We start from the raw sequence: 182,922 nt of genomic DNA, 5'->3' as shown, positions 1-182,922 counted from the left end.
GCGGCCGTCACGGCCGATGACGACGGCTTGTTCGCCCTTGATGCGGGCGGCGGTGCCGAAGGCCTGGCCGATCTGGCGCGCGATGCCGATGTCCAGTGTCTTGCCCACGATGCCGCGGATATCGTATGCCTTGAAAATGCTCGGTGAAAGTACGGACATAAAACAAAACCTCAAAATCAACTAAAAGCAAAACGCTATTTCTTCTTCCTCAGGATCATCCACTGCGGCGCATTGAATCGCACGATCTGCGCATACAGCCATGTATAGCCGACCACAAACAATGCGGAAAATCCGACGAGCACCCACTTGCTGTGCCAGAACAAAGTGGCCGGGATGATGGCAGTCAGGGATAAGAGCCAGAGATATGGAGAAGTCAATGCATTGCGCCGCGTTTTTGCGCGCGCTCCTTGCGTGCCCAGCGTCCAGCGTACCAGACGTTTGAAGACAAGCATATGCAGATGAACGCCGTCCGGTATGCCGGGCGAAATGCCACGCACAAATTTCTTTCGATAGATCGAAAAGATGACTTCGAATGCCGGATAAATCATCAGCAGGGCCGCATACCATGCCGACACTTGCGGATTGCGGGCGATCAGCAAGACTGCCAGTTCCGCCAGCATGAAACCGAGGAAGTAAGCGCCGCCGTCGCCGAGGAAAATGAGGCCGAACGGATAGTTCCAGATCATGAATCCTGCGGTCGCCCCGGCAAGTACCAGTGCCGCCGTCGTGACATGCGCATCGCCGACCTGCATCGAGACATAAGCCAGCGATAACGCGATGAATATCGAGATCGCCCCGGCCAGACCGTTGAAGCCATCAATGATATTGATGCCGTTGGCAATGCCGGCGACGCAAAGCACCGTAAAAAGCAGCGATACCGGTGCAAACCTCAGAAAGGAGTCAATGAAGGAAACGTCGATCCTGACGATCGCCGCATGCAAGAGAAAATAGCCGACCACCGCCGAGAGCAGCGTAAAAATCAAACGGTACAGAACACCCACGTTCTTGGTCCAGTCTTCGAGTATGCCGGAACCGAATGCAAGCGTCGAAGACAACAGTAGCAGGAATATCCAGGCGCCGATGTGAGGAGCACGCCAGTAGGCAAGCCCGCCGCCCGCCGCCACGGCAATGAAAATTGCCAATCCTCCGATACGGGGAACCGGGTGGGAGTGGAATTTTTGCGCGCCATTCAGTTCGTAGTCCAGGGTTTTTTCGTTAACGACTGACAGCTTGATGATGAAGAAGCCCACCATCAATGCGACGAAAAAACTGACTATGATTGAATGCATGTATGCTGTGTTTGAACCGGAAGAAAAGCGGATTTCCCGCTCCACGTTTTGAATGTCGATCCTGTACCGGAAAAATTAATCTTGTTGCCGGGAGCCATGCAGGCAAAGCCGGCTTGCTGGAGACTTGAAAAACGCATTCATATCGCCAGGCGGCATACGGAAGATGCCGGTTCGGCCCAATGCGTCAGCCTGTATTGGCCGGTATTGCAAGGTCCGAAATCTGTGTTTCGCGTCCATTGTGCAGCCTTGAGCTACGAATGTCGAAACCGCCTTTATTTAATTTAAATATTGCCAACTCTCTATAATATAGGAGAAACCATCAGATCATAAGCTCGCCCGATCAGGTTTTCGGGAAAATCGTACTGGCGACGGTATAGAAGCCCGGAATACCTCCTGGCAGCAAGCTTTTCAACGAAATCGCAGTCAATTCATGCATACGGACAAAACGGTTCTGGTTACCGGCGCCGCGGGCTATATCGGCTCGCACACCTGCGTCGAATTGCTTTCCGCAGGCTGTGCGGTTGTCGCGGTCGACAACCTGTGCAACAGCTCGCGCGTATCGCTGTCGCGCGTCGAGAAAATCACCGCCAAACCGATCCATTTTTATCAAGTCGACGTCCGCGACAGGATCGCGCTGGACGCTCTCCTCGTCAAACATCAAATCGATGCGGCCATCCACTTCGCCGGACTCAAGGCAGTCGGCGAATCCGTCAAGGAACCGCTCGCATATTTGGACAATAATGTCTCCGGCACGGTCACGCTGTTGCAGGCGCTGTCGCAGGCAGAGGTCAAGCGCTTTCTGTTCAGTTCCTCCGCAACAGTCTATGGCGCGCCGCAATCCGTTCCCATCACCGAAGCGGCGCCCTTGTCGCCGACCAACCCCTACGGCCGATCGAAGCTGATGGTCGAACAAATTTTGCATGATCTGGGCCAATCGGATCCGTCATGGTCCATGGGGGTGCTGCGTTACTTCAATCCGGTCGGCGCGCATCCCAGCGGCCAGATCGGCGAAGATCCGCGCGGCGTCCCGAACAACCTCATGCCTTATGTCGCGCAGGTGGCGGTGGGACGCATGCCGCGGCTGATGGTATTCGGCGACGACTATCCCACACCGGACGGAACCGGGGTTCGCGACTACATCCACGTCGTCGATCTCGCGCAGGGACATGTCGCAGCGCTCGAACGCCTCTTCAATACTCCCGGCAGCTTTACGCTGAACCTGGGCACCGGCCGCGGCTACAGCGTGCTCGATGTGGTGCGTGCATTCGAGTCGGCAAGCGGCATCCCGATCCCCTATGAGGTCACGCAACGTCGCCCCGGCGATGTTGCCACGTGCTATTCCGATCCGTCACGCGCGGAAGCCCTGCTCGGCTGGAAAGCGTGCAAAAGCCTGGAAGAAATGTGCGCGGATCACTGGCGCTGGCAGAACACGAATCCTCGCGGATATCAGGACTGACACCACACGCGCCGCTGATTATGCCGCGCGCATCAACTGTCGCTGATCGAGAACCCGCTCATACAAGTCAACATAGGCCTTGGCCATTTTCTGCGCCGTAAACAGACTGACAAAACGCTCACGCGCCCGTTGTCCCATTTGCTCGGCCAGTGCCGGGTCATGCTCCAGGCGCTGCATCGCCTCTCGCAGCGCCACCGGATCGCTGGGCGGCACAACAATTCCTGTCAGCCCGTCGATATTCACATAACTGCTGCCGGTGCCGATTTCGGATGAGATGAGCGGCTTGCCATACATCGCGCCTTCGAGGAGTGTCACACCGAAGGCCTCGGAGCGCAGATGCGAAGGAAAGACAACCGCTTTGCACAACTTCAGCAGTGCCACCTTGTCCTCATCGGGTACGGCGCCGACGAAGCGCACGTTCGTCAGGCCCAGGCGCGTGGCCTGTTGTCTCAGGCTCGCTTCGACCGGACCGGCGCCGACGATCACGACCCGGCTGTTGTTGTTGGCACAGGCATCGAGCAGAATATGCAAGCCCTTGTAATAACGCAGCACACCGACAAACAGGAAAAATCCTTCGCCTTCCTGCTCGCGCCAGTAACGCAATCGCTCCGGCGTCGGCTCCGGATAACAGTTTTCATCCATGCCGATAGGAATGACGGTCGCCTTGTCCCGATATTCCTGCAGGATCTCGCTGCTCTGCAGGTAGTTGGGTGAGGTCGGCACGATCATGTCGACGTTGGCGAAAAAGCGTCGCATCAGCGGCCGGTAGGCCGGCATCAGCATGCGCTGGCGAACGATGTCGGAGTGGTAAGTCAGAATTGCAGGCTTGGTGTGGCCGCCAAGCAGGTTCAGCACGTCCCCGAATGGCCAGGGATAGTGATAGTGAACCAGGTCGGCGCGTGCCGCCGAATCGCGGAACAGATGCAGGGCATTGAAGGATATCGGGGTTGACGCGATTTCCAGATGTGTCTGCGCCCGCAACACCTCCACGGTGCCCTCGCGCAGCACGGGACTCGCATTTCCCTGCCAGCTGAGGGTAAATATCCGGTTCGAGACGCCCATCGGCTCGGTGGCAGCTGTCAATTGACGGATGACCGCCTCCACGCCACCCATCGAGTCCGGGTAGTAAGTCTTGAAAACGTGAAGTACCTTGATTGTCGCCGACATGTCACACGCTTCCGATCACTGAGCGATACACGGCCACCGTCTCTTCCATTGCGCGATTCCAGGTCAATTGCGCGCCGCGTTCGCGGCCGGCGGCAATGCACTTCCTCCGCAAGCTATCGTCGGTCGCCAGTTTCAGCATCGCGCCCCTTATCTCGTCCATGGACAACGGATCCACTTCCAGCGCAGCGCCCGCGGAAACTTCCGGCAAGGATGTCGTGCCGGAAGTCACGACTGGCACGCCCGAGGCAAAGGCCTCGACAACAGGAATACCGAAACCTTCATAGAGCGAAGGAAAGACAAAAACACCCGCTTCCGCATACACGTGCCGCAGACGTTCTTCCTGCGTCAAGTCGTTGATCCATATGATATTGGCGCCACCCCTGACCGCAGCCCGGAGTTTGCTCAATAAAACCTCGCATCCCCAGCCTGCCCGTCCGACGATGACCAGTTGCCGATCACGCTGCATGTCCATCGGCAAGCTCAGGTACGTTTCGACGATGCGCTCAACATTTTTTCGCGGCTGCAGCGTGCCGACAAAAAGAAAATATCCCGGGCGCAAGCCATACATCCTGCATGTTTCGTCAATCGCGGACTGCTCCGGACGTTCCTGCCAGGCCGGGTCCACGCCGCAATGCACGACTGTGATCCGGCGCTCATCAATGCCGTACGACTCCACCAGCTCCTTGACGGCGAAACGCGAAAGCGCTATCACATGATCCGCCTTGTGCGCTGCATTCTTCTGCACCCAGTTCTTGATGCCTCTCAGGTTCTTCCTGGTCCATTCGGGATGCGTCAACGGGATCGCGTCGTGCAAGGTTGCGATCACGGGACAGCGCATCCTGATGATTCGATAGTCGGTCGCGTGGTACACGTCGACAGGCAGATCGCTTCGCACCGAACCCGGCGTCAAAAAATCACGCATCGACAGTGCGCTGTAGGAGTGCGACATCGCCCGGCCCAGGCGAAACTTGCCCCTCGATCCCTTGCCGGGCAGCGTGGAAAAGGAATATCCCGTCACTTTGCAACCGAATGCGGGCAAGCCCCGCAGCAAGGCACTGGTATAGACGCCAATCCCGTCCAGACAACCCTTCGTCAATATCGGCTCAACCGTCGTCGTGCTCAAGCCCACGCGGATCGAGCTCATTTTGTACTGGCCATCCACCGCAGCGTCTCTTCCAGCGGAATATAGTCGAGCTCACCGATCAGCCCACGCAACTTCTCGGTTGATCCCACCAGCGTCTTGACCTCCGAATGTCTCACAAAAGCCGGGTTCACGCGTACGTCGATTTCATAGCCGGCGATCTCGCGCATGAGCGCAAGAATGTCGCGTATGGAATAGGGGCGGCCGCTGCAGATATTCACCACCTGTCCCGCGCAATCATGCTCGAGCAATCCGCGATAGGCGCGTGCCACCATCCGGACATCCGAGAAATCGCGTTCCACATCCAGGTTCCCGAGTTCGATCATTGCGGCGCGGCGCGTGAAGTGCGAAACGATCTTCGGAATCAGGAAATGCGGCGCCTGTCCGACGCCGGTGTAATTGAACGGGCGCGTGATGACGATCGGCAGGCGATCGCACCAGGTCCGGACCATGTACTCCATGGCAAGCTTGCTGGTCGCGTAGTGATTCACGGGCTCGGGCGACTGATCTTCGGAGATGACACCCGCCTTGGCATTGCCATAGATGTTGGCGCTGCTTGCCACCAGTACGCGCTGCGGTGAAAGTCCGGCATCGGCGATCGCCTGTATCAGATTGAGCGTGCCGATCACGTTCACGTGATAAAACGCCTCCACGTCCGCATGCTGCACGAAGCTGATTGCAGCCAGGTGGATCACGTAATCGGGCCGCACTGTTTCCATCACGCGGCGGCAATTGTCCAATGAGGTGATGTCAAGGATCACCTCATTCGGTCCGGAAGGGGCGCCGACCACGGCCCCGATCACGGTATACCCGGCCGCCTCCAGCTCCGCCCGGACATATTTGCCGGTAAAACCGTTGACGCCAGTCAGCAATACACGACGCTGTTCAGTCACAAATGTCTTTTCAGAAAGAGAAACCACGCTCGTTTCTGCGCAAATCGGCCTGTACCATCATCTGGCATAGCTGCTCCAGCGTGGTTGCGGGTGCCCAGCCGAGCTTAGCCTTTGCCTTGGCAGGGTCGCCGATCAAGAGGTCGACTTCCGACGGCCGGTAGAACCGGGGATTCACCCGCACCAGCGTCTTACCGGTGGCAGCATCCAGGGCGACTTCCTGCTCGCCCTTGCCGCGCCATTCGAGCTGGTAATCCGCCGCCTTGAAGGCCATGGTCACAAAGTCGCGCACGGTTTCGGTACGGTTGGTTGCGAGCACGTATGTATCCGGCTCGGCAGCCTGCAGCATGCGCCACATGCCTTCCACGTATTCCTTCGCATAGCCCCAGTCGCGTTTGGCATCCATGTTGCCGAGCTCCAGCATGCTTGCCTTGCCGAGGCGGATCTTGGCAACGGTATCAGTGATCTTGCGGGTGACGAATTCGCGACCGCGCAATGGGGATTCATGATTGAACAAAATGCCGCTGCAGCCGAAGATGTTGTACGACTCGCGATAATTGATGGTGATCCAGTGGGCATAGAGCTTGGCCACACCGTAGGGGCTGCGTGGATAGAACGGCGTGCTCTCGATCTGCGGAATGGCCTGCACCTTGCCGAACATTTCGGAGGTCGATGCCTGGTAGAAGCGCACTGCCGGATTGACGATGCGAATCGCTTCCAGCAGGTTGAGCGGCCCGATCCCGGTAATTTCCGCCGTGGTCACCGGCTGATCGAAGGAAATGCCGACAAAGCTCTGCGCCGCCAGGTTGTACACCTCGGTCGCGCCGGTCGATTGCAGCAGACGGATGCTGGCGCTCAAATCGGTCAGGTCATATTCAACCAGCTGCAGATTCGGATGCTTGTCGATGCCAAGCTCTTCGATGCGCCAGAAATTCACGGAACTGGTGCGGCGGTAGGTGCCGACTACTTTGTAGCCCTTGCTCAGCAGAAGCTCGGCGAGATAGGCGCCATCCTGGCCGGTGATGCCGGTAATAATCGCTGTAGATGGTTTATTCATTTTTAATAGGAGTTCTTTAAGGAATTATAGAGACATAGCTACCGTGCTGCGCGTAACCAGCCGATGTTGTAGCGCTTGTCCGAATCAATGATGTTGACGCAGCGCATGATGCGCTTCAAAGTTCATCGACGATTTCACCTACCCGCTTGCGAAACAGGTGCATGCCCACCATGCAGAACAGGACGGCCAGCGCTGCCGGGACCAGCAGACTCTCCCATTGCGGCCATCGTCCATGCACCAGTATGTCCTGGTATGCCGCGATCAAGGGCACCATCGGATTCCAGTTGACGTAAGGCTTGATCGCGGCCGGCAGGATAGAGGCCGGGTACACCACCGGGGTGAACCAGAACCAGAACTGCAGCAGCACCGCGAACGCCTGTCCGACATCGCGAAAGAACACATTCAGCACGCCGACCGAAATACCGAGACCGATGGAAAAGATGATCTGGATCGCCAGCACCGGAAACATCGCGATAAAACTCGGCCCGGGGAACGTGCCGGAAAAAATCAGGAACAGCACGAACAACCCGAAAATGATCGCGAAATTCACCCCGGCATTGAGGACCACGATGACCGGCAGGCAGATACGCGGAAAGCTGATTTTCTTGATCAGGTTGGCGTTCTCGATAAAGACGTTCTGCGCACGCCCGACGATTTCAGCGAACAGTCCCCAGGTGAGAACGCCGGCGCACAGATAGATGCTGTAGGCGAAACCGTTGTCCACACCCGGCAGCTTGGCTTTCATCACCTGCGAAAAAATCACGGTATAAACCACGATCATCGCCAGCGGATTCAATATGGTCCATGCTGCGCCCAACAGCGAATTGCGATAGCGCGTCTGAAATTCGCGCTTGACGCTGCCCGAGATGAAGCCGCGATAGCTCCATACCGAACGCAACATGCCTACTGCCATTATTGAACCCTGCCGTATACGTCATCAAAGCGGACGATGTCATCCTCGCCCAGGTAAGACCCGCATTGTACCTCTATCAATGCCAATTCCGTATCACCGACATTAGTCAAACGGTGCTTGCTTCCGGCCGGGATATAGGTCGACTGGTTTGCCTCGAGCTTGATGGTTTGTTCGCCATTGATGACCTGCGCGGTACCGGAGACCACGACCCAATGCTCGCTGCGGTGATGGTGCATTTGGAGCGACAGCGATGCGCCGGGTTTAACGGCGATGCGTTTGATCTTGAAGCCCGGCGCTTCCTGCAACACAGTGTAGGTTCCCCACGGGCGAGCAACGGTGCGATGCACCTTGTGCGCATCGTGGCCGCTGGCCCTGAGGCGGTTGACAACTTCCTTCACTTCCTGGCTCTTCGACTTGTCCGCCACCAGCAGCGCATCCGGCGTATCGATCACCAGCAGGTTATCCAGGCCGATGATCGCGACCAGCCGGTCCCTGGTCTCGATATGCGTATTGCGGCTGTCAATGACGATGGTCTGGCAATTGTTGTTGGTGTTGCCGTCTTGATCGGCCGGAATGGCGTCCGCCACCGCATTCCATGCGCCGATATCGCTCCAGTCGAAGTCGCCGGGAATGACGGCAATGTTCTTGGCTTTTTCCATGACCGCATAGTCGATGGAGATATTTTCGAGTGCGGAGAACGTGCTCGGCAATTCCATCTTGTCGCCATCAGCCTTGGTGCTTGCCCATACCGCGCGTGCCGCGTCCAGCAGGGCCGGGTTGTAGGTCGCGAAGGCATCCAGGATCGCGCTGGCCTTGAAGCAGAACATGCCGCTGTTCCAGACGTAATTGCCCTGCGCAAGATAACGTCCCGCTGTGACAGAGTCGGGCTTTTCCACGAAGCGCTGCACCACCTGCGCATGCTGGCTCACTTGGTCGCCCATCTCGATGTAGCCAAAGCCGGTTTCAGGCGCCTTGGGCTTGATGCCGAACAGCACCAGGAAGCCGTCCTTCGCGAGCGCTTCCGCGTGACGCACCGAGGTATAGAACGAGGGCGTGTCCTTGATCAGGTGATCGGCCGGCATGACCAGCATGCAGGCATCGCTTTTCTGCTCCACCGCCCACAGCGCGGCTAGCGCGATCGCCGGCGCGGTATTGCGCCCGACCGGTTCCAGCAGATAGCTCGGCTTGACCGCCTGGTCGGCCAGCTCGTCATGGGACAGGAAATAGTAGTCGCGATTGGTGACGATCAATGGCGCCGTATTATTGGATACGGCCAGCGCGCGTTCATGGGTTTGCGTCAGCAGGCTCTTGCCGCCGCCGATACGCATGAACGGTTTCGGATGGGCCTCCCGCGATACCGGCCACAACCGGGTTCCGGCACCGCCTGAGAGAATAATGGGGATCAACATGATGCTATCTCACTGTTTATGTTGTTGGGGCGCCCTGCGTCGGGCGGAGACACGCTGTCTCGATTCCTGACTGTCGTTCCTACTCCATGCACAAACGCAGCGCACCGCGCCAGTCGGGCAGGCCGCAGAATGTGTTCACAAACCGCTCGCATGACAGCACCGAGTTGACAGGCCGTCTGGCGGGTAGCGGATACTCCTGTGTTGCAATTGGTGTCACTACCGGTTTTCTGTTTACTGACCAATGCGCAACAATAGTCTGAGCAAAACCATGCCATGTGGTTTGACCTTGCGCAGCAAGATGGTAAAGACCGGATTTCTCCCGCCACAGGTCCTGATCCAGGCCAACAAGCCTTTTTCCAGCGCCCAGAAATGCCACAACATGCGCAGTCGCATCGGAAATGGTGCGACACCAGGTGGGCGTGCCGTGCTGATCGACAACAATGCGCAACTCGTCACGCTCTTCAGCCAGACGCCGCACCGTCAGCAGGAAGTTCTTGCCGCGCATGCCATAGACCCAACTGGTACGAAAAATCAGGTGCGGAATACCGCTCGCCTGAATCGCCTGCTCACCGGCCAGCTTGCTTCGACCGTAGACATTGATCGGGCAGGTCGGGTCTTCCTCGGAATAGGCGCCACTCTTTCTGCCGTCAAACACATAATCCGTGGAAAAGTGAATCATCGCCGCACCGAGCTTGCTGGCTTCCTCAGCCATCACTGCCGGGGCCTCGCCGTTGATGCGCAATGCCAGTTCCGCCTCGCTCTCGGCCTTGTCCACCGCCGTATAAGCTGCCGGATTGACGATAAGATGCGGTCGCACGTTGCGAATGGCCTCGCGCACACTGTCGAGATCCGCCAGATCCATCTGGGCACGATCCAGCGTAACGATCTCGCCCAAGCCTTGCAGGCTGCGCTCCAGCTCATAGCCGACCTGGCCGGTTCTTCCTGTCAGAAGAATTCTCACGCGAACACCTCCGCCTCGGCGAGCAGCCTGCCATTGCGGTCTTTCTCGGAGAGCACCGGCTCGATGCCGGGCGGCCAGTCGATACCGATAGCCGGATCATTCCATGCGATGCAACGTTCGTATCCGGGAGCCCAATAATCCGTGGTCTTGTAGAGAAATTCCGCCGAATCGCTGGTCACGATGAAGCCATGCGCAAATCCGGGGGGCACCCACATCTGCCGCTTGTTGTCCGCCGAAAGCGTCGCACCTACCCACTTGCCGAAGGTCGGCGAACTCTTGCGGATGTCGACCGCAACATCAAAGACTTCGCCCGCGACCACGCGCACAAGTTTTCCCTGCGGCTGCTGGATCTGATAATGCAGCCCGCGCAAGACATTCCTGGCTGAGCGAGAATGGTTGTCCTGCACGAAGCGAAGATCCGGCGCACCAGTCAGCGCCATGAATTCGCGCTCGTTGAAGCTTTCGAAAAAGAAGCCGCGCGCATCACCGAACACCGTGGGCTCGAGAATGGCAATGTCGCGGATGGCTGTCGTAATGAGCTTCATCGTCAGAATACTTTGTCTTTGAGTATCTGCAGCAGATACTGGCCGTACTCGTTTTTCTGCAGCGACTGCGCCAGCTTTTCAAGCTGCTCGGCGCTGATATAACGTTTGCGGTAAGCGATTTCCTCGGGACAAGCGACTTTCAGGCCCTGGCGCCTTTCAATGGTGGCGATGAATTGACCCGCATCCATCAGCGATTCATGCGTGCCCGTATCGAGCCACGCCATGCCGCGTCCCATGACTTCGACATTCAGCTTGCCACGTTCGAGGTACGCCCGGTTGACATCGGTAATTTCAAGCTCGCCGCGAGCGGAAGGGCGAATATCCGCGGCAATGTCGCACACCTGCTGGTCGTAGAAATAGAGTCCGGTCACTGCATAGTTCGACTTCGGCGCCGTCGGTTTTTCGACAATGCTGATCGCGCGCCGGTTGCCGTCGAACTCGACCACGCCATATCGTTCGGGATCCTGCACGTGATAGGCAAATACCGTTGCTCCGTCCATGGAGGCTGCCGCCTTGCGCAGTTGCGCATCGAAATCGTGGCCGTAATAGATATTGTCGCCGAGGATCAGCGCCGACAAGGCATTGCCGACAAATTCGCGCCCGATGATGAAGGCCTGCGCCAGCCCCTCAGGTGCGGGCTGAACCGCATAGCGGATATTGATTCCCCATTGGCTGCCGTCACCGAGCAGCTCGCCGAAGCGCGGCGTGTCCTGCGGGGTGGAGATCAACAGGATGTCGCGTATGCCCGCCAGCATCAGCGTGGTCAGCGGATAGTAGATCATCGGCTTGTCGTACACCGGCAGCAATTGCTTGGAAACCGACGTCGTCACCGGGTACAGGCGAGTGCCGGAGCCGCCGGCCAGAAGGATGCCCTTGCGCTGGCGCGTCATTCCCCCCTCCCCTCACGCTGTGCGTAGTTCTTCTCGACCCATTTCAGATACTCGCCGGACTGCACGTCGCACACCCAGTCTTGGTGGTCGAGATACCATTGCACCGTTTTTTGAATCCCGGTCTCGAAGGTTTCGGCGGGTTTCCATCCAAGCTCGCGCTCGATCTTGCCGGCATCGATTGCATAGCGGCGGTCGTGCCCCGGCCTGTCCGTCACAAAAGTGATCTGATCACGATAGCTGCCGGCCTTCCCGGGCGCAAGCTTGTCGAGGATGTCGCACAGCGTGTGCACGACGTCGAGATTGGTTTTTTCGTTCCATCCCCCGATGTTATAGGTTTCGCCCGGCCGGCCGTCCTGGAGTACACGGCGAATGGCGGCGCAGTGGTCGCCTACATACAGCCAGTCCCGCACGTTCTTTCCATCGCCATAAATCGGCAGAGCCTTGCCGGCAAGCGCATTGGTGATGACCAGAGGGATCAGCTTTTCCGGGAAATGATAAGGACCGTAATTATTGGAACAATTGGTGGTCAGCGTCGGCAGGCCATAGGTATGGTGATAGGCGCGCACCAGGTGGTCCGAGGCCGCCTTGGAAGCCGAATACGGATTGTTGGGCGCATAGGCCGTCTGCTCGGTGAAAGGCGCATCGGCCGGGCCGAGCGATCCGTACACTTCATCGGTGGAGACATGCAGAAAGCGAAATCCGGCGCGTTCCGTTTCGCTCAATTCCGCATAATAGGCACGCGCCGCTTCCAGCAGGCTGAAGGTGCCGTTGACATTGGTCTTGATGAATTCGCCCGGGCCATGGATGGAGCGATCGACATGGCTCTCAGCTGCAAAATGCAGAATGGCGCGCGGTCCGTGCGTGGCGAGCAGCTTGGTCACCAGCGTCGTATCGCCGATATCGCCTTTAATGAAAATATGGCGAGTATCTTGCCTTAGTGACAACAGGTTATTCAGATTGCCCGCATAGGTCAGCTTATCCAGGTTCACAACCGGCTCGCCACCGTTTGCCAGCCAGTCGAGAACAAAGTTCGAGCCAATAAAGCCCGCCCCACCTGTCACGAAAATCATTTATCCCTGTGCTCAGTAAAAACAGTAAACCTATGATTTTACTTGAAATTAATTAATAAAATCTTACGACGCCATTACAACAGGATTCTTCCGCTGCATGGGTAAAGAATTGTTACGGCGACATTCCTTCGGAAAACCGGATAACCTGCTTATATAATCCTTCGTTTCGGCGAGCATCTTGCGAATGGGCAATGTGTCGTCGGATTTCTTGTTGACCAGCATCGTTTTTATGACCACTTACGCCATCGGCGACCTGCAGGGCTGCTGCCCAAAGCTGACTGAACTTCTGGAGCACATTCACGCCATCTCTCCCGCCCCGAGACTGATCTTCGTCGGCGATCTGGTCAATCGCGGACCAAAGTCCCTGGAGACCCTGCGTGAGGTGCGCGATCTCGGCGAGCGCGCCGAAGTGGTGCTCGGAAACCACGACCTGCATCTGCTTGCGGTCGCATGCGGCCTGCGCAAGCAGCATCGCTCCGATACGCTCGACGATGTTTTGAATGCACCCGACCGGGACGAGTTGCTCGACTGGCTGCGTCGGCGGCCTCTGGCCCTGTTCGAGAACGGCCATCTGCTGGTCCACGCCGGCGTTCCGCCGCAGTGGACCGCACAGCAGACCATGGCGCTCGCCAGCGAAGTGGAAGAAGTATTGCGCGGCCCGCACTGGGTTGATTTTCTTGCGCAGATGTACGGTAACGAACCGGCAAAATGGGATGATGCACTGGAAGGCGCCGATCGCCTGCGCTGCATTGTCAACGCACTGACCCGGATTCGTTTCTGCACTGCCGACGGAAAGATGGACCTGTCCGTATCAAAGGGGGTCGAAACCGAATTGCCCGGTTATATGCGCTGGTTTGAAGTCCCGGGCAGAAAAACCGAAGATGTGCCGGTCGTGTTTGGTCACTGGTCCACGCTGGGACTGATCATGCAGCCCAATCTGATCAGCCTCGATACCGGCTGCCTGTGGGGCGGCAAGCTTAGCGCTGTCTGCCTGGAAGATCGGCGCGTGGTGCAGGTTGACTGCCCGCAATATCAACGCCCCGGATCGATTTGATCCACGACGCGCTCGGCAGGTCCGAGCGCCGATGCAATCGCGTGGCGCGCCGCATCGGCGAGCTCACGCCGGTGCGATACAACACCGGTTTCAATGGTCGGCAGAAGTGTCAATTGCACGATCATGCCGCCCGCCTTCAGTACTGTCAGCATGCTTTCCAGGAAACTCATCTCGCCGACGAAATCCGCGGCGGGATGCAATCTCCCATCCTTGTCGACGTAACGCACGGCGTAAGGTTGAACCGGCACTTCCGCTTCAATTGCCGCTTCGAACAGATTGGCATGAAAAGGCAGCAGCGTCCCCTGCGGTGCCGTTGTGCCCTCAGGGAAAAACGCAACATGCTCACCGGCATGAAGGCTGGCAACCAGCCCCTGGTAAATCCTTCTCACGTCACGCAGCTTGCCGCGCGAGATGAAGATGGTGCCGGTCTTTTCGCATAGCCACCCGATCAGCGGCCAGTCACGGATGTCCGACTTCGCGACAAAGCGGCAAGGGTGGAAGGTGTTGATGACGAAGATATCGAGCCAGGAAACATGATTGGCGACGATCAATGCGCGTGGAGCATCCGGCACACCCTGCGCATGCCGGATCTGAACCGCGACATTGCAGAGCGCAAGCAGCTCGCGCGACCATCGCCGCACGTGGTTCTGTCGCCCGGCCGCATCGGTCCGAGGAAAAATCAACGCGCAAATCGCCAAGCCTCGAAACAAATGAAGCACCACGCGCAGCAAGCGAAAAGCGACCATGCGCGCGGCGGTCAGCGTTCGAAGGCGATATGGCCGGAAACGATGGTCGCCCTCACCTGTCCGAGCAGCTCATATCCAAGGAAAGGCGTGTGCTTGCCTTGGCTGGCCAGTGTTTTCGCTTCCACTTTCCAGCGTGCGGCAGGATCGAATACGCAAACATCGGCGACGCTGCCGATGCTCAGTCGACCCGAGGCCAGGCCCACGACACGTGCCGGGTCGCACGTCACTTTCGCCACGGCCTTGCTCAGCGGCTGTTGCGACTTGTCGACATACTCGTCCGCCCATTTCAAGGCCAGCGACAGCAGCAATTCCAGTCCGGTCGCGCCTGGCGAGGCTTCTCCGAAGGGCAGCAACTTCTCGTCGTCATCGACCGGCGTATGGTCGGAACAGATGACGTCAATCGTCCCGTCCAGCAAGCCCTGACGAATCGCGTCGCGGTCGCGCTGGGCGCGGAACGGCGGCGTAACGCGTGCGTTGGAATCGAAGAAGCCGATGTCCACGTCGATCAGGTGCACATGGTGAGCGCCAACATCGCAGGTCACCGGCAGGCCTTCCTTCTTGGCCGCGCGGACAAGCTCGATCCCCGCAGCCGACGAGATGCGGCACAGATGCACTCGTGCTCCGGTGGCGCGCACCAGCTCGAAAATCGTGTGCAACGCGACCGTCTCCGCCATTACCGGAACGCCGGGCAGTCCCAGGCGCGACGCGACCGCCCCGCTATGCGCGATCCCGCCGCTGCCAAGATGCGGGTCCTGCGGCCGCAGCCAGACGGTATAGCCGAAAGTCTTCGCATACTGCATGGCGCGCATCAGTACGGTGGTGTCGAATATCGGGGAGTCCGCCTGCGAGAAGCCGATGCATCCTGCTTCCGTCAGTTCGGCCATCTCGGTCAGTGCCTCCCCTTTCAGGTCCGCTGTCAGGGCGCCGAGCGGATAGACATGCGCCTGATTCAAGCTCTTGGCGCGGTGTTTCAGCATTTCGACCAGCCCCGGTTCATCGAGCACAGGTTCGGTGTCGGGCGGGCACACCAGACTGGTCACGCCGCCTTGCATCGCGGCCTGCATTTCGGATTCGAGGGTTGCCTTGTATTCGTAACCGGGCTCGCGCAGGCGTGCGCTCAAGTCGACCAGTCCGGGAGCCACGACCATGCCGCTGGCATCAATCGTCCGGCTTGCGGCAAACCCCTCCGGCGCCTTCCCTACAGCGGCAATCTTGCCAGCCACGATATAGACATCCTGTTGCGCGTCGATGCCGTTGGCCGGATCGATGACGCGGCCATTCTTAATGTGGATTTTCATCGTTTAATTTCCCGCCAATATGCTCATCACTGCCATGCGCACCGCAATGCCGAATGTGACCTGCGGCAGAATCACGGCCTGCGAACCATCCGCCACTGCAGAGTCGATCTCGACGCCGCGGTTCATCGGCCCCGGGTGCATCACGATTGCGTCCGGCTTGGCCAGTGCCAAACGCTCCGGCGTCAGCCCGTAGCTCTTGAAGAACTCCTGCGCGGATGGCAGCAGCGCGCCGCTCATGCGCTCATTTTGCAAGCGCAACATGATGATCACGTCAACGCCTTTCAAACCCTCGTTGATATCCGTGAAAACGCGCACACCCATCTGCTCCAGGCCGCCCGGCAGCAAGGTCTGCGGCCCCACTGCGCGCACCTCGGGCACGCCCAGCGTCGTCAGCGCATGGATGTCGGAGCGCGCGACGCGGCTGTGCAGAATGTCGCCGACGATCGCCACCGTCAGGTTGGTGAAGTCCTTCTTGTAATGGCGGATGGTGTACATGTCCAGCAGGCCTTGCGTCGGATGCGCATGGCGACCGTCGCCGGCATTCACGACGTGCACATGCGGCCGGTTGGTGTCCACCAGGTGCTTCGCGATCAGATACGGTGCGCCCGATTGCGCATGGCGCACGACGAACATGTCGGCATGCATCGCCGCCAGGTTGTCGATCGTGTCGAGCAGGGATTCGCCCTTGGTCGTGCTTGATGCAGCGATGTTCAGATTGATCACATCGGCCGACAGCCGCTTGGAAGCAATCTCGAAGGTTGTGCGGGTGCGTGTCGAGTTCTCGAAGAACAGGTTGAATACGCTCTTGCCGCGCATCAGCGGGACCTTCTTCACCTCGCGGTCGCTGACCGAGACGAATGACGATGCCGTGTCGAGGATGTGGTTGATGATCGCTTTGGGCAGACCTTCGATGGTGAGAAGATGCTGCAGCTCACCGTTCTTGTTCAGTTGGGGATTAAGCATGATCCACCGTTAGGGAGAGTCGGCCGTCGTCGGCGCGTTGCAGGACAAGTTGTTGACCGTTGGCCAGCGCGACCGTATCCGCCACAAAATCGGCGGCAATCGGCAGCTCGCGACCACCGCGATCGACAAGGGCAGCGAGCATGATTTTCGCGGGGCGCCCGTAGTCGAACAGCTCGTTGATCGCAGCACGCGTGGTGCGCCCGGTGTAAAGGACATCATCCACCAGCACGATGGTCGCGCCTTCGACCTCGAACGGGATGTGCGTCGGCTTCACTTCGGCATGCAGTCCCTTCTCCGCATAATCGTCGCGGTAGAACGACACGTCGATGAAGCCGAGACGTTCCTGAAGCTGCAACTCGGCCGCCAGCCGTTCGGCCAGCCAGGCACCACCGGAATATATGCCGACAATGGCCACGTTTTCGGCGTTCGCGAGGCTCGCTTTCACGCGCTCCGCGAGCACCTTGTACAGTGCCTCGGCATCGAATTTAGGATTCGGCATAGTCATTGAAGTATTGTTGCAAAATAATTGCGGCAGCTTCGGCGTCGATCGTTTCGCCGCGCTGTTGGGGAATCACTGCGGACGAATATCGCTCGTCCACCAGCACGGTCGGCACGCCGAAACGGCCATTCAGCTGGTTGGCGAATCGTCGGCAACGCACCGTCATTTCGTGCTCGGTGCCGTCGGGATGGCTCGGCAAGCCGACCACGCAGCATGCCGGCTGCCATTCTTTCAACAAAACGGCAATTGCCTCGAATTTCGCGTCGTTGGTGGCGGCAGTAATGACAGTCAGCGGCTGCGCCTGCCTGACCAATGTATTGCCGATGGCGACACCAATACGTTTCAAGCCGAAATCGAAAGCGAGGACCGTCTTAGGCATGCCCCGCGTCACCCGCCAGCATGGCCGGATCGAAACCCAGCAATTTCATCGCCGCTGAAAAACGCTCCTCGATCGGCAGATCGAAGATGATCGCCGGATCGGCGCGCACCGTCAGCCATCCATTGCGGGCGATTTCTTCTTCCAGTTGCCCTGCGCTCCATCCGGCGCAGCCGAGGCTGACGAGAATGCGCCCGGGTCCGTCGCCGGCGGCCACCGATTCCAGCACATCCTTGGAAGTGGTCATTGCAATGTCGTCCGTCACCTTCATCATCGACGAGAATCCGCCATGTGGCGAATGCAGCACGAAGCCGCGCTCAATCTGCACGGGACCGCCGAACATGACCGGTTTGCTATCGAATGGTGCGCGATTCGGGGCAATCTCCAGCTTCAGATCGATCCGCTCGAACAGCACATCCATCGTCATGTCGGTGGCCTTGTTGATGATCACACCCAAGGCGCCACTGGCGTTGTGCTCGCACAAGTAGATCACGGTGCCGCCGAATACGGGATCCAGCATGGACGGCATGGCAATGAGAAAATGATCGGCGAGATTCAACTCGGAAGCGGGAGCGGTATCGGAAGAAGCGGAAAAATCTGGAGTACCCTGGGGTGACCCAGGCGTCGAGGAAAACGAGCGAGTCTTTCTTGGTTTCACCATAATGAGCATTTTAACAGTTTTGGCGGCAATCTCGGCCGCGAAAACGATCAAGGTAAAGAAAGCCGGCGACGGATTCAAGAACATCCATGAGCAAGTTTGACAAGTCCCTCGTATGGTTTCGTCGCGATTTGCGGACTATCGACCATGCAGCCCTGCATCATGCGCTTATGCAAAGCCGCCAGGTCTTTTGCGCTTTCATTTTTGACAAGAATATACTGGGTCAACTTCCGCGCAAAGACAGGCGGGTCGAGTTCATTCTTGCGTGCGTGGCTGAACTCGATACCGCATTGCGCGAACTTGGCGGCGGCCTGATTGTGCGCCATGCCGCTGCGTCCGACGAGATTCCTCGCCTGGCCGCGCAACTTGGTGTCGACGCGGTCTTTGCCAACCACGACTACGAGCCGGCCGCCATTGCCCGCGACGCCGAAGTCGCATACAAATTGAAGGAATCCGGACGGGTCTGGCTCAGCTTCAAGGATCAGGTGATTCTTGAAAAATCGGAAGTCCTGACCCGGTCCGGCAAGCCGTTTTCGGTGTTCACTCCCTACAAGAACGCGTGGCTGAAGAGGGTGCACTCCGACGAGGATTTGTTTCTGGCATCCTATCCGGTCGAGCCGCACTCGGCGCGACTTGCGCCCGCACCCGCCAGTGTTTCGGAGCCGATGCCATCCCTTACCGATCTCGGCTTCGAGCAGACCGGGCTGTCCCGGCTTGATCTTCCCACCGGTATGTCTGGTGCGCAGGTATTGTTCAAGGATTTTTGCGGTCGTATGAGCAACTACCGGCGCGTACGCGACTTCCCGGCGATCAAGGGGCCGTCCTACCTGTCGGTCCACTTGCGATTCGGCACGATATCGATCCGCGGCCTGGCACGCGAAGCGTTCAATGCCCTACGCAGTCCGGACAGCGACGGTGCGGCGGCCTGGCTCTCGGAACTCATCTGGCGCGACTTCTATTTCATGATCCTGCACCACCATCCGCATGTCGTCGCTGGCGCATTCAAGCCGGAGTACGACGCCGTTCAGTGGGAAAGCGGTACGTACGCAATGCAGCTTTTCAAGGCGTGGTGCGAAGGCCGAACCGGTTATCCGTTGGTGGACGCGGCATTGCGTCAATTGAACCAGACCGGCTATATGCACAATCGGCTGCGCATGGTCGCTGCAAGCTTCCTGATCAAGGATCTCGGCATTGACTGGCGCTGGGGCGAACGCTATTTCGCGGAACGGCTGAACGATTTCGATTTGGCCGCCAATAACGGCGGATGGCAGTGGGCAGCGTCATCAGGTTGCGATGCCCAACCCTATTTCAGAATCTTCAATCCGGTCGCGCAGTCGGAGAAATTCGACCCTGACGGAAAATTCATCCGCCGTTACCTGCCACAACTCGGCAAAGTGCCGACAAAATATATCCATGCGCCGTGGTTGATGCCGGCCGGGGAAGCACGTAAGTCCGGCCTGGGCGCCGACTATCCGCTTCCGCTTGTGCAGCACGAAGAAGCGCGCAAGCGCACCCTGGAGCGATATGCAGTCGTCCGGTCGAACCGCTGATCGTTCGGCCGTAATGCCAGACTGCTGTAAAACAAAGGCCCGCTGTTTGGCGGGCCTTTGCGGAGGGACGTTGTGTCCGCGCCTCAGGCGATCGGTGTTTCCTTCTTGACGAATTCCGCAATCAGGCCAAGCAGTTGTTCTTCCTGATACGGCTTCCCAAGATACTCGTTCACGCCAAGTTCCAGTGCGTAGTTGCGATGTTTGCCGGCAGTGCGGGAGGTAATCATGATGATGGGAATATGCCGCGTCCGCTCGTCGCCGCGCACGTTGCGGGTCAGATCGAACCCATCCATGCGCGGCATTTCGATATCGACCAGCATCACATCCGGCGTCAGGGATTGCAAATGCTCAAGAGCATCCACGCCGTCTTTCGCCAGCACGACCTGGTATCCCTCACGCGCCAGCAAACGCTGCGTGACACGCCGCACCGTCAGTGAATCATCGACCACCATCACGATGTTTTGCGTGCGCAGGCCTTGCACCGGTTCCGCCATAGGCGTGCTGGGTGTCGGCGCCGCCATTTCGGCGATTGCACCCATGGACGCAGGCGCATCGGAAGCAATGATCCGCGGTGCGCGCATGTTCTCTTGAACTGAACGCTGTGACAGCGGCACCGGATTCAGGATGAGCACGATGTCGCCGGAGCCCAGCACTGTCGCGCCGGCGATGCCGATCAGACGGGCCAATTGCGGACCGATATTCTTGACCACCACCTCACGGTTGCCGATGATTTCGTCCACATGAACTGCGACGCGATCATGGCCACTCTTCAAGATCAACAAGGGTGAATAATGTTGGGACACCGGCGAAGCCGTCGTGTCGCCCAGCAAAGTCGACAGGTAATACATCGGAACGCGCTGGCCCTGCCAGACAACCGCACCGTCGTTATAAGCCGAGGCGAGTGCATTGGTCTTGAGCTGCTGCACTTGCTCCACCAGTACCGACGGCACTGCGTATGTCTTGCCGCCCGTGGTGAGCAGCACCACCTGGGTAACCGCCAGCGTCAACGGCAAATGAATGGTGAAGTGCGTTCCCTTGCCCGGCTCGGACCAGGTCGACACACGTCCACCCAAGGCTGCCGCTTCAGAGCGGACCACATCCATCCCGATCCCGCGCCCGGCGAGTTCGGTGATTTCCTCCGCAGTGGAGAATCCAGGATGAAAAATCAGGTCGGTCACTTCGTCGTCCGACATGTCGCTATCGTTGGTCAGCAAGCCAATGTGTCGCGCCTTGTCGCGTATCCGCCCGATGTTCAGGCCCTGCCCGTCATCCGAAAATTCGATCACAACCTCGTTACCGTCCTGGCGAATTTCCACCAGCAATTCGCCGGTTTCATCCTTTCCGGCAGCATGACGTGCCTCGCGCTGTTCGATGCCGTGGACAATCGCATTGCGCAGCAGATGCTCGAACGGGCCGGTCATCTTCTCCAGCACGCTACGGTCGATTTCCACTGCGCTGCCGCGGATGTCGAGATTGACCCGCTTGTCCATTTCCTTGGCAGTCTGCCGTGTAACGCGGAACAGGCGTTCCGAGATGCTCGCAAACTGGACCATGCGCACCCGCATCAGGTCTTGTTGCAGATCGCGCGTCAAACGTGCCTGCGCGGACAAGTCATCCGATGCGCTGTCCAGCGTCTTGACCAGGTTCTGGTGTACCGATCCGACGTCGTTCACGCTTTCCGCCATCATGCGGGTCAGTTCCTGCAAGCGCGTGAATCGATCGAATTCCAGCGGGTCGAATTCACGATCGGCCGAATGCGCCATGCGGGAAGTGATCTGCGTTTCGGCCTGCATTTCAATTTCGCGCAGCTGATCGCGCAGGCGGACCACGTTTTCCGTCAATTCGCCCAGCGACTGCTTCAAGGTATCGACTTCCGTCTCAAGCTTGGATCGGGAAATGGAAACCTCACCGGCCTGGTTGACGAGGCGATCCAGAATGTCAGCACGCACACGAACCAGCGGCGCAGGCCCTGTCGGCGCCGCAAGGGGGCGTGCAGCCGGCGCCTTGATCGATGCCAGCCGCCCTGCCTGAATCGGCATCAGCGGTGCTAACACCACGGGTTCCGCGACTGCCGGCAATTCCGTGGCAGCATCCCCAGCCTGGTCTGCCGGTGCCGGTTGGGCCTTGGCTGCCTGCGGATTCTGCAATTGCTCGAACATTTGCAGACCCTGGTCGTACCGAATCAGCAGATCCTCAATGGCAAGCGGCGAAGGCACGCCGAGGCGCATGATGTTCTCGATGCGCGTCTCCATATCATGCAAATGCTGACCCAGTCCCATGGCGCCCGCCATGCGCGCACTTCCCTTGAGGGTGTGCAAGGAACGCAGAGTCGAGTGCGGCAAACTGAGGTTGGCAGGCTGGCCCTGCCAGCCACGCAGCGCCGCTCCGAGTTGCGGCAGGATGTCGCGCCCCTCTTCGAAGAAGACCGGCAGGAGATCGGCATCAAGCTCATCTTTGAGGACCAGCGCCGGATCTGTTGTCGTATCGGACTCGCCGGCAAATACTGGCTCCACAAAGGGCACAGTGCTCACCGGGTCCGGAAGAGTCGCCGTCGGTGCAGTTTCAGCCCGGTCTTGCGAGAACGGCTCTTTCTGTGCAGCCTCGGGAACTGGCTCCGGTTCAATGGCCGCCATTGGTTCGCTGACGTCCGCCACTTGCGAAGCCGGACTATATTCATGGGAATCGTGTGCTGAAGCCGCCGCCGGCATCTCGCTATGGGCGGCACGCGTCTCGATGTCCTGCACGATGCCGTTCAGAAGCCGAACATACTCCGGTTGATGTGTCGGCAGCTCACCCAGGGCGAACTTCTGCAGCATCAACTTCATCCATTCGATGCTTTGCTCAAGCGTGTCGAAATTGTGATCGGTCAGCCGAACCGGCTTGCGCATCAGGGATTGCAGTGCGATCTCGAGCGCGTGAGCGACTTCCTGAAGTGCGGTAAAACCGACGGTTGCGGAACTGCCGGAGAGTGAATGTGCCGCATGCACCGACTGCACGCTGACATGACGGTCCGGCTCATGCCGCCACTCGGCAAGGTCCTGCGACAGAACCCGGACCAATTCATCCGTCTCAGCCAGATAAATATTATGGAGCGGAACGCTGATTTCCAGATCGCCAATGCGTTTGACGTTATCGTTGTGCTTGACCTCCGGCGCGTGCATTGTCGGGAATTCGATCACTTCGGCGATCGCAACGACGGGGGCAATCGGCGCGACCGATTCCGCAGCAGGTTCGCGGACGGGGTCGACAGATGCCACCGCATCTCTCTCGGCATCAAACATTGCCATATCAGCGTCCGACAAGCTGACCTCCTCGGCCTGCGGCAATGCCGCCCCAGGCTCCGTCGCCATGTCAAACTCGTCGTCGCCGGATGCGGTACTGTCAGCGGCCATTTCGGCAGACGCGATCGTCTTCGAATCGGAATCCGCGACCGGTGCGTCAATCTGAAATTCTTGATCGTCTACCGTTACGTCCTCGACGACCTGCCTATCCTCGAAATCGATGGCGGTGTCATCAACAGGTGTTTGCGCGACATTCAAAGCGGGTTCGGAAGTCCCATCTCCCCGAGTGTCATTCTCGTAGACAAACTGACCGCCCGACTTGACACGCTCGGCAGCTGCAACCAAAGCATCTTGCGTATGGCTCGACTTGCCCTCGCGCTTGAGGTCCTGCACCCAGTCCCCCAGCACATCCGCTGCCTTGTCCAGCAAGGCGTACAGTTCCGCATCGCCACCACGCGCATCTGACAAGCGCAGGTTCAGCACCTGCTCGATACTCCACGCTGCCTCGCCAAAAGCAACCAGGCCGACCATGCGGCTGCTACCCTTCAAGGTGTGAAACGAACGACGAAGCGTAGTGAGATGTTCCTGGTTATGCGACTGGTTGCGTGATTCCGGCAAGGTCTGCATTACGGTGCCGAGCACTTCTTCCGCTTCGGACAAAAATATCTCGAGAAGCTCTGCGTCGACCGCCTCGTCGCTCGAAGGGGTGACGACGGGTGGCAAGGTATCGGCCGCGGGCATAACCGGGACGGTTGCAGAAATGATGTCCACCAGTGCCTCTTGCGAGGCCGAGAAATCCGGACGTCCCAGGATTTCAATGCCTGCCTTTGCACGATCATTCGCCTCCGGATTGTCGACCAGCGTCGCGTCCAGCCGTATCTGTTCGAGCGATTCCTTCAGTTGCTCCTGCAGCACCTGATTGCCGGGTTCGGCAGTCAAAGACATCGCCAGTTCGGCTGACTGCTGCTGCGAAAACGCCAGCTCATCCTCCACGGTAGGCAGCTCCGGCGACGCGGCCTCAGCGGGCGGAAGATCGAAACTCGCAACAGACTCCGGCTCCGCTACCGTGTCAGGGAGAAAAGGGTCAGGAGTGGAATTTCTTTCGACCAGCTTGGCATGAAACACTCCCTGGTCTTCGTCGAACGAGAATCGCTTTTTCGCATCGTCAGATTGATGCTCCAAGGTCTCGATGAAGAAGCTCAGCGCCCCGACGTTTTGTGCCACCAGCTGGAACTCCTGCACATCCGGCGCATTTTCTTCTTCGGTCTCGATGAATCGCCGTACCGCGGCTCTGGTGTGCTGAATGGTGCGGACGGCGTCCGTCTGATCGAGCACCGCCAGCGCGCCTTCGATCTGATGCAGGATCAGGTCCAGCTGGCCCAGCGAGGTGCGCTGTGACGGGTCACGGAAATATTCGTCGAGCATTTTCTCGACCTGACGCAGACTTGCCTGCATTTCGCCGGCCAGCGCTGTCATTGTCTGCCGCTGCTGCGCTTCACGCGACATGTCGTCCAGCCAGTCGGCCGCCTGCGTGGGCGCCTCCCCTGAGACGACCGCCAGAAGACGCGCGGTCATTGCATCGGCCCGCTCCGCGAAGTTGGGCGACAGACGGCCGATTTGATTCAAGGAATTTTCTACGAACAACAGGCTGGTCGCCATTTCCAGCCCCAGCATGTCACCGGGTTTGGCGCGTGCCGCATGACGCGCAATCCCCTTCAGTTCGCGCAACAGCTTTGTCAATGGAATGGAGTTCAGCTTGGCGCCAGCTTCGGCCAGAGCAAGCATTTCATGCTCGAAGGATTCCGCGACACTGGCGTCGCCACCGGCAATCCGGTTCCACATGTTTTTCGCCTGCGACAGCCTCTCTTTCGCTGCGGCGAGTGCGTCGACATCGATCTGCCCGTAGCGCTTGGTGTCGTAATCGGACGGTACCAGCCCATCCAATTGGTAAGCAGCACGAATTTGCCGCGCACGCGGCGATGGATCGGGCGTCTTTGCAATAAAAAATAAGGCATCGCGCAGCAGTCTTTCCGCAATGCTGGAAGAGCCCTGACACAGGCGGCGAATCTGGAGATTGATGCGCGCAAACAGCTGCTTGACATAGATCTCATTCGAAATCTGTCCGGCTGAAACCGCTTCGGACAGGCCGTGCATGACCCACCAGAAGGCCCGTGCCTGCTGGTTCCCCTGCAGGCTTTCGATCTCGCCAACGATGTCGCGCATGACTGCGGCATTTTTCAGCTCGCTGCTGCGATTCGAGCTTTTCAAGAACGGCAGAAGTGCCTGCTCGAAGCGTTTGCGCAGGCTGACGAACCGTGCCGATGCCGCTGGCGCGACAGGGCCGGTGCCGGGCAGTTGCGGTCGAATCGCCAGGTTGGGAAAAAACAGGTCGGCGGGATGAATGCGTTCGGCGCCGCGCGCTTCAAGCAGCGCCCGGTAGTAAGGGAACAGGCGCACCGGTTGATGTGGCATGCCGGACATCAACTCATCGAGATATTCGATCAATGCCTGGTAACCGTTATCGATGGCCTGGGCCAACTCCTTGCTGAGCGGCAGTTGCCCGGCATCTACACGGTCAAGCAAGTCTTCGACGGTTTCCGTCATAATCGCAATACCGTCGACATCAACGATTTGCAGTGCACCGTGCGCCTGATGCAGGTAAGTCTTCGCATGACGCATGGACGTCATCTGCGCCTCTGCATCCTGTGCGATGGCGTCGTGGATCGCGGCCTTGGAGCGGTTCAGCGCTTCGCGGATTTCACCTATCACCCAGGACAGCGGTCCGGTATCGAAGTCGGCCCGGACGCCTTGCGATGAATTGGAAGAAGAGGTGGTCATGACTGCCTCGCGGGGTCAAAAGGCGGCAAGCCGTCATAACGGCCAGCCGCCAAGCATCACTAATGGGTCATCAGGCCAGTCGCCGACAATACGATTCGTTTCAAGCAGCTACGCGGAAACGAGACACCGAGTTCTTGAGTTCTTCGGCCAGTTTGGAGAGTTCGCGAATGGACTGCGCGGTCTGCTGCGTACCCTGTTGCGTCTGCTCGGTCACCGTCAGAATGTTCTGGATGTTTTGCGCCACACCGTTGGCCGACGTTGCCTGCTGCTCGGTCGCCGCAGAAATGCTTTGAATCAGGTCTGCGAGACGGTTCGACACGCTTCGGATCTCGGCCAGCGCGGCACCGGCAGCATCCGACAGCTTGGCCCCTTCAACTACGCCCTGCGTCGATTTTTCCATAGCGGCTACCGCGTCGTGCGTATCGGTCTGAATGGTGCGCACCAGCGCACCGATCTGCTTGGTCGCCTCGCCGGAACGTTCCGCAAGACGCTGAACTTCTTCTGCAACCACCGAGAAGCCGCGACCCGCTTCGCCCGCAGACGCCGCCTGAATCGCAGCGTTCAATGCCAGCACGTTGGTCTGCTCAGTAATGTCTGAAATCAGTTCGGTGATTTCGCCAATCTCCTGGGATGATTCACCCAGCCGCTTGATTCGCTTGGACGTTTCCTGGATCTGTTCGCGAATTTCGTTCATCCCCTTGATCGCGTCTTCCACCGCCTTCGCGCCTTGTTCCGCAGCCGTCACCGACTGCCGCGCCACTTCGGCGGACTCGTTTGCGGATTTCGACACATCGGTAATCTGCACAGCCATTTCAAGTACCGCCTGACCGGTTTCCTGAATCTCGCGCGATTGTTTCTGGGATGCCATCAACAATTCGTTGGAAATGTTCTGCGCCTGATCGGAAGCGGCGGTAACCTGTTCGGCAGTTTTCGTCACACGTCCGACCAGACCGCGCAGTTCTTCCACCGTATAGTTCACCGAGTCGGCAATCGCGCCTGTAATGTCTTCCGACACGGTTGCCTGCACCGTCAAGTCGCCGTCCGCCACTTCCTGCAATTCATTCATCAGCCGCAAAATAGCAGCCTGGTTCTGGTCATTGGCGCGCTTGGCCTCTTCCTCCTTCTGGAGCGCAAGCAGGCGCTGTTCTTCCGCTTCCTGTCGCCGCTGATCCGCCTCCTTGGTACGGTTGCGGCTGTCCTGCAGCAGGACCAGCGCGATGCCGACCGCCGCAAGCAGCGCAGCGAGAGCGCTGACGCCCATCAGCCAGAATGACCAGTGGTACGAGTCTTCCTCGCCACGATAGGCTTGTTGCAGATTGGTGATGCGCTGCTTCAGCGTCTCGTTCTCGGCAAAGATCAGCTGTTCGGATTGTTTTGCAGCGATGAAATTTTGCAGGTTGCCGAGAATCGACGCGACCGATTGTTGGTATTCAGCAAAAGCGGTCTGCAGCTCGGTGAGTTTCTCGCGCGTATCCTGATCCTTGGTCGCAGACAGACGCAATACATCGCTGCCGTTCAGGAAACCCTCGGTAATGTCACGGAAGGTGTTGGTATCCTTGCCCAGCAGGAACGCCGTTTCCGGGTTCACACCTTCGGACGTCAGGAATTCGTTCGCACTGCGCCCCAGACGCTGGGTCAACATGACGAGCTGGCCGGCTGCAGAAATTTCACGCGGCGTAGCACCGCCCTGCGCTTTCAAGGTAGCAATCTGTTCCGTCAACTCCAGCAGAACCGGCGACAAGGCATTCAGTTTTTGCAGAGTTGTGCCAAAACCGGTCAATTCCTTCTTCAGCTTCAGGATGGTGTCAGCGGCTTTGTCGGAGCTGCTCCAGACCTTTTGCGTGTCCTTCAGCATTGCCTCCATCTGCGCGTTCGGAGCGTCAATCGCACGTCCCTGGTAATCACCGCCTTTGGAAAGAACCGTCAGATCGCGATTGAAGTCCTTGCGGCTTTCCTCGAGCTGCTTGAACGCCTCCGGATTGCCCTGAATCGCGTTTGGTGCCGCTTTACCGATACGTTGTGAGTGCATCAGCGCATCACCGGCAATCTGGGTCTGGGTTGATGCAAGAATGGAGTGCGTCGAGTTCATCCACACGAAGACACCGCCGAGAACAAGCGACGCGCCAAGCATACCCAGCAAAGCCCGCACTTGCTGCTGCAAAGGCAGGTGACCAATCAGTGGCAGACTGATATCACCCGATTTCTGCAGCGCATCACCGATAAAGGTTGCGTTCAGATTTCGCTCAGGCGCAATCTGGGCGAGCGGCACGGCTGCAGCTCCGGAAGCAGCGAGATCGACCTCGGCAAGCACGGTATTGGCAGCGTCCACTTGACTGTTGGACGCCACCGGCTCGCGCTCGGCCAAATCGGCTACTTCAGCAAGTCCAGCATCATTGCTCTTGGACGAGAACGGAAGATTAAACGCCATTACTGAGTCTCCTCATCAATTACGGTATGCGGCCCGGCAGCTTGACCCGGCGGCTTATAAACCCACGTGCAAGAATTGCGGATCTTGTACGATCAAAGAAAGGTCGAGTTCTGTCCAGACTTGGGACTCTCGATCGAGATAACGCTGCAACGCCCATGGCGTGTCAGCTGTACCGGAGTCGCTCTGCGGCTCCATTTCAGTAACATTGCGCAAGCCCATGACGCGTGAAACCAGCAAGCCGCTATTGAAAGACAAGGAAGGAGCAAACGCGATAATCCGGCTTTCCTTGTCGATCGGAGTTGGCGGCATTCCGCGGAAATGCGCGAGGTCGATCACGCTGATCAGATTGCCCCGGATGTTTGTCAATCCGAGGAACCAGTCCTGCGTCAGTGGCACCTTGGTAATGGTACCCACCGACACGATTTCACCAGCTTCCTGCAATTTCAGCAGCCAGCGGGTTTGGCCAATCATGACACCGAGCTGACTGGCGGTTGCTTGCGCGCCAGTGCTCGCCGCATGCATGCGCTCGACAAGCCGCGCCTGAAACTCGCGTAAGCGAGTACGACGAGCACCGATATCGTGCTCCTTCAGGGCTGTTTGCGACGCAAGATCCAAATTGGATGTGGTCATTTGGTGCGTTTAGCCAAGTGCCGCGATTTTCGACAGCAATTCCTGGGGATCGACCGGCTTGACGATGTAATCACGCGCGCCTTGGCGCAAGCCCCAGATACGGTCGGTTTCCTGATTCTTGCTGGTACAGATGATGATAGGCACGTCTTGCGTTTCCGGGTCGCGTGCAATGGCGCGGGTAATCTGAAATCCGTTCTGACCCGGCATTACGACGTCCATGAGGATCAGTTGAGGCTTGTCCGCCTTCACTTTCAGCATCGCTTCCTCGCCGTTTTCAGCAGTGGAAACGGAATACCCGTTCTTGATCAAAATATCTGTCAAGAAATAACGTTCTGTCGGGGAGTCGTCCACAACAAGAATTTTTTGTATGGGCATCTTGAACCTTTAACGCAGAAAAATTACTTGGAAAGTACCTGAGCGGTGTATTCGCGCACGGTCTTGAGCAGACTGTCCTTGGTAAACGGTTTAGTGAGATAGGCATCTGATCCGACCATCGCGCCGCGCGCCCGATCGAACAGGCCATCCTTCGAGGACAACATGATTACCGGCGTTGAATGAAACTTCGCGCTTTTCTTGATCAGTGCGCAGGTCTGATAGCCGTCGAGTCTCGGCATCAGGATGTCGCAAAAAATCAAGGCCGGCTTGTGATCATTCATCTTGGCAAGAGCATCAAAGCCATCATCGGCCAGAACGACCTGATATCCAGCCTGCCCAAGAAAGATCTCCGCCGAACGACGTATCGTGCTGCTGTCGTCGATGACCATGATCTTGAGGCTGCTGTTATCCAGTGATGTTGTCATGACGTAATCTCATTAAACTTCCGCCCACTATACGGCGCTACTGTAACAAAAAGCAAGGTGCTTTAGAACAACACCTTCTACAGTTTTCGGCCTACGTGGTTTTTCTGCGAAACTTAATAAAATTCTAACATTGACTACCGGAATCGTGTCCGATTACTTTCCTATTAGATCGCGACCATCTCAAAATCTTCCTTGCGCGCCCCGCATTCCGGACAGGTCCAGTTCATCGGAACATCCTCCCAGCGCGTCCCGGGCGCAATACCCTCCTCCGGCAAGCCGGCGGCCTCGTCATAGACCCAGCCGCAAATCAGGCACATCCAGGTTTTGAATTCTCCGCTCGACGTTTCGTTATTACTCACAGTTGACTGCCCTTCAATCAAGTAAAATGCAAAGTCGATTATCTTAATCTACCGGCCGTGCAAAACCAAACTTCCCCCCTGATTCTGACTTTCGGCGCTGCGGATCCAATTGGCGCAATTGGCATACAGGCTGATCTCGCCTCATTTGCGGCCATGGGATGCTACGGATTGTCCGTCATCACGTCGATCCTGATCGCTGATACGGCGCGTATTGAAGACATGCAGATCACCGACGCCGATTGGGTCGCCGATCAGGCGCGTGTCGTGCTGGAAGACATGCCGGTCGCCGCCTTCAAGGTCGGCGCCGTCGGCAGTATCGAAAATGTCTCCGTCATTGCGGAGATCGTGTCGGATTACCCCGACGTCCCCCTGATACTTGATCCGTTTATTTCGTCCATGCCGGACCAGGGACAGGATAGCGAAGACATGCTGGTGGCAATCCGCGAACTGCTGATTCCGCAGACGACGCTTTTCCTTGCCTCCGCAGTCGAGCTGGCACGACTCGCCGAAACCTGGCGTGAGCCATCGACGGAGGACATGCTGGCCTTGGATGCAATGCGCATCATCGACATGGGCTGCGAATACCTGTTCGTGACAGGGACTCCAGGTGACGTGCACGAGGTCTCCAACATGCTGTTCGACGAATCCGGCATGCTGCGCAACGATGCGTGGCAACGCCTGCCCGGATCGTTCAATGGTGCGGGCAGCACCTTGTCCGCGACCATTGCAGCCATGCTCGCAAATGGCGTGGACGCGCCGGAAGCGGTCTTCGAAGCGCAGGAATTCACCCATGCAGCGCTGGCCAATGCGCATCGACTAGGGATGGGAAAGCTGACGCCGGATCGCTATTTCTGGGCGCGCGAACCCGATCCGAACGCCAACCAATAACTCACTCCTCTTTTTGCCATGACTTCCAAAAACGACACCCTTTTTTCCCGGGCGCAAATCAGCACGCCGGGCGGCGTGAACTCCCCTGTTCGCGCATTTCGATCCGTCGGCGGTACGCCGCGATTCATCACGCGCGCACAAGGCCCCTATTTCTGGGACGCCGATGATCGCCGCTATGTCGACTATATCGGGTCCTGGGGACCGGCCATCGTCGGCCATACCCATCCTGCCGTGGTCAAGGCGGTGCAGGATGCAGCGGCCCGCGGCCTGAGTTTCGGCGCGCCGACCGAAGGCGAAATCGAGATGGCCGAGGAGATCTGCCGCCTCCTTCCATCCGTGGAACAAGTGCGACTGGTGTCGAGCGGCACCGAAGCCGGGATGAGCGCGCTACGACTGGCACGCGGCGCAACAGGCCGCGACACGATCATCAAGTTCGAGGGCTGCTACCACGGCCATGCGGACTCCCTCCTGGTCAAGGCAGGAAGCGGCTTGCTGACGTTCGGCAATCCTACCTCGGCAGGCGTTCCGGAGGACTTCGCCAAGCATACGCTGGTGCTTGACTACAACAACCCGCAGCAACTGGAAGACACCTTCGCAAGAATGGGCGACAAAATTGCGTGCGTGATCGTTGAACCGGTAGCCGGGAATATGAATCTGGTGCGCGCAACACCCGAGTTCCTGCAAACGATGCGTCGCCTGTGCTCGCAACATGGCTCGGTGTTGATTTTCGACGAAGTGATGTGCGGCTTCCGCGTAGGCCTCGGCGGCGCTCAGGCCCTGTACGGCATCACGCCGGATCTGACGGTCATGGGCAAAGTGATTGGTGGCGGCATGCCGGTTGCGGCATTCGGCGGACGCAAGGACCTCATGAAGCATCTGGCGCCGCTTGGTCCGGTTTATCAAGCCGGTACCTTGTCCGGCAACCCGGTTGCCGTCGCCGCCGGCATGACGACACTCAAATTGATTCAGGCCCCCGGTTTCTACGAGTCCCTGTCGGCCCAAACGGCCAAGCTTGTGCAAGGCCTGTCCGCAGCCGCGAAGGATGCCGGCGTCGCGTTCTGCGCCGATTCTGTAGGTGGCATGTTCGGCCTTTATTTCAGCGAACGCGTACCGGCTAGCTACGCTGAGGTAATGGCCTGCGACAAGAACAAGTTCAATGTGTTCTTCCATGCGATGCTGGATCTTGGTGTGTACCTGGCACCATCCGCATTCGAGGCGGGTTTCGTATCGGCACAACACGATGACGCAGTTATCGATGAGACCCTCGCTGCCGCACGCAAGGCGTTTGCCTCACTGCGGTGACGAGTGGAAGGGCCTGTCCATCAGGCCCTTCATTTTCTGAAACAATTTTTGCGACGACGCGCAAGCAATCACTGGTAAACTCCGCCGGCAATGGACAGTTACCCTTTACCCGATCTGACATAATCGCGGCTCCCTCCCGGCTGGCCGCAGATGTTTTGCGGAGGCCAGCATGGTCAGAAAACTCTATTCCCGTTTCACGAAAAGCGGCGCTTTCAAAGCTCTTGGCCCCGGTTTGATCACCGGTGCGGCGGACGATGATCCGTCCGGCATTGCCACCTATTCGCAGGCCGGCGCCCAATTCGGTTTCAACATGTTATGGACGGTCGTGCTGACCTATCCGTTCATGGTCGGCATTCAGATGGTGTCGGCCCGGATCGGCTGCGTCACCGGCAAAGGGCTTGCGGCCAATATCCGGCGTTTCTACCCGTCCTGGCTGGTGTATGGCATCGTGCTTTTACTACTGGCGGCAAACATCATCAATATCGCCGCCGATGTCGCCGCCATGGGTGAAGCCGCGCGGTTGATGGTCGGAACCGGCTCGGCCCACATCTATTCACTCGGCTTTGGATTCCTGTGTCTGTCGCTGCAGATATTCCTGCCGTACCGCAAGTACGTGAAATACCTGAAATGGCTGACCTTGGGCCTGCTGGCTTACGTGGCAACCATGTTCGCAATCCATGTGCAATGGAGCGAAGTGGCGCTTCGCACCCTGCTGCCGCACTTTGAATGGAATAACGACTCGATCACGCTGATCGTTGCCGTATTCGGAACCACGATCAGTCCTTACCTGTTCTTCTGGCAGGCATCGCAGGAAGTGGAAGAATTGCGCTCTGGTTCCTCGAACAAGACCGCCTATACGGAAACCGAGGACTATGCCGCGCATATGAAGCGGATCAAGATCGATACATTCATCGGAATGGGTTTCTCGAACCTGGTGGCGTTCTGCATCATCCTCACCACGGCCGCAACACTGGCGGCGCATGGAGTTACCAACATCCAGACTTCAGCCCAGGCGGCCGAGGCATTGCGGCCTGTGGCAGGCGAATTTGCGTTTGCACTATTCGCGCTCGGCATTATCGGAACGGGCATGCTGGCAATTCCAGTGCTCGCCGGGTCGGCAGCCTATGCGGTGACGGAGAGCTTTCGCTGGTCGAATGGAATGGATCTGAAGATTCTGGAGGCACGCGAGTTCTACGCGATCATTTCGCTCGCGACGGTGGGAGGCATGCTGCTCAACTTCACGCCTGCCGACCCGATCAAGGAACTGTTCTGGGCCGCGCTGATCAATGGCGTAATCGCGGTGCCGATCATGATCGTCATGATGCTGCTGGCACACGAGTCACGCGTGATGGGAAGATTCACGCTGTCACGCCGGCATACCCTGATCGGGTGGATCGGCGTTGCAATCATGCTGGCCGCCGTGGTCGCCATGTTTGTGACGATGTAGCAATGCTTCCAGGCGCGCTTTGCGCCTGGAAGAGCAGGATTACTTGAGCCAGCCGCGACGGCGGAAATACCAAAACGGCGCCACGGCGCTAATCACCATCAACCCGATCGAAAACGGGTACCCCAAGGTCCACTTCAGTTCCGGCAGGATCTCGAAGTTCATCCCGTAAATGCTGGCAATCAGGGTCGGCGGCAGGAACGCGACAGACGCCACCGAGAAGATCTTGATGATCTTGTTCTGGTTGATGTTGATGAAGCCGACAGTCGCATCCATCAGGAAGTTGATCTTGTCGAAAAGGAAGGCGGTGTGTCCGTCCAGCGATTCGATATCGCGCAGAATCTGGCGCGCTTCTTCGAATTGTTCGCCATTCAGCAGGCGACCACGCATCAGGAAACTCACCGCACGCCGCGTATCCATCATGTTGCGACGGATGCGGCCGTTCAAGTCTTCTTCCTGCGCAATCGCATTCAGCGCAGCAGCAGCGTCCTGGTCGGTGAGCTCTTTTTGCAGCACGCTGCGGCTGACGTCTTCCAGGTTCTGGTAAATGCCTTCGAGCGCATCCGCCGAATACTCGGCGTCGGTTGCATACAAATCGAGCAACACATCCTTGTAGTCGACGATCGAACCGGGACGCGAACGCGCCCGCATGCGCACCAGTCTGAACACCGGCAAATCGTCGGTATGCACCGAGAACAGCATGTTCCTGGCAAGAATGAACGCCACGGTGATGACGCGCGAAGGTCCATCATCTTCCTCGAGCAGGAAGTCGGTGCGCAGATGCAAGTCACCGTTTTCCGCCTCATAGTAGCGGGCGGACGCCTCGATGTCCTTGACTTCGTCTTCACCCGGCAGAGTGACGCCGTAAATGCTTTTCACCCACGCGCGCTCATCGTCGTTCGGATCAGTGAGATCGACCCAGACCGGCGCGACATTCTCCAGGTCGTTCCTGGTCTCGATATTGACCTGGTTCAGTCGTCCATTCTGCAAGACGAATACATTAATCATGTGTTCTCCCGGCCGCACCGGTCTTGTAATGGCGCAGCCAACCTGCGGCGGGTACCCGCAGGTAGATTGAATTACAGGGAACGCGGCCGCGAAGTTGGCCAGGACGCGCCCACCCACCAGTTAATGGCGAGAGGCGCTTTGGGAAGCGTGCGAAGAAAGCGCTATCTCGCCGTTTGGCCGTCGGATGACGGCAAACAATGTGTACTAGGGCTACCCAAGACGGGTCTCCGGAAACGAAAACAGCGCAAGTGTACTGATATCGATGGCAGCAGGCAAGGGTCACGCTTGGCGCCGGCGAGAAATTCCTGCACATAAACGAGGCGGCAGAATCAGGTCTAGCGGGTCGCCTTTTCAATCATCTTTTCCTGCATGTTTTGGGGTGCGTCCATTTGCGAAGCAGCAGGAACCGAAACCTTCGGCGCATCGATGCCACTCGTATCATGCAGCTCGACCTTGCGGCTGGTCGGGTTCTTGGTATCGCATTCGACATTGGAATAGACCGGCTTGCCGTCCACCATACACTTGCGAATCGCCGCCGCCTCTGGCTTGGCTGCCTTTTCGACTACCTTCTGGGTTTGCTGCAGGGCCTGACCGGCTTCGGTCTTCGTGGCGCGCTTCCACGCTTCGGAAAAATAATTGCGCTCATGACGCGCCGACATCAGTGCGACCATCGCGGCGAGTGCAACCGCACCGACGAATACGGCTGCCCAAAACAAGCTCAACTCACCCCGCTGATACTTCACCTGCATGTGCGCTCCCCTTCCTTTCAAGGCAGTTCGGCCGCTCCCATGCGCCGCAAGATCAAATCGGTGCGGCGCGCCAGATAGGATGATCCACGATTCTTGTCGTAAAAGCGAGGTTTTGGCAACATCACTGCCAGCCGCGCTGCCTGTGCGGCGCTCAGGCTCGCCGCCGATACGCCGTAATAATGCTGCGCCGCCGCTTCGGCTCCGAATACACCCACGCCCCACTCGACCACATTGAGATAGATTTCGAAGATTCGCTCCTTGTCCATCATGTACTCGAGCATGTAGGTGATCACGACTTCCTGCCCCTTGCGCAAATAGCTGCGCTCGCCCGACAGAAACAGGTTCTTGGCAAGCTGCTGGGTGATGGTGGAGCCGCCGGCGACCACCTTGCCTTTCTTCGCATTTTTCTCGTACGCCTTTTGCATGGCCTCCCAGTCAACGCCTTCATGTTCCGAGAAATGCGAATCTTCGGAGGCGATGATGGCGCGCTTGAGATTATTCGAAATGCGGTCGTAGGGAACCCACTTGTGCTTCAAGCGGGCTTTCGGATCTCTCTCGCGCAGCAGTGAAAGCTGCCGGTCCATGAAGCTGGTCGAGGTCGGATTGTGGTCGACCCACCACCAGATCTGCAGGGCGAAATAGAGCTGCATCGCGAGCACGATGGCGATCGGGGCAAACACAAGCCATAGAAGCAACTTGCGCAGGGTCTTCATGCGCTTACAGTTTGGCGCGCAGGTCCGCGTATACAGGCGCGGTATCCGGGCGCACGCCGCGCCAGATGAAGAAAGACTCCGCGGCCTGCTCGACCAGCATGCCCAGGCCATCGCGCACGCGTGCGCCGTGCTGCTCCGCGAAGCGCATGAAAACAGTCGGTGCCTTCCCGTACATCATGTCGTAGGCAAATGCATTGCCGCCGACGACCAGGGGCGCAATCGGCGGCACATCGTCCGCAAGGCTCGCGGACGTGGCGTTGATGACTATATCGAATCGCCGCTGCAGCGCCTCGAAACTGCTGGAAGTCACCGGTCCGCGGTTCGAAAACTGCGCGGCGAGCTCGGCGGCTTTCCCCACGGTGCGGTTGGCGATCACGATCTCGACTGGATGCTCGTTCAGAATCGGCAACAACACACCGCGCGCAGCACCGCCGGCGCCAAGCAGAAGAACGCTCTTGCCCTTGATGCTCACGCCGGCATTGACGACGATATCCCGGACCAGTCCTGCGCCGTCCGTGTTATCACCGCCGATGATTCCGCCCTCGAAGGACAAGGTGTTGACAGCGCCAGCCGCCTTCGCTCGTTCGGTGAGCGAATCGGCCAGCGCATACGCCTCCAGTTTGAACGGCAGGGTAACATTCGCCCCCTTCACGCCTTGCACAATCAAATCCCGGACCGTCCGCGCGAAACCGTCGAGCGGTGCAAGCACGCGCTCATAGGTTAATTCCTGTCCGGTCTGCGCTGCGAAACGCGCATGGATTTCCGGGGATTTGCTGTGCGCAATCGGGTTGCCGATTACCGTGTAGCGATCCGGTACGCCAATCAATTGATTCCCCCTTGCAGTTGCGCCTCGAGCGCATCGTCGCGTGTGAATTTGAAACGTGTCGTCATCACCCAGACATCATCCTTGTCGGCCGACCGCATGTTCTTTGCGAAGGCCCCGAACGGCGCCGCGCGACGAACGATACGCCGCGCCGCCTCATCGAGCGCGGGATTGCCGGAGGAGCGCTCGACGGTAATGCCTTCGTCCCGGTCTTTGGTGTAGATCTTCCCGTCCTGGAAAATCGAGATCGACATTGTCAGCTCGCCGTAGAGCTTCTTGCCGTCTTTTTGCGGGAAATTCAAGGTGCCGAACTTTTCGATACGCTGGCGCACGCTGTCGAAATACATGGCGTAGCCCACTTCGCGCGTGCTGGGAGAAATGAAGGTTTTTTTCGGCCGCTTGTTTTCATCCTCGATGCGCCTGGAAATTTCCGCCTCGCGCCGCGCGATCGCGCTGTCGCTGTCAGCCGCATCGACGGCATCCTGTTTCGACCGCGATTCCCTTGGCTTGACGGGGTCCTTCGTGGTCGCGAATGGGGATTTTCTGTTCAGATGGGCCAGCATGCGCTGCTGCTTTTCCAGCTCTTCGATGCGGCGTTGAATGGCTTGCAATCCCTCGCCGTTCTCGGTCTTGCGCATATCCGGCAAGGGCGACTTCGAACGGCCTGCATCGGCATTGCCGCCGCCATCGAGATTGGCTTGCGCTAGCGCCTCGGCCTTGATCGGTTTCTTGTCATGCTTGGCATTGACAAGAATGACTTCCAGACCCGGATCCATCGGCTTGAATTGAAAGGCGTCGGGTGCCGCGAATCGCACCGCCAGCAGCGCGCCATGCACCAATACCGACGCTGCGACAGCGATGGACAACGTGCGGTTTTCAGAAAGTAGCATCACGCCCAAACAATCCAGCAATTGCAGAAGCTTTGAATTTTACGATAAAGCCCGGCGCCGTTAAGCGAACTTTTCACTCCTGCACGGATTCCGCGTCTGCCTCTGTCTCACTAATGGCGATTTCTTCATCTTCCACCACTGCAGCGTCGATTTCCGCCGTGCGCCCGGTTGTCATTTCGATCAGCCTTGCTTCCACGGTCAAATCAATTTCATCCCAGCGGATCAGGCCCAGCCTGACTTGCGTGCCGCGCGGCGCTTGCGGCATGCCGGACAGTCGAATGATGAGCGGAATATCCACCAGGCGAAGGACCTCGTCCTTCAACACGACCGCATCGACATGCTTCGCATTTTCTTGCGCCAGCCAGCGCAGACACCAATAGCGTTCCATGTTGTTCTGGAAATCGGCATATGCCGCGTATGCGGCGTCAAATGCGGAGACAATCGCAAACAGGTCGGCGTCCTTCGGCTTGAATGGTGCCACCAGCGGCGCGGTGACGCCATGTTCTACGCAAGCCAGGATCTGCCATTGATTGACCAGGTCGGTATAGCGTCGCAATGGCGAAGTACTCCACGCATACTGGTCCACGCCCAACCCCTGGTGCGGCGCGGCGTGCGTCACCATGCGCACCTGCATCTTGGCCGCCCAGCCGCCTCCGCCGCCGCCCTGGCTGCGATAAATGCCAGGCAGTCCATGGTCATGCATCAGCTTGCCCCAGGTGCTGTTCGCGAAGATCATCAGTTCAGCCACGATCTTGTCGAGCGGCGCACCGCGCTTGCGACGCACAATGGTCACGACTTCATCCTCGACATAGAAATTGAAATCGACGCGGTTGGTCTGCTCCGGTTTCAGGCCGAAACTCTCGCGCTTGGCCATGCGCGCTTTTTCGAGCACTTGCGCCCACTGCCATAGCAGCGCGATATCTGCCTTGTGCGGATATTCGCCCGCACCGGCGGCCAGGTTTTCTTCGGTGACGATTTCATCCAGATCGTTGTGACGCAAATTGACCGCGATCGGTACCGCTTCGGCCCGGGTTTCCGTCGATAGCACCGACCAGTCTGTCGGATCCAGTGTCGCGTAGAGCGACAATGCCGGGCAGGTTTTGCCTTCGGCGAGAGTAAACGATTCGACCAGTTCGTCAGGCAGCATGGTGATCTTGTCGCCCGGGATATAGACCGTCGACAGGCGCTGGCGCGCGATCGCGTCAATTGCATCGGCGCGCTTGATGCCGAGAGCCGGCGCCGCAATATGAATGCCGATTCGCACCTTGCCGTCGGCCGTATGTACGACCGAGAGTGCATCGTCGATCTCGGTCGTTGTTACATCGTCAATGGAGAAGGCCCGCACGTCAGCAAGCGGCAGGGACGAGACGCTCGGAATAGCGATCGGCGGGAAGCCGGTCCCCTTCGGAAAATATTCAAAGAGAAATTTAGCCAAGTGCAATTGCTTTGGCGTTCCAATGCCGCCCACCTCCAGCATCAGTCGTTGCGGTGTGGTCTGCAAGTCGGAGCACGCGGCGTCCAGTGCCTTGTATTCGATACTATTCTTGTCAGGCTTGAACAGGAGCTGTAGTGCGATCGGCTTGAACGCCTCAGGCAAATGACGCGATTTCAATTCTTCGACATACTGCGCCTGCACCGCGGCCTGCTGTTTCTTCTTTTCGATGCCGGCCAGTGCCGCTTTCAGCGATGTCTCGGGCGCCGCTTTATAGCGGCCTTTCCCCTTCTTGTAGAAATAGATCGGTGCGTTATGCAAGCGCAGAAGCAACCCCGCAGCTTCCTGCGGCTTGGGTGCATGGCCGAAATACTCCGTACCCAAGTCGCCAAAACTGAATTCTTCCTCGCCCGCCACTTCCCACAGGAAGTCCAGGTCGATGTCATCAGCGATCGCTTGCGCTTCGATCAGCAATTGCGCGGGCTCGGGAGAAGCAAACTGCAGAAGCACATCGCGCGCCTTGACCTTGGTGCGCTTGCCGGTTTGCATCTCGACCTGATACGCCTCGCCTTGCTGTTGCAAGACGCTGCCGGCCTTGAAGTCGCCTGATTCCTCGAAAAATAGATTCATTGCTTGTTTTTGCTTTTCAGCGAGTCAAATCGTTAAGGGCGCGATGTTATCGCGTTTGTGTGCTTTACTCCGCGAGTTCGGCGATCGCGGGCAAGAATAGTTCGGTCACGAGCAGCACGCCGTTCTCCCGGCGGTAGAGGCAGCGACGTGCAAACAAGGGCGAAGCAAAGTCCTCGCCGCCAATTGCCGCGCGCGCACGACGTGCCAGAGGATGACGGGCACGCAGCCGGGCGTACTGCAGCTTGCCTCGCTGCACGCGCGGATCGCCGAACAACGTGGTACCAAGCGAACGTTCGCCAAGCGTGCCGAAAAACGGCCAATCCGAAGCCGTCGCGCTCAACGGCACGACGGTGTGACCATACACCATCGGACGGCCATCGCATTGGAGCAATACTTCGCGTTCCTGCACGCGCGCGCGCCGCGGCAAATCAAGCTGCGCAAATTCATCGGCCAGACACAAGGCGTGCTCCTGTCGCAAGCGGCGAACACGAAAATGACTGCTGCGCGCCACCAACTTCTGCGTCAGCGACACCGTATCCGTAAGCCAGCTTCGCATCTCGGGCGTCGGATTGACACCGTTGACGTGATTGCACCAGCGCGCGTACCCGATCGAATCAAACCTCACGCAGCCGCTCCCGGTCCGATTCCGCAGAATGCCAGCACCTGGTCGACGTAGTCGGCGAATTCCGAAATACCGTGATCGCTGCCCTGGATGATGCATTGCCTCGCACCGGGATAATGCGCGGACATCTCGCGCCAGTCGAGCAGCTCGTCCCCGGTTGCCGCCACCAGGAAATATCGTTCCGGGCGCGTGATCTTTTCTATGGCGAGCGCTTTCAGTTCGTCGACATATTCCTGCTTGAACTCGAACGGCTCATCCGTATGGTAAGCGGTGGTCACGCCGACATATTTTTCCAGCTCTCGTGGCGGCTTGACCGCGGGATTCAGCAATATCGCGCGACAGCCGATACGTTCCGCAAGCCAGGTTGCGTAATAGCCGCCGAGTGACGATCCGATCAAGGTAAGCTGTCCTGGCGCGACCTTGCTCGCAATTTCCGTGGCCAGCGCAATCGCTCCACGCGGTGATGCCGGCAGCTGCGGGCAATGGAATTCATCGATGCGTCCCAGTTCCCGCATCCGCTGCGCCAGCAGTCGCGCCTTGAACGATAGCGGCGACGAACGAAAACCGTGCAGATACAGAATCATTGCGCCAGCGCGTCCAGAATCTTCTGATGCACGCCGCCGAAACCGCCGTTGCTCATCACCAGAATGTGATCACCCGGCTGCGCCGCCTTGACGATCGCCTGCACCAGCGTGTTCAACTCATCGTAAGCATCTGCCTTCGCGCCCAGGGGCGACAGCGCCTCACCCAGATTCCATCCAAGCGCGTCCTTGCCCGACTTGGCGCCATATCCGAACACCAGATCGGCGTCGACCAGGCTGCCGGGCAAGGCATCCTTCATGGTCCCAAGTTTCATCGTGTTCGACCGTGGCTCCAGTACTGCCAGGATGCGGGCGTCACCAACCTTCTTGCGCAAGCCGCCCACGGTCGTCGCAATCGCAGTCGGGTGATGTGCGAAGTCGTCATACACGGTAATGTCATTCACGCTGCCGCGCACTTCCATGCGGCGCTTCACGTTTTCAAACTTCGACAAAGCCTCGATCGCCAGTGCAGGCGGCACGCCAACATGGCGGGCGGCAGCAATCGACGCGAGTGCGTTCAGACGATTGTGCTCTCCGGTCAGGGACCAGTCCACTGTTCCCTGAATTTCGCCGTTGAAACGCACATCGAAGCTGCCGTCTTCATGCTCCTTGAGCGCCCAGCCCGCAGCACCGCTGACGCCGAACCATTCGTTTTCACTCCAGCAACCGCGTGCGATCACGCGTTGCAGGGACTCTTCGCGTCCGTTGACAATCAATCGCCCCACGCGCGGGACCGTGCGAACCAGGTGGTGGAACTGGGTTTCAATCGCTGCGAGATCTGGAAAGATATCCGCGTGGTCGTATTCCAGGTTGTTCAGGATCGCGGTTTTCGGGCGGTAATGAACAAACTTGCTGCGCTTGTCGAAGAACGCGGTGTCGTACTCGTCGGCTTCGATCACGAAGAAATTCGACTCCGTCGCCTTGCCGGACAGGCGCGCGGAAATGCCGAAGTTCATCGGCACGCCACCGATGAGAAAGCCGGGATGGTAGCCAGCCTCCTCCAGAATCCATGCCAGCATGGACGAGGTGGTCGTCTTGCCATGTGTGCCAGCAACGGCAAGCACCCACTTGTTGCGCAGGATATACTCGCCGATCCATTGAGGCCCGGAGGTATAAGGCAAACCGCGGTTCAGGATCTCTTCCATCAGCGGATTGCCGCGCGAGACGACGTTGCCAACGACGTAAAGATCCGGCTGCAAACTGAGTTGGTCAGTACCGAAACCCTCGATCAGTTCGATGCCTTGCGCCTGGAGCTGGGTGCTCATCGGAGGATAGACGTTGGCGTCGCACCCGGTGACTTTATGCCCGGCCTCCTTGGCCAGCACTGCGAGTCCACCCATGAAGGTGCCGCAGATGCCGAGAATATGGATATGCATGTGCTGTTTAATATGGAATAAAAAAACTGACTGAAGCGCCAAACAGGGAGTCCAACAACGAAGCGCCGGATCATTTTTCAGCCGATCCGAGATTTTACCTGACCCGTGATCCGTCGACCCGCACAATATCGGCGACCGGCCGCAAGCAGCGGCTATGCAAACGCCGCGACCTTCCATGTCGGTCGGCCTCGTCGGTCTTACGGAGTATCATCGATACCATGAGCAATTACACAAGCAATACAGACACGCTGCGTGCGGAAATTGCCGCAGCCGCGGCTCGCCTGATCGCTGAAGACGGAGCCGACTATGCCACCGCGAAGCGCAAGGCGGCCAAGCAGATCCTCGGAAACGCGAAAATTCGCGGCGAAATCATGCCCGACAACGCACAGATTGAAGAAGAAGTGCGCGCCTACAATGAGCTCTTTTTTTCCGATACGCAGCCAGCCCGACTCTTGCATCTTCGCAAACTGGCCTTGCGTCTCATGGAAGAACTGGCCCCGTTTTCACCCTATCTGACCGGCGCCGTGCTTAACGGGACGGCCGGGGAGCATTCCGATATCCATTTGCAGCTCTTTGCCGAAAGCCCGAAGGAGGTCGAAATATATCTGATTAACAAGAATGTGGATTTTGAAGTGTCCGAGACCGCCCACTTCAAACACGGAGAGCCCGTCGAAACCGTCAGTTTCATGTGGCAACAGGAAGGCGTGCATCTTGCCTTGTATGAAATGGACGACTTGCGCGGCGCCGTCAAGGGTTCGACCGAAGGCAAGATTGCGCGTGCCGGTGTGGGCTTGGTTCGGACGCTTATTGCGGAAACAGAAGGAACATGAAAAAGAATATTGTAATATTCGGCATCGCAGCGGTGCTGTTTGCATTGCTCGGCGTATTTTTCGGATACCGTCAAACCAATTCGAACAAGGTCGAGGCGTCCGCGGTTGAACATTTGCTGTCCCAGTCCATGCCCGACATTAGCGGGAAACCGCAGCATCTGGATCAGTGGAAGGGTCAGGCGCTGATCGTTAACTTTTGGGCAACATGGTGCACACCCTGCGTAGACGAAATGCCGGAGTTATCCGCCCTGCAGTCGGAAATTGAGCCCCAAAAAATCCAGATCCTGGGAATCGGCATTGATTCGGCCACGAACATCGCGGAATTTGCATCTAAATATCATATCCGCTACCCTCTTTTTGTAGCGGGGGTAAGTGGTACCGAGCTGTCTCGCCAATTCGGCAACCAGGCAGGCGGCTTGCCCTATACAGTGTTGATAGGCCGCGATGGACAAGTAAAAAAGACTTATCTCGGTCGCCTGAAGATGAATGAGCTCAAAAAGGAGCTCGCGTCACTGTAGTTGTTTCGAAAAATCTTTCCCTTGCCAATCAGCATCATTTGGCGGCAAAATGCGGCATCCTCGTCAAACGGAGTTGTATCTCCATGGCAAAAAAACTTCTTCTGGTCAATGGCCCGAACCTGAATCTGCTGGGCACACGTGAACCGGAGGTGTATGGATCAACGACGCTCGCCGATATCGAGCGTGCGGCGACCGCGCAGGCGGGCGCTGCCGGCGCGACGCTGGACTGTTTTCAGAGCAACCATGAAGGCGCACTGATCGACCGCATTCAAGCCGCCAAAACCGAGGGCGTGGATGCGATCATCATCAACCTGGGCGGCTTCACGCATACCAGTGTCGCCTTGCGCGATGCATTGGCGGGCGTGGCCATTCCTTTTATCGAAGTACATATCTCCAACATCCACAAGCGCGAGACGTTTCGCCATCACTCCTACCTGTCCGGAATCGCCGTCGGCGTGATCTGCGGACTGGGAGTCGAAGGGTATGGCGCAGCGATCGACTACGCGCTCAAAAAGTTGTAATTTTTATCGTTCTGCCGCGAACCGCTTATAATTGCGGCGAATTCCGATTGCAATAAATACATAAATCTGAGGGATTTCATATGGATCTACGAAAACTCAAAACGCTGATCGACCTCGTTGCCGAATCAGATATCGCCGAACTTGAAGTCACAGAGGGCGAAAGCAAAGTCCGTATCGTCAAATCCTCCGGAGCGCCGCAAAGCCAGGTCGTGATGATGCAGCCGCACTCGATGCCGCAAACCGTTTCGGCGCCGTCCGCCGCCGCGCCACAAGCGGCCAGTGCTCCGGTTGCAGCAGCACCTGCCGTGCCGGAAGGCCATATCGTCAAGTCCCCGATGGTCGGCACCTTCTATCGCGCTTCGGCCCCCGGCAATCCGCCCTTCGTCGAGGTCGGATCGACCGTCAAGGAAGGCGATACGCTGTGCATCATCGAAGCAATGAAACTGCTCAACGAGATCGACGCCGATGCATCCGGCGTGATCAAGCAAATCCTGGTGGAAAACGGCCAGCCGGTGGAATTCGGCCAACCGTTGTTTGTGATCGGTTAAGCGCTGCGCGTTCGGCCGCTATCCAGTGTGCCGCGCACTTCCGGTAACGCTGCCCCTTAACGAATCACTCCTTCCACTATGTTCGAAAAAATTCTCATTGCCAATCGTGGTGAAATCGCGCTGCGTGTCCAGCGCGCCTGCCGCGAAATGGGCATCAAAACCGTGGTCGTGCACTCGGAAGCCGACCGCGAAGCAAAGTATGTCAAGCTGGCCGACGAGTCGGTCTGTATCGGCCCGGCTCCCTCGTCGCAAAGCTATCTCAACATGCCAGCCATTATCAGCGCGGCGGAAGTGACCGACGCTGAAGCAATTCACCCTGGCTACGGCTTCCTCTCCGAGAATGCCGACTTCGCCGAGCGCGTCGAGAAATCCGGCTTCGTGTTCATCGGCCCGCGTCCGGAATCGATCCGCCTGATGGGCGACAAGGTGTCCGCCAAGCAGGCAATGATCAAGGCCGGCGTACCCTGCGTGCCCGGGTCGGAAGGCGCGTTGCCTGAAGATCCGAAGGAAGTCATTCGCATCGCACGCAAGATCGGCTACCCGGTCATTATCAAGGCAGCCGGCGGCGGCGGCGGACGCGGGATGCGCGTCGTGCACACCGAGGCGGCACTGCTGAACGCGGTCACCATGACCAAGTCCGAAGCCGGCGCTGCATTCGGCAATCCGGAAGTCTATATGGAGAAGTTCCTGGAAAATCCGCGCCACGTGGAAATCCAGGTGCTCGCCGACGAGTTCAAGAACGCGGTCTGGCTGGGCGAGCGCGACTGCTCCATGCAGCGCCGCCATCAGAAAGTGATCGAAGAAGCGCCGGCGCCGGGCATTCCGCGCAAACTGATCGAGCGCATTGGCGACCGCTGCGCGGAAGCTTGCCGCAAGATCGGCTACCGCGGTGCCGGCACGTTTGAATTCCTGTACGAAAACGGCGAATTCTATTTCATCGAGATGAACACGCGTATCCAGGTGGAGCATCCGGTGACTGAAATGATCACCGGCGTCGACCTAGTGCAGGAACAGATCCGTGTCGCGGCCGGCGAAAAGCTGCGCTTCCGCCAGCGAGACATCGAACTTTCCGGACACGCGATCGAATGCCGCATTAACGCGGAAGATCCGTTCAAGTTCACGCCGTCCCCGGGAAGGATCATCGCGTGGCATGCGCCGGGCGGCCCCGGCATTCGTGTCGATTCCCACGCCTATGCAGGATATTTCGTGCCGCCGACCTATGATTCGATGGTGGGCAAGGTGATCTCCTATGGTGCCACGCGCGATCAGGCCATTCGCCGGATGCAGATTGCGCTGTCGGAAATGGTGGTCGAAGGCATTCAGACCAACATCGCCTTGCACCGCGAGTTGATGGTCGACGCGCGTTTCATCGAAGGCGGCACCAATATTCATTATCTGGAACAAAAGCTGGCCGACAAGCCGGACTTGCAAAAGGCAAGCGGCAAGACGGCCAAGTAAACAAGGTACCCCCATGAGCTGGACCGAAATCGTCATCGAAGTCGCGCGCGACCAGGCAGAAACCCTGTCCGATGCATTAATGGATGCAGGCGCACTCTCGGTGTCGGTAGAAGACGCGGACGAAGGCACCGAAGCCGAACGTCCGCTGTTCGGCGAGCCCGGGATGGAACCGGCCGAGGCTGCGTGGGAGCGCAGTCGCGTCGTGGCGCTTGCAGACGAGGGTGCGGATCATGCGTCCATTGTCTCCCAGGCAGCCGTGGCGTGCGGCGTTGCAACGCCAAACTATTCCTTGCGGCCGGTCGCGGAGCAGGACTGGGTGCGCCTGACGCAATCGCAGTTCGAACCGATCCATATCGGCAAGAACATCTGGGTCGTGCCGAGCTGGCATGACGCGCCGGACCCGAACGGGCTGGTTCTTGAGCTGGATCCCGGTCTTGCCTTCGGCACCGGCAGCCACCCGACGACCCGGCTGTGCATGGAATGGCTGGAAGCACATGCGCCACAGGGACTGACGGTACTCGACTATGGTTGCGGTTCGGGCATCCTCGCGATGGTCGCGAATAAACTCGGCGCAGCGCAGGTCATCGGCGTCGATATCGATCCGCAGGCGATCGAGTCCGCCCGCTACAACAGCGAGCGTAATCACTGCGAAATCGACTATTATCTGCCCGAAGAATTTGCCACCTCTTCCCATCCGCAACGCTTTGATATCGTGGTCGCCAATATTCTTTCGAGCCCGCTGAAGCTGATGGCACCGATGCTGACCTCGCGCGTCGCCGCCGGAGGCAAACTGGTGCTGTCCGGAATTCTGGCGCGCCAGGCCGACGAGGTGGCAGCCGCGTACGCGCCCTTCATGAAGATGTCGGTGTGGGCGGAACATGAAGGCTGGATAGCCTTGTCCGGCCAATCCGACGGCACCGCGTAAACCACAATGGCACTCGCAACCCAATGTCCGCATTGCCATACGACATTTCGGGTCGCGCATGATCAACTGAAGCTGCGCGCCGGCCTGGTGCGCTGCGGCGCCTGCAAGCAGATCTTCAACGGTATCGAGAACCTGCTGCGGCCAGATGATCTTGAGCCGCCGAGCACACCGGCACCGGTGCCGCCCCCCCAAGGATCGCAACCCGAGCCCGCGCCGCAGGCGCTACCGCCGAGCGAGACTGCCACTGCAAACCTGCCGGAGGCGGAAAAGGAAGCATCTTCGCCCGAAGAATCAGCACATGCACCGGACGAGATGCCGGCAGAGCCCGCCGTATCGGAGGAACAGGGCACGCAAGCCGCTGAGGACGGTGATGCGACGCCACAGGATCCCCTGCTGCGCATGACGCTGATGGATTTCACCCACGAGCAGGCGCGTCCGATCAGGGACGAAAGCGGCAAGCCGGTTGGCCGGGACGAACCGGACGCCGTGGAGCGCGCAATCGACGATCTCCAGAGCAAACCCTGGCGCAACAAGTCGGAATCCGAATCCCTCGAAACGGATGAACTGGACGCCGCCGATACGGCCGAATACGAAGAGCCCAGCTTCGTCAAACAGGGGCGACGCAAGCAGCGCATCGGCCGCCTGCTGCGGATAGTCATGTCGGGCGGTTCGGTGTTATTGCTGATCGGCGTGGTCGCCCAAGGCTCGTATGTATTCCGCGACCAGATCGCAGCCTGGTTCCCGCAAACAAAACCGGTTCTGGCGGAAGCATGCGCCTACATCGGTTGCCGGGTCGGCTTACCGGCGCAAATCGAATATGTCTCGATCGAATCCAGCGAATTGCAGACCATCAGCGCGGACAGCAATATCTTTACCCTGACCGCGCTGCTCCGCAATCATGGCGCGACCGAGCAAGCCTGGCCGAATATCGAGCTGACGCTCAACGACAGCAACGACAAACCGATTGCGCGTCGCGTATTTGTGCCGCGCGACTACTTGTCAGTTATTCAGGAGGGGCAAAAGGGCTTCGCTCCCAAATCGGAACAGCCGATCAAACTGTTTTTTGAAGTATCGCAACTGAAGCCGTCCGGTTACCGCTTGTATCTGTTTTATCCTTGACGCGCTGGAAGGCAACGTTCTGCTTCGTTCCTTACAATCCCTTCTTTATCTACCTGGCAGCCATCCATGACATCTCTCATCTGCGGTTCGCTCGCTTTCGACACCATCATGCTGTTCGGCGGTCGCTTTTCCGAAGCTCTTCTGGCCGACCAGCTGCACAAGATCAACGTCTCCTTCCTGGTGCCTGAAATCCGGCGCGAGTTCGGAGGCTGCGCGGGAAACATCGCGTACAACCTGAGATTGCTGGGGGGCGATCCGCTCATCATGGCAACCATCGGCATGGACGGCGGCCCGTACCTGGAACGCCTCGATCGTCTGGAGATCTCACGCCGCTGCGTCCGCACCATCGAAAGCGCGTACACGGCGCAAGCCTTCATTACCACCGATGCCAACAGCAACCAGATCACGGCATTCCATCCAGGCGCCATGGCGCTCTCGCATCACAACAAGGTTGCCGATGCAGGCCCGGTGACACTGGCGATTGTCGCGCCGGACGGGCGCGACGGGATGCTGCAGCACGCGGTCGACTGCGTGGACCTGAATATTCCCTTCATTTTCGACCCGGGCCAGGGACTGCCGATGTTCAGCGGCCCGGAGCTGGAGCACTTCATTGAACTGGCAACCTACGTAGCGGTCAATGATTATGAAGCAGAATTGCTGACCGAGCGGACCCAGCTGCCGCTGGAGCAAATTGGCAAGCGCGTGTCGGCATTGATCGTGACGCGCGGCGAACAAGGCGCGGAGATCTATACCGACGGAAAGCAAATCGACATTCCGTGTGTGACGGCTGACAAAGTGGTCGATCCCACCGGATGCGGTGATGCATTCCGCGCTGGCTTGCTTTATGGCTTGACGAATGGCATGGACTGGACCACGACTGGCCGGCTTGCGAGCTTGATGGGCGCAATCAAGATTGCGTATGAGGGTGGGCAAAACCATCGCCCTTCCCGCGAAGAAATCGAAGAGCGCTTCCATAAGGCATTCGGTTATCGTTTTTGAGAATACCCGACGCCGTGTTGCGGCAACGACCCTTTTCCACGGAGAATGTGATGCGCGCTGGCGCTCCGATTTCTGTATTGGTGGCTGCAACGCTACTGGTCGGCTGCGCATCTGAGCGGCCGCAAGCAGACAAGCTGTCGACCGAAGGAACGACCGTGGTGCAAACCGCGGAGGTCACGAACGTACGTGATATGACGGTTCACGACGGGCACAGCTCGGGTCTGGGATCGGTCGTCGGCGCCATACTCGGAGGCGTGGCCGGCAATGCCATTGGCGGCGGCAACGGCAACGCGGTGGCGACGATTGCGGGATCAGTCGGCGGGAGTCTGGCTGGCCAACATGTGGAACAAAGCAATGCCAGCCGTTCCAGTCTTGAGTTGACGCTGCGCTTCGCCAACGGTGCGATTCGCACCTATCAAGTCGCCCCGGATGAAAGCTTCCGGGTTGGCGATACCGTGACGGTGACGACCAATCGTGGCCTCACCCGCATTACGCACTAGCGGCGGAGCTATCCGTCGACCGGCGCAAGAGTGCGCCGTACATCATCCACCGCCACTTTCGGATTCGAAATCTCGATGATCTTGCGCTTGCTTGTCTGACCGTGCGTGATCGAGATCGCGCTCTTCGGCACATTCAGAGTATCGGAGAGGTAACGAATCAGTGCCTCATTCGCCTTACCTTCGATCGGCTGCGCTTGCAGGCGAATCTTCAAGGCATCGTCAAGCACCCCAATCACTTCGCTTTTTTTTGCATTCGGGGTGATTTGCACCGTGATCCGCACGCCTTTCGCGACAGCGCAGCACCAGTCCTTGCTCATGCAAGGGAGCCCAGCATGGTGGTTACCAGCATCAAGCCAATGCGCAGCAGCACTAACGCCACCAGCGGCGACAAATCGATACTGCCGGCCAGCGGGATTACTCTGCGCAGCGGTCGCAACAAGGGTTCGTTGAGCGCACCGATGAATGGCGCCAACGGCGCATGCGGATTCACCCAGCTAAATATCGCTTCAATGATGATGAGGCCCATGAAGCCGTAAAACACCCATTCGACAAAGCGCAGCAGCGAAAGCAGGACAAGAAACTGCGGAGATAGGCGCGAGAACAAGAGCAGGTCGATTGCCACCGCGAGAACAATGATCAGGCAGGCGCCGATCAGGCTGGCCCAATCGTATCCACCGACGCCCGGCAACACGCGACGCAGTGGGCGCACCAGCCAGTCCGTCAATTGAAAGATGAACTGGCCGAGCGCCATCGGAGGCCGCACCCGCACCACCTGCATCCAGAATCGCAACAACAGCACGCCGCCCAGCACGCCGGCAATACTATCGACAATCAAGGTAAGAATGCTATTCAGCACTATGTGATCTCCAATGAAAAAGCCCGTCGCGCGACCAAGGCCACACAACGGGCATTTTGCCTGAACTTAATCAGGCATCCAAGCGAGCTCGGCTATTACGGACGAGTGCCGGTCGGGAACGGCCAGGCCGCTGCCGGATTCAGCACAGTCTTCACAGCAGGCGCTGCAGCGGCAGGCTTAGCAGCAGGCTTGGCAGCCGGCTTCTTAGCTGCTGCTTTTTTCGGGGCAGCCTTCTTGGGAGCCGCAGCTTTTTTCGCTGCAGGCTTGGCGGCCTTCTTGGCAGCTGCTTTCTTAGGAGCTGCTGCTTTCTTGGCTGCCGGCTTCTTGGCTGCTGCTTTCTTCGCTACCGGCTTCTTGGCGGCTGCTGCTTTCTTCGCTACCGGCTTCTTGGCTGCTGCTTTCTTCGCTACCGGCTTCTTGGCGGCTGCTGCTTTCTTCGCTACCGGCTTCTTGGCGGCTGCTGCTTTCTTCGCTACCGGCTTCTTGGCGGCTGCTGCCTTCTTGGCTACCGGCTTCTTGGCGGCTGCTGCCTTCTTGGCTACCGGCTTCTTGGCAGCTGCTGCCTTCTTCGCTACCGGCTTCTTGGCGGCTGCCGGCTTCTTAGCGGCTGCCGGCTTCTTAGCGGCTGCCGGCTTCTTTGCCGGGGCTTTCTTTGCAGCGGGTTTCTTCGCTGCTGCTTTCTTTGCTGTTGCCATTTGTTTCTCCTTCACGTGATGAGAAAGTTCAAACTTCGAGGTTTTGGAAACCCGCCCGGCCCATCGCGATGGACTTGGCGGATTATTCATCGGCACAAGCAAGCTTCTGTTTGCGCTAATGAATTCGGCACCAGCTGAACTGCTGCATCACCTCATTCATGCAGCACTTCAGCCTCAATCAGCTACGCCTCTCTTCTGCAAATCACCGCCGCGCGTCGGCGGTGAGGGAGGTGCAAGCCACGCGCTCAAATGGCACTGCGGCAGTCGTAGCCAAAAAAAACGCCGGCAACAATGCCGGCGTCGGAATACAGTTTGTCAAAAACCAACAGGTTTTTCAGAGCAAACGCTGCCTTGCCCGACTGAGTCGGGGTCAGCGGAAATAACGTAGAAGATCGATGCGTTCGTCTACTGTTCATTAAACTTGGTTATAGCCCTTCAGTTTGCAGCAGCCTATCGGATCGATATGTGCTGACTGCCGTCTCTCCCCACCTCGCTAATCGCTTTGAGCTTTTTTGCTTCTTTTATTCCCAGCTCAGCGCACCGCCGGTTTGGTATTCGATCACGCGTGTCTCGAAGAAGTTGCGCTCTTTTTTCAGGTCGATCATTTCGCTCATCCACGGGAAAGGGTTTTCTTCCTGCGGGAACATCGGATCGAGACCGATCTGCTGCGCGCGACGATTTGCGATGAATCGCAAGTACCCTTTAAACATCGGCGCATTCAAACCGAGCACTCCACGCGGCATTGTATCCTCTGCGTAGCGATATTCCAACTCCACTGCACGTAAAAACAACGATTTGATCTCGTCGCGGAATGCAGCGGTCCACAAATGCGGATTCTCGAGCTTGATCGTGTTGATCAGATCGATCCCGAAATTGCAGTGCATCGACTCGTCGCGCAGGATGTATTGATACTGCTCCGCCGCTCCCATCATCTTGTTCTGACGACCGAGCGCGAGGATCTGCGTGAAGCCGACATAGAAGAACAATCCCTCCATCAGACAGGCGAACACGATCAGCGAGCGCAGCAGTGTCTGGTCGGCTTCGATCGTGCCGGTCTTGAATTCCGGGTTGGTGAGTACGTCGATGAACGGAATCAGGAACTCGTCCTTGTCGCGGATGGACGCGATTTCCTGATAGGCGTTGAAGATCTCGGCTTCGTCGAGACCGAGCGATTCCACGATGTACTGGTAGGCATGGGTGTGAATCGCTTCTTCGAATGCCTGGCGCAGCAGGTACTGGCGGCACTCCGGCGCGGTGATGTGGCGATAGGTGCCAAGCACGATGTTATTGGCGGCAAGAGAATCGGCGGTCACGAAGAAGCCGAGATTGCGCTTGATGATGCGACGTTCGTCCTCGGTCAGGCCGTTCGGATTCTTCCACAGCTCGATGTCGCGCTGCATGTTGATTTCCTGCGGCATCCAATGGTTGGCACAACCGGCCAGGTACTTGTCCCACGCCCATTTGTATTTGAACGGAACAAGCTGGTTGACGTCGGTCTGGCCGTTGATGATGCGCTTATCGGCGGCGTTCACGCGGCGCGCCGCTGCTTCCGGCGAGGCAGCTTGCGGCTTGCTGACCAGCGCGGGATCGAACGCGATGTCGTTGAATTGGGGAGTGCGGGCGGCCGACGGCGTCACGGCGGCCAGCGCAGGCTGCAATTGCGGTTGCGGAGCTTGGGCAGGTTTTGCGGCAGGGGTTACTTCGTCATCCCAACTTAGCATGGCTGATCTTCCTTACGAGTATTGTAGTTGCGGTTGCGTGATGTTCAAGTCGGCGCGGCAGCGCCTCGCATGTCGTCGGCGATCGGTATGGCCACGTGCCGTACCGATCGCGTGTCGTGTTACTGGCAAGCCTCGCACTCTTCGAAGCCGGGATCGCCCGGACGCAGCATGCACGCCGGGCCGGCGACATCATCCGCTGACGCTGCTGCCGGAGCAGCCGCCGCCATGCTGCCGACTCCGCCATTTGCCGACACGGCATTCAGTGCGCCAGCCTTGGAAGTCGACTTCTCGGCATGCGTGGCGCCGATGGTACGCAGGTAGTAAGTGGTCTTCAGGCCGCGCAGCCAGGCCAGCTTGTAGGTCTCGTCCAACTTCTTGCCGGATGCACCCGCCATGTAAATGTTGAGCGATTGCGCTTGATCAATCCATTTTTGACGACGCGACGCCGCTTCCACCAGCCACTTCGGATCGACCTCGAAGGCGGTTGCGTAGATATCACGCAGGTCCTGCGGGATGCGGTCGATCTTGGCCAGGCTGCCGTCAAAGTACTTCAGGTCGGCGATCATGACCTCGTCCCACAGGCCGCGCGCCTTCAATTCACGCACCAGGTTTTCGTTGATCTCGGTAAATTCGCCCGACAGGTTCGACTTGACGTACAGGTTCTGGTAGGTCGGCTCGATGCAGGCCGACACATCGATGATGTTGGAGATCGTCGCGGTCGGCGCAATGGCCACGCAGTTCGAATTGCGCATGCCGTGCTGTCTGATGCGCTCGCGCAGGGCTGGCCAGTCCATGGTTTCGCTGGTGTCGACTTCCAGGTAGCCGCCGCGCTCCTCGGCCAGCAGCTTGAGCGAGTCTTGCGGCAGGATGCCGCGATCCCACAGCGAGCCGCGGTAGGAGCTGTAACGGCCGCGCTCTTCCGCCAGTTCGGTCGAGGCCCAGTAGGCGAAGTAGCACACCGCTTCCATCGAGCGGTCGGCGAACTCGACCGCTTCCATCGAGCCGTAAGGAACGCGCGTCATGTGCAGGCAGTCCTGGAAACCCATGATGCCCAGGCCGACCGGACGGTGGCGCAGGTTGGAGTCGCGCGCCTTCTTCACGGCGTAATAATTGATGTCGATCACGTTGTCCAGCATGCGCATCGCGGTACGGATGGTGCGCTGCAGCTTAGCGTGGTCGAGTTTGCCCTCCTTCATGTGGGCCGGCAGGTTGACCGAACCCAAATTGCAGACCGCGATTTCGGAGTCGTTGGTGTTCAGCGTGATCTCGGTGCACAGGTTGGAGCTGTGGACGACGCCGACATGCTGCTGCGGGGAACGGATGTTGCACGGATCCTTGAAGGTGATCCACGGATGGCCGGTTTCGAACAGCATGGACAGCATCTTGCGCCACAGGTCGAGCGCCTGGATCTTCTTGAACAGCTTGAGCTCGCCGCGGGCGGCCTTGGCCTCATAGCCGGTATAGGCTTCCTCGAAGGCGCGGCCGACCTTGTCGTGCAGGTCCGGCACGTCGCTCGGGGAGAACAGCGTCCACTCGCCCTTTTCCATCACGCGCTTCATGAACAGGTCGGGAATCCAGTTCGCCGTGTTCATGTCGTGGGTGCGGCGGCGGTCGTCGCCGGTGTTCTTGCGCAGGTCGAGGAATTCCTCGATGTCCAGGTGCCAGGTTTCCAGGTAGGCACAGACCGCGCCCTTGCGCTTGCCGCCCTGGTTGACGGCGACGGCGGTGTCGTTCACGACCTTGAGGAAGGGAACCACGCCCTGCGACTTGCCGTTGGTGCCCTTGATGTGGGCGCCGAGCGCACGGACCGGAGTCCAGTCGTTGCCGAGGCCGCCGGCAAACTTGGCCAGCAGTGCGTTCTCTTTAATAGCTTCGTAGATGCCGTCCAGGTCGTCCGACACGGTGGTCAGGTAGCAGGAAGACAGCTGCGAACGCTGAGTACCGGAGTTGAACAGGGTCGGCGTCGAACTCATGAAGTCAAAGGACGACAGCAGGTTGTAGAACTCGATGGCGCGCGCTTCGCGGTCGATCTCGTTCAGTGCCAGGCCCATCGCCACGCGCATGTAGAAAGCTTGCGGCATTTCAATGCGGGTGCCGTCGATGTGCAGGAAGTAGCGGTCGTACAGCGTCTGCAGGCCGAGGTAGCCGAATTGCAGATCGCGTTCCGGCTTGAGCGCATCGGCCAGTTGCCTGAGGTCGAACTGGGCCAGCTTGGCATCGAGCAGGTCGGCTTCGATGCCCTTCTTGATGTATTTCGGGAAGTAATCAATATAGTATGCAGCGGCATCAGCCTGCGCCACTTCCTGGCCGAACACTTCCTTGCGGATGGTATGCATCAGCAGGCGAGCGGTGACCTTGCTGTAGGCCGGGTCCTTTTCCATCAGCGCGCGGGCAGCCAGGATGGCGGACTTGTGCAGCTCTTCGACCGGCACGCCGTCGTACAGGTTCTTCACGGTTTCAGCCAGGATCGCTTCCGCATCGACATGCTTTTCCAGGCCGACGCAGGCAGCGGTAATCAGGTTGCGCACCTGATTGAGATCGAGCGGACGACGCTGGCCATCTTCGGTGACATGCAGCTGCGGCACATCGGAGGGCTTGGCAGCTTGCTGCTGTGCGCGCTCTTCCATGCGCTTGGCTCGATACAGCACATAGGCGCGGGCGACGTCATGTTCGCCCGAGCGCATCAGCGCCAGTTCAACCTGGTCCTGCACGTCTTCGATATGAAAGGTGCCGCCGGCCGGCTGGCGACGCACCAGGGCGGACACCACATTGGAAGTCAGTTGCTCGACCAGTTCACGCACGCGTGCGGATGCGGCACCCTGCCCGCCGTTTACGGCGAGGAAAGCCTTGGTCACCGCGATGGAAATCTTCGATGGCTCGAATCCGACAACCGCGCCATTGCGACGGATGACCTTGTAATCGCCAAGACTGACAGACAGATTCGAGGAAGAAGACGTGCTGACTTGCGGGGAGACCAGGCCGAGTTCGCCGGGGGACTTGTGGGAAACCTCTTGAGTAGTATGCATCTAGCCTCCTAAGACTGTATTGCTGGCAGCGTTGCTGCTTATGGTTATTAAATTAGAACGCCCAGGAAAACCGGGGTTCGCGAATTGACGCGGACAGTGCACGGCGGCGCTTCGGTGAATCCGAGTGCGCCGCGCAATACGCATCCAATAGGGAGAGCTGTTCACGGCTCGCCCACCATCACAATCTGTATATCGAGGAACAACCTGAACAGCCCATCAATGGGACATCGCAGCACCACTATATGTAGTGGCATGCGCTGCGATTGAGACTAATTCTAGTGTCAGGTCCGGGAGGATGCAATATCTTTTTTACTTGATCTGCATTAATTTTTTTAGCAATTTCTGCGTTGACTTTTTCTTTTATCCGTGCAGAAACCGGAGTGTGTGCAACGCCAACGAATGTGGTTCTTTTTGAATCAAGCACTTGCGGTAGCCGTCCCAGTCGAAGAACGGACCGGGGTCCGTCTTACGGCCGGGTGCGATGTGTTCATGACCGGCAACATCGGTGAGGGGATAACGGGCTTGCAGCGCGAGGGTAAGTTCGGCCAAGGCATCGTATTGCGCGCCTTCGAACGGTTCGAAATCGGTGCCTTCCAGTTCGATGCCTATCGAAAAATCATTGCAGCGCTCGCGCCCGCAAAACGACGATGCACCCGCATGCCATGCCCGCGCGTTGGCGGAGACAAACTGCATCACCGTGCCGTCACGTCGGATCAGGAAATGAGACGAAACACGCAATGTGCGCAACTGATCGAAGTACGGATGCGCGTCGCAGTCGAGCCGATTGGTAAAAAGATCGGCGATGAAGGGCCCGCCGAACTGGCCGGGTGGAAGGCTGATGTTGTGAATCACCAGCAGATCGATCGTGGCATCGGCCGAGCGTGCGTCGAAGTTGGGCGACGGCAGGCGCCGCACGCCGCGGCTCCAGCCGTCCTCGCCTATCTGGAATCGGTTCATGAATCCGGTTCGTGGATGGATAGCCGCTGCATGCGATAACGCAGCTGGCGGAAGCTGATGCCGAGCAATTCGGCCGCCTGCGTCCGGTTGAAATGGGTTCTTGCCAGTGCCCGACGAATGATCTCGCGCTCGACATGATCGAGATGCTCCGGCAGTGAACATGGCAGCTCGACTTCGACAGGAGGCGCACTTGCGACAACCGCACGTTCCGCTGCGATGGCAGGCGCCGGCGGCGGTTCTGTCGGCTTGGCTACGTGTTGCGCACTCGACAGATCGCTCACGGATACCGGCTTCAGCGCAAGGTCGCCTACCTCGATGACACCTCCGTTGGCAAACGCCAGCGCTCGCTCAAGAATATTTTCCAGCTCGCGCACGTTGCCGGGAAATGGATAGGACTGCAGTGCCTGCAGCGCCTGAGGCGACAGGACAGCCCTGCTGCCGCAAGAAGACAAGCGCTCCAGCAGCGCGTCGGCCATCTGGCCGATATCTTCCAGGCGCTCGCGCAGCGGGGGCAAACGCAATTCGATGACATTCAGGCGATAAAACAAGTCCTGGCGGAACGTCCCCTTTTCCACGCATGAGGCCAGATTCTGATGGGTTGCGCTGATCAGACGCACATCGACCGGCTCCTCCACCGTGGCGCCCACCTTGCGGACGCGACGCTCCTGGATTGCACGCAGCAACTTCACCTGCATCGGCAACGGCAAGTCGGCGACCTCGTCCAGCATCAGGGTGCCGCCGTTGGCTGCCTGGAAGAAGCCGTCGCGATCATCATTGGCGCCGGTGAACGCACCTTTGCGATATCCGAAAAATTCCGCTTCCATCAAGGCTTCCGGAATGGCGCCGCAATTGACCGCGATGAACGGCTTGTCGGCGCGCGCGCTATGCGCGTGTATGTCCCGTGCGGCCAGCTCCTTGCCGCTGCCGGACTCACCTGTGATCGCGACCGGCGCCATGCTGCGCGCCAGCCTGACAATCTGTGCGCGCAAGTCTCGCATGACTGCCGAATCCCCGGTCAGGCGCGAAGAAGCCGTCTCCGCCTGGCCGGACGAAGGGCTCGACCCGCTACCGGCATGTTGGGTGCGCAGCGCCGACTGCACCATCAGGCGCAACTGATCCAGACCGACCGGCTTGGACAGGTAGTCGAACGCTCCAGCCTTGAGCGCAGCGACTGCATTGTCGGCGCTGCCAAACGCGGTAATCACAGCGATCGGGGTGTTCTTGTAGGTATTCGCCACCTCGCGTACCAGCTCAATGCCAAGTCCGTCCGGCAGGCGCATATCGGTCAACACCAAGGCATACTCGTGCTCCGCGAGCAGCGCGCGTGCCGCCGCGAGCGTTTCGGCGCAATCGACATCCAGACCCATCTTGACAAGCGTGATCTCAAGCAGCTCGCGCAGGTCGGCTTCATCGTCAACGACCAGGATACGGGGTGCGGTCATAATGAATGCAAGTCAGGTAAAAGTGTGTCGTCCATGGCAAAGGTAATGACGAACCTGCCGCTCGGCTGATCCATTCCGCCCTTCGAAAAATCCATGCGGTATTCGTAATCGAGCATGGCGCCGTTATTCAAACATAATTCGCGCGCTAGGTAGAGACCGAGGCCGGTCCCCTTGCTGGAAGTCGTGTAAAAAGGCTCGAACAAATGCGACCGGACTTCCGGTGAAATGGCTGGCCCGTCGTCCTGGACATGCAGCTCAAGCCGGTTTATCGCCGGGGAAACCGCGTGGATTCGAATGCTTGCAATGCGTCCGCTCGCGTAGCGGATTGCATTCGACAGCAAATTGATCACCACTTCCCGCAAATGCAGCGGGTCGAAGCGCACTTGAAGGCGGGCCATGGGACCGAGAGCGATGACACCCGACGCGACCGCGTGCCCTTCCACGAACTCGTCGACGATTTCGACAAGAAAGGGACCGAGCGCCAAGGGTTCATGACTCACATGCGCCCGGCGCGACAGCTTGAGGATGTCTTCGATCATCCGGTTCAGGCGGACCACGTTATCGCCGACGATTTTCAGCAAGCGGGACTGGGTCGGATGCGTGATGTCCTCGTTGAGCAGCGATGCAGCATGGGAAATGGCGGACAGCGGATTACGCACTTCATGTGCAATGCTGGCGGTCAGTCGCCCCATCGACGCAAGCTTGAGTTGTTGCGCCTGGTTTTCGATTTCGCTGACATTTTGCATGAAAATGACCGTCCTGCCCTCTGGCAAATCGTCCGAGGTGACCTTGGCAAAACGCAACTTCAAGTGCGCGAACAATTCGCACCGCCCGTCAAGAATCAGAGTCGAATTTGCGGCGAAATGGTTGCCCGGTTTGATCATCACGTACGTGGAGGCTGCAGTGTCCGTTTCAGGCGCTTCGGCGGGACGCGCGCGCCAGGCAGAAAAGGCTTCCGCAATCGGCACCAGGGAGGAAATGTCGACCAGCTTCATGAGCGCCTGCTTGTCCGCAAACGACAGGCCAAGCATGCGCTCGGCTGCCGGGTTCGCGGCATAGACTTCGCTGTCCCTGCCCACGACGAGAATGCCGTCGCCCATATCGGAAATGACGAGACGATTGATCGCCTCTTGCAGCTGCAGTTCTCGTCCGCGCTGCGCCGCCAGTTCCTCCTGCTTGATCAGCTTGGCCGCGAGACGATTGATCACATAAATCGCTGCAAAAAATGCCGCACCGTACAATCCGGCCCGTGAAGGCGATGCGTCCGGCATGGAGTGCAGAAGGTGGTAAGCGCTCTCCGACAACAAAATCAGCGTTACCACCGAGACAAAAAACAGCGCCAGCAACAGTGGCGCGAGAATGGCGCAGCCGGCAAGCGGGAACAGAAATAGGATGGCAAGGCCGGTCTTGGCGCCGCCGGCAGCGATGTACAAGAGCGAGATGGCGGCGATGTCGACGGAGAGTTGCGTCAACAATTGAAGCATGAAGCGCTTCTGGGAGTACACCGACAACAAGGCGAAGGCAACCGCCAGCACCAGGTAAACAATGGCGGTCTGCCAATCCGCCTGAAAGTCTACCTCGCCACTCCCCTTTACCGCGTTGAAGCTGAGGTAGACCAGCAGCACCAGCACAATCACGATACGCGTGACGCTGAAAGTCTGAAGCGGGCGCCAGAGAGTATCGCGCCCTTCGCGGCGGGCCAGTTGCGCCACCTGCATCATCGCGTGGCGCCTCCGAGCAGTGGAAAAACCGGATTCATGCGTGGGCGTTGCAGGAAGCGCCGGCGCCACGCCGGCTGGCGTGCGGCAGCCAGGAGGTGGTCGTCAAGGCCCGACATGTTTGAGACGGTGCTCATCGCTGCAGAACACCTTGCCGGACGCGGCTGTGACGGATTCCGAGGCAGGAATATACACGCCGCAATGCGCGCACTGCACCATCGTCTCGATCAGCTTGTCCTTGTTGGCGGTGCTGGAGGTGCCGGAGGCGTGACCGGCGCTTGAAACCTTATTGCTCCGGAGCAGCCACATCACGACGATGAAGCCGATGGCTGCCCACAACAGCAGCTTCATGCCAAACCTCTATGCAGCACGACTTCCAGCACGAAGCGGCTGCCGACGTACGCCAGCAGCAGGGTTGCAAATCCGGTCAGCGTAAACCGCAGCGCCGTCTTGCCGCGCCATCCACGCCAGACGCGGCCGGCCAGCAATGCGCCGAACAACACCCAGGACAGCATGGTAAAGATGGTTTTGTGATCCCACTTGAAGGCCTTGCCGAACAATTCTTCGGAAAACACCACGCCGGACAGGACCGTGAGGGTCAACAAACCGAAGCCAAAGCCGATCATGCGAAACAACAACTTTTCCATGGTCAGCAGGGCCGGAAGCCGGTCAAGTGCAAGCGCCAGCCAGCCGCTCTTCGATGCGTCGGGCGGAGTGTGCAAACGCGATTCTTGCAAGGCCATCAACACGGCATGAAACGCCGCGATGGTCAGGGAGCTGTACGCCAGGATGGCTATTGCGACATGCCACGGAAACAAGGCAGTCTTGCCATCCAGCGGCACCACGCTGCCGGGGAACAGCACCGGCAGGACCACGGCCACGGCGGCAGACGGCAGCACCAGGATGCGCAAGCCGTCGAGCGAGAAGTTGCGATTTTCCAGCCAGTACGCTGCCACCGAAATCCATAGTGTTGCCGACAACATGATGGCAAATCCGATGCGCAGCGTCCCCGGCGCAATCATGTCCGCCCACAGCGCTCCGCCATGCAGCAGCCAGCCGGCTGCGATGCCGGCAGAAATGGCGAGACGGTGGCGCGACGGCAGGAAAGCACAGGTCGCGTAAAGCAATGCTGCGAGGACGAAAAAATAGGTGTACATCACGCGAGTTGATTATTGGCAGACCTTGAGTTTACACCATGACCGATCAAACGCGCGTGCGCACAAGGTCTTATTCGGCGGCACGGCCGACCGTTAGCTGGTACTTTTTCAACTTGTCATACAGCGTCTTTTTCGGCACGCCGAGGTGATCGGCTCTCACCGCGACGTTCCCGTCGTGCAGCACCAGGGCTTCTGCGATCAGCATCAGCTCCTTCGAGCAATTCAGTCTCCAGCAAGTCATCCTCCTTCAGGGCGTATCAAGTTGGATGCGAGCGGCAGCCGGATCACGAACTCGGCGTCGGCCACGCAGCGTAATCGCGGATTTCAGCAAGAATCTCATATTACCCCCAGCAAACGTGCGACATGGACGAAAAACTTGCGTTTCTCCAATGTCGCCTTCGTATCCGGGTCACTTACGCAGCATGCGATAAATACTTGTTACGCTCCCGAATTTCATGATCCACCGGTGATGTGAGGCGGTTCGCCTCCAGCCAATCGCACGTATTGCGCCCGCATTCCGTATTTCCGCCAAATCCGTCCGTGAGAGCGGGAGAAGCGGCCGCATCGGGTAAAATGAGGCCTGTTCCCGATGCCTCATCCAGCCGCATCGCTCCACCCCATTTCTTGATATATCGTCACCCATGCTCGACAACCTGACTCAACGACTGGCCAAAGTCGTCAAAACGATGCGCGGCGAAGCGCGTCTGACCGAATCCAATACCGCCGAAATGCTGCGCGAAGTTCGCCTGGCGTTGCTTGAGGCTGACGTAGCGCTGCCGGCGGTGCGCGAATTCGTCGCTCGTGTGAAGCAGAAGGCGCTCGGCGAGGAAGTCATCGGTTCGCTCACGCCCGGCCAGGCCCTGGTCGGCGTGGTGCAGCGCGAGCTGGCCGCCATCATGGGCGCCGACCTCGGTCCAGACGCCTCGCAACTGAATTTCGCCACCCAGCCTCCCGCCGTCATCCTGATGGCCGGCCTGCAGGGTGCCGGCAAGACCACCACCGTGGGCAAGCTCGCCAAATACCTGCAGGAACAGAAAAAGAAGAAAGTGCTGACGGTCTCGACGGACGTGTATCGCCCTGCCGCCATCGGCCAGTTGCAGACCGTAACGACCCAGGTCGGCGCTGATTTTTTCCCGTCTTCCCCGACCGACAAGCCGGTTGATATCGCACTGGCCGCGCTCGATTACGCGAAGAAGCATTATCACGACGTTCTGATCGTCGACACCGCCGGCCGGCTCGGCATCGACGAAGCGATGATGCAGGAAATCGCCGCCTTGCACACAGCGATCAAGCCGATCGAAACCCTGTTCGTGGTTGACGCCATGCTCGGGCAGGACGCAATCAATACCGCCAAGGCATTCAACGACGCGCTGCCGCTGACCGGCGTGGTGCTGACCAAGCTGGACGGCGACGCACGCGGCGGCGCAGCATTGTCGGTGCGCCACGTCACCGGCAAGCCCATCAAATTTGCCGGCGTGGCCGAAAAGCTGGACGGACTGGAAGCCTTCGATCCTGATCGCATGGCCAGCCGCATCCTCGGCATGGGCGACATCCTTGCATTGGTCCAGGAGGCGCAAAAAGGCGTCGACGTTGCAGCGGCCAAGGACCTGGCAGAGAAAATCAAGGTCGGCGGCAAGTTCGACCTGAACGACTTCAAGGCGCAGCTGAGCCAGATGAAGAAAATGGGCGGCCTCTCAGGCCTGATCGACAAGCTGCCCGCACAGTTCCAGCAAGCCGCCGGCAATGCCGACATGAACCAGGCGGAGAAACAGGTACGCCGGATGGAAGGCATCATCAATTCGATGACGCCGCAGGAGCGCGCCAAGCCGGAGCTCATCAAGGCTTCGCGCAAGCGCCGCATCGCGGCGGGCGCCGGCGTGCAGGTGCAGGAAGTCAACCGCATGCTCGCACAATTCGAGCAGATGCAATCGATGATGAAGAAGCTCAAGGGTGGAGGCCTGATGAAGATGATGCGCGGCATGAAAGGCATGCTGCCCGGCGCGCGCTGACCCCCTTCGTCGTCAGGCTACATATTCCTGCCGTCCAGACTTGGACGGCAGGGGCAAAGCAAAATTCCTCCGCGCTGGCGACCTGCCCGCCCTCCCCCGAACCAGCACTTCATCGAGCGAGAAATCGCCTTCTCACGCGCTCCTTCGGAGGCGCTCGCCGTCACGGCGCGGGCGGGCCGCTCACGAGTAGCAAGTGGACCGCCACCCAAGCCATCTTGCGCTGCAGTGCATGCAGTCCGATAGCGAGCCAGTGCCGAGTACTCGCTGGCGCCACGATGCCACCACCCGCAACGCTCACCGGCAGCAAACCCGCACCAAATAAGGCTTCCCGCCCGATCACACCATCCTCATCCCGAGTCATCGCGCCCCTCTGGAGGACAGAATAGTCCATCTCAGAGAGGGACTCGCAACAAGACGCAGGCATTCATCGAGCGATCACGTGACGCTTTTCCGGTTTTCTCCTATGAAGATCGCGTGGCATGAAGCACACAAATTCATGCGCATAGTTATAAAAAACACTTGCATCCCTATGAAAAGCGCACCACTATTAGCGTTGCGTGAAACGACGCATTTTCCCAACACATTTCGTGAAGGAGGCTTGAAGATGGCAACAGCCAAAAAACCCGCGGCCAAAACAGCCGCCAAGAAGCCCGCTGCGAAGAAAGCCGCAGCAAAACCCGCAGCAAAAAAAGCAGCTCCAGCCAAGAAAGCCGCTCCGGCCAAAAAGGCAGCAGCCAAGCCCGTAGCAAAGAAGGCAGCAGCAAAGCCAGCAGCAAAGAAAGCTGCCCCGGCAAAGAAGGTCGCAGCAAAGAAGCCAGCAGCAAAGAAAGTAGCAAAGCCGAAGACTCCCCGTAAGCCGAATGCAGCGTTCATGAAGCCGATGACGCCGTCCGCCACTTTGGGCGCAGTAATCGGTGCAAACCCGCTGCCGCGTACTGAAGTCACCAAGAAGGTTTGGGACTACATCAAGAAGAACAAGCTGCAAGATGAAGCCAACAAACGCATGATCAATGCGGATGACAAGCTCAAAGCTGTGTTTGGCGGGAAGAAGCAAGTGTCGATGTTCGAAATGACCAAACTCATTTCCAATCACCTGCAATAATCTGTCTTTCCGAAGGCCAAACAAAAACGCCCGCATCGCGCGGGCGTTTTTGTTGGTGCTGTCGGATACAGGTCGGCTCGGATAAATCGATTGGGTGCTGCCAAAACGGCCTGCACGCGTCTACCCCCGGTTGCTATTACTCTCCTCTACGGGCAGGTTGTGGTCACAAACGCCACCCGCTCGTTCTCGTCAATCCCCCCCCAACGGGTTGCGTCCAAGTACGCAATACGTACTAGAAGGAGTCACGATCCTGGTGATGCGACGTCCGTCCGTCGTCGTCATTCCTGGGTCGTCGTTCCGCGCGGCAAACCGGCCGTCGCGATGCCTGTTTCCGGCCTGTAGGAGAGCGACGCGGACTCGCTCGACCGGAGTCCTGGCCGCGAGGGAAAGGCCTGTCTCGAATCCCGGTTTATCCGCCCGATATCGCGCTTGGCGGCTTCGATCATGGCATAGGCTCTGTTCATCGTCGCCGCAACCGGTGGGGCGGACTCTTCTTCAATCACATGCCCTTGGCCTGGCCGATCCTGCAAGCCGCGTTTCTCCTGCACGACGGTCTCCCGCCGAGCTCGCGGCCTGTTGCTGAAAGCCTTTGGAGGAACAGGCAATGGCGAAGCTGGTTGTGTCAGAAGGCGGATCTCAAACGGGCTAGCCGGGCGTTGGAGATGGATGGCTATGCCTTGCGAAGCAATACGCCAGCACCGGATCATTAGCAGATGCAAGGAGCCGGAGACAAAGGCGGCACCCGTACCACCCTGCGGCGGTAATCGGTCAACGGTTGTACTCCCACAGCTTCCATGCCGCCAGCACGGCATTCGGATACTCCGGCCGCCCGCGGCTGCCGTTATAGCGACCCAGGGCAAGAAACAGGTTGCCGCGCTCCATGTCGAGGTACAGGCGCAGGATGGAGCAGCCGTAGCGCAGGTTGGTCTGCATGTTGAAGAGCTTCCTGCGGTCGCCGTCGCCGATGATGCGCGTCCAGAACGGCATCACTTGCATATAGCCATGTGCGCCAACCGGCGATATTGCATATTTGCGAAACGCGGATTCGACCTGGATCAGCCCAAGCACCAAGGCCGGATCGAGCCCGGCCCTGGTCGCTTCGTACCAGGTCGTTTCAAGGAATTCGCGCCTCACCTGCCAGTCCGGCAGCCTCTTCTTCAGTCGCTCGGACATTTCGCCCAGCCAACGCAGATACTTGAGACGATCCTGAAAATTGGCGAAGTGCGGCTTGGGTGGGCGTGCGTCAGCGATCGCATTCGAGAGCGCCAGTCGAACCGAATCCGCCAATGCCTCTTCCTGCTGATTGCCGGCCACGACTGCATTACAGAACAGCAGTGCAGCAATCAGCGAAAGAATGCGCGCAAAGGGGTGAATCAAGGCCGTCCGCGAGGCTTCAGGATGCAAGCCTGGCCTTGACGAATTCAGCCATGTCCGCAGCCGCCACTGCAGTGGCCGCCGGGTCCCGACGCCCCTGGTACTCAAGCTTGCCTTCCTTCAGGCCGCGATCGCCGATCACAATGCGGTGCGGTACGCCGATCAATTCCCAGTCCGCAAACATGACGCCCGGACGCTCGCCTCGATCGTCGAGGATGACGTCCACACCCGCGGCTTGCAGGGCGGCGTACAGCTTGTCGGTTTCCGCCTTGACCGCTTCGCTGCGATCGTAGCCCATTGGACACAGCACCACCTCGAACGGTGCAATCGCGGTCGGCCAGATGATGCCCTTGTCGTCGAAATTCTGCTCGATCGCCGCGCCCAGGATACGGGTGACGCCGATGCCGTAGCAGCCCATCTGCATCAATTGCGGCTTGCCTGTCTCGTCGAGGTAAGTCGCCTTCATGTCTTCCGAATAGCGCGTGCCGAGTTGGAACACGTGGCCGACCTCGATGCCGCGCTGGATGGACAGAAGACCTTTTCCATCCGGCGAGGGATCGCCGGCAACGACGTTGCGCAAGTCGGCGACCTCCGGCTCCGGCAGGTCACGGCCCCAGTTCGCTCCGGTATAGTGGAAATCCTCTTCGTTGGCGCCGCACACGAAATCGCTCATGACAGCGACGGTACGGTCGGCAACAACCCTGACCGGCTTCCTGGTGCCGATCGGGCCAAGATAGCCCGGCGGCGTACCGAACCATTCGACGATCTCGGCTTCGTTGGCGAAACGGTAAGTGGCGAGCCCTGGGATCTTGCTGGCTTTGACTTCATTCAGCTCGTGATCGCCGCGCAGAAGGAGCAGCCAGATTTCCTTGTCGGCCGGGGAGTCCTTGTCGACGGCGAGCACAATCGACTTGACGGTGTGCGTGAGCGAAATCCCGAGCAGCTTCGCAACGTCCTCGCACTTGGCCTTGCCCGGTGTCGGCGTCTTGTTCAGCGGATGCTTGGCAGCGCCATGCTCGGCCGCCGGTGCAACGGCTTCAGCGGCTTCGATATTGGCCGCATAGTCCGAGTTCGGGCAATACACCAGCGCATCCTCGCCGGTATCGGCGATCACATGGAACTCATGCGAGCCCGAACCGCCGATCGCGCCATTGTCCGCCGCGACGGCACGAAACTGGAGACCGAAGCGGTTGAAGATGTTGACGTAGGCGTCATACATGATCTGATAAGACTTCTGCATTCCTGCCACATCGCGATCGAACGAATACGCATCCTTCATCGTGAATTCGCGTCCGCGCATCAGGCCGAAACGCGGGCGGCGCTCGTCGCGGAATTTCGTCTGGATGTGGTAGAAGTTGATCGGCAGCTGACGATATGACTTGATGTCGGCGCGAACCACGTCGGTAATCACTTCCTCCGACGTCGGCTGGATCGCGTAGTCGCGACCATGACGATCCTTGACGCGCATGAGTTCCGGCCCCATCTTTTCCCAGCGACCGGTCTCCTGCCACAGCTCGGCCGGCTGCACAACCGGCATCAACAGTTCGATGGCACCTGCACGGTTCATCTCTTCGCGGATGATGTTTTCCACCTTGCGAATCACGCGCAGGCCCATTGGCATGTAGGTGTAGATGCCGGAACCGAGGCGTTTGATCATCCCGGCACGCATCATCAGTTTGTGGCTGATGATCTCGGCGTCCGACGGGGCTTCTTTAAGGGTAGAAATAAAAAATCGAGATGCGCGCATGGCGGTAATTCTTTTTAAAAAGAGAGAGTTATAATCAACCCAATTTTAAAGGATTAGCTGGCTGATGCATCCATTCCTCACATATTTGATTCACGCCGCCGCCCCAAGGGGGCGGGAGCATGACGCGCGCGCCTCCGCGCACGTGCAAAATTTGTAACGACGAGGATCGTCTAGCCGCAGAAAGTTTTGAGGTGCAACATGCTGGATCGTGAAGGCTTCCGCCCGAACGTCGGCATTATCCTGCTCAACGCCCATAACGAGGTGTGGTGGGGGAAGCGGGTGCGCGAGCACTCGTGGCAATTTCCGCAAGGCGGAATCAAGTTCGGGGAAACGCCCGAACAGGCAATGTTTCGGGAACTGGAAGAAGAAATCGGCCTGAGGTCGGAGCACGTCAGGATCATCGGTCGTACCCGCGACTGGCTGCGATATGAAGTTCCGGACCGCTTCATCAAGCGCGAAGTGCGCGGTCATTACAGGGGACAAAAGCAGATCTGGTTCCTGCTGCGCATGGTCGGTCGCGACTGCGATATCAATCTGAGAGGCACCGATCACCCGGAGTTCGATGCCTGGCGCTGGCACGACTACTGGGTGCCCCTGGATGTGGTTATCGAATTCAAGCGCGAGGTCTATCAAAAGGCCTTGCAGGAATTGTCGCGCTACCTGAACCGGGTGGCGCCAAGCAACCACAATCGGCATGGCGCACGTTATCTGCGCCAGAACCATCCCGGGAAGGCCGTGAGCGAAACCATATCGCCGACAGCCAAACCCAAGAACGAAGAATAAGGGCTTACTCATGTTGCAAAGCGTCTCGTCGATCGCTCTCCATCCTGCCTTGCCAGGCAAGCAAAACAGGAGTTCGCTTTTCCGCGTCTGCGTGGCGCTCTCGCTGCTGGCCGTGAGTGTTGCTGCCGGCGCCCGGGACCGCTTCGAAGAAGATTTCGACGACACGGACAAACCCTGGGAGGAAGTCGCCATCCAGTTGCCGGCGGCGCCCAAAGCTGAAAATCTGCTACCGTTCTATGTCAGTGCAACGGCGACGCAATCCTTCGCCATCGACGCCAACTCCTTGAGTGTGGGACCGGATGGTGTGGTTCGCTACACTTTGGTCGCAACCAGCAATTCGGGCGCCCGCAATATCAGCTACGAAGGGATTCGTTGCGCATCCTATGAGAAGAAGCTCTATGCATTCGGCCAGGCTGACGGTACCTGGTCGCGGTCGCGTCGAGACAAGTGGGAACGCATCAGCACCAATGCGGCCAACCGGCAGCATGCGGCCTTGTTCAAGGACTACTTTTGCGTGGAACTGACGGTCGCCGGCAGCGCGAAGGACATGATCAACCGGATCCGCTATAACAAGCCGCTGACGTCGCAGAATCAGATGAATTGACCGATCTTTTGCCCGGTGTCAAACCGGGCAAAAATCGAAGCCTCAGAGCAGGACCATATTGTCGCGGTGAATGAGCTCCGGCTCTTCCACGAAACCTAGTATGGTCTGTATTTCGGTCGATGGCCGCCGCATGATGCGCCGTGCTTCGGAACTGGAGTAATTGCTGATTCCCCGGGCGATCGCATGCCCTTTCTCATCGATGCAGGTAATCACGTCGCCCCGGCCGAATTCGCCGGAGACTTCCACGACACCGATAGGTAACAGCGATTTGCCTTCGGCGGTGAGTTTTTGTACGGCACCGGCATCCAGCATGACCTTGCCGGCGGTCTGCAAATGATCCGCCATCCACTGCTTGCGGGCGGTCAATTGTGCGGTCTGCGCCACGAGCTGAGTGCCGATCGACTCTCCCGACGCGAGGCGCGTCAATACCTGCTCTTCGCGTCCCCAGGCAATGATTGTGTGCGCTCCTGAAGTTGCAGCGCGCTTGGCCGCAAGGATCTTGGTCAACATGCCGCCACGGCCAATACCGGTCCCGGCACCACCTGCCATCGCTTCCAGCTTGGGATCCCCGGCCATGGCATCATGCACGAACTCCGCTGCCGGATTTTTGCGCGGATCGGCCGTGTACAAGCCTTTCTGGTCAGTCAAAATAATGAGCGCATCACCTTCGATCAGGTTGGCGACCAGTGCACCGAGCGTATCGTTGTCGCCAAACTTGATTTCATCCGTGACCACGGTGTCATTCTCGTTGATGATCGGAACGACCCCGAGATGAAGCAGCGTGAAAAGGGTCGAGCGCGCATTCAGATAACGCTCGCGATCCGCCAGGTCGGCGTGCGTCAGCAACACCTGCGCGGTGCGCAGATTATGCTGGCGAAAACTGGTTTCGTAGATTTGCGCCAGCCCCATTTGGCCGACGGCGGCGCAGGCCTGAAGTTGATGCACGGCGGTCGGTCGCTTGTCGAAACCAAGTCGCTGCATGCCCTCGGCAATCGCGCCGGAGCTGACCAGAACGACTTCCTTGCCCAGCGAGCGCAGATGGGCGATTTGCTCAGCCCATTTCGCAATTGCAGATGTGTCCAGGCCTTTGCCGTCGTTGGTAACCAGCGATGAGCCGACTTTGATGACGAGGCGTTTGGCTTTCTGAATGACGGAGTTCATGTTCTTCTGGATGCCGCCGCCACACCGGCAGCGGCAGGCGACTTGCTTGTAGGTTCACCCCATGGACTCGGAAACGGAACGCTTCAACACGAGATCACACGGGGTCTGTTCTCTTATTCGATCACTTTGAAGCGCGGATCGTCCGGATCAATCGATACGATACCACGCGCCTCTTCCACCATTTGCGTTTCTTCGGCACGATGCTCCTGCTGACGCTGCTCCGCAAGGTAATCGTAAATGGCAATAATCAGATCTTCGCATCCCTCCCGCGTCAATGCGGAAATCTCGAAGACCGGTCCTTTCCATCCGAAGCGCTTGACGAAATCCTTGACGCGCTTCTGACGTTCATCTGCCGGCACCATGTCCAGCTTGTTCAACACGAGCCAGCGCGGCTTGTCGTACAGCGACTCGTCGTATTTCTTCAACTCCTTGACGATCGCCTTCGCTTCCTTGACGGGGTCGATCTTGTCGTCGAAGGGCGCCAGATCGACGATGTGCAGCAACACCCGGGTGCGCTGCAGATGGCGCAGGAACTGATGGCCGAGACCGGCGCCTTCGGCCGCCCCCTCGATCAGTCCTGGAATATCGGCAATCACGAAGCTCTTTTCATGACTGACGCGCACCACCCCCAAATTAGGATGCAGGGTGGTGAATGGATAATCTGCGATCTTCGGGCGGGCGTTCGACACTGCCGTGATGAAGGTCGATTTGCCGGCATTCGGCATGCCGAGCAGCCCGACGTCGGCGAGAACTTTCAACTCCAGCCGCAGTTCGCGGTGTTCGCCTGGCTTGCCGTCGGTCTTCTGGCGCGGCGCACGGTTGGTCGACGACTTGAAGTGAATGTTGCCCCAGCCGCCCTCGCCTCCCTTGGCCAGCATGACACGTTGACCGTGCTCGGTCAGATCGGCGATGGTTTCACCCGTTTCGATATCGGTAATCAGGGTGCCGACCGGCATCCTGAGTTCAATGTCGTCGGCACCCTTGCCGTAGCAATCCGAGCCGCGACCGTTTTCGCCGTTGCGCGCTTTGTGCAGCTTGGAATAGCGAAAATCCACCAGGGTGTTGATGTTGCGGTCGGCAACGGCCCAGATGCTGCCGCCCTTGCCGCCATCACCGCCGTCCGGGCCGCCGAAGGGCCGGAATTTTTCGCGGCAAAACGACGCGACGCCGTTACCGCCGTCACCAGCAATGACTTCTATTTTTGCTTCGTCGATGAACTTCATGATTTGCCGCCAAAAATGGCGTTGAAAAGAATACGTAAAACAATTCTACAAACTAAAAAGGCCCTACCAACGGCAGAGCCCTTTTGCGGATGGCTTTCGCCTGATGCTGCTTTGTCAGATCTGCGTCATGCAGGAACGACAATCACGGTATGACGCTGCAACGCGCCCTTGGTCGTGAACTGCACCTTGCCGTCGATCAGAGCGAACAGGGTGTGATCCTTGCCCATGCCGACGTTTTCGCCAGCGTGCATGCGGGTGCCGCGCTGACGCACGATGATGCCGCCTGCATTGATGGTTTGGCCGCCATAAACCTTGACGCCCAGTCGTTTCGACTCGGAATCGCGACCATTGCGCGTAGTGCCGCCGCCTTTTTTGTGTGCCATTTCAGACTCCTTGGTATCCGGTAATTTCGTTCAACGATGAATCAGGCGTTGATCGAGATGATTTGCAATTCGGTGTAATTTTGGCGATGGCCTTGACGCTTCTGGTAGTGCTTGCGGCGGCGCATCTTGAAAATTTTGACCTTATCGTGGCGACCGTGCGCCACTACCGTAGCCTGGACCTTGGCACCTTCGACCAGAGGTGCACCGAATTTGATGGTGTCACCAGCGCCCACTGCGAGCACTTGATCAAGGGTGATTTCGGAACCAATGTCAGCCGGTATCTGTTCTACTTTGAGTTTTTCGCCAGCAGCAACCTTGTATTGTTTGCCGCCGGTTTTTATGACCGCGTACATGTGAAACCTCATCGAATGTTGTAAATAAACGTTTTCTTCCAGAAACACACCATGTGGCTCAGCGGAATCGGGAAAACCCCTGATTATACATAGACTTAGGCAACCAGTCAAAAGCTCGTTTGGGATTGCATTCAAGCGAGCCTTCGATTTTTGTCAGCCTTTCCAATGATGGTTTGGCCAGCATGTCGTCGTATAATCCCTGAAATTCACGATTTCGCAGGTTTTATCTTGTCTGCCGCCTTCCAACCAGCCACTCAGAACAACATCATCCAGCCGATTAACTCCGACATGGATGCCGTCAATGCGGTTATCCGCCGCCAGTTGTATTCCGACGTTCCACTGGTAAACCAGATCGCCGAGTACATCATCAGCGCCGGCGGAAAACGGATACGCCCGGTGCTGGTGCTGCTGATGGCCAATGCTTACGGCTACAGCGGCTTGCACCACCACGACCTCGCCGCCGTGGTTGAGTTTATTCATACCGCCACCCTTCTGCATGATGACGTCGTTGACGAATCGTCGCTGAGGCGGGGTCGCCAGACCGCCAACGCCATGTTTGGCAACGCAGCATCGGTGCTGGTAGGCGATTTCGTATATTCCCGTGCATTCCAGATCATGGTGTCAGTGGGCAATATGCGCGTCATGCAAATTCTCGCTGATGCGACCAACGTCATTGCCGAAGGCGAAGTACTTCAACTGCTGAATATGCACGACCCGGACGTCACGGAGGAGCGGTACCTGCAGGTAATCCGTTCTAAGACGGCAAAGTTGTTCGAAGCTGCCGCGCAATTGGGTGCATTGATTGCTGGAGCGCCTGATGCCGCGATCGACGCAGCAGCCGAATACGGACGCTCCCTGGGCACCGCTTTTCAGTTGATCGATGATGTACTGGATTATTCCGGCAACGCATCGGATATCGGCAAGAATGTAGGTGATGACCTGCGGGAAGGCAAACCCACGCTGCCGTTGATTTATCTGATGCAGAACGGCACGGCGGAGCAGCGCCAGCTTGTTCGCACTTGCATCGAGAATGGCGACGAACAGCATTTTGATGAAATCCTTGCTGCAATCACCGGGTCGGGCGCACTCGACTACACCAAGCGCGAAGCAGAAAAAGCGGCGCAACGCGCGGCGGCCTCAATTTCTCAACTCACGCATAGCCAATTCAAGGATTCTTTGCTACAATTATGCGCTTTCGCAGTCGACCGTAATCATTGAGCGGTATTGATCGCCCAATCACTGCAATCGGGGTGTAGCTTAGCCTGGTAGAGCGCTACGTTCGGGACGTAGAGGCCGGAGGTTCGAATCCTCTCACCCCGACCAGAATTTCCACTTTCCCCTATCTCACGTTTCTTCATAGCGACTGTCCGCGTCCATGGACAAGCGTTCATGCTGCAGTAGCAAATCAATCATTGTTTCAGCGTCAATACCGGCAAGCTTGCCAAACTCGCCGGCGACACTACCCCGATCCACGATCCTTGCCACGCTTCACCCACGCTATACTGTGTCGCGTAGCGTCTTGTGCCCGATTCATGCAGTGAACGAATAAAAGCCAACAAATCCAAAAGCAGATTCTTCGCCCTATGCCGACGATTCACGTATTTATCATTTCCTGGCCCGGTCGGCATAACGATGCCGTTTCAACTCAAGTGCTGAGCAAAGCGGATCGCACTAGCATCGTTTATTCCGACTGCGAACCGTTAACGCTGGCAGCAGCAATTAATACCCAAATTTCCATTCGGTGACCCGGTGAATGCCGTACCTTTTTGGGCGCAGCTGCTTGCACTTTGCCTGTTGATACTCCTGTCGGCGTTTTTCGCGATGGCTGAAACGGCGCTGATGGCCGCCAATCGACATCGTCTGCGGCACCTTGCGAAACGCGGCAACAAGTTGGCTGCGACAACTCTCTGGCTACTCGAGCGCACTGACAAGGTGCTTTCCCTGATCCTGATTGTCAACACGCTGATCAACGCCTTGGCGACCGCATTGGTCACCGCAATAGCTATCTCGATGTTCGGCAATGAAGAAAGCGTTATCACGACCGCCACAGCAGTCGTCGCTTTCCTGCTCATCGTTTTTGCGGAAATTTCACCCAAGGTCATTGGCGCGACCTATCCGGAACGTATCGCACTTCCGGTCAGCTTTGTCCTGAAGCCACTGATGAGTCTCGCGAAGCCAGCGATCTGGTTTGTCAATCTGTTCGTTTCCGGCTTTCTCCGTATCCTGCATATCAAGACCGGCAGTGGATCGCACGAGCAACGTCTTTCGCAAGAAGAACTACGTTCGATCGTGCTCGAGGGAGGGAATTTCATTCCACAAAAGCACAAAAGCATCCTCCTGAACCTGTTCGACCTCGAAAAGATCTCGGTGGAAGATGTCATGACGCCGCGTGCGCAGGTCGAGGCATTGAATTTGTCTACGCCGGCCGAGGAGATCATCCATCAGCTTACGACCTGCTATCACAACAAACTGCCGGTCTACGAAGGTGAAATCAACCATATCGTCGGCATCCTGCATGTACGCAAGGCCATTGCTCTCATTAATCAGGAAGACGAACTGACGATCGCGCATTTCCGGCAGCTGCTCACCGCGCCGTATTTCGTCCCGGAAGACACCGATGTATTCACGCAGTTGCAATACTTCCAGGAAAATCACGAACGACTTGGCATAGTTGTCGACGAATACGGCGAAGTGCAAGGACTCGTCACCTTGGAAGACATCATCGAAGAGATGATTGGCGAATTCACAACTTCTCTGCCGGGGGCTGCACGCGCGGATGGCTTTGCCTGGGACGAACAGGGCGAATGCCTGGTGGAGGGCGCGACCACGTTGCGCGAAATCAACAAACATCTTGGATTGGATCTTCCACTGGATGGGCCGAAAACCCTGAACGGGTTATTGCTCGAAGAATTACGCGATATTCCGGAAGCGAACGTCAGCCTGAAGATAGGGAAATGTGTTGCAGAAATCGTTCAGGTGCAAAATCAAGCAATCAAAATCGTCAAGCTGATCAAAAAAATTTGACTTCCAGCCTTGTCATGCGAGAGCGTCCCCTGGATGTAACACTTCCACGCTCACAGTGATGTCTCTTTGTCACAATACCTTTACAAATCAGATGCCTATAGGCATTATCTAATGCAACTTGGACGATTCTGACCAAATTTTCGGCTGAATTCATGGCAGCGGTTCTTCCCAATCAAGCTTCAACGACGACGATGTCCGGCCTTGCACGTGCCTTGGTGCAAGCCGGGCGATTGTCCGCTCAGCAAGCAGATACATTGAACAAGCAGGCCATTGCCGACAAAGTTGCGTTTATCGATGTTCTGCTGGCTAGCGGAAGTATCGACTCGCTCTCGCTCGCCACTTTCTGTTCTGAAACTTTCGGATACCCGATGCTGGATTTCTCGGCATTCAATTCGAGCTTCCTTCCGGAAAATATTATCGATGCGCGCCTGATGCAAAAGCAGCGCGTCGTCGCGTTGGCAAAGCGCGGCAACAAAGTCTCGGTCGCGATCTCCGACCCGACCAATACCCATACGCTGGACCAGATCAAGTTCCAGACAGAGTTGACCGTTGAACCGGTGATTGTTGAACACCCGGTGCTGTTGAAACTCGTCGAAAAACTCGGCCAAAGTACAGAGGAGAGTCTCACTGAGATGATCGGTGATGACTTGGAGATCGATCTCAGTGACGAGGAAATGCCGGCAACCGGGCCGAGCGAGGCGGCCACGGCAGAAATCGATGATGCGCCGGTTGTCAAATTCCTCCAAAAGATTTTGCTGGATGCAATCAATATGGGCGCATCCGACTTGCACTTCGAACCGTTCGAGAAGTTTTACCGCATCCGTTTCCGCGTCGACGGGATTTTGCGCGAGGTGGCGCAACCTCCGCTTGCGATCAAGGAAAAACTGGCGTCGCGCATCAAGGTGATTTCCAAGCTCGACATCTCGGAAAAGCGCGTGCCGCAAGACGGACGGATGAAGCTGGTCGTGTCCAAGAATCGCGCGATCGACTTTCGCGTCAGCACCCTGCCGACGCTGTTCGGCGAAAAGATCGTGATGCGTATTCTGGATCCCAGCCAGGCGCAAATGGGTATCGATGCACTGGGATACGATCCGGACCAGAAGGAACTCTTGCTGAAAGCAATCGAGCGGCCATACGGCATGGTGTTGGTGACGGGACCAACCGGTTCGGGCAAGACCGTTTCGCTTTACACCTGCCTGAACATTCTGAACAAGCCTGGCATCAACATCTCCACGGCGGAAGATCCGGCGGAAATCAATTTGCCGGGCGTGAATCAGGTCAACGTCAACGACCGCGCCGGCCTGACGTTCGCCGCTGCGCTGAAGGCATTTCTCCGGCAGGATCCGGACATCATCATGGTCGGCGAAATTCGCGACCTGGAAACCGCCGATATCGCGATCAAGGCCGCACAAACCGGCCATATGGTGTTCTCCACGCTGCATACCAATGATGCGCCATCGACGTTGACCCGCCTGATGAATATGGGCGTGGCGCCTTTCAACATTGCTTCATCGGTCATCATGATTACGGCGCAGCGTTTGGCGCGACGCCTTTGCACCTGCAAGCAACCCGTCGCCATTCCCGATGAAGCGCTGCTCGAGGCGGGGTTCAAGGAGGAGGATCTGGATGGAACGTGGATGCCATACAAGGCGATTGGATGCGAGCGCTGCAGCGGCAGCGGCTACAAGGGCCGGGTCGGTATCTATCAGATCATGCCGATCTCGGAAGAAATCGAGCGCATCATCCTTGCCCACGGCACGGCGCTCGAAATCGAAGAGCAAGCCAGGCAGGATGGCGTAAAAACCTTGCGCGAAGCCGGCCTTGTCAAGGTCAAACAGGGTATGACAAGCCTGGAAGAAGTGCTCGGCTGCACCAACGAATAACGAGGGGACGAACATGGCAACTGCCGCCGGCAAATCAACGGGTGCGGTAAAGGAAGTAATTTTTGCCTGGGAAGGCAGGGACAAATCCGGGAAAAACGTCAAGGGAGAAATCCGCGCAGGCAGCGAAACGATCGTCAATGTGACCTTGCGCAGACAAGGGATTCTAGTCACCAAGGTCAAGAAGAAGTCCTTTTCGACAGGTAAAAAGATCACCGACAAGGACATCACCCTCTTCACTCGGCAACTGGCGACCATGATGAAAGCCGGTGTTCCGCTATTGCAGTCATTCGATATTGTTGCCAAGGGCCACTCGAACCCGGCAGTCGCAAAGTTGATTCAAGACATCCGAACAGACATCGAAACGGGTAGCAGCCTGAATCAGGCCTTTCGCAAGTTTCCCTTGTATTTTGATAATTTGTTCTGCAACCTCGTAGCAGCGGGCGAGCAGGCAGGTATTCTGGAAGACTTGCTTACTCGCTTGGCGGTTTACAAGGAAAAAACGCAAGCCATCAAGGGCAAGATCAAGTCGGCATTGTTTTATCCGATATCGATCCTGGTCGTAGCATTTGTCGTGACGTCAGTGATCATGATCTGGGTCATCCCGGCATTTAAGGAGGTATTCAAGAGCTTTGGTGCAGACCTCCCGGCACCAACGGTAATGGTGATGAACATCTCGGATTTCTTTGTCGCCAACTGGTACATTATTTTTGGCGGCCTGTTCGCCGGCCTCTACCTCCTCTTCCAGTCATGGAGACGCTCGGTCAATGTGCAACGATTCATGGACAGAGCGCTATTGCAAGCCCCCATTTTCGGCGAAGTGATTCGCAAGGCGACCATCGCACGCTGGACTCGCACGCTCGCAACAATGTTCGCTGCTGGCGTACCGCTGGTGGAATCGCTCGACTCGGTCGGCGGTGCATCGGGAAACTTCGTCTACATGGACGCCACCAAGAAAATACAGACAGAGGTCAGCACTGGTACAAGTTTGACTACCGCGATGCAGAATGCGAACGTCTTTCCGAACATGGTAACGCAGATGGTCGCCATCGGCGAAGAATCCGGTGCGCTCGATCAGATGTTGGGCAAGGTTGCGGATTTTTATGAGGCGGAAGTTGACGATGCCGTTGAATCACTATCCAGCCTGATGGAACCTCTCATCATGGCCATATTGGGCGTTCTGATTGGCGGCATGGTGATTGCCATGTATCTCCCAATCTTCAAGCTTGGAGCCGTCGTCTGATGCTCGATTTGATTGTGTCGGCACCGCCCGCAAGCCTTATCCCGACGGTTTTCGCTGCTGTCCTTGGTCTGCTGATCGGCAGCTTCCTGAATGTCGTTATCCATCGACTGCCGAAAATGATGCAGCGTGAATCGGACAACTACGTGGCGCATGAGCGTGGCGAGCCTTTGCCGCACACCGATCGCTACAACCTCATGGTCCCGCGCTCGGCCTGTCCACACTGCGGACATGCGATAAGCGCACTCGAAAACATCCCCGTCCTGAGCTATCTGTTCCTGCGGGGGAAATGCATCGAATGCAAGACACCGATTTCGCCACGCTATCCGATCGTCGAACTGTTGACCGGCATACTTTCCGGCCTGCTGATCTGGCGCTTCGGGAGCGGGCTGGCCGGATTGGCAACGCTGGCATTCGCGTATCTGCTGATTGCGATGACCTTCATCGACGCGGATACCCAGTTGCTTCCCGATGACTTGACCCTGTTGCTGCTCTGGTGTGGGCTGTTGCTCAATCTGAATGGCACCTTCGTTCCGCTCCGCGACGCCGTGATCGGTGCTGCAGCCGGTTATGCAAGCCTTTGGAGCGTCTACTGGCTGTTCAAGCTCACCACTGGCAAGGAGGGCATGGGTTACGGCGACTTCAAATTGCTCGCGGCATTGGGCGCCTGGCTTGGCTGGAAGATGCTGCCCGTAATCATTTTGTTGTCGTCCGTGGTCGGCGCGGTGGTCGGCATCTCGCTTATCTTGTTCGCCAAGCACGGGCGCAACAACCCTATTCCTTTCGGCCCCTATCTGGCTGCGGCCGGAATGATCGCATTGCTCTACGGTAGACAAATAGTCGAAGCGTATCTTGGAGTCCCCGTCTGACATGCCTGAAGCAATTGTGCCTGCGCGCAGATTTTCGGTCGGCCTTACCGGCGGTATCGGCAGTGGCAAGACGACCGTGGCGGACATGTTCCATGCAAGAGGGGCAGCGATCATTGACACGGATCTGCTTGCGCATCAGTTGACGGCGCCGAACGGCCTGGCGATTCCCGAAATACATGCGCAATTCGGTGAGGCGTTTTTGACTGCCGACGGTGCGATGGACCGCGCGAAGATGCGGGAATACGTATTTGCGGAGCCGACAGCCAAGGCGCGCCTGGAAGCGATCCTGCATCCCTTGATCCGACTCGAGACCGAGCGGGCTGCGGCGCAGGCGCGAGGTACTTATCTGGTGTTCGTCGTCCCTCTGCTGGTTGAGTCCGGATCATGGCGGCAACGGGTATCTCGCGTACTGGTTGTCGATTGCGCGGAACAGACCCAGATACGGCGCGTCATGAGCCGCAGCGGTTTATCCGAGCAGCAGGTCCGCGCCATCATGGCCGCGCAAGTGTCCCGACAGGAGCGGCTCGCCGCAGCGGACGATGTCATCGATAACGATGGCGATGCAATCGCGCTGGTCCCTCAGGTCGACCGGCTCCATGCAGCCTATGTCTCGCTCGCGGCAAAGTGTGATGATGTGTAAGTGATCTGCTGCATCGGACAGCAAAATCATTGATATCTTGCCCGACAATATTTGTATTTTTTCATGGCTTCGTTCAGAATCATATAATTATTGCCAGCACGAGCTTTACAGCTAAAGGGACGCCATTTTGATCATCTACGAATACCCTTTCAACGAGCGTATTCGCACTTTGCTGCGGCTGGAAGATCTTTACGAAAAATTCATCTTTTTCCTTCATCAAGACCATCCTCAACAGCATCACATTGCGCTGTCGACAATTTTCGAAATGCTCGAAGTTGCCGGCCGAGCCGATCTCAAGTCGGATTTGCTGCAGGAACTGGAGCGTCAGAAGCAAACGCTCATCGGATTCAAGTCCAATCCCAATGTATTGCCGGAGCGCCTGAACGAAGTTCTTGCGGATGTTGACCGCAGCAGCGCGGCCTTGATGGCTGCGCAAGGCAAGACTGGACAAAATATTCGCGATAACGAGTGGCTCATGAGCATCCGCGGCAGGACCATCATTCCGGGCGGTGCCTGTGAATTCGACCTTCCGTCCTACTACGCCTGGCAACACCGTTCAGCACAGCAGCGTTTCAACGATATTTCCACCTGGTTTGCTCCGCTCGTGCCGCTGTTCGATGCAATCGGTGTCGTGCTGCGCCTGTTACGCGAATCCGGTCGTTCCGCGAAGACGATCGCGCAGGCCGGCAGCTATCAGCAAATGCTGCAAGGCAAGGTCTATCAGATGCTGCGGCTAAGCATTGACGAGACGTTGGGCGCAATCCCTGAAATTTCCGCCAACAAGTATATGCTTTGGGTACGTTTTACCTCGCAGGACGGCGACATGAAGCCAAGATCCTTCGAGAACGATGTCCCCTTTGAGCTGACCCTGTGTAATTTCTGAGGTGTATTATGGCGACCGTTGTTGATTGCCCGACTTGCGGCAAGAAGGTCGAATGGACCGAGAAGAGCAAGTATCGGCCGTTTTGCTCCGAGCGCTGCAAACAGATCGATCTGGGCGCTTGGGCGGAAGAAAAATACGCGATCCCTGCTGTTACGCCGCCCAAAGAGGCGGATGACGATAGTCTTCCACCGCATTGAACTGCACCTGATTCATCGGTCTGATCCCGGAATCCCGTATTTGCGAAGCTTGTTTGCAATCATCGAATGCGATGTCTTGAGCCGGGATGCGAGCTTGCGGCTCGAGGGATACTGCTGATAGAGCCTCTCGAGAACGGCACGCTCAAACAGAGCAACCGTTTTCTCCCAGTCTTCCGCTTCCTGGTAGTGCGATGAAACTTCCATCGACATGCTGCCCTCGGCAAGGTCGAAGTCTGAAGCATCCAGAATGCGTTGGTCCGTCATCGTGATGGCGCGAAAGACGACATTTTGCAGCTGTCTCACGTTGCCCGGCCAGCTATTGGCAACCAGCGCCGCACAGGCTTGCGCGTTGAGCCTGCAAATCGGCTTTTGTGCCTGTGCACAGGCACGTTCAATGAAATGGCGCGCCAGCAGCAGGATGTCGTCCGGGCGCTCGCGCAGTGACGGCACTTCGAGCTGCAGCACATTCAAACGATAGAACAGGTCTTCACGAAAACTCCCCTCCGCGACCATTTTCCGCAAGTTGCGATGCGTGGCACTGATGATGCGCACATTCACCTTGGTTTCGCGTTCGCTGCCGATGCGGCGGAATTTTCCATCGTTTAAAAAGCGCAGCAGCTTGGCCTGCAGATAGAGAGACATTTCGCCGATTTCATCGAGAAAAACGGTCCCGCCTTCCGCCATTTCGATCAAGCCTGGCTTGCCGCCGCGTTGCGCGCCCGTAAAGGCGCCGGACATGTAGCCGAACAATTCACTCTCGGCCAGATTCTCCGGCAGCGAGGCACAATTCAGCGCAAGAAAAGGAGCGCTTCCACGCGGGCTCGCTGCATGGCAGGCTTGCGCAACGAGCTCCTTGCCGGTGCCTGTTTCGCCTACGATCAGCAAGGGCGCGTCGACCATCGCCACACGGGCCGCGCGCGCCTTCAGCGCACGAATCGGCTCGGATTCACCGATGATGGAATCGAATCCGCCGCTGGTATGCTGCAAGGCGTGAAGCCTGCCCCCCAGGCGACGCGGTGCATGCAAGGTAATCACACCGCCGACCGTCTGCCCCAATGCGGAATCGAGCGGCTCCGAAACCGGCGTCACTTCCAGCAGAAAGGGTTGGCCGTGCAGCCTCACCTCGCGTGCGGGCGCACGAAACCCGCTGCCCAGCAATTCCGTCTGCAGGCCGGCCTCGCCGAACAGTTCCCGTAGCGTGCTCTGATGCAATTGACTCTCATCCAATTCCGCCACGACGGCGGCTGCAGCATTCGCTGCCACAATGCGGCCTTCGGCATCAACCGCCATCACCGGATCGGCCATCGCCGCCAACAAGGCATCGAGGTGCAAGCGGCGGCGCGCGCCCGGCAGCACGTCGACAACTTTGACCTCCTGCACGCCGGCGACACCCATGAAGTCTTCGCGCAAAAGCGGCAACATGCTTTCGGCGAGTTCAGGAATATCGATAAACACGTCGGAGGAATCGACCTCGACCGCGACCACGTTCATGTTCCGACGTGCCAGCACAGCCAGAATCTCATGTGCGATGCCGACGCGGTCGGCGAACTGGACGTCTATCCGCATGGTGTCAGGATTTCTTCAGATTGTTGGGCTGAGTAAGTGCCGGGACTCATCGTCACTTTACCCGCGCACCGTGAAGGCGACAATAGCGGGCGGGAGGCGCGTATGAAAATCACAGTGAACGCGCTGTCGCGGATTTTCAAGCCAGCTCTTGCGCCGGCTCCGGAATATAGGGCCGTGGCCCGGAACTGAAACCACGGACCGAACTGGCCGAGCCAAGCGCCTTGAGCCGTCCCAGGTCGAAGGCCTGAAGATGCTGCAATACGACCTGGTTGATTTCCATCGTGGCTTGCATCAGCAGGAGGTCGACGTTTTGCTGCGCGGCGCTGCGCTGCTCGTCTGCAGCGGGTTCGGCTCTTTTCTTGCGTGACGATGACGGCTCCGGCATGCCGCTGGCGACGCTTCGGAAGATGTCCGCGAGCGTTATCGTTCCCAGCATTGAGGAGCAATACCAGGCGTCCTTGTTGTTGTCGTCCTGATGGAGCAATCCGGAACGGTGCAAGTCAGTCAGCAAGCTGCGTATCGCGCGCGTCGATTGTCCAAGTGCGTCTGATAATGCTGCGCTTGCCACCGGACGTGGATTGGCAATCACGATGCGGGCCAGCACCTCGATTGCCATGGAAAATCGCGCATGCAGCTGGCGATCGCCGAGAATAAATTCGTTCATCGCATCCGGCTCCACCGTGCGTCCGTTCATGCCTGCATCTTATGAAAAGGAAGAATCGAAAACTTGATGTTGCGGTGACGTTCCATTTGCAATCCCTTCAAATCGATTACCGGGCAATTCCCTGACTGCGGGGGTGTGGACTCAGGGCGTGATGATCGCAAACTCCGGAGAGACGGAAGATCGACGCCGCCCCTCGACTGGCGCTTGAGGATACGGCCAGCCGGTTTCCGGGCCGGCCGTCCTGGATGGCTTATTGCAGGAAATAGTCCGCAGGAACGTATTCGTATCCCAGGTCATGTGCGACCGCTTCGTAGCTGACCTTGCCCTGACAAACATTCAGGCCATTCTTGAGATGCGGATTGTCCTTCAGCGCTTGCCTCCATCCCTTGTCCGCCAGCGCAACCGCGTGGCCGATCGTGGCGTTGTTCAGCGCGAAGGTCGACGTGCGCGCGACCGCACCTGGCATGTTGGCCACGCAATAATGGACCACGCCGTCGACGATGTAGGTGGGCTCGGCATGCGTCGTGGCGTGCGAGGTTTCGAAGCATCCACCCTGATCGATTGCGACATCGACCACGACCGCGCCCTGTCTCATGCGTGAAATCATGTCGCGGGTAACCAGCTTCGGTGCCGCGGCACCCGGCACGAGAACGCCGCCGACAACGAGATCTGCCGAGAGCACCGATTCCTCGACTGTATGGGCGTTCGAATACAGCGTCGAAATGCGATTTCCAAACACCAGGTCCAACTGCCGCAGGCGATCGACGTTCTTGTCCAGCACCGTGACGCGCGCACCGATACCGACAGCTATTTGCAGGGCATTGGCGCCCACTACGCCGGCACCGATGATCACCACATGGCCTGCTTCCACGCCGGGCACTCCGCCCAGCAGCAATCCCATGCCGCCCTTTGATTTTTCGAGATGTGCGGCGCCGGCCTGAATCGACATGCGGCCGGCCACTTCGCTCATCGGCGCCAGCAGCGGCAGGCCCCCGCCGGGACCGGTAATGGTTTCATAGGCGATGCAGGTCGCGCCGGACTTGACCAGCGCCGCAGTTTGCTGCGGGTCCGGCGCGAGGTGCAGATAGGTGTAGAGGATCTGCCCTTCGCGCAACATGGCGCATTCCTGCGGCTGCGGCTCTTTGACTTTGACGATCATCTGCGCCCGGTCGAAGATTTCCTTCGCCGTGTCCACCAGGGACGCTCCTGCTGCCACATACTGCTCGTCGGACAAACCGATCGCGGTTCCGGCGTTTTTCTGAACGATCACCTGATGACCGCGCGATGTCAGCTCGCGTACGCTGGCCGGGGTCAGTCCGACACGATATTCATGGTTTTTGATCTCTTTTGGCACGCCGACTAGCATGTGAACTCTCCTGTTTATGGTGCGCAATAGCGCTCTGGATTGCTCCACGAAATGCCTGGACATATTCAGCCGCAAAGCCAATTTCGTGGATGGCTGAAGTGACATTTAGCAACCTGCGTGCCACATGAATAAGAGTCATTAAATCAGGCACTTAGCGATACAGGGCGTGATTTTTCAAAACCAGCTGTCCACAAATTAATACAACCACTCGACTTCCTGCTGACGAAGTTAGCCCAAGGTCCTCTGCGATCCTCGTGCAGGCTCATATGTACAGAATAAAATACAGTGTATTTAATTCAATACAGTCGTATTGAAAGTGGAGTGATGATGGAAATGCGCGACGTGCCGCTGGAGAGGCTGGGAATGCCTGAAGCAGCCCGCCGCAGTATTCGTTAGGAACGTAACCGCAATTGATTCAGCCACTCCAGGAGTGGAATGGTGGCTGGCAGCAAGGGCTCGACTTCGAAGCTTCCTTGCCATGCAAATGCCTGTCCTTCAAGGCTTTGCGGTTCACCCTGCCAATCCCGGCTGATGTAGAAATGGAGCCGGACGTGGGCATGGGGATAGACGTATTCGACGCCGCACCACGGTTCCGCCGAGAGGACTTGCACCCCGAGTTCTTCGAGAAATTCGCGCTTGAGCGCTTCGAGAATCGACTCGCCCTGCTCGACCTTGCCACCCGGGAATTCCCAGTACCCCGCATAGGGCTTGCCCTCGGGGCGCTGACCAAGCAGAACGTCGCCGTTCGGCTTCATGAGAATGCCAACGGCAACGTCGATTGGTGATGCTAGCAAGGCGGACATGCGGAAATTATCGGTCGGCCTTGCCCGCGTAGTCGCGCGCAAATTGCCATGCCACCCGCCCGGAGCGAGACCCGCGTTGCAAGGCCCAGCGCAGCGCATCGGCACGAGCTTCTTCGATGTGCCGGTCGCCGCAGCCGAAATGGCGCAGCCAATGCGCGACGATGTCGAGGTAGTCGTCCTGCTTGAAAGGATAGAACGATACCCACAGACCGAAGCGCTCCGACAAGGAAATCTTCTCCTCGACGGTTTCCCCCGGATGCAAATCGCCGTCTTCCGTATGCACATAGGTCGCATTGTCGGACATCCGCTCGGGCATCAGGTGCCGGCGGTTGGAGGTGGCGTAGATCAACACATTGTCGGACTGTGCCGCGATGCTGCCGTCGAGCGCCACCTTCAGCGCCTTGTAGCCGCTTTCACCTTCCTCGAATGACAGGTCGTCGCAAAAAATGATGAAGCGCTCCGGCCGCCCGGCGATCATGTCCACGATGTCGGGCAGATCGCCCAAGTCATCCTTGTCGACTTCGATCAGGCGCAATCCCTGTGACGCATACTGGTTCAGGCAGGCCTTGATCAGTGAAGACTTGCCGGTGCCGCGCGCGCCGGTCAGCAATACATTGTTGGCCGGCTTGCCATTTACAAACTGCCGCGTGTTCTGGTCGATCTGCTGCTTTTGCACTTCGATGTTGTGCAAGTCGGACAAGGCAATGGAAGCGATGTGTGCAACCGGCTGCAAGTAGCCGCGACTGCCTTTTCCGCCTTGCTTGCGCCAGCGGAATGCAGTACCGGCATTCCAATCAGGAGTAGGACTCGATTGCGGCAGAATCGATTCAAGGCGCATCAACAGCGCTTCGGCGCGGTCGAGGAACTGGTCGAGTTGCGTCATGTCAGGAACGGTAGTCGGCGTTGATGCTCACATACTCGTGAGAGAAATCGCAGGTCCAGATCGTCGCCGCCGCACTGCCGCGCGCGAGCTTCACCCGCACAGTGATTTCGCTCTGCCTCATCACGCGCTGGCCGTCCTCTTCCTTGTAGTCGGGATTGCGCCCGCCGTTCCTCGCGACCCACACATCATCGAGATAGAGGTTCAGCTTGCCCACGTCGAGATCGTCAACGCCGGCATAGCCGATGGCGGCGAGAATCCGGCCAAGATTGGGATCGGACGCATAGAACGCGGTCTTTACCAGTGGCGAGTGGCCGATCGAATAAGCGATCTTGCGACATTCCTCGACACTCGCGCCCTCTTCGACGGTAATGGTGATGAACTTGGTCGCCCCCTCACCGTCGCGCACGATCATTTGCGCCAACTCCTGGGAGAGCGAAGCGACCGCGGCCGACAAGGCTGCATACTCGGGCGAGCCGACCTCGTTGACCTCGAGCTGACCGGCGCCGGTCGCGATCAAGATGAAGGAGTCGTTGGTCGATGTGTCGCCATCAATCGTGATGCAGTTGAAGGACTTGTCCGCCGCTTCCTTCACCATATGCTCGAGAACCGGCTGCGCAACTTTCGCATCCATGGCGAGGAAACCCAGCATGGTCGCCATGTTCGGCTTGATCATGCCGGCCCCTTTGCTGATGCCGGTGAGCGTCACCATCTTGCCGTCGACCGTCACGGTCCGCGATGCCGCTTTCGGCTGAGTGTCCGTTGTCATGATCGCTTCGGCGGCGTTGTACCAGTTATCCGTTTTCAGGTTGCTGATCGCCTGCGGCAAGCCAGCCTTGATCCGATCCACCGGCAATTGTTCGAGGATGACGCCGGTCGAAAAGGGAAGTATCTGCGCCGGGTCGCATCCGAGCAAGTCAGCCAGCGCAACGCAAGTCAGGTTGGCATTTGCCAAGCCCGTGTCGCCGGTGCCGGCGTTAGCGTTCCCGGTATTGATCACCAGCGCGCGAATCGGGCCACCGGCCATTCGCAATCCTTCCAGGTGCGCCTTGCAAACCTGCACCGGGGCCGCGCAAAAACGATTCTTGGTAAACACGCCTGCGACGCTTGCCGTCGGCGCAAGCTTCATGACCAGCAAGTCCTTGCGGTTGGCTTTGCGCACGCCTGCTTCGGCATGGCCGAGTTCGATGCCGGCGACGGGTTTCAGGTTGGCGGCGATGGGGAGCGGAAGATTGACGGCCATATGGTTTTATTGCGTGGGTGACAGATCGGTAAGATCGATATTGTAAACGTATCGGGGCGACGATGCGTTCTGGATGCGGGTATTCACGGCCTGCAACGCTTCGGGATGCTCGCCAAAGACAAAGGGCAGGTTACCCTGCCCTTTGTCATGTCGCGCTGCTCTCCCGGCCTCAGGCCAGCTTGCCGTGGCACTGCTTGTATTTCTTTCCGCTGCCGCATGGGCACGGATCGTTGCGCCCGACCTTCGGCAATGCATTGACCATCGGTTGCTGACGGTCGCCATCCGCGGTCGCGGTAGGCGCCAGCAATTCTTCCGGTGCGGCATTCGGGTTGAAATCGGCATGCTGATAATGCACGTTCTCGACATGCGACTGCGCCAGCTGTTCCTCGGCGGCGTCGATCTCTTCACGCGACTGGATGCGCACGGTCATGACGATGCGTACCACCTCGTTCTTGATCATGTCCAGCATCTGGCCGAACAGTTCGAACGCTTCGCGCTTGTACTCCTGCTTCGGATTCTTCTGCGCATAGCCGCGCAGGTGAATGCCTTGACGCAGGTGGTCCAGCGCGGCCAGATGCTCGCGCCAGTGGGTGTCGATACTCTGCAACATGACGCTTCGCTCGAAACCGGCGAATGCCTCTTTGCCGATGATGTCGATCTTGGCGTTGTACGAATCGTCAGCCGCTTTCAGCACGCGTTCCAGCAGATCATCGTCGGTCAGGTTCGGCTCGGCTTCCAGCATTGCGGAGAGCGGCACATCCAGCTGCCACTCATTGGCCAGCGCCGCTTCCAGCGACTTGATGTCCCACTGCTCTTCCATCGATTCTGCCGGCACGAAGCTGCGGAACAGGTCGCTGAATACGCCATGGCGCAAGGACGCAATCAATTCGGAGATGTCGGCGGCTTCCAGCAATTCGTTGCGCTGCTGGTAAATCACTTTGCGCTGATCGTTTGCGACATCGTCATACTCAAGCAGCTGCTTGCGGATATCGAAGTTGCGTGCTTCCACCTTGCGCTGTGCCGATTCGATCGAGCGAGAAACGATGCCGGCTTCGATCGGTTCGCCTTCCGGCATCTTCAACCGGTCCATGATCGCACGGACGCGATCGCCGGCGAAAATGCGCAGCAACGGATCGTCCAGCGACAGGTAGAAACGGGATGAACCGGGATCGCCCTGGCGTCCGGCACGTCCGCGCAACTGATTGTCGACGCGGCGCGATTCGTGCCGCTCGGTGCCGATGATGTGCAAGCCGCCCGCCGCCACCACGTGGTCATGCAACGATTGCCACTCATTGCGCAGTTTTTGCGCTCGCTCCTGCTTCTCCGCATCGCTCAGATTGGCATCGGCCTCGATCAACTGGATCTGCTTTTCGACGTTGCCGCCCAAAACAATATCCGTACCGCGGCCGGCCATGTTGGTGGCGATGGTGATCATCTTCGGACGGCCGGCTTGCGCAATGATTTCCGCTTCGCGGGCATGCTGCTTCGCATTCAGCACGTTGTGCGGCAGCTTGTGCTGGGTCAGAATATTCGACAGCAACTCGGAGTTCTCAATCGAGGTCGTACCGACCAGGACCGGCTGGCCGCGCTCATAGCAATCCTTGATGTCCATGAGCATCGCGTTGTACTTCTCCTGCGCGCTCTTGTAGACCTGATCCTGGCGATCCTTGCGCTGGCTCGGCTTGTTCGGCGGAATCACCACGGTTTCCAAACTGTAGATTTCCTGGAACTCGTACGCTTCGGTATCGGCCGTACCCGTCATGCCGGCGAGCTTGCCGTACATGCGGAAGTAATTCTGGAAAGTGATCGATGCCAGCGTCTGGTTTTCATTCTGGATCCGCGCGCCTTCCTTGGCCTCGACTGCCTGATGCAGGCCATCGGACCAGCGGCGGCCTGTCATCAGACGACCGGTGAACTCGTCAACGATAATGACTTCGCCGTTCTGCACCACGTAGTGCTGATCCTTGTGATACAGCGTGTGCGCGCGCAATGCAGCATACAAATGGTGAATCAGGGTGATGTTGGCGGCATCGTACAGCGAGGCGCCCTCCGGAAGCAGGCCCATGCTGGTGAGGATCTGCTCCGCCTTTTCATGCCCTGCTTCGGTCAGCAATACCTGATGGGATTTTTCATCCTTGGTGTAATCGCCGGGCACTTCGATCTTGCCCTTGCCGTCCGGAGTTTCCTCGCCGATTTGCATGGTCAGCAAGGGCGGTACCGCATTCATCTTCACGTACAGGTCGGTATGGTCTTCCGCCTGGCCGGAAATGATCAGCGGGGTTCGCGCTTCGTCGATCAGGATCGAGTCCACTTCATCGACGATAGCGAAATTCAGTCCGCGCTGCACGCGATCGCCGGCCTCGTACACCATGTTGTCGCGCAAATAGTCGAAACCGAACTCGTTATTGGTGCCGTAAGTGATGTCGGCACCATAGGCTGCCTGCTTGGTGTCATGCTCCATCTGCGACAGGTTGACGCCGGTGGTCAGTCCCAGCCAGCCGTACAGCTTGCCCATCCATTCCGCGTCGCGCTGCGCCAGGTAATCGTTGACCGTTACCACATGCACGCCCTTGCCGGAAAGTGCATTGAGGTAGGCGGCGAGCGTCGCCATCAGCGTCTTGCCCTCGCCGGTGCCCATTTCGGCGATCTTGCCATAGTGAAGGACCATGCCGCCGATCAACTGGACATCGAAATGGCGCATCTTCAGGACGCGCTTGCTCGCCTCGCGACACACCGCGAACGCTTCGACAAGGATATCGTCCAGTTTGGCGCCCTTGGCAACGCGGTCCTTGAATTCAGGCGTCTTCGCCTGCAGTTCGGCGTCGGAAAGCTTTTCCATCGCCGGCTCGAGCGCATTGATTTCGCGGACAGTTTTTTGATATTGCTTGATCAGTCGCTGGTTGCGACTGCCGAAAATCTGGGTCAGTAATGACATGCTTGATTTCTAAGAATAGCGCCACGACAACGACACGCCACAAGGCTGGTGTCCCTCTCGATGGCCGGACTTTGGCTAAATTGCAGATTTTATCATGCGCCTCGAACCGGACTGACGCTGTCAGGAACGGATGCGCAAAATGGTTGAGCGAGCACAGAATTGTCAATGAACGGCGGTCGCTTTCAGCAACACTGATGACTCGATCACGCACTTAGGTGGGGGCGCATGGTGAAGAAACAATATCTGTCGCGCAGATATTCACTTGGCCCCGAGGCAAGACAGGGAGATCGTCGGTTCGATCCTTGTTATTTGACGACCAGGGCGGCCATTTTGGCCTGGTCGGCGCCTGCGGCAAGGAATTTGTGGGGATCCTGCTGCACACCTTTGACGAGCACCTCGAAATGGAGGTGTGAGCCGGTGGACCGGCCGGTGGAGCCGATGTCGGCGATGCGTTGCCCGCGCCGGACGATATCGCCTACCTTCACATATACACGTGAGGTATGGGCGTAGCGGGTGACGATATCGTTTCCATGGTCGATATCGATCATGTTTCCGTACTGATGATGGTATTCCGCTGAAATAACGACGCCGCCAGCCGCAGCGACGATCGGCGTACCCACCGCCGCGGCAAAATCGATGCCTTCATGAAAGGCGTTTTTCCCGGTAAAGGGATCGATACGCCAGCCGAAGCCGGATGCGTTGTAGCTTACATTGACCGGCTGTATCGTCGGCAGCAACCTGGAGCGAATCTTGTAGCTCATCAGCGTAGTCTCGACGACGTTCATGTAGTCGGCGCGCTGCTCGACATCCTTGGCCGTGGCATCGAGCGCCTTCTGAAACTCCGACATGCTGAGCGGCTTGTCATTTGTCGAGGGGGCGGGACCACCGCGGCCCGGCGGCTCCCGGAAGTTAAACTCCTGCGGCTTGACCCCTGCCAAGCCCTGCACCCGCTCGCCCAAGGCATCGAGGCGCATCAGTTGGGCCTGCATCTCGCCCAGCTTCATCGCCATGGCGGCGAGGTTTTCCTTGACGTACTTGTCTTTGCGGACGCTGTCTTCCTGCGTGGCGGAGGCAAGGACGTCGCGAACCAGGGGAATATTGAAGTCGGTAGCGTGACGGAAGGTGAGGTAGTACAGCAAAGATGCGGCGGCGAGTACCGACATGACGAAAAACAGCGCCAGCGCCAATAAATGCCAATGTCTCAGGGTGATCGTTTTTGCGCTGAAGCGTGGGTGCAGCAGAATAATTTGCATGACAACTCCTACGACTCGTCTATCGCGGGCGCTCTGTGATAAGGTTTGAGCATGATTCGCTCATCCTCATTTGTTTCTTTTAAGCAAGGCTTTCAGTCTACACGCCGAGCCGGAAAAACCACGAGCACTGTTACAGGTGTTACAGATTTTCTGCGCGCAAACGACAAGATGGCCAAGCTCTTGCCGGCCATTTCACGCATTAATGCACTTCAAAAGGAATGTGCCGCGATTCTTCCCGCGCTGTTTGATGCATGTTCCGTCATCCAGTTCGAAGCGGGTAACCTGGTGCTCGCCACGCCGAACGCTGCGCTTGCAACAAAGCTGAAACAGCAACTGCCCAAGCTGCAGGACGGACTACTGAAGCGGGGATGGCAGGTTAACGCAATACGGATTAAAGTGCAAGTAAGCAATATTGCTGAAAAGACAATTCCGCCAAAGCAACTGGAGCTACCCGCGAAAGCCGTTTCCGCGCTCGCATCCTTGAACGACGCCTTGGAAAATTCCCCGCAAAACGAAGCACTGAAGGCGGCGATCAGCGCGATGCTGAAACGCCACCGGAAAGAGAAATAAAAAGCGGAGGATTAAGGCCGGGTGAAAAAAGGGCCTAGTTGAACGCCCATTCCTGGCCGGCTTGCCGAACGTAGGCGCCGGGTGCCGTATCGAGTGAATCGAAGCTGACGATCTCGTAGGCTTCGGGCTGTGCCAGCAGTTCCCGCAACAGCAGATTGTTGAGCGTGTGGCCGGACTTGTGCGCCACGTAGCTGGCGAGCAGAGGATGGCCGATCAGATAAAGGTCACCGATTGCGTCCAGAATCTTGTGCCGCACGAATTCATTGTCATAGCGAAGACCATCGGCATTCAGGATGCGGTATTCGTCCATCACGATGGCGTTTTCCAGCGATCCGCCGCGAGCGAGCCCCATGCCCCGCAGCGTCTCGACATCCTGCATGAATCCGAAAGTGCGGGCGCGAGCGATTTCCTTCACGTACGATTCGGATGCGAAATCGACTTCTGCGACCTGGCCGGTGCCATCAACCGCCGGATGATTGAATTCGATAAAGAATTTCAGCTTGAAGCCGTTGTAGGGCTCAAGCCTGGCCCACTTTTCCTGCGCGCCCTTGCCTTCGCGGATTTCAACCGGTTTCTTGATACGAATGAATTTTTTCGGTGCGTTCTGTTCCTGCAGGCCGGCCTGCTGCAGAAGAAACACAAAAGATGATGCCGAGCCGTCCATGATGGGAATTTCTTCCGCCGTGACGTCGACATACAGATTATCGATGCCAAGTCCGGCGCATGCGGACATCAGGTGTTCGACCGTCGATACTCTCACGCCGTCCTTTTCCAGGACCGATGCCATGCGCGTATCGCCAACGCCGGTCGCGGTCGCAGGCAAATCCACCGGCGGAGTCTGGTCCACGCGGCGAAAAACAATGCCTGTGTCCGCTGCGGCCGGGCGCAGGGCAAGTTCGACCTTGGTACCGGAATGCAGTCCGACGCCGACAGTCTTGACGAGCTGTTTGACGGTACGTTGTTTGAGCATTGTGGAATTATAGCAACTAACCCGTGAGTCAGTTGTTTTGAAATGTAACGCCTGTTGGCGTCACGCCACGCAAAACAGCGCTTTTTCCGTCTTCGCCAAGCCGGGTCGGCTATTCCAACCATCTTTGCGACCGCTGCACGGCGCGACGCCAGTCGGCCAGACGGTGCTTTCTTTCTTCGTCCACCATCTGCGGCTCAAAACGTTTCTGAACTTGCCATTGCGACGCGATTTCTTCTTGCGAGCCCCAATAGCCGACCGCAAGCCCCGCTAAATACGCCGCTCCCAAGGCTGTCGTTTCCGTCACCATCGGGCGCACGACGGGAACGCCCAGCACGTCGGCCTGAAATTGCATCAACAGATCGTTGCGCGCCGCACCGCCGTCCACCCGCAGTTCCGTCAATGCCATTCCGGCATCTTTTTGCATCGCCTCCAGCACGTCCGCGCTTTGGTATGCGATGCTGGCGAGGGTGGCACGCGCGATATGGGCCTTGCTTGTACCGCGACTGATGCCGACCATGGTGCCGCGTGCATAGGCATCCCAGTAGGGAGCGCCGAGGCCGGCAAAGGCAGGGACGAAAAACACGCCGCCGGTATCGGGCACGCTGGATGCGAGCGCCTCGACTTCCGCCGAACTTTGGATGATGCCCAGGCCGTCACGCAGCCACTGGACGGCTGCACCGGCATTGAACACGCTGCCTTCCAGCATATAGTCGGTTTCGCCGTCAACGGTCCAGCCTACGGTGGTGAGCAGGTTGTTGTGCGACGGGATCGCTCGCTTGCCGGTATTGAGCAGCATGAAGCAGCCTGTCCCGTAGGTGTTCTTGGCCATGCCGGGCCGATGGCAGGCCTGGCCGAAGGTGGCGGCCTGCTGATCACCGGCGATGCCGGCGATCGGGATGGAGACGCCGAACAGCGCGGGATCGGTCTTGCCTGCGACGCCGCTGCTGGGCACGACCTGCGGCAACACGCTGACAGGTATGTCGAGCAAGCCCAGCAATTCGTCATCCCATTGCAGAGTGTGGATGTTGAACAGGAGCGTGCGCGAGGCATTGCTGCTGTCGATGACGTGGGCGCCGCACATGCGGAAAATCAGCCATGAGTCGATGGTGCCGAACGCGAGCTGACCACGTTCCGCCTTTTCGCGGGCGCCGGCGACATGGTCGAGCAGCCATTTGACCTTGGTGCCGGAAAAATAAGCATCGAGCACAAGCCCGGTCTTCTGCTGGAACAGCGCGGCCTTGCCTTGCTCGCGCAGGGCGTCGCACAAATCCGCGGTACGGTGGTCTTGCCAGACGATGGCATTGGCGATCGGCTGGCCGGTTTGCCGGTCCCACAAGACCGTCGTCTCGCGCTGGTTGGCAATGCCGATGGCAGCGATGTCGGCCGGCGCAAGCTTTGTTTGCTTCAAGACTTGTTGCGCGACCTGCAGCTGGGTGCGCCAGATTTCCATGGCATCGTGCTCGACCCAGCCGGAACGCGGAAAGATTTGAGTGAACTCTTGCTGCGCCATGCCGTGCTGGCGACCCGCATGGTCGAACAGGATGGCGCGTGAACTCGTCGTGCCCTGGTCAAGAGCGAGAATGTACCGGGTCATTGAACTGTCTCCAAAACGAAAGCCGCAGCAAATGCAAAATCCGGATGAGTCATGTCAAGTGCGGACAGATGCGACTAGGTATGTCGATGCCGGTATCGATTCTAGCCAAGAAACCAATGCGCAGCGCGCCGCGCGCAAGCCTGCTTCCTATGCGCGCAGCCACCGTGCCTGTGCAGCCGACGTTCTCACCCGCATCCATGCATCGAGCTTCGCCGCGGCCCCGACCGGTAGACGCAAGCCCAGTTTGGAACGACGCCACAATATGTCTTCCGCATTGACGGCCCATTCGCGCCGCATCAAATAGTCGACTTCCACTTCAAAGAGGCCGGGCGCGATTTCGTCACCCATGTCGCCCATCCTTCGACAACCGGACAGCAGCACATGGGTACGCGTGCCGTAAGCACGAGCGTAGCGGGCAACCAGGGCCGGCGGCAGCCATGCGAATTTCTGCTGCAACTGGCCCGCGTAGGCTTCGAATTCAAGCACCGAACGCTGGTCCGGCCTTGCTCCGAACAGGTCGCCGCCCGGCAGGCAGGCATCGGCTGTCCAGGCCCCCTTCCGCGTTGGCAGCGATGCCGCGAGCAAGTCCACAGCTTCTTCCGCGAGCTTGCGAAAAGTGGTGATCTTGCCTCCGAATACCGACAGCATCGGCGCCCCGTCCCCGTCGAGTTCAAGACGGTAATCACGAGTGACAGCGGATGCATCGGACGATTCGTCCTCGACCAAGGGGCGCACGCCGGAATAGGCGCACACCACGTCAGTGGGAACGATCTTCTTGCGAAAATAGCGGCTGGCGAGGTCGCACAAGTAGAAGATTTCGCCATCGTCGATCGCGACCTCGCCCGGGTCGCCGTGATATTCGATATCGGTGGTTCCGATCAGCGTGAAGTCCTGCTGGAAAGGGATGGCGAACACAATGCGTCCGTCGGGGTGCTGGAAGATATAGGCGTACGGATGATCGAATACCCGTCGAACGACGATGTGGCTGCCCTTGATCAGGCGGAGCGATTTTGCGGCAGGACGATGCACGGCCGTCTGCAGGAAGTGGGCGGCCCAGGGACCGGCCGCGTTGACCAGACAGCGCGCATTGACAGAGATCGCTTCGCCCGCATCGGTACGTAGTTCGGCAATCCAGCGATCGCCTCGGCGCCGCGCGGATTCGCATCGCGTACGCGTCAGGATCCTGGCTCCTCGTTCGGACGCATCGACCGCGTTCAATACAACAAGACGCGCGTCGTCGACCCAGCCGTCGGAATAGACGAAACCGCGCGTGAATTCCGGCTTCAACGGTTTGCCGGCCGCATGCCGGCGCAAGTCAACGCCGCGAGAACCGGGCAGCAGCTCGCGCCTGGCAAGGCTGTCGTACAGGAACAGGCCCGCACAGATCATCCATCCCGGTCGCTGCCCCTTGTCGTGGGGCAGAACGAAGCGCAATGGCGACATGATATGCGGTGCCGCGCGCAGCAATACTTCGCGCTCGATCAGCGCTTTGCGCACCAGTCCGAATTCATAATGTTCGAGATAGCGCAATCCGCCGTGGATCAGTTTGGAGGAAGCCGAGGAGGTATGGGCGGCCAGATCGTCCTTTTCGCACAGCACTACCGAGAGGTCTCGTCCCGCTGCGTCGCGCGCGATCCCCGCCCCATTGATGCCGCCGCCGACGATGAGCAGATCGCAGTCGATTTTTTTCTGGCCGTGTTTCATCGAATACCCGAAAATGAATGCTTGAATGAAGACAAGCAATAACAATACGACAGCATTCGAAATGAATTCAACAATATTTTTAGAATTTTTGTTCGTTTAGTTTCGTTTTGAATTATTTTGAGATCGAAAGGGAGGGAGCGATGACGCTTAATCCACGGCAGCGCCGACTGCTTGAGGTGGTTCGGCAACACGTCACGATGTCTGTGGAAGAGTTGGCGCAGCAACTGGATGTGACGCCGCAGACGGTGCGCCGCGACGTCAAGCAAATGGAAGAAGCAAAGCTGCTGGCGCGCTATCACGGCGGCGTCGGCCTGCCGTCTTCGGTTGAAAATATCGACTACAGCCAGCGCCAGGTCTTGAACAGCGAGTCCAAGCGGCGTATCGCCAAGGCGGTCGCGGCACAGGTGCCGTCGGGCTGTTCATTATTGATCAATATCGGTACGACGACGGAGGAAGTGGCGCGCGCACTCTCCCATCATCGCGGCCTGCATGTGGTGACCAATAACCTGAACGTGGCCGCGATTCTTGCCGACAATCCGCATTCCGAGGTAATTGTGGCCGGCGGTGTCGTGCGCGGGCGGGATCGCGGCATCATCGGCGAGGCAACGATCGACTTCATCCGCCAGTTCAAGGTCGACATCGGCATCATCGGGATTTCCAGCATCGAGCCGGATGGAACCCTGCGTGACTTCGACCCGCGCGAAGTCAAGGTCGCGCAAGCCATCATTGAGCAGTCACGGGAAGTCTGGCTGGTCGCCGATCACGACAAGTTCGGCCGACAGGCGCTGGTGCGCATGGCGCATGTGTCGCAGATCGATGTCCTCTTTACCGACGCGCGGCCGCCGGAAGCACTGTCCAAAGCCTTGAAGGAAGCGCACGTCAAGGTCGTGGTCGCTCCCTGAACGAAGCAGCGCCTCGAACAGGAAACGATGGACGACGTATCACTTATCGTTTCAGGCTGTCGCGGATCTCGCGCAAGAGAACAACCTCTTCCGGCGGTGCAGCAGGCGCGGGAGGAGCAGCGGGCGTTTCCCGCTTGAGACGATTCATCTGCTTGACCATCAGGAAAATGATGAAGGCCAGGATGACAAAGTTCAGCGCAACGGTGATAAAGCTTCCATATGCGAGCACAGCGCCCGCCTTTTTTGCCTCGACCAGCGTCGTTGCTGTTTGCCCCGAAAGCGGGATGAAGTAATTGCTGAAGTCGAGGCCACCCGACACCTTGCCTACCACCGGCATAATGATGTCGCCGACCAGGGAATCGACGATTTTCCCGAACGCGGCACCGATGATGACACCGACCGCCAGGTCCATCACATTACCCTTGAGGGCAAATTCCTTGAATTCGCTCAGCATGCTCATTACTCGACCTTTCAACGTAAGGAAAACGAAAACCCAGGCGGCGCTGATGTTGCCTGTTTAGCATAGTACAAGATGTGGATTCCGGGCGGCGCGCTTCAAGCAGACTGCGCGAGATAAATTTACCATTCCGGCCATCTCTTGACCTGGGATAGATTCGCACGCCGGAGACAGGCGGCCGACTGCCGTCATGCGGTCGAGTCCACATAAAAAATACGGCGCCGGAGCGCCGCATTTTTCTTCTGCCTGCGTCGATCAGCCAAGTTGCCCGAGCAGGGTCTCAGCGTTCGATACTTCGAACTTGCCCGGCTGTTCGACATTCAGCTGCTTCACGACACCATCATCGACCAGCATCGAATAACGTTGCGAGCGCACGCCCATGCCCTTCGCCGTCAGGTCGAATTCCAGGCCGAGCGCCTTGGTGAACATGGCGCTGCCGTCGGCCATCATGCGCACCACGCCGGTCGCTTTCTGGTCGCGGCCCCAGGCGCCCATCACGAATGCATCGTTGACCGACACGCACCAGATTTCATCGACGCCCTTGGCCTTGAATTTGTCGGCGAGCGCGACATAACCCGGCACATGCTGGGCCGAGCAGGTCGGCGTGAAGGCACCGGGCAATCCGAAGATCGCGATCTTCTTGCCCTTGGTCAGATCGCTGACCTTGAATGCGTTGGGGCCGAGGGAACAGCCTTCCGATGCAACTTCGATGAACTCCTGGAGAGTGCCTTCAGGCAGGCGATCGCCGATCTTGATGGTCATGATGGTGTCCTTTTTACTTTATAGGTTTGTGAGTGCCAATAAAAACGCCGCGCCGTGGGGCGCGGCGTACAAACCGCAGTATGCCTTGTTCTTGCCATTCTTGCAGCGCGCCCACCCGGCCGTGCTGCAAGGCAAGGAAAAGCCTCAGTCAGCCTGCTTGCGCAGGAATGCCGGGATGTCGTAGGTTTCCATGCCATTCTTTTCCAGCGCACGCACAGTTTCCGACGCGGATTCGCGACGCCACACGGCCGGCTTGCTGAGATTCTCGAATGCCGGCGCTTGCGGCGCGGCTCCGCCGTTGAAGCCGGTGTGCTGCATGATCGGCTCATTGTGCGTGCCGGTGCGCAGGACCGGTGTCTGCACCAGCTGCACGTTCTTGCGGGCACGGCCCAGGCCGGTTGCGACCACGGTGACGCGAATGTCGTCGCCCATGGCGTCGTCGTAGGCGATACCCTGTGCAATCGATGCATCCGGTGCCGCAAATGCACGCACGGTGGCCATGACTTCCTTGATTTCCTTGCCCTTCAGGCTGCGGCTTGCCGTCACATTGACCAGCACGCCACGCGCGCCGGACAGATCGATGCCGTCCAGCAGCGGCGATGCGACTGCCTGCTCCGCAGCAATGCGTGCACGATCGACACCGGAAGCCGTCGCCGTACCCATCATCGCCTTGCCCTGCTCGCCCATGATGGTCTTGACGTCATTGAAGTCGACGTTGATATGGCCAGGTACGTTGATGATTTCGGCAATACCGGCCACTGCATTGTTCAGCACGTCGTCGGCATGCTGCAGCCATTCGATCATGCTGTCGTCTTCGTAGATCTCTTCGAGCTTTTCGTTCAGGATCACGATCAGGGAGTCGACATGCGCGCTCAAGGCTTCCAGGCCTTCGTCGGCGATTTCCATGCACTTCGCGCCTTCGTAGGAGAAAGGCTTGGAAACGACCGCCACGGTCAGCGCACCGAGTTCCTTGGCCACTTGCGCGACGATCGGCGCCGCGCCGGTGCCGGTACCGCCGCCCATGCCGGCAGCGATGAAAACCATGTGAGCGCCGCGCAGCGCATCCTCGATGCGTGAACGCGAGTCTTCGGCCAGCTTGCGGCCGACGTCCGGCTTCATGCCGGCACCCAGACCGGACTCGCCGATCTGGATGACGTTGTCCGCCTTCGACTGTGCGAGTGCCTGCGCATCGGTGTTGGCTGCGATGAATTCAACGCCAGACACGCCTTTGTTGATCATGTGCTGAACCGCATTTCCCCCTGCTCCGCCAACGCCGACAACCTTGATCACCGTCCCCAGATTTGCATTATCAATCATATCGATTTCCATGATGACTCCCTTAGATGATGCAGTTTTCAGTCGTTAATCACCACGCGGTGTGGCGACTAGCAACTGCAAACTGCTGTTAATACAAAAGATTATTACTATTAAAAATTCCCCAAAAACCACTCTTTCATGCGTTGCCAGACCGCCTTCACCGAACCATCCTGGCGAGTGACGATATGGCCGCGCAAATACTGCTTCTTCGCTTCCAATAACAAACCCAATACAGTCGAATACCGCGGACTGCGTACGACGTCGGCGAGCTGTCCGCTGTACTCCGGCACGCCGAGGCGGGCCGGCTTCAGGAAGATGTCTTCCGCCAGTTCCACCATGCCCGGCATCATTGCGGAGCCGCCGGTCAGCACCAGCCCCGACGACAAGACTTCTTCGTAGCCCGATTCACGCACCACTTGATGCACCAGCGCGAACAGTTCCTCCACACGCGGCTCGATCACCGCGGCCAGCGCCTGACGCGACAAGGTGCGCGGGCCACGGTCGCCGAGGCCCGGCACTTCCAGCGTCTCGTTCGGGTCGGCCAGCACCTGCTTGGCGACGCCATAGCGCAACTTGATTTCTTCGGCTTCTGCCGTCGGCGTGCGCACCGCCATCGCGATGTCGTTCGTGATCTGGTCGCCCGCGATCGGGATCACCGCCGTGTGGCGAATCGCGCCTTCGGTGAAGATCGCGACGTCGGTCGTTCCGCCGCCGATGTCGATCAGCACGACGCCAAGTTCCTTTTCGTCAGGCGTGAGCACTGCATCGGCCGACGCCATCGGCTGCAGGATCAGGTCGGAGACTTCCAGGCCGCAGCGGCGCACGCATTTGACGATGTTCTGCACTGCCGAGACCGCGCCGGTGACGATATGCACCTTCACTTCGAGGCGGATGCCGCTCATGCCGATCGGCTCGCGCACGTCTTCCTGGCTGTCGACGATGAATTCCTGCGGGACGGTATGCAGCAACTGTTGGTCGGTCGGGATGTTAACCGCCTTCGCCGTCTCGATGACGCGCGCCACGTCAGCGGCCGTCACTTCCTTGTCCTTGATCGCCACCATGCCGCTCGAATTGAAGCTGCGGATATGGCTGCCGGCGATGCCGGTATAGACGTTCTTGATCTTGCAGTCGGCCATCAGCTCGGCTTCTTCCAGCGCGCGCTGGATCGATTCGACCGTCGCTTCGATGTTGACCACGACCCCCTTCTTCAGCCCCTTGGACTCGTGCTGCCCCAGCCCGATGACCTCATGCCTCCCGTTAGGCATGACCTCGGCAACCACCGCCACCACCTTGGAAGTGCCGATGTCGAGGCCGACGATCAGATTTTTCGCGTCTTTTGTCATATTGTCTGCTTACTTTTTCCTGCCGTTCACGCCGAACGCTAGTCCTTGGGCTTTCAATGCCAAGCCGTTCGGATAACGCATGTCCACACTTTCAATCTTGTTCTGCAATCGCATTACCAACTGCGGATAAATCGCAATCAGTCGATCGACGCGGTCCTTCAATGTCGTCTTGCTCTGTTCCCGCCCGAGTTCCACCACCATGCCGTTGTTGAGGCGCACAGTCCACGCATAACGACCGGACAGCTGTACCGCGTCCGGCGCCAGGCTGATCGCCTTGAACCAGTCCTGCAGTTCGCGATAGCGCGCCACCACTTCCTTTTCGCTTCCCTCCGGGCCAGCGAATTCCGCCAGTTCACCGTCTTCCTCGGCCTCGGCCAGGTTGGCGGTAAACACGTCGCCCTTCACCGATACCAGCCGGCCGTCTTCACCCCAGGTTCCCAGCGCCTCGTGCTCGTCGATCGTCACGATCAGCTTGTTCGGCCATTCGCGCCGCACGGTCGCCTTGCGCACCCAGGGCACCGCCTCGAAGGCCTGGCGCACCGCATCCAGATTGGCGGTGAAAAAATTGCCCTTGATGCGCGGTATTGCCGTTGTTCGTACTGTCGACGGATTAACGTGGCGAAGGTGGATTTCGCCGACACCTTCGATGCGAATTGTCTTCAGCGTAAACATCGGCCGCTGCGCCACCCACCACAAGCCGGACGCGACCAGGCTCAACACCAACAGGCCCAGCAGGGCGTTGGTGGTTGCGTTGAGCATTCGGACGTCGTGCCACATGGTCGTCTATCTATCCTCAGGTCGGGTGCCAGTCTTTCGACGGTTTCAGTTCCAGGTCCGCGCAACGCAGAATCTCCACGCACAAGTCCTCGTAGCTGATTCGCGCTGCCTTGGCCGACATCGGCACCAGGGAGTGTCCGGTCATTCCCGGAGAGGTATTGATCTCCAGGAGAAACGGCTCGTTGTCGGCTGCGCGCAGCATGAAATCGACACGCGCCCAACCCGCGCTGCCGAGCGCATTGAAGGCGCGTACGGCGATCGACTGGATACGCTTGGTCAACTCTTCATCGAGCGGCGCCGGGCACAGGTACTGCGTGTCGTCGCTGAAATACTTGTTCTGGTAGTCGTAATTGCCCTGCGGCGCGCGGATCTCGACAATCGGCAAGGCGCGCGCGTTGCGGCCTTTGCCGAGCACCGGCACCGTCAGTTCACGTCCGCTCACAAACTCCTCGGCAAGCACCACGTCGTCGTATTTCGCGCAGTGCGCAAAGGCTTCCTGCATGTCGGAATAGCCGGCCACCTTGCTGATGCCGATGGTGGAACCTTCGTGCGGCGCCTTCAGCATCAGCGGCAGTCCGAGCTCGTCCGGCACCTTGCGCAACTCCTCGTTATTGGCGTTCTTCGAGTCCAGCACGATGAAGCGCGGCGTCGGCAGGCTGTGGCTCAACCAGATGCGCTTGGTCATCACCTTGTCCATGCCGATGGACGACGCCATGACGCCGGACCCGGTGTAGGGAATGCCCAATTGCTCCAGCGCGCCCTGCAGCGTGCCGTCTTCACCGTAACGCCCGTGCAGCGCGATGAACACGCGGTCGAATTTCTCCGCTACCAGTTCCGCCAGGCTGCGTTCCGCCGGGTCGAAGCCGTGCGCATCGACACCCTTGCTCTGCAGCGCCTTCAACACGCCCTGCCCCGACATCAGCGACACCTCGCGCTCGGCGGAGCGACCGCCGTACAGCACGCCGACTTTTCCAAATTCTTTCTTCAAATCCGTTGCACTCATGATTGATCCTGCTTCAATGCTCAGATTCCCTGAGCCAGTTTGCCGGGCACGCCGCTGATCGAACCGGCGCCCATGGTGATCACCACATCGCCATCTTTTGCCATGTTCATGATCGTCGCCGGCATGTCGGCGATGTCTTCCACAAATATCGGTTCCACCTTGCCCAGCACGCGCAGCGCGTGTGCCAGCGCCCGACCGTCCGCGGCGACGATCGGCTGTTCACCCGCCGGGTAGACGTCTGCCAGCACCAGCGCGTCCACCGAGGACATGACTTTCACGAAGTCCTCGAACAGGTCGCGCGTACGCGTGTAACGGTGCGGCTGGAAAGCCAGCACGATGCGGCGACCCGGGAAGGCACCGCGCGCGGCGCCCAGTGTCGCAGCCATTTCCACCGGGTGGTGGCCGTAGTCGTCGACCAGCGTGAACGCGCCGCCTGCCGGCAGCTTGATCTCGCCGTAGCGCGTAAAGCGGCGTCCAACGCCGTTGAACTCGCGCAAGGCCTTCTGTGTGGCGACATCCTTCACGCCGACCTCGCGTGCAATGGCGATGGCCGCGCAGGCATTCTGCACATTGTGCATGCCGGGCTGGTTCAAACGGACGACCAGCGGCGGGTAGCCGTCCTGGATCACGGTGAATTCCATGTGGGTGTCAACCGCTTTCGCGTCGATTGCCCTGACCTGCGCATCTTCATGAAAGCCATAGGTGAGGATAGGCTTAGCGATGAAGGGCATGATTTCGCGCACGTTGGGGTCGTCGATGCACAGCATCACGACGCCGTAGAACGGAAGGCGCTGCGTGAATTCGACGAAGGCCTGCTTCAGCTTCGCGAAGCTGTGGTCGTAGGTCTCCATGTGGTCGGCATCGATGTTGGTGATGACTTCGATGCAGGGCGACAGGTTCAGGAAAGAGGCGTCGGACTCGTCCGCTTCGGCAACGATGAAGTCGCCGGCGCCCAGCTTGGCGTTGGCGCCAGCGCTGTTCAGGCGGCCGCCAATCACGAAGGTTGGGTCCAGGCCGCCCTCGGCCAGCACGCTGGCAACCAGGCTGGTGGTAGTGGTCTTGCCATGGGTGCCGGCAATCGCAATGCCCTGCTTCAGGCGCATCAATTCGGCCAGCATGACAGCACGCGGCACGATCGGAATGCGTTTGGCTCGTCCCGCGACCACTTCGGGGTTGTCGCCCTTGACGGCGGTGGAGGTCACGATCGCGTCGGCATGCTCGATGTTTTCCGCTGCGTGACCCAGGCTCACCTTCGCACCCAGTTCCGACAGACGCTGGGTGGCTGCATTGCTGCCCAGGTCCGATCCGGATACGGTGTATCCCAGGTTCAGCAACACCTCCGCAATGCCGCTCATCCCTGAGCCGCCGATGCCGACGAAGTGAATGTTTTTGACTTTATGTTTCATGCTTGTGTGGCTAATTCTTCCAGTACATTTGCGATCGTTTCGTTCGCCTGGCGCCTGCCTATGGCATGCGCCGCCTCTGCCATCGTCTTGCATGCATCACGCGGAAGCGATTGCAGCAGTTGCGACAAGCGCTCCGGGTTCAATTCGGTTTGCGGCAAGTGAATCGCCGCCTTCTGGCTCGCCATCCATTGCGCGTTGTCGCGCTGATGCGAGGTGGTCGAGGCCACCAGGGGTACCAGCACGCTGGCGACGCCCGCCGCCGTCAGTTCCGATACGGTGATCGCGCCCGCGCGGCAGATCACCAGGTCCGCTTCCGCGTAACGGCGCGGCATGTCGTCGATGAAATCCACCACTTCCGCTTGCACCTGCGCGTTCGCATAGGCGCTGCGCAGAGCGTCGATGTGCTGCTTGCCCGATTGATGGGTGACAATCGGCCTGGCGTCGACGGGAATTCGAGCGAGAGCCGCCGGCAGACACTCGTTGAGCACTTTTGCGCCCAAGCTTCCGCCCACCACCAGCAAGCGCAACGGGCCGGTGCGACCGGTAAAGCGTTGGGCGGGCAGCGGCACGTCCATGATTTCCTTGCGCACCGGATTCCCGGTCACCATCGCCTTGCTCGCGGCAGCGCCGAAGTCGGCGGGAAATCCGAACAACACGCGTTTGGCCATTGGCGTGAGCGTCTTGTTCGACAGCAGCAAGGCTGCATCGGCATTGACCAGCGCCAGCGGAACACCGCGCAGCTTCGCCATCATGCCGCCGGGAACAGTCACGTAACCGCCCATGCCAAGGACCACATCCGGCTTGCGGCGTCCGATGATGTTGAAGCACGATGCAAACGCGCCGGCCAGTTTGAACAGGCCGCGCACGGTATGTGCGAGTCCCTTGCCGCGCACGCCGGCGAAGTCGATCGAATCCATCTCGATCCTGTGCTTCGGAACGATGTCGCGCTCCATGCCGTGCATGGTGCCAAGCCAGGAAACCTGCCAGCCGCGCGCCTGCATCGTTTGTGCGATCGCCAGACCGGGGAAAATATGACCGCCAGTCCCCGCTGCCATGATCAGAAGGCGTTTCATATGCGCCCTCCCCGCATCAGGACACGATTCTCGTAGTCGATGCGCAGCAGGATGGCGAGCCCGATGCAATTGATCAGTACGCCGGAGCCACCATAACTCATCAGCGGCAAAGTCAAACCCTTGGTCGGCAGCAAGCCGAGATTCACACCCATGTTAATAAACGCCTGTACGCCAATCCAGATTCCAATTCCCTTTGCCGCCAGACCTGCGAAGGTCAGGTCCATCGCAATCGCCTGCCGGCCGATTTCAAACGCGCGCTTGACGATCCAGTAAAACAGCATCACAACCACCAGCACGCCCACGAAACCAAGTTCTTCGCCAATGACTGCCAGCAGGAAGTCGGTGTGCGCTTCGGGCAGGTAATGCAGTTTTTCCACGCTGCCGCCGAGTCCCACGCCGAACAACTCGCCGCGACCGAATGCGATCAGCGAATGGGAAAGCTGGTAAGCCTTGCCCAATGCATTCTCTTCCGTCCACGGATTCAGGTACGCGAAAATCCGCTCGCGCCGCCAGGGTGACAACACGATCACCAAACTGAAAATACCGACCAGTGTCGCGCCGATGCCGCCGAACCAGATGCCGTTGATCCCGCCCAGGAACAAGATGCCCATCGCAATGCAGACGATCACACCGAATGCGCCGAGATCCGGCTCCAGCAGCAGCAACAGACCGACAAACCCGATCGCCACCGTCATCGGCATGAATCCTTTGGTCAGCTTGTGCATCACCTCCTGCTTGCGCACCGTGTAGTTGGCCGCATACAGCACGACAAACAGCTTCATCAGTTCCGATGGCTGCAGGTTGAACACCTTGAACGGCAGCCAGCGCTTGGCGCCGTTGACGCCTTTGCCGATGCCGGGAATCAGCACCAGCACGAGCAGTGCGAGCGTCCCCACAAACAGGTAAGGAGCAAGGCGCTGCCAAGTCTCGACTCGCACGCGGAACGTGAGCAAGCCGGCCAGCATGGAAATCGCAATGAAGCTTGCCTGCCTGACCAGGAAATGCGAATTCTTGTAGCTCGCGTATTTCGGCGAATCGGGCAGCGAAATCGACGCGGAGTACACCATCACCATCCCGAACAGCATCAGAAGCACGACCACCCACACCAGCGGCTGGTCGTACTCCATCATCTTCGAGCGCTGCACGACGCCGGGCAGCGGCGCCTGCGCGGACGGAGACGAAAAGGATGGCATCGCAAATTTCATGAGAGCACCTCGCCCCGCGACAACGCCACTTCACGTACCGCATCGACAAACACCTGCGCGCGGTGTGCGTAATTCCTGAACATGTCCAGGCTGGCGCAGGCCGGCGAAAGCAGCACCGCATCGCCGGTTTGTGCCAGCACGGATGCCTTTTGCACTGCGCCTTCCAAGGTCTCGCAATCGATCAGATCCGCGCCCGTTTGCGCGGCTGCGCTTCGGATGGCTTGCGCATCCTTGCCGATCAGCAGCACGGCGCGCACATATTTGGCAATGGGTTCCGCCAATGGTGCAAAATCCTGGCCTTTGCCGTCACCGCCGGCGATCAGGACCAGGCGCCCCGATCCGCCCTGCGACAAGCCGAGTCCATTCAGCGCGGCGACAGTGGCGCCGACGTTGGTTCCCTTGCTGTCATCGTAATAATCGACGCCGCCGACGTTGGCAATCAGTTCAACCCGGTGCGGTTCGCCGCGATAGTCGCGCAAGCCATGCAGGAGCGGCGCCAAGGGCAGCCCGATCGCACGGCACAGAGCCAGCGCCGCGAGCGCATTGACTGCGTTATGCTGCCCGCGGATCTTGAGCGCATCAGCCGGCATCAGGCGATTGAGGATGATGGGCAGTTCGACGCTGTCTTTCTTGCGGCGGCGTTTTTCGCCATCTTCCGACGCAATCGCCGTGGATAGCCACTGCATGCCGTTGTCCTCGACCAGGCCGAAACACTCCGGACGGTCGGGTTCGTCCGCGCCGAAACTGATGTTGGTGGCAAGCGGCGATGCCATGTGCATCACGCGCGGGTCGTCGCGGTTGAGCAAGCGAATGGTTTGGCTGCCAAAGATGCGCGCCTTGTCCGCCGCATAGGCGTCCATGTCGCCATGCCAGTCGAGATGATCCTGTGTAACATTGAGCACGGTCGCGACATCCGCCAGCAAGCTGTAGGTGGTATGCAACTGGAAGCTCGACAGCTCGAGCACCCAAACCTGCGGCAGATCGTCGGCATCCAGCGCCGCGCGCAGCACATCGAGTGCGGCCGGGCTGATATTGCCGGCGACTTGCGTTTTCAGGCCGGCGCGGCGGCAAAGTAGGCCGGTCAGGCTGGTGACGGTGGTCTTGCCGTTGGTGCCGGTGATCGCAATCACTTTCGGTGCGTATTCGCGTTCCGTACGGAGTGCGGCGAGCGCCTGCGCGAACAATTCGATCTCGCCCCACAAGGGGATATTCTTTTCCTGCGCTGCCGGCGCGATCTCGGCCAGTTCCCGACCGGGTGCAAGTCCCGGGCTGACAGCAACGAAGTCGATACCATCCAGCAGGCCAGCGGTGAACGGGCCGCTGACGAATTCCACCTCCGGCACGGCCTCGCGCAACGCCGGCAGGCGTTCCGGCTCCGGGCGCGTGTCAGCGACGCGCAGTGTCGCGCCGCTGCGCGCGAGCCATTGCGCCATCGCCAGACCGGATTCGCCCAGTCCGAGTACGAGTACGTGTTTGCCTTGGTAGTCCATCAGCGCAGTTTCAAGGTCGAGAGGCCGAACAAGACCAGCATCATCGTGATGATCCAGAAGCGCACCACGACTTTCGTTTCTTTCCAGCCCTTTTGTTCAAAATGGTGATGCAGCGGCGCCATCAGCAGGATGCGGCGGCCGACGCCGTAGCGTTTTTTCGTGTACTTGAAATAAGCGACCTGCATCATCACCGACAGCGTCTCCACCACGAAGATGCCGCCCATGATGAACAGCACGATTTCCTGCCGCACGATCACGGCGACGGTGCCAAGCGCTCCGCCCAGCGCCAGTGCGCCGACGTCGCCCATGAAGACCTGCGCGGGATGCGCGTTATACCAGAGGAAGGCCAAGCCCGCGCCGGACATCGCGCCGCAGAAGATCAGCAATTCGGCCGCGCCGGGAATATGCGGAATGAACAGATATTTCGCATACACCGCGCTGCCCGTCAGGTATGCAATCAGGCCGAGTGCGGAACCGACCATCACGGTCGGCATGATCGCCAGGCCGTCGAGGCCGTCCGTCAGATTGACCGCGTTACTGGTGCCGACGATCACGAAGTAGGTCAGCGCCATGAAGCCCCATACGCCCAGCGGATAGCTGATGGTCTTGAAGAAGGGGACAATCAAGTCGGCTTTCGGCGGCAGGTCGAGGTTGAAGCCGGACTGCACCCACGCGAGGAACAGCTGCCAGACCTTGGTGTTGGTCGGCGCAGAAACGGAGAACGCCAGATAGATCGCCGCAACGATGCCGATCAGCGACTGCCAGAAATACTTCTCCTTCGAGGACATGCCCTCCGGGTTCTTGTACACCACCTTGCGGTAGTCATCGACCCAGCCGATGGCGCCGTAGCCGAGCGTCACGACCAGCACCACCCACACGAAACGGTTGCTCCAGTCGGACCAAAGAAGGGTCGAAATGCCGATCGCGAGCAGGATCAGGGCGCCGCCCATGGTCGGCGTGCCGGATTTGATCAGGTGCGTTTGCGGGCCGTCGGTACGCACTGCTTGCCCGACCTTCAGGCGGGTCAGCATGCGAATCATCGCCGGACCTGCGAGCAGGCCGATCGCCAGCGCCGTCAGTGTGGCGAACACCGCTCGGAAGGTAATGAAGTTGAAGACCCGCAGCGGGCCGAGGTCTTGTTGAAAATATTGTGCTAGCCAGAGCAGCATGTCAGTGAGATCCCTGTCCTTGATCGATTTGATTGACGAGGTGCTGGACTACACGCTCCATCTTCATGAAACGCGAGCCCTTCACCAGCGCCGTCGTGCCGGCGGAAACAAGGCTCTCGGCTGCCTGGTTGATCGATTCGATATTGTCGAAATGCCTCGCTGCCGGGCCGAAGGCCGCGCTTGCATGGCGCGCCAGTTCGCCCAGTGTCAGCAGATGCTCGATTCCCTGGTCGCGCGCATAAGCGCCGATCTCGACATGAAACTGCGGGCCTTCGTCGCCCACTTCGCCCATGTCGCCCAGCACCAGCACCCGCGGTGCGGCGGCGTGCGACAGCACATCGATTGCCGCGCGTACCGAATCCGGGTTGGCGTTGTAGGTATCGTCGATCACCAGGGCACCGCTCTTTGCCGTCTTGCGCTGCAAGCGGCCGTTGACCGGCGCAAATGCCTCCAGACCGCGGACTACTGCGTCCTGAGACACGCCGATCGCGAGCGCGCATGCCGTCGCTGCCAGGGCATTGCGCACGTTGTGCACGCCTGCGGCAGAGAGCTTTACCTGGAAATGTTTCCCACCGGCAGTAATGGACAGATCACTGCCGAAATCGTTCACCTGATATGTGCAACTCACATCCGCGTCCTGCGACAGACCGAATGTCAAGGTCTTGCGTTGGCCAGAGTACGCGCGCCACAAGGATGTATAGGTGTCATCGGCCGGGAATACCGCGACGCCATCCGCCGGCAGCCCAATGATCACGCCGCCGTTTTCCTTCGCGACCGCTTCCACGCTTTCCATGAATTCCTGGTGCTCGCGTTGTGCGTTGTTCACCAGGCCGACGGTCGGCAGTGCTATTCCGGTAATCGTGGCGATCTCGCCCGGATGATTCATGCCGAGCTCGATCACCGCCGCTTTGTACGAGGCATTCAGCCGGAACACGGTGAGCGGCACGCCGATTTCATTGTTCAGATTGCCACGCGTGGCGAGGATCTGGTCCGCGCCGAATGCCGCTGCGAGGATGGACGCGATCATTTCCTTGACCGTCGTCTTGCCGTTGCTGCCGGTGACGCCGATGACCGGCAAGGCAAACTGGCGGCGCCAGTGACGTGCAATTTCGCCAAGCGCGACACGCGTATCCGGCACCACCAGCGCCGGCACCGTCAGCCCATCCGGAACCCGCTCCACCACGACCGCAGCCGCGCCCTTGGCCGCGACCTCGCTCAAAAAATCATGCGCATCAAAACGTTCGCCGCGCAAGGCGACGAACAAACACCCAACGGATACCTGACGGCTGTCGGTCGAAACGCCGTCGAATGCTGCATCGGTCGCGGTGTTGTTCACCACGACGGCACTCGAAATCCATGGCTGCAATTCAGCCAATGATGATTTCATTAATTCATCCCCTTCATTGTTGCTCTTGCAGCCAATGCCAGTGCGGCATGGTCTGCATCCAGAAACGGCAATTTTTTGCCTTTGATCTCTTGATACGGTTCATGGCCTTTACCGGCCAGCAGAACCACATCGTTTTTCCCTGCATGCCGGATTGCCCAAAGAATGGCGGCTGCCCGGTCTTCGATCACGTGCGGTGCATCATGTGCGAGTCGCCCGGCATCGATGCCCTCCACGATCTGCGTCAGAATTGCGGCCGGCTCTTCAGAGCGCGGGTTGTCGCTGGTGACAACGATATGGTCCGCCGACTGAGCTACCTTGCCCATCTGGGGGCGCTTGCCCGGATCACGGTCGCCGCCGCAGCCGAACACGCACCAGAGTTCGCCACTGCGCTGCTGCGCCACCTGATGCAGGGTCGTCAAGGTCTTTTCCAGCGCGTCCGGCGTGTGTGCGTAGTCGATGACAACCAGGGGCGCGTCCTGCCCGCCCAGTTGCTGCATGCGACCCGGCACTGCCGTCAGCGTTTCAGCCGTCTCGACCGCAACCTTGAAGTCGATGCCCTTTGCCAGCAGCACGCCAAGAATGCCGAGAACGTTACTGACATTGAACTGGCCGACAAGTTGCGTCCTGACGTGCGCCGAGCCGAACGCCGAATCGAGTCGGAACACGGTACCGCCATGACTGGTGCGAATCTCGCTGGCACGCAGGGTCGGCACATCCGAGACGGCGCACTCGGTGATCGAGTAGGCAATGAGCGACACGGAGGGATGCTTGTCTTTCATGTGACGGATCAGCCGTAGGCCCATCTCGTCGTCCAGATTGATCACCGCATGCCGCAAGTTTGACCAGTCGAACAGCTTTCTCTTGGCCACTTCATAGGCGTCCATGCTGCCGTGATAATCCAGGTGGTCGCGCGTGAAATTGGTAAACAAGGCGACATCGAAATGCATGCCATCCAGGCGGCCTTGCTCCAGGCCGATCGATGATGCCTCGATGGCAAGCGCCTGTGCGCCCGCGCCGTTCAGTTGCGCCAGCTTGCGCTGCAGGAGCACTGCGTCTGGCGTGGTGTAACCGGTGGTGCTGAAGCCGCCATGTTCTCCGCGCTGGTAGAAACCGACGCCGAGCGTGCCGATGACCGCCGTCGCCTGGCCGAGGCGCGACAGTGCCTGGCCGAGCCAGTTCGTGCAGGAAGTCTTGCCGTTGGTGCCGGTGACGGCAACGCTGAACATGGCGGCGTCCGGATACCCGTAATACGCACTGGCGATCTGGCCGCTGAGTGCCTTGAGATTCGGCACCGCGAGATGGGGCATGGTCCACGCATTGTTCCAGTCGAAACCGGTTGCCTCGTAGATGACTGCCTTTGCGCCGGCTTCCATCGCGCGTTCGATATAGTCGCGGCCGTCGGCGGTTTCACCGGGAAATGCAAAGAAAACATCGCCGGCCTTGAGGCTGCGGGAATCGGACGACAGATCGGCTTTCGGCGCGGTCGCATGCAGCCAGGCCAATGCTTCCGTCAATGTGGAGGTCGGCGCCGCGGTCATCACATGCTCTCCTTCACGCCGTCGGCCGGAATGATGATGTCGGTCACAGGTGAATCCGGCGCAACGTTCAGGGCGCGCAAGGCGTTGGCGGTGACCGAGGCGAACACCGGCGCGGCGACATCACCACCATAGTGCGAGCCGTTCGACGGTTCATCGACCATCACGGCGACAATGATGCGCGGATTGGATACCGGCGCGAATCCGACGAAGGATGCCACATACTTGTTGACGTACTGTCCACCGGCCAGCTTGTGTGCCGTGCCGGTCTTGCCGGCGACGCGGTAGCCCGGAACCTGCGCCTTGGGCGCGGTGCCGGCAGGGCTGACGACCGTTTCCATCATTGCGCGCACGTCGCGCGCGGTTTTTTCCGAAATCACGCGGCGGCTGATCGGTTGATCGCCGGCCTTCTGGAAAGTGAGCGGAATCGTGTCGCCATCACGCGCGAAGATCATGTACGACTGCGCCATCTGAATCAGGGACACCGAAATGCCGTGGCCGTAGCTCATGGTTGCCTGCTCGATCGGGCGCCACGATTTGTACGGGCGCACCCTGCCGGCGACCGCGCCGGGGAAGCCCAGCTTGGGCGGCTGGCCGAAACCGACCGTGGTGAACATTTCCCACATTTGCTGCGGCTGCAGTTGCAGCGCAATCTTCGTCGTTCCGACGTTGGACGATTTTTCAATGACTTCCGAGACCGTCAGCGGGCCGTGCGCGTGCGCGTCGTGGATGGTCGCCTTGCCAATGGTCAGATAGCCAGGCGCGGTCTGGATGACGGTGTTCGGCGTGACCAGCTTGTTTTCCAGCGCAAGCGCGATCGTGAACGGCTTCATGATCGAGCCCGGCTCGAAGGTGTCGGTCAATACCCGGTTGCGCAGCTGCGCGCCGGTCAGGTGCACACGGTCGTTCGGGTTATAGGTCGGCAGATTGGCCAGCGCCAGCACCTCACCGGTCTGCACATCCACCACGACGATACCGGCGGCCTTTGCCTTGTGCTTCTCGACGGCTTCCTTCAACTGTGAGAAAGCGATGTACTGGATCTTGCTGTCGATCGACAAGGCGAGATTCTTGCCGTCATGCGGCATGCGCACCGATTCGATGTCCTCGACGATGCGGCCGAGGCGGTCCTTGATGACGCGTCGGCTGCCGTTGGTGCCGGCCAGATTCTTCTGCGACGCCAGCTCCATGCCCTCCTGTCCGGCGTCTTCAACGTTGGTGAAGCCGACGATGTGCGCCATCACCTCGCCTTCCGGGTAATAGCGCTTGTATTCCTTGCGCGCTTCAATGCCGGGAATACCGAGCTTGGCGATCTTGTCCGCCGCGTCCTGCTCCACCTGCCGCTTCAGGTAGACAAAGCTGCGGTCGGAGTCGAGCTTCTTGTTCAGGTCGCGCTCGCTCATGTCGAGCAGCCTTGCCAGCTCACGCAGTTTTTCCTTCGGCGCGCCCTGCACATCCTCCGGGATTGCCCAGATTGCCTTCACCGGCAAGGACGAGGCCAGCACCTGGCCGTTGCGATCGGTGATCTTGCCGCGCGTGGCCGGCAGCTCAAGCGTGCGTGCGTAGCGCGATTCGCCCTGCTTCTGCAGGAAATCGGTGGAGATGCCTTGCAGCCAGAGCGCGCGGCCAGCAAGCGCCGCGAAGGCGGCGAACATGCCAAACAGGACCACGCGCGAGCGCCAGACGGGCAGTTTCACCGCGAGCACGGGGCTGGCGCTGAATTGCACTCCCTTGGCGGCGGCGGTACGCGACATCAGTTCGCTCCCAGCGTCAGGTATTGCGTGCGGGCGGGCGTGACCTGGACCATGTTCAGGTCGCGTCGTGCGTTGGCTTCAATGCGTGCGTTCTTGCCGAGGGTCGATTGGTCGAGCTGCAGCTGCGACCACTCGATGTCGAGCTGCCTGGCAGCGGCCTGGGCGCGTTCGAGTTCGATGAACAGGCTGCGTGCCTGGTACTGCGCGTTGACAACCGAGAGCGCGCACAACACGAGGGCGGCGGCGAGGACCATGCTGATGCGGCCGCTCATTGCGCTGCTCCGCTGACGGTGGTGCGCTCGGCCACGCGCATGATCGCCGAACGTGCGCGCGGATTGGCGGCGACTTCGGCGTCGGAGGGTTTCAATCTTGCCAGCAGTTTGAGTTCCGGCTGCGGCAGGTCGACCGCACGAATCGGCAGGCGACGGTCAGGCTGCGGCGCGTTGGCCTTGGATGCCATGAAGCGCTTGACGATGCGATCTTCCAGTGAATGAAAGCTGATCACAGCCAGTCTCCCGTGCGGGCCCAGTTTTTTTAATGCGGCTTTCAGCCCTATTTCAAGTTCTTCAAGCTCTTTATTGATGTAAATCCGGATAGCTTGAAATGTGCGAGTGGCCGGGTCCTTGCCTTTCTCGCGGGTTTTGACGGCGTGTGCCACGATCTCGGCAAGCTGTCGTGTGCCTGAAATTGGCTGGACTGCCCGGCGAGCAGCAATCGCCTTTGCAATCTGAAAAGCAAACCGTTCTTCCCCATAATCTCGTATCACCTTTCCTATCGTCTGTTCAGACTCGGTTGCGAGCCATTCCGCCGCCGACATGCCGCGCGTGGTATCCATGCGCATGTCGAGAGGCCCGTCGAGTCGAAAACTGAAACCCCGCACCGCTTCATCCACTTGCGGCGACGAGATGCCCAGGTCCAGCAAAATTCCATCCGCCAGCGTCACGCCACGCGACGCCAGCGCTTCATCCATCGTGGCGAAACTGTCATGCACGATCTCGAAACGTGCATCGCCAATCGCCTGCGCGGTCGCAATCGCTTGCGGATCCTTGTCGAAAGCGATCAGGCGGCCGCGCGGGCCGAGTCGTTCGAGGATCCGGCGGCTGTGACCGCCGCGGCCGAAGGTGCCGTCGACGTACACGCCATTGGCGCGCTCGCCCTCGATCGCCAGCGCATCGACCGCTTCTTCCAGCAGCACCGTTCGGTGCTGCAATTCGGGCACCGTCTTCTGATTCATCACGGGCCGCTAAAACGAAAAGTTACTCAAGACATCAGGCATGCCGTTCGCCACGGCCTGCGCCTCGTCCTGGGCAAGTTTTTCGGCATCCCAGATCTCGAAATGGCTGCCCATGCCAAGCAACATCACGTCGCGCGTCAAGCCGACTGCGGAGCGCAGTTCTGGCGCGATGAGAATGCGGCCGGCCGAGTCCATTTCGACATCGGATGCATTGCCGAGAAAAATGCGCTGCCAGGCGCGCGCCGACATGGGCCACGCGGCGATCTGCTCGCGATGGTTTTCCCAGACCGGGCGCGGAAAGAACAGCAGACAACCATGCGGGTGCCGTGTCAGCGTGACGCGTCCTTCGCATTGAAGCGACAAGGCGTCGCGATGCTTGGCCGGAATCGTCATCCGCCCTTTTGCATCGAGACTCAATGCTGACGCGCCTTGAAACACCCTGATTACCCTCGTGGTTGTTGTTTTTAGTCGTTTTCGTGAACCGCGATTTCCGTATGGCTACAGCTTTTTGCCCCACAAAAATACACTTTTTCACACTGTTGCCCACTTTAGAGGATGGTTTATTTGCGGTCAAGTAATATTCGGAAACAAAAATGCGATTTTTTCCAATGAACTCAATGACTTAGCGCGTTTCGTTGAGGCAACGCATTGAATGAATCCTCAAAATAATTAAGGACTTATCGAAGATAGTGAAGGTGACACCTCAGCTATATACATGTGTTTAAGAGGCCACAAAGCTGTTGCGGCAAGCGAGGATCACGCCGAATGGCGCGCGCAGACTGGCTCTTCGCGATGCACGCGCCGAGTCCACCTGGAAATTTCCTGGCGTCATTTAGGCGCCTGCCACGGCACTTAGTTCAACGCCCGCCAGCATCTCGGCGAGACGGATGACAACCGTGCGATCGCGCGCGCGGCAGGACACGCGCAGACAGGCGGGCGGAATTGAGCCGAAGGCAGATCCATCCGAGATCACTTCGACAACTCCGAGATTCGGTTGCCCGCGTCTTCGATCATTGCAGGCGACAGCCAGCGCGGACATAGCAGTCAGGATTGCTGTCGCACTTCCGTTGTCGAACCGCGCCCCGATGTCAGATTTGCATCACCCTAACAAACCGGCATTTCGTCTTGCGGATCGATGACAACGCCATTCGCACGCCGCCCAGCATTCCATCGAATACAAGGCGCACGCGGCCCATGCCCGAGTGCGTCGACGCTCAGCCATCCTTGTCGACTGACTCGATGCAGACATCGCGCAATGCAAAGTACTTCGCTTTGAATCGCACCTTAGCGTCATACCTCCCCGTCTCCATACAACACTGTACGTCAGCGAAGAAATATCCCTTTGCTTAAAGATGTATTTTTAATGTATCATTTAAAAAAGCGCGGCGAAGAGGATGGAAAAACGATTCGCACATCGTCAAGCCTCCTGCAAGCAGCACGGTTTTCGACTGAAAGGACCTTAGCAACCATGAGTGCATCATTTACCAAATCCACAGCCAGAAATATCTTTTACGGAGGGGCGGTTTTTTTCTTCCTCCTGTTTCTGGCCATGACCTTCGACACCATGCAGACACTGCCCAAGCGTGACAACCGGGCGAACCTGACGGAGTCCGTCGCGCGCGGCAAGCATATCTGGGAGACGCGCAATTGCATCGGTTGCCACACGCTGATGGGCGAAGGTGCTTACTTCGCACCGGAGCTGGGCAACGTCTATGTCCGCCGCGGTCCTGATTTCATCAAGGCATGGATCAAGGGACAGCCGACCGGCGCTCCGGGCCGCCGCCAGATGCCGCAGTTCCACCTGACCGATCAACAGCTCAACGACCTCGTCGACTTCCTCAAGTACACCTCTGAAGTCAACACTTCCAAATGGCCGCCGAACGTCGAGGGCTGATACAGGCACACAGATCATTGCAATCATCGGAGAAATAAATGCAATTTAAATCACAGGCGGTCGCGAAGCCTTACTTCATCGCGGCTATCGGCCTCTTCCTCGGGCAGATTCTCTTCGGCCTGATCATGGGCTTGCAGTACGTCGTGGGAGATTTCCTGTTCCCGGCGATACCGTTCAACGTGGCGCGGATGGTGCATACCAATCTGCTGATCGTGTGGCTGCTGTTCGGCTTCATGGGCGCGGCGTATTACCTCATTCCGGAGGAATCGGAACGCGAACTGCACAGCCCGAAGCTGGCGCTTGCCATGTTCTGGGTATTCCTGGTTGCGGGCGCGCTGACCATCCTCGGTTATCTGTTCGTGCCTTACGCGACACTGGCCGACTACACGGGCAACAACCTGCTGGCGACGATGGGGCGCGAGTTCCTCGAACAGCCGCTGCCGACCAAGGTCGGTATCGTGATCGTTGCGCTGGTATTCCTGTACAACATCTCGATGACCATCCTGCGCGGCCGCAAGACCAGCATCAACCTGGTCATGCTGGTTGGTCTGTGGGGTCTGGCGATTTTCTTCCTGTTCTCGTTCTACAACCCGGCCAACATCGTCAAGGACAAGTTCTACTGGTGGTGGGTGGTTCACCTCTGGGTGGAAGGCGTCTGGGAACTGATCATGGGCGCAATGCTGGCCTTCGTACTGATCAAGGTCACCGGCGTGGATCGTGAAGTTATCGAAAAATGGCTGTACGTGATCATCGCCATGGCGCTGATCTCGGGCATCATCGGCACCGGCCACCACTTCTACTGGATCGGCGCTCCGGAATACTGGCAATGGTGGGGTAGCGTGTTCTCCGCACTTGAACCGATTCCGTTCTTCATGATGACCGTGTTCGCGTTCAACATGGTGAACCGCCGCCGTCGTGAGCATCCGAACCGTGCAGCCGTGTTGTGGGCATTGGGTACCGGCGTGATGGCATTCCTCGGCGCTGGCGTGTGGGGTTTCCTGCACACCCTGGCTCCGGTGAACTACTACACCCACGGCAGCCAGATCACCGCTGCACACGGCCACATGGCTTTCTTTGGCGCCTATGCCATGGTGGTACTGACCATGATCAGCTACACCATGCCGCTGATGCGCGGTCGCCCTGCCAACTGCAAATCGGCACAGACGGCAGAAATGTACGGCTTCTGGCTGATGACGATCGCCATGGTGCTGATCACCTTGTTCCTGACCGCTGCCGGCATCCTGCAGGTCTGGCTGCAACGCGTGTCGAGCACACCGATGTCGTTCATGGCAACGCAAGACCAGCTCAGCGTGTTCTACTGGCTACGTGAAGGCTCAGGCCTCATGTTCTTCGTCGGCCTCGTTCTGTACATCGCAAGCTTCTTCATCAAAGGCAAGGACAAGGCACTCGCCTGATCCTTGACAACCTGTCACTGAGTCACCCGCCCGGTCCGCCGGGCGGGCAAAGAAAACATCGTGGACGCTACACTCTCTCCCTACGCATCACAGCCCGCACGTCGCGAGCTTCCCGGCGACCTCGCCATGTGGTGCTTTATCCTTGCCGAACTGCTGGTGTTCGGCATTTTTTTTCTGGCTTACGCATTCGCGCGCGCGCGCAATGTGGAACTGTTTAATGCCTCGCAACTCGAACTGAACCGGGTCAGCGGGCTAATCAATACCTTGCTGCTGGTGACCAGCAGCTATTTCGTGGTGCGCGCCGTCGAGGCAATCCGGCGCGACCGCCACCGGATTTGCGCGCGCTGGCTTGCCGCCGCGATGATTTTGGGCAGCGCATTTATGGTCCTCAAGCTCATCGAGTTCGGCACCAAGGTCAGCGACGGCATCAGCATGTCGACCAATACTTTTTACATGTTCTATCTGTTCCTCGGCTTCTTTCATTTCATGCACGTCCTGCTCGGCATGGTGATTCTCGGCGCGGTGGCATTGAAGGCGCGACGCGGCGAATACAGCGCCGCCGAACATGCCGGCGTCGAGACCGGGGCATCCTACTGGCACATGGTCGACCTCGTGTGGATCGTGCTCTTCCCTCTAATTTACGTATTGCATTAAATGATTACTGCATCGACACGCCAATGGCTCATGCTGCTCGCACTCACCGTGCTGAGCTTCAGCATGACGGAAACCGCCTGGTCGGGGAACGCCGTCCTCATCCCCGTGCTGCTCGCGACGCTCGTCAAGGGACGCGTCGTCATCGACCGCTTCATGGCGCTGAGGCACGTCGCCGCCTTCTGGCGCTGGCTCGTGCTCGGCTGGCTGATCGTCGTGCTCGGCGCGATTGCCTATGCATTCCATATTTCCCTGCATTGAAAGATCCACATCATGAACGACATTGCTGCTCCAGGCCTGATGGCCGCGCTGAATATCCCGTTCTATCAACCGGTCGGCAACGAGTGCGAGCTGTTCGACTACGCATTCCGCAACCGCCTGCCGCTGCTCATCAAAGGTCCGACCGGCTGCGGCAAGACGCGCTTCGTCGCGCACATGGCCGCACGCCTGGCCCGCCCGCTGATTACGGTGGCATGCCATGACGACCTCACCGCGGCGGACCTCGTCGGCCGTCACCTGATCGGCGACGGACAGACCATCTGGTCCGACGGACCGCTGACGCGCGCAGTGCGCCAGGGCGGTATCTGCTATCTCGACGAAGTGGTCGAGGCGCGCAAGGACACCACCGTTGTGCTGCATCCGCTGACCGATGATCGCCGCATCCTGCCGATCGAGCGTACCGGTGAAGAGTTGCAGGCACCCGATGACTTCATGCTGGTGGTGTCGTACAACCCGGGCTACCAGAATCTGCTGAAGAGTCTCAAGCCTTCGACACGCCAGCGTTTCGTGGCCATCAGTTTCGGCTTCCCGCCAGCCGAGCTGGAACAGAAGATCATCATCGCGGAAACCGGCGTCGAGGCGATGCAGGCAACGCAACTGGTGACCCTCGCTGGCCACTTCCGCCAGCTGAAGGATCACGATCTCGAAGAAGCCGTATCCACTCGCCTGCTGGTCTATGCGGCCAGCCTCATCCGCTCCGGCTGCAATCCGGTGGATGCCTGCGAAGCCGCGCTGGTGGAGCCGCTCACCGACGATGCCGATACCGCCGCAGCGCTGCTTGAGGTGATCAAAGCCACTTTCGGGCGATAAGAGCCGCAAACGCATTCGCTGATGGAGGTGGTAAATGGCAATCCCGCAACCCCAGTCGCTGACTGGGCCACGCGTTGCGCCCTCGATCGGGGGCAAGACTGCCGGCCTGTTCGGCATACGCGTGCAGCGCTGGCGGCAATTGACGCAGACCGCGTTCTTCCTGCTGTTCATTTTCTCGCCGGTATTCGATATTTTCCGGCTCGACCTGAACGTCAAGCATTTCATTTTCTTCGGCCTTGACTGGACGCTCGGGCTGGACGATTTCCTGGCCGGCCGTGCATCGGCCGCGCAGGCGTCGCTGAATATCGTGTTGCGCGGATTCCTCCCGCTGCTCGGGATCGGCAGCACGCTCATCTACGTGAGCTGGAAATGGGGTCGCCTGTACTGCGGCTGGCTCTGCCCGCATTTTTCCGTGGTCGAAACCATCAATCAGACGCTGCGCCGCGCCATCGGCAAGCAAAGCCTGTGGGACAAGAAGAAACTGCCGGCGCGCAATCCAGACGGCACCCGGACGCCACATGATGCGATCTGGTGGTTCGCGGTCATTCCGTTAGTGGTCTGCTGCGCGATGTTGTGGGCGGTGGTCCTGCTGACCTACCTGCTGCCTCCCGCCGAGATATACGGCAACATCTGGCACGGCACCTTGACGCGCAATCAGACGATTTTCCTCACGGCCGGCAGCATTGCCTTCTTCATCGAGTTCATGTTCGCGCGGCATCTGTTCTGCCGCTACGCTTGCGCGATCGGCTTCTTCCAGAGCCTGGCCTGGATGGCGAACGACAAGGCGATGGTGGTCGGCTTCAAGCGCGAACGCGCGAAGGATTGCTCCACCTGCTTCTCCGCCTGCGATCATGTTTGCCCGATGCGGCTGAATCCGCGCAACGTCAAGCGCATGATGTTCGCCTGCGTGCAGTGCGGCCAGTGCGTCGATGCCTGCGAACAGACACAGGAAGACAATCCCAACGGCCAACTGCTCAACTGGGTGCACGACCTGCGCGCCGAGTCCGAGGCAGCATTCAACGTCAGCGAGGCACGCGTCATCATGATGAAGCGCGCAACTGCCGAGCGAAAGGAAGCATGACATGGAAGAATTCGTCGGCGGCTTGTGGGACAAGCTGATTACACGGACCGCCTATCGCGGTTTTCCGAAGGCACGTGTCGAACTGAAGGACATGGAAAAGATCGCGCCGATCTTCTTTCGCGCGCTGGGCGGCGACGCCGGCCTGAACGTCCGTGCCGGCACCGCCACGGAGCACGGCGCGCGGCGCGGATGGCTGGAACGCGTGGCCGGTGTCGGCGAAAAAATCGAACTGGCATGGAGCGACGAGAACACGCTGCACTTGCCGTCATCGATCGACATCTATCCGGAGCGCGAACAGAACCGCGAACTCTACCTGTGGCTGATCGCGCTCGCCGCGCATGACGTCGCGCCCGACGAGAGCTGGATCGTCCGCAACCAGAAAGCGACCCAGGCGACCCTGCTGGCCTTGCCCGGGATGGTCTCGCGCTACATGAAGCTGACCGCAGCCGAAATCGCCCGGCGTCCGTCCCCCGCTTCGCTGCCGCCTGCGGATGCCGCAGCGGAATCGGCGATTCAGGCCGCGCTGTGCGATCCCGGTTCAGTGGATGAATATGTGCCCGGACGTCGTCCGCCAGCGCCGGTGCCGCTCTGGCTGCATCCCGAACCGCCGGCGGCGGCAGGCGAAAGCCGCAAGGCGGGCAGCGCCGAGCCGGAGCAGCCCGAGGGCGGCAAGGTGGAGCGCGACGCCGATGCGCGCAAGCGCCGCGCCGAGAACGTCGAGATGCCGAAACCCGACAGTCCGTTCATCCTGCTGTTCCGCGCCGAGAGCCTGTTCTCGTGGGCCGAGTATGTGAAGGTCAATCGCGATCTGGATGAAGACGACAACGAAGACGCGGCGAAGGCGGCCGAGGACCTCGAAGTCATGAGCGTCGCGCAGGATGGCAAGACGACCGCCAGCCGGGTCCGCTTCGATCTCGATCTGCCGGCAGAAGCCGACGATGACCTGGTGCTCGCCGACGGCATCCTGCTGCCCGAGTGGAATTATCGCAAGCAAAGCTTGCAGGAGAAACACTGCCGACTGCAGATGCTGCTGGCGCGCGACGCCGAACCGTGCGAACTTCCGGTGGCCTTGCGCGCCAACGCGAAGCGTCTGCGCAACCAGTTCCAGGCACTCGCACCGCAACGCGCCCGCCTGCGCGCGCAGACCTCGGGCAGCGACCTCGACCTCGATGCCTGCGTGCGCTACCAGGCGGAGAAAGCCAGCGGCGCGCCGGTATCCGAGCCGGGCCTGTACATTGACAGCCGCAACCAGTTGCGCGATCTGTCCTGCCTTCTGCTGGCGGACCTGTCCTTGTCGACCGACGCATGGGTGAATAATTCGGCGCGCGTCATCGATGTCATTCGTGACAGTCTGATGCTGTTCGGCGAGGCCTTGGCGGCGACCGGCGACCGCTTTGCGCTGTACGGATTTTCATCGGTGCGCCGCGAGAACGTGCGCTACCATCTTCTGAAAGGTTTCGACGAACGCTACGACGGCACGATCCGCGGACGGCTGGCGGCGCTCAAGCCCGGCTTTTATACGCGGATGGGCGCGGCGATCCGCCACTCGGCAGCGATCCTCTCCAAGCAGAAATCCGCTCGGCGTTTGTTGCTGATCCTCACCGACGGCAAGCCGAACGATCTGGACAAGTATGAAGGCCGCTACGGCATCGAAGACACGCGCATGGCGATCCACGAAGCGCGACGACTCGGGCTCACGCCGTTTTGCGTGACCATCGATGAAGAAGCGGGAGATTACCTTCCGCATCTGTTCGGCGCGGGCGGGTATGTCGTGGTGCGGGACGCGGCGATGCTGCCGCAGGTGTTACCGAAACTGTATGTGCAACTGACCGGGAATGGTCATTGAAGAGATTGCGCGTCCGTTACCCGGACGCGCTTCAGTCTTTCTCCGCCAGGCGGTCGTTCAGAAGCCGACTGCCAGCACTGCGTAAATCGCCAGCACGCTGCCGATGAATGCCGTGCCATAGCATGCCATCTTCGATGCCGGGCTCGGATGGATCCCGACGTCATGCAGGCTCTTGAAGATGCGGTGCGCGGCGTGCCACAGGTACAGAATGATCACCGCCAGGATGCAGAGCTTGCCGATGATGTTCTGGCTGAAGGCCAGCATGCGCGGATAGCTCATCAGCTCATGCGGGAGCAGGAAACCGAGCGGAACCGCGATGCCGGTGATGAAAATCAGCACCGGGCCGGTCAATGCGGACAGCATGCCGCCGCCGCCGAACAGCGCCCAGAAAATCGGCGCGTTGGATCTTTTTTTCATGGCTTCACACTCCAGACCAGCAAGAAAATCACCAGCGTGACGACCACCGCGACCACCACGCCGACGGTCGTGATCACACCACCTTCAACCCGCTTGTCGTTGGAATACATCGGCGGCATGGTCTTGGGCATGATCTCGAACCAGCTCCATGTGTGGTACGCCATCCCCACCAGCCCGAGCAGGTGCAGCACGATCGAGACCGGATGCGTGAGCACCCCCAGCCAGGTGTTGAAGGCGGCCTCGCCGCGCGCCAGACTGAGCAGTCCGATCAGCAGCATGATCGCGTACGCAGCCACCACGAAGGCGGTGACTTCACGCGCCATGTACTTCACAAAGAACGGATTCTTGCGCCACCAGCCGTCCATTGAACGCACATACGGCCGGCGCGCGTCGCTTTGCTGATTGCTCATTTGACGGCTCCTTTAGGACGGATCAGGTTGGAGAAGAAATCCTTGGCGCTGTTGATCTTGTTCAGGTTGACCGCGCTGGCCGGATCCACGCCTTTCGGGCAGACCTCGGAGCAGTAGCCGACTGCCGTGCAGTTCCACACGCCTTCCTCCGCATTCACGATCTCCATGCGTTCCGCCTTCGCGCCGTCACGATTGTCTTCGTTGTAACGGTGCAGCAGGGCGAGCACGCCGGGGCCCATGAATTCATTGTTCAGGCCGTACTGCGGACAGGCTGCGTAGCACAGCATGCAATTGATGCAGGAACTGTACTGCTCGTAGCGATCGCGCTGTTCCGGCGTCTGCAGGTATTCGCCCTGATCCAGCCGGCGCACTTCCTTCGCAATGATGTAGGGCTTGATGCTTTCCAGCTTGTTGATGAAGTCGTCCGGGCGCACCACCAGATCGCGCTCGATCGGGAAGTGGTTGAGCGGCTCCACCCGCAGCTTGTTCGGATAGAAGGTGCGCAGGAAGGTATGGCAGGACAATTCAGGTTTGCCGTTGATCATCATGCCGCAGCTTCCGCAGATCGCCATGCGGCAGGACCAGCGGTAACTGAGCGTGCTGTCGAGCTCTTCCTTGATGTACTGCAGCCCCTGCAGCACCGACATGTCATCGGTGAACGGCACGGAATAGGTCTGGAAGAACGGTTCGGTGTCCAGCTCGGGGCGGTAACGCAGGACCTCGATCTCGATCACCCTTTGCATTTCAGCCATGGGCTTTCTCCTTGCTTTGCTCCGCGGCTGCCGCCGCCTCGCCCGCCGCACCGTAGGCACGGACTGCCGGTTGCGACTTGGTGATTTTCACATCACCCCAGCCGATGGCCGGCGCGTCAGCGCCCTTGTATGTGGCGAGAGTGTGCTTGAGGAAGTTGACGTCGTCGCGTTCTTCATAGCCATCGATGCGCTGATGCGCGCCGCGTGATTCCTTGCGGTTGAACGCGGAATACGCCATCGCCTGCGCCACATCGAGCTGGAAGCCGAGTTCGATCGCCTGCAGCCAGTCGGTATTCCAGACGCTCGACTTGTCGTCCACGCCCACGTTGCGGAAGCGCAGTTTGAGTTCGTCGATCTTGTCGCACGTTTCCTGCATTTCCTTGCCGATGCGATAAATGCCGCAACCGCGTTCCATGGCCAGCGCCATTTCCTTGCGCAGCACCGAGATGCGCTCCTTGCCGCCTTCGCGCTTGACCAGAGACAGCGCGCGCTGCTGGGCATCGCCCGCCTGCTTCACGATGCTCGATCCCGCGCTGTACGAGACCGTGCGTGCGAATCGCGCGGCTTCGTCGCCAGCCACCCTGCCGAACACGCACAGCTCCGCCAGCGAATTGGAGCCGAGACGGTTCGCGCCGTGGATGCCCACGCTTGAGCATTCGCCCGCCGCATACAAGCCCGGCAATGGCGAAGCAGTCTTGCCATTCACCGTGATGCCGCCCATCGTGTAATGGACCGCCGGGCGCACCGGAATCGGTTGATGTACCGGGTTGATGTTCATGAAGCGTTCCGCCATCTCGCAGATCAGCGGCAAGCGCTCAAGAATGTGTTTCTCGCCAAGATGGCGCAGGTCGAGCAGCACGGCGGAGCCTTGCGGCGTCTCGATGGTGCGGCCCTTGCGGTCCTCGTGCCAGAAGGCTTGCGACAGGCGATCGCGCGGACCAAGTTCCATCGCCTTCTTGCGCGGCCACGGATCCGGCGGCCCGAGACCGTAGTCTTGCAGGTATCGATAGTTGTCCTTGTTGACCAGGATGCCGCCTTCACCGCGGCAGGCCTCGGTGAACAGCAAGCCGGTGCCGGGCATGCAGGTCGGATGGTATTGCACGAATTCCATGTCGCGCAGCGGCACGCCGTGACGGTAGGCCAGCGCCATGCCGTCGCCGGTGACGATGCCGCCGTTGGTGCTCTGGCGGAATACGCGCCCGGCGCCGCCGGTGGCGATGACAACCGCCTTGGCCTTGATGAGCACGAACTTGCCGGTGCTGATCTGGATCGCCACCACCCCCTGGCAGCGCCCCTCTTCGACAATCAGGTCGCAGACGAAGTATTCATCGAAGCGTTTGATCGACGGATATTTGATCGAGGTCTGGAACAAGGTGTGCAGCATGTGAAAGCCGGTCTTGTCGGCAGCGAACCAGGTTCGCTCGATCTTCATGCCGCCGAATGCGCGCACGTTGACATGGCCGTCTTCCTTGCGGCTCCACGGGCAGCCCCAGTGCTCCATCTGGATCATTTCGCGGGTGCAGTTCTCGACGAAGTACTCGACCACGTCCTGTTCGCACAGCCAGTCGCCGCCATGCACGGTGTCATTGAAATGATGATCCAGACTGTCATGCGCTTGCGTCACGGCGGCCGATCCGCCTTCTGCAGCCACGGTATGGCTGCGCATCGGGTAAACCTTGGCAATCAGTGCGATCTTGAGTGTCGGGTCCTGCTCGGCGGCTGCAATTGCCGCCCGCAGTCCGGCACCGCCCGCACCGACGATAGCAACATCGGCTTCGAATATTTCCACAGTAGCCCCTTCCTGATCGTGGCGAAATTTCTGTTTTGCAACAGACAAGGTCAATATAGGAGCCTTGACATTTATCGCCAATGACCCAAGTCAAAGTTTCCCAAGTAAGGATTTTCGGGCCGAAGCAAAGCATCTCCTTGTGGCATTTTTCGGGATCGCACCTCGATTATTTCCAAATCAGGAATGCTGCATTCATTTTTAGCATCTTTTTCTCAAGGAGAGCAATGCTTACACTGTGCTTCATCGATGAGCACACAAGAAGTGCGACTCACCGAGGCAGGATCCACCGGCTGCCCTTTTTGCCCGATCCGCCGAGCCCGAATCCCACTTTTTTGGAGAATGAAAATGAAAGCGAAAAATCTGATCACCGCCGTTGCCGCATTTGCTCTTGCAGGTTCCGCTTTTGCCGCTGGCAATACCGAATATGTCGACTTCAGCAATGTGCAGCCCGTCAAGACGCGCGCCGAAGTCCGCGCAGAACTCGAACAAGCCCGCCAGCAAGGTCAACTGGCACAGGCCGAATACGTCGAATTCAATCATGTCGCATCGACCCGCACTCGGGATGATGTACGCAAGGAAGCGATTCGCGCCGCACGCGGTGATTCCGCGAGCGGCACCTACTTCGGCGGCTGATGTGCGGTTCGCCCGAAAAAAACGCCACGCATGCCGTGGCGTTTTTTCATTGTCCGGTTGAACGACGCACGGAGAAAAGCCCGCTGGTCGTGGGATGAAGTTTCGGAAGCAGGAAGGCGCTTCCGGGCGCACCTGGAGAAACTACTTAGCGGCCGCTAAAACTGAAGGGTGCCCGGATTCACGATCCCGCGCTATTCGCTGTTTCCATCCCACGGCCGGCGGGCTCTTTATCGGCCCTTCGAACTGAGGTTTCGAACTTTACCGGAATCACCCATGCGCACGTTGAGCTTGCTCAAGTTGCACACCATGGTGCGACACAGCAGATTGTGTGCAATTCAATGCGGGAAATGTCGCATGCGCGGCATGAAAGAAAAGTGAAGCAAGCCGATAGGCCGGATTCTGTTACGACGGGCGAGGTTGCCCTCGACCGTTATGACAGCCATTCCTCTAGGCCGTGAATTACTCCACGGCTCAAGCTTCCTACCCGCACGCTCCGCGAGCAACATCAATGCGTGCCTATTTGGAATTGCTCCGGGTGGAGGTTACCGCGTTTCACCCTTTGTGACGCAGGGAGCGGCTTTCGCCCTCCCCGGTCCCAAAGACTCGTCTCTGTGGCCCTGTTCCGCGCCTCACGGCGGACGGTCGTTAGCCGTCACCCTGCTCTGTGGAGTCCGGACCTTCCTCCCGCCATCTCGCGATGGCCAGCGGCTGTCTGGCTTGCTTCACCCCGCATTTTACCGCATCACTCGCTCCGTCGTTTTCTGCTACGGTATTGTTTTTCTCGAACTTCAACAAACCATGCTGACAACTCGAACCGGCGGCCAGATACTGGTCGATGCACTCCAGACCCATGGGGCCGATATCGCATTCGGCGTGCCGGGCGAAAGCTATCTCGCGGTGCTCGACGCACTGCACGATTCGTCGATCCGTTTCATCGTCAATCGCCAGGAAGGCGGCGCGGCGTTCATGGCCGAAGCCTACGGCAAGTTGACCGGCCGTCCCGGCATCTGCCTTGTCACGCGCGGCCCCGGTGCGAGCAATGCAGCGATCGGCGTGCACACGGCACAGCAGGATTCAACGCCGATGATCCTGTTCGTCGGGCAGGTCGGCAACGACTTTGTCGAACGCGAAGCCTTCCAGGAAATCGATTACCGGCGCATGTTCGGCACCCTCGCCAAATGGGTCGCGCAAATCGATCGCGCCGATCGCATTCCCGAATACGTCGCGCGCGCTTTCCAGGTCGCCACCAGCGGACGCCCCGGCCCGGTCGTACTCGCGCTGCCCGAAGACATGCTGGCCAGCTCGGCGAGCGTGCCCGATGCGCGACCGTATCAGCCGGTACAGGCTTCGCCATCGCCGGCACAGGTGGCGCGACTGCGCGACATGCTGAGCGTCGCCCGGCGCCCTCTGCTCGTGCTCGGCGGCGCAGGCTGGGATAATGCGTCCTGCGACGACATGCGCCGCTTCATTGAAGCCAATGCATTGCCGACTGCCTGCGCATTTCGTTTCCAGGACCTACTCGACAATCGTCATCCGCAATACATCGGTGACGTCGGCATCGGCATCAACCCGAAGCTGGCCGAGCGCATCAAGTCCGCCGACCTGATCCTGGCCATCGGACCGCGCCTCGGTGAAATGACGACCGGGGGATACACACTGCTGCAAGCGCCGCTGCCGCAGCAGAAACTGATCCATGTGCATGCCTCGACGGAAGAGCTTGGCCGCGTCTATCAGGCGGACCTGATGATCAACAGCGGCATGCCGCAAATCGCTGCGGCACTGGCCGACATGATGCCGGTTGATGCGAGCGCATGGAAAGACACCGCGGCACAGGCACGCGCCGAACTGCAGGCATGGCAGGCGGAACCACCGATATTCAAGGGCACGTCCGAGAAGCTCAATCTTTGGCAGGTCGTGCAAACGCTGAAAGCCGAACTGCCTGCCGATACGCTCCTCGCCAATGGCGCGGGCAACTTCGCCACCTGGGCACACCGCTTCTGGCCGTATGGCGGATTCAGGACGCAACTCGCGCCGACATCGGGCGCCATGGGCTATGGCGTGCCGGCCGCCGTTGCCGCGAAAATCGTTGAACAGGCGCACGGCAGACAGCGCATGGTCCTCAACTTCGCGGGCGATGGCGACTTCATGATGAACGGACAGGAATTGGCGACTGCGGTGCAGTATCGTGCGGGCGTGCTGTTCATCGTTTTCAACAACGGCGCCTTTGGCACGATACGCATGCATCAGGAACGGGAATATCCGGCGCGTGTGTCGGGCACCGAATTGCGGAATCCGGACTTTGCCGCACTGGCGCGGGCGTACGGCGCCTACGGCGAAACAGTCGACACGACTGAGGCCTTTGCACCCGCACTGCAGCGCGCGCAATCGCATATCGCCACAAGCAGTCTGCCCGCACTCATCGAGCTGCGTTACGACGCCAATCTCATCACGCCGAATGCGACGCTCAACACGATCCGCCAGACAGCGCTGCAATCCAGGCGCGGAACCTGAAGTCGGGCCTGCCGCAGCGCTTCCGCCACCTGCTCGCGCAACCAGCAATTGGCGGGGTCGTTTGTCGAGCTGTTATGCCAGTAGTAGTACGCTTCGATGTCCTGCATGTTGAACGGGAGTGCATAGATGCAGTTGTCGACTGGCTGGTTGAAGGTTTCGGCGTGGCGCTCCGGCATGGTCAGCAGCAAGTCGGTTGTGCTTACCACGCTGCATGCGGTGAAGTAATCCTGACAGCGCAGGCGGACACGGCGATGCAGGTCATGCCGCCCCAATTCCAGGTCCTGCAAACCGGGACCGCGCCTGCGCGTGCTGACCAGGATGTATCCCTGTCTCATGTAAGTTGCCAGCATCAGTTCGCCCAAAATGTGAGGATGATCCCGCCGTGCAACCACCACCATTGCGCCCGCCGGCATCGCGGTACGCCGCACATTCGGTGATAGCGGCAGAGGCGCGTCGATCGCGGCGTCGATGGCTCCGGTTTCGAGCTCCTGTTCCAGGCCGCGACGATTCACGCGTACCGCTGCGATGTCCACTCGCGGCGCCCTGCCGCTGATGTACTGCAAGAGCGGCAGCAACAACATCAACTCCAGCATCCCGCGCACCGCGATCGTGAAGCGCCGCCGCGTGCTGGCCGGCTCGAAGCGCCCTGCCTCATTGAGCGTGATCTCGATGCCGCGCAAGGAGCGCCTGATCGGCTCGTTCAGGCTGCGTGCCAGCGGCTTGGGCACAATCGTGCGGTCCTCCCGGACGAACAAGGGACCGTCGAACAACATGCGCAAGCGCGTCAGCGCATGACTGATCGCCGATTGCGTGAGATTCAGCTTTTCGCTTGCCCTGGTGATGCTGCCTTCGGCGCAAATCGCATCCAGCACCACCAGCAGGTTCAAATCGATGCGGCTGATATGTCTGTTGTTCATGGATTGAAATGAAAACCTTTCAGTTGAGTCTGCTGCCGGTTTCCTCTTAACCTGAATACGATTCCTGCGCTACTGCTCGCGTCGCCGCGCTTGTTCGCACATCGTGCCTGCTCGCAGCCGCGACGGTTCTACCCATCCTTTCCACCCCGTCCTGGGCCGCCGGCTATACCCAAACCCGCTATCCGATCGTGCTGGTGCACGGCTTGCTCGGCTTCGACAACATCGGGCCGTTCGGCTACTGGTATGGCATTCCGTCCGCCATGCGCGACGGCGGCGCCCAGGTTTATGTCGTGCAGGTATCGGCGACCAACAGCACCGAAGTGCGCGGTGAACAACTGCTCACCCAGGTACAGCAGATTCTTGCCATTACCGGCGCGGCGACGCCAGCTTATTGCCGGGGCAACTGGAACAGAAGGCTGCCGTAATGCGCCAGCGACGACGATGTCTAACGGATGCGCGCCGCCAGTGTGGGCCCCGAGGCGGCCAACCGCCTAGGCGACGTCGACCGCGAGCAGGCGGAATGGAAAGCGCGCATCGACGCCTATCTCGGCGAACGCAAGCGGCTGCTCGCAAATTCAGGCAGCAGCGATCTGTCCGCTGCCTTGCAGCAACTGCGGGATGCACGTTTCACTCCGGATGAGCAAAGACGTCTTGCCGCATATGAACAGAATCCCTGATGCCGGCACGCGTCCTTTGGTGTGATCGCGCTTGCGCTTCGCGTTTATCTGCAGGTTTTGTATGACAGCCATAGAATTTTTTCGCGCCGATAATGTCAAGTAGTACGCGGCCACCAATGTGGCGCTGAACAACAATCTTGAATTCCTGGCATCCGGATCTTTTGTCCTATGGCACTTGTCTCCATTACCGAGGCGGCGAAACTGGTTCGCAAAAACCGGTCGACGATCTATCGCGACATTGAAAAGGGCCGTCTGAGCAAGACTGTTTCTCCCGAAGGCGAGACGCAGATCGAAACGTCCGAATTGCTGCGCACCTATGGCCGCTTGCATACGGGCGAAGACGATGACGGCGAAGTATCCGACAAGGACAAGGTGAAAATCGCGCTCCTGGAGGAACGAAACCGTTCGCTGGAACGGGCGCTGGCGCTCGAAGCGGAATTGCGCAAGGTGAAGGATCAGGTCACCAATGAATTGCGTGCGCGGCTTGCCGACAAGGAAAGCGTGATCAAGGTGCTAGAAAGCAAAGTGCTTTTCCTGGAGTACGACAAGCAGGTTGAATCGCTCTCGCCGCACCACGATGAGGATGACGACGACAAAAGACCGAAAACGGATGAGGATGCCGAATCCCGGCAGGGATGGTGGTCGCGCTTGCTGCACAAGAAGCACGGGTCCTCGCTATCGAAATGAACCCGGCCTCGCCGCTCCAGGCCGGTATCACTTCCGCCGGTCCTTGTCCGGCGGAATGATTGCCGCGGGCTTCACACAAACTTGGTGAAGTCCGGCCTTCTCTTCTCAAAGAATGCGGTAAACGCTTCCTTCGCTTCCTTCGACATCAGCATCTCGCCGAAATGCTTGTTTTCTTCCATCATGCGTGCATTGATGGCTTCCGCCTGCGCGCCCTTCATCAGGCGCTTGGTCGTGCGCAGCGATGATGCGGGCAAGGCTGCCAGCGTTGCGGCCTGCGCATGCGCGAAGTCCGCCAGTTCCGCGACCGGCACCACGCGGCTGACCAAACCCATGTCATAGGCATCCTGCGCGGAGAATGCTTCGCCGAGCAGGAGCTTCTCTGCAGCGCGGGGATAGCCGACCATCTGCGGGAACAGCATGCTGGACGCAAATTCCGGGCACAGGCCGAGCTGGGTGAATGGCATCGCGAACTTGGCGTTGTCAGCCGCATAGACCAGGTCGCAATGCATCAGCAGCGTGGTGCCGATGCCGACGGCATTACCGGCGACGGCAGCGACCACCGGCTTGCTTGCACCGCTCAAGGCACGCATGAACTGCGCAACAGGACGGTCGCCGATTTCGGCTGCGGTATTTTTCAAGAAATCTTCCAGGTCGTTGCCGGCGGTGAAAACCTCCGGCTTGCCTTGGATGACGATCGCGCGCACGGCCGTGTCGCTTTCCGCATCCTTGATGGCGTCGGCCATCATCTGATACATCTGCGTGGTGATCGCGTTCTTCTTTTCGGGGCGGTTGAATTCGATGGTCAGAATTCCCTTGGCCTTGTTGGTCAGAATGTCCATAAGTCTCCTGTCAAGTCTTGGTATGACTGCGTTGATGCAATAGCTCAGGCCATAGATTGTGCCCGATTATCCGAAAGCGCGCGCTTGCCGCTTTCTCCAGCAAAAAATGAAAAAGCCGTACAGTGCCACACCGTACGGCTTTTCGTTACGACCCGAGACGGCCTTATACGCGCTCGAAGATGCCTGCGGCACCCATGCCCGTACCGACGCACATGGTGACCATGCCGTACTTCAGGTTCTTGCGACGCATTGCATGAATCACGGTCGCGGAACGGATCGCGCCGGTCGCACCCAGCGGATGGCCGAGAGCGATTGCGCCGCCCATCGGGTTGACCTTGGAGGGGTCAAGACCGAGGTCTTGGATCACGGCCAGCGATTGCGCAGCAAAGGCTTCGTTCAGCTCGAACCAGTCGATCTGGTCTTGCGTGATGCCTGCTGCCTTGCAGGCAGCAGGAATAGCTTCCTTCGGACCGATGCCCATGATTTCCGGCGGAACGCCGCGCACCGCGAAGGACGAGAACTTGGCCAGCGGCGTCAGGTTGAACTGCTTCAGGATCCGTTCGCTGACCAGGATCAACGCGCCTGCGCCGTCGGAAGTCTGCGAGCTGTTGCCCGCCGTGACCGAGCCCTTGGCGGCGAACACCGGCTTCAGCCTTGCCAGGCCTTCCATGCTGGTATCCGGACGCGCACCCTCGTCCCTGCTGACGGTGCGGGTCTTGATGTCGATCTGGCCGGTTGCCAGGTTCGGGAAACGTTCGATGATCTCGACCGAAGTCGTTTCATCGTCGAATTCGCCGGCCTGCTGTGCAGCCAGCGCCCTGCGATGGGATTCGACCGAGAACTGGTCCTGCGCTTCACGCGAGACTTTCCACTGCTGCGCGACCTTTTCAGCGGTCAGGCCCATGCCATAGGCCATGCCGATGTTTTCATCCTTGAACACGTTCATGTTGATCGACGGATGGTGACCCATCATCGGCACCATCGACATCGACTCGGCACCGCCGGCGATCATCACGTCAGCCTGGCCGACCTTGATGCGGTCGGCGGCCATGGCGACGGCGGTGATGCCGGAGGCGCAGTAGCGATTGATGGTCACGCCGCCGATAGTGTTCGGCAGACCGGCCAGCAGCACGGCATTGCGCGCCATGTTCAGACCCTGCTCGGCTTCCGGGAAGGAGCAGCCGATGATGGCGTCTTCGATCAGTTTCGGATCGAGGTTCGGCACCTGGGACATGGCGGACTGGATCACGCGCACCAGCAGGTCGTCCGGACGGACGTTCTTGAACATGCCGCGCGGCGCCTTGCCGATCGGCGTGCGGGTAGCGGCAACGATGTAGGCTTCTTGAAGTTGTTTAGTCATTTGTATGCTCCGTGTCCGTGTGGGTGGGCGATCAGTTGCGGACGGGTTTGCCGGTCTGCATCATGCCCATGATGCGCTCTTGCGTTTTCGGGTGCATCAGCAGTTCCAGGAATGCCTTGCGCTCGAGGTCGAGCAGCCATTGCTCGCTGACCAGGCTGCCCTGATCCACGTCGCCGCCGCACACGATTTCGGCGATCATCGCGCCGAGCTTGTAGTCGTGCGCGGAGATGAAGCCGCCGTCACGCATGTTGACGAGTTGCGCCATGATGGTGGCCATGCCGTAGCGGCCGGCAACCGGCACCAGTTTCTGCGCAGGGGCGCGGTAGCCGGCGTCGAACATGGCGCGGACTTCGACCTTCGCCACATGCAGCAGCTCGTGGGCGTTGAAAACGACGGTATCGGTCGGCTTCAGGTAGCCCATCTGCTGCGCTTCGAGCGCGGACTTCGATACATTGGCCGTCGCCGCATTCATGAAGTAGGTCTTCAGGAATTGCAGGATATCGTTACCCTTCGCATCATTGGCGGCACGCACTGCCGCTTCCTTCAAACCACCGCCGGCGGGAACCAGACCGACGCCCACTTCCACCAGGCCGATGTAGGATTCGATCGATGCGACGCGCTTGACAGCGTGCAGCATCAGTTCGCATCCGCCACCCAGCGCGAGGCCGGCCACGGCCGCGACGACCGGCACGTTGGCGTACTTGAGTCGCAGAATGGCCTGCTGCCCTTTGGCGAATTCCGGCTCGATGGCTTTCACGCCACCCGACATGAACAGCGGCATCACGGATTGCAGATCGAAGCCCGCGGAAAATGCACCGCCTTCGGCCGCGTCGGTGTTCCAGATGACCAGGCCCTTGTAGTTCTTTTCTGCTTCATCGATCGCCTTGTTGATGCCGGCGACGACACCCAGGCTGATCGTATGCATCTTGGTCTTGATCGACATGATCAGCACGTCGTCGTTCTGATGCCAGAGACGGATGGCGTCGTCTTCGAATACCGTCGTGCCCGCAGTCTTGCCGTCGGCAGCACCTTCACCGATCAGCGGCGCGCGGAATGCCTGGCGCTGATAGACCGGCAGGCTGGAACGCGGCACGTAAGCATTCTTCTCCGGCGACCAGGAGCCTTCCGGCGTATGTACGCCGGTGCGACCGTCGAACACCCATTGCGGCAGCGGCGCATTGCACAGTGCCTTGCCGGCGTCGATGTCTTCCTGCACCCAGGTAGCGATCTGCTGCCAGCCGGCCGCTTGCCAGTTCTCGAACGGGCCGGTGGCCCAGCCGAAGCCCCAGCGCAAGGCGAAGTCGACATCGCGCGCGTTGTCTGCGATGGAGGCGAGATGAACAGCGATGTAGTGGAAGCCGTCGCGGAAGATGGACCACAGGAATTGCGCCTGCGGGTTGGTCGATTCGCGCAATGCCTTGATCTTCTTTGCCGGATCCTTTTCCTTTAGGATGCGCGCCACGAATTCGTCGGCCTTCGCTCCGGAGGGCACGTAATCGTTCTTGGCCGGGTCGAAGCGCAGGATGTCCTTGCCCACCTTCTTGTAGAAACCGGCCTTGGCCTTCTGGCCGAGCGCACCGGCGCCGATCAGGGTTTGGAGCACGGCGGGCGTCTTGTAGATCGGGAAGAACGGATCGTTCGGCAGATTGTCTTCCATGGTCTTGATCACATGACCCATGGTGTCGAGGCCGACCACATCAGCGGTGCGGAAGGTGCCGGACTTGGCGCGACCCAGCTTGGCCCCGGTCAGGTCGTCGACGACGTCAAAGGACAGGCCGAATTTCTCTGCCTGGTAAATGGTGGACAACATGCCGAACACGCCGACACGGTTGGCGATGAAGTTCGGCGTATCGTTCGCGCGCACCACGCCCTTGCCCAGGGTAGTGGTCAGGAAACCTTCGAGCTGGTCGAGGATTTCCGGGCGGGTGGCCACGGTCGGGATCAGTTCGACCAGGTGCATGTAGCGCGGCGGGTTGAAGAAGTGCACGCCGCAGAAGTGCGCCTTCAGCTCGGCGTCAAAACCTTCCGACAGCGCCGTGATCGACAGGCCCGAGGTGTTGGAGGCGAAGATCGCATTCGGTGCAATGAACGGCGCGACCTTCTTGTACAGGTCGTGCTTCCAGTCCATGCGTTCGGCGATGGCTTCGATGATCAGGTCGCAACCCTTGAGGATGTCGAGATTGTCTTCGTAATTCGCGACCTGGATCAGCGCGGCGTCATCCTTGTTGCCCAGCGGTGCCGGGCTGAGTTTCTTCAGGTTGTCGATGGCACGCAGCACGATGCCGTTCTTCGGGCCTTCCTTGGCAGGCAGGTCGAACAGCACGACGGGGACTTTGGCATTCACGCAATGAGCGGCGATCTGCGCACCCATCACGCCTGCGCCGAGCACGGCGACTTTTTTGACGATGAAATTGGACATAATTTACCCTTTGCTAAGGTGATAGAGGGCCGGGGGATTCAGAGATTCTGATTCCCCCGGAGAGCTCCATGGCTGTTTTTTTTCTTAGAACAGGTCTGCTTCGAGCGCCATCAGGTTGGCTGCGCCGGAACGCGCCTGACGGATGAGCATGGCGGTCTCGGGCAAGAGGCGTGCGAAGTAGAAGCGCGCCGTTGCCAGTTTCGCCTTGTAGAAATTGTCGCCGGAGTCCTGCTTCTCCAGCGCGATCTTCGCCATTTGCGCGAAGAAGTACGCGTACACCATGTGGCCGACCACACGCAGGTAAGGCACGGCGGCAGCGCCGACCTCGTCCTGGTTCTGGAAGGCTTTCATGCCGATCTCCATGGTCAGCTTGCCGACCTTGTCGCCGATGTCGCCCAGCGGCGTGATGAATTCGGACATCGCTTCGTTCATGGAGTTTTCTTCCACGAATGCCTTCACCTTGTCGCCGAACTTGCGCAGCTTGGCGCCGTTGTCCATCAGGATCTTGCGACCCAGCAGGTCCAGCGATTGAATGGTGTTGGTGCCTTCGTAGATCATGTTGATGCGGGCATCGCGTACATACTGCTCCATGCCCCATTCGGAGATGAAGCCGTGGCCGCCGTAGACCTGCATGCATTCGGAGGTGGCGATCCAGCCGTTGTCGGTGATGAATGCCTTGATGATCGGTGTCAGCAGCGCGACTTCATCGGCGGCATCCTTGCGCACCTGCTCGTCCGGATGGTTGAGTTCGCGGTCGATCTGCAGTGCGACATAGGAGGTGAATGCGCGGCCGGCTTCAGCATAGGCCTTGGCGGTCAGCAGCATGCGGCGCACGTCCGGATGGACGATGATCGGATCGGCGGCCTTGTCCGGTGCCTTCACGCCCGACAGGCTGCGCATTTGCAGACGGTCTTTCGCATACACCAATGCGTTTTGATAAGCGACTTCGGTCAGGCCGAGCGATTGCATGCCGACGCCGAGGCGTGCTGCATTCATCATCACGAACATCGCGTTCAGGCCCTTGTTCGGTTCGCCGATCAGCCAGCCGATCGCGCCGTCCAGGTTCAACTGGCAGGTCGAATTGCCGTGAATGCCCATCTTTTCCTCGATCGCACCGCACACGATCGGGTTGCGCTTGCCCGGAGTGCCATCGGCATTCGGAAGGTACTTCGGCACGATGAACAGGGAAATGCCCTTGGTGCCCGAGGGAGCATCCGGCAGGCGTGCCAGCACCAGGTGGACGATATTGCCGGACATTTCATGTTCGCCGGCCGAGATGAAGATCTTGCCACCGGTGATCTTGTAGCTGCCGTCGGCTTGCGGTTCGGCCTTGGTGCGCAGCAGGCCGAGGTCGGTGCCGCAGTGCGCTTCGGTCAGGCACATGGTGCCGGTCCATTCGCCGGAGACCAGCTTCGGCAGGTACAGGGCCTTTTGCTCCGGCGTGCCGTGCTCATGGATGCATTCGTAGGCGCCGTGCGACAGGCCGGGATACATGGTCCATGCCTGGTTGGCCGAGTTCAGCATTTCGTAGAACGAATTGTTGACCACGAGCGGCAGGCCCTGGCCGCCGAATTCCGGGTCGCAGGACAATGCCGGCCAGCCCGCCTCGACGTACTGCTTGTAGGCTTCCTTGAAGCCGGTCGGGGTCTTGACCTTGTGCGTTTCCTTGTCCAGCTCGCAGCCCTCGCGGTCGCCGGAATGATTCAGCGGGAACAGCACTTCCGAAGCGAACTTGCCGCCCTCGTCCAGCACCTGGTTGATGATGTCCTTGTCAATCTCTGCGTGCGCAGGCAATTGCTTGAATTCATCTTCCACCTTCAGCAGTTCGTGCAAGACGAACTGCATATCACGCAATGGAGCGACATATTGACCCATGGTTTTATCTCCTGACGACTAAACGTATTAGGCTGTTTTCTTGACAGCGGATTTGGGGTTCTGTTTTGCGGCCGGCTTGTCGGCGGGCTGCGGATTCTGGTAACTGCTGATCAAACGTTCGAACCCGACTTCGGCGCGGTTCACGCTGCCAGGCAACTTCAGGAAACGGGCATCATGGTGCAGGGCAAGAATCAACCCGTACATTTCGAAGACCAGCTGGTCCGGATCGGTACTGGTGGACAAATGCCCCATTTCGATGGTCTGCACCACGCAGCGGCGCAGGGCGTCTTTCCATGCGCGCACCATGCCGGCGAGTTCTTCGCGGATGGCGCCCGGACGGTCATCGTATTCGACTGCGCCGCTGATATAGATGCATCCCGATGCGATTTCCACGGAAACGCGCTTGACCCAGCGGGCAAACATCGCCTGCAGACGGGGCAGACCGCGCGGCTCTTTCATGCAGGGATAGAACACTTCCTGTTCGAAGTGATGGTGGTACAACTTGACGACTTCGATCTGCAAATCCTCGCGTGAACCGAAATGCGCGAACACGCCCGACTTGCTCATGTTCATCTTGTCCGCGAGCAGACCGATGGTCAGCCCTTCCAGCCCGTCACGGCTGGCCAGATCAAGTGCCACGTCAAGAATTGCGGCGCGGGTGAGTTCGCCCTTACGCATGAATTTAGTTGTCGTCTCAGCTATATGAGTTGCCACGGTAGTGCCCTATCAAAAAATCAAAAAACTGCATCGGGGATAAACCTGAAGCGAACGCTCGTACTATTATCCACCGGGGTATAAATGTCAAACGGGAACTTAGAGGTTCGATTCTAGAGTGTGCCGCACGCCATTTTAGAGTGCGCTCTCGAGTCGGAAAGCCGCTTTCCGACGCATTTCAGATCTCCTTCTCCCGCCGCGCGAAACAGGCAAAACAGCCATGCACGATTGCATGGCGGATGCACCTCCGGACCAACAGAAAGTCAGTAATTCGACTTGTCGAGTTGTCGCCGATCGCGCTTGGTCGGTCGTCCCTTGATCGCTTCGCTTGGCTCGCGGAATAATTTTCGTTGTTCTGCTTTTTTTTGCCGTTCCGCGACGCTCTGCTCCGTTTCCGCATAAAGAGTTTGAGCGACCGATGCGGAACCGCGCTTGTCCGACAATCCTTGCACCACCACCTCCCATTCGGTAGCGCCGTTGTCGATGTCAAGCGTGTCGCCCATTTTCACATTGCGCGCCGGTTTGACGCGATCGCCGTTCAGACGCACTTTTCCCGCATCCACAGCATCGGTCGCCATGGAACGGGTCTTGAAAAATCGCGCGGCCCACAGCCACTTGTCGATGCGAACGGATTCGGACATGATCTGTATATTCATGCAACACCCTGTATTTTATAGTGTGGCCGTGCTTTTTCTATCCTGCGGCACAAAATATTGTCGGTGTTTTTCTGCCTGCGTTCGAATCCGTTTCAATTCTCGCAACGCACGACTTGCTCATCGCGTCGATTTCGCGAAACTGATTGACTTGCACTGCGTGGCTGCAGATTCAGGCGAGGAGGTGGCGCATGGCGAGATGGGCGCCGAGCAGCAACAGCCCGGCGAAGAAACAGGTGCGGAAGGTCTCCGCCCGCACCCGCCGGCGCAGCCGCTGTCCCGCGAACATGCCCGCCATCGCGGGCACCAGGGCCAGCGACGAGGCACCGGCGACGGAGAGCTGAAAGATGCCGTTGTGCACCAGCACGATCCCGAGCGCAATCGTCGATATCGTGAATGACAGGCCGAGCACTTGCACCAATTCGTCCTTCTCCAGCTCCAGCGCGTTCAAATACGGGACCGCCGGAATCACGAATACGCCGGTGGCTGCGGCAATCATGCCGGTCGTCACGCCGACGAGCGGTGACAAGAAGCGTTCGGCACGGGCGGATACCGTGAAGCGTCGCTTGCTCAGGCCGAGCAGCGCATAGGCGATCAGCGCAATGCCGAGCATGGTGGTCGCGTGTCCATTGGTGTCGCCAGCCCATCCCGCCGCTGCCCAGGTGCCGACGCAGAATCCGCCCAGCATCGGCCAGAAACGCCGCAGCAGTGGTCCATATGCGGGGCCGGCCAGCAATTGCCAGACATTGGTGACCAGCGAGGGAACGACCAGCAGGGACGCTGCCTTGGCGGGCGTCATGACAAGACCGAGCAAGCCGATCGCGACGGTCGGCAATCCCAGTCCGATGATGCCTTTGACAAAGCCGGCAAGCAGGAAGGTCAGCGATGAGGTGACGGTCAAAAGGATGAGTCCCTGGTCCATTGCGGTTCCTATTTGCGGATCGCGGCGAGCGAGGCGCTTGCGGCAATCTTCGACGTCTGCGCCGGCTTCAGGCGCATCACGCCCAAAATCACCAGCACCAGCCCCGCCAGCTGCAGGACGGACAGCGACTCGCCCAGCAGCAGCCATGCGGCAAACACTGTCATCACCGGTCCCAGGGTGCCGACCGCAGCCGCATCGCCGGCGCCGAGACGCTGAATCGCCAGGGCGAGCCAGTAGATCGGCAGTGTGGTGGACAGCACTGCCATCAGCCCGGCATTGGTCCACACGCCGGCCGGCAGGCTCACCAATCCCTGCGGATGGCCGAATAACAGGAAGTGCGCCAGCACAAGCAGACAGGAAGCGCTGCCGGCGAGACCGGACAGGCGCATGGATCCGATGCGGCTCACCATCTCGCCGGTGCCAAAGTAGTACAAGGCATAGCTCACCGCACTGCCAAACACCCAGGCCGAACCGATCAGCACCTCGGCACCGTGGCCTGCCTGATGCAGGTCATTGGCAAAGGCGATGGCAAGCCCGGTATAGCAGATCGCCATCGCTTGCCAGGCGCGCTTGTGCGGCCAATGGCGAGTGCGCCAGGCCTGCAGCAGCAACACCAGCGTCGGGTAAAGATACAGAATGAGCCGCTCCAGCCCGGCCGTGATAGTACGCAAGCCGTAAAAATCGAACAGGCTCGACAGGTAATAGCCGAGACAGGCCAGTGCGAAGATGCGCACCACGTCGCTGGCCGTCAGTGCCTTGACCTCGGGGCCGCTGCTTTTCCATATCAGCCACAGGAAAAGCGGCAGGGCAAAGGCCATGCGCAGGGCCAGCAGGGTCAGCGGCTCGACCGGTCCGGCCGCATAGGCGAGCTTCACGAAAACGGCTTTCAGCGAAAAGCCGCAAGCCGATAACACTGCATACAGGCGGCCGTCTTGTGCCCAATGGCGGGCATGGTCGTGCACTTTGCGAATCATGGCGGACAGACAGGAGATTGCTGAAACCTTATTCTGCCGAGAAGGAATTGGCGTTAAAATACGCATTTTCTGTAGTTTCCCTTCTCGAATGGAGAAAGCTTGCGTTTCGACCTGACCGATCTGCGCTTGCTGGTGGCCGTTGCCGAATCAGGCAGCCTGAGCCGCGCCGCCGCCGATTTCCCAATCGCCCTGTCGGCGGCCAGCAATCGCCTGCGCCACATGGAGCACCGGCTCGGCCTCACCTTGTTTACAAGACACGCGGACGGGATGACGCCGACTTCGGACGGCCGCATCGCCCTGGATCACGCGCGACGGGTGCTGGCGGAAGCCTTGCAGCTCAACCAGGCATTGGATTCCCTGGCCGGGCGGCGACGCGTCACGATCAAGCTGGCAGCGAACACGGTGGCCAACAGCACGTTTCTGCCGCCCGCTCTCGGCCCCTTCCTGATCGATTACCCGGATGTCGATCTGCAGGTCGAGGAACAGCCCAGCAATGAGATCCTGCAGGCCCTGCAGGCAGGCGATATCGATATCGGCGTGCTGGATGGCAATCTACCCCTGTCCGGGATCGTGTCCTTGCCATTCCGGAATGACCGGCTCGTGCTGTTCGTGCCGGCGGGACATGGCCTGGCCGCACGCGGCCACTGCCAGTTCCACGAAGCACTCAACTATCCCTTTGTTGGCATGCCGGCGGAGCGCGCGATGCAGCATTTTGTGGAAGAGATGGCGACCATGCTCGGACGGCCGCTGACGGTACGGGTGCGTGCACCGAGCTTTTTTGCGCTGGCACAGCTTGTCACGCAAGGTGTAGGGCTGGCAGTCATGCCGGAGGCCGCCGCGCAACGGCATTGCGCAGCGATGGCGGCGGCCATCGTCACCCTGGACGATTCATGGGCGACGCGGGAGCTGCGGCTCGGCGTGCGCAGTCTTGACGAGCTGTCGGCGCAAGCGCGCCAGCTGGTGACTTATCTGACGCAGACCGACACCGAGCGCGCTACGTAACCCGCTCTCCCGCGCGGGAGAGCGGAAAACCCCGCACGCCTCAATGCACCTGGGGAGGATTCGCGTCGCCGATGTCATCCACCAGCGCGCCATCCGATACCGCGCTTCCCAGGGTGGCTTCTTCCAGCCAGGTTCGCACCTGCTGCAGGTGCACCCGCTCTTCATCCAGCGCGACGCTGAAGTCGCTGATCAAGCCGTGCTGGCTCTGATCCTCGGCCAGCGCAATCAGCATTTCCCACCCGGCATTGTCGGTCATTTCCGCGATCAGGATCGCGTGCAATGATTGCGCAATCGTCGTGCGCGGATCCGTCACCGCCTGCATCAGGCCCATAGATTCCACGCCAACCAGATCGGCGCAAGGCGTCTGCGAAGTCGGGTCGCCTCCCAGAGTATCAATGGCGTCGGCAATGATCGCAAAATGGCGCGCTTCATCCTGTCGGATTTTTTGCAGGTCGGCCAGCGTCATGCTGGTGGTGTCATCCTGGGTGGCTTCGAACTTGGTGATCAGCGCGTCATACAAGCGCGTGCCGGTGCGCTCGAAGGCCAGCCGCTCGCCGAGCTTGTCGAGCAATAGCTGCGGATGGTCGCCGATCAGCATCGAGGTACCGGTGGTGATGGCGCCCCGCACCGTGCCGGGCACCGGGACCGAGCCGACCGGCTCGGCATTCACGATATAGCTGCTGCGCATCTCGGCCAGCGCGCTATCGTCGCCGGGCGTCGCCGGAATCATCGAGGCCGGCATGCCGGACTGCATGGAGCTCGTTTCTAACGGAGACATCTGCACGCCGGTGCGATTCATGCCGACTGGAATCTGCTCTTTCATTGCTGCTCCTTTGTTTCGTGGTTCATACCGCCACCGTGATCTTGCGGTTCAGCTCGGTACCCGGCGACCAGATATAGCCGCCGGCGACAATCTCGCTCGGCGAGCCGTCGGAATTGATGTGCGTGCGATAGTCGATCGAGGCCTGGCTTTCCTGCGACTTGTCGACGAACTGCGTGCCCTTGGCGCGCAGATCGACTTCCTGTGCCAGCACCTGGCGAACGAAATCGCGCTGGCTGGCAAACTGGATCGGCTCCGGCAAGGCGGTCGGGAACAATTCGGCGGGATCGCGTTTTTCATATTGCTTGAACAGTTCGGCGACGTGATGGAAATGTCCCAGCTCGTAGTCGAGGAAGCGCTCCCAGATCGCCTTCACGCGCGGATTGGTTTCCTGCTCCACGCAACTGTAGTAGTTGTAGACTTCCGTCGCTTCATGCAGCAGCCACTGCTCCAGCACCGATTCCTGCGGATCGATCAGCGCGCCGTACTGCGTCACATGCTGCTCCTCGATCGAGGCGATTTCCGCGTAGAGCTGGCGCGCCACCGGATCGGAAAACAGGGGGCCGATATTCATGTAGTAATCGTGCGTCTGATACTCGGCGGCGGTAATTGTCAATGCGTGCAACTTGGTAATGGGCGCGGCCTTGTTGCGGTCGTACGACTCGCGCACATCGTCGACAGGCGAACGGTGCTCGTCCACCGTGGGACGGCCAGGAAGAATATCGGAGTAGCTTTGCAGGATATTGTTGGCATCCTTGCCTTCCAGCCGGTCGAGCAATGCCGAGTAGCGATACAGGTGATCGAAGTCTTCCAGCATGCCGAAGCGATAAGTCTGTGCGATATACGAATCGGGCTCGGTCTGAGCGACGGCCGCGGTCACTTCGATCGCAACCTGTTCGTAAGCAATTGTCGTTTCCAGAGGTGAATGGTCGGCGCCAAGCAGCCAGTTGACCATGGTTGCCTGATGCTGCTCGGTGCGGCGAGTGCGTGCCAGCAACAGGCGCAGATCGCGGTTCATGCGCGCCGCCATGTGCTGGAAGCGCAAGGCCTCGGTTTCGATGCCATTCATCAGGATGATGCGCACCCGCGTGAACGCATCGTCGTCGAGTTTGCTGATCGGCTTGCCGACCATGTCGCGCCAAGTGAAACGCTGCTGGTCAAGCGTCGCGCCTTTCGCGCTGAATAAATCAAAAGCCATTGCGCTACTCCTTTCGTGGGACCAGTAGGGTGGACCGTGAATCCTTCGCTCGATAAAGCGAAGGGGGAGATGTCGCAACTTCCGTGCCGATACGCGATGCGAGATGCCGGACGCCTTTTCCCTGCGATGCCAATGCGCGAGGCGGCAGGCGCGAAGCAGTTTTTACAAGCGCGACGTAAGGCTTACAGTCCGGGTCGAAAACCGGTGCCGTGCCTCACCGCAGGCGGAGGATGGCGAAGCGATCAGCTCCGCTCGGCGGGCGTGCCGTCGGGCTGCGGGGTGAGCATGTTGGCGTCGCGCACGATCACCCAGCGTGCGTCGCGTTTCTTGAGAATGGTGAGCACATGGCCGCATCGTTGCATCGGCAAGCCCTGCTGATGCGGCGTCACCGTGACGGCCAACTTCGTCCAGCAATACGCAAGGTCTGCTGCGACGTCGATTTCTTTTATCTCGGCTTGAGATGCGATCCGGTAATGCTTGAGCCCGTCCTCGAATGCCGCCAGAAAAGCCTGCCTGCCCTGCATTGGCACTTGCCCCGGCAGCAGAAAGACCACGTCTTCCGCCATCATGTCGCGCAGGCGACCCACCTCGCCCGCCGCCGCCGCGCTTTGCCAGTCCGCAATGAGATCGCGTATTGCTTGTTCATCGTTTTGCATGAAAATCCTCGTGGAGTGCGAAGCGTACAAACAGGAATGGTTTGCAGCCAGTGGACGGATGCAAATCAGGATCCGGATGGCCAGGCTGCACGCAACAAGGCCGGCAACACCTCGCCCGCCTTGCCGCGCAAGACATACTGCGCAATCTCATCATGACTGGTGACTTCCGGATTGATCTGAATCACCGTCTTGCCACAGGCGCGCGCATGGCGCGGCAAACTCGCGGCCGGCTCAACGAGGCTCGATGTCCCGACACAGAAAAACATATCCGTCGCATCCATCGCTTCGGCCGCCAGCTCCCATGCCTGCGCCGGCAAAGCCTCACCGAACCACACGACACCGGGTCGCACCATGCCACCGCAGTACGGACAGGTCGGTGGCGTCTCGTCATCCTTGATTTCCGCCACTGATCGCCGGCATTCGGAACAGATGTTGTCCAGCAGATTTCCATGCAACTCGATGACATCGCGGCTGCCCGCACGTTGATGCAGACCATCCACATTCTGCGTGATGACCGTAACATGTTCGACCAGTCGTTCCAGTTGCACGATTGCCAGATGCGCCGGATTGGGCAACACGTCGCGTATCAGTTTGCGTCGCCAGGCATACCAGTTCCATACGGTGACCGGATCGCGGCGGAATGCTTCCGGCGTGGCCAGGTCCTCGGCACGGAATTGCGCCCACAAGCCGGTCTGCGCATCACGGAAGGTTGGAATACCGCTCTCCGCAGAAACGCCCGCGCCGGTGAAAATCGTGATTCGCCGCGTGGTGCGCAGTTTCTCCAGCAGTTCAGGATCGAAGTACATGGCGTAAAGGTTAGCGGGAGGGAATATGCAGTATAGCCATGCGTTGCGGTTCAACGCGGCGCGTCGATTTTCGCAAGGGCCTGGCGAATCTCGTTGGCACTGCCCGGCCGCACCAGGCGCGCGACTTCCTTGCCCTTGTCGAGAAAAACCAGCGTGGGCCAAAGCTTCACCCTGAACGAGCGGCCCAATGGCCGGCCGCTGCCATCCTCGATCTTGATGTGGCGTACGTCGGGATGTTCAGTGAAGGCTGCGGACAGGAAGGGCTGCGCGGCTCGACAGTAGCCGCACCACGCTGCGCCAAATTCAAGCACCGTCGGGCCGTCGAGCGCATCGACCTCGGCGCGCGCCGGCTCCTCGGCTGCATAAGTGTCGTTCATTGCCATGTCGATCTTCTCTGGAATGTCCTTTGGATCTGGTCATTCTAGAAGTGAACCGCTGCAATTAAAAGAGGGATACGCCCTTCATGCCCGCCAGCAGGAAAAGCGCGCCCGCCGCAAGTGGAATGAGCGAGTACGCAAAGAGGTGGATCCGGTTCCCCGTCTGCTCGCCGAACAATTGCTTCAGCGCCTGCAGCTTGGACAGCTTTTGAGGATGGACATAGCGAAAATAGGTGGTGTACAGCCCGAAGAAAAGTACAGCGATACCGACGATGAGGGTGGTGGTGTTCATTGTTTATCCTGGCCATGGCCTAAAGGCTTACACGGGCGTGCACGGACGTGCCCGCGCATCTTGCCATGATTGAACAGCAGTCACAACATCGCATGCCCGGCACTCACGCGGCCGCTTTCCCCGCGATCGGCTCTTGCGCCTGTTTGGGTCGCTGTGCCAGCAGGATGACCGCCGCAAGCACCATGACGCCGCCCAGCAATTGCCCGGCGCTGACCGATTCGCCGAGCAATGCCACACCCAGGCACAAGGTGATGACCGGCTCCAGGGTCGAGATGATGGATGCCTGCGAGGCACCGATATGCTTGATACCGATGAGGAAAAAGGCGATCGCGATCACGGTGGAGAACAAGGCAATCGCCGCAATCGCCAGCCAGGCGGTCGTCCCGGAAGGCAGCGCGGCCCCGCCTGCGATGGCAAACGACGTATTTCCGATGGCGGCGGTGGCCATGATCACGAGCGTACCGACGAGCGGATCGGTGCCGATGGTCAATCGGCCACCGGTCACGATATAGACCGCATAGATGCCGGCCGCCAGCAAGCCCAGTGCGATACCGAGCGGCTGGCCTTGCAGATTGCCACCCAAGGTGATCGCCATGCCGGCGATGGCCAGGCCGAGCAGCATCAGCGTGCGGCGGTTCAGTTTTTCCCATCCGAGGGCGACGGCCAGCATGGTGACCAGCACCGGATAGATGTACAACAGCAAACCAACCAGTCCGCTGCTTGCATAGCGCAGCGCGGTGAAATAGCACTGCGCCTGCCCGGTGTACAACAAGCCCATCAGCACAAAGCCGGCCAGCACGCGGCCGCGCGGCATGTGCAGCCGCTTCATCCACACAATCGGCGCCAGGAAAACCGTCGCCAGCACGAAGCGCCAGGCCAGCAACATGGTCGTGCTTACCCCGGTCGCGTAGGCGATCTTGGCAAAAATGGCAACACTGCCAAAGCCAAGAGCGGATAGCAAAACAAGGGTGACAGCGGATTGACGGGACATGGCCATGGCGCGAAGAGCAAATCTGGTTAGGGGTAGCGAGGATGAACACCTCTTGTACACCAGTGTATTTGCTTGCACACATGGGAACAAACCAATATTCTTGACGGATTGACCCAATCAAATTGAGGCATCATGCATTACCGCCTGCCGCCCCTGCCCGCCATCCGCGCTTTCGAAACCGCCGCCCGCCATGGCGGCTTTCAGAGCGCCGGCGAGGAGTTGCATGTCTCCGCGGGCGCGGTTGCACACCAGGTCAAGCTGCTGGAAAACTGGCTGGGCGTGGCCTTGTTCCAACGCTTGCCGCGCGGCGTGGTGCTGACGCCCGCCGGGCGCCAATACGCCGAGGCGCTGCGTCCGCTGTTGAACGGCCTTGCCGAGGTGTCGGAAACGATCCGCCATCGTGGCGATGAACGGGTGGTAACCGTCACCTCGGTGCCGTCGCTGGTCGCGCGCTGGCTGATGCCGCGGCTCGGCCGCCTGCGCGAACAGCATCCCGACATCGACATGCGCGTCCTCGCTTCGCTGCATCCGGTCGACTTCCTGCGTGAAGGCGTCGACGTCGCAATCAGGCTTGGCACCGGCCCGTATCCAGGACTGAAGGACGACATGCTGATGGAAGAACGGTTCTCGGCGGTCTGCAGTCCCGCCTTCAAGGCGGCGGCGGTCGACCTGCGCGAACCGCACGACCTGTTGCGCTTTCCCCTGCTGCATGATGAAGCGGAAATGCGCATCCCCGACGAAATCAACTGGACGCGCTGGTTGCAGGCTTTTGGCGTCAACTATACCGGCGCCGCACGGCCGAGTTTCTCGCACACTTATCTGACACTGGAAGCGGCGGCAAACGGCCAGGGTGTGGCGATTGCGGCAGAGCCCTTCATCGAGGAAGATCTGCGGTCGGGCCGGCTAACCAGACTCTTTCCGCAACGCGTACGCGGTCCTTACGGGTTTCATCTGCTTCGCCTGCCGGAAGCGAAAGCGCGGCCATCGGTCAAAGCCTTCTGCGAATGGATCAAGAAGGAAGCACAGGCTTCCTCGGCGCAGTGAGCTGCGCTCGCATTCGTTCGATGCAGGCCTGCCCTGCACGCCCGTCAAGCTCGATCACTCGGTATAGCGTCCCAGGGTGACGATCCGGAGAATCACCTTGTACAACATGTAAGCCGCACCGTACCAGGCCCGCTCATACCAGGGAATGTTGGCGTAATCTTCCATGCGTACACGCACACCCTCTTTTACCGCGTGCTCGATGTGCATGCGCAAGGCATGCGCGAATGCGTGGTCCTTCACCACGATGTTCGCCTCCTGGTTGATCAGCAGGCTCAGTCCGTCCCAGTTGCTGGAACCAACCGTGGCCCACTCGTCATCGACCACCGCAACCTTGCCGTGCAACTGGGTCTTGCGATACTCCACGACCTTGACCCCGCTTTTCAGCAGCTTGGGATAGAAGGAATGCGCGACCGCATCCTGAATGCGGAACTGGCCCACCCCGATCAGCAAGGTGACGTCGACACCACGCGATGCGGCCGATGCCAGGCCATCCCGCAGTTTACGGCCCGGCGCGAAATAGGGATTGGCAAGCAAGGCACTCTTGCGCGCGCCGCCGAGAGCCTTCAGATAGGTCTTTTGAATCGTGCGCCGATTCCGCAGATTGTCGCGCACCACAAATGCGGCGAGCGAGGGGCCTACGTCGATCGTCGGGCCGGTAAAACGCCGTTCGAGAAAACGCTCCCAGCGATATTTCAAGCCCAGTCCCGCCAAGAGCATCCAGTGCGCCTGCATCTCGTGATGGATGGTCACTACCAGCGGCCCGTTGATCTGGACGGCGAAGTCCCAGCGCGGAGCCGGCAAGGGCGTGTTGAATCCGTCATCCGACACGTAGTCGTAATTGATGTTGAGCCCGCCAAGAAATGCTACCTGCCGGTCCACCACGCAAATCTTCCGGTGAGTGCGCGTAATGCCGCGCCTGAACCAGGCGTTGAAGACACGATGATTGACGCCGCCTTCGCGCAATATTTGATTCAAGCTGACGGATTGCCGATGCCCGGTACCGAGCCAGTCGGTAATGACATTGACCGATACCCCTCGGCTCGCGGCGCGCAGCAACGCGTCCTTTACTCTGTTGCCGGTTTCATCCAGCGTGAAGATATAGGTTTCGAGAAAGATTTCGAAGTGCGCTGCGTCGATCGCGGCAATCAATGCCGGAAAGAATTCGGCGCCACAATACAGAAGCCTGATCTTGTTATGAGCGGTAAATTCTACCGAACGCATAAAGAGGGGAACCACTCCGGGAATGTAAACTTGGCAAGCATTCTACATCGGCGGAGTGGAAGCACCCCTATTTGAGTGCCAGCGAAGCAAGAATGGGCGCATGGTCGGACAGTTTCGCCCACAAGGTGCCATGCAGCACCTGCGCCGACTCGATCTGAAATCCGCGTACGTAGATCCTGTCCAGGCGCAGCCAGGGAAGCGCTGCGGGGAAAGTGCGGGCAGGCTTGATTTTCGGTCCGCGTCCACTCAGCATGCGCAGATAAGATCCAAAGCCGCGCGAAGAAAGATTGCCGTCGAAAACTTCAGTCACGCCCAGGTACTCACGCAGGGAATCGCTCAACTGATTGGTCCAGTCGTTGAAGTCGCCGGCAATGATCAATGGCGCATCGGGCGGCGAAGACGTCAGCACGGCTTCGATCAGCGCCTCGGTCTGCCGCTTGCGACTGCCCGCGAACAAGCCGAGATGAATCACATAACAATGCAGGTCGGCTTTGGGCGACTGGACGATGCAATGCAGGATTCCACGCGCCTCGAAGGCGTGATCGGAAATATCGTGATTGCTCGACGCAACCACCGGAAAACGGCTCAGCAGCGCGTTACCATGATGTCCATGGTCATACACCGCATTCATGCCATACACCGCTTCATGCGATTCGCCGGCAAGGAATTGATGCTGAGCCTGCTCCGGCCACAGCGTGGCATGACGCGTCGCATATTTGTCGTGGCGCCCCTGCACTTCCTGCAGGAAGAAAATATCCGCCTCCATCGATGTCAATGCCTGCTTCAATGCGTGAATGCGTGGCATGCTGCGCAAGGAGCTGACGCCTTTGTGAATGTTATACGTCGCGATGTGAAGTTTCATGAAATTATTTTAGACCCTGTGAAACAGATGTGTAGGGTTCGATCGCGGCGCGCGGAAATTGTTTCCGCGTGGCTTATTCCAAATTAATTTTAATCTGCCTGCATGTACTTCGGCAGTTGCAGGATTGCCTCGGCATTGGATGGCGAAAAGCATTTGTCGGCCGCTTCGCGGTAAGGTAGCCAGAGATGGTCCACATGTTCGCGCGGGGCAAGCGTGATCGGGATATCGCGCGGCACCAGCAAGCCGAACACGCGCTCGGTATTCTGAAACACGCCGGGCGCATAACGATGGCGCCAGACGGGATAGATTTCATAGATATTGGACAGTCCCCAGTCGCGCAGGTTGGCGAGCGGAACGGCGTCAGCACGTCGCGCGGGAGCGGACGCTTCGTCGACAATGCGGATTCCGGTTTCCTCGAACACTTCGCGCATCGCAGTATCGATCAGCGGCTCGTCCGGCGCATCCTTCGAGCCGGTGACCGATTGCCAGTAGTCCTGCTTGTCCGCGCGTTCGATCAACAGCACATCGAGGTTTGCACTGTAAATCACGACAAGAACCGACTCGGGAATTTTGTAAGGCTTAAGCATGCACCTTCACGGACGTTTCACAGAAACTGTATGCCACATGATAACCGATGGCGACAAGAGCGTATGGGCCCACGAAAAACATGGAAATTCCCATAGCGTCAGCCCGTCCTGGTTTTCAACTTCCGTGTCTTCCGTGGACAACAAACCCTTACGCGCGAAACAAAAAAGCGCGGATCTCTCCACGCTTTTTTTATGGCGAAAAACCGCGGTTATGCTTTCGCCGCCGGTTCGACATTGCGCAAACGGATATGCAATTCGCGCAACTGCTTCTCGTCGACTTCGGACGGCGCCTGAGTCAACAGGCATTGCGCGCGCTGCGTCTTCGGGAACGCAATCACGTCGCGAATCGACTCCGCGCCCGTCATCATGGTGACGATGCGATCCAGGCCGAATGCCAGGCCGCCGTGCGGCGGAGCGCCATACTGCAGCGCATCCAGCAGGAAGCCGAACTTGGCTTGCGCTTCCTCTGCCTCGATCTTGAGCGCGCGGAACACCTTGCTCTGCACATCGGCACGATGGATACGCACCGATCCGCCACCCAGTTCCCAACCGTTCAGCACCATGTCGTAAGCCTTGGCCAGTGCCTTGCCCGGATCGGTCTGCAGGAAGTCTTCATGGCCGTCCTTCGGCGAAGTAAACGGATGGTGCGCGGCCACATAGCGCTGATCGTCCTCGTCGTATTCGAACATCGGGAAGTCGATCACCCACAGCGGCTTCCAGGTTTCCTCGAACAAGCCGTTCTTCTTGCCGAAATCGCTGTGGCCGATCTTCACGCGCAATGCGCCAATCGCATCGTTGACGACCTTGGCCTTGTCGGCGCCGAAGAAGATCAGGTCGCCATCCTGCGCGCCGGTCTGTTCGATGATCGCCGTCAGCGCGGCATCATGCAGGTTCTTGACGATCGGCGATTGCAGGCCGTCGCGGCCCTTCGCTTTTTCATTGACCTTGATGTAGGCCAGACCCTTGGCGCCGTAGATCGCGACGAATTGCGTGTAGGCGTCGATCTCCGAACGCGGCATCGCGCCGCCACCCGGCACGCGCAGACCGACCACGCGGCCGCCCGCCATGTTGGCAGCGCCGGAGAACACCTTGAAGTCCACATCCTTCATCACATCGGTCAGGTCGGTGAACTGCAGCTTGACGCGCATGTCCGGCTTGTCGGAACCGTACATTCCCATCGCTTCGGAATACTGCATCACCGGGAACGGGTTCGGCAGGTCGATGTCGAGCACGTTCTTGAACACGCCGCGGATCATGCCTTCGAACAGGTCGCGGATTTCCTGCTCGTTCATGAACGAGGTTTCGCAGTCGATCTGCGTGAATTCCGGCTGGCGGTCGGCGCGCAGGTCTTCGTCACGGAAGCACTTGGTGATCTGGTAGTAGCGGTCGAAATTGGCGACCATCAGCAACTGCTTGAACAGCTGCGGCGACTGCGGCAGCGCGAAGAAATTGCCTGCGTTGACACGGGATGGCACCAGGTAGTCGCGCGCGCCTTCCGGCGTCGACTTGGTCAGCATCGGCGTTTCGATGTCGATGAAGCCGTTCGCGTCGAGGAACTTGCGCACTTCCATCGTCACGCGATAGCGCAAGCGCAGATTGTTCTGCATCTGCGGACGGCGCAGGTCGAGCACGCGATGTGTCAGACGCGTGGTTTCCGACAGGTTGTCGTCATCGAGCTGGAACGGCGGCGTGACCGAAGGGTTCAGCACTTCCAGCGCATGTGCCAGCACTTCGATCTTGCCCGACTTCAGGTTGGCATTAGTGGTGCCTTCCGGGCGATTGCGAACCAGGCCGGTGATGCGTACGCAAAACTCGTTGCGTACCGCTTCCGCGGTCTTGAACACGTCGGCACGGTCCGGATCGCACACCACTTGCACCAGGCCTTCGCGGTCGCGCAAGTCGATGAAAATGACGCCACCGTGGTCGCGCCGGCGATGCACCCAGCCGCACAGGCTGACGGTTTGGCCGAGAAGCTCCTCAGTGACGAGGCCGCAATAGTGAGTTCGCATAGACATGATTGATTTCCAGTTTCAGATTCTTTTTTGATGATCCGTCGCCCGCTGAAGCACCAGGCACGGATCCGGATGAAAAAAATGCCGAGTTCAGATTTGTGGCGGAACAGCCTTCAAATTCTTCGATGCGGCGACCACATATTCGGGCGAAACCACGCCCATCGATACGATGTATTTCAATGCCTCATCGACGCTCATGTCGAGCTCGATCGCATCGGCCCGCGGCATCATGAGGAAGAAGCCGGAGGTCGGATTCGGCGTGGTCGGCACGTAGACGCTGATGTAATCGCCGGTCAGGTGATTCTTCACGTCACCGCCGGGCGTGCCGGTCAGAAACGCGATGGTCCAGGAACCCTCGCGCGGATACTGCACCAGCATCGCCTTGCGGAACGCGTTGCCCGACGACGAGAACAAGGTGTCCGATACCTGCTTGACGCTGGAATAGATCGAACTGACCACCGGGATGCGCGTCAACAGCAATTCCCAAGCATGGACCACCTGCTTGCCGACGAAATTGCGCGTCAACAAACCCGTGGCAAACACAAACAGCAAAGTCAGGATCGTACCCAGGCCCGGAATATGGAATCCGATCAGCGTTGCCGGCCGCCAACGCTCCGGCAGCAGCAGCAGCGACTGATCCATCGTGCCGATGACCAGATTCAGCACCCAGAGCGTGATCGCCAGGGGTACCAGGACGAGCAGGCCGGTGACGAAATATTTGCGCATGTTTGTCTTTGACATGAGGCGGACCGACCACCTCTCAAGGGGATTGTTGTTTTCAGGAGGCGGAGGCTGCCGGACACGAAGCGCAGGACGTGCCGCCCGAATCGGAGGATGCAGCCGTCTTGTCGGGCGCGGAACCGGTGGCCGGCGCGGACGTACCGCCGCTGCCGTTCCGGAAATCCGTCACATACCAGCCCGTGCCCTTCAGTTGAAAGCCGGCCGCCGTCAGTTGTTTCTTGAAGGTGCTCTTCGCGCAGGACGGGCAGTCCGTCAGGGGCGCGTCAGAGATCTTTTGCAGTACGTCTTTAGTGAAACCGCATGTTTCGCAGCGATAAGCGTAAATCGGCATGGTAAATCCCCGCAAAAATCATCCAAAACCCTGAATTATAAAGGTTTTTGCGACGACTTTGCGTGAATGCACGACAAGCGCGGACGCGAGAATGCGACAGTCAGCTCCGGTCCCGCCGACGCACGGCCTCATCTTGCAAAAGAAGCAATAATTCGTGATTGCTGACGGTTGACCGGCTTGCATTGGCGCCGCCAAGCCTCAAGCGCTCAGGCCCTTGACCGTGTGCCTGGGCTCATGGCGATTCTTCAGTACCTGCGGCATGAGCGAGCCCAGGATCATGCCGGCGAAGGCAGTGATCAAGCCCGCAAGCTGGCCGGGAAACTGCTCGCCGAGACTTGTCAACTGGGGGAAGAACAGGATCCAGGTGCCAATGCCGGCCGCCAGCGAAACGATAGCGCCCTGGGTCGTCGCCCTATGCCAGTACAGTCCCATCACCAGCGGCACAAAGGCCCCGACCAGCGTCACCTGGTAGGCCGCAGACACCAGATCGTAGATCGGCGTGCCTTTCATCGCGATGGCATACGCCAGCACCAGTACCGCGAACACGACGATGGTCGACCGCATCGCGAACAATTGCTGGCGGTCACTCATGTTCGGGCGCAGGTTCTTGAGGATGTTTTCTACGAAGCTGGTGGAAGGCGCCAACAGGGTGGCCGAGGACGTGCTCTTGATGGCGGATAGCAACGCACCGAAGAAAAAGATTTGCATCACGAGCGGCATCTTGGTCAGCACGAACGTGGGCAGCAGGCGCTGATAATCATTCTTCATCAGGTCAACCGCGCTCTCGCCCATCACGATGACGGCGCACGAAACGATGAACATCGGCACAAAGGCAAACAGTATATAGCTCGCGCCGCCAATGACTGCGCCGGCACGCGCGGTGGGCGCATCCTTGGCCGACATGACGCGCTGGAACACGTCCTGCTGGGGAATACTGCCGAGCATCATCGTCACGCCGGCGCCAATGAAGGCCGCAATTTCAGTGAAGCTGGGCGTCGGCAGGAATTTCCACAGATTTTCCTTCGAAGCCATGGCGAACACCTGACCGGCACCGCCGGCCAGGTCGGCGGAAAAGAAGGCGATGATGCTCAGGCCGATCACCAGCACGATCATCTGGATGAAATCGGTCCAGGCCACCGCAAGAAAACCGCCGATTACAACATAGATCAGCACGGCGAGCGTGCCGACGATCATGCCGGCCGTTTCCGACATGGCGCCATTCGTCAACACCGAGAACACCAGCCCAAGCGCGGTAATCTGAGCGGCCACCCAGCCCAGGTAGCTCAGGATGATCGCCACGGAACAGAACACCTCGATGCCCTTGCCGTAGCGCTGGCGGTAGAAGTCGCCAATGGTCAGCAAATTCAGCTTGTAAAGCCGGGCCGCGAAGAACAAACCGACCAGGATCAGGCAGGTGCCGGCACCGAAAGGATCCTCGACAATCGCATTGAGCCCGCCCTGCACGAATTTGGCCGGGATACCCATGACCGTTTCGGCACCGAACCAGGTCGCGAACGTCGTCGTCACCACCATGATCAGCGGCAGGCTGCGGCCGGCGATGGCGAAATCATTCGTGCTCTTGATGCGCGTGCCCGCCCATACGCCCAGCGCAAGGGTTCCCAGCAAATACAGGACGACAAAGGAAATCAACGTGTAGTTCATGTGTATTCGCTCCGCACGAAAAATCCGGTCTGTTCAATGGAGACCGGCTGCCGCAATTTGCTGAATGCGAAGGGCCTCGGTACGCGCCCTTGTCAAATTTTTCGGGATTATAGCTTCAGAAATCCATCGACATGATTCCCGAAAACGAAAAAGGCGTGCTTTTTTGGCGCGATCAGCGCTCGCGGCGGCGCCATACCTGCCAGCGCTCTTTTCCTGCAAAAACAGGCAGCGAGTCTGCCACCGCCTCGTCGGCGATGCGTTCGAAGAAAGGAGCCAGCAAGCTGTCCAATTCGGCGGGAGCAATCCCGAATGGGGGGCCTTTCGGCGTATCGTCAAAGAAAAAGAATCCGGCCAGCAGGCCGCCCGGCGGAAGAAGCTCGGCCCAGCGGTTCACGACCGCCTGCCGCATCCGGTGCGGCAGCGCACAGAAGAAAGCGCGCTCGTAGATGAGCTCAACAGGATGACAAGGCGCAAACGCGAAAAAATCGGCCTGCACCACCCGGTCCGCCCAGCGGCCCAGCATCTTGCGCGCCGCCTCCACCGCCGCTGCGGAAAAATCGATCGCCGTGACGTCCCATCCCGCTTCGGACAGGCATGCCACTTCATAACCGGTTCCGCATCCGGGAATCAACGTGGCGTATGGGCGAGGCGATTGCGCGACAAATTGCCGAAAGGCCGCGGGAACATCGCCACGATCCCACGGCGTGAACTCCTGTTCAAAGCGCTCCGACCAGAACTCGGGCGCGGAAGGATCCCGGCTTGCAAAGGTAGGCACGATTTACCACCAATGGAATTGATAGAAGCGAATCAGCACTTGGGCGACCGCAATCCCGATCAGCAAGCCGCCACCGAAGTACACACCAAGACCGAGCAGCAAATTGGTGCGTCTTTGCTCGGCAAGCAATTGCATGAGCAGCTCGTCGTTTTGTCGCGACGGGTTTTCCGCTCTCGCGCTCAACACCTGGTGGATCAGGCGCGGCAGCTCCGGAATCATCTTGTTGTAGTGCGGGAGTTCTTCCTTGAAGCGGGAAACCAGACCGCGCCAGCCGATCTGCTCCTGCATCCAGCGTTCCAGGTAGGGCTTCGCGGTCTTCCACAGATCGAGGTCGGGGTCGAGTTGCCGGCCCAGTCCTTCGATATTGAGCAGGGTCTTCTGGAGCAGCACCAATTGCGGCTGCACTTCGACATTGAAGCGGCGCGAGGTCTGGAACAATCTCAGCAGCACCGTGCCGAAGGAGATATCGCGCAGGGGCCGGTCGAAGATCGGCTCGCAGCAGGCGCGCACCGCCGACTCCAGCTCATCGACGCGCGTGTCCTTCGGCGCCCAGCCGGATTCGATATGCGCCTCGGCGACACGCTTGTAGTCGCGACGGAAAAACGCGAGAAAGTTCTGCGACAGGTAGTCCTTGTCATAGTCGGTCAGCGTACCGACGATGCCGAAGTCGAGCGCGATGTAGCGGCCAAATGTGGCCGGCTCGATTGACACCAGGATGTTCCCGGGGTGCATGTCCGCATGAAAAAAGCCGTCGCGGAAAACCTGCGTGAAAAAGATTTCCACGCCGTCGCGCGACAGCTTCTTCATATCGACACCTTCCGCGATCAGGCGGTCGATGCGCGAAATCGGAATGCCACGCATGCGCTCCATCACGATCACGGACGTGGAGCAGTAATCCCAGTACATTTCCGGCACGATCAGCAATTGCGACTGCTGGAAATTGCGACGCAACTGGCTTGCGTTGGCCGCCTCGCGCATCAGGTCGAGTTCGTCGTGCAGGTACTTGTCGAATTCGGCGACCACTTCGCGCGGTTTCAGGCGACGGCCGTCCGCCCACAGTTTTTCAACCCAATCGGCGGCGATCCGCATCAGGGCAAGATCCTTCTCGATCGACTTCTTCATGCCCGGTCGCAAAACCTTCACCGCGACTTCCTTGCCGTCCTTGAGTTTGGCAAAATGGACCTGTGCGATGGAGGCCGATGCAACGGGCTTACGCTCGAACTCGGCAAACAGGTAATCCGGATGCGCGCCGAGCGATTTCTTGATCTGGGCGATCGCCAGATCGGAGTCGAATGGCGGAACACGATCCTGCAGTTTCGCCAGTTCGTCGGCAATATCCGCGGGCATCAGGTCGCGCCGGGTCGACAGCACCTGACCGAACTTCACAAAGATGGGACCGAGGTCTTCCAGTGCCTGGCGCAGACGCACGCCGCGCGGCGTCGTGATATCGCGCCAGAAGTTCATCGCGCCGATGAGCTTGGCCAGACGGGGATTCGCCAGCTCCGACATCGCGATTTCATCCAGGCCGTATTTGATGACGACCCGGAAGATCTTGAAAAGCCGCAGAAATTTGAACAGCATTTAGCGGCTTCCCTTCAGTCTCTCGATACGCTTGCTCAGGCGCTCGACATCGTCACGCAGTCTGGCGACCTCGCTGGCGAAATCGTCGACCATTCGCGGCCGTACCAGCAGCGGCTTCTCGTCCAGGAAATATTCGGCCACGTTCTCCGCCAATTTTTTCTGCGTTGATATGGCCGTGTCGACTGCCGCGCGCACGCCGCCCGCGACTCGCACGGCAGCCGCGTCGCCGATCAGCCGGCTCAGGTCCTCCTCCGCTTCCCAGCGCAACGATTCTGAAAGCTGGGAGATGGTATTGGCAAAATCGGCGTCGCCTTCGATCTGTACATAGGAAAACGCATGATCCCGATGCTGCAGGATCAGCGGCAGATCGGACAGCTTTACGCGGATCGTGACGTTCACCGCGTCCTCCGCGCCAGCAGCCTGAACCATGCCATCCGCCGTCACCTTGAGTCGGATGCCGGAGAGGCCGGCATCGAAGAAGGCGACTTTGCCTGCATGCTTGACGAGCTTGTCGCGCGCCCAGGTTTCCCGGACTAGCAGGTGGTTGATTGCAGCGGAAGTGGTGGAAGAGATCATGGTGACAAAACAAAACCGCCCGTGACTATTCACGGGCGGCCTCAAGTTTACCAGTTTGCCGATCGGTATTTCGGTCGGCTCAAGATAATTGTTGAATCCCGGCCATCACCCAGCCGCCCTGCCCGGATACCGGTTTCGTCAGATTCCAGATTTCGGCGAAAGGTTCGGCCGGCGCGTTGTCGGCTTCTTTTATCATTCCCGAGAATTTCACGCTGGCCATGTACTCATCGCCGGTTCTTTCCATGCCCAGCAGTTCGGCCTCCAGCGACACGACATCGGTATGGTTGGGCGATGCGCCGCGCTCCTGCAGTTGCAGGCGGAGCTCGGCAAACATTTCCGGCGTCGTGAATTCACGGATGTCATTGATATCCGCCTTGTCCCAGGCAGCTTGCAGGCGGATGAAATAGGTCTTGGCATGGCGCAGAAAGGCCGGCGCATCGAAATCCGAGGGCAGGCTGGACACATTGCTGCTGACCGGCTCGGCCTGGAATGCCGCGGGTTGTATCTGCGGCTCGAGGCGAGAACCGATCTCCGGCGTGCGCGGCCCCGAATAGCCGCCGGCGTAGGCCGGTTGCACATCATGTCCACTCTTGTTCCGGAACAGGCGCATGACGAACACTACCCCAACCGCGATCAAGGCAAACATGAGTATCGTGCCGATCATGCTGGCCATGACGCCGCCCAGGCCGAAGTGCGACAGCAACGCGCCCAGACCCAGGCCAAGCAATGCGCCGCCGAGCATGTTGCGCCACGGACTGGCAGGCCTTGGGGGAATACCGTTTTGCGGCGCCGAGGCGGGTGACGAGGGTTTCGCCTGATTGGAATTGGAGAACTGACCAGGAGATTGTGACGGCGCCTGACGGCTGTAGCTCGGCGCTTGCCGGCCGAACGATCCGCCGCCGCCAAGCCGACGCGCTTCCGCATCGGAAGCGACGACGGCCATCGCACCCAGGATAACCACCAGGGCGATCAGGAATTTTTTCATGAAACTCTCCTTGTAGCCGCGCGAAACCGGAAATCGGTTCGCTACGGCTGCTACAGCTTGATGCCGGTGTGCAGCGCGGCAACACCCGCAGTCAGGTTGAAGTACTCGACGCGTTCCAGCCCCGCGTCCTGCAGCATCTTTTTCAGGGTTTCCTGATCGGGATGCATGCGGATCGACTCGGCCAGGTAACGATAGCTCTCGGAATCGTTGGCGATGCGCTTGCCCAGCCATGGCAGAACCGAGAACGAATATACGTCGTATGGCTTCTGCAACGGTTCCCACACTTTGGAAAATTCCAGAACGAGCAACTTTCCCCCGGGTTTCAGCACACGCTGCATTTCCGCCAGTGCGGCATCCTTGTGCGTCATGTTGCGCAGACCGAATGCCACGCTGACACGGTCGAAATAATTGCTCGGGAACGGCAGTTTTTCCGCATCACATAGCAAGGTGGGGGTTGCGAGTCCCTTGTTCAATAGCCGGTCGCGGCCGACGCGCAGCATCGATTCATTAATGTCGGTCAACCACACCTCGCCCGTCGGCCCGGCCCGCCTGGCAAAGGCCTTGGCCAGATCGCCTGTGCCACCGGCGATGTCGAGCACCTTGAACCCGGGCCGCACGCCCGCCTGCGCAATGGTGAATACCTTCCAGATGCGGTGCAGTCCGCCGGACATCAGATCGTTCATCACGTCGTACTTGCTGGCAACGGAATGAAAGACTTCAGCGACTTTCTGAACCTTTTCTTCTTCGGGAATGGTTTGATAACCGAAATGGGTCGTATTGGTCATGGGTAGGAGCCTGTTAATCCAGCCGGCATTATACAAGTGCAGACAGACGGTATTGCCAAGCGTTCCATCCGGCAGCTCGTGCGGGCCTGAATATCTTGCCTGGCGTCAAATTCAAAGAATCAGTGCTTGTGCCCGCAACTGCCGCCCGCGCTCTGGGCCGACTGCATCGGCGCATCGCGTCCGCTCTCGCGGGTGAATCCCGCCGCCTCCAGGCGCTTCAGATAGTCTTCCCACAGCTGCGCCTGGTTGGCCCCGAGCCAATGCAGGTAATCCCAAGTATAGATCCCGGTGTTATGGCCGTCCGAAAAATGCAATTGCACAGCGTAATTGCCGACCGGATCGATAGCCGTCATGAGCACGTCACGCTTGCCGGTCTGCAAGATCTCTTGTCCTGCGCCATGTCCGCGCACTTCGGCGGAAGGCGAATTCACGCGCAGGAATTCGAAAGGCAGGGAATATACCTCGCCCGACTCGAACGCCAGCTCCAGCGCACGCGATTGCTTGTGGACGGTGATGGCGGTCGGCGTCGTTCCGGCGGTCTTTGTATCAGCCATAAATGTGCAGGTCTCAGTAATTCTTTTTTCCAGTGGTAACTGGTTTGTCAAAGAAGGGAGTTATCAAAGCGATCGAGAATCGCCTCGCGCAATCTCGGCACCATCGCCCTGCGCTTGGCCAGATCGGTCGAATCGGGCGTGCGCTTGACTTCGCCCCAGATCGGATTGGGGAAATGGGCATCGTCTTCGTAGCGCGGAATGATATGCCAATGCAGGTGCGGCACGACATTGCCGAGACTGGCGACGTTGATCTTGTGCGGTTGCATGACTTCACGCACGGCTTCCTCGACCTGCCACACGGCGGCAATCAGGATGGCGCGCTCGGCCGTGGAGAGATCGGTCATCTCCCTGGCGTGCGCATTCCAGATCACGCGACAAAAGCCGGGATAGCGTTCGTCATCGACGATCACTATCCGGTAGTTGTCATCCCGGTAGACGACGTCGCCACCGGGCTGAATGCACAATTCGCAGGGCGTCTCTTTCACGGTTTTCCTCAGACCAGCACGCGCTCGATGCCGCCGTTGTTGGCAAGTGCGACATAGTCGGGCATCCAGTTTTCGCCAAGCAGATACTTGGCCATTTCGATCACGATGTAATCGGCGGTGGTGTCGGCATCTTCGTTATAACGCAACAAGCCTTGCAGGCAGGACGGGCAGGAAGTCAGGATCTTCACATCGCCGCTGAATCCGTCGGCACGCAGCTTGTCCGCGCCCTTGCGCATTTCCTCTTCCTTGCGGAAGCGAACCTGCGTCGAAATGTCCGGACGGCTGACGCCCAGCGTGCCGGACTCGCCGCAGCAACGCTCGTTCTTTTCCACTTTCTGGCCGTCAGCGGTCGTGATCAGCGCATTCACCGTTTTCAGCGAGTCCTGCTGCTTCATCGGGTTGTGGCAGGGTTCGTGGTACATGTAGCGCGTGCCGGTCACGCCTTCCAGTTTCACGCCTTTCTCGAGCAAATATTCATGGATGTCGATGATCCGGCAACCCGGGAAAATCTTCTCGAATTCATAGCTCTGCAACTGGTCGTAGCAGGTGCCGCATGAAACTACGACCGTCTTGATGTCGAGGTAGTTCAGCGTGTTGGCCATGCGGTGGAACAGCACGCGATTGTCCGTCACCATCTTTTCTGCTTTATCGTACTGGCCGTTCCCGCGCTGCGGGTAGCCGCAGCACAAGTAGCCCGGCGGCAGCACGGTCTGCACGCCGACATGCCACAGCATCGCCTGCGTGGCCAGGCCGACTTGCGAGAACAGGCGCTCGGAACCGCAGCCCGGGAAATAGAACACGGCTTCGGTGTCAGCCGTGGTCTTCTTCGGATCGCGGATGATCGGCACGACCTTGTCGTCTTCGATGTCGAGCAGCGCACGCGCAGTCTTCTTCGGCAGGTTGCCAGGCATCTTCTTGTTGATGAAGTGAATTACCTGCTCCTTGACCGGCGGCTTGCCATGCGTTGCCGGCGGCGCCTTGGTCTGCTTGCGGGCAAACTTCTTGAGCAGGTCGTTCGCGAACCGCTGCGCCTTGTAACCGATGCCCGTCATTGCAGCGCGCGTGGCATTGATCGTCGCCGGGTCGGTGGCATTGAGGAAGAACATCGCGGCCGCGGTGCCGGGATTGAACGACTTCTTGTCCATCTTGCGCAGGAGGTTGCGCATGTTCATCGACACATCGCCGAAATCGATGTCGACCGGGCATGGCGTCACGCACTTGTGGCAGACGGTGCAGTGGTCGGCGACGTCCTCGAATTCTTCCCAGTGCTTGATGGATACGCCACGACGGGTCTGCTCTTCATACAGGAAGGCTTCAACCAGCAGCGATGTCGCGAGAATCTTGTTGCGCGGCGAATAAAGCAGGTTGGCGCGCGGCACGTGCGTGGCGCAAACCGGTTTGCACTTGCCACAGCGCAGGCAGTCCTTGACGCTGTTGGCAATGGCGCCGATGTCGCTCTGCTGCATGATCAGCGACTCGTGCCCCATCAGGCCGAACGACGGCGTGTAGGCATTGCGCAAATCCGCGTGCATGTCAGGCAGGTTCAGCAGCTTGCCCTTGTTGAAACGTCCCTCGGGATCGACGCGCAGCTTGTAGTCGCGGAAATCCTGGATTTCGTCTTCCGTCAGGAACTCCAGCTTGGTGATGCCGATGCCGTGTTCGCCGGAAATCACGCCGTCGAGCGAGCGCGCCAGCACCATGATGCGCGCAACCGCGGCATGCGCATCCTTCAGCATCTGGTAGTCGTCGGAGTTGACCGGAATGTTGGTATGCACATTGCCGTCGCCGGCATGCATGTGCAAGGCCACGAACACGCGTCCGCGCAGTACACGCTTGTGGATGGCGCTGCATTCGTCGAGGATCAGCTTGAACGCGCCGCCATTGAAGATCTGGCGCAGTTGCGCGCGCACCTCTGCCTTCCACGAGACGCGCACCGTGCGGTCCTGCACCACATGGAACACATTCGCGTCGGCCTGGCGTGCCAAACGTTCATCGAGCCAGGTCGTCGATATTTCGAGCGAGGCCAACTCATCGCGTGCGTCGTGCAGCGCCTTGTCGAGCTGCGTCAGGAGATATGTCCAGCGCGCGTGTGTCGCATCGATCAGATCCAGCGCTTGCCCAACGCGATCGCCAAGCAGTTCTTCGGGCGGAATGTCCTTGGCATCCGCATCCTCGCTCTTGCCGAGCGGCAGATGGCCAGCCTTGAAGAAGGCGCGTAATTCATCCAGTAGCTGCAGCTTGTTCTTGATCGACAGCTCGATGTTGATGCGTTCGATGCCGTCGGTGTACTCGCCCATGCGGTTCAGGGGAATCACGACGTCTTCGTTGATCTTGAACGCATTGGTATGTTTCGCGATCGCCGCCGTGCGCGCGCGGTCCAGCCAGAATTTCTTGCGCGTCTCCGGGCTGACGGCGACGAAACCTTCGCCGACACGCGTATTGGCCATGCGGATCACTTCCGATGCGGCGCGCGCGACGGCATCTTCATCGTCGCCGACGATGTCGCCGAACAGCGCCATTTTCGGCAGTACGCCGCGCTTGGACTTGGTGGAGTAGCCGACTGCACGCAGATAGCGCTCGTCGAGATGCTCCAGGCCGGCCAGGATCGCGCCGCCCTTCTTCGCCTCGGCGTCGAGGTAATCCTTGATCTCCACGATGGACGGAATCGCGTCGCGCGCCTGGCCGAAGAATTCGAGGCAAACGGTGCGCGCAAACTTCGGCATTTTGTGCAGGATCCAGCGCGCGGACGTGATCAGGCCGTCGCAACCTTCCTTCTGCACGCCCGGCAGACCGGCGAGGAACTTGTCGGTGACGTCCTTGCCCAGGCCTTCCTTGCGGAAGCGGCGGCCTTCGATTTCGAGGAATTCGGTCTTGAACGGCTTGGCGTTCTTGCCTTTTTCGCTCGGATGCGTCCACTCCAGCTTGAACTTCGCGACCGGTGCATCGTGAATCTTGCCGAGATTGTGCTCCAGGCGAGTGACCTCCAGCCAGTCGCCGTTCGGGTCGACCATGCGCCAGCTCGCTAGGTTATCCAGCGCAGTGCCCCACAGAACGGCCTTCTTGCCGCCCGCGTTCATCGCGACATTACCGCCAACGCAGGAAGCTTCCGCGGAAGTCGGATCGACCGCAAACACGAAGCCGGCTTTTTCCGCGGCATCCGACACCCGTTTGGTGACGACGCCGGCGCCGGAATAAATCGTCGCGTAGGGCTTGTCGACGCCCGGCAGCATGGTCATCTCGACCGCGCCGAGCTGCTCCAGTTTTTCCGTATTGATCACTGCCGACAGCGGCGTCAGCGGCACGGCACCGCCGGTATAACCGGTACCGCCGCCGCGCGGAATGATGGTCAGACCGAGCTCGATGCAGGCTTTCACCAGGCCGGCCATCTCGTCTTCGGTGTCCGGCGTCAGAACGACGAACGGATATTCGACGCGCCAGTCGGTGGCGTCGGTCACATGCGATACACGCGACAGGCCGTCGAACTTGATGTTGTCCTTGGCAGTAAAACGGCCAAGCACCTTGGTGGCGCGCTTGCGCAGATCCCAGGTCTGACGGAATTCCTCACCGAAATCGGCAACTGCCTTGCGCGCCGCCTTCAGCAGGATTTCGACATTGACGCTGCGGCGTTTGGCCTGCGCATCGCCGGCTTCGGCCAGGTCGGTAGTCAGGCGGCGCTTCTCGACTTCGGTCAAACGATGATTGAGCGCGTCGATCAGCGCCTGGCGACGCTTCGGATTGTCGAGCATGTCGTCCTGGAGATACGGATTGCGCCGCACCACCCAGATGTCGCCGAGAACCTCGTACAGCATGCGTGCGGAACGGCCGGTCTGCCGCTCGCTGCGCAGTTCGTCGAGGATGCGCCACGATTCTTCGCCCAACAGGCGGATCACGATCTCGCGATCGGAAAACGAGGTGTAATTGTAGGGAATTTCGCGCAGGCGGGTCGGAGCGGCACCGCTGGGCGCGTCGGAAAGCAAAGCTTGGATTTGTGCTGGGGCGTTCATCAAAAATAGTCGGACTAACCCTTAAAGGCGCATTTTAGCTTATTGCAATGCACCAGGCTGAACAGCCTTATGGTCCTTACGGCCAAATCGCCGAAACATGGCGAAATCGCCGCTGGTCAGAGCAATAACAGTATTGAAATTACAACAGACCTATAACCAGCTCACCAACTGCCGCCAGAATCCGTTCGGGACATACAGGAGCATGGCGGTCATCGTGACATAACGCAGGAACTTGCCGATGGCCATATAAAACACGCATGGCCAGAACGACAACTTCAGCCAGCCGGCCAATGTGCAGATCGGATCCCCGATGCCGGGCAACCAGGCAAGCAGCATGGTTTTCGCACCATAGCGCTGCAGCCAGCCGAACCAGCGGCTTTCGCGCTCCTTGGCGAATGCCTGCTTGGCGCCGTAACCCATCCAGTAGTCAATCACGCCACCGAGCGTGTTTCCTGCGGTGGCGACCGCCATCGCCGGCCAGAACAAGGCGCCATTGGCTTTCACCACGGCGAACACGGCCGGCTCCGACCCGAGCGGCAGCAAAGTCGCCGACAACGTGCTGATAAAGAAAAGCGACGTCAGGCCGACGTCGGGTATTGCCAGAATATTCAGCAGCCAGCGAATGGCGGATTCGATCATTGGACAAGGATGGCCGCACCGCGTGCGGCGTCATGGACAGGGAGTGACATGGCGGCAATGTCAGGGCCGTCCATTATAATGGTCGGCTTGCGTGCCGCATTGGGGAACGCACGCCGACGATCCGAAGCATATGACTACCAACTATCTACAGAAAATCCTGACCGCCCGCGTCTATGACGTCGCCGTTGAAACACCGCTGGAGCTTGCGCCCACTCTCTCGGAGCGCATGGGCAACCAGATTTACCTCAAGCGCGAAGACATCCAGAGCGTGTTCAGCTTCAAGCTGCGCGGCGCCTACAACAAGATGGCGCACCTGACTCCGACACAACTGAAGCGCGGCGTTATCTGCGCCTCGGCGGGCAATCATGCGCAAGGCGTTGCGCTGTCGGCGTCGAGGCTGGGTTGCCGCGCCATGATCGTGATGCCGACAACGACGCCCCCGGTCAAGGTTGAAGCAGTCAAGGCACGTGGCGGCGAGGCGGTACTGTTCGGCGATTCCTACTCCGACGCCTATAACCATGCGCTGACGCTGGAAAAGAAGCACAAGCTCACCTTCGTCCATCCCTTCGACGACCCGGACGTCATCGCCGGCCAGGGCACGGTAGGCATGGAAATCCTGCGGCAGCGTTCGGAACCGATTCATGCCGTCTTCTGTGCGATCGGCGGCGGCGGCTTGATCGCCGGCGTAGGCGCTTACATCAAGGCCGTGCGCCCGGATATCAAGGTAATCGGCGTGCAAACCACCGATTCGGATGCCATGGCACGCAGCCTGAAGGCGGGCCGGCGCGTGACGCTGAATGATGTCGGCCTGTTTTCCGACGGCACGGCGGTCAAGTTGGTCGGCGAGGAAACCTTCCGCCTTGCGAAACAGTATGTCGACGAGGTGATCCTGGTCGATACCGATGAGGTCTGCGCCGCGATCAAGGACGTCTTCCAGGATACGCGCAGCATCCTGGAACCGGCCGGCGCGCTGGCTGTAGCCGGCGCCAAGGCCTATATCGAACGCGCGAAGGCGGACAAGAAACCGATCACGAACGAAACCCTCGTCACGGTGACCAGCGGCGCCAACATGAACTTCGACCGCCTGCGCTTCGTCGCCGAGATGGCGGAAGTCGGCGAATCGCGCGAGGCCGTTTTTGCCGTGACGATCCCGGAAGAGCGCGGCAGTTTCAAACGATTCTGCCAGCTCGTCGGACCGCGCAACGTGACGGAATTCAACTATCGCATCAGCGATGAAAAGGTCGCCCATGTGTTCGTCGGCATCCAGATTCCGAACCGCGACGAGTCCGGCAGGATCACCAAGAACTTCGAAAAGCACGGCTTCAAGACCCTCGACCTCACGCATGACGAATTGGCCAAACTGCACATTCGCCATCTGGTCGGCGGCAAGAGCGGACTTGCGCAGGACGAATTGCTGTACCGCTTCGAATTCCCGGAACGCCCGGGTGCGCTGATGCGCTTCCTCGACAGCATGGCGCCGAACTGGAATATCAGCTTGTTCCATTACCGCAATCAGGGCGGCGACGTGGGCCGCATCCTGGTCGGGCTGCAGGTGCCCAAGAAGGAAATGAAGGATTTCCGCGCCTTCCTCTCGACACTTGGCTATCGCAATTGGGACGAGACCGAAAACCCGGCGTACAAGCTTTTCTTGTAAGAACGGACGCAGGCGAACCGTTCAATTCGTCTGCGGTCAAAATCATGTGGGCGTCGCCTGCGGGCACGTTCGAAACTGCAGTCATCGTCATTCCCGCTCATGTCCGACTCCAACGCGCCGGAAGCGTCACCGCTCGGCAAACCGACCAGCTATCAGGCCGAATACGCGCCCGCATTGCTGTTCCCGATTTCACGCCAGCAGAAGCGCGAAGAGATCGGCATTGCCGGCACCTTGCCATTTTTCGGTGTCGATATCTGGAATGCGTATGAATTGTCGTGGCTGAACCTGCGCGGCAAACCGCAAGTCGCCATCGCGACCTTCACCGTGCCTGCGGACTCGCCCAATATCATCGAGTCGAAATCCTTCAAGCTCTACCTCAATTCCTTCAATCAAACGAAACTGGCATCACCGGACGCCCTGATGGAATTGCTGCGTACCGACTTGACGAACGGATTCGGCGCACCGGTTCAAGTCAAGCTCACCATGCCGGATGCGTTTGCGACGCTGCAAATGGGCGAACTCGAAGGTTTGCTGCTCGATCGCCTCGATATCGAAGTCACCGAGTACACGCCCAATCCCGCACTGTTGAAGGCGAATCATGCGGAGGCGATGGTCGAGGAAACGCTGGTGTCGCATCTCTTGAAATCGAACTGCCTGGTCACCGGACAACCGGACTGGGGCAGCGTGCAAATCCGCTACGTCGGTGCACAGATTGATCAGGAGGGTCTATTGCAGTATCTGATCGGTTTCCGAAATCATAATGAATTTCATGAACAATGCGTGGAGCGCATATTCATGGATATCCTGCGCCAATGCCGTCCGCAGAAACTCGCGGTCTACGCACGGTACACTCGACGCGGCGGCCTCGACATCAATCCGTGGCGGAGCAATTTCACGACCGGCCAGCGGCCATCCAATCTGCGCAACGCGCGGCAGTAGACGGCACTATCGGACTGGCGTTATTTATTTGATTTTGTCAGGATATTGTCATGTTCGCGGCGTAAAAGTCGATTCCCATGAGAAACCTTTTATCCGGCATGCAGTCCGAGGCATACCGGCACGCGGTTCACGATTTGGGAGTTCATTGGCACTTGCATCACACTAAGCCATTATTAAATCTTTCCTGTCGGTTCCCTGCTTACAATCAACGTCGTTTCCCGAACCCGCCATATGCTTTCTCATTCCACATTCGGTAAACAAGCCTATAATGCGACTCGATTGCCCAATTTGTGCATCGCACCATGCCATTTCGTAACATGACTAACCTTGCCAGAATCCTGTCGGCCAACAATGTCGTGCTCGATCTTGAAGTCTCGAGCAAGAAGCGCGCTTTCGAGCAGGCCGGACTGATTTTTGAAAACAATTGCGGCATTGCCCGCTCGGTAGTGTCGGACAACCTGTTCGCACGCGAACGTCTCGGTTCCACCGGACTGGGACATGGTGTGGCGGTACCGCACGGCCGGATCAAGGGTTTGAAAGCGCCGCTCGCGGCGTTTGTTCGTTTGAAGGAGCCGATCCCCTTCGAGTCGCCCGACGGACATCCGGTGAAGCTGCTGGTATTCCTGCTGATTCCGGACCACGTGACGCAGCAGCACCTTGAAATCCTGTCCGAAATCGCCGAAATGTTTTCAGACGAGGCGTTCCGCAACCAGCTGGCCACGGATCCCGATGCGACTTCCGTCCATGCCCGCCTGACTGCCTGGCAGCCGAGCGTACACGCCTGATCCGACGTCCTGACGCCATGCCTGCCACTACCCACTTGTCAATTCAGCAGCTCTACGACGACACGCGTGAAGCGCTGCAATTAGGATGGTTTGCCGGTTTTCCGGGAGGCGAGCGGCGTATCTCGGGCGATGCCACCTCTGCCGCCGATCAGGTCGGTCACCTGAACCTGATCCATCCAGGCCGGATCCAGGTCTTCGGGCATCAGGAAATTCTCTATTACAACAAGCTCTCGCCCGTCTCGCGCAAGTACCAGACCGAAGAACTGGTGACTGGCGAGCCGCCGGCCTTCATCATCGCGCAGGGACTGGAAACGCCGCCTTACATCCTTGAGGTTTGCGACGAAAAAAATATCCCGCTGTTCTCCACCCCGCTGCCCGCCGCGCAAGTGATCGACTACCTGCGCGTGTACCTGTCCAAGGAACTGGCGCAACGCGTGACGATGCACGGCGTGTTCATGGATGTGCTGGGGGTCGGCGTATTGATCACCGGCGAATCCGGCCTCGGCAAGAGCGAACTCGGCCTGGAACTGATCTCGCGCAACCACGGACTGGTTGCCGACGACGCTGTCGAGTTCGCACGCATCGCACCCAACATGATCGAGGGCCGCTGCCCGCCCCTGCTGCAGAACCTGCTCGAAGTACGCGGCCTCGGCCTGCTGGACATCAAGACCATCTTCGGCGAAACCGCGGTACGGCGCAAAATGCGCCTGAAGCTGATCGTCCATCTGGTGCGCCGCAGTACGCTGGAAGAAAATTACGAACGCCTGCCCCTGCATTCCCAGACCGAAGAAGTGCTCGGCCTGGCGATCCGCAAGGTCGTGATTCCCGTCGAAGCCGGCCGCAACCTCGCCGTGCTGCTGGAAGCGGCGGTGCGCAACACCATTCTGCAATTGCGCGGAATCGACACGCTCAAGGAATTCATGGAGCGCCAGCAAAAAGCCATGGGCAACGAGTAATCAGATCAGCGCTTCTCCCCTTCGCCTCGGCTGTCACTTCGCGCCCCATGCGGTATGATTACCGCCTATGCGCATTATCCTCATCACAGGCATATCCGGATCCGGAAAATCGGTCGGGCTGAATGCACTCGAAGACGCCGGTTACTTCTGCGTCGACAATCTGCCGCCCAAACTGCTGCGCCAACTGGTCGCCACGCGCCAGGAAGAAGGCGCCGACACATTGGCGGTCGCAATGGATGCGCGCAGTGCGGACTCACTGGCCGGTCTGCCGGCCGATATCCAGTTGCTCAAGAACGAGGGGCACGACGTCAAGGTGCTGTTCCTGACGGCAAAGACCGAATCGCTGATCGCGCGCTTTTCCGAAACCCGGCGCAGCCATCCCCTGTCGCATCGGGTTCGCGCGAGCCAGGATGCCGGCGACCAGCCAACCTTGACCGAATGCATCCTGCGCGAACGCGAGATGCTCTCCCCGATCGAAGGCATCGGCCATGTCATCGATACCTCGGGCCTGTCGGCCAACAAGCTGCGCGGCTGGATCAAGGATCTGGTGGAAACCGAGCGCACGCCGCTGACGCTGCTGTTCGAATCCTTCGCCTTCAAGTTCGGCGTACCGCTGGATGCGGATCTTGTATTCGATGTGCGCGTGCTGCCCAACCCGTACTACGACACTACTTTGCGGCCCTTTACCGGACGCGATGAACCGGTAGTCGCATTCCTGAATGCGCAGGCGCATGTCGCGGAACTCTTTATCGATATACGCACCTTCATTGAAAAGTGGCTGCCGGCATTCAAGAATGACAACCGCAGCTACCTGACCGTTGCAATCGGCTGCACCGGCGGACAACACCGGTCGGTCTACATGGTCGAGCAACTCGCGAAACACTTCGGCGCAACCGAACGCGTCCTGCTGCGTCATCGCGAACTCTCCTGAACGCACCACCTACGCCGACCATGCAAGCTGACGACTCCTGGCTCCCGCTATTTCCCCTGAAGACCGTGCTTTTCCCGGACGGGATCCTGCCGCTGAAGGTTTTCGAAACACGCTACATGGACATGGTGCGCGAGTGCATGCGGCGCAACATGCCGTTCGGCGTTGTTCTGATCAAGTCCGGCCAGGAAGTCGGCGCCGCGGCCGAGCCGGAAACCGTCGGATGCATGGCGCACATGTCGGATTGGGACATGGAGAAGCTCGGCGTGATGACGCTGCGCATCCGCGGCGGCAAGCGCTTCCGCATCACCAACACCCGGGTGCTGCCTGACCAGCGACTCGAGGCGCGCGTCGAGATGATCCCGGCGGACGACGACATCCCTGTCAGCGACATCCATGTGACCTGCGCCAAGACCCTGAAGATTGTGATCGACGACGTCAGTGCCAAGGGCCGCGCCGAACATGGCGAAAGCTTCATCAGCCCGTTTTCACAGCCGATTCAGCTCGACAGCGCGAGCTGGGTTGCCAACCGCTGGTGCGAAATCCTCCCCATCCCCCTGAAAGCGCGCCAGAAGCTGCTCGAACTCGAGGACGCGCAAAGCCGTCTGTCGATCGTTCACCAATATCTGCTGCAGCACAAAATTGTCTGACCCGCAGCGCGCAATTACATAAACGACAATAAAGCCTGCACCGTTTTGAGTCGCACGCTGTGCCATTTTTGAGAATCGCTGCGGCGATCTCTGTCGCATCAGCATTTTTTACAAGCTGTTTGTTACTGCGCAAATTCGACCGCGAGTATTCGTAGGATAAATGACGGGTCGGCTCACAGTTCGAGCCTCTCCCGGCGGGGAGTGTCAGTGGATTGCGCGTTGGAAGAAACTGCAGGCCAGCTGCCAGGATGCCGCAGCAAGAAGGCATGTGAAGACTTCCGGCGAAGTAGACATCGGTGCTCCCCGCCGGGGCAGTCCTGAGAAAAATTCCCTCTTGCTTCCTGCCGTGCAGGCATTTACTTGGCACTACTTTGAGCGCTAATCGTATGTTAATGGATGACGCACGCGAGGCTATGCGGTCAGAGTCCGTCAATCGCCGCAAGAATATGCAACCCGTGCGCGTACCTCAGATCTCTCCCATCAGCCTGATATCGCTGCTGTACGCGCTAAGCCTGTTCATCTTTTACCGGCAAGGCTTCATCAGCGGCGAGACCTTCGTCAGTGTCGCGGCCGCGGTGCTGTGCGTTGTCATCCTGTTCTATGGCCTGTTCCGGCTAGGTCTCAACAGCCACTTCGATGAACCCAGTCTGACACTGCCGCAACTGGTCGCCTCGCTGCTCATCATGCTGGTCGTGGCCTACCTGGAGCGCGCCACACAGATTGCACTGGTGCCGTTCATCCTGATCGCCTTCTCGTTCGGAATCTTTCGCTTGTCGACGGTGTCGCTCATCCTGCTGGCGATCGGCTGCCTGAGTGCCTATCTCGGCATTATCTTTATCCGCGACCATGGGGAAGGTTATAGCTACGAATTTCGCGCCGATTTGGTGCAATGGTTCGTTTTGGTCCTGACCCTGCCGGGAATGATCCTGGTCGGCAAGCAGATCCAGAACCTGCGACAGCTTCTGAGGGCGACGCGCTACCAACTTGAACACTACGAAGAAAAGTCCGTCCGTGATGAGCTGACCGGCCTCTACAATCGTCGGCAGATTCAAGCCGAGCTCGAGCAGGCGAAGCTGCAGGCCGATACCTTGTCCGTGCCCTTCTGCATCTGCCTCATCGACATCGATCGATTCAAGGAGATCAACGACAACAACGGTCACCTGACCGGCGACACCATCCTGAAAGAGTTCGCCAAAGTCGCTCGCGACAGCATTCGCGACACCGATATGCTTGGCCGTTATGGCGGCGACGAATTCATGCAGATCCTGCCCGACACCGATCTCAAGGGTGCGGTAATGCACGCCGAGCGCCTGCGCGTCTACGCGCACTTCCTGGACCTTCAGAAAATCCTGGAGCGAAAACATATTTCTCTGTCGATCGGCGTAGCGCAGTACCGCCGCGGCGAAAAGATCACTGATCTGATTGCACGCGCCGACTCCGCCCTATACCAGGCAAAACAACGCGGGCGCAACCGCGTGGAGTGGGTCGAGATAGGCTAGGCGTGCGTGCGGGAGAAGCCACCTACGCCGTTAGCAGGTCGCCGCCGCGAAACACCGCGAGCAGAAGCTTCTTGACCGGAGCAGGCAGCGGCGCCTCCTGCAACTGTTCGGCGCGATACCACACGTGACTGCCCTCCGCCGCGAGCCGGGCGCGGCCCGCCAGTCTGATTTGGTACGGTGACACGTGCAGTTTGAAATGGGTGAATACATGCGTAAACGGCTGCAGACGCTCGCATGAAACGACATGACCGAAAGACGCGAGCTTGCGCGAAACAAGTTCGTCAAACCGCAGTCTACCTTCTCCGGTATCGTGCTCCACGCACTCCATTTCCGGAAGCGACAACAGGCCGCCCCAGATCCCGGTTCCCGGCCGCTGCTCAAGCAATACGCGATCACGATCGGTGACAACCAGCATTGCGGTAGTCCTTTCCGGAATCGCCTTCTTGGGCTTGCGTTCGGGCAGCAAATGCACGCGGTCGCTGGCCAGCGCCATACAGCGCTGCGACAGCGGGCATTGGCTGCAGGAGGGTTTGCTGCGTGTGCAGAGCGTCGCACCCAGATCCATCAGCCCTTGCGTATACGCCTCAACTTCCCGGTCGGGAAGGAGCGCCACTGCCCTCTGCCACAAACCGTCTTCAACAGGTTTTGCACCCGGAAATCCCGCAATGCCGAACACCCGGCAAAATACCCGCTTGACGTTGCCATCGAGGATAGCAGCACGTGCACCGTAGGCGAAAGCCGCAATCGCAGCCGCAGTCGATCGGCCGATGCCGGGCAACTCGGCAAGCAACTCAGGCTGCTCCGGGAATTTGCCGCCGAACTCGGCGACGATCATTTGCGCGCACCGGTGCAGATTGCGTGCTCGCGTGTAGTAGCCGAGGCCGCTCCAATGGGACATCACTTCTTCGGAGCTCGCCGCCGCCAGCGATGCCACATCGGGAAATCGCGCCAGAAACCGCTGGTAATACGGAATGACCGCAGCCACCTGGGTCTGTTGCAGCATGATCTCCGACAGCCAGATGCGATAGGCATCGCGCGTGTTCTGCCAGGGCAGCGCATGCCGGCCATGCTGTTTCTGCCAGCGGATCACCGCTTCGGAAAAGGTGGGGTCGAAAAGTGTTTCGGCGCCGTCCGCCTGCGCAGCCGGCGCTTGGGCTATGCGTTTCATGTCAGGCTGTCAGGCCGCTGCCTTGAGCGCGGCGAGTTCGGCGGAAATGGCGCTTTTGAGTTCGGCCTCCAGCATCAGAAGCGTCTTCTTCTGTTCTTCCAGTTCGGCCTGCATCTTCTCCAGCGTCTCGATCTTTTCTTCCAGCGTATCGGTCGCAAGGTGAATGCGTTCGATCGACTGCTTGCGCTTCTTCAGCTGCGAGCGATGCTCCCAGATCTGCGCCTCCAGCGGCGCCATCACCACTTTCAGCCAGGCTTCCACATCACGATTGGCCTGCAGGAAACTTTGCTTCACGCGCGATGCAATCGAATCGAAGAACTTCGTCATCAGCACCACTTGGGGAGTGGTCATGATCGCCGCGGTGCCGAACTGCTTGTGGTACACGCCTTCAATCATCTCGATCTCCTTGCGGTATTTCTCGAGCGAGAAAGGCATGGGCGAAGAAAGCGCAAGACCGTGTTCGGTCGAGAATTTGCGATACATCACGGTCATCATCGCCGTGATTTCCTCGATCTTCCGATTGGAAAGGTCCAGGTTGTTCCGGATCTGCTCGAAGAAGGTCTTTACTGCAGAGCGCAATCCGGCCGAGAAGCGGCTCTTTTCCATGGCGTCGCGCGTGCGACGAATGTCTTCCTTCAGAATGTCCATTCCGAGACTGGTGAACACCTCGGTCGACAAGCGGGTAAATACGGCGCGTGTACCCTGGAGTTTCATCAGACTGGCATCGAACTCTTTTTTCTCGAGCTCGACGCGTTTCATCATGTGTTCGATGATGTTCTGGTTCTTGCCGCGCAGACTTTTGAGTTCCACCAGCTGCTCCACGACGCTGCGCCCGCGGGTGGCCTGCAACTGCTGCTTGGACGTCGTCAATTCCTGCATCTCCGCCATCAGCTGGCCGCGCACGATTTCCTGCTTGCTCGGAATCAGTTCGCCGGACAAGGCCGTTTCCAGCAACGGCAGGCGACTCTTCGCCAACAGTTCAGGATCGCGGTTAACCTTGCCAACCAGGCCTTTTTGCGCAGAAATCGGAAAAACCTGCTGCGGCGAGAGATGCAATGTCTGCGCAACACTCGCAACCTGCTTGTCGATCTGCTGCTCGATCTCCTCCGCGCTGCGCAATTCATCCCACATGCTGTCGATCTTGTTCAACACCACCATGCGCGCGGGACCGCCGCCGATGTGGTCGCGCCACACGTCGATGTCACTCCTGGTGACACCGGTATCGGCGGCCAGGATGAACAGAACTGCATGGGCATTCGGGATCAGGTTCAGCGTCAGTTCCGGCTCGGTGCCGATGGCATTGAGACCCGGTGTGTCGATGATGACCAATCCCTGCTTCAGCAGCGGGTGCGGGAAATTCACGATCGCATGACGCCACTGCGAAATTTCAACCAACCCATCGTCACCCATTGCCAGGGACGCATCCGGATCATCCTCATGGTACAAACCATAACGCTTCGCCTCCTCGACCGAGACGCGCTTGGTCAGGCTCACCTGCTTGAATGCCTCAAGCATGCCTTCGCCCGAATGAATGTCGAGCGGCAACACACTCCAGACATGGCTTTGCTCTTTGAAATCGCTGGTGGAGGCAGCTTCCGCACGGGTCTCGATCGGAAGCAGACGAATCGACGGCGGAAAGGTTTCGTCGTACAGGAGTTCGGTCGGACACATCGTTGTGCGCCCGGCAGACGAGGGCAGGATACGTTGACCGTAATCCGCGAAAAAGATTGCATTGATCAGCTCGGACTTGCCGCGGGAAAATTCCGCGACAAAGGCAATCGACAACTTGTCGTCCGCAAGACGGGCCTGCAGGCGCGAGAAGCGCTGATCACTCGCTGCATCAGCCAGATCGGATGCACCGACGCAGGCGCGATAGCGCTCAAGAGCAGACATCACGCCACTACGCCAGCTGCTGTATTCCTGGAACTTTTGGACCAGATTGCTCACGTTATCCCCGACTTAATTGCTGACAGGATCGAATCTAGCACACCCATACTCATTTTTGACAGTTCGGACAGTAGAAGGTCGAGCGCTGTCCCTGCTTCAGCTGCCGCACCAGGCCGCCGCATACGCGGCATGGCTGGTCGGCCCGGTCATATACAAAGTAGCTCTGCTGAAAGTAACCGGGCTGGCCATTCACCGCCATGAAATCCCGCAGGGTGCTGCCGCCCTTTGCTATGGCCGCCGCCAGGGTTTCGCGAATCGCCGTGACCAGTTTTTCATAACGCGCCAGCCCGATACGGCTTGCCGCCGTCTTCGGGTTGATGCCGGCCTTGAACAAGCTCTCCGACGCGTAAATGTTGCCGACGCCGACCACGATGTCGCCCGCCAGCAACACCTGCTTGATCGCCGCGCTGCGCTTTCGTGTCTGACGATACAGAAGCTGCGCCGAAAACGCCTCTTCAAGCGGCTCCACTCCCAAGCCGCGCAACAACAGGTGCTCATCGATCGCTCCGTCTTCGCGGCCATGCCAGAGCACTGCGCCGAAGCGGCGCGGATCCGTCATTCGCAACACCTGGTCATCAACCTCCATGTCGAAGTGATCGTGCTTTTGTGGTGGCGTATCTTTCGGCAAGACACGCAGGTGTCCCGACATCCCGAGATGCACGATCAAGGTGCCGTGATCGAATTCAATCAGCAAATACTTGCCGCGCCGCCTCGTGATACGAATACGATGCCCGCAGATACGACGATCAAGATCGGCTGGAAACGGCCAGCGCAAGCCCTCATGGCGCAAAGTCACGGCGCTGACGACCCTCCCTTCCAGGTAAGGCGCGACGCCGCGGCGGGTAACTTCTACTTCTGGCAATTCTGGCATTGTTGGAGCAAACTCTTTGCAGAAAGACAAACTTGACGTGAGACATGCATGATATGACTAATCCTCATTGTACAAATAGTTGCGCATGCGATCGCCTGCTTGGAGAAGCACTACTTGTACAATGGAGTTTCGGAGCGTGCGCCCACGCCCTGCCGTTGGGCGTAGAATTAGCTTTGCTTGAATAGCTGGAAATTTCCCTTGAAAAACACTCTTCTTATTGTAACTGCGTCGATCGCGTTGTCTGCATGCGCAACATGGAACCCCGATAATTTTCCGCCGATGGCCGGATCGTCGGGTCAGGCAGCAAGCCACGAGAAGTTTTCGCCGAGAAAACAAGCAGTTAGTCGCAAGTCGGACTCCCTTGCAGACACGCCCAAGGCGGAAGATCCACTGCCCGAGGTCGAGCTCTCCGAAGAGCTGCTGTTCAAGCTGCTAAGCTCGGAAATTGCCGTCCAGCGAGGCGATTGGCAAACGGCCTATGTGACACTGCTGGGCGTGGCCCAACAAACGCGCGATCCCCGCATTGCGCGCCGCGCCGCAGAAATAGCCCTGTCCGCCAAGCAGGCCGATGAAGCGCTTGCCGCGGTTCGTTTGTGGCGCACCCTGGCGCCGCATTCGGACGAAGCGACACAATACTATCTGAGCTTCGTGATACTGAGCGACAGGCTCGCCGAAGCCAAGCCGATTCTTGAAGAGCGCATGAAAGAGGCGCGTCCTCAAACCCGCGGACTGCTGGCATTTCAAATGCAACGTCTGCTCGCCCGCGCCAAGGACAAGACCGAGGCATTCTCGCTGCTGGAAGAAGTGCTGACCCCGTATCTCGACCTGCCGGAAGCGCATCTCGCACTTGCCCAGGGCGCCTACGCCAGAGGCGACACCGAGCGCGCGCAACAAGAGGCGCAGTCGGCGCTCAAGGTCAAACCCGATTCGGAACTCGCCATCCTCGCGCTTGCGCAAGTCACGCCCGACAAGGCGGAGGCCAGCAAACTGTTGGTCAAGTTCCTTGCCAAGTACCCGAAATCGCGGGACGTGCGCATGGCATATGCACGCATGCTGGTAGAAGAAAAACAGTACGGCAAGGCGCGCAGCGAGTTTGAGGCCTTGCTCAAGAATCAGCCGGACGATCTCACCTCGCTGTATGCGCTCGGCGTATTGTGCATGCAAACTAGCGACCTGAAGGCCGCCGAAAAATACCTCACCACCTATCTGAACGTGCTCGCAGCCAAGCCGGAGGAAGAGCGCGACGCGACGCAAGCCTTGCTGCTGCTTGCGCAGATTGCGGAGGAACGCAACGATTCCGAAGCCGCCCTCAAATGGCTGGCGCAAGTGGAACCGGGCGAGGCCTACCTGAGCGCACAAGTCAAGCGCGCGCAGGTCATTGCCAAGCGCGGAGACCTCGAAGGCGCGCGCAAGCTACTGCACGAAACCAACGTCAGCGGCGAACGCGAAAAGTCGCAGCTCATCCTGGCCGAAAGCCAGATTCTGCGTGACGCGAATCGGCTGCCGGAATCGATGGCGGTGCTCAAGGACGGCTTGCATCAGTTTCCGAACGACACCGACCTGCTCTACGACTACGCGATGGCAGCGGAAAAAGGTTCGCAGTGGGATTTGATGGAAACCACGCTGCGCAAGATCATGGAACTCGCGCCCAACAACCAGCATGCCTACAACGCGCTCGGATACTCGCTCGCGGAACGCAATATCCGCCTCGACGAGGCGCTCGCCCTGATCGAAAAGGCGTTAAAACTTGCACCGGACGATCCGTTCATCATGGACAGCATGGGGTGGGTGCAATTCAGGCGCGGCAAATTGAAAGAAGCGGAAGATCTGTTGCGCCAGGCCTATCAGTTGCGGCCGGATGTCGAAATCGCGGCGCATCTCGGCGAAGTACTGTGGGTGAAAGGACAGAAGGACGACGCACAGAAGCTCTGGCGCGACGCGAAGTCCAAGGACCCGCAAAACGATACGCTCAAGAACACGCTGGCACGGTTGAACGTGAGCCTATGATTGACCGCATTGCCCGGCGCGCTTTTGCCGGCGCGCTGCCCCTGTTGCTGCTGGCCGGGTGCGCAAGCCTCTCTCCCCCGGCCGCAGTTGACCGGCCGACCGCCGCTCGCCCTTACCATGCCGCGATCGACTTCACTGGACGGCTGTCAGTACGATACCAGGGCCCGCGCAACGAAGAGGCCCTGCACGGCGGTTTCCTCTGGTCACAAACGCCGTCGAGCACCAAGGTCAGCTTGCTGTCGCCTTTGGGCCAAACCATAGCTGTCATCGACGTCACACCGGACGGTGCAACCCTGACCGAGAACGGGCAGACGCTTCGCAGCGCATCCGATGTCGACGATCTGACCGCACAAACCCTCGGCTGGCCGCTGCCGGTTGCCGGTTTGCGCGAATGGTTGCAGGGTTTTGCGCTGGATGCCGGGGGCCGGCGCTTTGTCGCAACTCCCGCGGCATCTGAAGTCACGACGAAGGACGGATGGCGAATCCGCTACGCCAACTGGCAGGACGACGCTTCCTCGAAGGTACAATACCGCCCGAAACGCATCGACCTTGCGCGGCTCACGGAGCAAGCCGGCGATGTATCCATTCGCATCGTCATCGACTCATGGCAAGCTCACTGAACAACTGCCCTGCTCCGGCCAAGCTCAATCTTTTTCTGCACGTCACCGGCCGGCGCGCCGACGGCTATCATCTGCTGCAAACGGTTTTCCAACTGATCGACCGCGGCGACTTGCTGCACTTCGATGTGCGTGAGGACGGAATAATTCGACGTGTCACGGAGGTTGAAGGCGTGCCCGAGGATTCCGACCTGATCGTTCGCGCAGCAAAACTGCTGAAAACTGCAGCCGCGAATCGATCCATGGAACGGCTGGGTGTCGACATCCGCATCGAGAAACAGCTGCCGATGGGTGGCGGACTTGGCGGCGGCTCGTCCGATGCCGCGACCACCCTGATCGCACTGAATCATTTATGGCAAACCGGCCTCGCGCGTCAGGAGCTGATGAAGCTCGGCCTTCAACTGGGCGCCGATGTGCCGTTTTTCATCTTTGGGCAAAATGCATTTGCCGAAGGCGTCGGTGAAGCGCTGGTGCCGGTTGCCACTCCCGATTGCTGGTATGTCGTCATCGAACCCGGCGTATCAGTGCCGACCGCGGCAATTTTTTCCGATCCGGATTTGACAAGGGACACGAAACCCGTCAGAATATCGGACTTTCCTGAAGCATCTACCGGCTTCGGAAAAAACGACCTGCAAGTCGTGGCAACCAAGCTATTCCCTCCCATCGCAGAAGCCATAAAATGGCTGCGACAGTACGGAGATGCAAGGATGACCGGTTCGGGAGCTTGTGTGTTTTGTGCGTTTTCGCAAGAGCAGCAAGCAGACGAAGTGCTGGAAGAAGTGCACAAAACGGGATCGGCGCAATGGAAAGTCTGGAAAGCCAAATCGATCGAGCGTCACCCGCTCTCGTATTTGCTGGAGTCGTAACTCAAGAATTCGTTTGGCGTTGCATGAAGCATGATGCGACGGCAGACAACCGGTTGTGTAGGGGAATCGCCAAGCTGGTTAAGGCACCGGATTTTGATTCCGGCATGCGTAGGTTCGAATCCTTCCGCCCCTGCCATTTTTTTCCTCATGTTTCCAGCAATAGCCCGGTTGGTGCTTCAGCCAACCGGCGCGTCTGAAGTCAAAACAGGTGCCCCGATGAGCAGCGAAGGCTTGATGGTTTTTACCGGCAACGCCAACCCGAAACTCGCAGAAGCTGTCGTCAAGCACCTAGGCATTCCGCTCGGCAAGGCTCTCGTGGGTCGTTTCTCCGACGGTGAAGTTCAGGTCGAGATCCAGGAGAACGTGCGCGGCAAGCACGTGTTCATCCTGCAATCCACCTGCGCCCCGACCAACGACAACCTGATGGAACTGATGGTGATGGTCGATGCGCTCAAGCGCGCATCCGCACGCCGCATCACGGCCGCCATCCCCTACTTCGGCTATGCCCGCCAGGATCGCCGCCCGCGTTCGGCGCGCGTGGCCATCTCGGCCAAGGTCGTGGCGAACATGCTGGAAGTCGCCGGCGTCGAGCGCGTGCTGACGATGGACCTCCACGCTGACCAGATCCAGGGTTTCTTCGACATTCCGGTTGACAACATCTACGCGTCGCCGATTCTGCTCGAAGACCTGCGCAAGAAGAACTACGACAACCTGCTGGTGGTGTCGCCGGACGTCGGTGGCGTGGTGCGCGCGCGCGCACTGGCCAAGCAGCTCAACACCGACCTGGCGATCATCGACAAGCGCCGCCCCAAGGCCAACGTGGCCGAGGTGATGAACATCATCGGTGAAGTCGAAGGCCGCAACTGCGTGATCATGGATGACATGATCGACACCGGCGGCACGCTGTGCAAAGCCGCTCAGGTGCTCAAGGAGCGCGGCGCCAAGCAGGTGTTCTCGTACTGTACGCACCCGGTGCT

171 protein-coding genes, 2 tRNA genes, 1 other RNA gene and 2 pseudogenes are annotated in these 182,922 nt (G+C 59.1%); 56 read left to right on the top strand and 120 right to left on the bottom strand.

The annotated features are described in order from the left end of the window. Together VJ651_RS22700 and VJ651_RS22695 are read right to left on the bottom strand one after the other, a co-directional pair. Positions 1-159 (bottom strand): annotated as a pseudogene (locus VJ651_RS22700) (phosphomannomutase/phosphoglucomutase); the annotation flags it as partial. Positions 160-194: 35 nt separating this feature from the next. Further along, complete coding sequence (locus VJ651_RS22695) at positions 195-1,289, bottom strand: glycosyltransferase (protein ID WP_324109602.1); 1,095 nt, start codon at positions 1,287-1,289, stop codon at positions 195-197. A 430-nt stretch (positions 1,290-1,719) separates the two neighbouring features. On the opposite strand from VJ651_RS22695, the gene galE reads away from it, so the two are divergent. Further along, the gene (gene galE / locus VJ651_RS22690) at positions 1,720-2,745 is read left to right on the top strand and encodes a UDP-glucose 4-epimerase GalE (RefSeq protein ID WP_324109601.1); all 1,026 of its coding nucleotides are present in this window, start codon (positions 1,720-1,722) and stop codon (positions 2,743-2,745) included. Positions 2,746-2,763: 18 nt separating this feature from the next. On the opposite strand, the gene VJ651_RS22685 is transcribed toward galE, so the two are convergent. The 10 genes from VJ651_RS22685 to rfbB all read right to left on the bottom strand — a co-directional run bounded on the left by VJ651_RS22685 (position 2,764) and on the right by rfbB (position 12,788). Continuing rightward, entirely contained in the window at positions 2,764-3,912 is a 1,149-nt protein-coding gene (locus VJ651_RS22685; RefSeq protein WP_324109600.1) for a glycosyltransferase family 4 protein, read from the bottom strand. 1 nt (position 3,913) lies between these two features. Beyond that, the gene (locus VJ651_RS22680; RefSeq protein WP_324109599.1) at positions 3,914-5,056 is read right to left on the bottom strand and encodes a glycosyltransferase family 1 protein; all 1,143 of its coding nucleotides are present in this window, start codon (positions 5,054-5,056) and stop codon (positions 3,914-3,916) included. Next, positions 5,053-5,946, bottom strand: coding sequence for an NAD-dependent epimerase/dehydratase family protein (locus VJ651_RS22675; protein ID WP_324109598.1), 894 nt, complete (start codon positions 5,944-5,946; stop codon positions 5,053-5,055). Before VJ651_RS22675 ends, VJ651_RS22680 begins: the two co-directional genes overlap by 4 nt. Before the next feature lie 10 nt (positions 5,947-5,956). Next, the gene (gene gmd, locus VJ651_RS22670) at positions 5,957-7,000 is read right to left on the bottom strand and encodes a GDP-mannose 4,6-dehydratase (protein WP_324109597.1); all 1,044 of its coding nucleotides are present in this window, start codon (positions 6,998-7,000) and stop codon (positions 5,957-5,959) included. 115 nt (positions 7,001-7,115) lie between these two features. Next, positions 7,116-7,901, bottom strand: coding sequence for an ABC transporter permease (locus VJ651_RS22665; RefSeq protein ID WP_324109596.1), 786 nt, complete (start codon positions 7,899-7,901; stop codon positions 7,116-7,118). Positions 7,902-7,912: 11 nt separating this feature from the next. Continuing rightward, complete coding sequence (locus VJ651_RS22660; RefSeq protein WP_324109595.1) at positions 7,913-9,322, bottom strand: mannose-1-phosphate guanylyltransferase/mannose-6-phosphate isomerase; 1,410 nt, start codon at positions 9,320-9,322, stop codon at positions 7,913-7,915. A gap of 79 nt (positions 9,323-9,401) precedes the next feature. Then, on the bottom strand, positions 9,402-10,283 hold the full coding sequence (gene rfbD, locus VJ651_RS22655) for a dTDP-4-dehydrorhamnose reductase (protein ID WP_324109594.1): 882 nt from the start codon (positions 10,281-10,283) through the stop codon (positions 9,402-9,404). Next, a complete protein-coding gene (gene rfbC, locus VJ651_RS22650; protein WP_414691382.1) occupies positions 10,280-10,828 on the bottom strand; it encodes a dTDP-4-dehydrorhamnose 3,5-epimerase in 549 nt (182 codons plus the stop codon). The genes rfbD and rfbC overlap by 4 nt, the downstream gene beginning before the upstream one ends. A 2-nt stretch (positions 10,829-10,830) precedes the next feature. Beyond that, positions 10,831-11,718, bottom strand: coding sequence for a glucose-1-phosphate thymidylyltransferase RfbA (rfbA, locus tag VJ651_RS22645; protein WP_324109593.1), 888 nt, complete (start codon positions 11,716-11,718; stop codon positions 10,831-10,833). Continuing rightward, positions 11,715-12,788, bottom strand: coding sequence for a dTDP-glucose 4,6-dehydratase (gene rfbB / locus VJ651_RS22640; RefSeq protein ID WP_324109592.1), 1,074 nt, complete (start codon positions 12,786-12,788; stop codon positions 11,715-11,717). Before rfbB ends, rfbA begins: the two co-directional genes overlap by 4 nt. 229 nt (positions 12,789-13,017) lie before the next feature. Here rfbB and VJ651_RS22635 point away from each other — a divergent pair, with 229 nt between their 5' ends. Then, positions 13,018-13,842 (top strand): symmetrical bis(5'-nucleosyl)-tetraphosphatase, encoded by an 825-nt coding sequence (locus VJ651_RS22635; RefSeq protein ID WP_324109591.1) that lies wholly within the window; start codon positions 13,018-13,020, stop codon positions 13,840-13,842. Here the strand turns inward: VJ651_RS22635 and VJ651_RS22630 are convergent. The 6 genes from VJ651_RS22630 to VJ651_RS22605 are packed head-to-tail and all read right to left on the bottom strand — an operon-like array spanning position 13,821 to position 18,385. After that, positions 13,821-14,588 carry a lysophospholipid acyltransferase family protein gene (locus VJ651_RS22630; protein WP_324109590.1) on the bottom strand — a complete coding sequence of 256 codons (768 nt, stop codon included), beginning with the start codon at positions 14,586-14,588 and terminating at the stop codon, positions 13,821-13,823. The genes VJ651_RS22635 and VJ651_RS22630 overlap by 22 nt on opposite strands. Before the next feature lie 11 nt (positions 14,589-14,599). Next, complete coding sequence (locus VJ651_RS22625) at positions 14,600-15,886, bottom strand: dihydroorotase (protein ID WP_324109589.1); 1,287 nt, start codon at positions 15,884-15,886, stop codon at positions 14,600-14,602. Between the two features lie 3 nt (positions 15,887-15,889). After that, on the bottom strand, positions 15,890-16,849 hold the full coding sequence (locus VJ651_RS22620; protein WP_324109588.1) for an aspartate carbamoyltransferase catalytic subunit: 960 nt from the start codon (positions 16,847-16,849) through the stop codon (positions 15,890-15,892). After that, positions 16,842-17,354: a bifunctional pyr operon transcriptional regulator/uracil phosphoribosyltransferase PyrR gene (gene pyrR / locus VJ651_RS22615; protein WP_414691381.1), complete on the bottom strand. Its 513-nt coding sequence runs from the start codon at positions 17,352-17,354 to the stop codon at positions 16,842-16,844. Before pyrR ends, VJ651_RS22620 begins: the two co-directional genes overlap by 8 nt. Next, positions 17,335-17,727, bottom strand: a complete 393-nt coding sequence (ruvX, locus tag VJ651_RS22610; protein ID WP_324109586.1) for a Holliday junction resolvase RuvX — start codon at positions 17,725-17,727, stop codon at positions 17,335-17,337. The genes pyrR and ruvX overlap by 20 nt, the downstream gene beginning before the upstream one ends. Continuing rightward, entirely contained in the window at positions 17,720-18,385 is a 666-nt protein-coding gene (locus VJ651_RS22605) for a YqgE/AlgH family protein (RefSeq protein WP_414691380.1), read from the bottom strand. The genes ruvX and VJ651_RS22605 overlap by 8 nt, the downstream gene beginning before the upstream one ends. An 86-nt stretch (positions 18,386-18,471) precedes the next feature. Between VJ651_RS22605 and VJ651_RS22600 the strand changes: the two genes are divergently transcribed. Continuing rightward, positions 18,472-19,932, top strand: coding sequence for a deoxyribodipyrimidine photo-lyase (locus tag VJ651_RS22600; RefSeq protein ID WP_324109585.1), 1,461 nt, complete (start codon positions 18,472-18,474; stop codon positions 19,930-19,932). Between the two features lie 83 nt (positions 19,933-20,015). On the opposite strand, the gene VJ651_RS22595 is transcribed toward VJ651_RS22600, so the two are convergent. From VJ651_RS22595 to VJ651_RS22570, 6 genes are all read right to left on the bottom strand, one after another. Continuing rightward, positions 20,016-26,051 (bottom strand): Hpt domain-containing protein, encoded by a 6,036-nt coding sequence (locus tag VJ651_RS22595; RefSeq protein WP_324109584.1) that lies wholly within the window; start codon positions 26,049-26,051, stop codon positions 20,016-20,018. Positions 26,052-26,151: 100 nt separating this feature from the next. Further along, positions 26,152-28,479 carry a methyl-accepting chemotaxis protein gene (locus VJ651_RS22590; RefSeq protein ID WP_324109583.1) on the bottom strand — a complete coding sequence of 776 codons (2,328 nt, stop codon included), beginning with the start codon at positions 28,477-28,479 and terminating at the stop codon, positions 26,152-26,154. Positions 28,480-28,533: 54 nt separating this feature from the next. Continuing rightward, on the bottom strand, positions 28,534-29,109 hold the full coding sequence (locus VJ651_RS22585) for a chemotaxis protein CheW (protein WP_324109582.1): 576 nt from the start codon (positions 29,107-29,109) through the stop codon (positions 28,534-28,536). Positions 29,110-29,118: 9 nt separating this feature from the next. Further along, positions 29,119-29,484, bottom strand: coding sequence for a response regulator transcription factor (locus tag VJ651_RS22580; RefSeq protein ID WP_136413141.1), 366 nt, complete (start codon positions 29,482-29,484; stop codon positions 29,119-29,121). Positions 29,485-29,507: 23 nt separating this feature from the next. After that, complete coding sequence (locus tag VJ651_RS22575) at positions 29,508-29,909, bottom strand: response regulator (RefSeq protein WP_136413142.1); 402 nt, start codon at positions 29,907-29,909, stop codon at positions 29,508-29,510. A gap of 164 nt (positions 29,910-30,073) precedes the next feature. Continuing rightward, positions 30,074-30,268, bottom strand: coding sequence for a rubredoxin (locus tag VJ651_RS22570; RefSeq protein WP_324109581.1), 195 nt, complete (start codon positions 30,266-30,268; stop codon positions 30,074-30,076). Between the two features lie 57 nt (positions 30,269-30,325). Between VJ651_RS22570 and VJ651_RS22565 the strand changes: the two genes are divergently transcribed. From VJ651_RS22565 to VJ651_RS22555, 3 genes are all read left to right on the top strand, one after another. Then, entirely contained in the window at positions 30,326-31,156 is an 831-nt protein-coding gene (locus VJ651_RS22565; RefSeq protein WP_324109580.1) for a hydroxymethylpyrimidine/phosphomethylpyrimidine kinase, read from the top strand. Positions 31,157-31,174: 18 nt separating this feature from the next. After that, positions 31,175-32,458 carry a glutamate-1-semialdehyde 2,1-aminomutase gene (gene hemL, locus VJ651_RS22560; RefSeq protein ID WP_324109579.1) on the top strand — a complete coding sequence of 428 codons (1,284 nt, stop codon included), beginning with the start codon at positions 31,175-31,177 and terminating at the stop codon, positions 32,456-32,458. Between the two features lie 169 nt (positions 32,459-32,627). After that, positions 32,628-33,905, top strand: coding sequence for a divalent metal cation transporter (locus tag VJ651_RS22555; protein WP_324109578.1), 1,278 nt, complete (start codon positions 32,628-32,630; stop codon positions 33,903-33,905). 39 nt (positions 33,906-33,944) lie between these two features. On the opposite strand, the gene corA is transcribed toward VJ651_RS22555, so the two are convergent. The 9 genes from corA to mpl all read right to left on the bottom strand — a co-directional run bounded on the left by corA (position 33,945) and on the right by mpl (position 42,726). Then, a complete protein-coding gene (corA, locus tag VJ651_RS22550; RefSeq protein WP_324109577.1) occupies positions 33,945-34,910 on the bottom strand; it encodes a magnesium/cobalt transporter CorA in 966 nt (321 codons plus the stop codon). 335 nt (positions 34,911-35,245) lie between these two features. Beyond that, positions 35,246-35,659, bottom strand: coding sequence for a hypothetical protein (locus tag VJ651_RS22545; RefSeq protein WP_324109576.1), 414 nt, complete (start codon positions 35,657-35,659; stop codon positions 35,246-35,248). 17 nt (positions 35,660-35,676) lie between these two features. Then, a complete protein-coding gene (mtgA, locus tag VJ651_RS22540) occupies positions 35,677-36,372 on the bottom strand; it encodes a monofunctional biosynthetic peptidoglycan transglycosylase (RefSeq protein ID WP_324109575.1) in 696 nt (231 codons plus the stop codon). 4 nt (positions 36,373-36,376) lie between these two features. Continuing rightward, positions 36,377-37,198 carry a shikimate dehydrogenase gene (gene aroE / locus VJ651_RS22535; RefSeq protein WP_324109574.1) on the bottom strand — a complete coding sequence of 274 codons (822 nt, stop codon included), beginning with the start codon at positions 37,196-37,198 and terminating at the stop codon, positions 36,377-36,379. Continuing rightward, on the bottom strand, positions 37,195-38,088 hold the full coding sequence (locus VJ651_RS22530) for a TonB C-terminal domain-containing protein (protein WP_414691378.1): 894 nt from the start codon (positions 38,086-38,088) through the stop codon (positions 37,195-37,197). The genes aroE and VJ651_RS22530 overlap by 4 nt, the downstream gene beginning before the upstream one ends. A 70-nt stretch (positions 38,089-38,158) precedes the next feature. Continuing rightward, positions 38,159-40,147: a ribonuclease catalytic domain-containing protein gene (locus tag VJ651_RS22525; RefSeq protein ID WP_324109573.1), complete on the bottom strand. Its 1,989-nt coding sequence runs from the start codon at positions 40,145-40,147 to the stop codon at positions 38,159-38,161. A 64-nt stretch (positions 40,148-40,211) separates the two neighbouring features. Beyond that, positions 40,212-40,772: a chorismate--pyruvate lyase family protein gene (locus tag VJ651_RS22520; protein WP_324109572.1), complete on the bottom strand. Its 561-nt coding sequence runs from the start codon at positions 40,770-40,772 to the stop codon at positions 40,212-40,214. Beyond that, entirely contained in the window at positions 40,769-41,353 is a 585-nt protein-coding gene (locus tag VJ651_RS22515; RefSeq protein ID WP_324109571.1) for a YqiA/YcfP family alpha/beta fold hydrolase, read from the bottom strand. The genes VJ651_RS22520 and VJ651_RS22515 overlap by 4 nt, the downstream gene beginning before the upstream one ends. Next, positions 41,350-42,726, bottom strand: coding sequence for a UDP-N-acetylmuramate:L-alanyl-gamma-D-glutamyl-meso-diaminopimelate ligase (mpl, locus tag VJ651_RS22510; protein WP_324109570.1), 1,377 nt, complete (start codon positions 42,724-42,726; stop codon positions 41,350-41,352). Before mpl ends, VJ651_RS22515 begins: the two co-directional genes overlap by 4 nt. A gap of 218 nt (positions 42,727-42,944) precedes the next feature. Between mpl and VJ651_RS22505 the strand changes: the two genes are divergently transcribed. From VJ651_RS22505 to VJ651_RS22465, 9 genes are all read left to right on the top strand, one after another. Continuing rightward, a complete protein-coding gene (locus VJ651_RS22505) occupies positions 42,945-43,556 on the top strand; it encodes a hypothetical protein (RefSeq protein ID WP_324109569.1) in 612 nt (203 codons plus the stop codon). Next, positions 43,553-44,074: a TlpA disulfide reductase family protein gene (locus VJ651_RS22500; protein WP_324109568.1), complete on the top strand. Its 522-nt coding sequence runs from the start codon at positions 43,553-43,555 to the stop codon at positions 44,072-44,074. Before VJ651_RS22505 ends, VJ651_RS22500 begins: the two co-directional genes overlap by 4 nt. An 83-nt stretch (positions 44,075-44,157) precedes the next feature. Then, the gene (gene aroQ, locus VJ651_RS22495) at positions 44,158-44,595 is read left to right on the top strand and encodes a type II 3-dehydroquinate dehydratase (protein ID WP_324109567.1); all 438 of its coding nucleotides are present in this window, start codon (positions 44,158-44,160) and stop codon (positions 44,593-44,595) included. A gap of 80 nt (positions 44,596-44,675) precedes the next feature. Further along, on the top strand, positions 44,676-45,143 hold the full coding sequence (gene accB, locus VJ651_RS22490; RefSeq protein WP_324109566.1) for an acetyl-CoA carboxylase biotin carboxyl carrier protein: 468 nt from the start codon (positions 44,676-44,678) through the stop codon (positions 45,141-45,143). A gap of 78 nt (positions 45,144-45,221) precedes the next feature. Continuing rightward, entirely contained in the window at positions 45,222-46,601 is a 1,380-nt protein-coding gene (gene accC / locus VJ651_RS22485) for an acetyl-CoA carboxylase biotin carboxylase subunit (protein WP_324109565.1), read from the top strand. 13 nt (positions 46,602-46,614) lie between these two features. Next, complete coding sequence (prmA, locus tag VJ651_RS22480; protein ID WP_324109564.1) at positions 46,615-47,526, top strand: 50S ribosomal protein L11 methyltransferase; 912 nt, start codon at positions 46,615-46,617, stop codon at positions 47,524-47,526. A 6-nt stretch (positions 47,527-47,532) separates the two neighbouring features. Then, positions 47,533-48,645: a DUF3426 domain-containing protein gene (locus tag VJ651_RS22475; protein ID WP_324109563.1), complete on the top strand. Its 1,113-nt coding sequence runs from the start codon at positions 47,533-47,535 to the stop codon at positions 48,643-48,645. Between the two features lie 66 nt (positions 48,646-48,711). Continuing rightward, positions 48,712-49,644 (top strand): carbohydrate kinase family protein, encoded by a 933-nt coding sequence (locus tag VJ651_RS22470; RefSeq protein ID WP_324109562.1) that lies wholly within the window; start codon positions 48,712-48,714, stop codon positions 49,642-49,644. A 50-nt stretch (positions 49,645-49,694) separates the two neighbouring features. Further along, entirely contained in the window at positions 49,695-50,144 is a 450-nt protein-coding gene (locus VJ651_RS22465; RefSeq protein WP_324109561.1) for a glycine zipper 2TM domain-containing protein, read from the top strand. A gap of 8 nt (positions 50,145-50,152) precedes the next feature. Here the strand turns inward: VJ651_RS22465 and VJ651_RS22460 are convergent, their stop codons facing one another. The 11 genes from VJ651_RS22460 to VJ651_RS22410 form a co-directional block, all read right to left on the bottom strand. Next, complete coding sequence (locus VJ651_RS22460; RefSeq protein WP_324109560.1) at positions 50,153-50,461, bottom strand: DUF167 domain-containing protein; 309 nt, start codon at positions 50,459-50,461, stop codon at positions 50,153-50,155. Next, positions 50,458-51,000 (bottom strand): YggT family protein, encoded by a 543-nt coding sequence (locus VJ651_RS22455; protein ID WP_324109559.1) that lies wholly within the window; start codon positions 50,998-51,000, stop codon positions 50,458-50,460. The genes VJ651_RS22460 and VJ651_RS22455 overlap by 4 nt, the downstream gene beginning before the upstream one ends. Positions 51,001-51,095: 95 nt before the next feature. Next, complete coding sequence (locus tag VJ651_RS22450) at positions 51,096-51,695, bottom strand: histone H1-like DNA-binding protein (protein WP_324109558.1); 600 nt, start codon at positions 51,693-51,695, stop codon at positions 51,096-51,098. Positions 51,696-52,216: 521 nt separating this feature from the next. Beyond that, positions 52,217-53,416, bottom strand: a complete 1,200-nt coding sequence (locus tag VJ651_RS22445; RefSeq protein ID WP_324109557.1) for a ribonucleotide-diphosphate reductase subunit beta — start codon at positions 53,414-53,416, stop codon at positions 52,217-52,219. A 119-nt stretch (positions 53,417-53,535) separates the two neighbouring features. Continuing rightward, complete coding sequence (locus VJ651_RS22440; RefSeq protein WP_324109556.1) at positions 53,536-56,442, bottom strand: ribonucleoside-diphosphate reductase subunit alpha; 2,907 nt, start codon at positions 56,440-56,442, stop codon at positions 53,536-53,538. A gap of 360 nt (positions 56,443-56,802) precedes the next feature. Next, positions 56,803-57,399 (bottom strand): 1,6-anhydro-N-acetylmuramyl-L-alanine amidase AmpD, encoded by a 597-nt coding sequence (gene ampD / locus VJ651_RS22435; RefSeq protein WP_324109555.1) that lies wholly within the window; start codon positions 57,397-57,399, stop codon positions 56,803-56,805. Further along, a complete protein-coding gene (locus tag VJ651_RS22430) occupies positions 57,396-58,841 on the bottom strand; it encodes a sigma-54 dependent transcriptional regulator (protein WP_324109554.1) in 1,446 nt (481 codons plus the stop codon). Before VJ651_RS22430 ends, ampD begins: the two co-directional genes overlap by 4 nt. Then, positions 58,838-60,562, bottom strand: coding sequence for a sensor histidine kinase (locus VJ651_RS22425; RefSeq protein WP_324109553.1), 1,725 nt, complete (start codon positions 60,560-60,562; stop codon positions 58,838-58,840). The genes VJ651_RS22430 and VJ651_RS22425 overlap by 4 nt, the downstream gene beginning before the upstream one ends. Before the next feature lie 102 nt (positions 60,563-60,664). Further along, positions 60,665-60,910: a PP0621 family protein gene (locus tag VJ651_RS22420; RefSeq protein ID WP_324109552.1), complete on the bottom strand. Its 246-nt coding sequence runs from the start codon at positions 60,908-60,910 to the stop codon at positions 60,665-60,667. After that, positions 60,907-61,716 carry a cytochrome C assembly family protein gene (locus tag VJ651_RS22415; protein WP_324109551.1) on the bottom strand — a complete coding sequence of 270 codons (810 nt, stop codon included), beginning with the start codon at positions 61,714-61,716 and terminating at the stop codon, positions 60,907-60,909. Before VJ651_RS22415 ends, VJ651_RS22420 begins: the two co-directional genes overlap by 4 nt. A gap of 70 nt (positions 61,717-61,786) precedes the next feature. Beyond that, positions 61,787-61,921 (bottom strand): helix-turn-helix domain-containing protein, encoded by a 135-nt coding sequence (locus VJ651_RS22410; protein WP_324109550.1) that lies wholly within the window; start codon positions 61,919-61,921, stop codon positions 61,787-61,789. A 436-nt stretch (positions 61,922-62,357) separates the two neighbouring features. On the opposite strand from VJ651_RS22410, the gene ffh reads away from it, so the two are divergent. Further along, entirely contained in the window at positions 62,358-63,725 is a 1,368-nt protein-coding gene (ffh, locus tag VJ651_RS22405) for a signal recognition particle protein (protein ID WP_324109549.1), read from the top strand. 160 nt (positions 63,726-63,885) lie between these two features. Here ffh and VJ651_RS22400 read toward each other — a convergent pair whose 3' ends face one another. Then, positions 63,886-64,086: a hypothetical protein gene (locus VJ651_RS22400; RefSeq protein ID WP_324109548.1), complete on the bottom strand. Its 201-nt coding sequence runs from the start codon at positions 64,084-64,086 to the stop codon at positions 63,886-63,888. A gap of 243 nt (positions 64,087-64,329) precedes the next feature. Here VJ651_RS22400 and VJ651_RS22395 point away from each other — a divergent pair, with 243 nt between their 5' ends. After that, entirely contained in the window at positions 64,330-64,827 is a 498-nt protein-coding gene (locus tag VJ651_RS22395; protein WP_136414315.1) for an SWIB/MDM2 domain-containing protein, read from the top strand. A gap of 278 nt (positions 64,828-65,105) precedes the next feature. Here the strand turns inward: VJ651_RS22395 and VJ651_RS22390 are convergent, their stop codons facing one another. The 3 genes from VJ651_RS22390 to VJ651_RS22380 form a co-directional block, all read right to left on the bottom strand. After that, positions 65,106-65,375 (bottom strand): hypothetical protein, encoded by a 270-nt coding sequence (locus VJ651_RS22390; RefSeq protein ID WP_324109547.1) that lies wholly within the window; start codon positions 65,373-65,375, stop codon positions 65,106-65,108. A gap of 220 nt (positions 65,376-65,595) precedes the next feature. Beyond that, on the bottom strand, positions 65,596-66,201 hold the full coding sequence (locus tag VJ651_RS22385) for a lytic transglycosylase domain-containing protein (RefSeq protein ID WP_414691383.1): 606 nt from the start codon (positions 66,199-66,201) through the stop codon (positions 65,596-65,598). A gap of 19 nt (positions 66,202-66,220) precedes the next feature. Further along, the gene (locus tag VJ651_RS22380) at positions 66,221-67,948 is read right to left on the bottom strand and encodes a proline--tRNA ligase (RefSeq protein WP_324109546.1); all 1,728 of its coding nucleotides are present in this window, start codon (positions 67,946-67,948) and stop codon (positions 66,221-66,223) included. Positions 67,949-68,146: 198 nt separating this feature from the next. Between VJ651_RS22380 and VJ651_RS22375 the strand changes: the two genes are divergently transcribed. Then, positions 68,147-68,731, top strand: a complete 585-nt coding sequence (locus VJ651_RS22375; RefSeq protein WP_324109545.1) for an RNA pyrophosphohydrolase — start codon at positions 68,147-68,149, stop codon at positions 68,729-68,731. 10 nt (positions 68,732-68,741) lie between these two features. Then, positions 68,742-69,335, top strand: coding sequence for a CNP1-like family protein (locus VJ651_RS22370; protein WP_324109544.1), 594 nt, complete (start codon positions 68,742-68,744; stop codon positions 69,333-69,335). Between the two features lie 42 nt (positions 69,336-69,377). On the opposite strand, the gene proB is transcribed toward VJ651_RS22370, so the two are convergent. From proB to rplU, 4 genes are all read right to left on the bottom strand, one after another. After that, positions 69,378-70,496, bottom strand: coding sequence for a glutamate 5-kinase (proB, locus tag VJ651_RS22365; protein ID WP_324109543.1), 1,119 nt, complete (start codon positions 70,494-70,496; stop codon positions 69,378-69,380). A gap of 113 nt (positions 70,497-70,609) precedes the next feature. Further along, complete coding sequence (gene cgtA / locus VJ651_RS22360; protein ID WP_324109542.1) at positions 70,610-71,719, bottom strand: Obg family GTPase CgtA; 1,110 nt, start codon at positions 71,717-71,719, stop codon at positions 70,610-70,612. 125 nt (positions 71,720-71,844) lie between these two features. After that, the gene (rpmA, locus tag VJ651_RS22355) at positions 71,845-72,102 is read right to left on the bottom strand and encodes a 50S ribosomal protein L27 (protein ID WP_136413179.1); all 258 of its coding nucleotides are present in this window, start codon (positions 72,100-72,102) and stop codon (positions 71,845-71,847) included. Positions 72,103-72,143: 41 nt separating this feature from the next. Beyond that, a complete protein-coding gene (rplU, locus tag VJ651_RS22350) occupies positions 72,144-72,455 on the bottom strand; it encodes a 50S ribosomal protein L21 (protein ID WP_136413180.1) in 312 nt (103 codons plus the stop codon). Between the two features lie 228 nt (positions 72,456-72,683). Between rplU and ispB the strand changes: the two genes are divergently transcribed. The 9 genes from ispB (at position 72,684) to yacG (ending at position 81,188) form a co-directional block, all read left to right on the top strand. Next, positions 72,684-73,673, top strand: a complete 990-nt coding sequence (gene ispB / locus VJ651_RS22345) for an octaprenyl diphosphate synthase (RefSeq protein WP_324109541.1) — start codon at positions 72,684-72,686, stop codon at positions 73,671-73,673. 28 nt (positions 73,674-73,701) lie between these two features. Then, a tRNA-Pro gene (locus tag VJ651_RS22340) sits at positions 73,702-73,778 on the top strand. Positions 73,779-74,204: 426 nt separating this feature from the next. Beyond that, entirely contained in the window at positions 74,205-75,479 is a 1,275-nt protein-coding gene (locus tag VJ651_RS22335; protein WP_324109540.1) for an HlyC/CorC family transporter, read from the top strand. Between the two features lie 152 nt (positions 75,480-75,631). Beyond that, positions 75,632-77,362: a type IV-A pilus assembly ATPase PilB gene (pilB, locus tag VJ651_RS22330; protein WP_324109539.1), complete on the top strand. Its 1,731-nt coding sequence runs from the start codon at positions 75,632-75,634 to the stop codon at positions 77,360-77,362. A gap of 13 nt (positions 77,363-77,375) precedes the next feature. Further along, positions 77,376-78,602, top strand: coding sequence for a type II secretion system F family protein (locus VJ651_RS22325; RefSeq protein WP_324109538.1), 1,227 nt, complete (start codon positions 77,376-77,378; stop codon positions 78,600-78,602). Next, complete coding sequence (locus VJ651_RS22320) at positions 78,602-79,468, top strand: A24 family peptidase (RefSeq protein ID WP_324109537.1); 867 nt, start codon at positions 78,602-78,604, stop codon at positions 79,466-79,468. The genes VJ651_RS22325 and VJ651_RS22320 overlap by 1 nt, the downstream gene beginning before the upstream one ends. Before the next feature lies 1 nt (position 79,469). Then, on the top strand, positions 79,470-80,108 hold the full coding sequence (gene coaE, locus VJ651_RS22315) for a dephospho-CoA kinase (protein WP_324109536.1): 639 nt from the start codon (positions 79,470-79,472) through the stop codon (positions 80,106-80,108). Positions 80,109-80,235: 127 nt separating this feature from the next. After that, on the top strand, positions 80,236-80,991 hold the full coding sequence (gene zapD, locus VJ651_RS22310; RefSeq protein ID WP_136413188.1) for a cell division protein ZapD: 756 nt from the start codon (positions 80,236-80,238) through the stop codon (positions 80,989-80,991). 8 nt (positions 80,992-80,999) lie between these two features. After that, complete coding sequence (yacG, locus tag VJ651_RS22305) at positions 81,000-81,188, top strand: DNA gyrase inhibitor YacG (RefSeq protein ID WP_136413189.1); 189 nt, start codon at positions 81,000-81,002, stop codon at positions 81,186-81,188. A 12-nt stretch (positions 81,189-81,200) separates the two neighbouring features. Here the strand turns inward: yacG and VJ651_RS22300 are convergent, their stop codons facing one another. From VJ651_RS22300 to VJ651_RS22265, 8 genes are all read right to left on the bottom strand, one after another. After that, entirely contained in the window at positions 81,201-82,754 is a 1,554-nt protein-coding gene (locus VJ651_RS22300; protein WP_324109535.1) for a sigma-54-dependent transcriptional regulator, read from the bottom strand. A 136-nt stretch (positions 82,755-82,890) separates the two neighbouring features. Next, a complete protein-coding gene (locus tag VJ651_RS22295) occupies positions 82,891-83,418 on the bottom strand; it encodes a hypothetical protein (RefSeq protein WP_324109534.1) in 528 nt (175 codons plus the stop codon). A 250-nt stretch (positions 83,419-83,668) separates the two neighbouring features. Further along, positions 83,669-84,784, bottom strand: a complete 1,116-nt coding sequence (gene ald, locus VJ651_RS22290; RefSeq protein ID WP_324109533.1) for an alanine dehydrogenase — start codon at positions 84,782-84,784, stop codon at positions 83,669-83,671. A 392-nt stretch (positions 84,785-85,176) separates the two neighbouring features. Continuing rightward, positions 85,177-85,587 carry an NUDIX domain-containing protein gene (locus tag VJ651_RS22285; RefSeq protein WP_324109532.1) on the bottom strand — a complete coding sequence of 137 codons (411 nt, stop codon included), beginning with the start codon at positions 85,585-85,587 and terminating at the stop codon, positions 85,177-85,179. 7 nt (positions 85,588-85,594) lie between these two features. Continuing rightward, the gene (locus tag VJ651_RS22280) at positions 85,595-86,470 is read right to left on the bottom strand and encodes an ATP-binding protein (protein ID WP_324109531.1); all 876 of its coding nucleotides are present in this window, start codon (positions 86,468-86,470) and stop codon (positions 85,595-85,597) included. A 1-nt stretch (position 86,471) separates the two neighbouring features. Beyond that, a complete protein-coding gene (gene argJ / locus VJ651_RS22275; protein WP_324109530.1) occupies positions 86,472-87,710 on the bottom strand; it encodes a bifunctional glutamate N-acetyltransferase/amino-acid acetyltransferase ArgJ in 1,239 nt (412 codons plus the stop codon). A 169-nt stretch (positions 87,711-87,879) separates the two neighbouring features. Beyond that, positions 87,880-90,645, bottom strand: coding sequence for a preprotein translocase subunit SecA (gene secA, locus VJ651_RS22270; RefSeq protein WP_324109529.1), 2,766 nt, complete (start codon positions 90,643-90,645; stop codon positions 87,880-87,882). Between the two features lie 305 nt (positions 90,646-90,950). Next, positions 90,951-91,898, bottom strand: a complete 948-nt coding sequence (locus VJ651_RS22265) for a M23 family metallopeptidase (RefSeq protein WP_324109528.1) — start codon at positions 91,896-91,898, stop codon at positions 90,951-90,953. A gap of 51 nt (positions 91,899-91,949) precedes the next feature. On the opposite strand from VJ651_RS22265, the gene VJ651_RS22260 reads away from it, so the two are divergent. After that, positions 91,950-92,468: a DciA family protein gene (locus VJ651_RS22260; RefSeq protein WP_324109527.1), complete on the top strand. Its 519-nt coding sequence runs from the start codon at positions 91,950-91,952 to the stop codon at positions 92,466-92,468. 34 nt (positions 92,469-92,502) lie between these two features. On the opposite strand, the gene lpxC is transcribed toward VJ651_RS22260, so the two are convergent. The 3 genes from lpxC to glpD all read right to left on the bottom strand — a co-directional run bounded on the left by lpxC (position 92,503) and on the right by glpD (position 96,736). Continuing rightward, positions 92,503-93,438, bottom strand: coding sequence for a UDP-3-O-acyl-N-acetylglucosamine deacetylase (lpxC, locus tag VJ651_RS22255; protein ID WP_324109526.1), 936 nt, complete (start codon positions 93,436-93,438; stop codon positions 92,503-92,505). Between the two features lie 109 nt (positions 93,439-93,547). Further along, on the bottom strand, positions 93,548-95,032 hold the full coding sequence (glpK, locus tag VJ651_RS22250; RefSeq protein ID WP_324109525.1) for a glycerol kinase GlpK: 1,485 nt from the start codon (positions 95,030-95,032) through the stop codon (positions 93,548-93,550). 147 nt (positions 95,033-95,179) lie between these two features. Further along, complete coding sequence (glpD, locus tag VJ651_RS22245) at positions 95,180-96,736, bottom strand: glycerol-3-phosphate dehydrogenase (protein ID WP_324109524.1); 1,557 nt, start codon at positions 96,734-96,736, stop codon at positions 95,180-95,182. A gap of 140 nt (positions 96,737-96,876) precedes the next feature. On the opposite strand from glpD, the gene VJ651_RS22240 reads away from it, so the two are divergent. Further along, positions 96,877-97,638, top strand: coding sequence for a DeoR/GlpR family DNA-binding transcription regulator (locus tag VJ651_RS22240; protein ID WP_324109523.1), 762 nt, complete (start codon positions 96,877-96,879; stop codon positions 97,636-97,638). A 43-nt stretch (positions 97,639-97,681) separates the two neighbouring features. Here the strand turns inward: VJ651_RS22240 and mscL are convergent, their stop codons facing one another. From mscL to mraZ, 17 genes are all read right to left on the bottom strand, one after another. Continuing rightward, complete coding sequence (gene mscL, locus VJ651_RS22235) at positions 97,682-98,098, bottom strand: large conductance mechanosensitive channel protein MscL (protein WP_324109522.1); 417 nt, start codon at positions 98,096-98,098, stop codon at positions 97,682-97,684. 252 nt (positions 98,099-98,350) lie between these two features. Then, a complete protein-coding gene (locus VJ651_RS22230) occupies positions 98,351-98,857 on the bottom strand; it encodes a peroxiredoxin (RefSeq protein ID WP_324109521.1) in 507 nt (168 codons plus the stop codon). Between the two features lie 144 nt (positions 98,858-99,001). Next, positions 99,002-100,186 (bottom strand): cell division protein FtsZ, encoded by a 1,185-nt coding sequence (gene ftsZ, locus VJ651_RS22225; protein ID WP_324109520.1) that lies wholly within the window; start codon positions 100,184-100,186, stop codon positions 99,002-99,004. A gap of 98 nt (positions 100,187-100,284) precedes the next feature. Further along, complete coding sequence (gene ftsA / locus VJ651_RS22220; RefSeq protein WP_136413206.1) at positions 100,285-101,517, bottom strand: cell division protein FtsA; 1,233 nt, start codon at positions 101,515-101,517, stop codon at positions 100,285-100,287. A gap of 9 nt (positions 101,518-101,526) precedes the next feature. Continuing rightward, the gene (locus VJ651_RS22215; RefSeq protein ID WP_324109519.1) at positions 101,527-102,294 is read right to left on the bottom strand and encodes a cell division protein FtsQ/DivIB; all 768 of its coding nucleotides are present in this window, start codon (positions 102,292-102,294) and stop codon (positions 101,527-101,529) included. 16 nt (positions 102,295-102,310) lie between these two features. After that, positions 102,311-103,297: a D-alanine--D-alanine ligase gene (locus VJ651_RS22210; RefSeq protein WP_324109518.1), complete on the bottom strand. Its 987-nt coding sequence runs from the start codon at positions 103,295-103,297 to the stop codon at positions 102,311-102,313. A 20-nt stretch (positions 103,298-103,317) separates the two neighbouring features. Then, a complete protein-coding gene (gene murC / locus VJ651_RS22205; protein WP_324109517.1) occupies positions 103,318-104,703 on the bottom strand; it encodes a UDP-N-acetylmuramate--L-alanine ligase in 1,386 nt (461 codons plus the stop codon). Continuing rightward, positions 104,700-105,776 (bottom strand): undecaprenyldiphospho-muramoylpentapeptide beta-N-acetylglucosaminyltransferase, encoded by a 1,077-nt coding sequence (gene murG / locus VJ651_RS22200; RefSeq protein WP_324109516.1) that lies wholly within the window; start codon positions 105,774-105,776, stop codon positions 104,700-104,702. Before murG ends, murC begins: the two co-directional genes overlap by 4 nt. Further along, positions 105,773-106,981 (bottom strand): putative lipid II flippase FtsW, encoded by a 1,209-nt coding sequence (ftsW, locus tag VJ651_RS22195; RefSeq protein WP_136413211.1) that lies wholly within the window; start codon positions 106,979-106,981, stop codon positions 105,773-105,775. The genes murG and ftsW overlap by 4 nt, the downstream gene beginning before the upstream one ends. Further along, positions 106,978-108,471, bottom strand: coding sequence for a UDP-N-acetylmuramoyl-L-alanine--D-glutamate ligase (gene murD, locus VJ651_RS22190; RefSeq protein ID WP_324109515.1), 1,494 nt, complete (start codon positions 108,469-108,471; stop codon positions 106,978-106,980). The genes ftsW and murD overlap by 4 nt, the downstream gene beginning before the upstream one ends. Next, positions 108,471-109,640 carry a phospho-N-acetylmuramoyl-pentapeptide-transferase gene (mraY, locus tag VJ651_RS22185; protein ID WP_324109514.1) on the bottom strand — a complete coding sequence of 390 codons (1,170 nt, stop codon included), beginning with the start codon at positions 109,638-109,640 and terminating at the stop codon, positions 108,471-108,473. The genes murD and mraY overlap by 1 nt, the downstream gene beginning before the upstream one ends. A gap of 1 nt (position 109,641) precedes the next feature. Then, positions 109,642-111,027, bottom strand: coding sequence for a UDP-N-acetylmuramoyl-tripeptide--D-alanyl-D-alanine ligase (locus VJ651_RS22180; RefSeq protein WP_324109513.1), 1,386 nt, complete (start codon positions 111,025-111,027; stop codon positions 109,642-109,644). Continuing rightward, positions 111,027-112,565 (bottom strand): UDP-N-acetylmuramoyl-L-alanyl-D-glutamate--2,6-diaminopimelate ligase, encoded by a 1,539-nt coding sequence (locus VJ651_RS22175; RefSeq protein ID WP_324109512.1) that lies wholly within the window; start codon positions 112,563-112,565, stop codon positions 111,027-111,029. The genes VJ651_RS22180 and VJ651_RS22175 overlap by 1 nt, the downstream gene beginning before the upstream one ends. Next, positions 112,565-114,313 carry a penicillin-binding protein 2 gene (locus VJ651_RS22170; RefSeq protein ID WP_324109511.1) on the bottom strand — a complete coding sequence of 583 codons (1,749 nt, stop codon included), beginning with the start codon at positions 114,311-114,313 and terminating at the stop codon, positions 112,565-112,567. Before VJ651_RS22170 ends, VJ651_RS22175 begins: the two co-directional genes overlap by 1 nt. Beyond that, positions 114,313-114,585, bottom strand: a complete 273-nt coding sequence (gene ftsL / locus VJ651_RS22165) for a cell division protein FtsL (RefSeq protein WP_324109510.1) — start codon at positions 114,583-114,585, stop codon at positions 114,313-114,315. The genes VJ651_RS22170 and ftsL overlap by 1 nt, the downstream gene beginning before the upstream one ends. Next, a complete protein-coding gene (gene rsmH / locus VJ651_RS22160) occupies positions 114,582-115,547 on the bottom strand; it encodes a 16S rRNA (cytosine(1402)-N(4))-methyltransferase RsmH (RefSeq protein ID WP_324109509.1) in 966 nt (321 codons plus the stop codon). The genes ftsL and rsmH overlap by 4 nt, the downstream gene beginning before the upstream one ends. A 9-nt stretch (positions 115,548-115,556) precedes the next feature. Next, positions 115,557-115,985, bottom strand: a complete 429-nt coding sequence (gene mraZ / locus VJ651_RS22155) for a division/cell wall cluster transcriptional repressor MraZ (RefSeq protein WP_324109508.1) — start codon at positions 115,983-115,985, stop codon at positions 115,557-115,559. Between the two features lie 904 nt (positions 115,986-116,889). On the opposite strand from mraZ, the gene VJ651_RS22150 reads away from it, so the two are divergent. Genes VJ651_RS22150 through VJ651_RS22120 form a run of 7 tightly spaced genes read left to right on the top strand, consistent with a single transcriptional unit; the run spans position 116,890 to position 123,523 of the window. After that, positions 116,890-117,441 (top strand): cytochrome c, encoded by a 552-nt coding sequence (locus tag VJ651_RS22150; RefSeq protein WP_324109507.1) that lies wholly within the window; start codon positions 116,890-116,892, stop codon positions 117,439-117,441. Positions 117,442-117,479: 38 nt separating this feature from the next. Then, the gene (locus VJ651_RS22145; RefSeq protein WP_324109506.1) at positions 117,480-118,856 is read left to right on the top strand and encodes a cbb3-type cytochrome c oxidase subunit I; all 1,377 of its coding nucleotides are present in this window, start codon (positions 117,480-117,482) and stop codon (positions 118,854-118,856) included. 60 nt (positions 118,857-118,916) lie between these two features. Beyond that, complete coding sequence (locus VJ651_RS22140) at positions 118,917-119,510, top strand: cytochrome c oxidase subunit 3 family protein (RefSeq protein WP_324109505.1); 594 nt, start codon at positions 118,917-118,919, stop codon at positions 119,508-119,510. Further along, complete coding sequence (locus VJ651_RS22135; protein WP_324109504.1) at positions 119,511-119,768, top strand: cytochrome C oxidase subunit IV family protein; 258 nt, start codon at positions 119,511-119,513, stop codon at positions 119,766-119,768. Between the two features lie 12 nt (positions 119,769-119,780). Beyond that, positions 119,781-120,596, top strand: a complete 816-nt coding sequence (locus tag VJ651_RS22130; protein WP_414691376.1) for a CbbQ/NirQ/NorQ/GpvN family protein — start codon at positions 119,781-119,783, stop codon at positions 120,594-120,596. A gap of 34 nt (positions 120,597-120,630) precedes the next feature. After that, a complete protein-coding gene (locus VJ651_RS22125; RefSeq protein WP_324109503.1) occupies positions 120,631-121,677 on the top strand; it encodes a 4Fe-4S binding protein in 1,047 nt (348 codons plus the stop codon). 1 nt (position 121,678) lies between these two features. Continuing rightward, positions 121,679-123,523, top strand: coding sequence for a hypothetical protein (locus VJ651_RS22120; RefSeq protein ID WP_324109502.1), 1,845 nt, complete (start codon positions 121,679-121,681; stop codon positions 123,521-123,523). Positions 123,524-123,580: 57 nt separating this feature from the next. Here the strand turns inward: VJ651_RS22120 and frdD are convergent, their stop codons facing one another. The 4 genes from frdD to frdA are packed head-to-tail and all read right to left on the bottom strand — an operon-like array spanning position 123,581 to position 126,891. Next, complete coding sequence (gene frdD, locus VJ651_RS22115) at positions 123,581-123,940, bottom strand: fumarate reductase subunit FrdD (RefSeq protein ID WP_324109501.1); 360 nt, start codon at positions 123,938-123,940, stop codon at positions 123,581-123,583. Next, on the bottom strand, positions 123,937-124,350 hold the full coding sequence (locus VJ651_RS22110; protein ID WP_324109500.1) for a fumarate reductase subunit C: 414 nt from the start codon (positions 124,348-124,350) through the stop codon (positions 123,937-123,939). The genes frdD and VJ651_RS22110 overlap by 4 nt, the downstream gene beginning before the upstream one ends. Then, the gene (locus tag VJ651_RS22105) at positions 124,347-125,102 is read right to left on the bottom strand and encodes a succinate dehydrogenase/fumarate reductase iron-sulfur subunit (RefSeq protein WP_324109499.1); all 756 of its coding nucleotides are present in this window, start codon (positions 125,100-125,102) and stop codon (positions 124,347-124,349) included. Before VJ651_RS22105 ends, VJ651_RS22110 begins: the two co-directional genes overlap by 4 nt. Further along, positions 125,095-126,891: a fumarate reductase (quinol) flavoprotein subunit gene (gene frdA / locus VJ651_RS22100; protein ID WP_324109498.1), complete on the bottom strand. Its 1,797-nt coding sequence runs from the start codon at positions 126,889-126,891 to the stop codon at positions 125,095-125,097. Before frdA ends, VJ651_RS22105 begins: the two co-directional genes overlap by 8 nt. A 345-nt stretch (positions 126,892-127,236) precedes the next feature. Here frdA and VJ651_RS22095 point away from each other — a divergent pair, with 345 nt between their 5' ends. Continuing rightward, positions 127,237-127,524 (top strand): DUF4148 domain-containing protein, encoded by a 288-nt coding sequence (locus tag VJ651_RS22095; RefSeq protein WP_324109497.1) that lies wholly within the window; start codon positions 127,237-127,239, stop codon positions 127,522-127,524. Between the two features lie 372 nt (positions 127,525-127,896). Here VJ651_RS22095 and rnpB read toward each other — a convergent pair. Beyond that, an RNA gene (gene rnpB, locus VJ651_RS22090) (RNase P RNA component class A) lies at positions 127,897-128,248 on the bottom strand. Between the two features lie 74 nt (positions 128,249-128,322). Between rnpB and VJ651_RS22085 the strand changes: the two genes are divergently transcribed. Beyond that, positions 128,323-130,035 carry a thiamine pyrophosphate-binding protein gene (locus VJ651_RS22085; protein ID WP_324109496.1) on the top strand — a complete coding sequence of 571 codons (1,713 nt, stop codon included), beginning with the start codon at positions 128,323-128,325 and terminating at the stop codon, positions 130,033-130,035. Here VJ651_RS22085 and VJ651_RS22080 read toward each other — a convergent pair. Beyond that, on the bottom strand, positions 129,954-130,952 hold the full coding sequence (locus tag VJ651_RS22080) for a LysR family transcriptional regulator (protein WP_324109495.1): 999 nt from the start codon (positions 130,950-130,952) through the stop codon (positions 129,954-129,956). The two genes, VJ651_RS22085 and VJ651_RS22080, sit on opposite strands and share 82 nt — an antisense overlap. A 107-nt stretch (positions 130,953-131,059) precedes the next feature. On the opposite strand from VJ651_RS22080, the pseudogene VJ651_RS22075 reads away from it, so the two are divergent. The 3 genes and pseudogenes from VJ651_RS22075 to VJ651_RS22065 form a co-directional block, all read left to right on the top strand. After that, positions 131,060-131,332 (top strand): annotated as a pseudogene (locus VJ651_RS22075) (esterase/lipase family protein); the annotation flags it as partial. Positions 131,333-131,404: 72 nt separating this feature from the next. After that, a complete protein-coding gene (locus VJ651_RS22070) occupies positions 131,405-131,629 on the top strand; it encodes a lipase secretion chaperone (RefSeq protein ID WP_324109494.1) in 225 nt (74 codons plus the stop codon). Between the two features lie 168 nt (positions 131,630-131,797). After that, positions 131,798-132,316 (top strand): hypothetical protein, encoded by a 519-nt coding sequence (locus tag VJ651_RS22065; protein WP_324109493.1) that lies wholly within the window; start codon positions 131,798-131,800, stop codon positions 132,314-132,316. 71 nt (positions 132,317-132,387) lie between these two features. On the opposite strand, the gene VJ651_RS22060 is transcribed toward VJ651_RS22065, so the two are convergent. From VJ651_RS22060 to VJ651_RS22025, 8 genes are all read right to left on the bottom strand, one after another. Beyond that, positions 132,388-133,155: an enoyl-CoA hydratase gene (locus VJ651_RS22060; RefSeq protein WP_324109492.1), complete on the bottom strand. Its 768-nt coding sequence runs from the start codon at positions 133,153-133,155 to the stop codon at positions 132,388-132,390. Between the two features lie 163 nt (positions 133,156-133,318). Further along, positions 133,319-134,515 (bottom strand): acetyl-CoA C-acyltransferase, encoded by a 1,197-nt coding sequence (locus tag VJ651_RS22055; RefSeq protein WP_136413237.1) that lies wholly within the window; start codon positions 134,513-134,515, stop codon positions 133,319-133,321. Positions 134,516-134,546: 31 nt separating this feature from the next. Next, positions 134,547-136,934, bottom strand: coding sequence for a 3-hydroxyacyl-CoA dehydrogenase/enoyl-CoA hydratase family protein (locus VJ651_RS22050; protein ID WP_324109491.1), 2,388 nt, complete (start codon positions 136,932-136,934; stop codon positions 134,547-134,549). 84 nt (positions 136,935-137,018) lie between these two features. Further along, positions 137,019-138,809: an acyl-CoA dehydrogenase C-terminal domain-containing protein gene (locus VJ651_RS22045; protein ID WP_324109490.1), complete on the bottom strand. Its 1,791-nt coding sequence runs from the start codon at positions 138,807-138,809 to the stop codon at positions 137,019-137,021. A gap of 27 nt (positions 138,810-138,836) precedes the next feature. After that, entirely contained in the window at positions 138,837-139,487 is a 651-nt protein-coding gene (locus VJ651_RS22040; RefSeq protein ID WP_136413240.1) for a TetR/AcrR family transcriptional regulator, read from the bottom strand. Between the two features lie 299 nt (positions 139,488-139,786). Further along, on the bottom strand, positions 139,787-140,164 hold the full coding sequence (locus tag VJ651_RS22035) for an RNA-binding S4 domain-containing protein (RefSeq protein ID WP_136413241.1): 378 nt from the start codon (positions 140,162-140,164) through the stop codon (positions 139,787-139,789). Positions 140,165-140,348: 184 nt separating this feature from the next. Next, complete coding sequence (locus VJ651_RS22030) at positions 140,349-141,098, bottom strand: sulfite exporter TauE/SafE family protein (RefSeq protein WP_324109489.1); 750 nt, start codon at positions 141,096-141,098, stop codon at positions 140,349-140,351. An 8-nt stretch (positions 141,099-141,106) separates the two neighbouring features. Then, entirely contained in the window at positions 141,107-142,072 is a 966-nt protein-coding gene (locus VJ651_RS22025; RefSeq protein WP_324109488.1) for a DMT family transporter, read from the bottom strand. A 99-nt stretch (positions 142,073-142,171) separates the two neighbouring features. On the opposite strand from VJ651_RS22025, the gene VJ651_RS22020 reads away from it, so the two are divergent. Beyond that, positions 142,172-143,074, top strand: a complete 903-nt coding sequence (locus VJ651_RS22020; protein ID WP_324109487.1) for a LysR substrate-binding domain-containing protein — start codon at positions 142,172-142,174, stop codon at positions 143,072-143,074. Positions 143,075-143,114: 40 nt separating this feature from the next. Here VJ651_RS22020 and VJ651_RS22015 read toward each other — a convergent pair whose 3' ends face one another. The 7 genes from VJ651_RS22015 to VJ651_RS21985 all read right to left on the bottom strand — a co-directional run bounded on the left by VJ651_RS22015 (position 143,115) and on the right by VJ651_RS21985 (position 148,214). Next, positions 143,115-143,897, bottom strand: coding sequence for a ferritin-like domain-containing protein (locus VJ651_RS22015; protein ID WP_324109486.1), 783 nt, complete (start codon positions 143,895-143,897; stop codon positions 143,115-143,117). Between the two features lie 22 nt (positions 143,898-143,919). Continuing rightward, entirely contained in the window at positions 143,920-145,092 is a 1,173-nt protein-coding gene (locus VJ651_RS22010) for a hypothetical protein (RefSeq protein WP_324109485.1), read from the bottom strand. A 242-nt stretch (positions 145,093-145,334) separates the two neighbouring features. After that, positions 145,335-145,748 carry an SgcJ/EcaC family oxidoreductase gene (locus tag VJ651_RS22005; RefSeq protein WP_324109484.1) on the bottom strand — a complete coding sequence of 138 codons (414 nt, stop codon included), beginning with the start codon at positions 145,746-145,748 and terminating at the stop codon, positions 145,335-145,337. Positions 145,749-145,813: 65 nt separating this feature from the next. Continuing rightward, positions 145,814-146,554 (bottom strand): NAD-dependent deacylase, encoded by a 741-nt coding sequence (locus tag VJ651_RS22000; RefSeq protein WP_324109483.1) that lies wholly within the window; start codon positions 146,552-146,554, stop codon positions 145,814-145,816. Positions 146,555-146,604: 50 nt separating this feature from the next. Beyond that, the gene (locus VJ651_RS21995; RefSeq protein ID WP_324109482.1) at positions 146,605-146,937 is read right to left on the bottom strand and encodes a thioredoxin family protein; all 333 of its coding nucleotides are present in this window, start codon (positions 146,935-146,937) and stop codon (positions 146,605-146,607) included. Between the two features lie 58 nt (positions 146,938-146,995). Beyond that, on the bottom strand, positions 146,996-147,223 hold the full coding sequence (locus VJ651_RS21990) for a hypothetical protein (protein ID WP_324109481.1): 228 nt from the start codon (positions 147,221-147,223) through the stop codon (positions 146,996-146,998). A 103-nt stretch (positions 147,224-147,326) separates the two neighbouring features. Continuing rightward, entirely contained in the window at positions 147,327-148,214 is an 888-nt protein-coding gene (locus VJ651_RS21985; protein WP_324109480.1) for a DMT family transporter, read from the bottom strand. 132 nt (positions 148,215-148,346) lie between these two features. Between VJ651_RS21985 and gcvA the strand changes: the two genes are divergently transcribed. Next, entirely contained in the window at positions 148,347-149,258 is a 912-nt protein-coding gene (gcvA, locus tag VJ651_RS21980; protein WP_324109479.1) for a transcriptional regulator GcvA, read from the top strand. 54 nt (positions 149,259-149,312) lie between these two features. Here the strand turns inward: gcvA and clsB are convergent, their stop codons facing one another. The 16 genes from clsB to VJ651_RS21900 all read right to left on the bottom strand — a co-directional run bounded on the left by clsB (position 149,313) and on the right by VJ651_RS21900 (position 167,058). Beyond that, positions 149,313-150,479 (bottom strand): cardiolipin synthase ClsB, encoded by a 1,167-nt coding sequence (gene clsB, locus VJ651_RS21975; RefSeq protein WP_324109478.1) that lies wholly within the window; start codon positions 150,477-150,479, stop codon positions 149,313-149,315. Positions 150,480-150,546: 67 nt separating this feature from the next. Continuing rightward, complete coding sequence (locus VJ651_RS21970; RefSeq protein WP_324109477.1) at positions 150,547-151,341, bottom strand: endonuclease/exonuclease/phosphatase family protein; 795 nt, start codon at positions 151,339-151,341, stop codon at positions 150,547-150,549. Between the two features lie 89 nt (positions 151,342-151,430). Further along, positions 151,431-151,928, bottom strand: coding sequence for a dihydroneopterin triphosphate diphosphatase (gene nudB / locus VJ651_RS21965; RefSeq protein WP_324109476.1), 498 nt, complete (start codon positions 151,926-151,928; stop codon positions 151,431-151,433). Between the two features lie 209 nt (positions 151,929-152,137). Further along, positions 152,138-153,943: an aspartate--tRNA ligase gene (gene aspS / locus VJ651_RS21960; protein WP_324109475.1), complete on the bottom strand. Its 1,806-nt coding sequence runs from the start codon at positions 153,941-153,943 to the stop codon at positions 152,138-152,140. Positions 153,944-154,030: 87 nt separating this feature from the next. Continuing rightward, positions 154,031-154,666, bottom strand: coding sequence for a DUF502 domain-containing protein (locus VJ651_RS21955; protein WP_324109605.1), 636 nt, complete (start codon positions 154,664-154,666; stop codon positions 154,031-154,033). A 52-nt stretch (positions 154,667-154,718) separates the two neighbouring features. Continuing rightward, positions 154,719-155,012, bottom strand: coding sequence for an FmdB family zinc ribbon protein (locus tag VJ651_RS21950; protein WP_324109474.1), 294 nt, complete (start codon positions 155,010-155,012; stop codon positions 154,719-154,721). Positions 155,013-155,210: 198 nt separating this feature from the next. Then, positions 155,211-156,674 carry a sodium:solute symporter family protein gene (locus VJ651_RS21945; RefSeq protein WP_324109473.1) on the bottom strand — a complete coding sequence of 488 codons (1,464 nt, stop codon included), beginning with the start codon at positions 156,672-156,674 and terminating at the stop codon, positions 155,211-155,213. A gap of 172 nt (positions 156,675-156,846) precedes the next feature. Further along, positions 156,847-157,449 carry a methyltransferase gene (locus VJ651_RS21940; protein WP_324109472.1) on the bottom strand — a complete coding sequence of 201 codons (603 nt, stop codon included), beginning with the start codon at positions 157,447-157,449 and terminating at the stop codon, positions 156,847-156,849. 3 nt (positions 157,450-157,452) lie between these two features. Beyond that, positions 157,453-159,030, bottom strand: coding sequence for a ubiquinone biosynthesis regulatory protein kinase UbiB (gene ubiB / locus VJ651_RS21935; protein ID WP_292937492.1), 1,578 nt, complete (start codon positions 159,028-159,030; stop codon positions 157,453-157,455). Then, entirely contained in the window at positions 159,031-159,606 is a 576-nt protein-coding gene (locus VJ651_RS21930) for a ubiquinone biosynthesis accessory factor UbiJ (RefSeq protein WP_324109471.1), read from the bottom strand. A gap of 79 nt (positions 159,607-159,685) precedes the next feature. After that, positions 159,686-160,591, bottom strand: coding sequence for a Tim44 domain-containing protein (locus tag VJ651_RS21925; protein WP_324109470.1), 906 nt, complete (start codon positions 160,589-160,591; stop codon positions 159,686-159,688). A 50-nt stretch (positions 160,592-160,641) separates the two neighbouring features. Beyond that, positions 160,642-161,376, bottom strand: coding sequence for a bifunctional demethylmenaquinone methyltransferase/2-methoxy-6-polyprenyl-1,4-benzoquinol methylase UbiE (ubiE, locus tag VJ651_RS21920; protein WP_324109469.1), 735 nt, complete (start codon positions 161,374-161,376; stop codon positions 160,642-160,644). A 119-nt stretch (positions 161,377-161,495) separates the two neighbouring features. Further along, a complete protein-coding gene (locus VJ651_RS21915; protein WP_324109468.1) occupies positions 161,496-161,930 on the bottom strand; it encodes a DUF971 domain-containing protein in 435 nt (144 codons plus the stop codon). 47 nt (positions 161,931-161,977) lie between these two features. Then, positions 161,978-162,415 (bottom strand): HIT family protein, encoded by a 438-nt coding sequence (locus VJ651_RS21910; RefSeq protein WP_324109467.1) that lies wholly within the window; start codon positions 162,413-162,415, stop codon positions 161,978-161,980. An 8-nt stretch (positions 162,416-162,423) separates the two neighbouring features. Next, positions 162,424-166,419, bottom strand: coding sequence for an FAD/FMN-binding oxidoreductase (locus VJ651_RS21905; RefSeq protein ID WP_324109466.1), 3,996 nt, complete (start codon positions 166,417-166,419; stop codon positions 162,424-162,426). Between the two features lie 150 nt (positions 166,420-166,569). Beyond that, positions 166,570-167,058: a YqaA family protein gene (locus VJ651_RS21900; protein ID WP_324109465.1), complete on the bottom strand. Its 489-nt coding sequence runs from the start codon at positions 167,056-167,058 to the stop codon at positions 166,570-166,572. Positions 167,059-167,188: 130 nt separating this feature from the next. Here VJ651_RS21900 and ilvA point away from each other — a divergent pair, with 130 nt between their 5' ends. The 7 genes from ilvA to VJ651_RS21865 all read left to right on the top strand — a co-directional run bounded on the left by ilvA (position 167,189) and on the right by VJ651_RS21865 (position 174,469). After that, complete coding sequence (gene ilvA, locus VJ651_RS21895; RefSeq protein WP_324109464.1) at positions 167,189-168,712, top strand: threonine ammonia-lyase, biosynthetic; 1,524 nt, start codon at positions 167,189-167,191, stop codon at positions 168,710-168,712. A 99-nt stretch (positions 168,713-168,811) separates the two neighbouring features. Then, positions 168,812-169,651, top strand: a complete 840-nt coding sequence (gene queF / locus VJ651_RS21890; RefSeq protein ID WP_324109463.1) for an NADPH-dependent 7-cyano-7-deazaguanine reductase QueF — start codon at positions 168,812-168,814, stop codon at positions 169,649-169,651. Positions 169,652-169,968: 317 nt separating this feature from the next. Continuing rightward, positions 169,969-170,436: a PTS sugar transporter subunit IIA gene (locus VJ651_RS21885; RefSeq protein ID WP_324109604.1), complete on the top strand. Its 468-nt coding sequence runs from the start codon at positions 169,969-169,971 to the stop codon at positions 170,434-170,436. A gap of 17 nt (positions 170,437-170,453) precedes the next feature. Beyond that, positions 170,454-171,392, top strand: coding sequence for an HPr(Ser) kinase/phosphatase (gene hprK / locus VJ651_RS21880; protein WP_324109462.1), 939 nt, complete (start codon positions 170,454-170,456; stop codon positions 171,390-171,392). 67 nt (positions 171,393-171,459) lie between these two features. Continuing rightward, positions 171,460-172,323 (top strand): RNase adapter RapZ, encoded by an 864-nt coding sequence (gene rapZ / locus VJ651_RS21875; protein WP_324109461.1) that lies wholly within the window; start codon positions 171,460-171,462, stop codon positions 172,321-172,323. 20 nt (positions 172,324-172,343) lie between these two features. After that, entirely contained in the window at positions 172,344-172,970 is a 627-nt protein-coding gene (locus VJ651_RS21870; protein ID WP_324109460.1) for an LON peptidase substrate-binding domain-containing protein, read from the top strand. Positions 172,971-173,416: 446 nt separating this feature from the next. Further along, positions 173,417-174,469, top strand: coding sequence for a GGDEF domain-containing protein (locus VJ651_RS21865; protein WP_324109603.1), 1,053 nt, complete (start codon positions 173,417-173,419; stop codon positions 174,467-174,469). A 22-nt stretch (positions 174,470-174,491) separates the two neighbouring features. Here VJ651_RS21865 and mutY read toward each other — a convergent pair whose 3' ends face one another. From mutY to mutM, 3 genes are read right to left on the bottom strand one after another with little or no spacing between them, the layout of a single operon-like run. Beyond that, positions 174,492-175,637, bottom strand: coding sequence for an A/G-specific adenine glycosylase (gene mutY, locus VJ651_RS21860; RefSeq protein WP_324109459.1), 1,146 nt, complete (start codon positions 175,635-175,637; stop codon positions 174,492-174,494). A 9-nt stretch (positions 175,638-175,646) separates the two neighbouring features. Continuing rightward, on the bottom strand, positions 175,647-177,584 hold the full coding sequence (locus VJ651_RS21855; RefSeq protein ID WP_324109458.1) for a dynamin family protein: 1,938 nt from the start codon (positions 177,582-177,584) through the stop codon (positions 175,647-175,649). Positions 177,585-177,633: 49 nt separating this feature from the next. Next, positions 177,634-178,455, bottom strand: a complete 822-nt coding sequence (gene mutM / locus VJ651_RS21850; RefSeq protein ID WP_324109457.1) for a bifunctional DNA-formamidopyrimidine glycosylase/DNA-(apurinic or apyrimidinic site) lyase — start codon at positions 178,453-178,455, stop codon at positions 177,634-177,636. Positions 178,456-178,653: 198 nt separating this feature from the next. Between mutM and VJ651_RS21845 the strand changes: the two genes are divergently transcribed. From VJ651_RS21845 to VJ651_RS21825, 5 genes are all read left to right on the top strand, one after another. Continuing rightward, positions 178,654-180,462: a tetratricopeptide repeat protein gene (locus tag VJ651_RS21845; RefSeq protein ID WP_324109456.1), complete on the top strand. Its 1,809-nt coding sequence runs from the start codon at positions 178,654-178,656 to the stop codon at positions 180,460-180,462. Further along, positions 180,459-181,082, top strand: coding sequence for a lipoprotein insertase outer membrane protein LolB (lolB, locus tag VJ651_RS21840; protein WP_324109455.1), 624 nt, complete (start codon positions 180,459-180,461; stop codon positions 181,080-181,082). The genes VJ651_RS21845 and lolB overlap by 4 nt, the downstream gene beginning before the upstream one ends. Then, positions 181,067-181,945 carry a 4-(cytidine 5'-diphospho)-2-C-methyl-D-erythritol kinase gene (gene ispE, locus VJ651_RS21835; protein ID WP_324109454.1) on the top strand — a complete coding sequence of 293 codons (879 nt, stop codon included), beginning with the start codon at positions 181,067-181,069 and terminating at the stop codon, positions 181,943-181,945. Before lolB ends, ispE begins: the two co-directional genes overlap by 16 nt. Before the next feature lie 59 nt (positions 181,946-182,004). Next, positions 182,005-182,081: transfer RNA gene (locus VJ651_RS21830), tRNA-Gln, on the top strand. Between the two features lie 80 nt (positions 182,082-182,161). Then, the coding region (locus VJ651_RS21825; RefSeq protein WP_324109453.1) for a ribose-phosphate pyrophosphokinase at positions 182,162-182,922 on the top strand (761 nt) is incomplete at its 3' end.

Origin of the sequence: Noviherbaspirillum sp., from assembly GCF_035254865.1 — a bacterium.
Classification (GTDB): Bacteria; Pseudomonadota; Gammaproteobacteria; order Burkholderiales; family Burkholderiaceae_D; genus Noviherbaspirillum.
The sequence above is the reverse complement of the archived record's forward strand: the minus strand, read 5'-3'. Positions and strand labels throughout refer to the sequence as shown.

Bases quoted from the DNA above. Each gene is read 5' to 3' on its own strand.
- VJ651_RS22695 (WP_324109602.1), bottom strand. From the start codon at position 1,289: ATGCATTCAATCATAGTCAGTTTTTTCGTCGCATTGATGGTGGGCTTC.
- galE (WP_324109601.1), top strand. From the start codon at position 1,720: ATGCATACGGACAAAACGGTTCTGGTTACCGGCGCCGCGGGCTATATC.
- VJ651_RS22685 (WP_324109600.1), bottom strand. From the start codon at position 3,912: ATGTCGGCGACAATCAAGGTACTTCACGTTTTCAAGACTTACTACCCG.
- VJ651_RS22680 (WP_324109599.1), bottom strand. From the start codon at position 5,056: ATGAGCTCGATCCGCGTGGGCTTGAGCACGACGACGGTTGAGCCGATA.
- gmd (WP_324109597.1), bottom strand. From the start codon at position 7,000: ATGAATAAACCATCTACAGCGATTATTACCGGCATCACCGGCCAGGAT.
- VJ651_RS22665 (WP_324109596.1), bottom strand. From the start codon at position 7,901: ATGTTGCGTTCGGTATGGAGCTATCGCGGCTTCATCTCGGGCAGCGTC.
- VJ651_RS22660 (WP_324109595.1), bottom strand. From the start codon at position 9,322: ATGTTGATCCCCATTATTCTCTCAGGCGGTGCCGGAACCCGGTTGTGG.
- rfbC (WP_414691382.1), bottom strand. From the start codon at position 10,828: ATGAAGCTCATTACGACAGCCATCCGCGACATTGCCATTCTCGAGCCC.
- rfbA (WP_324109593.1), bottom strand. From the start codon at position 11,718: ATGACGCGCCAGCGCAAGGGCATCCTTCTGGCCGGCGGCTCCGGCACT.
- rfbB (WP_324109592.1), bottom strand. From the start codon at position 12,788: ATGATTTTCGTGACAGGTGGGGCGGGCTTTATTGGCTCGAACTTTGTT.
- VJ651_RS22635 (WP_324109591.1), top strand. From the start codon at position 13,018: ATGACCACTTACGCCATCGGCGACCTGCAGGGCTGCTGCCCAAAGCTG.
- VJ651_RS22630 (WP_324109590.1), bottom strand. From the start codon at position 14,588: ATGGTCGCTTTTCGCTTGCTGCGCGTGGTGCTTCATTTGTTTCGAGGC.
- VJ651_RS22625 (WP_324109589.1), bottom strand. From the start codon at position 15,886: ATGAAAATCCACATTAAGAATGGCCGCGTCATCGATCCGGCCAACGGC.
- VJ651_RS22620 (WP_324109588.1), bottom strand. From the start codon at position 16,849: ATGCTTAATCCCCAACTGAACAAGAACGGTGAGCTGCAGCATCTTCTC.
- pyrR (WP_414691381.1), bottom strand. From the start codon at position 17,354: ATGACTATGCCGAATCCTAAATTCGATGCCGAGGCACTGTACAAGGTG.
- ruvX (WP_324109586.1), bottom strand. From the start codon at position 17,727: ATGCCTAAGACGGTCCTCGCTTTCGATTTCGGCTTGAAACGTATTGGT.
- VJ651_RS22605 (WP_414691380.1), bottom strand. From the start codon at position 18,385: ATGGTGAAACCAAGAAAGACTCGCTCGTTTTCCTCGACGCCTGGGTCA.
- VJ651_RS22600 (WP_324109585.1), top strand. From the start codon at position 18,472: ATGAGCAAGTTTGACAAGTCCCTCGTATGGTTTCGTCGCGATTTGCGG.
- VJ651_RS22595 (WP_324109584.1), bottom strand. From the start codon at position 26,051: ATGACCACCTCTTCTTCCAATTCATCGCAAGGCGTCCGGGCCGACTTC.
- VJ651_RS22590 (WP_324109583.1), bottom strand. From the start codon at position 28,479: ATGGCGTTTAATCTTCCGTTCTCGTCCAAGAGCAATGATGCTGGACTT.
- VJ651_RS22585 (WP_324109582.1), bottom strand. From the start codon at position 29,109: ATGACCACATCCAATTTGGATCTTGCGTCGCAAACAGCCCTGAAGGAG.
- VJ651_RS22580 (WP_136413141.1), bottom strand. From the start codon at position 29,484: ATGCCCATACAAAAAATTCTTGTTGTGGACGACTCCCCGACAGAACGT.
- VJ651_RS22575 (WP_136413142.1), bottom strand. From the start codon at position 29,909: ATGACAACATCACTGGATAACAGCAGCCTCAAGATCATGGTCATCGAC.
- hemL (WP_324109579.1), top strand. From the start codon at position 31,175: ATGACTTCCAAAAACGACACCCTTTTTTCCCGGGCGCAAATCAGCACG.
- VJ651_RS22555 (WP_324109578.1), top strand. From the start codon at position 32,628: ATGGTCAGAAAACTCTATTCCCGTTTCACGAAAAGCGGCGCTTTCAAA.
- corA (WP_324109577.1), bottom strand. From the start codon at position 34,910: ATGATTAATGTATTCGTCTTGCAGAATGGACGACTGAACCAGGTCAAT.
- VJ651_RS22545 (WP_324109576.1), bottom strand. From the start codon at position 35,659: ATGCAGGTGAAGTATCAGCGGGGTGAGTTGAGCTTGTTTTGGGCAGCC.
- mtgA (WP_324109575.1), bottom strand. From the start codon at position 36,372: ATGAAGACCCTGCGCAAGTTGCTTCTATGGCTTGTGTTTGCCCCGATC.
- VJ651_RS22525 (WP_324109573.1), bottom strand. From the start codon at position 40,147: ATGAATCTATTTTTCGAGGAATCAGGCGACTTCAAGGCCGGCAGCGTC.
- VJ651_RS22515 (WP_324109571.1), bottom strand. From the start codon at position 41,353: ATGATTCTGTATCTGCACGGTTTTCGTTCGTCGCCGCTATCGTTCAAG.
- mpl (WP_324109570.1), bottom strand. From the start codon at position 42,726: ATGCATATCCATATTCTCGGCATCTGCGGCACCTTCATGGGTGGACTC.
- VJ651_RS22505 (WP_324109569.1), top strand. From the start codon at position 42,945: ATGAGCAATTACACAAGCAATACAGACACGCTGCGTGCGGAAATTGCC.
- VJ651_RS22500 (WP_324109568.1), top strand. From the start codon at position 43,553: ATGAAAAAGAATATTGTAATATTCGGCATCGCAGCGGTGCTGTTTGCA.
- aroQ (WP_324109567.1), top strand. From the start codon at position 44,158: ATGGCAAAAAAACTTCTTCTGGTCAATGGCCCGAACCTGAATCTGCTG.
- accB (WP_324109566.1), top strand. From the start codon at position 44,676: ATGGATCTACGAAAACTCAAAACGCTGATCGACCTCGTTGCCGAATCA.
- accC (WP_324109565.1), top strand. From the start codon at position 45,222: ATGTTCGAAAAAATTCTCATTGCCAATCGTGGTGAAATCGCGCTGCGT.
- prmA (WP_324109564.1), top strand. From the start codon at position 46,615: ATGAGCTGGACCGAAATCGTCATCGAAGTCGCGCGCGACCAGGCAGAA.
- VJ651_RS22475 (WP_324109563.1), top strand. From the start codon at position 47,533: ATGGCACTCGCAACCCAATGTCCGCATTGCCATACGACATTTCGGGTC.
- VJ651_RS22470 (WP_324109562.1), top strand. From the start codon at position 48,712: ATGACATCTCTCATCTGCGGTTCGCTCGCTTTCGACACCATCATGCTG.
- VJ651_RS22465 (WP_324109561.1), top strand. From the start codon at position 49,695: ATGCGCGCTGGCGCTCCGATTTCTGTATTGGTGGCTGCAACGCTACTG.
- VJ651_RS22460 (WP_324109560.1), bottom strand. From the start codon at position 50,461: ATGAGCAAGGACTGGTGCTGCGCTGTCGCGAAAGGCGTGCGGATCACG.
- VJ651_RS22450 (WP_324109558.1), bottom strand. From the start codon at position 51,695: ATGGCAACAGCAAAGAAAGCAGCAGCGAAGAAACCCGCTGCAAAGAAA.
- VJ651_RS22445 (WP_324109557.1), bottom strand. From the start codon at position 53,416: ATGCTAAGTTGGGATGACGAAGTAACCCCTGCCGCAAAACCTGCCCAA.
- VJ651_RS22440 (WP_324109556.1), bottom strand. From the start codon at position 56,442: ATGCATACTACTCAAGAGGTTTCCCACAAGTCCCCCGGCGAACTCGGC.
- ampD (WP_324109555.1), bottom strand. From the start codon at position 57,399: ATGAACCGATTCCAGATAGGCGAGGACGGCTGGAGCCGCGGCGTGCGG.
- VJ651_RS22430 (WP_324109554.1), bottom strand. From the start codon at position 58,841: ATGACCGCACCCCGTATCCTGGTCGTTGACGATGAAGCCGACCTGCGC.
- VJ651_RS22425 (WP_324109553.1), bottom strand. From the start codon at position 60,562: ATGATGCAGGTGGCGCAACTGGCCCGCCGCGAAGGGCGCGATACTCTC.
- VJ651_RS22420 (WP_324109552.1), bottom strand. From the start codon at position 60,910: ATGAAGCTGCTGTTGTGGGCAGCCATCGGCTTCATCGTCGTGATGTGG.
- VJ651_RS22415 (WP_324109551.1), bottom strand. From the start codon at position 61,716: ATGTACACCTATTTTTTCGTCCTCGCAGCATTGCTTTACGCGACCTGT.
- VJ651_RS22410 (WP_324109550.1), bottom strand. From the start codon at position 61,921: ATGCTGATCGCAGAAGCCCTGGTGCTGCACGACGGGAACGTCGCGGTG.
- ffh (WP_324109549.1), top strand. From the start codon at position 62,358: ATGCTCGACAACCTGACTCAACGACTGGCCAAAGTCGTCAAAACGATG.
- VJ651_RS22400 (WP_324109548.1), bottom strand. From the start codon at position 64,086: ATGACTCGGGATGAGGATGGTGTGATCGGGCGGGAAGCCTTATTTGGT.
- VJ651_RS22395 (WP_136414315.1), top strand. From the start codon at position 64,330: ATGGCAACAGCCAAAAAACCCGCGGCCAAAACAGCCGCCAAGAAGCCC.
- VJ651_RS22380 (WP_324109546.1), bottom strand. From the start codon at position 67,948: ATGCGCGCATCTCGATTTTTTATTTCTACCCTTAAAGAAGCCCCGTCG.
- VJ651_RS22375 (WP_324109545.1), top strand. From the start codon at position 68,147: ATGCTGGATCGTGAAGGCTTCCGCCCGAACGTCGGCATTATCCTGCTC.
- VJ651_RS22370 (WP_324109544.1), top strand. From the start codon at position 68,742: ATGTTGCAAAGCGTCTCGTCGATCGCTCTCCATCCTGCCTTGCCAGGC.
- proB (WP_324109543.1), bottom strand. From the start codon at position 70,496: ATGAACTCCGTCATTCAGAAAGCCAAACGCCTCGTCATCAAAGTCGGC.
- cgtA (WP_324109542.1), bottom strand. From the start codon at position 71,719: ATGAAGTTCATCGACGAAGCAAAAATAGAAGTCATTGCTGGTGACGGC.
- rpmA (WP_136413179.1), bottom strand. From the start codon at position 72,102: ATGGCACACAAAAAAGGCGGCGGCACTACGCGCAATGGTCGCGATTCC.
- rplU (WP_136413180.1), bottom strand. From the start codon at position 72,455: ATGTACGCGGTCATAAAAACCGGCGGCAAACAATACAAGGTTGCTGCT.
- pilB (WP_324109539.1), top strand. From the start codon at position 75,632: ATGGCAGCGGTTCTTCCCAATCAAGCTTCAACGACGACGATGTCCGGC.
- VJ651_RS22325 (WP_324109538.1), top strand. From the start codon at position 77,376: ATGGCAACTGCCGCCGGCAAATCAACGGGTGCGGTAAAGGAAGTAATT.
- VJ651_RS22320 (WP_324109537.1), top strand. From the start codon at position 78,602: ATGCTCGATTTGATTGTGTCGGCACCGCCCGCAAGCCTTATCCCGACG.
- coaE (WP_324109536.1), top strand. From the start codon at position 79,470: ATGCCTGAAGCAATTGTGCCTGCGCGCAGATTTTCGGTCGGCCTTACC.
- yacG (WP_136413189.1), top strand. From the start codon at position 81,000: ATGGCGACCGTTGTTGATTGCCCGACTTGCGGCAAGAAGGTCGAATGG.
- VJ651_RS22300 (WP_324109535.1), bottom strand. From the start codon at position 82,754: ATGCGGATAGACGTCCAGTTCGCCGACCGCGTCGGCATCGCACATGAG.
- VJ651_RS22295 (WP_324109534.1), bottom strand. From the start codon at position 83,418: ATGAACGAATTTATTCTCGGCGATCGCCAGCTGCATGCGCGATTTTCC.
- ald (WP_324109533.1), bottom strand. From the start codon at position 84,784: ATGCTAGTCGGCGTGCCAAAAGAGATCAAAAACCATGAATATCGTGTC.
- VJ651_RS22285 (WP_324109532.1), bottom strand. From the start codon at position 85,587: ATGTCCGCCTTGCTAGCATCACCAATCGACGTTGCCGTTGGCATTCTC.
- VJ651_RS22280 (WP_324109531.1), bottom strand. From the start codon at position 86,470: ATGACGCAACTCGACCAGTTCCTCGACCGCGCCGAAGCGCTGTTGATG.
- argJ (WP_324109530.1), bottom strand. From the start codon at position 87,710: ATGGCCGTCAATCTTCCGCTCCCCATCGCCGCCAACCTGAAACCCGTC.
- secA (WP_324109529.1), bottom strand. From the start codon at position 90,645: ATGTCATTACTGACCCAGATTTTCGGCAGTCGCAACCAGCGACTGATC.
- VJ651_RS22265 (WP_324109528.1), bottom strand. From the start codon at position 91,898: ATGCAAATTATTCTGCTGCACCCACGCTTCAGCGCAAAAACGATCACC.
- VJ651_RS22260 (WP_324109527.1), top strand. From the start codon at position 91,950: ATGATTCGCTCATCCTCATTTGTTTCTTTTAAGCAAGGCTTTCAGTCT.
- lpxC (WP_324109526.1), bottom strand. From the start codon at position 93,438: ATGCTCAAACAACGTACCGTCAAACAGCTCGTCAAGACTGTCGGCGTC.
- glpK (WP_324109525.1), bottom strand. From the start codon at position 95,032: ATGACCCGGTACATTCTCGCTCTTGACCAGGGCACGACGAGTTCACGC.
- glpD (WP_324109524.1), bottom strand. From the start codon at position 96,736: ATGAAACACGGCCAGAAAAAAATCGACTGCGATCTGCTCATCGTCGGC.
- VJ651_RS22240 (WP_324109523.1), top strand. From the start codon at position 96,877: ATGACGCTTAATCCACGGCAGCGCCGACTGCTTGAGGTGGTTCGGCAA.
- mscL (WP_324109522.1), bottom strand. From the start codon at position 98,098: ATGAGCATGCTGAGCGAATTCAAGGAATTTGCCCTCAAGGGTAATGTG.
- VJ651_RS22230 (WP_324109521.1), bottom strand. From the start codon at position 98,857: ATGACCATCAAGATCGGCGATCGCCTGCCTGAAGGCACTCTCCAGGAG.
- ftsZ (WP_324109520.1), bottom strand. From the start codon at position 100,186: ATGGAAATCGATATGATTGATAATGCAAATCTGGGGACGGTGATCAAG.
- ftsA (WP_136413206.1), bottom strand. From the start codon at position 101,517: ATGACAAAAGACGCGAAAAATCTGATCGTCGGCCTCGACATCGGCACT.
- VJ651_RS22215 (WP_324109519.1), bottom strand. From the start codon at position 102,294: ATGTGGCACGACGTCCGAATGCTCAACGCAACCACCAACGCCCTGCTG.
- VJ651_RS22210 (WP_324109518.1), bottom strand. From the start codon at position 103,297: ATGAGTGCAACGGATTTGAAGAAAGAATTTGGAAAAGTCGGCGTGCTG.
- murC (WP_324109517.1), bottom strand. From the start codon at position 104,703: ATGAAACATAAAGTCAAAAACATTCACTTCGTCGGCATCGGCGGCTCA.
- murG (WP_324109516.1), bottom strand. From the start codon at position 105,776: ATGAAACGCCTTCTGATCATGGCAGCGGGGACTGGCGGTCATATTTTC.
- ftsW (WP_136413211.1), bottom strand. From the start codon at position 106,981: ATGAAATTTGCGATGCCATCCTTTTCGTCTCCGTCCGCGCAGGCGCCG.
- murD (WP_324109515.1), bottom strand. From the start codon at position 108,471: ATGGACTACCAAGGCAAACACGTACTCGTACTCGGACTGGGCGAATCC.
- mraY (WP_324109514.1), bottom strand. From the start codon at position 109,640: ATGCTGCTCTGGCTAGCACAATATTTTCAACAAGACCTCGGCCCGCTG.
- VJ651_RS22180 (WP_324109513.1), bottom strand. From the start codon at position 111,027: ATGAAATCATCATTGGCTGAATTGCAGCCATGGATTTCGAGTGCCGTC.
- VJ651_RS22175 (WP_324109512.1), bottom strand. From the start codon at position 112,565: ATGACCGCGGCGCCGACCTCCACATTGACGGAAGCATTGGCCTGGCTG.
- VJ651_RS22170 (WP_324109511.1), bottom strand. From the start codon at position 114,313: ATGTCGCGTACCGCCGCCGCCAAGGGAGTGCAATTCAGCGCCAGCCCC.
- ftsL (WP_324109510.1), bottom strand. From the start codon at position 114,585: ATGAGCGGCCGCATCAGCATGGTCCTCGCCGCCGCCCTCGTGTTGTGC.
- rsmH (WP_324109509.1), bottom strand. From the start codon at position 115,547: ATGAATCAGAAGACGGTGCCCGAATTGCAGCACCGAACGGTGCTGCTG.
- VJ651_RS22145 (WP_324109506.1), top strand. From the start codon at position 117,480: ATGCAATTTAAATCACAGGCGGTCGCGAAGCCTTACTTCATCGCGGCT.
- VJ651_RS22135 (WP_324109504.1), top strand. From the start codon at position 119,511: ATGATTACTGCATCGACACGCCAATGGCTCATGCTGCTCGCACTCACC.
- VJ651_RS22130 (WP_414691376.1), top strand. From the start codon at position 119,781: ATGAACGACATTGCTGCTCCAGGCCTGATGGCCGCGCTGAATATCCCG.
- VJ651_RS22125 (WP_324109503.1), top strand. From the start codon at position 120,631: ATGGCAATCCCGCAACCCCAGTCGCTGACTGGGCCACGCGTTGCGCCC.
- VJ651_RS22120 (WP_324109502.1), top strand. From the start codon at position 121,679: ATGGAAGAATTCGTCGGCGGCTTGTGGGACAAGCTGATTACACGGACC.
- frdD (WP_324109501.1), bottom strand. From the start codon at position 123,940: ATGAAAAAAAGATCCAACGCGCCGATTTTCTGGGCGCTGTTCGGCGGC.
- VJ651_RS22110 (WP_324109500.1), bottom strand. From the start codon at position 124,350: ATGAGCAATCAGCAAAGCGACGCGCGCCGGCCGTATGTGCGTTCAATG.
- VJ651_RS22105 (WP_324109499.1), bottom strand. From the start codon at position 125,102: ATGGCTGAAATGCAAAGGGTGATCGAGATCGAGGTCCTGCGTTACCGC.
- VJ651_RS22095 (WP_324109497.1), top strand. From the start codon at position 127,237: ATGAAAGCGAAAAATCTGATCACCGCCGTTGCCGCATTTGCTCTTGCA.
- VJ651_RS22085 (WP_324109496.1), top strand. From the start codon at position 128,323: ATGCTGACAACTCGAACCGGCGGCCAGATACTGGTCGATGCACTCCAG.
- VJ651_RS22080 (WP_324109495.1), bottom strand. From the start codon at position 130,952: ATGAACAACAGACATATCAGCCGCATCGATTTGAACCTGCTGGTGGTG.
- VJ651_RS22070 (WP_324109494.1), top strand. From the start codon at position 131,405: ATGCGCGCCGCCAGTGTGGGCCCCGAGGCGGCCAACCGCCTAGGCGAC.
- VJ651_RS22065 (WP_324109493.1), top strand. From the start codon at position 131,798: ATGGCACTTGTCTCCATTACCGAGGCGGCGAAACTGGTTCGCAAAAAC.
- VJ651_RS22060 (WP_324109492.1), bottom strand. From the start codon at position 133,155: ATGGACATTCTGACCAACAAGGCCAAGGGAATTCTGACCATCGAATTC.
- VJ651_RS22055 (WP_136413237.1), bottom strand. From the start codon at position 134,515: ATGACTAAACAACTTCAAGAAGCCTACATCGTTGCCGCTACCCGCACG.
- VJ651_RS22050 (WP_324109491.1), bottom strand. From the start codon at position 136,934: ATGTCCAATTTCATCGTCAAAAAAGTCGCCGTGCTCGGCGCAGGCGTG.
- VJ651_RS22045 (WP_324109490.1), bottom strand. From the start codon at position 138,809: ATGGGTCAATATGTCGCTCCATTGCGTGATATGCAGTTCGTCTTGCAC.
- VJ651_RS22040 (WP_136413240.1), bottom strand. From the start codon at position 139,487: ATGCGTAAGGGCGAACTCACCCGCGCCGCAATTCTTGACGTGGCACTT.
- VJ651_RS22035 (WP_136413241.1), bottom strand. From the start codon at position 140,164: ATGTCCGAATCCGTTCGCATCGACAAGTGGCTGTGGGCCGCGCGATTT.
- VJ651_RS22030 (WP_324109489.1), bottom strand. From the start codon at position 141,098: ATGGACCAGGGACTCATCCTTTTGACCGTCACCTCATCGCTGACCTTC.
- VJ651_RS22025 (WP_324109488.1), bottom strand. From the start codon at position 142,072: ATGATTCGCAAAGTGCACGACCATGCCCGCCATTGGGCACAAGACGGC.
- VJ651_RS22015 (WP_324109486.1), bottom strand. From the start codon at position 143,897: ATGAAAGAGCAGATTCCAGTCGGCATGAATCGCACCGGCGTGCAGATG.
- VJ651_RS22010 (WP_324109485.1), bottom strand. From the start codon at position 145,092: ATGGCTTTTGATTTATTCAGCGCGAAAGGCGCGACGCTTGACCAGCAG.
- VJ651_RS22005 (WP_324109484.1), bottom strand. From the start codon at position 145,748: ATGCAAAACGATGAACAAGCAATACGCGATCTCATTGCGGACTGGCAA.
- VJ651_RS22000 (WP_324109483.1), bottom strand. From the start codon at position 146,554: ATGTACTTCGATCCTGAACTGCTGGAGAAACTGCGCACCACGCGGCGA.
- VJ651_RS21995 (WP_324109482.1), bottom strand. From the start codon at position 146,937: ATGGCAATGAACGACACTTATGCAGCCGAGGAGCCGGCGCGCGCCGAG.
- VJ651_RS21990 (WP_324109481.1), bottom strand. From the start codon at position 147,223: ATGAACACCACCACCCTCATCGTCGGTATCGCTGTACTTTTCTTCGGG.
- VJ651_RS21985 (WP_324109480.1), bottom strand. From the start codon at position 148,214: ATGTCCCGTCAATCCGCTGTCACCCTTGTTTTGCTATCCGCTCTTGGC.
- gcvA (WP_324109479.1), top strand. From the start codon at position 148,347: ATGCATTACCGCCTGCCGCCCCTGCCCGCCATCCGCGCTTTCGAAACC.
- clsB (WP_324109478.1), bottom strand. From the start codon at position 150,479: ATGCGTTCGGTAGAATTTACCGCTCATAACAAGATCAGGCTTCTGTAT.
- VJ651_RS21970 (WP_324109477.1), bottom strand. From the start codon at position 151,341: ATGAAACTTCACATCGCGACGTATAACATTCACAAAGGCGTCAGCTCC.
- nudB (WP_324109476.1), bottom strand. From the start codon at position 151,928: ATGCTTAAGCCTTACAAAATTCCCGAGTCGGTTCTTGTCGTGATTTAC.
- aspS (WP_324109475.1), bottom strand. From the start codon at position 153,943: ATGTCTATGCGAACTCACTATTGCGGCCTCGTCACTGAGGAGCTTCTC.
- VJ651_RS21955 (WP_324109605.1), bottom strand. From the start codon at position 154,666: ATGCGCAAATATTTCGTCACCGGCCTGCTCGTCCTGGTACCCCTGGCG.
- VJ651_RS21950 (WP_324109474.1), bottom strand. From the start codon at position 155,012: ATGCCGATTTACGCTTATCGCTGCGAAACATGCGGTTTCACTAAAGAC.
- VJ651_RS21945 (WP_324109473.1), bottom strand. From the start codon at position 156,674: ATGAACTACACGTTGATTTCCTTTGTCGTCCTGTATTTGCTGGGAACC.
- ubiB (WP_292937492.1), bottom strand. From the start codon at position 159,030: ATGCTGTTCAAATTTCTGCGGCTTTTCAAGATCTTCCGGGTCGTCATC.
- VJ651_RS21930 (WP_324109471.1), bottom strand. From the start codon at position 159,606: ATGATCTCTTCCACCACTTCCGCTGCAATCAACCACCTGCTAGTCCGG.
- VJ651_RS21925 (WP_324109470.1), bottom strand. From the start codon at position 160,591: ATGAAAAAATTCCTGATCGCCCTGGTGGTTATCCTGGGTGCGATGGCC.
- ubiE (WP_324109469.1), bottom strand. From the start codon at position 161,376: ATGACCAATACGACCCATTTCGGTTATCAAACCATTCCCGAAGAAGAA.
- VJ651_RS21915 (WP_324109468.1), bottom strand. From the start codon at position 161,930: ATGGCTGATACAAAGACCGCCGGAACGACGCCGACCGCCATCACCGTC.
- VJ651_RS21905 (WP_324109466.1), bottom strand. From the start codon at position 166,419: ATGAACGCCCCAGCACAAATCCAAGCTTTGCTTTCCGACGCGCCCAGC.
- VJ651_RS21900 (WP_324109465.1), bottom strand. From the start codon at position 167,058: ATGATCGAATCCGCCATTCGCTGGCTGCTGAATATTCTGGCAATACCC.
- ilvA (WP_324109464.1), top strand. From the start codon at position 167,189: ATGACTACCAACTATCTACAGAAAATCCTGACCGCCCGCGTCTATGAC.
- queF (WP_324109463.1), top strand. From the start codon at position 168,812: ATGTCCGACTCCAACGCGCCGGAAGCGTCACCGCTCGGCAAACCGACC.
- VJ651_RS21885 (WP_324109604.1), top strand. From the start codon at position 169,969: ATGACTAACCTTGCCAGAATCCTGTCGGCCAACAATGTCGTGCTCGAT.
- hprK (WP_324109462.1), top strand. From the start codon at position 170,454: ATGCCTGCCACTACCCACTTGTCAATTCAGCAGCTCTACGACGACACG.
- rapZ (WP_324109461.1), top strand. From the start codon at position 171,460: ATGCGCATTATCCTCATCACAGGCATATCCGGATCCGGAAAATCGGTC.
- VJ651_RS21870 (WP_324109460.1), top strand. From the start codon at position 172,344: ATGCAAGCTGACGACTCCTGGCTCCCGCTATTTCCCCTGAAGACCGTG.
- VJ651_RS21865 (WP_324109603.1), top strand. From the start codon at position 173,417: ATGCAACCCGTGCGCGTACCTCAGATCTCTCCCATCAGCCTGATATCG.
- mutY (WP_324109459.1), bottom strand. From the start codon at position 175,637: ATGAAACGCATAGCCCAAGCGCCGGCTGCGCAGGCGGACGGCGCCGAA.
- mutM (WP_324109457.1), bottom strand. From the start codon at position 178,455: ATGCCAGAATTGCCAGAAGTAGAAGTTACCCGCCGCGGCGTCGCGCCT.
- lolB (WP_324109455.1), top strand. From the start codon at position 180,459: ATGATTGACCGCATTGCCCGGCGCGCTTTTGCCGGCGCGCTGCCCCTG.
- ispE (WP_324109454.1), top strand. From the start codon at position 181,067: ATGGCAAGCTCACTGAACAACTGCCCTGCTCCGGCCAAGCTCAATCTT.